We start from the raw sequence: 223,128 nt of genomic DNA on the forward strand, positions 1-223,128 counted from the left end.
GAGGTCAAGGGTGGTCAGAAGTCGATCACCGAACGCCGCATTTTCCCTGGTTATGTCCTGGTTGAAATGGACCTGACCGACGAAACGTGGCATTTGGTCAAGAATACGAACCGCGTCACCGGCTTTTTGGGTGGCTCGGGCAACCGTCCGACCCCGATTTCCGAAAAGGAAGTCGAGAAGATCCTCTCCCAGATGGAAGAGGGTGTCGAGAAACCCCGCCCCAAGATTCTGTTCGAAGTGGGCGAGATGGTTCGGGTCAAGGAAGGTCCGTTTGCAGACTTCAACGGCAATGTCGAAGAAGTCAATTACGAAAAGAGCAAGGTGCGCGTGTCGGTCACCATTTTTGGTCGTGCCACACCCGTCGAACTCGATTTCAGCCAGGTCGAAAAGACCTGATTTCAACCCCCCCGGGGAGCCCAGGCCAATAAGGCCCGGGCGATATAACCCGCAAGGAGCAAAGCATGGCGAAGAAGATCGTCGGCTTTATCAAGCTGCAAGTACCGGCTGGTAAGGCTAACCCCTCCCCCCCGATTGGCCCGGCACTGGGTCAACGCGGCCTGAACATCATGGAATTCTGCAAGGCGTTCAACGCCAAGACCCAAGGCATGGAGCCTGGTCTGCCGATTCCGGTGGTGATCACCGCTTTCGCGGACAAGAGCTTCACCTTCATCATGAAGACCCCGCCCGCGACGGTCCTCATCAAGAAGGCTGCTGGCGTGCAAAAGGGTTCGGCCAAGCCGCATACCGACAAGGTCGGCACGCTGACCCGCGCTCAAGCTGAAGAAATCGCCAAGGCCAAGGGCCCCGATCTGACCGCCGCTGATCTGGACGCCGCTGTGCGCACGATCGCTGGCAGCGCCCGCAGCATGGGCATCACGGTTGAGGGGATCTAATCATGGCAAAACTGTCCAAGCGCGCCGCCGCTATTGCACAAAAGATCGACCGTACCAAGCTGTACCCGGTCGCTGAAGCCCTGACGCTGGTCAAGGAAACCGCTGTCGCCAAGTTCAATGAATCCATTGACGTGGCTGTGCAGCTCGGCATCGACCCGAAGAAGTCGGACCAACTGGTTCGCGGCTCGGTCGTTCTGCCCGCCGGTACCGGCAAGTCGGTCCGCGTGGCCGTGTTCGCCCAAGGCGAAAAAGCTGAGGCCGCCAAGGCTGCCGGCGCCGACATCGTTGGCCTGGACGACCTGGCTGACCAGATCAAGGCCGGTCAAATGGACTTTGACGTGGTCATCGCTTCGCCCGACACGATGCGTGTCGTGGGTGCCCTGGGCCAGATCCTGGGTCCCCGTGGCCTGATGCCGAACCCGAAGGTCGGTACCGTGACGCCTGACGTCGCGACCGCTGTCAAGAACGCCAAGGCCGGTCAGGTTCAGTACCGCACCGACAAGGCTGGCATCATCCACGCAACGATCGGCCGCGCGTCGTTCGGCGTGGAACAGCTGCAAACCAACCTGGCCGCTCTGGTCGACGCCCTGCAAAAGGCTCGTCCCGCAGCTGCCAAGGGCATTTACCTGCGCAAGCTGGCCGTTTCGTCCACGATGGGCGGCGGTGCTCGCGTTGAAATTGCCTCGCTGTCGGCTTCCAACTAAGCCAACAGCAGTAAACGTACTTTGGGCTGCATCCGGATTCCTCCGGATGTTGCTGTCAAAGACCGCTGGAGCAGGGTAGTGGAAGGGTCCTCCCTTCTATTGAAAGCAGGTTCCCCGCTGCCCCGCTTAATCCCGAAGCTCACATAGTTCGGATCCAGCGTAGACGGCGTCCCCAGGAAGATTTCTTTACACGAAGAACTCGACCAGGCGCCGCATTCGGTTGACGCGCAAGGCTCAGGCCCCAGGCGTCTTTTGATGGAGTGTTCAAACCGTGAGTCTCAATCGTCAAGAGAAAGCGGTGGTAATCGAGGAAGTCTCGGCTGAAGTCGCCAAGGCACAATCGATTGTTATCGCTGAGTACCGTGGTCTGGACGTCGCCTCTGTCACCGTACTGCGCAAAACTGCGCGTGAATCGGGCGTGTATCTGCGTGTTCTGAAGAACTCGCTGGCCCGTCGTGCTGTTGCCGGCACGGCTTTCGAGCCGTTGGCTGAGCAACTGACCGGTCCGCTGATCTATGGTATCAGCACTGATCCGGTTTCGGCGGCCAAGGTCATCGCAGGTTTCGCGAAAAGCAACGATAAGCTGGTCATCAAGGCGGGCGCATTGCCCAACAACCTGCTGACCCAAGATGGTGTGAAGGCCTTGGCCACCATGCCGTCCCGCGAAGAGTTGCTGTCGAAACTGCTTGGCACCATGCAAGCCCCCATCGCGCAATTCGTGCGTACGCTCAACGAAGTTCCGACCAAGTTCGCTCGTGGCCTCGCGGCCGTGCGCGACCAAAAGGCAGCGGCCTAATCGCCCTGCTGTGCGGAATTCGCTGAACGACGAAGCGACACCCAAACCCTGGCATTACCAAAATATTTGGAGTTCTTAAAAATGGCACTTAACAAAGCTGAAATCCTTGACGCCATCGCTGGCATGACCGTGCTCGAGCTGTCCGAGCTGATCAAGGAAATGGAAGAGAAGTTCGGCGTGTCGGCTGCTGCCGCTGCTGTCGCTGTCGCTGCTCCCGCTGCTGGTGGCGCTGCCGCCGCTGCTGAAGAGCAAACCGAGTTCACCGTCGTCCTGCTGGAAGCCGGCGCGAACAAGGTTAGCGTCATCAAGGCCGTGCGCGAGCTGACCGGTCTGGGTCTGAAGGAAGCCAAGGACCTGGTTGACGGCGCTCCGAAGCCTGTCAAGGAAGCTGTGGCCAAGGCTGACGCCGAAGCCGCCAAGAAGAAGCTGGAAGAAGCTGGCGCCAAGGTCGAAGTCAAGTAAGACCTGCGTCAACTGCCCGGGGACAGCACAGTTTGCAGTCCCCGGGCTTTTGCGTTTCCAGGAAACCCCTACTGGGGTCATGCCTTTTCAGAGGGGTTTCCTGGAGTCGTATCACCTAGGGCCGTGGTTGACGGCCCATGCAACCTCGAGTCGGAGTGCTCATGCCTTACTCGTACACCGAAAAAAAGCGCATCCGCAAAAGCTTCGCCAAGCGTGAAGACGTTCAAAACGTTCCTTTCCTTTTGGCGACACAGCTTCAATCCTACCTAACTTTCCTGCAGGCGGATACCGCCCCGTCCGATCGCGTAGCCGACGGTTTGCAGGCGGCGTTCTCGTCGATTTTCCCGATCGTTAGTCACAACGGTATGGCGCGCTTGGAGTTCGTGAGCTACGTGCTCGGCGAACCGGTGTTCGATGTCAAGGAATGTCAGCAACGTGGTCTGACCTATGCCTCGCCCCTGCGAGCCAAGGTCCGCCTGGTGCTGCTTGACCGCGAAGTCAGCAAGCCGACCGTGAAAGAAGTGAAGGAACAGGAAGTCTACATGGGCGAAATTCCGCTCATGACGGGCACGGGTTCCTTTGTCATCAATGGCACCGAGCGTGTCATCGTGTCGCAGCTGCACCGTTCGCCTGGCGTGTTCTTCGAACACGACCGCGGCAAAACGCACAGCTCCGGCAAGCTCCTGTTCTCGGCCCGCGTGATTCCTTACCGCGGTTCGTGGCTGGACTTCGAATTCGACCCGAAGGACGTCCTGTTCTTCCGCGTCGACCGCCGTCGCAAGATGCCTGTCACGATCCTGTGCAAGGCCATCGGCATGACGCCGGAATCCATCCTGGCCAACTTCTTCGACTTCGATAACTTCGAATTGAAGAGCGAAGGCGCGATGATGGAATTCGTGCCCGAACGTTGGAAGGGCGAAATGGCCCGCTTCGACATTTCGGATCGCGATGGCAAGGTCATCGTCGAAAAAGACAAGCGCATCAATGCCAAGCATCTGCGCGATCTGGCTGCCGGCGGCATCCAGCGCATTTCCGTGCCGGAAGACTTCCTGTACGGCCGTGTGCTGGCCAAGAACATCGTCGATGAAGACACTGGCGAGGTCATCGCCAATGCCAACGACGAAATCACGGAAAGCGTGCTGAGCGCGCTGCGCGCCTCGAACGTCTACGATATCCAGGCGCTCTACACGAACGACCTGGACCGTGGTCCGTACATCTCGCAAACGCTGCGCACCGATGAAACCGCCGACCAGATGGCCGCGCGTGTTGCCATCTACCGCATGATGCGTCCTGGCGAACCGCCCACCGAAGAAGCGGTGGAAGCGCTGTTCCAGCGTCTGTTCTATAGCGAAGAGACGTACGACCTGTCGCGCGTCGGCCGCATGAAGGTCAACAGCCGTCTGGGCCGTGGTGAAGACATCACCGGCCCGATGACGCTGACCAACGAAGACATCCTTGAAACCATCAAGGTGCTGGTTGAGCTGCGTAACGGCCGTGGCCAGATCGATGACATCGATCACTTGGGTAACCGTCGCGTGCGTTGCGTGGGCGAACTGGCCGAAAACCAGTTCCGCGCAGGCCTCGTGCGTGTCGAGCGCGCCGTCAAGGAACGTCTGGGCCAGGCCGAGACGGAAAACCTGATGCCGCACGACCTGATCAACTCCAAGCCGATCTCGGCCGCCATCAAGGAGTTCTTCGGTTCGAGCCAGCTGTCGCAGTTCATGGACCAGACCAACCCGTTGTCGGAAATCACGCACAAGCGTCGCGTTTCCGCACTGGGCCCGGGCGGTCTGACCCGCGAGCGAGCCGGCTTTGAAGTCCGCGACGTGCACCCGACCCACTACGGCCGTGTCTGCCCGATCGAAACGCCGGAAGGCCCGAACATCGGTCTGATCAACTCCATGGCGCTGTACGCTCGCTTGAACGAGTACGGCTTCCTGGAAACGCCTTACCGCAAGATTATCGACGGCCGCGTCAGCGAGCAGATCGATTACCTGTCGGCCATCGAAGAAAGCCACTACGTCATTGCGCAGGCTAACGCCGCGCTGGACGAGGACGGCGCCTTCGTGGACGACCTGGTTGCTTGCCGTGAAGCGGGCGAAACGATGCTGACCTCGCCGGCCAACGTGCATTACATGGACGTTGCCCCGTCGCAGATCGTGTCGGTTGCTGCATCGCTGATTCCGTTCCTTGAGCACGACGACGCGAACCGCGCACTGATGGGCGCCAACATGCAACGTCAGGCCGTGCCTTGCCTGCGTCCGGAAAAGCCGGTCGTGGGCACGGGTATCGAACGTACCGTGGCCGTTGACTCGGGCACGACCGTGCAGGCACTGCGTGGCGGCCTGGTCGACCACGTTGACGCCGAGCGCGTCGTGATTCGCGTGAACGACGAAGAAAACGTCGCCGGCGAAGTCGGCGTCGATATCTACAACCTGATCAAGTACACGCGTTCCAACCAGAACACGAACATCAACCAGCGTCCTATCGTCAAGCGTGGCGACAAGGTCGCCAAGGGCGACGTGCTGGCTGACGGCGCATCGACCGACCTGGGCGAACTCGCCCTGGGTCAGAACATGCTGATCGCGTTCATGCCCTGGAACGGCTACAACTTCGAAGATTCGATCTTGATCTCCGAAAAGGTTGTTGCCGATGACCGCTACACCTCGGTGCACATCGAGGAACTGACGGTTGTCGCCCGCGACACGAAGCTCGGCCCGGAAGAAATCACGCGCGACATCAGCAACCTGGCTGAGACGCAACTGAACCGTCTGGACGATTCGGGCATCACGTACATCGGCGCCGAAGTCAGCGCCGACGACGTGCTGGTCGGCAAGGTCACGCCCAAGGGCGAAACCCAGCTGACGCCGGAAGAAAAGCTGCTGCGCGCCATCTTTGGTGAAAAGGCGTCCGACGTTAAGGACACCTCGCTGCGCGTGCCTTCGGGCATGACCGGCACCGTGATCGACGTGCAAGTGTTCACGCGTGAAGGCATCGTGCGCGACAAGCGCGCCCAGTCCATCATCGACGATGAACTGCGCCGCTATCGCCAAGACCTGAACGACCAGCTGCGCATCGTTGAAAACGACCAGTTCGACCGTATCGAAAAGATGCTGGTCAACAAGACCGTCAACGGCGGCCCGCGCAAGCTGGCCAAGGGCGCCACGATCACCAAGGCTTACCTGGCTGATCTGGACCGCTGGCAGTGGTTCGACATCCGTCTGGCCGATGAGCCGCACGCTGTCGTGCTGGAACAAGCCAAGGAATCGCTGGAGCAGAAGCGCCACCAGTTCGATCTGGCCTTCGAAGAGAAGCGCAAGAAGCTGACGCAAGGCGACGAGCTGCCCCCGGGCGTGCTGAAGATGATCAAGGTCTACCTGGCCGTGAAGCGTCGTCTGCAGCCTGGCGACAAGATGGCAGGCCGTCACGGCAACAAGGGCGTGGTCTCGCGTATCACCCCGGTGGAAGACATGCCGCACATGGCTGACGGCACGCCGGCCGACATCGTTCTGAACCCGCTGGGCGTGCCCTCGCGGATGAACGTCGGTCAGGTGCTGGAAGTGCACTTGGGCTGGGCTGCCAAGGGCGTGGGCCACCGCATTGCCGATCTGCTGCGCGACGAGCGCACTGCGCAGGTCAAGAACGTCCGTGCCTACCTGGACAAGGTCTACAACACGACCGGCTCCGGCGCCCGCATCGACGAGCTGACCGACGAAGAAGTCATGGAAATGGCCCAGAACCTCAAGAACGGCGTGCCGTTCGCGACGCCCGTCTTCGACGGCGCGACCGAAGAGGAAATCACCACGATGCTGGAACTGGCCTATCCGGATGACGTCGCCGAGCGCATGGCATTGACGCCTTCGCGTACGCAGGCATGGCTGTTCGACGGCCGCACGGGCGAGAAATTCGAGCGCCCCGTGACGGTTGGCTACATGCACTACCTGAAGCTGCACCACTTGGTCGACGACAAGATGCACGCGCGTTCGACGGGTCCGTACTCGCTGGTCACGCAGCAGCCGCTGGGTGGTAAGGCGCAGTTCGGTGGTCAGCGTTTCGGGGAAATGGAAGTGTGGGCGCTGGAAGCATACGGCGCCGCGTACACCCTGCAAGAAATGCTGACGGTGAAGTCGGACGACATCACCGGCCGTACCAAGGTATACGAAAACATCGTCAAGGGCGACCACGTCATCGACGCCGGCATGCCGGAATCGTTCAACGTGCTGGTGAAGGAAATCCGCTCGTTGGCCCTGGACATGGATTTGGAGCGTAACTAATGAAAGCGCTACTCGACCTATTTAAGCAAGTCTCGCAAGACGAGCAATTCGATGCCATCAAGATCGGCATCGCCTCGCCCGAGAAGATCCGTTCGTGGTCTTACGGCGAAGTTCGCAAGCCCGAGACCATCAACTACCGCACGTTCAAGCCTGAACGTGACGGTTTGTTCTGCTCCAAGATCTTTGGCCCGATCAAAGACTACGAGTGCTTGTGCGGCAAGTACAAGCGCCTGAAGCATCGTGGCGTGATCTGCGAAAAGTGCGGCGTTGAAGTTACCGTTGCCAAGGTTCGCCGTGAACGCATGGGCCACATCGAGCTGGCCAGCCCCGTCGCGCACATCTGGTTCCTGAAGAGCCTGCCGTCGCGTCTGGGCATGGTGCTCGACATGACCCTGCGCGACATCGAACGCGTTCTGTACTTCGAAGCCTGGTGCGTGATCGAACCTGGCATGACGCCGCTCAAGCGCGGCCAGATCATGTCGGATGACGATTTCCTCGCCAAGACCGAAGAGTACGGCGACGACTTCCGTGCCCTGATGGGCGCGGAAGCCGTGCGCGAACTGCTGCGCACCATCGACATCGACCGCGAAGTGGAAACGCTGCGCGGCGAGTTGAAGGCCACCAGCTCTGAAGCCAAGATCAAGAAGATTTCCAAGCGCCTGAAGGTGCTGGAAGGCTTCCAGAAGTCGGGCATCAAGGCCGAGTGGATGGTCATGGAAGTGCTGCCCGTGCTGCCGCCGGACCTGCGTCCGCTGGTGCCGCTGGACGGCGGCCGCTTCGCGACCTCCGACCTGAACGACCTGTACCGCCGCGTCATCAACCGCAACAACCGCTTGAAGCGCCTGCTGGAGCTCAAGGCGCCGGAAATCATCCTGCGCAACGAAAAGCGGATGCTGCAGGAAGCCGTTGACTCGCTGCTGGACAACGGTCGCCGTGGCAAGGCCATGACGGGCGCCAACAAGCGCCAGCTGAAGTCCCTGGCCGACATGATCAAGGGCAAGAGCGGCCGTTTCCGTCAGAACTTGCTGGGCAAGCGCGTCGACTACTCGGGCCGTTCGGTCATCGTGGTGGGCCCGCAGCTCAAGCTGCATCAGTGCGGTCTGCCCAAGCTGATGGCCCTGGAACTGTTCAAGCCGTTCATCTTCAATCGTCTGGAGATGATGGGCCTGGCCACGACCATCAAGGCTGCCAAGAAGCTGGTGGAAAGCCAGGAACCGGTGGTCTGGGACATCCTGGAAGAAGTCATCCGCGAACACCCGGTCATGCTGAACCGTGCGCCCACGCTGCACCGTTTGGGCATCCAGGCGTTCGAGCCGGTCCTGATCGAAGGCAAGGCCATCCAGCTGCACCCGCTGGTTTGCGCGGCGTTCAACGCCGACTTCGACGGTGACCAGATGGCTGTCCACGTGCCGCTGTCGCTGGAAGCCCAGCTGGAAGCGCGCACGCTGATGCTGGCGTCCAACAACGTCCTGTTCCCGGCCAACGGCGAACCGTCGATCGTGCCGTCCCAAGACATCGTGTTGGGTCTGTACTACACGACGCGTGAGCGCATCAACGGCCGCGGCGAAGGCATCTTCTTCACCGACGTCGCTGAAGTGCAACGCGCCTATGACAACGGCGAAGTCGAACTGCAATCCCGCGTGACCGTGCGTCTGAAAGAGCACGAGCGCGACGAGGCTGGCGAATGGCAACCGGTTATCCGCCGTCACGAGACGACGGTCGGCCGCGCGCTGCTGTCCGAAATCCTGCCGAAGGGTCTGCCCTTCACGGTCCTGAACAAGGCCCTGAAGAAGAAGGAAATTTCGCGCCTGATCAACCAGTCGTTCCGCCGTTGCGGCCTGCGCGACACGGTGATCTTCGCTGACAAGCTGATGCAGTCCGGCTTCAAGCTGGCCACGCGCGGCGGTATCTCGATCGCCATGGGCGACATGCTGATCCCGACCGCCAAGGAAGGCATCCTGGCCGAAGCCAGCCGCGAAGTGAAGGAAATCGACAAGCAGTACTCGTCGGGTCTGGTCACGTCCCAGGAACGCTACAACAACGTGGTGGACATCTGGGGCAAGGCTGGCGACAAGGTCGGCAAGGCGATGATGGAACAACTGGCCACCGAGCCGGTTGTGAACCGTCACGGCGAAGAAGTGCGACAGGAATCGTTCAACTCGATCTACATGATGGCTGACTCGGGCGCCCGCGGTTCGGCCGCCCAGATCCGCCAGCTGGCCGGTATGCGCGGCCTGATGGCCAAGCCGGACGGCTCGATTATCGAAACGCCCATTACCGCGAACTTCCGTGAAGGTCTGAACGTGCTTCAGTACTTCATCTCGACTCACGGCGCGCGTAAGGGTCTGGCCGATACGGCACTGAAGACCGCAAACTCGGGTTACCTGACTCGTCGTCTGGTCGACGTGACGCAAGACTTGGTGATCACCGAGGACGATTGCGGTACGTCGCTGGGCTACAACATGAAGGCCCTGGTGGAAGGTGGTGAAGTCATCGAACCGCTGCGCGACCGCATCCTGGGTCGTGTTGCCGCCGTGGACATCATCAACCCGGACACGCAGGAAACGGCCATCGTCGCCGGCACCCTGCTGGACGAAGACCTGGTCGACACCATCGACCGCATCGGCGTGGACGAAGTCAAGGTCCGCACCCCGCTGACGTGCGAAACGCGTCACGGTCTGTGCGCACACTGCTACGGCCGCGATCTGGGTCGCGGCTCACCGGTCAACCAGGGCGAAGCAGTTGGCGTTATCGCTGCCCAGTCCATCGGTGAACCGGGCACGCAGCTCACGATGCGTACGTTCCACATCGGTGGTGCGGCGTCGCGTTCGGCCCTGGCCAGCGCGGTGGAAACGAAGTCCAGCGGTCTGGTGGGCTTTGCCAGCACGATGCGCTATGTCACGAACGCCAAGGGCGAACGCGTTGCGATTTCGCGCTCGGGCGAACTGGCGATCTTCGACGACAACGGCCGCGAACGCGAACGCCACAAGATCCCGTACGGCGCGACCGTGCTGGTGGGCGATGGCGAAGCCGTGAAGGCTGGCGCACGTCTGGCGACGTGGGACCCGCTGACCCGTCCGATCGTGTCGGAATACGGTGGCGCCGTCCGCTTCGAGAACATCGAAGAAGGCGTGACCGTTGCCAAGCAGGTGGACGAAGTCACCGGCCTGTCGACGCTCGTCGTCATCACGCCGAAGACCCGTGGCGGCAAGATCGTCATGCGTCCGCAGATCAAGCTGGTGAACGAAGCTGGCGAAGACGTCAAGATCGCCGGCACCGATCACTCGGTGAACATCTCGTTCCCGGTGGGCGCGCTGATTACCGTGCGTGACGGGCAGCAGGTTGCCGTGGGTGAAGTTCTGGCGCGTATTCCGCAAGAATCGCAAAAGACCCGCGACATTACCGGCGGTCTGCCGCGTGTGGCCGAACTGTTCGAAGCCCGTTCGCCCAAGGACGCCGGCATGCTCGCCGACGTTACCGGTACGGTGTCGTTCGGTAAGGACACGAAGGGCAAGCAGCGTCTGGTCATCACCGACCTGGAAGGCGTGAGCCACGAGTTCCTGATTCCGAAGGAAAAGCAGGTTCTGGTGCACGACGGCCAAGTGGTGAACAAGGGCGAAATGATCGTGGACGGCCCGGCCGATCCCCACGACATCCTGCGCCTGCAAGGCATCGAGAAGCTGGCGACGTACATCGTCGACGAAGTGCAGGACGTTTACCGTCTGCAAGGCGTGAAGATCAACGACAAGCACATCGAAGTGATTGTTCGTCAGATGCTGCGTCGTGTGAACATCGTTGACGCTGGCGATACCGAGTTCATCCCGGGCGAGCAAGTCGAGCGCTCCGAACTGCTGAACGCCAACGATCGCATGGCTGCCGAAGACCGTATCCCGGCAACCTACGACAACGTGCTGTTGGGTATCACGAAGGCCTCGCTGTCGACCGACTCGTTCATTTCGGCTGCATCGTTCCAGGAAACCACGCGTGTCCTGACCGAAGCCGCCATCATGGGCAAGCGCGACGACCTGCGTGGCCTGAAGGAAAACGTTATCGTCGGCCGCCTCATCCCGGCGGGTACCGGCCTGGCTTACCACCACGCACGCCGCGACAAGGAAGAGCTGGAGGCAGCGGAACGCGAAGCCGCTCGCCAGCAGGCCAACCCGTTCGAAGACTCGCCGGTTACGGTGGGCGCGGACGACCAGGCCCCGGCCGCCGACGTCGGCACGGACGATTCCGCCGAATAAGCGGAATCCCGGTCAGCCCCCCGCGCGCCGTCCTGGCGCGGGGGCTGAAAACAAGAAGGCCGCTGATGCGAATCAGCGGCCTTTTTCTTTTTGCGCGGCTGGCTTGTCGTGCAAGCCGGCGTGCGCTGCGGCTACTTCCCGGCTTGCGTCCGCGCGCGTTGGAAGGCCGGTCCCCAGGACGGGTGTCCGGCTTCGTTCGGGGCTAGTTCAAAAGTAGGATCCAGCGCCAGGATGCGGGCGAAGCTGTCTTGGCACAACTGGGCGTAACGCGTGACGCAATAGCTGAATGCCTGCAACTTGTAGGCTTCGACGCGCATGGCGCGGGGTGAAGCGGCCAGGGCGTCCGAGGTGGCGACACCGCGGATGACTTCGCCGTAGCGGCCGGCGCCATAGGCGTCACGGATTTGTTGCAATTGCGTCAGCGCCTCGGGGGTAGCGGGGGCTTCGGGCTGGCCGGATGGGAGTCCGGCGCAGCCCGCCAACATCAAGGACGCGCCGAGCAGACTGCTCAGAAAGCGAATTTTCATGGCTTGAAAGGGAAGTAGGGATATTGGGCGGTACGCTATCGTGCCACAGCCTGATGCGCTCGGACATTTTCGGCAATGTCCTGGTGTTGCGGATTGGATAATATTCAGGCTAATCAACCTTTGCACATGACGCGCATGAGCGCAATTCCGATAATGCCTTCGTCCACCGGCCTCCTGACGCCGCGTGGCCCCTTTTCTGGCGCTGCGCCGCTTGCCCTGCGTCCCTTGAGTGCGATCGCCGCCAGCACGGCGGGGGGCGTGCCGGAAACACGCATCAAGCGGCTCCTGTCGGATCTGCTGCCGTCGCTGATTGCCTTGCACGCGCAGGGCGAAATCTGTGGCGATATCTCGCTGGAAACCGTGGGCATGGACGAGGGCGCGCGCGCGCATCTGCTGCCCGAACTCGTGGTGGCGCGCTCCCGTCGCGCAAGCCGAAGCCCGACTCCCGGTTTCGCGCCGTTCGAGCTCTATTCCGACTCCACCGAATGGCCGCGTGGCCCCTGGAGCGACGTCTACGCCTTGTGCGCGGTGATGCATGCCCTGGTGACCGGCCATCGCCCGACGCCCGCGCCGGAACGCCGCGCGATGGACACTTACGAGCCGTTGGCATCGCAAGGCCTTTCCAAGTACAGCCCCGATTTCCTGGCCGTCATCGATAGCGGGTTGGCCATGGCGCCTGCCGATCGGCCGCAGACCTTGGCCGAGCTAGCTGCCTTGCTGGGCGTGGCGGCATACATCGAACCGGCGCCGGTTGAAGCCGACGCCACGGCGGGGGCCGCCTATGTGCCGCCGCCCACGGCCCATGCGGCCAAGCCGGCCAGCCGCCGCCGTCCGCTGTTGGGGCTGCTGTCCGTCGTGGCGCTGATCGGCATCGGCATGTATGCGTGGGTCCATTGGGGCATGGGGACGCCACACTCTTTGATCACAAGCTCGGAACTGGTCCAGCCCAACCCGCCAGCGGTGCTCCCGGCCCCGCAAACGAACTTGCCGCCTGTCGCGTCGACGCCGCCGCTGCCCACCGCCCAATGGCAACCTTCCGCGCCGCCCGTGCCCCAGCCGGAACAGGCGCCCGCTACGAAGGAGCCAAGCGCGGCGGAGTCACCCGCTCCCGCCGCCCCGGCGGAAATGCCGGATCCCACCGCTCAAGCGCCGGCTGCCGCGGCCCCGTCTGCCAATGAGGCACCCAAGCCCAGGCCGTTGGCGGTGCCCGTGACGGTGCGCCTGGACATCCGTCCTTGGGGCGAGGTGTGGATCAACGGTATCGCGCGCGGGATCAGCCCGCCCGTCAAAGAGCTGCGCTTGATACCTGGGAAATACCAGGTGGTGCTGCGCAACGCGGACTTGCCGCCGTATCGGGGCACGCTGGAGATCAAGGCCGGCAAGCCCGGCGTGATCTCGCACACCTTTCAATAGGGGCTGCGCTACGGCGCGTCGGGCGCTGCGGGCAGGCGCAAGGTGAATACCGAGCCGACGCCCGGTTCGCTGCTGACTTCCACCGACCCGCCATGGCGTTCGGCCACCGTGCGCACGAACGCCAGGCCCAAACCCGCGCCGCCCACATCGCCGCGCGTTTCCACGCCTATCCGCGAGAACGGTTCGAACAGGCGGGCCAGATCCGCCTCGGCGATGCCTTGGCCCTGGTCGCGGACGTGCACGCGCCAGAAACCGGGCGTTTCGTCGATGCTGCATTCGATCCGTGTCTGGGCAGGGCTGTATTTGATGGCGTTGTCGATCAGATTGCACAGCGCGCGCATCAAGAGCGTCTGGTCGCCGCGCGTGTAGGCGGCGGGCAATGGTAGCCGCAGTTCCAGCGCGATGCCACGCTTGTGGGCAGACGCCCAGAATTCGTCGACGCCGTCCTGCAGCAGGCTGCCCAGGTCCAATTCCACGGCGCTGATCGTCATGGATTCGGCCCGCGTCAGATGCACGAAGTCGTCGACAAGATGCAGGGTGCGGTTGGCCAGTGTGGCGATGCGGGTCAGCGTATCGGCGTGGCCGTCTTGCGTACCGGCCTCCTGCTTCATCTCCACCAGCGCCAGGATGGAGCTTTGCGGGGCGCGCATGTCGTGCGAGATGAAGCGCAGGGTCTCTTCGCGCTGTCGCTCCGCCTGACGGATGCGCGAGATATCGGTCAGGGTGGCGACGGTGCCGGCGAAGTTGCCTTCGGCGGTATGGATGGGCGCGCATTTCAGGATCAGGTCGCGGCCGGCGTAATCGCGCACTTCCAGGTCCGCGCTCCAAGGCGATGTGGTATCAGCGGGGCGTTGTCCGCTTAGTGCCTCCGCCACGCGTTGCCGCGTGGCGTCGTCGGAAATCGTCTTCTCGAGCAGGTGCGTGGCGGGGTGGCCGACGCGCGGCGGGCGCATGCCCAGGCGCTGGAAATACATGACGGCCGCCTGGTTTCGGAACTGCATGCGGCCTTCCTGATCGAAGACCAGCGTGGCGTCGGGCATGCCGTCCAGCCCGTCGGCCAGGAAACGCCGCAAGTTCCGCACACGCGCCAGCGCGCGCCCCAATTCGCCCACCCGGCTTTCCAACGACGCGTTGGGGCCGGTGAGTTGGGCGCGGGCCTCGTTCAACACCGGCGGGTATTCTCGCTGCAGCCGGCGCAACTCGTTGTCCATGTAGCGCAGGGCGGCTTCCTGGCTGCGCCAACTCCAGAGCGGGTAGCACAGCGCCACGCCGATCAGCGCGGCGGTCGGCGCGAACCATAGGTTGGCGTGGGCCAGCAGCATCCACGAGGCCAGAAGAATGCCCGCGATCAACGCGACGCTGACCAGCAGCGCGCGCTTGGGCGACAGCCGCCACAACGCCAAGCATGCCAGCAGCACGGGCAGGGCGGAGAACACCGCATTCCAGGCGGCGGCCGGCCGCTGGTACGCAATGCCGTCGCGCGCCGCTTGCAGCAGATTGGCGATGATCTCCACGCCCGACATGCCGGCAAGGTCATGCGAGACCGGCGTGGGGTAGGCGTCGCCCAGCCCCGTGGCCCAGGCACCGACCAGCACATACTTGCCGCGGATTTCGTCGGGCGGCACATCGCCGCGCAGCAGCGACAGGTACGAGACGGTGCGCATGTGGGCTGTAGAGCCGGCGTAGGGGATCAGGATGCTGCCGTCGGGCCCTGCCTTTTGCAGCAGTTGTTGCGCTTTATCGGCCTGGCCGCCGACCTCGAGCATGGACAGGGCAAGATGGAGGCGGCGTTCGCCGGCGAACGTGGTCGCTGGCGTCGCTTCGCGCACGACACCGTCGGAATCGATGCGGGCGTTGATGAACCCGCTGGATGCGGCTGCTTGCGCCAAGGGCGGGATGGGGGCCGCCATGGACGAGGGATTGACCAGGCGGTCCAGCACGACCGGCAGGACGGTGCGGCCGTTGCGCCGGATGCTGTCAGCCAGAAGCCGGTCGTCGTTCGGGTTGACGGTGTCGCTTTCCGCGAAGATCAGATCCAGGCCGACGGCGCGGGCGCCTTGCAGGCGGTCCAGCAGCGCCGCATGGATCGCGCGTCGCCATGGCCAGCGTCCCAGCGTATCGATGCTGGCGTCGTCGATGGCGACGATCAGGATGTCGGGGTCCGCCGCGCGGCTGGTCAGCCCCGCGACACGATCGTAAATAATCTGGTCAACCCGGCCCAGACCATTGAGCGAGCCCAGCACGGCCGCCAGCACCGCCAGCGCTATCGTCAACCACAGTCCTGAGCGCGAGGTCCGGTCAACGGTGTCGACAGCGTCGGCCATGAAGCGCGACCTAGTATTCGGTCAATATGATGGGTTCGCCCGAACCGCTGCCGACGCCCAAACCATAGGGCGTCATCAGCTGGTTCGCGCCTTCGAATGTTGCGACCGCGTCCTGGCCGTTCAGGCCCAGATCATCGATGGCGCGCACCGATACGTAGTACGTGCCGGCGCCGGGGGCGGTGAAACGGATCGAGTTGGTCGGGAAGGCGACCGACGACACGGGCAGCGCACCGTCCGCATCGCGCGACACGCGCACCAAGTAGCCTTGCGCGCCGGCCACGGGGGGGAAGGTGCTGGTCCAGACGCCGCCCGATCGCTCGGGGGGAGACAGTTGCGGGGCGGCCAGCAATTCGCGCACGCCCGACACGCTGCCATCGTTGCGTACGGCGGCGCCATAGCCGCGCGCCACGGCAACGGGTTTGGCGGGTGAGGTCCCGGGGGCATGCGGTTGCAAGCGCACGCTGCCCTCCAGCACTTCGCTTTGCACGCCGCCGGGGCCGCTTTGCACGCGGAAACGCGTGCCGCGCACACCGGTGACGGCGACAGGCGTGCGGATTTCGAAGCGGCCTACGCCTTGGCCGGTGGGGGCGACGGTGGAATCAACGCTGCCGCGTTGCACATGGATGACGGAGTCGGTCAGCGCAGTGCCTTCGAATTGGCGCAAGCGCGCCAGCTCGACCGACCCGCCGGCGGGCAGGGTGAGCTTGGATCCGTCGGCCAATTCCAGCGTCACGAAACCATTGGGCGCCGTCACCACGGTGCTGCCTTCGGACAGGCTCTGGCCCTGCTGCAAAGGCTTGCCGTTCATGTTGGCCTGGCCACTGACGTGCAGCACGCGCGCCTCGGCGGCGCGTTCCGGAATCATCGCCAGCGGAATGCGCAACTCCAGTCCGATGGGCAGCATTTCCGGGGTGGTGACTTTGTTCAGTGTCTGCAGCGGCGCCCAGTTGGCCTGTTTGCGCGTGTATCGCGTGGCCAGATCGATCAGGGTGTCGCCCTGCCGGACGCGATAGATGAAGTCATCGCCCAGCGCCCCGGCGGGCTGGGCGTGGACAGGTAAAGTCAGCGCACAAGAAAGCAAGGCAAGCAAAGAAAGCGCGCGGCAGCGGCTCATAGCGATCAGTTCTCCAGGGGGAGCGCGCAAGGCGTCTACGACGCGCGCGCCGGGTTGTCTTCCGACGCGCCGATCAGTTCCAGCCGGTAGCCCAGGGCGTAGGAAGAGGTAAGGCGCACACCGTTCTCGGGGCGCAGCTGGAGTTTTTGCCGGATGTTGGACAAGTGCGTGTCCAGCGTGCGCGAGGTCGCGGGAATTTCCCGGTTCCAGACGCATTCCGCCAGGACGTCGCGCGACATGAGGCGGCCCTGATTGCGGAAGAACAGCAGCGCCAGATCGAATTCCTTCGGCGCCAGGCTCACCGCGGCGCCGTTCAGCGAGATGACGCGTGCCGCCGGCTCGACGCGGTAGTTGGCCACGTCGAACGAGTCGTTGGCGGGTTCGGCGATCTGGCTGCGGCGCAGCAAGGCGGCCACGCGGGCCAGCAATTCCAGCGGTCGCAAAGGCTTGACGATGTAGTCGTCGGCGCCGGCGCGCAGCCCTTCCACCAGGTCGTCTTCGCTGGACCGGTTGGTCAGGAAAATGACGGGCACGCGCGGGCCGATATTGGCGCGCAGCCAGCGCACCACATCGTCGCCGTCGATATCCGGTAGATGCCAGTCCAGCAGCACGAGGTCGAAGTTCTCGGTGCGCAATGCGGCCAGCAGGTCACGGCTTTGGTGATAGCTGGTGCAGGTATATCCCGCGGCGGTCAGCACTTGCTGGATTCGCCGGGCTTGATCAAGGTCGTCTTCCAGAGACGCGATTTTCATCAAACGTGTTCTCGCGAAGGTTTGCGACGCAAGCGCGCACTGAGGCGCCCTACTGCAGAGGGTGAGCGAATGTATGTAATGGAATGATAACTCGGGCAGAGGCTGGGCTGGCTACGTTGTGGAAAGAACTGTCAAACATTGCAAAGTTAACGAATCTTGACTGGAGTTGTTGCGTAACAAGACGCCACACTGTCTCAATTGCCCCACGCATCGCCGTCACATTTCAGCAATACGGAGCGATTTCGGGTTAGAGGTGGAAATTAGCTATGAATCAATTGCGCATACTTATGATGTCGCCGGACGAAGTGGCCCGTAACGCCGCCGTGTCCGCACTGCTGCAGGCCGGGATCTCGGCCCGCGGCTGCTCGACGTCTCTTGAACTGTTCGGATTGCTCAATAGCGGTGTCTACGATGCCGTCGTCCTGGATGTCGGGACGCTGGGCGAAATCGGCTACGCCCTGGTGGCGCGGCTGCATGGCTCGTCCTCCATGGGAATCGTGGTCTCCGGCCGCGGCATGTCCGTGGACACCCGCCTGCGCTGCCTGCAAAGCGGCGCCGACGCTTGTCTGACCGATCCCCAGGATCCGCGTGAACTTGCCTGCATCCTGCTGGCGTTGGCCCGCCGCCTGCCCGCCGCCCAGGAGAATCCCGTCTCGGACGACACGGTCAACGGACAATGGGAGTTGCGGGATCAGGGCTGGACGCTGGTCGCCCCGTCGGGCGCCGCCATTTCGCTGTCGGCCAACGAGCGCTTGATCGTGCGGTCGCTGCTGGAAGTGGCGGGCAGGGCGGTGGGCCGGTCCGAACTGGGCGACGAGCTCCGTGTGGAAGGGGGCGGGGTGCGTGCAAGCGGGTCGCGCAGCATCGATGTGATCGTCAGCCGGCTGCGCCGCAAGGCGGAATTGGCGGGCGTCATGCTTCCCATCCGTACCGTATACGGCAGCGGTTACCTGTTCGCCGACCAGTAGCTCGGTCGGGCAGGTAAACTGCTCGGCACGCGCTCGTGTTTACATAGGACTTACCCCGAGCCATCCCGCTGCTTCGGGGCAGGATCGGCGTCGTTCAAGCCTTCGGCCTATCCGTAATTGCCGGGTACGTGACCCCATTTTTCACGACTCGCGCCGCAATCGTTGCCTTTAGCCGCTATCTCGCCGCTATCTCGCGGGCGGCGTGCCGCACTGCGGCATTTACAAATTTCTTTGACAGTATCCCTTGATCTCAGTTATGCTAAAGGGCTTACTGCTTTATTTCGCGCGCAAAATCTGTACGCTAAAGGGTAAACAGTCCAGGGTCCGAAATCAAGGTGCGTCACGAGCCTTTTGTTTTGGGTCCATCGGTCCGACTGCCCCCGAGGCATCCAGTTTTGTGCGTTTGTCATAGTTTGTTGGCAAGCCCGCTCTTTTACGTATATGAACGTTTGAGGCGGTTTTGCGCGAACTGCCTTCTCCGAAAGACACTCTTCTGGAGACGAGTACGTAAGTACTTACCAGTGGTACGTAAAAGGGATTTCAAAGGTCATGCCTACCATTAGCCAACTCGTGCGCAAGCCGCGCGAAGTCAGCATCATCAAAAGCAAGAGCCCCGCGCTCGAAAACTGCCCGCAACGCCGCGGCGTGTGCACTCGCGTGTACACCACCACCCCCAAGAAGCCGAACTCCGCTCTGCGCAAGGTTGCCAAAGTGCGTCTGACCAACGGTTACGAAGTCATTTCGTACATCGGCGGTGAAGGCCACAACCTGCAAGAGCACTCGGTCGTTCTGGTGCGTGGCGGTCGTGTGAAGGACTTGCCCGGTGTGCGTTATCACATCGTGCGCGGTTCCCTCGACCTGCAAGGCGTCAAGGATCGTAAGCAAGCCCGCTCGAAGTACGGCGCCAAGCGCCCGAAGAAGGCTTAATAACGAGTCAGCAGTACCCCCGCGTGGCGGAAGTCCGTCACTAGGGAAGTGCGACCGCGCCCTCCGGTTTCTGGGATGGAGCGCGGCACGTAAGGGGTCGTCCCAATGGGCGGCCATGGCCGTGTAATGAAACACGGTTCAACTGAACAGACACAAGGAAGCAACAATGCCCCGTCGTCGCGAAGTACCCAAGCGCGAGATTCTGCCCGATCCCAAGTTCGGCAGCGTCGAACTCGCCAAGTTCATGAACGTCGTCATGCTGGACGGCAAGAAGGCCGTCGCCGAGCGCATCGTCTATGGCGCCCTCGAGCAAGTGCAAACCAAGACCGGCAAAGAGCCGATCGAAGTTTTCAGCCTGGCGATCAACAACATCAAGCCGATCGTCGAAGTGAAGAGCCGCCGCGTTGGCGGTGCCAACTACCAAGTGCCGGTTGAAGTGCGCCCCGTGCGCCGCCTGGCCCTGGCTATGCGTTGGCTCCGTGAAGCCGCTAAGAAGCGTGGCGAGAAATCGATGGATCTGCGTCTTGCTGGCGAACTGATCGACGCCTCCGAAGGTCGTGGCGCCGCGATGAAGAAGCGCGAAGACACGCACAAGATGGCAGAGGCCAACAAGGCCTTCAGCCATTTCCGCTGGTAATTTAAGGACTAATCCACCATGGCCCGCAAAACCCCGATCGAGCGCTATCGCAACATTGGTATCTCTGCGCACATCGATGCAGGGAAGACCACCACGACCGAACGTATCCTGTTCTATACCGGCGTCAATCACAAGATTGGCGAAGTGCATGATGGCGCAGCCACCATGGACTGGATGGAACAAGAGCAAGAGCGTGGCATCACCATTACGTCGGCAGCTACGACGGCGTTTTGGCGTGGCATGGCGAAGAACTATCCCGAACACCGCATCAACATCATCGACACCCCGGGGCACGTGGACTTCACCATCGAGGTGGAACGTTCCATGCGCGTCCTGGACGGTGCTTGCATGGTCTACTGCGCAGTGGGCGGCGTTCAGCCCCAGTCCGAAACCGTGTGGCGCCAAGCCAACAAGTACGGCGTGCCGCGTCTGGCCTTCGTCAACAAGATGGACCGCACCGGCGCAAACTTCTTCAAGGTCTATGACCAGCTGAAGAATCGCCTGCGCGCCAATCCCGTGCCGATCGTGATCCCGATCGGTGCCGAAGACACGTTCCAAGGCGTGGTCGACCTGGTCAAGATGAAGGCGATCATTTGGGACGAAGCCAGCCAAGGCATCAAGTTCGACTACCACGACATTCCGGCCGAGCTGGAAGGTCTGGCCAACGAATGGCGCGAAAAGCTGGTTGAAGCTGCCGCCGAATCGTCGGAAGAGCTGATGAACAAGTACCTGGAAACGGGTTCCTTGGACGAAGAAGAAATCAACCTGGCCATCCGCCAACGCACCATCGCTGGCGAAATCCAGCCGATGCTGTGCGGCACCGCCTTCAAGAACAAGGGCGTGCAGCGCATGCTGGATGCGGTCATCGACTACCTGCCTTCGCCCGTGGACATTCCCCCGGTCGACGGCATGGACGATGACGGCAATCCCGTCAAGCGCTCGGCTGACGACGGCGAGAAGTTCTCGGCGCTGGCATTCAAGCTGATGAGCGATCCGTTCGTGGGTCAATTGACCTTCGTGCGCGTTTACTCGGGCGTCCTGAAGTCGGGCGATACGGTCTACAACCCCATCAAGGGCAAGAAGGAACGTATCGGTCGCATTCTGCAGATGCACGCGAACAACCGCGAAGAAATCAAGGAAGTGTTGGCAGGCGACATCGCCGCCGTGGTGGGTCTGAAAGACGTGACCACCGGCGAAACGCTGTGCGACATCGACTCCCACATCTTGCTCGAACGCATGATTTTCCCCGAGCCCGTGATTTCGCAGGCCGTGGAACCGAAGTCGAAGGCTGACCAGGAAAAGATGGGTCTGGCGCTGTCGCGTCTGGCTCAGGAAGATCCGTCGTTCCGCGTGCGCAGCGACGAAGAATCCGGCCAAACCATCATTTCCGGCATGGGTGAGCTTCACCTGGAAATTCTGGTCGACCGCATGAAGCGTGAGTTCGGCGTTGAAGCCAACGTCGGCAAGCCGCAAGTGGCCTACCGTGAAACCATCCGCAAGACCTGCGACGAAGTTGAAGGCAAGTTCGTCAAGCAGTCGGGCGGCCGCGGCCAGTACGGCCACGTGGTGCTGAAGGTCGAGCCGTTGCCTCCTGGCGGTGGTTTCGAATTCGTGGACGCCATCAAGGGCGGTGTGGTTCCTCGCGAATACATCCCCGCGGTGGACAAGGGCATCCAGGAAACGCTGCCTTCGGGCGTGTTGGCTGGCTACCCGATCGTCGACGTCAAGGTCACGCTGTTCTTCGGTTCGTACCACGATGTGGACTCGAACGAAAACGCGTTCAAGATGGCCGGCTCCATGGCATTCAAGGAAGGTCTGCGCAAGGCCAGCCCCGTGCTGCTGGAACCGATGATGGCCGTTGAAGTCGAAACGCCGGAAGACTACGCTGGTACCGTGATGGGCGATCTGTCCTCGCGTCGCGGCATGGTCCAAGGCATGGACGACATGGTCGGTGGCGGCAAGACCATCAAGGCTGAAGTGCCCCTGGCCGAGATGTTCGGTTACGCCACGAACCTGCGTTCGCTGACGCAAGGTCGTGCCACGTACACGATGGAATTCAAGCATTACTCCGAGGCTCCCAAGAACGTCGCTGACGAAGTCATCGCCGCTCGGGCCAAGTAAATAACCCTAGCCAGGTCCGCTCATCCGGGCGGCCTGGCAGATTCAAGTTTCCTTGAAAGTTAAAGGATAGAGATCATGGCAAAAGGCAAGTTTGAACGTACCAAGCCGCACGTGAACGTGGGTACGATTGGTCACGTTGACCACGGCAAAACGACGTTGACGGCAGCTATCACGACCGTTCTGTCGAACAAGTTCGGTGGCGAAGCCAAGGGCTACGACCAGATCGATGCGACTCCTGAAGAAAAGGCTCGCGGCATCACGATCAACACCGCCCACGTCGAGTACGAAACGGAAGCGCGTCACTACGCGCACGTTGACTGCCCGGGCCACGCTGACTATGTGAAGAACATGATCACGGGCGCCGCTCAGATGGACGGCGCGATCCTGGTCGTGTCGGCCGCTGACGGCCCGATGCCGCAAACGCGTGAACACATCCTGCTGAGCCGCCAAGTTGGCGTGCCGTACATCATCGTCTTCCTGAACAAGGCTGACATGGTTGACGACGCCGAGCTGCTCGAGCTGGTGGAAATGGAAGTTCGCGAACTTCTGTCGAAGTACGACTTCCCGGGTGATGACACCCCGATCGTCAAGGGTTCTGCCAAGCTGGCGCTGGAAGGCGACAAGGGCGAACTGGGCGAACAGGCCATCATGAACCTGGCAGCTGCGCTGGATTCGTACATTCCGACGCCTGAGCGTGCTGTTGACGGCGCGTTCCTGATGCCGGTTGAAGACGTGTTCTCGATCTCGGGTCGTGGCACGGTGGTGACGGGTCGTATCGAACGCGGCATCGTCAAGGTCGGCGAAGAAATCGAAATCGTGGGCCTGGTGCCGACGGTCAAGACGACTTGCACGGGCGTTGAAATGTTCCGCAAGCTGCTCGACCAAGGTCAAGCTGGCGACAACGTGGGCATTCTGCTGCGCGGCACCAAGCGTGAAGACGTCCAGCGTGGCCAAGTTCTGGCCAAGCCGGGCTCGATCACCCCGCACACGGACTTCACGTCCGAGGTGTACATCCTGTCCAAGGAAGAAGGCGGCCGTCACACTCCGTTCTTCCAGGGCTATCGTCCCCAGTTCTACTTCCGCACGACGGACGTGACGGGCACGATCGAGCTGCCGGCCGACAAGGAAATGGTTCTGCCGGGCGACAACGTGGCCATGACGGTCAAGCTGTTGGCTCCGATCGCCATGGAAGAAGGCCTGCGTTTCGCCATCCGTGAAGGCGGTCGTACCGTCGGCGCCGGCGTCGTCGCCAAGATCCTGAAGTAATTCGGATCAAATAAGCAGCAAACAACCAGCGAGGGCGCTTCGTCGCCTTCGCCTCTCGTTCTTTAGGAAACGCCATGAAAAACCAAAAGATCCGTATCCGCTTGAAAGCTTTCGATTACAAGCTGATCGATCAATCGGCCGCTGAAATCGTCGACACCGCCAAGCGTACCGGCGCCGTTGTCCGCGGCCCGGTGCCGCTGCCGACGCGTATCCGTCGCTATGACGTCCTGCGTTCGCCGCACGTCAACAAGACGTCGCGCGACCAGTTCGAAATCCGTACCCATCAGCGCTTGATGGACATCGTTGATCCCACCGACAAGACCGTTGACGCGCTGATGCGTCTGGACCTGCCGGCCGGCGTCGACGTCGAAATCGCGCTGCAGTAAGGCGTATCGGGCCTGCTACCTTCGCCGGCAGGTTCGAAAAGAATGGCCGTATTCCCCCGGGAGTGCGGCCATTTTGTTTTTTGCGGCATATGGCGTTCATCCGCGCTACACGCGCCGCCCTGTCTGCGGGCAAGGCAGGTTAGCGGGCGCTTACTGTCCCGGCAGGGGCCGGTTTCAGACGTCGCCAAGAGCGCTTCATCGCAGTGTGGCAAAACGACCGCGCCACACACGCCCGAAGTGGCTAAGTGCTTGTGCCGACTGGAAAAATCATGCTAATATGCCAAGCTTGCCATTTTGTGGCAAGACTGACTATGGGAACGGGATGGCGGGATGGGCTAAAACCCAACTGATCCCCCCAAATTACTCCCCGACCCAGGTTGAACATAGTCGTAGGGCAAAGGCCGTTACCTTTTGCCCGATTAGCCCCGACCAATCGCAGTCGGGAATGGAGAAAACGATGTCGAATTCGACACCCACGCCCGCCGCTCACCGGCTGGGGCTGGTGGGTCGCAAGGTCGGCATGACCCGCATTTTTACCGAGGAAGGTGAATCCATCCCGGTGACCGTGCTGGACGTGTCGAACAACCGCGTGACCCAAGTTAAGTCGCAGGAAACCGACGGCTACGCCGCGATCCAAGTGACTTATGGCACTCGTCGTGCCTCGCGTGTGGTTCAGCCGCAAACGGGCCACTACGCCAAAGCCGGCGTTGAAGCCGGTAGCATCCTCAAAGAATTCCGCCTTGATCCCGCTCGCGCCGCTGAATTTGCGGCCGGTTCCGTGATCGCCGTGGAATCCGTGTTCGAAGCCGGCCAACAGGTCGACGTGACGGGCACGACCATTGGTAAAGGCTTCGCCGGTACCATCAAGCGTCACCACTTCGGTTCGCAACGCGCTTCGCACGGTAACTCCCGTTCGCACCGCGTTCCCGGCTCGATTGGTCAAGCACAAGATCCGGGCCGTATTTTCCCGGGTAAGCGCATGGCTGGTCACCTGGGTGATGTCACCCGCACCGTTCAAAACCTCGACGTCGTTCGCGTTGACGTTGAGCGCGGCCTGCTGCTGGTCAAGGGCGCTGTCCCCGGCCACGCTGGCGCCGACATCGTCGTGCGCCCGGCCATCAAGGCCCCGGCCAAGAAGGGAGCGTAAGTAAATGGATCTCAAGCTCCTGAACGACCAAGGTCAGGCCGCTGCTACGTTCAGCGCGCCCGATACGATCTTCGGCCGTGACTTCAACGAAGCGCTGATTCATCAGATCGTGGTGGCTTTCCAAGCCAATGCCCGTGCCGGCAACCGCGCTCAGAAGGATCGTGCCGAAGTTAAGCACTCGACCAAGAAGCCCTGGCGCCAGAAGGGTACCGGCCGCGCACGCGCTGGTATGACTTCGTCGCCGCTGTGGCGTGGCGGTGGTCGGATTTTCCCGAACTCGCCCGAAGAGAACTTCAGCCAGAAGGTCAACAAGAAGATGTACCGCGCCGGGATCCGTTCGATCTTGTCGCAACTGGCTCGTGAAGACCGTATCGCCGTTGTCGAATCGTTCGATCTGGAATCGCCCAAGACCAAGGACGCAGCCGCAAAGCTGAAGAGCCTGGGCCTGGACTCGGTCCTGATCATCACCGACAGCGTTGATGAGAATGTTTACCTCGCCACCCGCAACCTGCCGCACGTTGCTGTTGTCGAGCCCCGTTATGCCGATCCGTTGTCGCTGGTCCACTACAAGAAAGTGCTGATCACCAAGCCGGCCATCGCTCAACTCGAGGAGATGCTGGGATGAACGCTGAACGCTTGATGCAAGTCATTCTGGCTCCGATCGTGACCGAAAAGGCCACGTTCGTCGCTGAGAAGAATCAGCAAGTCGCTTTCCGTGTCGTGGCTGACGCTACCAAGCCGGAAATCAAGGCTGCCGTCGAACTGCTCTTCAAGGTGCAGGTCGAGTCCGTGCAGGTCCTCAACCGTAAGGGCAAAGTCAAGCGCTTTGGCCGATTCGTTGGCCGTCGCCGTAATGAGCGCAAGGCTTACGTGTCGCTCAAGGACGGCCAGGAAATCGACTTTGCGGAGGTGAAGTAAATGGCCCTCGTAAAAGTTAAGCCGACTTCGGCCGGCCGCCGTGGCATGGTGAAGGTTGTTAGTCCCAACCTGCACAAGGGTGAGCCCTACGCGCCGCTGCTGGAAAAGAAGACCCGTGGTTCTGGCCGTAACAACAACGGTCACATCACGATCCGCCATCGTGGCGGCGGTCACAAGCAACACTACCGCTTGGTCGACTTCCGTCGTGACAAGGACGGTATCCCGGCGAAGGTTGAGCGTCTGGAATATGACCCCAACCGTACGGCGCACATCGCTCTGCTGTGCTACGCCGACGGCGAACGTCGTTACATCATCGCTCCGCGTGGTCTGGAAGTGGGTGCCACTGTGCTGTCGGGCATCGAAGCCCCGATCCGCGCCGGCAACACCCTGCCGATCCGCAACATCCCGGTGGGTACGACGATTCACTGCGTCGAAATGCTGCCTGGCAAGGGTGCTCAGATGGTCCGCTCGGCTGGCGCTTCCGCCGTCCTGCTGGCTCGCGAAGGCATCTACGCTCAGGTTCGTCTGCGCTCGGGTGAAGTTCGCCGTGTGCACATCGAATGCCGCGCCACCATTGGTGAAGTCGGTAACGAAGAACACAGCCTGCGCCAAATCGGCAAGGCCGGTGCAATGCGTTGGCGTGGTATCCGCCCGACGGTCCGTGGCGTTGCCATGAACCCGGTGGATCACCCGCACGGTGGCGGTGAAGGCCGTACCGGTGAAGCACGCGAACCGGTCAGCCCGTGGGGCACTCCGGCGAAGGGTTTCAAGACCCGTCGCAACAAGCGGACGAACAATATGATCGTCCAACGGCGCAAGCGCAAGTAAGAGGCGAACACTATGTCACGTTCGATCAAGAAAGGCCCGTTTGTCGATGCTCACCTGATCAAAAAGGTGGACACGGCCGTCGCGGGCAAAGACAAGAAGCCGATCAAGACCTGGTCGCGTCGTTCCACGATCCTGCCCGAGTTCATCGGTCTGACGATCGCTGTGCACAACGGCAAGCAGCATGTCCCCGTGTACATCAACGAGAACATGGTCGGTCACAAGCTGGGCGAGTTCGCGCTGACCCGTACGTTCAAGGGTCACGCCGCGGACAAGAAGGCGAAGAGGTAAGCGATGGAAACTACTGCCATTATCCGTGGGGTGCACATCTCGGCACAGAAGACCCGTCTGGTTGCGGACTTGATCCGCGGTCAGAAGGTCGGCCGTGCGCTGGAGATCCTCACCTTCTCGCCGAAGAAGGCTGCCGTCATCCTGAAGAAGGCTGTCGAGTCCGCCATCGCCAACGCCGAGCACAACGACGGCGCAGATATCGACGAACTGAAAGTCACCACGATTTTTGTGGACAAGGCTCAGTCGATGAAGCGCTTCTCCGCTCGCGCCAAGGGCCGCGGCAACCGTATCGAGAAGCAGACCTGCCATATCACGGTCAAGGTCGGAGCTTAAGGAGTCACGATGGGTCAGAAAATTCACCCCACTGGGTTCCGTCTCGCGGTCACCCGTAATTGGTCCTCGCGTTGGTTCGCCGACGACAAGGCCTTTGGCACGATGCTTGCCGAAGACATTCGCGTTCGCGAGTACCTCAAGAAGAAGCTCAAGAGCGCCTCCGTTGGTCGCGTGATCATCGAGCGTCCGGCCAAGAATGCCCGCATCACCGTCTACTCGGCTCGTCCGGGCGTGGTGATCGGCAAGCGCGGCGAAGACATCGAAAGCCTGAAGGCTGATCTGCAGCGTCTGATGGGCGTGCCCGTGCACGTCAACATCGAAGAAATCCGCAAGCCGGAAACCGATGCTCAACTGATCGCCGACTCGATCTCGCAACAGCTCGAGAAGCGCATCATGTTCCGTCGCGCAATGAAGCGCGCGATGCAGAACGCAATGCGTCTGGGTGCCCAAGGCATCAAGATCATGAGCGCCGGCCGTCTGAACGGTATCGAAATTGCTCGCACCGAGTGGTATCGCGAAGGCCGTGTGCCGCTGCACACCCTCAAGGCCAACATCGACTACGGCACCTCCGAAGCCCACACCACGTATGGCGTGATTGGCATCAAGGTCTGGGTCTACAAGGGCGACATGCTGGCTAACGGCGAATTGCCGCCGGAAACCGCTGCCCCGCGCGAAGAAGAACGTCGTCCGCGCCGCGCTCCGCGTGGTGATCGTCCGGACGGTGCTCGCACCGGTCGTCCGGGTGGTCGTGGTCGTGGTGGTCCCCGCAAGGCGGACGCTGCTCCGGCGCCTGAAGGAGAATAACCATGCTGCAACCCTCTCGCAGAAAGTATCGCAAAGAGCAGAAGGGCCGCAACACCGGTCTGGCGACCCGTGGTACCCACGTGTCGTTCGGCGAATTCGGTCTGAAGGCCACCGGCCGTGGCCGTCTGACCGCTCGCCAGATCGAAGCTGCTCGTCGTGCTATCAATCGTCACATCAAGCGTGGCGGCCGTATCTGGATTCGCATTTTCCCGGATAAGCCCATCTCGCAAAAGCCCGCCGAAGTCCGTATGGGTAACGGTAAGGGCAATCCTGAGTACTGGGTCGCTGAAATTCAGCCCGGCAAAGTGCTCTACGAAATGGAAGGTGTGAGCGAAGAGATCGCGCGTGAAGCTTTCCGCCTGGCCGCTGCCAAGCTGCCGATTTCGACCACGTTCGTCGCGCGTCATATCGGTGCTTAAGGAGTACTAACATGAAAGCTAGCGAACTCCGTTCGAAAGACGCCGCCGAGCTCGGCAAAGAGCTCGAAAGCCTGCTGAAGGCACAATTCGGTCTGCGTATGCAGAAGGCCACGCAGCAACTGGCCAACACCAGCCAGCTGCGCAACGTGCGTCGCGACATTGCGCGCGTTCGTACCTTGCTGACCGAGAAGGCAGGGAAATAAACATGAGCGAAACTCAAAACACCCAAGTGGCCAAGCGCCAGCGTACGCTGGTTGGCAAGGTCGTCAGCAACAAGATGGACAAGACTGTCGTTGTGCTCGTTGAGCGCCGCGTCAAGCACCCCATCTTCGGCAAGATCATCGTGCGTTCCGCGAAGTACAAGGCACACGACGAATCGAACCAATTCAACGAAGGCGATACGGTTGAAATCGCTGAAGGCCGTCCCATCTCGCGCTCGAAGTCGTGGCGTGTGGTGCGTCTGGTTGAAGCCGCACGTATCATCTAAGTAGTCATCGGAACGGTTCGCCGTTCTGATATAAAACGGCAAGGGCTCATCCCCTTGCCGTTTTTTTTTGTTCCGGAGATTCAGGCCCATGCAGGTAACGGACATCATGCGCAACGCCGTCAAGGCCGGCATGCTTGGCGTCGCGCTAGGCGCGGCAGCCACCGCCAGCGCGCAACCTGGCGAGTCCGGCGCGGAGGTTACCGCGGCGTCACCCGTTGACGACGCGCGCGCGGGCAAGAACGTCCTGAATGCCGGGCCCGAGCCGCGCGTCAAGCTTCCCGCCGGATCGCGCGACCACGCGGCCATTTTTGGCACCGACGACGAGGGTGAGCAAGCCCTGGTGACGCAGGAACAGGCGTTGCAGGGGCAGCGCGATCAACTATTGCTGCTTGAGCGGTTGCTGAATCAGAAGCCCGTCGACGCCGCGACGGCGCCGCCGGCGATGATGCCGTTGAACTCGGGTTCCACGATGCGGCCTTTGGCGCCCACGCCGAGCGGATCGCAGCTTGACCGCGGCAAGATCGACGAAATGCAGCGTCGCATCGACAGCATGCGGCGCGAAGCCGACACGCTGCGCCAGAGCGGCAAATAGCGCCGTTTCTGCGCTGTTTCGCCGCGACCTGGACCGCTTGAGCAGCAAGGAGAAGTAAAGCGGTGGACGGCATGCGCGGCGTTGCCGCGCGTGCGGCCATCCCGAGCGGTCAGCGCCGCTGCGCCAGTTCCCGCAGCCGTCCCGCGATGCCGGTCGGAAAGTAGTAGACCGACACCACGAACAGGATCCCCAGCCACAGCAGCCAGCGGTCCGGTTCGAACAGCAGAGCCAGCGGTGTCACGCCCGACACGGCATCGTGGATCACGTGCAGGCCATCTTGCAGATAGCTTTGCGCGAACACGAACAGGCTGGCGCCGACCACCGCGCCATACATGGTTCCCATGCCGCCGATCACGAGCATCAGCAGGATGTTCAGCATGATCTCGAACGACAGCGACGTATCCGGACCGTTGTAGCGCAGCCAAAGCGCGTACATGGCGCCGGCCAGCGTGGCGAAGCCGGCGGCGAGCAGATTGGACAGGCTGCGGTACAGCACGGTGCGGTAGCCGATCGCCTCGGCGCGGAAAGGATTCTCGCGGATGGCTTGCAGTACGCGGCCGAACGGGGAATTCACGATGCGCAGCAGCATCAGGAACAACAAGACGCAGACCGCGGCGATCAGGTAATACGTGATGATGCGGCCGTCGACCGTGATGCCGAACAGGGGCTCCGACAGCGGGCGGAACGCGGGCCGCAACACCTGGGGGACTTTGAAGTTCAGGCCGTCTTCGCCACCGGTCAGGTCCGACAGCTGCGACACCAGCGTCTGGAAGGCCGCCGCGACGGCCAGCGTGATCATTGCGTAGAAGATGGCGCGCACGCGCAGGCTGGCCAGGCCGATCAGTAGGGCGAAAGCCAGCGACACCGCCAGCGCGCCGCCCACGCCCGCGAACACGGCGGCCCAGCCGGGTTCCATCCGGATGCTGGCGATCGCCACGCCATAGGCGCCGATGCCGAAGAACATGGTGTGCGCAAAGCTCACGATGCCTGTGTAGCCCAGCAGCAGATCGTAGCTGGCCACCAGGATCACGAACACCAGGATCTTGGCAGCCACCGCCAGCGATTTGGGGCCGGGAAAGAGGAAGGGTGCGGCGGCAAGCAAGGCGACGACCGTGATCAGCACCAGTGCCAGGACGGTGCTGCGTGGCGGGTCGCCGGAGAGCAGGCGAAAAGACATGTTGGCGATTCCTAGCGATTCGTGACCGGATACACGCCTTGCGGGCGCCATAACAGAATCGCGACCATCAGCGCGATATTCGAGAACAGAGCGGCCTTGGGCAGCAGGAAACCCGTGTAGTTGGCCATCAGGCCCACCAGCAGCGCGCCGATCAGACACCCCACGGTCGAGCCCAGGCCGCCGATCATGATCACGATGAAGATCAGCACGTTTACCTGCGCGCCCAATTGTGGCACGACCGACTGCTGGTACATGCCCCACAACACACCGCCCAACCCGGCAAGCATCGATCCGGCGACGAACACGCCTACGAACAGGTGCCGGATGCGGTAGCCCAGGCTTTCCACCATCTCGCGATCTTCCACGCCGGCTCGGATCAGCAGGCCAAGCTTGGTGCGGTTCAGCAGCCACAGCATGCCGCCCAGCACCAGCACGCCCACGGCAAGCGCCACGATCCGGAATTTTTCGATGGCCGCATCGCCCAGCAGGAATGCGCCCCGCAGGGCTTCGGGCAGCGGTAGCGACAGCGTCTGCGGACCCCAGATCATCTTGATGATCTCTTCACCGATGATCATGCCGCCCATCGTGATCAGGATCTGCTTGAGGTGCTGTCCATACACGGGCCGCACGATCACGCGTTCAAACGCGACGCCCACGGCGCCTGCCACCAGCATGCCCACGATCATGGCCGGCAACACCGCGGCCAAGTTCATCCACAGGCTGCCTGTCTGGGTCCAGTCGGCCATGCCGCCGAGTACCGTCGCCGCCATGTAGGCGCCAATAGCGATGAAGAGCCCGTGCCCGAAGTTCAGGACGTCCATCAGTCCGAACACCAGGGTCATGCCGGACGCCACGATGAAGATGATCATGCCCATTGCCAAGCCGGCCAGCGTCAGCGTGACCCAGGTTGAAAAAGAGCCGACCATCGGCAAGGCCAGGGCGGCCAGCGCCACGACCAGCAGGACAGGGCGCAAATCCGCGCGCGTGCGCGGCAGCGGGGCATCGATATCCAGGGTGCTCATTGGTGGCTTCCTAACGACAGGCCCAGCAGGCGTGTCTGTAGCGAGTCGTCTTCCGCAAGCTGGCGCATGCCGCCGGCGTGCACGACGCGGCCGTTGTCCATGACCGCGACGTGGTCGCCGACCCGTTGCGCGAAGTTGAAGTTCTGTTCGACCAGCAGGATGGTGGTGGACGCCTGCTTGAGCTCGATGAAGGCATCGATCATGTTCTGCACGATGGCAGGCGCCAGCCCTTTGCTGGGCTCGTCGATCAGCAGCAGCCGGCGGGGTTCGATGATGGCGCGGGCAACCGCCAGCATCTGCTTCTGGCCCCCGGACAGCTTGCCGGCGGGGTGCAGCCAGAACTTCTTCAGGGCCGGAAAGAAGCCGAAGATCCATTCCAGCCGCGCGGTATCAAGCTGCTCGGCGCTTCGGGCCTGGCGCGCCGCCAGCAGCATGTTCTCTTTGACCGACAGGTCGGCGAAGATGCCCATGTTCTCGGGCACGTAGGCCATGCCCATGCGCGCCATGTCAGGGGGCGACTTGCGTGTGTCGGGGCCGCCAATGGGCATGCCCTCGAATGTGATCCGGCCCTGCGAGGCGCGCCACAAACCCATGATCGTGCGCAGCGTCGTCGTCTTGCCGGCACCGTTGCGGCCCAGCAGCATGGTCACGGCCGCAGGCGGCACGGCCAGATCCACGCCGTGCAGGATGTGATACGCGCCGATATGCGTTTGCACGCCCTTGAGTTCCAGCAGCGGGGCGGTCATGCCTTGTGCTCCGTCGGGCTCATGCCCAGATAGGCTTGCTGCACGATGGGGGACGCGATGACGGAGGCGGGATCGCCGTCTGCCATCAGCTGGCCGTTGTGCAGCACGACGATCCGGTCGGCCAGTTCGCGCACCACATCCATCTTGTGTTCCACCAGCAGGATGGTCTTGGAGGGATCGTTCTTGATCTCGCGGATCAGCTCCAGCACCACGGGCACATCGTCCACGCTCATGCCGGCGGTGGGTTCGTCGAACATGAAGACTTGCGGTTCCAGCGCGATCAGCATCGCGATCTCGAGCTTGCGCTGATCGCCATGTGGCAGGTCGGCGGCCGGCTGGTCGCGCCTTGCGGACAGCCGCGTGCGTTCCAGCAGCGCGTCGGCGCGCGCCAATAGGGCGCGGTCGTCGTCCCAGGTGCGCCAGAAGCGGATCTGGCGCCAACTCATGCCTTGCTGACGCGATTGCAGCGCCAGCCGGACATTCTCGTGAACGGACAGTCGTGGGAACAATTGCGTCAGCTGGAACGCGCGGCCCAGGCCCGCGTGCATGCGTGCCGGCGCGGGCAGCGAGGTCAGATCGCGGCCGTTCAGCCGCACCGACCCCGCGCTTGCGCGCAGCTGGCCAGAGATCAAGTTGAAGTAAGTGGTCTTGCCCGCGCCGTTCGGGCCGACGATGGCGGTCAGCGTGCCAGGCGCATAACGGCAGCTGACATCATTGACGGCCACATGCCCGCCGAAGCGGATCGTGAGCGATTGGGTTTCCAACATCGCAGTGGCGCGTCTTCAGCGCTTGTTCTGGATCGGCACGGCCATCTGGTCAGGCGTGATTTCCTTGACCAGGTCCTGCACCGCCCATGGCACCGAAGGGTCGCTCTTGATCCGGAAGTGGTACATGGATTGCATGGCCTGGTGGTCTTCGGGCCGGAACGTCATCTTGCCCTTGGGCGTGTCGAAGCTCAGGCCTTCCATCGCCTTGATCAGCTTGTCCGTATCGGAATCACCCGCGGTCTTGTTCAACGCCGCCACGATGGCGATGCCGGACGACATGCCGCCCGCCGTGAAGAAGTCCGGCGGCTGGCCGTAGCGCTTCTGATGTTCCGCGACCAGCCAGTCGTTGATCGGATTCTTGGGGATGCCGTAGTAGTAATAGGTGGCGCCTTCCATGCCGGCCAGCGACTTCAGCGGGGTCATCGCGGCCAGCGTGTTGCCGCCCGTCGCGATCTCGATGCCGAATCGCTTGGGATCCAGGTCGGCGATCTTGAACGGATTGCCCGCGCCCGCCCACAGGATGAAGATGATCTTGCGGCCGGGCTTGTCCTTGAGCGCATCGAACAGGCGCTGCGCGCCCGCGGTGAAGTCGGTGGCGTTGGCGGGCAGGTATTCCTCGTGCACGATCTTGGCGTTCTTCAGCGCGCCCTTGAAGGCTTTCACGCCGTCGCGGCCAAAGGCATAGTCTTGCGCGAGCATGGCGATCGAGGTGCCCGCCTGGTCGAAGGCCACGGCGTTGGCGATCGCATCCTGCGACGAGTTGCGGCCCGTGCGGAAAATGTACTTATTCCACTTTTCGCCCGTGATCGAATCCGCCACGGCGGGCTCCACCAACAGGATCTTCTCGTACTCTTCGGCGATCGGCAGCATGGCCAGCGCGACGCCCGACGAAGTGGGGCCCACGGCGATATCGGCGTTGTCGTCGGCATACGCCGACGCCAGCTGCGCGCGGGCCACGTCGGGCTTGCCCTGGTTATCCTTTTCAATCACGCGGATCTTGCGGCCGGCAACGATCATGGTGCCCTGCGTGGCGTACTCCAGGCCCAGCATCAGCCCGTTCTGCGTCTGTTTGGCGTAGGCCTCCAGCGGGCCCGTCTTGTCGTAGACATGGGCGACGACAACGTCTTTTGCGGCGGCGGCCGAACTCATGCAAAGGGCTGCCAGCGCGGCAAGCAGAATGCGATTCATGGATGTCTCCTGTTATCGGCGGGCGAGCGCAGCCGCCGTGTGGTCATGCAGAGGGTCCGGCGTGGCCAGGAACCGGCGGATGGCGTCGATCTGCGCCGACACGTTCAGCGCGGGGGCGTGGCCGCAATCGGGAAAGTCGATGCGTTGGGCGCACGGTCCGCGTCGCGTCATCGCGTCGGCGACTTCGGGCAGCAGCAGATCGGAGTCGGCGCCGCGCAGCAGCAGCACCGGCATGCGCAGCGAGTCGTAGCCGTTCCAGCGGTCATAGTCGCCCGGGTGATGGCTGAACTGTCCGACGATGGCGGGGTCGTAATGCGCCGTGACGCGACCGTCGGGCAGGCGTCGCATCGAGGTTTCAGCCATCCGGCGCCATTGCTCGTCGCTTTGCCAGCCGTAGGGCCGGTAGGCGACGCGAAGCCAGGACTCCAGTTCGGTGACCGTGTCGAACGCGGGCGGATTGCCGGCATAAGCCAGGATGCGGTCGATGGCGGGCTGCGGCAGCTCGGGCCCGATGTCATTGACGACCAGGTGCGAGATCCGGCCGTGCAGCGTCGTGGCCGCGGCGTGCATGCCGGTGGCGCCGCCCATCGACGTGCCCACCCAGCGCAGCCGGCCAAGCGACAAGCCGTCGGCCAGCGCGCGGGCCAGGCGCGCGTAGAAGTCCAGTTGGTATTCGGCGACCGGATCGGGGCTCCATTGCGACAGGCCGCGCCCGATCGTGTCGGGGCAGATGATGCGGTAGTCGTCCGCCAGCGCCGTCGCCAGTTCGTCGAAGTCGCGCCCGGTGCGGGCCAGGCCGTGCCACATGATGACGGGGGGCGCGTCGGGCGCGCCCCATTCGGTCAGGTGCAGCTCGCGGCCTTCGCAGCGCAGATAGCGCGAAGCCGGCGTGTGGCGGGCGGCCGTTGCAGGCGCGTTTGCCATGAGTCTCCTCCCGGGTTGTCCAGGTTGTGTGCTTATCGGGCTGACTATAGACTTGCGCCAAACGCATCCACAATGCGCCGCGCACCCCAGAGCAGGGTGAGTCAAGAAGTTGTAGACGCAAGATCAAATTGCGCTTCCCGCCGCGTACAGGAGACCGCGCCATGTCCAACACGGAATTTGCCATCTCGGCCAGCGCTGGCGCTGACCGGCGCGAGCAATGGCGCGCGGCGCTGTCGGACGCTTTCGGCCCGTTCGAGGTACACGGCGGCATGCCTACCCATTTCGCGGGGCATGTGCGCTATGCGCGCCGCGCCAGTCTGCAGTTCAACGACCTGCACTATCAGGGACAGAAGCTGGAACGCACCGCGGGCAATGTGTCGCGGCTGGACCAGGAGTTCTACACCTTCGGCTTGCCATTGGCCGGTCCCCTGGCCGTGCGGCAGCAAGGCCGGGAATTCCAGGTCGAGCCCGGCTGCGTGTACCTGATGAACCAGAGCCTGCCCTATCAGGCGACGGCGCTGGGCGCGTCGGGCTATCGCAGCCTGAGCGTGTCCTTTCCGCGCAGCGCGCTGTCGCAACGGGATTCCCGCGTCGGCGCCTTCTACAAGCTGCGCATCGACGATGGTTCCCCGCGTGGCGCGATGCTGGCCAGTTACATGGAGCACTTGTTCAAGGGCATGGGCGGCTGGTCCGACACCGAGGTCACCGAACTTGGCGAACGCCTGATCGACCTGATCGTGCTGTTCCTGGTGCAATCGGGGCAAGGCCATGCGTCGGAGTCCGACAGCAGCGTGACGGTGGCGCATCGGCAGCGCGTGCTGGCCTACATCCGCCAGCATCTGGCCGACCCGGCGTTGTCGCCGCAGGCCGTGGCGCAAGGGTGCGGCGTGTCGGTCGCCTATCTGCACCGCATCCTTCGCGCCGGCGGCCTGTCGGCCGAGTCCTTCATCTTCGATCAGCGTCTGGACAAATGCCGCGAACTGCTGCTGAGTCCACAACACCGCCATCGCAGCATCGCCGAGCTGGCCTACCAGGTCGGGTTTTCGCACCCGTCGCATTTCAGCCGCCTGTTCAAGCGGCGCTTCGGCATGACGCCGCGGGACCTGCGGGCAAGTTCGTAGGGGGCGGTTGGCTTTTGTTTTGCCGCCACCCGGCGATAAAAAAAGCCCCACGGACCAAACCGTGGGGCTTTTCGATTCTGCAGGGGTGCGGTCAGATGTGCGTGATGAACTTCGTGACCAGGTAGCCGTCGAACGTTTCCAGGCCGCCTTCACTGCCGATGCCGCTGTCCTTGATGCCGCCGAACGGCGTCTCGGCCAGCGCGCTGCCGAAGTGGTTGATGTTGACCATGCCGGCCTCCAGGCCATTCGAGACCTTCGTGGCTGTCTTCAACGAGTTCGTGAACACGTACGACGACAGGCCGAAGGGCAGGCTGTTGGCGCGGCGCAGCACTTCATCGGTGTCCTTGAAGCGGACGACCGGCGCGACGGGGCCGAAGGGCTCTTCGGTCATCAGCATGGAGTCGTCGGGCAGGTCCGTCACGACCGTGGGGGCGAAGAAGAAGCCCTTGCGGTCCAGCGGGCCGCCGCCGACCACGACCTTGCCGCCGTGCTTCTTGGCGTCGTCGATGAAAGCGCTCATGGCGGGTACGCGGCGTTCGTGAGCCAGCGGGCCCATGTCCGTGCCGGCTTCCAGGCCGTCGCCGACCTTGATGTTCTTCAGCACGTCCGAGAAGCGGGCCAGGAATTGCTCGTAGGCGCCTTCCTGCACGTAGAAGCGGGTGGGCGACACGCAGACCTGGCCGGCGTTGCGGACCTTGAACTTGGCCAGCATCTCGGCGGCGCGCTCGACATCGGCGTCATCGAACACGAGCACGGGCGAATGGCCACCCAATTCCATCGTGACGCGCTTCATGTGCGCGCCGGCCAGGGCGGCCAGTTGCTTGCCCACCGGCACGGAACCGGTGAACGAGACCTTGCGCACGATCGGCGAGCGGATCAGGTAGTCGGAAATCTTTGCGGGCTCGCCCCAGACGATGTTCAGGCAGCCCTTGGGCAGGCCGGCGTCGTGGAACATGCGGGCAATGGCCATGACGGCGCTGGGCGAATCTTCCGGCCCTTTCAGCACCACCGTGCAACCGGCGCCGAGCGCCGCGGCGATCTTGCGGATGGCCTGGTTGTACGGGAAGTTCCAGGGCGTGAACGCGGCGCAGACGCCGATGGGTTCGCGCACGACGAACTGGCGCACGTCCGGGTTGCGGGGCGGCACGACGCGGCCGTAGATGCGTCGGCATTCCTCGGCGTGCCAATCGGCATGCTCGGCGCAGGATGTGACTTCGCCCACGGCCTCGGCCAGCGGCTTGCCCTGGTCCAGCGTCATGTTGCGGCCGATTTCCTTGGCGCGCTCGCGCGACAGCGTGGCGACCTTGCGCAGGATGGCGGAACGGTCCATGGGCGAGGACTTCTTCCAGGATTCGAACGCGCGCTGGGCGGCGGCCAGCGCACGGTCCAGATCCGCTTCGGTGGCGTGCGGCAACTGGCCAAGCACTTCCAGCGTGGCCGGGTTGATGACGTCCTGGGTGCGCCTACCCTCGCCGGAGATGAATTCGCCGTCGATATACAGCGCCAACTGTTCATACATGCCTGTCGTTCCTTGCGAAATAGGGATGGATTGCGACCGCTGTCGCCCGCGCCAGTCTAAACCAGCTTGTTCGCGTCAGGGAGGGCCACTCCCGTGCGCGAAGCTGGGGCCAATCAGAGGCGGTGGCGCCCCGTCTTGCAAGCCTCCGCGCGCATGGCCACAATGGGGGCTCTCTGGCCGACCATCACCGAATCCATCGTGCAATCCGTCGACGCGCGTCCCGCCGCCAAGCCCAGTCTCTACTCCCGCGTGTTGTTCCGCTTCATCGATTGGTTGCGTCATCGGATCGCCCGGGCGTCGCTGGTGGGCGACCGCCCCATCTTCCAGAACGGCCAGTTCCCCTGGATCGCGGCGCTCGAGGCGCAGACCCCCGCCATCCGCGCCGAACTCACCGCACTGCTGGCGCAGCGGCAGCAACTGCCCGCTTTCCACGAGATCTCGCCCGATGTGGGCATGATCACGTCTGACGATCAATGGAAGACCTTCCTGTTCATGGGCTATGGCCTGCGTTCCGAACGCAACCTGGCCAGCTGCCCGGCAACGGCCCGCGCGCTTGATGGGATCCCGGGCATCCGCAGCGCCTTCTTTTCCATCCTCGAGCCCGGCAAGCGGATCCCGCTGCACACTGGCCCGTACAACGGCGTCCTGCGTCTGCACCTGGGGCTGGTCGTGCCCGAGCCGGCCGACCGTTGCTGGATCGAGGTCGGGGGCGAACGCTATAGCTGGCGGGAAGGCCGCGCCGTGGTGTTCGACGACCTGTATCCTCATCAGGTGCACAACGACACGGACGGTTTGCGGGCCGTGTTGTTCGTGGACTTTGAACGGCCGTGCCGGGTTCCGGTAAAATGGCTGAATCGCCTGGTGCTCAGGGCGGCCCCGTTCACGGACGAAATCCGGCGCGGCAAGGCCAACCACGATGCCTGGGAGAAGAGCTTTTACCGCCACAAATAAGGGGCGGATAGCTCGCAACCCGCTTCCCTCATAGAGGGGCGTGGTGTTTTGTGCGTCATTCCAACAAAGTGCTTGCGCTCAAAATTTAACCACGCTAGAATGATCAGCTTTCCCAGATTGTCGATCCAGTTAACCGAAAGTTGTTTCGAAGACTAGTCGGCGTGTTGGGGGAATACCCGCAGGATTTCAACCCAGGGTCGTTGCGTTGCCAACCAGTTGTAGAGATAGGGCGAAAGCGCTAGCGCTACAACACATAAAGCAGGGCGGCAGACCTGACGGGACCAAAACTGGCAGGAATTGCAGTGTTCCCTTATTGGGAAAACCGTATTTCCAGTTAAGTTGGAACAGGAAAAATCATGATCCAAATGCAGACCACGCTGGACGTGGCCGATAACACTGGTGCGCGTCATGTCATGTGCATTAAGGTGCTCGGTGGCTCCAAGCGCCGTTATGCCGGTATCGGCGACATCATCAAGGTGAGCGTCAAAGATGCGGCTCCGCGCGGACGCGTCAAGAAAGGCGAAATTTACAATGCCGTGGTGGTTCGTACCGCCAAGGGCGTGCGCCGTAAAGACGGTTCGCTGATTAAGTTCGGTGGCAATGCCGCCGTATTGCTCAACGCCAAGCTGGAGCCCATCGGCACCCGCATCTTCGGACCCGTTACGCGTGAACTGCGTACCGAGAAGTTCATGAAGATCGTGTCGTTGGCCCCGGAAGTGCTGTAAGGAGCCCTACGATGAACAACATTCGTAAAGGCGACGAAGTCATCGTCCTGACCGGCCGCGACAAGAAGCGTCGCGGTACCGTGCTGGCTCGTGTTGATGCCGACCACGTTCTGGTCGAAGGCGTCAACATTGCCAAGAAGCACGTGAAAGCCAACCCGATGGCTAACAACCCGGGCGGGATTGTCGAAAAGACCATGCCGATCCACATCTCGAATGTGGCGCTCTTCAACCCCGCAACCGGTCGTGGCGACCGCGTGGGCGTTCAAGAAGTCGAAGGTCGCAAGGTCCGCGTGTTCCGTTCCAATGGTGCCGTTGTCGGCGCCAAGGCGTAAGGGGCGATAGACATGTCTCGTTTGCAAGATTTCTACAAGAGCAAGGTCGCTGGCGACCTGCAGGCCAAGTTTGGCTACAAGAGCGTCATGGAAGTGCCGCGCATCACCAAGATCACCCTGAACATGGGTGTCTCGGAAGCCGTGTCCGATAAGAAGGTTATCGAACACGCGGTGTCGGACCTGACCAAGATCGCTGGCCAAAAGCCTGTCGTGACGAAGACCAAGAAGGCTATCGCCGGTTTCAAGATCCGCGAAAACTACCCGATTGGTTGCATGGTCACGCTGCGTGGTCAACGCATGTATGAATTCCTGGATCGCCTCGTTGCGGTCGCGCTGCCTCGCGTGCGCGACTTCCGTGGTATCTCGGGTCGTGCATTTGACGGCCGTGGCAACTACAACATCGGGGTGAAAGAGCAAATCATTTTCCCCGAAATCGAGTACGACAAGATCGACGCGCTGCGTGGGCTGAACATCAGCATCACCACCTCCGCGAAGACCGACGAAGAAGCCAAGGCGCTGTTGACGGCCTTCAGCTTCCCGTTCCGTAACTAAGGGGCTGATGACGTGGCAAAACTTTCCCTCATCAATCGCGACATCAAGCGCGCCAAGCTGGCTGACAAGTTCGCTGGCAAACGTGCTGAGTTGAAGGCGATCATCGACGACCAGTCGAAGACCGACGAAGAACGTTACCAAGCTCGGCTCAAGCTGCAACAGCTGCCGCGCAATGCCAATCCGACGCGCCAACGTAACCGTTGCGTGGTCACCGGTCGTCCGCGCGGTGTGTTCCGCAAGTTCGGCCTGACGCGTCACAAACTGCGTGAAATGGCGATGAAGGGCGAAATCCCCGGCATCACCAAGGCCAGCTGGTAGGAGATACATTATGAGCATGAGCGATCCCATCGCCGATATGCTGACCCGCATTCGCAATGCGCAGCAAGTGGACAAAGTTACGGTGAGCATGCCCTCCTCGAAGCTGAAGGCGGCTATTGCCGCTGTGCTGAAAGACGAAGGCTACATCGACAGCTTTGAAATCAAGGGCACCCAGGCCAAGCCTGAGCTCGAGATCACCCTGAAGTACTACGCTGGCCGTCCGGTTATCGAGCGCATTGAACGCGTTTCGCGCCCCGGTCTGCGTATCTACAAGGGCCGTACCAGCATTCCTCAGGTCATGAACGGCCTGGGCGTGGCTATCGTTTCGACCTCGCGCGGCGTCATGACCGACCGTAAGGCTCGCGCCAACGGCGTCGGCGGCGAAGTGCTGTGCTACGTGGCCTAAGGAGAAATTCGAATGTCACGTATCGCTAAGTATCCGGTCGAACTGCCCAAGGGTGTCGAAGCTGACATCAAGCAGGATCAGATCATTGTCAAGGGCCCGCTGGGCACCCTGACTCAAGCCCTGACTGGCGACGTCACGGTTGCGATGGACGAAGGCAAGCTCACGTTTGCCGCCGCCAACGAAACTCGTCACGCCAATGCCATGTCGGGTACCGTGCGCGCTCTGGTGGCCAATATGGTTACCGGCGTGAGCAAGGGCTTCGAGCGCAAGCTGACCCTGGTTGGCGTGGGTTACCGCGCCTCGATCCAAGGCGATGCCGTTAAGCTGCAGCTCGGTTTCTCGCACGACGTTTTGCATCAGTTGCCGGCCGGTATCAAGGCCGAATGCCCCACCCAGACGGAAATCGTCATCAAGGGCGCCAACAAGCAAGTCGTCGGTCAGATGGCCGCTGAAATCCGCTCGTACCGCGAACCCGAACCCTACAAGGGCAAGGGTGTGCGTTACTCGGACGAACGCGTCGTCATCAAAGAAACCAAGAAGAAATAACGGCGCACGCAAGGACGAATCATGGACAAAAAAGTTTCCCGTTTGCGTCGTGCGGTTCCGACCCGCCGGAAGATCAACGAGTTGCGCGTTCACCGCCTCTCGGTCTTCCGCTCGAACCAGCACATCTACGCCAACATCATTTCGCCGGAAGGCGATCGCGTTCTGGTCAGCGCCTCGACGGTGGAAGCCGAAGTGCGTGCGCAACTGGCCGGCCAAACCGGCCAGGGCGGCAACACTGCCGCTGCTACGCTGGTCGGCAAGCGCGTGGCCGAAAAGGCCAAGGCTGCCGGTATTGAACTGGTCGCTTTCGATCGCTCGGGCTTTCGTTACCATGGCCGCGTGAAAGCGCTGGCCGATGCCGCGCGTGAAGCCGGCCTGAAGTTCTAAGCGAGGATCTGTCAAATGGCTAAAGTACAAGGCAAGAACGCCGCGGAAAAAGAGAACGATGACGGCCTCCGCGAAAAGATGATCGCGGTCAACCGCGTGAGCAAAGTGGTCAAGGGTGGTCGCACCATGAGCTTTGCCGCGCTGACCGTGGTTGGCGATGGCGATGGTCGCGTCGGCATGGGTAAGGGCAAGGCGCGTGAAGTGCCGGTGTCCGTTCAGAAGGCAATGGAACAGGCCCGCCGCGGCATGTTCAAGGTTGCTCTGAAGAACGGCACGCTGCACCACACCGTGGTTGGCAAGCATGGCGCCGCTACCGTGCTGATCTCGCCGGCTGCTGAAGGTACTGGCGTTATCGCCGGCGGCCCGATGCGCGCTATTTTTGAAGTGATGGGTGTGCGTAACGTGGTTGCCAAGAGCCTGGGCTCGAGCAACCCCTACAACATGGTTCGCGCCACGTTGAACGGTCTGCGCGCTTCCCTGACCCCGGCCGATGTTGCTGCCAAGCGCGGCAAGTCGGTCGAAGAAATCCTGGGGTAAATCATGGCTCAGAAGCAGATCAAAGTGACCCTCGTGCGCTCGGTGATCGGTACCAAGCAATCGCACCGTGATACGGTTCGCGGTTTGGGCTTGGGTCGCATCAACAGCAGCCGCGTGCTGGTCGATACGCCCGAGGTGCGTGGGATGATCCGTAAGGTGGATTATCTCGTTTCCGTCTCGGAAGCCTAAGGAATCACCATGTCGGATATGCAACTTAATTCGCTGAAGCCCGCTGAGGGCAGCAAGCACGCCAAGCGCCGCGTCGGCCGTGGCATCGGTTCGGGTCTGGGTAAAACCGCCGGCCGTGGTCACAAGGGCCAGAAGTCGCGCTCGGGCGGTTTCCATAAGGTTGGCTTCGAAGGCGGTCAAATGCCGCTGCAGCGTCGTCTGCCCAAGCGTGGTTTCACCCCGCTCGGTCAACACCTGTATGCCGAAGTTCGTCTGTCGGACCTGCAAGCCCTGCCCATCGACGAAGTCGACGTGCAAGTGCTGAAGGCGGCTGGCGTGATTGGCCAGGCGGTTCGTTACGCCAAGGTCATCAAGTCGGGTGAACTCTCGCGCAAGGTCGTGCTCAAGGGCATTACCGCGACGGCCGGTGCTCGCACCGCCATCGAAGCCGCGGGCGGCTCGCTTGCTTGATCACGAGGTGACGAGTGGCTAACGCGCAGGCATTGGGCAAAACCGGAGCACGGTACGGTGATTTGAAGCGCCGTCTTGTGTTCCTGGTGCTCGCCCTGGTGGTTTACCGTTTGGGTACACACATCCCCGTACCGGGTATTAATCCGGATGCGCTGGCGGACTTGTTCCGTCAGAACCAGGGCGGGATCCTGGGCCTGTTCAACATGTTCTCGGGTGGGGCGCTCTCGCGTTTCTCGATTTTTGCCCTGGGGATCATGCCGTACATTTCGGCATCCATCATCATGCAGTTGATGTCGGTGGTGGTGCCGTCGCTGGAAGCGCTCAAGAAAGAGGGCGAATCCGGTCGTCGGAAGATTACCCAGTACACCCGCTACGGCACTGTCGTGCTGGCGCTGGTGCAAGCAGTGGGCATTTCGGTAGCGTTGGAGTCCCAACAGGGACTGGTGATCGATCCGGGTATGCTGTTTCGCTTCACGACCGTTGTGACTCTGGTCACTGGCACCATGTTCGTCATGTGGCTGGGTGAGCAGATTACGGAACGCGGTCTGGGCAACGGGATTTCCATCCTGATCTTCGCAGGTATCGTTGCGGGTCTTCCCGCGGCGCTGGCTGCACTGTTGGACCTGGTACGCACCAACGCGATGTCCGTGCTTTCGGCACTGTTCATTGTGGCTTTGGTGGTGTTGGTTACCGCTTTTGTGGTGTTCGTGGAACGCGGACAGCGCAAGATCACGGTGAACTACGCCAAGCGTCAGGTCGGCAATAAGGTCTACGGTGGTCAAAGCTCGCATTTGCCGCTGAAGCTGAACATGGCAGGGGTGATTCCGCCGATCTTCGCGTCGTCGATCATTCTGTTCCCGGCCACGATCACGAGCTGGTTCTCCAGCAGTGAGAACATGCGCTGGCTTAGCGACCTGGCTGCGGCCCTGTCGCCTCGTCAACCGCTCTACATCACGCTGTACTCCGTCGCGATTATTTTCTTCTGCTTTTTCTACACGGCTCTGGTGTTCAACAGCCGCGAAACGGCGGACAACTTGAAGAAGAGTGGTGCGTTTGTTCCGGGCATCCGTCCGGGCGAACAAACAGCGCGCTACATCGACAAGATCCTGATGCGTCTGACGCTCGCAGGTGCCTTGTACATCACTTTGGTGTGCCTGTTGCCTGAATTCTTGGTGATGCGCTGGAACGTTCCTTTCTACTTCGGTGGTACGTCTCTGTTGATTATTGTGGTGGTGACGATGGATTTCATGGCACAGGTTCAAGCCTACATGATGTCGCACCAATACGACTCGTTGCTCAAGAAGGCCAACTTCAAGGGCGCGGGTTTGCCGATGCGGTAAGCAAAAGAATGTCCAAGGACGACGTCATTCAGATGCAAGGCGAGGTTCTTGAGAACCTCCCGAACGCGACATTTCGCGTCAAGCTCGAAAACGGCCACGTGGTGTTGGGCCATATTTCCGGCAAGATGCGTATGCATTACATCCGGATCCTGCCGGGTGACAAGGTCACAGTGGAGCTCACGCCCTATGATCTGACGCGAGCCAGGATAGTTTTCCGCTCCAAATGAGCGGAACCGGATTACGGAAAATTAGGAGTCAACCATGAAAGTAATGGCATCGGTTAAGCGGATCTGCCGCAACTGCAAAGTTATCAAACGTCACGGCGTGGTGCGTGTTATCTGCACCGACCCGCGTCACAAGCAGCGTCAAGGCTAACTCGGGTTAGCGACTACGCAACAGATTTATTCAAGGAATAGTCATGGCCCGTATTGCTGGCATTAACATCCCGCCGCAACAGCACGCCGAGATCGGACTGACCGCCATTTTTGGCATTGGTCGTACGCGCGCTCGCAAAATCTGCGAAGCGGCAAACGTACCCTTTGACAAAAAGGTCAAGGATCTGAACGACGCTGAATTGGAACGCGTCCGCGAACATGTTGGTTTGTTCACGGTTGAAGGCGACCTGCGTCGTGAAGTACAGCTCTCGATCAAGCGTTTGATCGACCTGGGAACCTACCGCGGTATGCGTCACAAGCGCGGTTTGCCCGTGCGCGGCCAGCGCACTCGCACCAACGCACGGACCCGCAAGGGCCCGCGTCGTGCAGCTGCGTCCCTGAAGAAATAATCGAGGAACTGGATTATGGCGAAAGCTTCCACCAGCGGCGCATCGCGCGTGCGCAAAAAGGTTAAGAAGAACGTCTCGGACGGCATCGCGCACGTTCACGCTTCGTTCAACAACACCATCATCACCATCACCGATCGTCAGGGCAACGCACTGTCGTGGGCCACGTCGGGCGGTGCTGGTTTCAAGGGTTCGCGTAAGTCGACCCCGTTCGCCGCGCAGGTCGCTGCTGAAACGGCTGGCCGCGTCGCGCTGGAGTACGGCATCAAGACTCTGGAAGTGCGTATCAAGGGCCCCGGCCCCGGTCGCGAATCGTCTGTCCGTGCGCTGAACGCGCTGGGCATCAAGATTTCGTCCATCGCCGACATCACGCCCGTTCCGCACAACGGCTGCCGTCCGCCGAAGCGTCGTCGTATCTAAAGGGAATCCACATGGCACGTTATATTGGACCCAAATGCAAACTCTCGCGTCGCGAGGGTACTGACCTGTTCCTGAAGAGCGCCCGTCGCTCGCTGGATTCCAAGTGCAAGCTGGATTCCAAGCCTGGCCAACACGGCCGCACTTCGGGTGCCCGCACTTCCGACTACGGCCTGCAGCTGCGCGAAAAGCAAAAGCTGAAGCGCATGTACGGCGTGCTGGAAAAGCAATTCCGCAAGTACTTCGCTGAAGCAGAGCGTCGCCGTGGCAACACGGGCGAAACCCTGATCCAGCTGCTGGAATCGCGCCTGGACAACGTCGTCTACCGCATGGGCTTCGGCTCGACGCGCGCCGAAGCTCGCCAGCTGGTGAGCCACCGCGCCATCGAACTGAACGGCCACACGGCTGACATCGCTTCGATGCTGGTCAAGGCTGGCGACGTCGTTTCGATCCGCGAAAAGGCCAAGACGCAAGGCCGTATCAAGGAATCGCTCGACCTGGCCACCAGCATCGGCATCCCCCAATGGGTGGAAGTCGATTCGACCAAGCTGACCGGTACGTTCAAGTCGGTCCCCGATCGCGCTGACGTCGCTCGCGACATCAACGAATCGATGGTCGTCGAACTGTACTCGCGTTAATCAGGTCTCTGCCGGCGCCTCCTTCGCAGGTGTGCCGGCACGAAGCTGGTCTCGCGACCCGTTTGCACGTCCCGCAGCAGCCCGCTTTCCGCCTTTTGGTGGGGCGGGCTTTGCGGTAAGTATCGGCCGGCGTTTCGGCGTCGTCCGAGTTTCATGTTTCACCCTGTCCATCAGCCTTATCGGTGTAACGAGCCGAGGGTATTGAAAAGGAACACAGTAAATGTCCACTCAAGGTTTCCTGAAGCCGCGCTCCATTGAAGTCGAACCGGTCGGCACGCACCATGCCAAGATCGTGATGGAGCCGTTCGAGCGTGGCTACGGTCACACGCTGGGCAACGCCCTGCGCCGCATCCTGCTGTCTTCGATGACCGGCTACGCGCCGACCGAAGTCCAGATGACGGGCGTGGTGCACGAATACTCGACCATCCCGGGCGTTCGCGAAGATGTCGTCGACATCCTGCTGAACCTGAAGGGCGTGGTCTTCAAGCTGCACAATCGCGACGAAGTGACGCTGGTTCTGCGCAAGTCCGGCGCGGGCACCGTGCTGGCCAGCGACATCGAGCTGCCGCATGACGTCGAGATCATCAACCCCGGCCATGCCATCTGCAACCTGACGGACGCAGGCAAGCTGGAAATGCAGATCAAGGTTGAGAAGGGCCGCGGCTACGTGCCGGGCAACGTGCGCGCGCTGTCGGAAGACCGCACCCACACCATCGGCCGCATCGTGCTGGACGCTTCGTTCAGCCCGGTCCGCCGCGTGAGCTACGCGGTTGAAAGCGCCCGCGTGGAACAGCGCACCGACCTGGACAAGCTGGTTCTGGACATCGAAACCAACGGCGTGATCTCCCCCGAGGAAGCGGTGCGCCAGTCGGCTCGCATCCTGATGGACCAGATCTCGGTCTTCGCCGCGCTGGAAGGCGCTGGCGATTCGTACGAAGCCCCGGTCCGCGGCACGCCGCAGATCGATCCGGTGCTGTTGCGCCCGGTCGACGACCTGGAACTGACCGTGCGTTCGGCCAACTGCCTGAAGGCCGAAAACATCTACTACATTGGCGACCTGATCCAGCGTACCGAAAACGAGCTGCTCAAGACCCCGAACCTGGGTCGCAAGTCGCTCAACGAAATCAAGGAAGTCCTGGCTGCACGTGGCTTGACCTTGGGCATGAAGCTCGAGAACTGGCCGCCCCTGGGCCTGGAGCGTCCCTAAGTTTTAACGGGTGGCACCCCGGCAACGGGGCGCCACCTGCAACGCCCGGCAACCCCGTCGGGCGGTTTGCGAAATCGTCGTAAAATGCACCGTTTTCTACCGGACCGCGGCCTGATTGCAGGTTGATAGAAGAGCCGGCAACCCGATGGCGAATGCCATCTTTAGATTCAAAGGAAACTTATCATGCGTCACGGTAATGGCTTGCGTAAGCTCAACCGCACCAGCAGTCACCGTCTTGCCATGTTCCGCAACATGGCCGTTTCGTTGATCACCCACGAAGCCATCAAGACCACGCTGCCGAAGGCGAAAGAATTGCGCCGCGTCATCGAACCCCTGATCACGCTGGGCAAAGAGCCCACGCTGGCGAACAAGCGTCTGGCATTTGCCCGTCTGCGCGATCGCGATGCGGTGGTGAAGCTGTTTGCCGAAATCGGCCCGCGCTACGCGGCCCGTAACGGCGGCTACACCCGCGTGCTGAAGATGGGCTTCCGTCAAGGCGACAACGCTCCCATGGCTTTCATGGAACTGGTTGACCGTCCGGAAGTTGATGAAGCCGCTGCGGACAGCGCCGAGTAATCCTCGGTAGCTCGATAAGCGACAAGGGCGGGTCTTCGGACCCGCCCTTGTTTTATTTGCGAGCCCGCCACGCGATTGGCGTCACGAGGCGTGCAATTCCCCCCGCAACTGCGCGGCGGTGGCCGCCAGCGCCTCCTGAGGCGCTTGGGGCGGCATCTTGAACGTAAGGTCTTGCTGCTCGATGTACTGCGTCGACGTCACGTCCTGCGTGTGATGCATCGGAATGACGTGGGCGTGGGTGTGCGCGACGTGGATGCCGGTAAAGGCGAAGGCCACGCGTTCGACCGCATACAGACGCTTCATGTGGCGTCCGAGCTTCTGCCCAAGGTTCAGGATATGGCCGGCGAGGTCGGCGGGCATGTCCTCGAAGTACGGATAGTGCTGCTTCGGGATGATGAGGACGTGGCCCGGACGCACCGGCTGGATGTCCAGGAAGGCCAGCAGGCGCTCATCTTCGTGGATGACGTGGGCGGGGATCTCGTGCCGGGCGATGCGGCAGAACAGGCAGTTGTCGGACATGCGGGCCTCGATGGAAACGGATGGCTTGGCGGCGAGGGCGGGCCTGCGGGGCCGGGCAGCTGCCGCAATACCGATAAAATACCCTGAGTTACATCCCACACGGGTATCCCAAGGAGGCTCCATGTTGCGCGATGACGACGTCGTGCTGGTCATCAGCAATGCGCCCGATCTGCTGCTTGCGAAGCGCATCGCCCACGTGCTGGTGGAAGACGGATTGGCGGCTTGCGTGAACCTTGGCGCGCCGGGCCTGTCCATCTACCTGTGGAACGGAGAAGTCGAAGGGGCGGAAGAAGTCCCCATCCACATCAAGACCACCTACGCGCGCCACCAGGCAGTGGTTCAGGCCCTGGCGCAAATGCATCCCTACGATGTGCCCGAGATCATCGTGCTGCCCGTCATTGGCGGCGCGGCGCCTTATCTGGATTGGGTGCGCGAACAGACGGCCGTTACGCAGAACAAGAGAGACTGATGTTGTCACTTGCCGGTATCGTCGGCGCGCCGCGGCGCCCGATTCACGCCACCCGCGCTACCCGCGCGGCCCATGCCCTGTTCAGGCAATGCCTGATGTTCCTGGCGATGGCGCTGTTGCTGATGGGGTGGCAGGCGGCGGCGCGTGCCGAAGCCGACTTCCTGGAACCCGAAAAGGCCTTTGTGTTCAGCGCGCAGATGACGGCGCCCGACACGCTGGAACTGCGCTACAAAGTCGCGCCCGGCTACTACATGTACCGCGAGCGCTTCGGCATCACGATCAGCCCCATCGGCGCGACGACGCTTGGCGAAGCGGTCTATCCCAAGGGCGAGGTCAAGTACGACCCCACCTTCGAGAAAGACATGGAGGTCTTTCACAAGGACGTCGTGATCCGCGTGCCGGTCGGCGCGGGCGGGCAGCCCTTTACGTTGACGTTGACCGGCCAGGGCTGCGCGGACGCCGGCCTGTGCTATCCGCCCATGGACAGCAGCGTGAAGTTGACGCCGGTGGCGGGCGGCTACGCACTGGCGGGCGGGGCCTTGGCGCAGCCGTCTTCGGGCACGGCTTCGGCGGCCTCGTCGGGCGGCTTGAGCGCGTTGTTCGACGCGGGCGACACCGGGCTGGCGGATGCGCTGGGTGGGCTGGGCTGGGCCAAAACCGCGGGCGTGTTCCTGGTGCTGGGCCTGTTGCTGGCGTTCACGCCTTGCGTCCTGCCGATGATTCCCATCTTGTCTTCGATCGTCCTGGGTGGCGCGGCGCAGTCGCGGCCGACGCGCGGCCGCGGCCTGGCGCTGGCGGCAACCTACGTGCTGGGCATGTCGGTGGTCTACACCGCGCTGGGCGTGGCCGCGGGCCTGAGCGGCGCGGGGCTGGCTGCCTGGCTGCAGACCCCCTGGATCCTGACCCTGTTCGCCATCCTGCTGGCCGTGCTGGCGCTGGCCATGTTCGACGCCTTCACCTTCCAGATGCCGTCGGGCATCCAGGCGAAACTGGCCGAGCGGTCGTCCCGTATTCCGGGTGGGCGCTACACGGGCGCGCTGGTGATGGGCGCGCTGTCCGCGCTGATCGTCGGGCCCTGCGTGGCCGCGCCGCTGGCGGGCGCACTGTTGTATATCTCGCAAACGGGCGATGTGGTCCTGGGCGGCTCGGCGCTGTTCGCCATGGCCTGGGGCATGGGCGTGCCGCTGCTGATCGTGGGCGCCTCGTCCGGCGCGCTGTTGCCCAAGGCGGGCCCCTGGATGGACGGCGTGAAGCGCCTGTTCGGCATGTTGTTGCTGGCCACCGCGTGGTGGATGCTGATTCCCGTGGTGCCCACCTGGGTGCAGATGACGGGCTGGGCCTTCCTCGCGGTGGTCTCCGCCGTGATGCTGCGGGCGTTCGACGCCCTGCCGGCGGGCGCGGGCGCGGCGCGCATGTTCGGCAAGGGCCTGGGCCTGTTGCTGGCGCTGGCCGCCGCCGCATGGCTGGTTGGCGCGGCCAGCGGCGGACGCGATGTACTGCAACCGCTGTCGCACCTGGCGTCGCGCGCCGGTGCGCCGGCGGGCACGGCGGCCACAAGCGGCGAAGTCCATTTCACCCGCGTGCGCAACAACGCCGAGCTGGACGCGCTGCTGGCGCAAAGCCGCCAGCCGGTCATGCTGGATTTCTACGCCGATTGGTGCGTGTCGTGCCGCGAAATGGAGCGCTTCACCTTCACGGATCCCGGCGTGGCGCAACGCATGTCGGGCATGTTGCTGGTGCAGGCCGACGTGACCGCGAACAATGCCGACGACCGCGCGCTGCTCAAGCGCTTCCGCTTGTTCGGCCCGCCGGGCATCATGTTCTTCGAGCCGGGCGGCAAGGAATTGCCGGACGCCCGCGTGGTGGGTTTCCAGGACGCCAAGCGCTTCACGGAATCGCTGGACAAGGTGCTGGTGCGCTGACGCCCGGGCGTATACCATGGCTGCTGCGCCGCGTGGGCGGCGCACTCCACTCCCTTCAGGCCGGCGCCCGTGACGTCCCCGACAGTTGATGCAAGCCAAGACCGGAACGGTCTTATCTATATTCAATTGATGTTCGTCATGGCCACATGGGGCCTGAACATCGTCTCCATCAAGTACCTGACGCAGCACATGGACATCCAGGCGCTGGCCGCCGTTCGGATCGTCGTCGCGTTCATCACCGTCACCCTCATCATCAAGGCTCGCCGCGGCCGCATCCCCAAGCTGGGCCGCGTGGAGCTGGGGTGGGCGGCGCTGGCGGGTTTCCTGGTGGTGTATGCGCACCAGATCGCGCTGGTGTCCGGGCTGCGATTTTCGTCGGCGGCCAACGGCACGCTGATCATGGCGACGAGCCCCTTGCTGTCGGCGCTGCTGGCGGCCATTTTCTACCGTGAAAAACTGACGTTGGTGCGCATCTCCGGCGCCATGCTGGGCTTGTTGGGCGTGGGCATGGTGGTTGCGGGCAGCGGCGCGCAATTCGGTCTGACGGGCTGGGGCGACGCCGTCGTTTTCGTGGCCGTGCTGGTGTTCGTGTTCGGCGGCCTGGTCATTCAGCGCATGTCGCGCACCATGGATCCGCTAGGCATGCTCTGGTACATGTACCTGGCGGGTGGAGTGATGCTGGTGGCGCATGCGGCGCTGACGCCCGCCTCGTATCAGGCCGACACGTGGCAGATGACGTGGTGGCCTTGGCTGGTTCTGATGTTCTCGGCGGTGATCGCCTCGGGCGTCAGCAACATCATCTGGAACGCCGGCATCGCGCGTCTGGGGATCAGCCGCGCGGCCCTGTTCGTCAACTGGCTGCCGATTTTCGGGCTGTTGTTCGCGTCCCTGTTCCTGGACGAGCACGTCACGCTGACGCATGTCGTGGGGCTGGCTTGCGTGCTTGGCGGAACCTGGCTGGGACTGCGCCGCGTGGCGCCAGCCGCACCGCGAAGCGGACGCGCGCGCTAAGCCGTCACAGGCTCGGCGCGCGGGCCGGAGACGCCCGGCCAGCAACGCGTGGTGCGATCAGCGCTGGGCTTTCAGCAGCTTGGCCGCCTCGATCGCGAAGTACGTCAGGATGCCGTCGGCGCCTGCGCGCTTGAACGCCAGCAGCGCTTCCATCATGACCTTGTCGTGGTCCAGCCAGCCATTGGCGGCGGCGGCCTTGATCATCGCGTATTCACCGCTGACCTGGTAGGCGAAGGTGGGCACGCGGAACGTATCCTTGACGCGGCGCAGCACGTCCAGATACGGCATGCCGGGCTTGACCATGACCATGTCGGCGCCTTCTTGCAGATCGGCCGCCACTTCGCGCAATGCTTCGTCCAGGTTGCCCGGGTCCATCTGGTAAGCCATTTTGTTGGACTTGCCCAGATTGGTGGCCGAGCCCACGGCGTCGCGGAACGGGCCGTAGAACGCGCTGGCGTACTTGGCGGAATACGCCATGATTTGTGTGTGGACGTGGCCGTTGGCTTCCAGCGCACGGCGCACGGCGCCGACGCGGCCGTCCATCATGTCGCTGGGCGCGACCATGTCGACGCCGGCGGTGGCTTGCGTCAGCGCCTGCTTGACCAGGATTTCGACCGTCGGCTCGTTGATCACGTAGCCGTTGTCGTCGATGACGCCGTCCTGGCCGTGGCTGGTGTAGGGATCCAGCGCCACGTCGCACAAGATGCCGAGTTCCGGAAAACGTTTTTTCAATTCAGCGACCACGCGCGGAATCAGGCCGCGCGGATTGGTCGCTTCGATGCCGTCGGGCGTCTTGAGCGACGCGTCGATGACGGGGAACAGCGCCAGCACCGGGATGCCCAGCTTCACGCATTCTTCGGCCACGGGCAGCAGGGTGTCCAGCGAATAGCGGACCACGCCGGGCAGCGACGCCACGGCTTGCTGCAAGCCGGTGCCTTCGGCGACGAAGACGGGGTAGATCAGGTCATTGACCGTCAGCGCGTTCTCGCGCACCAGGCGGCGGGTGAAGTCGTCGCGACGCAGGCGGCGGGGGCGGGAAACCGGAAATTCGGGGGTGATGATCTGCGGGTTCATGGTACGACCTTGGGAGAAATCCAATTTTCGATGTGGGCGCCGGCCTCTTCCAGACCGATGCGCTCGGGCGCCGAGAAAGGAATGGTGTGCAGGGCGCCGATGTCGGCCAGGTCTTTGCGGACCGAGAAGACGGTGCGCATGCGCTGGCCGTAAGGCAGCTTGTCCGCCTTCGTCAGCAGCGCCAGAACGGGGCGTCCGGTGGGGGCGATGAAGTTAGCCAGGCGGCGGTCGAGTTCGGTGACGCCGCGGCGGATGTCGATCAGCAGCACGATGCCGGCAAGCGACTCGCGGTCGCGCAGGTAGCCGCCCAGGATGTCGGCCCATTTTTCTTTTTCGTTGCGCGCAACCGAGGCGTAGCCGTAGCCGGGCAAGTCGACGAGAAAACCGATGTGGCCTTCCGGATCCAGCGGGTCGGGCAAGCCGAACATGTTGATCAAGCGCGTGCGGCCCGGCGTCTTGCTGGAAAACGCAAGACGGCGCTGGTTGCACAGCACGTTGATGGCCGTGGATTTGCCGGCGTTCGAGCGGCCGACAAAGCAGACCTCGGGAGCGCCGGCGGCCGGCAACTGGTCGAGGCGAGCTGCGGAGGTAAGGAAGGAGGCGCGATGTAGGAGGGACACGGATGGGCTTTGGATACGGTTGGTTTCGAGCCCTATTGTATAATCCGGCGTTTGCAACAGTGGTCCCCGTGCGCGGAGCCGTCTTTTTTGCTTACTCTTTGGGTTGCCGGTGGCTGCCTGGAAGGCAGAATGGGCAAACCAGGTTCGAGACGGTTCTCCAAGGTGTGCGGGGCAGGCGTGGGCGCCTTTTTGCGCCTTGATCGATGCGATCGTCGAGGTCTTCATGAAGCGTGTGCTGTCCCGGATGTTGGTTGCGAGCGGGCTGTTGCTCGGCGCCTCCGCCTTAACTTCACCCAGTTTCGCCGCTGACGGCGCTGCAGGCCCGGCCAAGCCAGATGCCGCCAAGGGCGGGCAGCTGTTTGACCAGGGCGATGCCTCAAGAGGCATTATCGCCTGTGCGTCCTGTCATGGCGCGGCGGGCAACAGCACCATCCCGGTGAACCCCAACCTGGCCGCGCAACCTCACGAATACCTGGCCAAGCAGTTGGCCGACTTCCAGGTCAAGCAGGGCGCCAAGCTGCCCGTGCGCAATGGCGCTGGCGGCAATCCGACCCCGATGACGGCCATGGCGCAGAATCTGACGCCGGCCGACATGCAGAACATTGCGCTGTATCTGGCGCAGCAGCCGCTGAAAGAGCCGGCCACGGCAGGCCAGGAAAAGCTGGTTGATCTGGGTCAAAAGATCTGGCGCGGCGGATTGCCCGAGCGCAATGTGCCCGCATGCGCGGCATGCCACTCTGCCAATGGCGCGGGCTTGCCCGGCCAATACCCCCGCTTGTCGGGGCAGTTCCCCATGTACATCGAAGAGCAGCTCAAGCTGTTCCGCAGCGGCGACCGCAAGAACGACATCATGTTCGCCATCGCGGACCGGATGTCGGACGCCGATATCAAGGCGGTGTCGGACTACGCGGCTGGCCTGCGGTAGGCGTAAGCCTGCAACGCGCGCGGCTGGTCCGCGTTCATGCAACTTGGGCATGACGGAACCTCTTTCCGCCATGCGCTGTCTATGAGGGGGGTAGCCGATTGCGCGGCCCCCCTTTTTTCATGAATTCAACACGAACCCATACTCGCCCCTCTTTGCGCAGCCTGCCCCGCGATTTCTTCGAACTGCTCGGTTCGATGCGTTTCGCCGTCAGCCTGCTGATGTTCATCTGCGTGGCGAGCCTGGTCGGGACCGTGTTGCAGCAGAACCGCTCGTCGAACAACTACATCGACCAATTCGGCCCGTTCTGGTTCGAAGTGTTCGACAAGTTCTCGATCTGGCATGTTTACAACAGCTGGTGGTTCCTGCTGATCATGGGCTTCCTGGTCGTGTCGACCTCGGTCTGCCTGATCCGCAACGCGCCCAAGATGCTGCGCGACGCGCGCTCGTTCCGCGAGCACGTGCGAGCCAGCAGCCTGCGTGGTTTTCCGCACCGCGTTGAAACCGAAGCCCCCACCGATGTGCCGCAGACGGCAGCCGGCTTGACGTCCATGCTGGAACGCATGGGCTACGCCGTGCGTCAACGGACGGACAACGACGGCGTGATGCTGGCGGCCAAGAAGGGCAGCGCCAATCGGCTGGGCTACGTGTTCGCGCACGCGGCGATGGTCATCATTTGCATTGGCGGCCTGCTGGACAGCGAGCTGCCTGTGCGTTTGCAGGTCATGCTGGGCGGCAAGAAGCCCATCGTCGAGAACATGCTGATCTCGGAAGTGCCGGAAAGCGGCCGTCTATCAGTGGACAACCCGAGCTTTCGCGCCAGCGTCCTGGTGCCCGAGGGGGGCCAGGCCAGCACCGCGGTCGTGATGGTGGGCGACGGCGCCCTGGTGCAGCCCATGCCTTTCACGCTGAAGCTCAAGAAGTTCATCGTCGACTACTACTCCACCGGCATGCCGAGCCGGTTCGTCAGCGAAGTTGAAGTGACCGACCCCGACACCGGCAAGACGTTCGATTCCACCATTGAAGTCAATGAACCCCTGCGCTTCAAGGGCATGACCGTCTATCAATCCAGTTTCGACGACGGCGGCAGCACGGTGGTGTTGAAAGGCTACCCGCTGGTAGGTTCCGACAGCAAGGCATTCGCCGTTGACGGCACGGTGGGCAAGACCGCCGAAGTAACCGCTCACACCGCGAACGGGCCGCGCAGCATGGGCGTCGAAATCACGGCCATGCGCCCGATCAATGTGGAAGACCTGACACGCGGCGATCCCAAGGGCGACAACCGGAGCTTCGCCGAGCATGTGGCGTCGGTGTCCGGCAGCGCGGCGGGCAAGAAGAACGAAAACCTGCGCAACGTGGGGCCCAGTGTCGAGTACAAGCTGATCGACGACGCAGGACAGGCGCACGAATTCCAGAACTACATGCTGCCCATGGAATTGGACGGCGCCAGCGTATTCCTGGCCGGTGTGCGCAACAATGCGTCCGAGCCATTCCGTTACCTGCGCATCCCCGCCGACGACGACAGTTCGATTGCAGAATTCATGCGCTTACGTGCAACGCTGGCCGACCCGGCGGCGCGCCAGGAGGCGGCCCGTCGCTTCGCCGAACGGAACAGCCCGTCGGGCGCGGATCGCCAGCCCTTGCAGACGGCCGCGGAACGCGCGCTGGAGACCTTTTCATCGGGCGGGCTGCAAGCCGTTGCCGCCTTCCTGCAGGCCAACACGCCCGCCGCCGACCTGGAGCGCGCCGCCGACGTGGTCATCCGCCTGATCGGCGCCAGCATGAACGAATTGCGCGCCATCGAACGGGAGCGCGCCGGCTTGCCCCCCGTGGCGTCCGAAGGCCCTGAAGGCGAGCGCGCGGCCGTGTGGTCGCGGCTGGCCGTGGCGGCGCTGTCAGACCTGACCGTGTATCCGGCGCCGGTCTTCCTGTCGCTGGCCGACTTCAACCACGTGCAGGCCAGCGTGTTCCAGGTCAGCCGCACGCCGGGTAAAAATACCGTCTATCTGGGCAGCCTGCTGCTGGTCCTGGGGGTGTTCTCGATGTTCTATATTCGGGATCGCCGCATCTGGATCTGGGTCAAGCCGAATGAAGGCGGAAGCAGCGTCATGGCGGCCATGACGTCCCAGAAGCGTACACTCGACTTCAATCAGGAGTTCGAACGCTTCAAGCAGGCGCTGCTGCGCCCGAAGAGGTCTTAAGGTTTATTTATGTCGACTACGACCACTACCCATCCCTCGTCGCCGGACACGCTCTGGCAAGACAGTCTGTCAGAGACCGGCGATCGTCGCGCCCGGCGCGGCAAGCCGGACTGGACCGACGTCGTCTTCTTTTTGTTGCTGTCGGTGGGCGCGGCTTTCGCGCTGACCCGCCACGGCAACGCGATGGACTATTACGAGAAGATCATCCTGTGCGGCACCGTGCCGGCGCTGACATGGTTGGGCTGGCTTTGGCGGCCGCTGCGCCACCTGATGATCGCCTGTGCCATCGCGGCCGGGCTGGCCCTGGTGCTTTATGGCAATGACCTGGCTCGCGCCGAACAGGTGTTTTTCCTGAAGTACCTGTTCTCGTCCCAGTCCGCCATTCTGTGGATGTGCGCGCTGTTCGCGTTGGCGATGGTTTGCTACTGGATCGGCGTGGTCAGTCCCACCGCCGCCTGGCTGGGCACGGCGCTGACCTGGGGCGCCGTCTTCGCCGGGGTCACGGGATTGCTGGTGCGCTGGCGCGAAGGCCATCTGATGGGGCCGGACCTGGGCCACATCCCGGTCAGCAACCTGTATGAAGTCTTCGTGCTGTTTTCGCTGATCACGGCGCTGTTCTACCTGTACTACGAACGCAAGTACGCGACCCGCGCGCTGGGCGGCTTCGTGCTGCTGGTGGTGACATCGGCCGTGGTCTTTTTGCTGTGGTATTCGTTCACGCGTGACGCGGGGCAGATCCAGCCGCTGGTGCCGGCTTTGAAGAGCTGGTGGATGAAGCTGCACGTGCCGGCCAACTTCATCGGCTACGGCACGTTCTCGCTGGCGGCGATGGTGGGCTTTGCCTATCTGATCAAGCAGCACGGGCAGACCACGTCGTGGGCCAAGCTGGCGCCGCTGTTCGTCCTGGGCGTGCTGCTGTGCGCCGAGCCGATGGTGTTCCGCACCGACGGCCTGTCGGCGACCTGGATGCTGTATTTCGGCATTGGCGCCGTGATCGTGGGGGCCATCCTGCTGGGCCGCCGCCGCATTGCCGCGGCGCTGCCGTCGCTGGAAGTGCTGGACGACATCATGTATCGCGCCATTGCGGTCGGGTTCGCTTTCTTCACGGTCGCGACCATCCTGGGCGCGCTGTGGGCGGCCGACGCCTGGGGCGCGTATTGGCAGTGGGACCCCAAGGAGACCTGGGCGCTTATCGTCTGGCTGAACTACGCGGCCTGGCTGCACATGCGCTTGATCAAGGGCCTGCGCGGCACCATGGCGGCCTACTGGGCGCTGATGGGTTTGCTGATCACGGGCTTTGCCTTCCTGGGCGTGAACATGTTCCTGTCCGGCCTGCATTCCTACGGCGAACTGTAGCCCGGCGCAGCAGGGTCACGCCGCCAGCGCGAACATCGATTTCTGCGGCGTGGCCACCTTGACGCCCGGCGTGTTGATGGTGTTCTGCACCGTCAGGCTGCTTACGCGGACGAGCGGGGCGGCACGCACCAGGACGGTGAACGCCCCGGTCATGTAACGCGCCTGGCCCATGAACGTCTGGGATATCACGCCGCCGCCCACGCCGGCGGTATCGCCCAAGGTGACGGGAATGGGCGTGACCATGTTGTGCATCGGCGCGCAGCTTAACCACACGTTCCAGACCACGGGGATACCCATGGACGATGTCGACACGTCGATATGGGGCACGGGCGGCACCGGGGTCTTGCAGACGTCGGGGAATCCAAGGCCGACACTGGGCAACTGGCAGAGTACTTGCATGTTTTCCACTCCTGGTGCGATGGCGGCGTAGCGGTGCCACGCCGGGGTCAAAGGGGTGCGCGTGCCGCCGACCACAGTTCGGCTTCCAGTAAGGGCGCATCGTTTTCGATAATGCCGTGGCGCTGCGTCCAACGCGCGCCGCGTGTCAGCGCGCGGTGCATGCGCGTGCGCAGGAAGGTGGCGTCGCGCAGGTCCGCCAGGCTCAGGTCCGCCAGAGAAAAATCAGCGTCGGCAAGATGGGCACCGCGAAAGTCGGTGCCGGCGCAACGCGCGCGCTGGAAGATGCACAGCGCCAGGCTGGCGCCCTGGAAGGTCGCGTCATCCAGGGTTGCCTCGGCCCAGATGGCGCCGTCGAAACGGCCGCCCTGCAAGTTGGCGCCGCATAGGTCGGCCAGCGGAAAAAGCGCCTGGGGGGCGCAAGCGCCGGCAAAGCGCGCACCGTGCAGCGACGATCCCTTGAATCCGGCCTGGCGCAGGTCGGCATTGCGGAAGTCCGCCGCGTCCAACTGGCAATCCGTGAAATGACACAACGGGTAGGCTCGTCCGGAAAAATCCTGTTCCGACAGGTCGCATTCGATGAACATCGTGCTGGCGGCGTTGACGCCCGCTAACGTGACGCGGCGCAGGTCCAACTGATGGAACAGGGTGTCGCTGAGTTGGGCGTGGGACAGGTCGGCGCCTGCCATGTCACCGCGCGAGAATACCGAACGCTGCACCTGGACGGACTGCAGCGAGGCGCTTGCAAGCGAGGTGGCGGTAAAGGTCGACTCATGGAAATCGGCGTGGTCGAGCCTGGCGCCGGCCAGGTCGCATTCTGTGAAGCTGGCGCCATGGAACCGGGCGCCGTCGAGCAGGGCGCCCGGCGCCTGGCAGTGGATCAGGCGCGCCATGTCCAGATTGGCGCCGCGGGCATCCCAGCCGGTCATGACGCAGTGGATGAACTGGCCGTCCTGTAATTGGCAGCCTTGCATCGTCGCGCCGCTGAAATCCACATGATCAAAAAAGCCGCCGGCCAGATCCAGGCCCGAGAGATCGGTGCCCGCCAGCTTCAGGTGCTGGATCGGTTCGCCATGGTGCACGCGGTCCATCAAGGCGTCGCGGTTCATGCGGGGTGCTCCGGCTGTCGGGCGGGCCAGCGCTTCGCGCCTTGCGTATAGGCATGGTCCAGCCCGGTGCTGTCGTCCATCAGCGTCTGCGCGACATCGGCGCGGAAGAAATTCGCGCCGCCGAGGTCGGCGCCCAGAAAGACGGCCTTGCCCAGCAGGCTGTTGATCAGGTTGGCGTTGCGCAGCCGGGCGCCGGTGAAATCCGCGCGCACGAAGTACGTGTCGGGGGCGATCAGGCCGCTGAGGTCGGCGTCTTGCAGGCGGCATTCCGAGAAATCGCAGGCGCTCAGCCTGGCGCCGCGCAGGTCGGCGCCGGTCAGCGTTGCGCCGCGCGCGCTGCCATGCTTGAACTGGATGCCGCGCAGGCAGGCGCCCGCCAGCTCGACGCGGCCTGCGAAGGCGCAGCCGTCCAGCGTGGCGTTTTCCATGTTGAAGCCGCCGGAGAAGGCGACATCCATGAAGCTCACGCGCACCAGTGCCGCGCCCGAGAAATCGGTATTCGCCAGGGCGCCTAGCATGAACACGCATTGATCCAGCCGCGCATCGCGAAAGCGGCAGGCTTCGAGCGTGGCGCTCATGGCCGCCCATTGGTCGAACCGCGCCCGGCCGAGGTCGCAACGCAGCAGCCGCGCCTGGTGCAGACGCCCCTGGCGCCATGCGCTATCGACAAAGCAGCAGTCTTCGCAGTGCGCATGGTCCCAGGTGGTGTCGACGATCTGGCTCTCGGTGAAGTCGGTCTGCCGGCAGTGCGTGCGGCCCAGGTTGGCGCGTGTCAGGTTCACGCGGCGCATGCCGGCCCGGGTCAGGTCGGCGCCCGTCAGCACGGCATCGGTGAGGTCACTGCCGTCCAGCCGCGCGTCGACGAGCGTCGCGCCTGCCAGGATCGCGCGTTGAAAGTTGACGCCCGAAAGATCCATGCCCGACAGGTCCGCGCCGGTGAGGTTCATGTCGCGGCAGTCGCGGTTGTCTTTCAGGCGCGCGTCCAGTTTGCGGCGGGTGCGCTGCGCACGTAGCGGCGGCATCGGCGGGGGCGGGGCGAAATGGTGCGCGGATTGCTGATAGGCCTGATGAACCTGCGGACCGAGCGTTTCGGCAAGCGGCGGTGTTCCGTCGTCTTCGGCCGTTGCGCGCCGGGCCTGTGCATGCGGGCTGGCGTCGAATTCGGCCAGATGCCGCTTGATCTTGCGGGGATCGAAACCGGCGGGCAGCTTGCCGTCGTCTTCCTGTCGGCGCAGCGCGTCCATGTCCACGCCGGCCACTTCGGCCATGACGGGCAGGTTGGGGTCGGCCAGCGCGCGTGCCGCGGTTCCGCTGGACAGGCGCTTGGCCTCTTCCAGCTCTTGCTGCATGCGCAGAATCGTCTGCGGCAGGTCGGCAAGGTTGGGCGCGGTGGGGGGCGGCTCAAGCGGCACCATGTAGCGGTCCGGATCCAGGCCCTGCGCCAGCAGCGACTCGCGTTCGCGCGCGTGGCGCCGCGCGGCGCCGGCATGCAGATTCCGGTGGGAGGGACGCGTGGCCGACGCCTGCGCATCGTGTTCCAGGGTTCCGCCACAGAGGTCCTCCGGCACGAGTTGCGAATCCAGCAGGGCGTAAACGGCGCCCAGCTCGGGGTCCAGGCGTTGCCGCACCACGCTTTGGTAATAGGCCGCCTCTTTCGGCTGCCCGGCGTGTTCCAGCGCGGGCATGATGTGGCGAATGTCGGCCGCGTCATCTTCGCGCACGGGCAGGACGCCGTGCCAGATCAGCACCACTTTCGTATGGTCGGGAAAAAACCAGGCGGTGGACAGGCGCAGGTCGACGTCTTCGAGCGCGCTGCCGTCGGCCTGGCGGCTGACGAAGCAGCGCGCGCGCCAATCGGGCAGCCGTCCGCGCAGCACCGGTTGTTCAGGATGCATGTTCCACAGCTCGTAGTCCGTGCCGCCGGCAAGCGCCGTGTTCGCAGGCCCCCATTGATCGGGCTGGGCCGCGTTGAAGAAGCGCCAGTCCATGTCGGGCGCGAACCCGGGGAAGTCATGCTCCAGCCATTCCTGGCCGTACTCACGGCCCATGTGCGCCGCCCGTTGCGGCCACTCCAGGGGCAGCGCGGTAAAGCCCGCGGGGGCTACCCGTTGCCCGGGGGCGCTGATCCGCTGTAGCGGGTGCTCGACGTTCGGCAGACGCCGCACGCGCGCACCGTTGATCTCTTCGTCTTGCGCACCGATGCCCAACGGGTTTTCGGCGACGTCAGGCCCGCCATAGGCGCGGCTCCAGTCCAGCCGCATGCGCTCGAATGGCTGCGGCGCGGTGGCCTTGCCATCGACCCAGTAGCGGTCGCCGAAGACCAGCAGCGACTTGTCTATCGCACCGACTTTCAGGCGCACGCCACAGGCGCCCGAGTGCTTGGAATCATGCGGATAGGCGTGGCCCGACACCAGCACCTCCGGATACTGTTTCGGCGTGGCCAGGTCCAGCGCGCCGATGCCCTCGGCGGTCGTCAGCTTCCAGAGGTCCTGGTCGGTCAGCAAGGTAGCCGGCGCTTGCGCGATGTCGACCAGCGCGAACACCGACACGCCCAGCAGATCGCGGCGCTGCCAGCGGTAGGGCCGGGTGAGTATGCCCAGGCGGAAAGGCTTGATGGTCTTCATGGATTATCCGGTGGGCTGATCCAGGGCGATTTCGTGCGTGATGGCGTCCACGCGCACCCGCACGGTCTTGCCCACGCCGAAGTCGGCCAGATGCAATGGCGACAACGGTACGGCGAGCGTGCGGGTCAGCGCCGGGGTGGCGGCGGTGGCGGCCACGTCGAGGTCCAGCTCGATGACGAAATACAGGGTGTCGCCGATGCGGCTGCGCGTGTCGCGCGCGGCGGTGACGCGGGCCGTGCTGGCCACGCCGCCGATGCGCACGGCTTGCAGCCGTTGCGTATCCTTGCGTGCGGCCACGCGGCGCCTGTGGCCGCGCCACAGCATGACGCCCGCCTGCACGGCGGACAGGAGCAAGCCCAGCCCTACCCACTTCGCCCAATCCGGCCAGGCAGTCATGAACTCCGACATGGCGGCTTCAGATGATGGTCCAGAGGCCGACCATCGACGCGCCAAGCCCGATTTTCTTTGCCTCCACGGCATCGAAGGAATAGCCGGCACCCGTGGTGCGGTAAGAGAGCATTTGCCCGATGTTGCTGATCATGGCGTAGTTGGTGAATGAGGTGTTCAGCATGACCGTCGTGCGGAACAACGCCACGCGGTGCAGGCCGAACTCCGCCTTGGCCACCGCCAGGCCGATGGAAAATGGGGTGGCCTGCAGCCAGCTCTCTTTGGATAGATCCTTGACGTTGGCCGCGTCCATCACGACGTCCGCCGGCGTCTTCAGCGTGATGTTGCCGTCGGCCTTGATCATCACCGTGGCGCCTTCCGATTCCATGTGCATCTTGCCCTTGGACTTGAGGTCCATCGTGGCGGTTTCCGATTGCACGAGCATCGCGGTCTTGGCCTTCACGTCCATATTGGCATCGGTGGATAGCACTTCGACCTTGCCCTTGGCCTTTTCGGTCAGCGTGCCCGTTTTGACGTGATGCAGCGAATCGCCTTCATCGACATACACCTGCTGGCCGGTCTTCAGCGTTTCCTTGAACAGCCCCGTGACTTCACGTTCCTCGCCTTTCGCGGCAACGGTCGTCTTCAAGCCGTTGTCGAACTTCTCTTCCATCAGGCCGTCCTTGACGTTGACGGTGCGCGAAGCCTTGACGGTGTATTCCTCGTGCCCTTTGACGAAAACATCGCGGCGCTTGCCGACTTCAAGGTTGTCGGTGCCGGTGATCTTGATGTCGCGAAAACCGCCGATCTTGGTGGTGTCGTTCTCGCCGATGGTGGTGCTGCGGTTCAGGTCCGTCGAGTGGATCTCGTTGGCCTCGACCTCGGTGCAGAGTTCACGCTCGGCGTGCAGCCAGATGCGTTCGCTGCCGCTCTTGTCGTCGAACATCAGCGCGTTCGCGGTGGCGGGCGTGCCGCTCTTGGAGCGGCTGAGAAAGCCGCTTTGCGTCGCGTTGTCGGGCAGGTCCCAGGGCGGCAGGTTGTTGGCATTGAAGACGCGACCGATCACGATGGGACGGTCGGGCTGGCCGCCGATGAAGTCCACGATCACTTCGTCGCGCACGCGTGGCAGCTGGATGCCGCCGAAGCCGCCGCCCGCCCAGGGACTGGATACGCGGACCCAGCACGAGCTGTTTTCGTCCTTCTTGCCGTAGCGGTCCCAGTGGAACTGCACTTTGACGCGGCCCATCTTGTCCGTCCAGATTTCTTCGCCTTGCTTGCCGACGACTGTCGCGGTCTGAGGGCCGTGCGTGCGCGGGATCGGCGTGATGCGTGGCGCGCGGAACTGCGTGCTGGAGGGCACCACGACGAACTCCAGGTCGAAGTCGCCAGGGTCGATCTGGCCGCTGGCGTAGCCCGATTCACGGATCCGGTAGTAAGTGCTGACGACGAGATACTCGCGGTTTTCGGCTTGCCGCGGATGGTTGCGTAGCGTGAACAGATGGCCGGGAGAAAGCCCGCGAGCGTTCGAGGCGCCCGCGCTTTGCTCCTGCCTGCATTGCAGGTCTTGCAAGCGGACGCGTGTGTAGTGTTCCGCGTCGTCGGGGTTGGTGTAGCCGCCCTGCCATTCGTACATTTCCAGGTCGCCGTGGTCGTAGGCGCCGGGATTGTTGCGCCGCGCCTCCAGGCTGGCGGCGGGCGTCAGGGGGTGATAGTCGGTAGTGGCGAACGCGCCGGGCGTGATCTGTTCAGCGACTTCCCACTTGTGGATGTAGTCTTCGCGCGGGACGGTGACGCGGTCCGGCCCGTAATAGGGGATCTGCTCGTAGTCTGGAACGGGCTCGTGCTGCGTGATGTCGTCCGTAAGGACCAGCGTGTGTTTGCCGTTGTCGTGCTTGAACCAGAAATAGATGCCTTCGTGCTCCATCAACCGGCAGATGAAGGCGTAGTCGGTCTCTTGGTATTGCACGCAGTATTCCCAGCTGCGGTAGCTTTCCGTCAGCTTGAACTCCACCGGATAGGAGTAGTCCTTGAGGACTTCGCGGATGACGTCGGGAACGCTCTTGTTCTGGAAGATCTTGTTGTCCGAGGTCTGCGTCAGGTACCAGAGCCACGGGCGCACCGTGGCGCGGTAAATGGTGTAGCGCGACGTATTGTTTTCCCGGCCGATCAGCATGCAGCGTGTGATGTGTCCGCTGAGATAGCGTGGCGTGGACGAGGCGGTTTCGATTTCAAGCGTCAGCGGCTTGCCCAGCAGCGACTTCATGTCCAGCGAATAGGATTCCGAGACCAGCTCGACCTCCAGTTCGAATAGCTGCGAAAGGCTCTCGGCGCCATGCACGCTACGGAATTTCAGCTGCTCCGGCGGCAAGGGCGTATGCGCCTTGACGACACGTTCGCTTGGCACGTTGCGGTCCATCTCATCGTCTCCTTATGAGAATTCACCTGATGCTGCGCTTGCTGTTCTGGATGCTTGCGGAGGCGCAAAGCGCGCGCGCCGCTATGACTGCAACGGGATGGCCGGCCCGGCAATGGGGCCGCTCGCAAAGGGCTGGCGTGGCCGTGAGGGCCGCGCCGGAGCCGGGGGACGTCTGTCTCTGATTCTGCCTGCGCGCCGGTCTGCCGCCAGCGTGAGCGCCGATTGTAGGCACCGCCTGAAGCGGCCGAGAAGCGCTATCACATGCTTTTGTGTTTTTTACGGTTCGGTAACAACGCTTGCGTCTGCGCCCCGTCCGCGTAAGGAGTATGTCAAAACATCAGCGTAGCTGGGTCACAAGTGTTCAATTGTTTAGGGGGTTGTTAGCTGCTTGTAAGAAAAATCTGAAGTTGTTAGTTGTTCGTTGCATGCCGAAAGACGTGCCTAGAATTCACCCTTCCGTGAAGCAGCGCGGAGCGTAGTGGTTGTATCCAGGCAGCATCCCCAGGCATTTAAGCAATGACTATGGACTTCGCCGATATCCTCAATACACTCGATTCACGTCTGCCCTGCGGGGACGACCTCGAATACGACGCTGACTTCCTGCAGCTGCAGCAAGCCGCGGCCGGCCGGGACGAACAACAGTTCGGCTCGACCATCATCGCTGCGCAGCCGCCCGACTGGCGCGAGGTCGAGCGCCTGGCCCGCGCGCTGCTTGAACGCACGCGGGACCTTCGCGTGATCGGCCTGCTGACCTGCGCCTGGACCGAGATACGTGGCCTGCCGGGCTACGCGGATGGGTTGGCGTTGGCCGTCGACACGCTGGAACGCTATTGGGAGCCCGTGCACCCGCGGCTGGACAGCGTGGGCGAAGACGATCCGATGCCGCGCATGAACGCCTTGGCGGCGTTCGGCGACATGCTGGGTTGCGCGCGCAGCGTGCGATCGGCGAGCTTGGTCAATGGCGTGCACGGCCAACTATCTTTGCGCGATACCGAGGCGCTGCTTGATGGCAGCCGCCAGGATGCCGACTGCTATCCCGGCGGGCGTCCCCGGGTGGTCGCGCGCCTGCGCGAAGCATGGACGCAACGCGAGGCCGATGTGCTGGCGCTGGCGTCCGCCGCGGACGCGCTGCGCCGCGTGCAGAAACTGGTGACCGACAAGCTCGGTGTCGCCTGGACCCCCGACTACACCGCCATCCTGCGCACCTTGGACGTCGTGCTGGATGCCGCGCGCGACACACCGAATGCGGCACCCGAAACGTCTGACGCCCCGCCCGAAAATGCCGCGGCACCCGCAGCGGAGACGCCGGCCAGCCAGGCCGCGCCGGCCGCTGGCATGCGCTGGCAGGATGCCCGGATCCAGTCGCGCGACGAGGCCATGGCCATGCTGGGCAAGGTCTGCGCGTACTTCGAGGCCAACGAGCCCGGGCACCCGGCGCCGTATCTCATCCGCCGCGCGCAGCAGCTCATCCCCTTGAGCTTTCACGACATCATCAGGAACCTGGCTCCCCAAGGACTCGAGCAATTCGAGGCATGGCTGCCGCGGGACGCGGGGAGCCGGCCGGAATCGTAGGCGGGCCAGCCCCGGACACCAACAAGAGGAGACAACACCATGGCGACCAGCCTGAAAGGAAGCGGTCAGAAGTTCATAGCCAGAAACCGCGCGCCGCGCGTGCAGATCGAGTACGACGTGGAGATCTACGGCGCGGAGCGCAAGATCCAGCTGCCGTTCGTGATGGGCGTGCTGGCGGATCTGGCCGGCAAGTCCGAAACGCCGCAGCCGGACGTGGGCGAACGCAAGTTCATGGACATCGATATCGACAATTTCGATGAACGCATGCGTTCGATTCAGCCCCGCGCGGCGTTTCAGGTGGCCAACACGCTGACGGGTGAAGGCAATCTGAATGTGGACATCACGTTCGAGAGCATCGACGACTTCTCGCCAGCCACGGTCGCCAAAAAGGTCGGCGCATTGAATGAACTGCTGACCGCGCGGACCCAGCTGGCCAATCTGCTGACCTACATGGACGGCAAGACGGGCGCCGAGGAATTGATTGGCAACGTGCTGAAGAACCCGGCGTTGATGAATGCGCTGGCGGCCGCGCCGAAGCCCGACGCCGCGCCCGCGTCCGATCCCGCCAGCGCGGACCCGGCCGCGTAGTTTCCGTTCGAACCGCTTTTCGGAGAATGCCATGACCGCAGTGGCCAAACGCGCGGACGCGCGTGCTGTCGAGACCCTGGAGGCGGACGACCTGTCCGCGCTTCTGAAGAAAGAGTTCAAGCCCAAGACCGAGCAGGCACGGGAGGCGGTGGAGCACGCCGTGCGCACGTTGGCCCATCAGGCGCTGGAAAATAGCGGGGTAGGCCTGTCGTCGGACGCCTATCGCACCATCCAGGCGATCATCGCCGAGATTGACCGCAAGCTGTCCGAACAGATCAACGGCGTGATGCATCATCCCGACTTCCAGCAGCTGGAAGGCGCTTGGCGCGGCTTGCATTACCTCGTCACCAATACCGAAACGGACGAGCTGTTGAAGATCCGCGTGATGAGCCTGTCGAAATCGGAACTGGGGCGCACCCTTAAGCGCCACAAGGGCGTGGGCTGGGACCAGAGCCCCATCTTCAAGCGCGTGTACGAGGAAGAGTATGGCCAGTTCGGCGGCGAGCCGATCGGCTGCCTGGTGGGCGACTATCACTTCGATCACAGTCCGCCGGACGTGGAGCTGCTGGGCGAAATCGCCAAGATCTCGTCCGCCGCGCATTGCCCGTTTATCGCGGGCGCGTCGCCCAATGTGATGCAGATGGATTCTTGGCAGGAGCTGGCCAATCCGCGCGACCTGACCAAGATCTTCACCAACACCGAGTATGCCGCGTGGCGCAGTCTGCGCGAGTCCGAGGATTCGCGCTACATCGGGTTGGCGATGCCGCGTTTCCTGGCCCGCCTGCCCTACGGCGCGCGCACCAACCCGGTCGACGAGTTCGACTTTGAGGAAGATACCGACGGCGCGAACCACGACCGCTACACCTGGGCGAATTCCGCCTATGCAATGGCCGCCAACGTTAACCGTTCGTTCAAGCTGTACGGATGGTGCACGTCCATCCGCGGCGTGGAATCGGGCGGCGCGGTGGAGAACCTGCCGTGCCACAGCTTTCCCAGCGATGACGGCGGCGTCGACATGAAGTGCCCGACCGAGATCGCCATCAGCGATCGGCGCGAAGCCGAACTGGCCAAGAATGGTTTCATGCCCCTGGTGCACCGCAAGAACTCCGACTTCGCGGCCTTCATCGGCGCGCAGTCCCTGCAGAAGCCGCATGAATACTACGAGGCCGATGCGTCCGCCAATGCCAAGCTGGCCGCGCGCCTGCCGTACCTGTTCGCATGCTGCCGTTTCGCGCATTACCTGAAGTGCATCGTGCGCGACAAGATCGGCTCGTTCCGTGAACGTGACGACATGGAGCGGTGGCTGAACGACTGGATCATGAATTACGTGGACGGCGACCCGGTGAACTCGTCCCAGGAAACCAAGGCGCGCAAGCCGTTGGCGGCGGCCGAGGTACAGGTGCAGGAGATCGAAGACAACCCGGGCTATTACTCCGCCAAGTTTTTCCTGCGGCCGCACTATCAGCTTGAGGGGCTGACGGTGTCGCTGCGGTTGGTGTCCAAGCTGCCTTCGCTTAAGCAGAACGAAGGCTGAGTGTCAGACAAGACGGGCGCAGCCGCGCTCGATAACTCCAGGAGACAGATGTGGCTGTGGATATGTTCATGAAAATCGATGGGGCCAACGGCGAATCCAAAGACGCCAACCATAAGGACTGGACCGACATCGTGTCCTTCTCGTGGGGCGCGACGCAGCCAGGCAATCTGGCCAGCGGCGGCGGCCTGGGCGCGGGCAAAGCCAGCTTCAATGACCTGCACGTGGTGGCGCGTATCGACAAGGCGGCGCCTGCGGTGATGAAGCATTGCGCCAGCGGCAAGCACCTGAGCAAGATCGAGTTGTCCATGTGCAAGGCGGGTGGAGAGCAGGTCGAATATTCGAAGATCACGCTGGAAGACGTGCTGGTGTCGTCGGTGCAGATATCGGGTGATCGCAGCGCCGAAGGCGTGGTGGTGAACTTCGCGTTCCAGGCGGCCAAGGTCAAGCAGCAATACTGGGAACAGACCGAAAAGGGCGGCAAGGGCGCCGAAAGCCTGGTGGCCTGGGATATCAAGCAGAACAAGGAAGTCGGCTAGGGCGGACCCTCCATGTCTATAGCTGCCGTTCCTTTCGGCGCGATCAGCCTGTCTGGCCAGTTGGACGATGTGCAGGCGCAAATCCGCCGCCGGCCGGCCGACGCGGATCTGCGCGCGCAACTGTTCCAATTGCTGGCGGTGCAGGGCGATTGGGCGCGCGCCGCTGAACAACTGGGCCTATGTGGCGAGTTAAGCGCGCAGGCGCGCCCCACGGTGGCGCTGTACGCCAGCGCCATCGCGGCCGAACGCGAGCGTGAAGCCGTGCTTGCCGGCGAGGGCGAGCCCGTCTTGTTGAGCGACTCCGGCGACTGGATGCAGGCGCTGGTGTCGGCGCTGCGCCTGGACGGCCGGGGAGCCGCCGACGAGGCTGCGGCGCTGCGCGGCCAGGCCTTGAAGGATGCCGCGGCGGGTGCGGGGACCGTGCAAGGCGTCATGCACGATGCGCCGCTGCCGTTTCAGTGGATCTGCGACGGCGACAGCCGCCTGGGGCCGGTCTTCGAGTTCCTGGGAGGGGGGCGGTACGCCTGGCTGCCCTTCACGGCGCTTAGGCGCGTACGCCTGCTGGCGCCGGAAGGCGTGTGCGACATGGTGTGGGCCCGCGCCGAGATCGAGCTGGCGGACGGCCAGGTGCTGCAGGGGCTGGTGCCGGCGCGCTACCCGCCCGTGCCGGGCGCGCGCATGGTCGACCTGCCCGACACGGTCAAGCTTGCGCGGGTGACCGAGTGGCGTGGGCTGCGCGGCGATACCTATGCCGGCGTGGGCCAGAAAATGTGGATGACGGACGCGGGTGAATTTGCGCTGCTAGACATTCGCAGCCTGGAGCTTGCCTGATGGGCCACGCGGATGACGCCGCCGGATGGGCGCCGCTGCCGCGCAGTCAGCGCGCGGCGCGGGACCGCCTGCAGCCGTCGCTGCTGGATCGTTTGATGGACAACGATCCGGCCCGCCGCACGGAGCCGCGCGACAACGCCATGCTGACGCATGAGCAGCTGCGCGCGGCCGTGCTGCGGGACCTGCGTTGGTTGCTCAATACGGTGAACCTGCAGACGTCCCAGGACTTGTCGGCGCATCGTCCCGTTGCGGCATCGACGGTGAATTTCGGCGTGCGCGCCATGGCGGGAAAGCGCATGTCGGAGATCGACTGGATCGACGTGGAAGAGTCGATCCGCAATGCGATTTCGGCGTTTGAGCCGCGCATTCTGGCGGCCTCAGTCGAGGTCCGCTGCGTGACCGACACCGGCACGCTTGAGCACCACAACGTGTTGAGCCTTGAGATACGAGGCATGTTGTGGTGCGTGCCGCATCCCCTTGAGTTCTTGTTCCGCACGGACATCGACCTGGAAAGCGGGCATATGGATCTGCGCGACTTGGGTGGTGTCTGATGGACGCCCGACTGCTGGACTACTACAACCGCGAGCTGGTGTACCTGCGGGAGCTGGGCGCGGAATTCGCGCAGGCCTATCCCAAGGTGGCCGGGCGGCTGGGCATGAACGCGACAGAGGTCGCGGACCCGTATGTCGAGCGCCTGCTCGAAGGCTTCAGTTTCTTGACCGCGCGTATCCAGATGAAGATGGACGCGGAGTTTCCGCGTTTCTCGCAACGTTTGCTGGAGGTGGTGTATCCCAACTACCTGGCGCCCACGCCGTCGATGGCGATCGTGCAGTTTTCCCCAAGCATGAACGAGGGCACGCTGGCGGGCGGCTTCGAATTGCCGCGTGGCACGTTATTGCGCGGACGCGTGCCGCGTGGCGAACAGACGCCCTGCGAGTTCACGACCGGGCATGCCGTGCGCCTGTGGCCCTTGCAGGTGATTCAGGCTGAATTTACGGCTGCGCCGCAGGATCTGCCGCTGGCGCGGCTGGGCCTGGCGGGCCGGGCCGGGCGCGTGTTGAGCGCCCTGCGCATCCGGATCGAGGTCGGAGGCGGGCAACGCCTGGAAGATCTGGACCTTGATCAACTGGTGTTTCATCTGAACGGGCAGGACCTGCAGATGCAACGCTTGCTGGAAGTGCTGATGGGGCACACGGTGGCGGTGCTGGGCCATGACACGTCGCGGCCGGTGGCGTGGGTCAACAAGCTGCCGGCCAGCGCGGTGCGCCACGAAGGTTTTGCCGATGACCAGGCCCTGTTGCCCGGGGATGCGCGTGTGTTCCAGGGCTATCGCTTGCTGCAGGAGTATTTTGCTTTCGCGCAGCGTTACCTGTTCTTCAGCGTGAATGGCTTGAAAGCGGGCTTGCGCAGTGCGGCACAACTCCAGGGCGCGCCGCGCGAGACGCGCGCCTTCGACCTGACTTTTTTGTTCTCCATCGCCGCGCCGGAACTGGAGGGGGCGATTTCGGCCGCCAATCTGGCGCTGCATTGCGTGCCGGTGATCAACCTGTTTCCCAAACGCGCGGACCGCGTGGCGGTGACGCCGCGCACGTCGGAATATCACGTGGTGGTTGATCGCAGCCGTCCGCTGGACTACGAGGTCTTCGGCGTGACGCGCGTTACGGGCCATGCGTCGGCGCAGCAACAGGAACAGGAGTTCCGGCCGTTCTATGGATCGCTAGGCAGCGATCCCGACGATTATGGCGCGTACTTTTCCGTGCGCCGCGAGCCCCGGCTGATCTCCGACACGGCGCAACGCAATGGCACTCGCACCGGCTACACGGGCAGCGAAGTGTTCCTGTCGCTGGTGGATCGGCAGGAAGCGCCATTCTCCGGTCAATTGCGCCACCTGTCGCTTGAGACGCTGTGCACCAACCGGGACATGCCGATGCTGTTGCCCTTGGGTACCGACACCGACATGACGCTGCGGGTATCGGCGCCGGTGCGCGCGGTGAAGGTACTGCATGGGCCGACACGCCCTTGCGCGGCATTGGCCGAGAATGCCGCTACCTGGCATCTGATCAGCCACCTGGGCCTGAATTATCTGAGCCTGACGGATCTGGATACGGAGCAGGGCGCCCAGACGCTGCGCGAGATGCTGCACGTTTACGGCAACCTGGCCGACCCCGCCGTGCGCAAGCACATTTCCGGGTTGCGGCATGTGAGCGCCAAGCCTGTCTATCACCGGCTGCCGGTGCCGGGTCCCATCGTGCATGGACGCGGCGTGCGTATTTCGCTGCAAGTCGACGAGGGGGCCTTTTCCGGCATCAGCCCGTATTTGTTCGGCGCCGTGCTTGAGCAGTTTTTCGCGCGCCATGTCTCGATCAACATGATGTCGGAGCTGGTCCTGTCGACCCTGCAGCGCGGCGAAGTCGCCCGCTTCAAGCCCCGCATGGGTCGCCGGCCCGCGGTCTAGGCCCGCCGATCCGCCACGAACAGGAGCGCAAGATGAAATCCGCCGCAAGCTTGAACCGCATCGCCTATGACCCCGTCCATCTGCTGGGCGAGGTGTTGCGCTGCGAACCCGATGGCAGCTACGTCGTCGCGTGTGACGGCCGCGCGTGGAACACGCAGCGCGCCGCCAGTTGCCTGCTGGCGCCGCAACCGGGCGACGAAGTGCTGATCAGCGGCCCGGACCCGTCGCGGGTGTACCTCATTGCGGTCACCGTGCAGGCGGCGCCGGCGCACACCACGCTTGAGGCGCCGGGCGATCTGGTGCTGCGGTCGAACGGCGGAAACGTGCGCGTGGAAAGCGCGGGCGACGTGACGTTGCAAGGCCAGGGCGCGGTGCGTATCCGCACGCCCGAATACGCGGTCGAGGCCGACGAAGCACGCCATGCGTGCAAGCGCGTGCGCCTGGTGGCCGAACAGTTGCACGCCACCGTGGGCGAGACCCGGCTCGTCGGCCGGAACTACGAAGCGGTGCTGGACCGCATGACGCTCATGGCGCGCTTGTCGATGCGCAGCGTGAGCGAGGTGGAGCAGGTGCGCGCGGGCTCGATCGATTACCAGGCCGAGCAGAGCGCGCGGCTGCATGCGTCGTACACGTTGGTGACGGGTTCCGACCTGGTCAAGGTGGACGCCAAGCAGATCCACATGGGGTGACGCGGTGGACGTCGCGCAACCCGTCGCCGATCCGATTCCCCCAGGCGCCACCGACGTGAACGAGGTGGTGGCACAGTGGTGGCGCGCCGTGGAGCGCGAGCCCTACGCGCACGATCTCTTTCACGCCCTGCGCTGGATCGACGCGCATGCTGGCGCGCGCAAGCCGCTGGGACGCGAGACCGTGGCGCGCTACGAGCCTGTGCGCATGCGGCAGGAACCGTCGATGGCCTTCGCGCCGTCCACCGTGGCGTACGCCCAGGCCGGCCGCAACGGCCGGCCGGCGGAGATGGCCATATACGGGTTCGGGTTGTTCGGGCCCAACGGCCCCTTGCCCTTGCACCTGACCGAGCACGCGCATGAACGCATGGCGCACTACGGGGATCGCACCCTGTCCGCGTTCGCCGACGTGTTCCATCACCGGCTCATCTTGCTGTTCTACCGGGCCTGGGCGGATGCGCAAAGCACCGTCAGCCTGGACCGCAAGGAAGAGCGCTTCACGCGGTACGTGGCCAGCCTGCTGCATCTGGGCGAGCCATCAATGCGGCGGCGCGATGCCGTGCTGGACCATGCCAAGTACTTCATGGCGGGGCATCTGGTGCGCCAGACGCGCAACCCCGAAGGCCTTAAGCACATCCTGCAGTGGTTTTTCGGGCTGCCCGTGCGCATTTGCGAATTCGTCCCGCAGTGGATCCGCCTGGAGCCCGAGCAGCGGCTGGGCCTGGGCGGCATGGCGGGGCTGGGGCGCGACACGGTGCTGGGCGTCGCCGTGCGCGACGCGCAGCACAAGTTCCGGATCGAACTCGGGCCGCTGTCGCTGGAGGACTACACGAGCTTCCTGCCGGGCGGTCTGCGCGCCCGGCAATTGACGCATTGGGTCAGGCACTACGTTGGCGTGGAGCTGGCCTGGGACGTGCGGCCCGTGCTGCGCGCCGAAGATGCGAGGGGCCTGGCCCTGGGCGCCGCGCAGCCGCTGGGGCTGTCTGCGTGGCTGGGCAAGCGACGGCCGGCGCAGGGGGACGCGGGCGATCTGTTGCTGGACTATGAACGCCGGGGGCAAACGCCGGCACGTGGCCGCTCGCCGGCTCAACCTTCCAGGAATGCGCGCGCTTGAACGCGCCATGACGCTATGTCGGATATCGGCCGCATCGAACTCTTCGGAAAGCTCAATCCCGCGCTCTACCAGGCGCTGGAAGGCGCCACGGCGTTCTGCAAGCTGCGAGGCAATCCTTATGTGGAGCTGGTGCACTGGATGCATCAGATCCTGCAGTGCCAGGACAGCGATCTGCATCGCATCGCGCGCGGGTTCGACCTGGACCTGGCGCAATTGCAAGCCGATCTGACGGCCGAGCTGGACCGGCTGCCCGCCGGCGCGGGATCGGTATCCGACCTGTCCGAGCACATCGACCACGCGGTTGAACGGGCGTGGGTGCTGGGATCCTTGCGCTATGGCGCGGCCCGCATCCGTAGCGGCCATCTGCTGGCCGGGCTGGTCACCACCTATGCGCTGCGCCACGTGCTGCTGGGCATGTCGCCGCAGTTCTCGCGCATCGAGGCCGACAAGCTGCTGGCGCAGATGGGCGAGATGACGCAGGGTTCGCCGGAGTCGGCCACCGATGCGGCGGTTGGCGATGCGCAAGCCGCGGCGGCGCAGGGGGGAAATCTTGCGGCGCTGGAACGGTTTGCGGTGGACCTGACCGCCAAGGCACGCGCTGGCGCGATCGACCCCGTGTCCGGACGCGACGAAGAGATTCGCCAGATCGTCGATGTGCTGATGCGGCGCCGGCAAAACAATCCGCTGCTGGCCGGAGAGGCCGGCGTGGGCAAGACCGCCGTGGTGGAAGGGCTGGCCTTGCGCTTGGCGGCGGGCGATGTGCCGCCGCCCTTGCGCGACGTGTCGCTGTATCTGCTGGACATCGGCCTGCTTCAAGCCGGCGCCGGCGTGAAGGGCGAGTTCGAACAGCGGTTGCGTGGCGTGATCGATGAGGTCCAGGCCAGCGAACGGCCCATCGTGCTGTTCATCGACGAGATTCATACGCTGGTGGGCGCGGGCGGCGCGGCGGGCACCGGCGACGCCGCCAACCTGCTTAAACCGGCGCTGGCGCGCGGCCAGTTGCGCACGATCGGCGCGACCACCTGGTCGGAATACAAAAAGCACATCGAGAAAGACCCGGCGCTAAGCCGCCGCTTTCAGGTCGTGCAGGTGCACGAGCCGGACGAAGCGCGCGCATTCGGCATGCTGCGCGGGCTGGCCGAGACCTTGCAGACGCATCATGGCGTGCTGTTGCTGGACGAGGCAATCACGGCCGCGGTGAGCCTGTCGCACCGCTATATTCCCGCCAGGCAGCTGCCCGACAAGGCGGTCGCGTTGCTGGATACGGCTTGCGCCCGGGTGGCCATCAGCCAGCACGCCGTGCCGCCGGCGCTGGAGGATGCGCGGCGGCGCATCCAGGCGCTGGAAACTGCGCAGCGCATCGCCCGGCGCGAGCTTCATCTTGGCGCCGGCGACGCCCAGCGGCTTGAACGCCTGGTGGCGGAATACGCGGACGCGACGCAAGCGGAACAGGCGTTGGCGGCACGCTGGGAGACCGAGCGCGCATTGGCGGCGAAGGTGTTTGCATTGCGCCAGGCGCTGGACCAGGCGCCGGCGGCCGAACAGGCGGCCGCGCGGCAGGCGCTGGCGCGGGAAACGTTGGCGCTGAGCCAGCGCGAGGCGCCGATGATCCACGTCTCGGTCGATGCGGCGGCGGTGGCCGCCGTGGTGGCCGACTGGACCGGCATCCCCGTGGGCCGCATGGTGCGCGACGAGGCGCAAGCCGTGCTTGCGCTGGCGGATACGCTGGAGAAGCGCGTGATCGGTCAGCGGGACGGACTTGAGGCGGTGGCGCGCCGCATCCAGACATCGCGGGCGCGGCTGACCGACCCGGATAAGCCGGTGGGCGTGTTCCTTCTGTGCGGCCCCAGCGGCGTCGGCAAGACCGAGACCGCGCTGGCCTTGGCTGAAGCCTTGTACGGCGGCGAGCAGAACCTGATCACCATCAACATGAGCGAGTTCCAGGAGCCGCACACGGTTTCGACATTAAAGGGCGCGCCGCCCGGCTACGTGGGTTATGGCGAAGGCGGCGTGCTGACCGAGGCCGTGCGCAGGCGGCCCTATAGCGTGGTGCTGCTGGACGAAGTGGAGAAGGCGCACGCCGACGTGCACGAGATTTTCTTCCAGGTGTTCGACAAGGGCTGGATGGAGGACGGCGAAGGGCGTTACATCGATTTCCGCCATGCCGTGATCATCCTGACCTCGAATGTCGGCATGGACCGCATCGCCGCCCTCTGCCGCGACCCCGCGCTGATGCCTGACGCCGAAGGGCTGGCGGCCGCGTTGCGTGAACCGTTGCTGCAAGCCTTCCCGGCGGCGCTGCTGGGTCGGCTGGTCGCGGTGCCTTACCTGCCACTGTCGGACGCCATGCTGGCGCGCATCGTCGAGTTGCAATTCGAGCGGGTGCGCCGACGGCTGCAGGCGCATCACGGCGTCGAGTTGGACGTGGCGGCCGATGCGACGGCGTTGGTGGTGGCGCGTTGCACCGAAGTCGAGTCGGGGGCGCGCATGGTGGACGCCATTCTTACCAATACGGTGTTGCCGCAGATCAGCCGCGAATTGCTGGGCGCGTCGATGCAGGACCGCAGGCTGCGCCGGGTGCGCTTGTCGGCGGACGCCGGGGAGTTCCGTTATGACTACGCGTGAACCGCTAGCCGTCCTTGCCGTCGGTCGTCTTCTTCACCGGCGCGGGGCGCATGTAGCTGCCGACTTCGCGCAGGTGGTCGGACGCGCTGTGGGGGGCCGTGCTTTCGCGTGGCGGGCTCAGGGCATCATCGACGGCGTGGGTGCGATGTTCGGCCAGCGGATCGTGGCCCGGCAGCGTGGACGGCGTGCTGTCGGCGAAAACGCTGGGCGGGCCTTCGCCGGGGGTGTCGAACAGCGCCAGCGGATCGGTGACGGGGCGCGACACCGCGGCATCGCCGTGTGGCAGATGCCGCAAGGGGTCGGCGGGGTTGCGCGCTTGCGCGGACTCCAGGTCGAAGGGATGGGTGGATACGTCCGGCGCGCTGCCGACCGGCAAGGTGCCAGGCCCGATCAGGTCGCTGAAGATGTCGTCGTCGACTACCGCGGCGGGCAACGCCGCATCCATGGCGGGCGTGGGGGCCTCGGCCCGCAGCCGGTAGGCGCCGATCTGGACTTCGTCGCCCGGATTCAGCGGCACCTCTTGATCCTGCGCCACGGGACGGCCGTTGACGCTGACCGCGCTCATGCTGCTGAGGTTCACGAGGAAACCGGCGGCATCGGCGCTGCCAAGGCGGATGGCCGCCTGCACGCGGCAGATCTCGCGTGCCGGGTCGGGCAGGGCAAGGTGGTTGTCGATGCTACGTCCCACCGTACCGCCGGGCGCCGTGAAGTCGGCATGGAAGGGTTCGAAGGCCGGATCGCCGGCATGTTGGAACGCGGTGAGCTTCATGCCTGTCTCCTTGGCGCCAGCGGCGCGTCAGTGGACCTGGGCGGCCTTGGCCGACCGGAAGGCGGGCCCCCACTGGGGATGCCCGGTTTCATTGGGCGCAAGTTCGAACGAGGGTTGCAATTGCAGGATACGGGCGAAGCTGTCTTCGCACAGCTGCCGATAGCCGATGACGCAGTAGCTGAAGGCTTGAAGCTTCAGTGCTTCTACGCGCATGGGCGTGGGCGCGGTAGCCAAGGCATCGGACGTGGCGACGGTGCGCGCCACGGCGCCGAACTGGCTGGCGGCGTATTCGTCGCGGACTTGCTGCAAGGCGTCCGCGGCTTGCGGCGACGGGGCCGACGTACAGGCCGCGAGAGCCGCGAAGAGGAACACAAAGCTGATACGGACGGGCTGTTTCATGGCGCGGGCGTGTCGGTCGAAAAGAGGAAGACAGGACTATTCCGCCGATGATAGCGGCCCCGCGCGGCAGGGTTGCGTCGCGGCGTAACAGACGTGTGTGTTTTTATTTCCGAGGTCTTATGAATGCTCTCCTTCACCGAAGGGCCTTCGCGGCGTATCGCGTCCGCAGGCCATTGCGCCGTGCCGCGCTGATCGCCGCAGGCCTGGCGGCCGGTGCGTTGATCACGGGGTGTTCGTCGACGGCCAAGCGTGTGCCGGCGCCTTACGCCATTGAATTGCGGGCGGACCCGAAAGTGAACGTGAACGCCAGCGGCAGGCCCTCGCCGGTGCAAGTGACCATCTATGAATTGAAGTCGGCCAGCACGTTCGAATCGCGCGATTTCTTCACCTTGCAGGCCGATGCGCATGCGGCGCTGGGCGCCGAGCTGCTTAATACCGAACAGGTGATTCTGCGGCCGGGCGAGACCAAGGTGCTGCATTACCCCGGCAACCCGGAGGCGCGCGTGGTGGGCGTGGTGGCGGCCTATCGGGAGCTTGAGCAAAGCAAATGGCGCCTGCTGGTGTCGCTACCCGAACCCCAGGACACCAATATCTACAAGGTCTGGCAGTTTTCGCCGAACGAGGAGACGGTGAAGGTCGCGGTCAAGCGCGCCGGGCTGGAGGAAGTGGACCGCGATCGTTCGTGGTGGCCCTTTTAGAAACACAATAAGAGAACCGGACCATGGTGAGCAAAGACAAAGTGATCTGGTCGGAGGGAATGTTCCTGCGGCCCCAGCATTTCCAGCAGCTTGAACGCCATCTGTTGCATGTGGCGCAGCAGCGCGCGGCCGCGGCGCAAGGATTCTTCTGGGGCTTCAGCCATCTATCGCTGGACCGCGACGCGCTGGCGATCGGCAAGCTGGTGCTGACGCAAGCGCAGGGCGTCATGCCCGACGGTACGCCCTTCGACTTCTCGGAACCGGATGCCGCGCCCGCCGCGCTTGAGGTGCCGCCACAGACACGCGGCACGCGAGTGCTGTTGGCGATGCCGCGTGCGCGGCCGGGCGCCACCGACGTGATCTACGAAGGCGAAGAGGACACCTTGGCGCGTTATCTGGTGCACGAGGCCGATGTGGAAGACACCGGCTCGATGGGGCTGGAGCCGGCCTTGCTGCAGCTGGGCCGCCTGCGGCTGCGCCTGATGCTGGAAAGCGAATTGACCGACGACTGGCTGGGTCTGGGCGTGGCGCGCGTGATGGAACGCCGCCAGGACAACCGCGTGGTGCTGGACGACGAGTACGTGGCGCCCTGGCTGGCGGCGGGTGAACATCCCGTGCTGCGCGGGCTGGTGAACGAGCTGTACGGCCTGCTGGGGGCCCGCAGCGAGGCGTTGGCCGAGCGCCTGTCGCAACCCGGCCGGGGAGGCGTCTCCGAAGTCTCTGACTTCATGCTCCTGGAAACCGTCAACCGCTACATCGGCGCGCTCTGGCATGCGCGGCAAAGCGCCGCGCTGCACCCGGAGCGGTTGTTTCACGACTGGCTGATGCTGGCCTGCGACCTGGCCACCTTCACGTCCGCGACACGCCGTCCCGAGGTGCTGCCCGAGTATTCCCACGACGACCTGCAGGGCAGCTTCGCGCCCTTGATGATCGAGCTGCGCCGTTCGCTGTCGGCCGTGCTGGAACAGCGTGCCTTGCAGATTCCGCTGCAGGACAGGGGCCAGGGTGTGCGGGTGGCGCAGATCACGGACGCCGAGCTGCTGCGGACCGCCGGCTTCGTGTTGGCGGTGCATGCGGACCTGGGCACGGACACCGTGCGCGCGCGCTTTCCCGCGCAGGTCAAGATCGGCCCCGTCGAGCGCATTCGCGACCTGGTGCATTTGCAGCTGCCGGGCGTGACGGTGCGTGCGCTGCCGGTGGCGCCACGGCAGATTCCCTACAGCGCCGGGCACGTGTATTTCGAATTGGATAAAAGCGGCGAATTCTGGAAACAGCTGGAACGCACCGGCGCGCTTGCGCTGCATCTGGCCGGTGACTTTCCCGGGCTGACGATGGAGTTCTGGGCATTGCGCGATTGAGCGCGGAGAGAGCTATGCACGCATCGGACCACACGATGTCCGCACCGCCGGGCGGGCTGGGCGATAGCGCCGCCCAAGGCACCGGCCGGTTGCGGCCCCATGACTATGTCATCAGCGGGACCAACCCGCTGGTGGCGGCAGCCAACCCGCTGCTGGACCTGATCCCGCAGATCCGCGCCACCGCGGCGCATCCGTCGGCGGCGATGCTGCGCGAGCACTTGCTGGACGAGATCCGCCAGTTCGAGTTGCGCGCGCAGCAGGCGGGTATTTCGAATGAGACGATTCTTGGCGCGCGCTACTGCCTGTGCACCGCGCTGGATGAGGCCGCGGCGCTGACGCCTTGGGGCGGAGGCGGCGTGTGGTCGGCGCACAGCCTGCTGGTCACCTTCCATAACGAGACTTGGGGCGGCGAGAAGTTCTTCCAGCTGTTGGCCAAGCTGTCGCAGAATCCCGCGCAGCATCTGGACTTGCTGGAGCTGCTGTACTACTGCCTGCTGCTGGGATTTGAAGGCCGCTACCGCGTGATGGACAATGGCCGTTCGCAGCTGGAAACGCTGCGTCAGCGACTGTTGCGCATCCTTCGCGGCGCGCGCGGCGAATACGCGCTGGCCTTGTCTCCGCACTGGCGCGACGCGCCGGCGCAGACGCCCTTGCGCCGCCTGCCGGTACCTTTGTGGGTGTTTGGCGCGCTGGCCGCCGTGCTTGCGTTGGCCCTGTACTGGGGGCTGGGTTGGCGGCTGGGCAGCGAGTCCGATAGCGTATTCGCGTCGATCAGCCAGCTCAAACCTCCCGCCGTGCAGATCGCGCCGGCGGTCGCCAAGCGGCCCGCCCCGGCGCCTCGGCTGGCGGTGTTCCTGGCGCCCGAGATCCGCGACCAACTGGTGAGCGTGCGCGACGAAGTCGACCGCAGCGTGGTGGTGCTGCGCGGCGACGGCGTGTTCGAGTCCGGCGCCAGTTCCGTGCGCGACCCCTATCTGCCGGTGCTGTCGCGCGTGGCGGATGCGCTGCGCCAGACGCAGGGCGCCATCCTGGTGCGCGGCTATTCCGACAATACGCCGATGCGCAGCGCGCGCTTTCCATCCAACTGGCATCTTTCGCAGGCGCGCGCCGACGCCGTCAAAGACATGTTGGAGCAACGCCTGGGGCAACCGGGGCGGGTGCGAGCGGAAGGCCGCGGAGACGCCGATCCGGTGGCGCCCAACGATACGGCCGCAGGCCGCGCGCTGAACCGGCGGGTGGAAATCACCGTACTGGTGCCGCCCGTGCCGCACGAGAATGACGGACAGGGGGGGCAACAATGATCTACAGGCTGTTCGGATGGTTCTTCAGCCGGCGCGTGTGGAACTTCCTGGGGCTTGTGGCCCTGGCGCTGCTGATCTGGATCGCGGGGCCGCTTATCGCGGTGGGCACCGTGCGCCCGCTGGAAAGCGAGGCGGTGCGCATTATCGTGATCGTGGCGATATTCGCGATATGGCTGCTGCGCCTCTTGTGGCGCAAGTGGCGGGAAGGGCGCTTGAATGCGCAGTTGCTGGGTCAGCTGCGGCCGCGGCCACGCGCCGAGAAGGCCGTGGAAGAGACAGCGGAGAACGATGAGATACGCCAGTTGGAGGCGCGATTCGACGAGGCGGTCGAGTTGCTGCGCAAGACGCGCTTCGAGAGCCGCGGCAAGCGCCGCCCGCTGGACCGCTTCTCCAAGCAATACCTGTATCAGCTGCCCTGGTACGTAATCATCGGCGCGCCGGGGTCGGGCAAGACCACGGCGTTGGTGAACTCGGGCCTGAATTTCCCGTTGGCCGAGCGCTATGGAAAGGTGGCGTTGCGTGGCGTGGGTGGCACCCGCAATTGCGACTGGTGGTTCACCGACGATGCGGTGCTGCTGGATACGGCGGGGCGCTACACCACCCACGAAAGCGACCCGACGGGCGACGAGCAGGAATGGCGCGGCTTTCTGGGCTTGCTGACCAAGTACCGTGGGCGGCAGCCGATCAACGGCGCAATGCTGACGGTCAGCGTCGAAGACCTGCTGTCGGCGTCCGATGCGGAACGGGCGCAGCATGCTGCGGTGCTGCGGCGGCGCCTGCAGGAACTGCGCGAACAGTTGGGCATTGCGTTTCCCGTCTATGTGCTGGTGACCAAGACCGACCTGCTGTCCGGCTTTGAAGAGTATTTTGCTTCCTTCAGCCGTGACGAGCTGGCGCAGGTTTGGGGCTTTACGTTGCCCTACGCGCGTGCGCAGGAGCCCGGCTTTGATCTGTACGAGGCCTTTCACGAAGAGTACGCGCTGCTGCAACGGCGCCTGGATGACGCGCTGCCGGAAGTGGTGGCCGCCGAGGAAGACCCGTCGCGCCGCGCGCTTGCCTACATGCTGCCGCAGCAATTCGCCGGGCTTCAAGCCATCTTGGGCCATTTCCTGAGCGACGTGTTCGCCACGTCGAAGTTCGAGGCACGGGTGATTCCGCGTGGCGTGTATTTCACCAGCGGCACCCAGGGCGGTGAAACGTTCGACCAGGTAACGGGCCACCTCAAGCGCTATCTGCGTATCGAAGGGGCGGCTGCGCCAGCGTCTGGCGTGCCGGGCGAGGCCGAGGGCCGCAGCTACTTCCTGAAGAACCTGCTGCGGGACGTCATCTTCCGCGAAGCGGGGCTGGCGGGACGCAACCTTCGTTGGGAACGCCGCTACCGGCAATTGCATTGGGCGGGCTACGGTCTGGTCACCGCGATGTTCGTCGCGCTGATCGCAGGTTGGGCGCTGAGCTACCGCAACAACTCGGCCTATGTGGAGGAAGTGGCGCGGCGCATTCCCGCCGTGGAGAAATTGACGCGCGACATCAAGATCACGCGCACGGGCGATTTGCTGGGCCTGATGCCTTTCCTGGACAGCCTGTGGTACTTGCCGCGGCATGAAGATTTCGACATCGACCAACCGCCGCTTGGCTACCGCTTCGGCCTGTATCAGGGCCAGAAGCTACAGGCGGCCGCGCAAGGCGTCTACGACAACACGCTGGATCAGGTGCTGTTGCCGCAAGTGGCGCGGCGTGTCGAGGCGGCGTTGCGGGACGCGTCGGCCAGCGATCTTGAATATTCGTACGAAGCGCTGCGCGCCTATCTGATGCTGTACGAGGCCGACCGCTACGACCCGGAATTCATGCATGCGTGGCTGTTGTCCGACATGCAGGCTACCTTGCCGGACGGCTATACGCGCCGTCAGTACGAACAGCTGTCGCTGCACCTGCGCAACCTGACGCAGGGCCGCGTGCTGGCGTCGCCGTTCCCGAAGGACGATGCGCTGGTGGCGCAAGCACGCGAGAAGCTGGCGCGCTACACGCTGGCGCAAAGGGCCTACAGCAGACTGCGCCGCACGTTGGCCAATACCCATGGTGCGCCCGAGAACACGGTGGTGACGTTGGGCGGCGCGCAGGCCAGCGCCGTGTTCGTGCGCAAGAGCGGCAAGCCGCTCAGCCAGGGCATTCCCTCGCTGTACAGCTATCGGGGTTATTGGGAGGTGTTCAACAAGCGGGTCGCAAGCGTGGCGGAGGTGCTGCGGTCGGACGATGCCTGGATCCTGAATATTCCTGCGCCCGGGCCGCTGGATCAGGCGGCGCAGCGCCAGCTGGTGGCCGGTATCAAGCGCCTTTACATGAACGACTACGTGGCGCAGTGGGACGGCTATCTGAATGACCTGCAACTGGCACCCAGCAAGTCCTTGCTGCAGAACATCCAGATGGCGCGAACCTTGTCGGCGCCGGAATCGCCGCTGGTGCAACTGGTGCGCGGCGTCGCGCGCGAGACCGCGTTGCTGCGCGAATCGGGCAAGGACGATCGATCGCTGGTGGACCAGGCGCGCGACCGCGTGAGCAGCACGCGCGAAGCCCTGGAGCAGATGTTCGGCCCGACCGGGCCGGACGCGGCCACGCGATCCGACGCGTCGGATGAAAAACTGGAACGCATCGTGGACCAGTACTTCGAGCCGTGGCGCCGCCTGGCGCAAGCCGAAGGCGGCGCCACGGGGGCCGCGCCGCCCATCGCCGCGACCACGGGCCTGATCAACGAGCTCTACACGTATCTGACGGCGGCGGATGCGGCGCTGCGCAGCGGCAGTCCGGCGCCCAGTTCGGACTCGGTGACGAAGCTGCGCGCCGAAGCCGGGCGGCTGCCCGGACCCTTGCGCGACGTGCTCAATTCGCTGTCGGTGAACGCATCGGGAGAAGTGTCCGATGTGGCAAGGGCGCGCATGGGTGAAACCGTGTCCGCCACCATCGGCGTGTTCTGCGGCCAGTCGGTGGCGGGGCGCTATCCGTTTTCCAGCCGGTCCACGCGGGACGTGGCGCCCAACGACATGGCGCGCCTGTTCGCGCCCAACGGCATGATGGATGACTTCTTCCAGAAGAATCTTGCGACCCAGATCGACGTCTCGGGACCGCGGTGGCGCTTCAAGCCCGGCGTCGATGGGCGGTCGGGCGGCAACTCCGCCACGTTGGACGCGTTCCAGCGCGCGGGCGTCATCCGGGATGTCTATTTCATGGCCGGCAACCCCATGCCGTCCTATCGCGTCGCCATCCGGCCTGTCGAGATGGATGCCGGCATCACGCAGTTCGTGATGGATGTGGATGGCCAGTCGGTGCGCTACGCGCACGGGCCGCAGGTGGCCACCACGGTGCAATGGCCGGGGCCACGAGGAAGCAATCAGGTGCGCATTGAATTGACGCCGCAAGTGGGCGCGGCAGGCATGACGACGTCGGGCCCGTGGGCGCTGAACCGCATGCTGGACCGCGCGCAGCTGCAACGCGGCCCTTCGCCGGAGATCACCTTGGCCACCTTCGATCTGGGCGGCCGCAAGGTGGTGCTGGAGATCACCGCCAGCAGCGTTAAAAGCCCCTTTCATCTAGCCGAGATGCAGGGCTTTGCCTGCCCCGGCGCGTCGTGACCAGGACAGGACATGGAGCCAGGCTTGGAGTTCGGGCAGGTAGGCTGGTACGGCAAGATCCCGGCCGCAGGCGATTTCGTGCATCGGCGCTTGCCGCGTGAATTGATCGCGTGGTGGGACCGCTGGCTGCAATTCGGGCTGGTCGCGCTCAAGCAGGCGCCTGACGCCGCGGCAGCGCGCAGTTTCGCCTCCGCGCCGATCTGGAATTTCGCTATTCCGGCCGGGCCCGGGGCGGGCGTGGCGCAATTGGGCTGCATTACGCCCAGCCGCGACAGGGTGGGGCGTGGCTATCCCCTCTGCGTGGTCGTGGCATTGCCGCCCGCGCAGTATCACAGCAGCATCCTGGACGGCGCCAGCGACTATTACCGCCAGGTGGGCGCCAGCATGCTGGCCGCGGTACGCCATGGTTGCGCGCCCGAACAGTTCGACCGCAGCCTGCAGCAGGTGCGCATGCCTTCCCCCGCGCCACGCCAGGCCGCCGCGCCAGCGGGCAACGACATCATGGACATCCTGCGTGCCGGGCGCGAGCCGGATTCCGCGCCCGTGGCGCGCCGTGCCTTGGGCGCGTGGCCCGACCTGCCGTTTTGCTTCAATCCCAGTTCGCACACCAGCTATTGGTGGACCAATCAGGCGGACGGCGCGGCGCTGCAGACCTACGTCCATGGCGGCGCATTGAATGCCACCTTGTTCGCCCGATTGTTCTCGTCGCTGCCCACGTGGCGGCCCTGACTCCTTTCGACCCCGGAGGACCGCACATGTCCAGACCTTCCGCAGTGCCGCCGGACACGGAGATGGCCGACATCCTTGCCGCCCGGGGCGAACCGGGTCTGGACGCGCTGATCCGCATGCCGCCCGGCCCGGCACGACAAGCCGCGATCACACGGATCGTTGCCAGCCTGGCCGTGTCGCTGGCGGCCTTGCACGAGGCCGGTCAGGTGCACGGCGGCATTTGTCCGGCGGCCGTCGTCCATGGCCCCTCGGGAGAGCTCCTTCTGGCGACGCCGCCGGTGGCTCCGACGTCCGACGCGGAAGACGCGCCCCGGCAAGCCGGCTATGCGGCGTTCGAGCAATACACGGATGACCCGGCCTATCCCTGCGGCCCCTGGACCGACGTGCACGGACTGGCGGCGCTGGCCTATTTCCTGGCGACCGGCAGCGCGCCGCCCAGCGCGCTGGCACGTCGTGTGCGCGACGACTACGTACCGCTGGGCGATTGGGGCGGGGACGTCTACGGCAAGGCATTCTGCGACGCGGTCGACAGCGGCCTGGCCATGCCCATGCATGCGCGGCCCGCGACCGTGACGTCGTTTGCCGCGGCGATGGGGGCATTGCCGCCGACGCAGAGCGCGGCCACGCTCATGCCCACGCCTGAGCCTGAGTTTGAGCCCACGCCCACGCCCATGGACGAACCCGCCTTCATCCCCCCCGCGGGGTCGCCGACGGACGGGCGTCCTGCCGATGACGACGCACTGGCGCGTTCAACGGCTGGTGTGTCGACACAGGCGCCGCCGGAAACCCCGGTCCGTCGTCGGCGCATGTTGCCGTTGATGCTGGTGGTGCTTGCGCTGCTGCTGGCCGGTGGAGGTTATGCCTGGGTCCGCATGACGACGCCTCCCCTGCAATTGGCCGGTACGCCGCAGACATCGTCCCCGGCTCCCGCACGGGCGCCGGAGGGGCCTCCCAGCGCGCCTCCTGCCGGACCCGAAGCGTCGCCGCAGGCCTTGCCTCAGGCTGCGCCTCAGACAGCGCCTCAAACGACGCCTCAAACGACGCCTCCTGCCGCTGCGGCGCCTGCGCCGGCGACCGTCCCACCCGTCGCCGAGCCGATCGCTGAAGCCAGTTCCAGTCCTGAACCCGCTCCCGAACCCCCCTCCGAAGCCAGTCCGCCGGGCGCTGGGCCGGCCGCCGTAGCCGGCACCTCCGATATGCCCCCGCCACCCGTTGCGGAGCCGCCGGCGCCGCCCAAAGCTGCGCCCGTGGTGGTCCGCGTGGCGGTGCGTCCGTGGGGCGAGGTGCTGATCAATGGCCGGTCACGCGGGGTAAGCCCGCCGCTGCGGGAGATTTCCCTGGCGCCGGGCCGTTACCAGGTGACGGTGCGCAACGCGTCGGCGGGAGACCACAGCATGACGCTGACCGTCGCGCCGAACCGGCCCGCCATCATTACGCACGAGTTCAAGTGATCGATTGGAAAGCCTCGCATGGCCCGCCGGATCAAGCCCCGTCCGGCGGGGACCGACGCCCGCTCAAGGCAGCGTGGACTCGCCCTTGAGCAGGTCGTCCAGGGTTTCCCGCTGGCGCACCACGTAGTACTTGTCGCCATCGACCATGACTTCGGCCGGGCGGACGCGCGCGTTGTAGTTGCTGGCCATGGCCATGGCATAGGCGCCGGCCGATTCCACCGCCAGCACGTCGCCCTGCTGGATCGCCAGGGGGCGTTGCCGGGCCAGCCAGTCGGCGCTTTCGCATACCGGACCGACGATGTCGTAGACGGTAGGTTCGTCCGCGCGTGGCCGCAGGGCCCGCACGCCGTGGAACGCGTTGTACAGCGCCGGGCGCAGCAGGTCGTTCATCGCCGCATCGACGATGGCGAAATTGCGCGCGTCGGCATGTTTCAGGTACTGGACCGTGGTCAGCAGCACGCCAGCGTTACCGACCAGCGAGCGGCCCGGTTCAAGCACCAGGTGCAGATGCCCCTGGCCGCGCGCGTTCAGCCGTTCGAAGACGCGGTCAAGCAGGGCCCTGGGAGACGGCGGAGTTTCGTCCGCGTAGCGGATGCCCAGGCCGCCGCCCAGGTCCAGGTGCGCGATCCGGATGCCTTCCCGGCCAAGCGTGTCGATCAGGTCCAGCAGCTTTTCCAGCGCATCGAAATAGGGGCTGATGTCGGTCAACTGCGAGCCGATATGGCAATCGACGCCGACGATGTCCAAGCCCGGCAGGGATTGCGCCGTGCGGTAGGCGTCCAGCGCCGCATCGATGGCGATGCCGAACTTGTTTTCTTTCAGGCCGGTGGAGATATAGGGGTGGGTCTGCGCGTCGACATCGGGGTTGACCCGTAGCGACACCGGCGCCCGCAGGCCCATGTCTTCGGCCACTTCCGACAGCCGATGCAATTCCGCCACGGATTCGACATTGAAACACTTTACTTGGGCGACGAGCGCGTCGCGCATCTCCCAGGCCTGCTTCCCCACGCCCGAAAACACGATCTTGGACGGGTCGGCGCCCGCAGCCAACGCGCGCTTGAGTTCGCCGCCAGACACGATGTCGAAGCCGGCGCCCAGCCGCGCGAATTCCTTCAGCACCGCCAGGTTGGAATTGGCCTTCATGCCGTAGCAGACCAGCACCGGGCGCTGCCCGACCGCGCTGCGGTAGGTTTCCCAGGCCGCTTTCAGCGCGGCGCGCGAATAAACGTACAGCGGTGTGCCTAGCCCATGCGCCAGATGGTCCAGCGGCACGTCCTCGGCGTACAGTACGTTATTGCGGTACTGGAAGTAGGGATGGCCGGCCAGGTCTGGCTGCGCGGGATAGGCGGGCGTCATGGGATCGTCGGCGCCGGTGGAATGTGCTGGGTGGGCTGCGTCGGCGTGCGCGATGGCGGCTTGCCATCAGGCGTCGGCATATACAAAGGCCCCTTGTATCCGCAGGCCGCAACCATGCCGGAGGCCAAGAGCGTGGCTACAATGCGAAGAGCCATGCGGCTGAATGCCAATTGGAACACTGGGAACTCCGTAATTCTTGCAGGCTCGATTATGACCGAAACCGAATTTCTTGCGTTGATCGACCAGGTGCTGGACAGCATCGAAAGCCAGGCCGATGACTGGGCGGCTTCGCTCGACGTTGACGTCGAAGCCAGCCGCAGCGGTAATGTGCTGACGATGGTGTTCGAGGACAATACCCACGTCGTGGTGAACAGCCAGGCCGCCATGCAGGAGCTATGGGTGGCCGCACGCAGCGGCGGCTTCCACTACCGCTACGACGGCCAGCATTGGAACGATACCCGAGGCGGCCCGCAATTGCCTGACGCCTTGTCCCAAATCTGCTCCGCCGCGGCGGGCGTCCCCGTGACGCTGAAACTGTAAACCCGAACGCCCCGATAAAAAAAGGCCGGCCTATCAAGGCCGGCCATTTTTCTTAGAACGGGATCTTCTGCGACCAGGGCGCGGTGTTTTGCGTTCCGACGCCTGGTGCAACCTTGATCTTCGTGTCTTCGTTGCTGCTGCCCAGGCCGTGCAGGAACTCACCCAGCGTGTCGGCTTCCGCCAGCCCCAGGCGGGCCACGGCTTGCCCGGGCGGGAATTCCGAGAAGTAGAACTCGCCGTTCTCGACGATGATGCCGTCGGGCCGGGCGCGCGGCTTTTCTTCCGGCACGCCCTTCAGCACGTCCTGCATGTAGTCGACCCAGATCGGCATGGCGACGCCGCCGCCGGTCTCGCGTGAACCCAGCGACTTGGGCTGGTCGAAGCCCAGCCACGAGGTCGCCACCAGGTTCGGCGTGTAGCCCGAGAACCAGGCGTCCACGGATTCGTTGGTGGTGCCCGTCTTGCCGGCGATGTCGTTGCGCTTGAGCAGGGCCCGGGCGCGTGCCGCGGTGCCGTAGGTGGCCACGCCACGCAGGATGTCGTCCATGATCCAGGCGGTGCGCGGATCGATGGCGCGAGCGGCCGCGTCGCCAGCCACGACCGGCTTGGATTGCATGATGACCTTGCCGTTGCTGTCGGTGACGCGGTCGATCAGGTAGGGCGTGACGCGGTAACCGCCGTTGGCGAACACCGAGAACGCGCCGGCCAGTTGCAGGGGCGTGACCGACCCCGCGCCCAGCGCCAGCGGCAGCACGGCCGGCTGACGGGCCTTGTCGAACCCGAAGCGGGTCAGGTAGTCCTGCGCGTACTGCGGGCCGATGGCTTGCAGGATGCGGATTGACACCATGTTCTTGGACTTGTACAGGCCCTGGCGCAGGGTCAGCATGGGCTCGTACTGGTTACCGTAGTTCTTGGGGTTCCAGGCCTTGGACCCGGTCTGCGCGGCGGTCAGTTCGAACGGCTGGTCGGAAATCTGCGTGGCCGGCGTCAGCCCGCGTTCCAGCGAGGCCGCGTAGATGAAGGGCTTGATGTTCGAACCCGGCTGGCGCCACGCCTGCGTCACGCGGTTGAAGTTGCCGCGGTAGAAGTCGAAGCCGCCCACCATGGCGCGGATGGCGCCGTCCTGCGGGGCCAGCGCCACGAAGGCCGCCTGCACCGAGGGAAGGTTGATGATTTCCCAGTTGTCGCCGAACTTGCGGATGTAGACGACGGAACCGCGCTTGATGCGCTGTTCGGGCTTGGCCTTGTCGTTCAGCGCGCGGGCCACCACGCCCAGCACCTTCTTGTCGGTGACGGTGATGATTTCGCGCGAGCTGCGCGCCAGCTTCACCTCGGTCGGGCTGGCCGACAGCACCAGCGCGGTCAGCAGGTCGCCGCTGTCGCTGAACTTGTCGAACACGCCGTCCAGGAATTCGTCCAGCGCGGCCGGATTGTTCTCGGTGCCCGGGGGCAGGTCCAGTTGCTCTTCGGGGCCGGGGTAGGGCGCGCGGCGCGTGTATTCCAGCACGCCTTCGCGCACGGCGCGGTAGGCCGCTTCCTGGTCTTTGGACTGCACGGTGGTGTAGATGTTGATACCGCGCGAATAGACGTTGTCCTGGTACACGTTGTACAGCAGCTGGCGGGCCAGTTCGGCCACGTACTCGCCGTGGATGGAATAGCCGCCGGCCGGCGTGCCTTCCGCCGATTTCATGACGATCGGCTGCGCCATCGCCTGCTTGTATTCGGGCTCGGTCAGGTAGCCCAGCGATTGCATGCGGCCCAGCACGTAGCGCTGGCGCAATTCGGCGCGGGGGCGGTTCGAAATCGGGTTGAAGCGCGACGGGGCCTTCGGGATGCCGGCCAGCATGGCGGCTTCGGCCGGGGTCACTTCCGACAACGGCTTGCCGAAGTAGGCGCGCGACGCGGCGGCGAAACCGTAGGCGCGGTGACCCAGGTAGATCTGGTTCATGTAGAGCTCGAGGATCTGGTCCTTGGTGAGCTCGGATTCGATCTTGAACGTCAGCAGCAGCTCGTAGAACTTGCGCGAATAGGTCTTTTCCGACGACAGGTAGAAGTTGCGCGCAACCTGCATCGTGATCGTGCTGGCGCCCTGCGTCTTCGACATGTTGATCAGGTTGGTCAGGCCGGCACGCGCCACGCCCATCCAGTCGATCCCGCCGTGCTGGTAGAAGCGGTCGTCTTCGGCCGCCAGCACCGCGGACTTCATGACGTCCGGGATTTCATTGAAACGCAGCACGTTGCGGCGTTCTTCGCCGAATTCGCCGATCAGGACGCGGTCCGCCGTGTAGACGCGCAGCGGCACCCGTGGGCGATAGTCCGTCATGGCGTTCAGGTCCGGCAGGTTTGGCCAGGCCAGCGCCAACGCCATCCCGGCCAGCAGTACGCCGCACAGGAACAGGCCGGCACAGAAGATGCCGGCCTTCACGAAGAATCGCAGTATCGGGGAGCCGCTCTTGGCGGGCTTGTCTTTCTTGGAGGAATTCTGGGGCTTGCTCATCGCGGCGATTTTACGGGACTCTCCGGGCCCGGCTTAGCGCGGGGGATCGGTTTCTGTAACAAGATAGTTCAATGTGGTGCGCGGGCAACTGGCGGCAGATGTGATAATGCCGTCATGAACTTTTCCGCCAACTCATGTCCGGAGGCTGATCCGGACCCAGCGCCCTCCGACGAGGGGCTTGAAAATCTGCCTTGCGCCGTCGAGTGCACAGGCAAGACCGTGTCGTTGCCGCACGACCTGCCCGTCTTCCTGGTCGGGATGATGGGAGCGGGCAAAACGACCATCGGCCGGAGCCTGGCGCGTGCGTTGGGACGCGAGTTTATGGATCTGGATCATGAGCTCGAGGCGCGTTGCGGCGTGCGGGTGCCGGTAATCTTTGAAATCGAGGGCGAAACCGGTTTTCGTCGCCGTGAATCCGCCGCCTTGGAAGAGTGTACCCAACGGCGCAACATTATTCTTGCCACCGGCGGCGGCGCGATCCTGGCGCCGGAAAACCGCCAGCGCCTGCACGAACGCGGAATCGTCGTCTACCTGCGGGCCAGCGTGGACGAATTGTTCCGCAGGACCTGCCGCGACCGCAACCGCCCCTTGCTGGCCACCGCCGATCCTCGCGGCACCCTGCGGGACCTCATGACCCTGCGGGAGCCCCTCTACAAGGAAGTCGCCGATCTGGTGGTGGAAACCGGCTCGACGCCCATCCACACCTTGGTCAAGGCGCTGCTGCCGCAACTACAAGCCTTTGAGAAGCGTATATGAACGTTGTTGACGTCGACACCCCGGGCGGAAGCTATCCGATCCATATCGGCCCCGGCCGCATCGATGCCCTGGACCAATGCATTCCCGCCGACGCCACCGCGATCGCGGTCGTCACCAACCCCACCGTGGCGGCGCTGTACGGCGAACGCGCCGAGGCGGCGCTTGCCCGCACCGGCAAGCGGGTGCTGCGCATCGAACTGCCCGACGGCGAGGTCTACAAGGACTGGCAATCGCTGAACCTGATATTCGACGCCCTGCTGACCCATCGCCTGGACCGCCGCTGCGTGCTGGTGGCGCTGGGTGGCGGCGTGATCGGCGACATGACGGGCTTCGCTGCCGCCGTGTACATGCGCGGCGTGCGCTTCCTGCAAGTGCCCACGACCCTGCTGGCCCAGGTGGATTCGTCGGTGGGCGGCAAGACCGCCGTCAACCATCCGCTGGGCAAGAACATGATCGGCGCGTTCTACCAGCCGGTGGCGGTGGAAATCGACACGGATGTGCTGAACACGCTGCCGGCGCGGGAAGTGTCGGCCGGCCTGGCTGAAGTGATCAAGTACGGCCTGATCCTCGACCCGGCCTTCTGGACCTGGTGCGAAGACAACGTGCAGCAGCTGCGCGCCCTGGACCCGCAGGCCATCGCCTACGCCATCCGCCGTTCCTGTGAACTGAAGGCGCAGGTGGTGGGCAAGGACGAACGCGAATCCGGCCTGCGCGCCATCCTGAACCTGGGCCATACCTTTGGCCATGCGATCGAATCCGGCCTTGGGTATGGCGCCTGGCTGCATGGCGAAGCCGTGGGCTGCGGCATGGTGCAGGCGGCGGAATTGTCGGCGGACGTGGCCGGCTTCGACCGCGCCGACGTCGGCCGCGTGCGCGCGCTAGTGGCGGCCATCGGTTGCCCGGTGGTGGCCCCCGACCTGGGCGCCGACCGCTGGCTGGACCTGATGCAGGTGGACAAGAAGACCGAGGGCGGTTCGATCCGCTACGTGCTCATGCCGCGCATCGGCGAAGCCTTCATGCAGGCTGCCCCGGACGACGCGGTGCGCGCCGTCCTGGCCCGCACCACCCAATAACGGCGACCGGAGACGGTGTTGCAGATGAAAGAACTGGCTTCCTACGCATCCGACCCGTCTCAATCGCGCGGCCGGACCTATGCCGAGCCGCCGCCCGAGAATCGGACGGAGTTTCAGCGCGATCGCGACCGCATCGTGCATTCGGGTGCTTTCCGGCGCCTGGAATACAAGACGCAGGTCTTCGTGAACCACGAAGGCGACCTGTTCCGGACCCGCCTGACCCACAGCCTGGAAGTGGCGCAGATTGCCCGCACGCTGGCGCGCAGCCTGGGGCTGTCCGAAGACCTGACCGAGGCCATCTCGCTGGCGCACGACCTTGGCCACACCCCGTTCGGCCACGCCGGCCAGGACGAGCTGAACGCGTGCATGCGAGAACTGGCGCCCGAGGCCGGCGGCTTCGAGCACAATCTGCAAAGCCTGCGCGTGGTCGACGAGCTTGAAGAACGCTATGCGGACTTCAATGGGTTGAACCTCTGCTTTGAAACCCGGGAAGGCATCCTGAAGCACTGCTCGGCCGCGCATGCGCGCCAGCTGGGCGACGTGGGCGAACGCTTCCTGAACCGCACGCAGCCTTCGCTGGAAGCGCAACTGGCCAACCTGGCGGACGAGGTGGCCTACAACAACCACGACATCGACGACGGCCTGCGTTCCGGGCTGATCACGTTGGAACAGCTGCAAGAAGTTTCGATCTTCGAACGCCACCACGCCTACGTGCTGGACCGCTATCCGGGCCTGGCCTCGCGCCGCGCGGTGGCCGAGACCATCCGCCGAATGATCAATACGCTGATCGTGGACCTGACGCAGACGTCGCTGGCGCGCATCCGCGACGCCGCGCCGGCCAGCGTCGACGATGTGCGCCACGCACCGCCGCTAGCGGGTTTTTCCGACGACATCCGCCGCGAGGCCGATGCGCTGAAGAAGTTCCTGTTCGAAAACCTGTACCGGCACTATCGGGTGCTGCGCATGACCACCAAGGCGCGCCGCATCGTGCGCGAACTGTTCGCGGCCTTTCTGGAAGACCCGCGCCTGCTGCCGCCGGATTACCGCCGCCCGGCCTTCAATGACCAGGCCCGTGCCATCTCCGATTACATCGCCGGCATGACCGACCGCTACGCCATCCGCGAACACAAGCGCTTGTTCCAGATGGCGTAGGCCGGGCAGGGCGCGCGTCAGGGCGCCAGATAGCGCTGGGTCAGCAAGACCCAGTACGCCGCGCCCACGGGCAGGCTGTGATCGTTGAAATCGTAGCCCGGGTTGTGGACCATGCAGGCGCCATGCCCGCTGTTGAAGCCGTCCGCCGAGCCGTCGCCGTTGCCAACCAGCAGGTAAGAACCGGGCACGTCTTCCAGCATGAAGGCGAAGTCTTCGCTGCCCGTCAGCGGCCGCGTCTGCGGATCCACGTTGTCGGCGCCGACAAGCTCTACCGCCACCCGCCGCGCGAAATCGGTTTCCGCCTGGGTGTTCACCAGCACCGGATAGCCGCGGCCGTAGTCGATCGTTGCCTGCACCTGGTAGCTGGCAGCCTGGTTGTGGACCAGCTCGGTGATGCGCGCCTGCAGCGTATCGCGCACGTCGCGGTCCAGCGCGCGCACGCTGAGCTTCAGCGTGGCGGTCTGCGGGATGACATTGTTGGCGCGGCCGGCGTTGAATGCGCCGACGGTGATCACCGCCATGTGCAGCGGATCGATATTGCGGGCGACGATGCTCTGCAACCCCATCACGATCGCCGCGCCGGCGACGACGGGATCGGCGGCGCGATGCGGTACCGCGCCGTGGCCGCCCACGCCTTCCAGCACGATGGTGACGTTGTCGGACGAGGCCATGGTGGGGCCGTCGCGCAGCAGCAGGCGGCCTTGCGGGTGGCCGGGCATGTTGTGCATGGCGAAGATGGCGTCGCAGGGATACTTCGCGAACAGCCCGTCTTCCATCATGCGCTTGGCGCCGCCCAGGCCCTCTTCCGCAGGCTGGAAGATCAGGTTCAGCGTGCCGTCGAAATCGCCGTGCCGAGCCAGGTGGTGGGCCGCCGCCAGCAGCATCGCCGTGTGGCCGTCGTGGCCGCACGCATGCATGACGCCGTCGTTGCCGCTGGCATGCGGCAGGCCGGTGGCCTCCTGGATGGGCAACGCGTCCATATCGGCGCGCAGCCCCAGGCGTTTGCCGCCGTTGCCGCGGCGTAATTGCCCCACGACACCCGTGCCGCCCAAGCCGCGTTCCACGTCATAGCCCCATTGCGTCAGGCATTGCGCCACCAGATCGCTGGTGCGAAATTCCTGGAAGCCAAGCTCGGGATGGCGATGGATGTCCCGCCGGATCGCGATGAACTCTTCGGCCTGGGCGGTGAGGGTCTGCAGGATCGGATGCATGGCGGGTCGTTCCTTGTTGTTAAGTGCCGCGGTCATGGTTTATCGGTCAGTTCCACGCGGCGCGAGATCTCGCGAAAGCGGCTGGTTTCGGCGCGGTACATCGCTTCCGCGGCGTCCGCGCTCATCGGTTCCGACACCGTGATGTTCTGGAATTCCAGCCCGCGTTTCACGGCGGGGTCCTGCATGGCGTTGTTAAGCGCCGCGTGCAGGCGCAGGACGACGTCTTCGGGGGTATCGCGCTTTACGAAATAGCCGGTCCACGTAGTGAAGTTAAAGCCCTTTAACTGTTCGCCTTCATTGACCGACGGCACTGCGGTCAGGGAGGGAAGCGGGCTGCGCTGCGGGTCCAGCGTGGCCAGCAGCTTGACGCGGCCCTGTTCGGCCAAGGCCATCTGCTGCTGCGACAGCGGCAGGATGGCCAGATCGACCTGGCCGCCGCCGATGTCCTGCATCAGCGGCGCGCCGCCTTTGTAGGGCACGTGGACCATGGTGACGCCGAGGGTGCGGGCCAGGTGTTCGCCCAGCACGTGGTAAAGGGAGCCGACGCCCACGCTGCCGAAAGTCAGGGGCTGCGACGCCGAGCGCAAGCGCGCCAACGCGGCCAGTTCGTCGGCGCTGTTGGCCGGCAGGTCGCTGCGCGCCACGATCACCAGCGGCGCCAGGCCGATCATCTGCACCAGCCGGAAGTCTTCGCTCTTGAGTTTGACCGCAGGGTTGGCCAGGGGCGACAGGATCAGTTCATTGGGCGAGCCCTGGAACAGGTAGTAGCCGTCGGACTTGGCCGCCAGGACCTTCTGCGCACCCAGCGCGCCGCTCACGCCGCCCAGATTCTCGACCAGCACGGGCTGGCCCAGTGTCTTCGATACCGGGGGCGCCACCAGGCGGGCAATGGCATCGGACGTGCCGCCAGCCGGGTAGGGCACCATCATCATGACGGGCCGGCTGGGATAGTCCGCCGCCTGGGCCCCCTGGGCCAGCAGCGCCGCGCCCAACGCCAAGGCACGCGCCGCCGGGCGCAGGTAATCGGAAAGCATGCTCACGAGTTTCCCCTTGTGATGTGATTGTGATCCGCATGCTAGGGACAGGCCTCGCTAGTTGTCTAACGAATTGTTATTCTGGAAGCTAGAAAAAAAACTCATACCAAGGCATGAATCTCAAGCAGCTCGAACACTTGTTGGCCGTGGCCGAAGCGGGCTCATTCAGCCGCGCGGCCGATCGCCTACATCTGACGCAATCGGCGCTGAGCCGCAGCGTGCGCCTGCTGGAGGAAGACCTGGGCGGCTTGCTGCTGGACCGCATGGGAAAGCGCACCGAGTTGACCCCGTTGGGCCTGACCGTGGCCGGCCGGGCGCGGCGTATCCTGTTCGAATCCGCTGAACTGCGCCGCAGTGCCGAGCTTCTGACTCACGGGGACCAGGGGACGATCAGCATCGGCCTGGGCTCGGGGCCCGGCGCGATGCTGATGACGCCGCTGCTGACGCATGTCGCGCAGCGCCATCCCCAATTGCACCTGGAGCTTATGCGCGGGCCGCTAGAGGCGCATCTGGCGCTGCTGCGCGAGCGACGCCTGGATGCGCTGGTGGTTGACACCCGGGGCATCGCACCCGCGGCGGATCTGCGTATCGAACCCGTCTCGCAGATGCGCGCCGGCTTCATCTGCCGTCGTGGGCATCCCTTGGCCCGCCAGGCGCGGCCGCCCCGTTTCGCCGAGATCGCGGCCTATCCGCTGGCATCCACTTTTCTTGCCGCCGACACCGAGCGGATCCTGATCGAGCATTTCGGCATCGAACCGGATCCGCGTGTGTCGGTGCGCCTGCGTTGCGACGAGATCGGCAGCCTGCTTGAGGCGGTGCGTGTCTCCGACGCGGTATTTTTGGGGATCGTGGGCGCTGCCCGCGTCGGTATCGCGGCCGGCGAGCTGATGGAACTACCCAGCGATCCGCCACTGCGCAGCCACGCGCTGTTCGCGCTGGTGACCTTGACTGGTCGGACCGAAGCGCCCGCGATGGCGCTGCTGCGCGCGTTCATGGCGCAGCGGCTGCACGATTGATGGCGTGAAATACCGCGTTAGCGATGCTTGCGGTAGGGCTCGTCTTCGGGAACGAACGTGGCTTCCGCGCGCGCGTCGCGCATCCATTCCTGCATGGCCGGCAGCGCCAGCACCGCGTCCATGTAGTCGCGCACGGGGCCGGCGGCCGCGATGCCGTAAGTGGTGAAGCGCGACACGACCGGCGCGAAGAAGGCATCCGCAATGGAGAAGGCGCCGAACAGGAACGGGCCGCCCTGGCCGAACTCGGCCCGCGTATCGTGCCAGATGGCCTGCAGCCGAGAGATGTCCTGCTTGGCCCCTTCGGGCAGGTCGATGCCGGGCAGATGCGCTTCGATGTTCATCGGCATGGCCTGTCGCATCGTGGAAAAACCGCTGTGCATCTGCGCCGCCAGCGAACGGGCGCGGGCACGCGCCTTCGCGTCTTCAGGCCATAGCCGCGCTTCGGGGCGCTGTTCGGCCACGTATTCGCAGATGGCCAGCGAATCCCAGACGGCGAAATCTCCGTCCAGCAGCACCGGCACCAGGCCGGCGGGCGATACCGCGCCCACCTGGCGCGTGAACGCTTCGGTGAAGAATCCCAGCTTTTGCTCAGTGAAGGCAACCCCCGTGGCGCGCAGCGCGATCCACGGACGCAAGGACCACGACGAGTAGTTCTTGTTGGCGATGATCAAGGTGTACATGCCGTATTTCTTCCTTACGCAGGGGTGTTGCGGGTGTTGGATTCAACGGGCGGGTCATCTTCCTGCGTTGCGGCGCAGCAGCTTGCCCAGGTACTGACCGGTGTGGCTGGCTTCTGCCGCCGCGACGTCTTCTGGGGTGCCTTGCGCCACCACGTAGCCGCCGCCGTCGCCGCCTTCCGGACCCATGTCGATCAACCAGTCGGCCGTCTTGATGACGTCCAGGTTGTGTTCGATGATGAGCACGGTGTTGCCGCTGTCGACCAGTTGGTTCAGCACTTGCAACAGTAGCTCGATATCGCGGAAATGCAAGCCGGTGGTGGGCTCGTCCAGGATGTACAGCGTGCGTCCGGTGCTGCGCCGCGACAGCTCCAGCGACAGCTTCACGCGCTGCGCTTCGCCACCCGACAGCGTGGTCGCGCTTTGACCCAGACGAATATAAGACAGACCGACGTCGATCAACGTGTGCAGCTTGCGGGAAATCGCCGGCACGGAGTCGAAATACTCCAGCGCCTGCTCGACCGTCAGGTCCAGCACTTCGCTGATGTTGCGGCCGCGGTACCGGATCTCGAGCGTTTCGCGGTTGTAGCGCTTGCCGTGGCAGACGTCGCAAGGCACGTACATGTCAGGCAGAAAGTGCATTTCGACCTTGACCACGCCGTCGCCCTGGCAGGCTTCGCAGCGCCCGCCCTTGACGTTGAAGCTGAATCGGCCGGGGTCGTAGCCGCGCGTGCGCGCTTCCGGTACGCCGGCGAACAGTTCGCGGATGGGCGTGAACAGGCCCGTGTACGTGGCAGGATTGCTGCGCGGCGTGCGGCCGATGGGGCTTTGGTCCACGCTGATGATCTTGTCGAAGTTCTCCAGCCCCTGCATGGACACGTAGGGGGCGGGCTCGCTTTGCGCATGGTGCAGCTGGCGCGATACCGCGACCGCCAGCGTATCGTTGACGAGCGTGGACTTGCCGGATCCCGACACGCCCGTCACGCAGACCAGCCGTCCGGCCGGAATGCGCAGTTCCACGTCTTTCAGGTTGTTGCCGCTGGCGCCGGTCAGGGTCAGCCAGGGCAGTTCATCGTTGACGGGGCGGCGCGGCGGAATCGCGATCTCGCGCGCGCCGCTCAGGTACTGGCCCGTCAGCGAATTCGGGTCGCGCTGCACGGTGTCGGGATCGCCTTGCGACACGACTTCGCCGCCGTGTTCGCCCGCGCCGGGCCCCATGTCCACGACCCAGTCCGCCATACGGATCATGTCTTCGTCATGCTCGACGACGATGACGCTGTTGCCCAGGTCGCGCAAGTGCTGCAGGGTGCCGATCAGGCGGTCGTTGTCGCGCTGGTGCAGGCCGATGGAGGGCTCGTCCAGCACGTACATCACGCCGGTCAGCCCCGAGCCGATCTGGCTGGCCAGCCGGATGCGCTGCGCTTCGCCGCCCGAGATCGTGTCGGCGCTACGGTCCAGCGACAGGTAGTTCAGGCCGACGTTGTTCAGGAAACTGAGCCGCGCTTCGATTTCACGGACGATGCGCTGCGCGATCTCTTGCTTGGCGCCGGTCAGGTTCAGGTCGCGGAACCAGGCCAGGCAGGCGGACAGCGGCATGGCTTCGACTTCATAGATGGCCTGGCCATGGCGTTCGCCGCCGCGCGGATCGTGGCCGATCAGCACATTGCGCGCTTCGGGGCGCAGGCGCGAGCCGGCGCAGTCCGGGCAGGTCTTGATATTGCGGTACTTGCCCAGTTCTTCGCGCACCGTGGCCGAATCCGTTTCGCGCCAGCGGCGCTCCAGGTTCGGGATGACGCCTTCGAACGTGTGCCGCTTGACCGTGCTGCGCCCCTTCTCGTTCAAGTACAGGAACGAGATTTCTTCTTCGCCGGAGCCGTACAGCACCTTGTCGCGAAGCGCTTCGGGCAGCTCTTCGAAAGGGGCCTCGATGTCGAATCCGTAGTGCGCCGCCAGGCTTGTCAGCAGCGAATGCGTGAACGCATTGCGGCGGTCCCAGCCGCGGATCGCGCCTGCGGCCAGGCTGAGTTCCGGGAAGGCGACGACGCGCTTGGGGTCGAAGAAGCCCACTTGGCCGATGCCGTCGCAACTGGGGCAGGCGCCCATCGGGTTGTTGAAGCTGAACAGCCGCGGCTCCAGTTCCGGCAAGCTGTGGCTGCACACCGGGCAGGCGTAGCGGCTGGAGAAGACCTGTTCGCGTTCGCTGTCCATGTCCAGCGCCAGCGCGCGGCCGTCGGCCAGCTGCAGGGCGGTTTCAAAGCTCTCCGCCAGGCGCTGCTTGCTTTCGGGCTTGATGCGCAGCCGGTCGATGACGACGTCGATATCGTGCTTCTCGGTTTTCTTCAACGGCGTCATGCCGTCGATCTCTACCAGTTGCCCGTCGATGCGCAGCCGCACGTAGCCTTGCGCTTGCAGGCTGGCGCATTCGTCCTCGAAGCTGCCTTTCTTGCCGCGCGCGATGGGCGCCAGCACGGCCAGGCGCGTCTCGGGCGTCCAGCCCAGCACGGCGTCGACCATCTGGCTGACGCTTTGCGCTTGCAGCGGCAGGCCATGGTCCGGGCAGTAGGGCGTGCCCACGCGTGCGTACAGCAGGCGCAGGTAGTCGTGAATCTCGGTGATGGTGCCGACCGTGGAGCGCGGATTATGCCCCGCAGCCTTCTGCTCGATCGAGATGGCCGGCGACAGGCCTTCGATCAGGTCCACGTCCGGCTTGTCCATCAGCTGGAGAAATTGGCGGGCATACGCGGACAGGCTTTCCACGTAACGTCGCTGGCCCTCCGCATACAGCGTATCGAACGCCAGCGACGACTTGCCCGAACCGGACAGGCCGGTCACGACCACCAGTTTGTGGCGAGGCAGGTCCAGCGAGACGTTCTTAAGATTGTGGGTGCGTGCACCCCGGATGCGTATTGTCACGTCGGTCGGGCGTCCATAGGCTCTTTTAAGCGGTTTCAAAGGCCAACTTGGTACTATAGCGCGCCGAATCCCCCCGTGTTCAGGGTAGTCCGTCAAGTTGCACTGAACCGGGTCCGGCGCGGCACCGCTAGATCAGACCGTGAGCGTGTGACATTCACGCGCGCCCGCCCTTGTCATTGTTGAAATTTCCGCATGCCGGCAGATACCAGACTGAAATTGACCCCTTCCGAGCGCCGCGCCAGCATCGCGCTGGCCGGCCTGTTCGCCGCGCGGATGCTGGGGCTGTTCCTGCTGCTGCCGGTGTTTGCCGTGGCGGCCGCCGGGTTGCCGGGCGGCAACGACCCCGCCCGGGTGGGCCTGGCGCTGGGCATGTACGGGCTGACCCAGGCGTTCATGCAGATCCCATTCGGGCTGGCTTCCGACCGCTGGGGCCGGCGCCCGGTCGTGCTTTTCGGCCTGTTGCTGTTCGTGGCGGGCAGTATCGTGTGCGCCCAGGCGACGGACGTCTACTGGATCACCATCGGTCGCGCCATCCAGGGGGCGGGCGCCATTTCCGCCGCCGTTACCGCCTGGCTGGCCGACGCCACCCGCGACGAGGTGCGCACGCGCGCGATGGCCATGGTGGGCGGGTCGATCGGCCTGTCGTTTGCCGTGTCGCTCGTCCTGTCTCCCGTGCTGGTGGGCTGGTGGGGCCTGTCGGGCCTGTTCTGGACCATCGCCTGTCTGGGCGTCGTCTGCCTGGCCGTCGCGCGCTTTGTCGTGCCGGTGGTGCCGCGCACGCAGGCGCGCACCATGCAGGGGGCCAATGCGCGTGAAGTCCTGACCCACCGCGATCTGCTGCGCCTGAATTTCGGTGTGTTCGTCCTGCATTTGATCCAGGTGTCGCTGTTCGTCGTGGTGCCGGCCCTGCTGGCCAAAGTTGGCGGCCTGGACGCGCGCGAACTCTGGAAGGTCTATCTGCCCGTCATCCTGGTGTCGTTCGTGCTGATGGTGCCCGTGGTTTTCGTCGCCGAAAAGCGCCGCGCCCACCGGGGCGCCTTGCGCGCGGCCGTGGCGGGCCTGGTGGCGGTGTGCGCCTTGTTGCCGGCGGCCAGTCACGGTTTCTACACGCTGGCCATCGCGCTGACGGGATTCTTCGTGGCCTTCAACGTACTGGAAGCGCTGCAACCTTCGCTGGTGTCGCGCGTGGCCCCGCAGGCCTACAAGGGCCTGGCGCTTGGTTTCTACAACACCGCCCAGGCGGCTGGCCTGTTCGCAGGTGGCGCGCTGGGGGGATGGCTGGCGTCGCACTCGGGCGCAAGCGCCGTCTTCATCGGCGCGGCCGTGCTGTCCGCGCTCTGGCTGGCCGTGACGTGGGCACTTCGGCCCCTGGCCTGAGTCTTCGCGGGCGATGCGTCCCCGACTGCCCGGAACCGTCGCTGATTGTGCCGTCTTCGCCTGCCAACGGCCCCGAATTCGTTTTCCAGGCCGGGCGGATTTGTCACCAATGGCGTTTGGCGCGGCGGGCGCTTTTCGTCGATAATACGTACCAAATTAGGGCTTCACCCGGCGTCGCCGGTCATCATTGCGATGACCGGCGTGTTTCATGAAGCCGGTCTTCAACATCGCTTTTTATGTTGTTGCCGGCGCGCTTGCGGCAACGCACAGGCGCAGGCTGTCAACAACAGAGGGACAACGGCATGGCATCGGTTAACAAAGTCATTCTCGTGGGCAATCTGGGGCGCGACCCGGAAGTCCGCTACAGCCCCGACGGGGCGGCAATCTGCAACATGTCGATTGCCACCACTTCGTCCTGGAAGGACAAGGCCAGCGGCGAAAAGCGCGAAGAAACCGAATGGCACCGCGTCGTCATGTACAACCGCCTGGCTGAAATCGCCGGCGAGTATCTGAAGAAGGGCCGCTCGGTCTACATCGAGGGCCGCCTGAAGACGCGCAAGTGGCAAGACAAGGACACCGGCGCTGACCGCTACAGCACCGAAGTGGTGGCTGACCAGATGCAAATGCTGGGCGGCCGCGAAGACGGCGGCGGCGGTGGCGCAAGCTTCGGCGGTGGCGGCGGCTACGACGACGCACCGTCGCGTCCGCAGCAGCAACGCGCTCCGGCGCAACGCCCGGCGCCCCAACAGCGCCCGGCTCCCGCAGCGGCTCCGGCCAACAGCGGCGCCAACCTGGCAGATATGGACGACGATATTCCGTTCTAAGCGGCTAGCGTTTTTACGGGAAAAGCCTGCCTTCATCGAAGGCGGGCTTTTTTTTGACTGCCGCCTGGCGGACCGTCGTTCAGGCCGCCGCCCGAAGCCCCCCGGACAATGTCCGCACTTCGTCCAGCGCCGCTTCGATCCCGCCCGTTGCCAACACGTCCACCAGCCGCGTGCCGACGGCGACCAGGTTGGCATGGCGGCTGACGGCGCGCGCCTGCTCGGCGGACCGCACGCCGAACCCGGCGGCGATCGGTAATTGCGTCCTGGCTCTTACCCGCTGCAGGGACTCGGCGATCACGTCGTCGGACGGCAACGCGCTGCCCGTGGTCCCCGCCAGCATGACGTGGTAGACGAAACCGCTTGCCCCGTGCAACACGGCGTCCAGTCTGGCGGCGGGCGTCGTCGGGGCCGTCATCCGGATGACGTCGATGCCGTGGGCTTGCGCCAGTCCGCCGATTTCGGCGCCATGGTCCGGCGACAAGTCCACGATGATCAGCCCATCGACGCCGGCCTGGCCCGCTTCGGCCATGAAGCTTGCAACGCCGAACCGCAGCAGCGGATTCAGGTACCCCATGAGCACGACCGGGGTTTGCTGGTCCTGCTGCCGGAATGCGCGAACCAGATCGAAAGTCCGCCGCATCGTGTGGCCGGCGCGAATCGCGCGGTCATTGGCCAATTGCAGGACGGGGCCGTCCGCCACCGGATCGCTGAATGGCATGCCGAGTTCAATCACGTCGGCGCCGGCTGCCGGCAGGCGATTCAAGAGGCGCAGGCATTCCTCATAGGAGGGGTCGCCCGCCGTGAAGTAGGCGGCCAGCCCCGCTCTGCCGGCGGCTCGCAGCGCGGCGAGCTTCTGTTCAAGACGGCTCATATCGATGCTCCAGCAAATTGCAGGACGGTGTTCAGGTCCTTGTCTCCGCGGCCGCTCAGGCACACCACGAGGGTCTTGTCCGCGTCCAGGCTCGGGGCAAGCTTTCGGGCATAAGCCAAGGCATGCGCGCTCTCCAATGCAGGGATGATTCCTTGCTTTTGTGTCAGCCACCGATAGGCGTCGACCGCTTCGTCATCGGTGACCGAGACATAGTTCACCCGGCCGGTGTCATGCAGCAGGGCATGTTCCGGCCCGACACCCGGATAGTCCAGGCCGGCCGAAATCGAATGTGCGTTGGTGATCTGGCCGTCTTGATCCTGCAGGAAGTAGCTGCAACAGCCGTGCAGCACGCCCATTCGGCCAGCGCTGATGCTGGCTGCGTGATGCGCGGTGGCGACGCCGTGTCCGGCGGCCTCGACGCCGTGCAATTGGACCTGTGCGTCATTCAGAAACGGATAGAACAGGCCGATCGCGTTCGAGCCGCCGCCCACGCAGGCGATCATCGCATCCGGTAAGCGACCGGTTTTTTCCAGGATCTGCGCGCGGGTTTCTTCGCCGATGACCTTCTGGAATTCTCGAACGATCCAGGGGTACGGATGCGGTCCGGCGCCGGTTCCCAGCAGGTAGTAAGTGTCGTCCGGATGGGCGATCCAATCGCGGATAGCGGCGTTCATCGCGTCCTTCAGTGTCGCGCCGCCGTCCGGCACGGCCCGCACTTCCGCGCCCAGCATCTTCATGCGGGCGACGTTGCTGGCTTGGCGCTCGACGTCGACGGCGCCCATGAAGATCACGCATGTGAGGCCGTACAACGCGCAGACCGTGGCCGTTGCCACCCCGTGTTGGCCGGCGCCGGTTTCCGCGATGATCCGCGTCTTTCCCATTCGCCTGGCCAGCAAGATCTGGCCCAGGCAGTTGTTGATCTTGTGAGCGCCGGTGTGGTTCAGGTCCTCCCGTTTCAGGAAGATGCGGGCGCCGCCAAGCGATTCGGTGATCGCGCGCGCATAGAGAAGGGGGCTGGGACGGCCGACGTAGTCGGCCAGCATCGACCGGTATTCCGTCCAGAACGCGTCGTCGTTCCGAATGTCGCGATAGGTTTGCTCCAGCTCATCAAGCGCGGGGATCAGGGTCTCGGGCATGTACCGGCCACCGTACTGGCCAAATTGCCCCAGGGTGTCGGGAGAAGCGGGGTGAGAAGCAAGAGACATAGCTGTACTCCGTTGAACACGTTACAGCTATGGTATCGACGGAATTTCTTCCAATAAATCATAGATTTCTTGCCTGCAGTTATTAGATTTTCTAATATTGTTCCCATGCGTACACTTCCCTCCATGAATGCGCTGCGTGTCTTTGACAGCGCCGCCCGGCACCTGAATCTGTCGTTAGCCGCTGAGGAGCTACGCGTGTCGCACAGCGCGGTCAGCCAGCAGATACGGCAACTGGAAACCTGGTTGGGCGGCAAGCTGTTTGAACGGCATTCGGGGGGCGTGCGGCTGACCGCCGCGGGCCACGATCTGCTGCGGGCGTCCCTGCCGGCTTTCGACATGCTGGAACAACGATGCGTCGCGCTGCGCGCCCGGACTGCGTCGGCCGACATCGTCGTCGGCGCACCCGCCAGTTTGTTGTCCAACTGGATCATTCCGCGGCTGGAGCATTTCGAACGCGCACATCCGCAGATTCAGGTCAGGCTGCAAACGGCAACCGACATCGCATTGTTGGAGCGTCGCGTCGTTGACGTATTGATCGTCGCCCAGGACCATGCCTTGGCAGGAATCGACGCCATGCGGATGTTCCCCGAGGCGATAGGGCCCGTTTGCATGCCCGACGTCGCCCAACGGGTCGCCACGCCGGCCGACGTGCTGGGCCTGCCGCTGCTGCAGACCTCTTCCCGGCCCGAGGCCTGGGAACAGTGGGCCCGGTCCTGCGGATTGGCGCCCGCCCAGGTTCGGCCGAAACGCCAGTTCGATCAACTGAGTCACATGCTCGACGCAGCGGCGGTGGGCCTGGGCGTGGCGATCGCGCCGGAAATGCTGGTGCAGGGCGATCTGCGAGCAGGAAGGCTGGTCGCGCCGCTGGGGTTCAAGGAAACGGGAGGCTGGTTCAGCCTGTATTTCCGCGCGGACGCCGGCGCGGCGGTAGGCGACTTGAGCCAGTGGCTGAAAACCGCAGCGGGGTCGGCCGCGATCTAGCCGCTCGACTTCTGGAACCGTTCGGCCAGGAAGTCGATGAACGCGCGAGCCCTTGCCGTCTGGTGCCGACGCTGGGGGTAATACACGAAGAGATCCGCCGAAGGCAGCAGGAAATCAGGCAGCACCACCTGCAGCCGGCCGCTTTCCAGGTACTTCGCCAAGTCCCATTCCGAACGAATCAGGATCCCGTGGCCGTCCAGCGCCCAGCCCAGCACGATGTCGCCGTCATTGCTGGATAGCGCGCCTTGCACCTTCACGACCTCTGTCTGCCTGGCGCGGGTGAAGCGCCAGGCGCCGTGGGCCTCGTCATTCTGCGTATGAAGAATGCAGCGGTGCCGCGCCAGATCCGCCAGCGTAGCGGGCGTGCCGAAGCGCTCAAGGTAGCGGGGCGATGCGCACAGGAAGCGGCGGTTGGTCATGATGCGCCGCGCGCTTAGGCGTTTATCGGGTAATTCGCCAAAGCGGATGGCCAGGTCGAAACCGCTTTCGACCAGGTCGACGGGCCGGTCGGTGACTTCCAGCAGGACTTCGACGTCGGGGTATCGCTTGGCGAAGCTGGACACGAGCGGCGCGATGGTGGTCCGGCCGAAGCCCAACGTGGCGTTCACACGCAGCAGGCCGCGTGGCGTGGCTCCGCTGCTGGAGACCGCATCTTCCATGTCGCGCAAATCCGCCAGGATCTTCACGGCGTGGGACAGATAGGTCTCGCCTTCGCTGGTCAGGCTGATGCTGCGTGTCGTGCGGTTGACCAGCCGGACGCCCAAGCGACGTTCCATCAGCGCCAACCGCTTGGTGGCGGCCGGCGGCGTCAGGTCCAGCTCGCGGGCGGCGGCCGACAGGCTGCCCAGCCGAGCAACCCGCACAAAGAATTCCAGTTCGGAGGCGATGTCGCTTTTCACTCAAAGTGAATAATCAAATGAATAGAGGTGAATCTTAGTGCCGGCCGGCACGACTACGCTAGCGGTTCCCCTGTCAAAGCGCCGCTGTCGCACCCCGGAGACACATCATGAGAATCGTCGAGATCCGCGAGCAGACCCTGCCCATCAGTTCGCCCATCCGTAACGCCTATATCGACTTCAGCAAGATGACGCTGAGCCTGGTCGCCGTGATCACGGACGTGATCCGGGACGGCAAGCCGGTTGTCGGCTACGGCTTCAACTCGAATGGCCGCTACGGCCAGGGCAAGCTGATGCGGGAACGCTTCATTCCCCGCATCATGGAAGCGGCGGCGGAGTCGCTGCTGGACGCCACGGGCAATAACCTGGACCCCCACAAGATCTGGGACGCCATGTTCACGAACGAGAAGCCGGGCGGTCATGGCGAACGGTCCGTCGCAATCGGCACGATCGATATGGCGGTATGGGACGCCGTAGCCAAGATCGAGGGCAAGCCTTTGTTCCAGCTGCTGGCGGAGCGTTACGGCAATGGCAGCGCCGATCGCCGCGTGTTCGTCTACGCCGCGGGCGGCTACTACTACCCCGGCCAGGACCACGGCAAGTTGAAAGACGAAATGCGCAGCTATATCGATCGTGGCTATACGGTCGTGAAGAAGAAGATCGGGGGCGCGTCGCTGGACGAGGACCTGCGCCGCATCGATTCGATCCTGAGCGTGCTGCAAGACGGCCAGAAGCTGGCGGTGGACGCGAACGGACGCTTCGGCCTGGACACCGCCATCGCGTATTCCAAGGCCTTGTCGCAGTACGACCTGTTCTGGTTCGAAGAAGCGGGCGATCCGCTGGACTTCGAACTGCAGGCCACGCTGCGCAACTACTACGACAAGCCGATGGCGACTGGCGAAAACCTGTTTTCGATGCAGGATGCCCGCAACTTGATCCGCTACGGCGGCATGCGCCCGGACCGCGATTGGCTGCAATTCGATTGCGCGCTGAGCTACGGGCTGGTGGAGTATCTGCGCACGCTGGACATGCTGAAGCAGCATGGCTGGTCGGCCAGCCGCTGCATCCCGCATGGCGGGCACCAGATGTCGCTGAACATCGCGGCGGGGCTGGGCCTGGGGGGCAACGAGAGTTATCCGGACCTGTTCCAGCCCTTTGGCGGATTTCCGGACGGCGTGAACGTCGACAATGGTTATCTGACCATGCCCGACCTGCCCGGCATTGGCTTCGAAGGCAAGGCGGACCTGTACGCAGTCATGCAGACGCTATCCGCCTGAACGGGCGGTAAGGGACAATGGCTCCAGAAAGGAGCCGTCCATGACCCAGAACATCTACGACACCCCTGAATTTTTCGACCGCTACAGCCAGATGGCGCGTTCGGTGCACGGCCTGGACGGCGCGCCCGAATGGCCAGCGCTGCGCGCGTTGATGCCGGACCTGCGTGGCCGCCGGATCCTGGACCTGGGTTGCGGCTTCGGCTGGTTCTGCCGGTGGGCCGAGCAGCAAGGGGCGGCCGAGGTGCTGGGGCTGGATGTCTCCCAAAACATGCTGGCGCGAGCGCGGGCGACCACGCAGTCCGACCGGATTCGCTATCAGCGCGCCGATCTTGAAATGCTGCAATTAGCGCCGGGTGGCTACGATCTGGCCTATAGCTCGCTAACACTGCACTACATCGAGCATCTGGCCGACTTGTTCGCGACGGTGTACGGTGCGCTGTCCCCGGGGGGACGTTTCGTGTTTTCGGCGGAGCATCCGATCTATACCGCTCCGGCAAGGCCCGGCTTCGTGCGGGATGCTGCGGGACACCGGATCTGGCCGTTGAATCAGTATGCGCAGCAAGGGCCGCGCACCACGGATTGGCTGGCGAAGGGCGTGATCAAGCAGCATCGGACCTTGGGCGCTTATCTGAATCTGTTGATCCAGACGGGGTTCACGATCACACATGTTGAGGAATGGGCGCCATCGGCCGAGCAACTCGCGGCGCAGCCAGCGCTGGCCGAAGAGCAGGACCGGCCGATGATGGTGCTGGTGTCCGCCGGGCGCTAGAGACCTGGCGGAACGGCATCAAGAAATATATTGTTTCACAATACCCGCTTGCGCTATCTATCTAGTAGTAGGTAAGATTCATCCATCGACACAGCAAACCAACCCCCGCTGTGATCGGAACCAGAAATACAGTAGCACCGCTTTTTTATTTCCCTAGTTATCTACCTATAAGTAGATAGTTTAAATCGAAACCGCATCGAACCCGTTATCTGGAGATCAACCATGAAGACCCTCGTATCCGCCCTGATCCTGTCCGCTTCCTTCATCGGCGCCGCGCAAGCCGGCGAGCTGGACTATCCGCCCGCCTTGAACACCGAAAGCACGGTGACCCGCGCCCAAGTGCAGCAAGAGTTGGCCGCCGCCCGCGCCAATGGCGAATTGGTGTCCGGTGAAGAAGGCTACGCCGCGACCACATTCGTCGCCGTCGGCAACGACAAGACCCGTGCCCAAGTGAAGCAGGAACTGGCCGCTGCCCGCGCCCAAGGCCTGACCGAAAGCGGCGAACTGGACTACCCGCCCGTTCAAGGCTGAGTGTTTGAAGTCTTATTTTTGAAGCCGTATCTATCTAGTCATAGATAGCTTTAGTGCCCAAACCCCTGATGCAGCATTGATCCTTACTGGAGATAAACCATGAAGACCCTCGTATCCGCCCTGATTCTGTCCGCTTCCTTCATTGGCGCCGCGCAAGCTGGCGAACTGGACTATCCGCCCGCCCTGAACACCGAAAGCACGGTGACCCGCGCCCAAGTGCAGCAAGAACTCGCCGCCGCTCGCGCCAACGGTGAACTGGTGTCCGGCGAAGAAGGCTACGCCGCTACTGCGTTTGCCGCCGTCGGCAACGACAAGACCCGTGCGCAAGTGAAGCAGGAACTGGCCGCTGCCCGCGCCCAGGGCCTGACCGAAAGCGGTGAACTGGACTACCCGCCCGTGCAAGGCTAAGCAGGATGTCGGCACATGCGGACCCCGGGGGGCGGGATGTTTCCCGGCCGGGGTCCGCACGGGCGTTTTGGACCGCGCTTAGGGCGGCCCCCGATGACGAACCGACCTATTAGTAGGTAATATTCAGCTATGGACACTCCGACCCCCAACACCACCCGAGACCTGCTGCTGGCGCACGCCGAGAAGCTGATCCGCACGCGCGGATGCAATGGTTTCAGCTACCGCGACCTGGCGGAGCATGTGGGCGTGAAGACGTCCAGCATCCACTATTACTTTCCAGGCAAGGACGACTTGCTCTACGAAGCGGTCGAGGCCTACAGCACTCGCGCGCTGGGCGCCGTGCGCGCCATCGATACCACGCAGCCCGCACAAGCGCAGCTGGAACAATATCTTTCCATGATGGAATCGCGCGCCTGCGGCGCCGGTGAACTTTGCCTGGGCGGCATGCTGGCCGCCGACGTCATGAGTTTGTCCGAACGCGTGCGCGGCGCATTGCAGGGGTTCTTCCGTGCGCATGAGGCATGGCTGGCCCGGGTGCTGGCCGAAGGCGCGGCGCAGGGCACATTGAAATTTTCGGGCACCGCCGACGCGGCCGGCCGGGCGGTGTTCGCCACGGTGCAGGGCTGCCTGCTGGTGGCGCGCCTGTTTCAGCAGCCGCCCGCTTTGTGCGAGGCCATCAGCGCGTTGTACGTGGAATGCGACAAGACCGGAAAGGCCGCATCGGCCACATAGCAAAAGCGATTCCGCGCCGCTCAATACACGGCCGCCATGCGTAAGCAGGCGGCCGTTGTCGCGTTTGGCGTCCGCGCCGTGCGGACTCAGGCTTGCAAGGCGCGCGCCATGTCCACGCTGGTGCGTTCCTGCACGCCCAGGTCGCGCATGCGCTGCAGAAAGACGGATTGCGCATCGGCGAATCCGGCGACGGGGCTCATGCAGTCGGTCAACAGCACCACGCGCGACAGGTTGCCGCCGGGCAGGTGTTCGGCCAAGTGCTCCGTCGTGGCTTTCACGCAATGGCTGCCCGCTTCGCCGGCGATCAGGATGAGTTCGGCGCGATCCAGCGAGTCGACCAGGCTGCGGTTGAGCTGGCTACGCGGGTCGTCGGGATCCGGCACTTCGGCCATCAGTGCGCTGTAGTGCTCGGTCCAGGGGTTGGCGCCCTTGGGCACTTTGCGCACGATGAACTGGCCGGCGTCTTCCCACCGGCTGTAGGCCGCGCGCACGTCGGCGTGCACGTTGTGGCCCCAGGTGCCGATTTCGCAATGCACGGGCCACACCATCAGGGTGTAGCGGCCGCGCGCTTCCAGTTCTTCCAGATACAAGCGGGTGCGCGGCAGGTCGTCGGCATGCCGGGGCTGGAAATCGCCTGCGTGCAATTGCGCGGCGGTAATCGGCGTGAAAGGCGCGACAGGCTCGCCGTCGCCGGTGCGCCAGAACGTGGGGTGGGCGATGTCCAGCCGATGGTGCGAGTCCAGCGTCACGGTGATGGACGTCAGCGCGGGCGCGGTGGCATCGATGAAACGCGCCAGCCGTTGCATGTCGGCGTGTGCGCCGGCCACCGGCAATGCGGGTCGCATGGTGTCCCCGGTCAGTGGATCCGTGGGCAGGTAGGCCTCGGGCAAATCGCAGAAATCATTCTGCGGATCAATGATCAAGAGATGGATTGAACGCGGCATGACGGGATTCGGTAGGGATATCCCGGAATATAGACCGGGATGCGCGGTATCCACTAGAACAGCACCAGATGTTCGGCGCAGTCGGGCAATTGCCGAAGCAACGCGCGCCATTGTCGCCATAGCTGCGCCACCAGGCCGGCGGCGATGACTGCGATCAGAATCCACATGGTGGGCTCCTTGCCAAGATATTCGCACGTCCGTGCGAAAATGGTGAAAAGAAACGCCGGCACGAGCCGGCGCGGAAAGGGGGTTATTCCAGGTAAGTGAAACTGCGGTAGGTTGAAATCAGCCGGTCATAGGCGGCGCGCACGCGGGTGGGCGCTTTCGGATCGCGCAGGAAACGCGCGTCGTGCATCAGGCCGATCATCAAACTGTAGATTTCAAAGACCAGTTGTTCCGGGTCGGTGTCCGGCCGCAAATGGCCCGCGTCCAACGCCTGCGTCACCGTGCGCACCATGGCCGCGCGCCAGCGCCGCAAATTGCTTTCCAGCACCGTGCGCAGTGGCGACTCCACGTCGTCGTATTCGAAGGCCCCGGCCACGTAGATGCAGCCGGTCAGCATTTCGACATTGCTGGCGCGTTCCACCCACAGCGAGACCAGCGCGTTCATGCGGGGCAGGCCCCGGGGATAGGCCATGGCAGGTGTGAAGACGGCGGCTACGAAGCGGCGGTCGTATTCGTCCAGTACCGCCTGCTGCAGGGCCTCCAGCGACCCCACGCGCGAGAACACCCCGCTTTTGCTGATGCCCAGATGCCGGGCGACCTGGCCAAGCGACAGGCTTTCGATGCCTTGGGCGGCGGCCATGTCCACGGCTGCGTCCACAATGGCCGCGAAGGTCAGCTCGCTTTTTTCGGTTTTGGCAGTCATGCGGGCAAATTTAGCACGACTGTGCGAAAAATTCGGTTTTATTTGTTGAGGGCCGGCCGGTATGAGGGCAGAAGGTGACGGCCAAGTCGCCGGTGTCCAATAAAAAGGACCGCCACAGGGCGGTCCGGTTGGATCACGCAGCGGGCAGTGTGATCAGGCGGCGTTCTTGAATTGCAGGCGGTACTTGTGCAGTAGCGGCTCGGTGTAGCCGTTGGGCTGCGCCAGCCCTTCGAACACCAGCGCGCACGCCGCCTGGAACGCCAGCGACGTCTCGAAGTGGCCGGCCATGGGCTGATAAGCCGCATCGCCGGCATTCTGGCCATCAACCACCTTCGCCATGCGCTTGAACGTCTCCATGACCTGGTCCTGGTTGGTCACGCCGTGACGCAGCCAATTGGCGATGTGCTGGCTGGAAATGCGCAGCGTGGCGCGGTCTTCCATCAGGCCCACGTTGTGGATGTCCGGCACCTTCGAGCAGCCCACGCCCTGGTCGACCCAGCGCACCACATAGCCCAGGATGCCCTGGACGTTGTTCTCCAGTTCCTGTTGGATGTCGGCGGCGGACCACTTGGAGGGGTCGCCGACCGGCACGGTCAGCAGCCCGCCCAGCAGATCGTCGCGCACGTCGTCCAGCTTGGTGCGTTCAAGTTCTTTCTGGACGGCCTGCACGTCGATCTGGTGGTAGTGCAGCGCGTGCAGCGTGGCGGCGGTGGGCGACGGCACCCAGGCGGTGTTGGCGCCGGCCTTGGGGTGCGCGATTTTTTGTTCCAGCATGGCGGCCATCAGGTCGGGCATGGCCCACATGCCCTTGCCGATCTGGGCGCGGCCGCGCAGGCCCGTATCCAGGCCGACCAGCACGTTGTTGCGCTCGTAGGCGGTAATCCAGGCGGTGGACTTCATGTCGCCCTTGCGCAGCATCGGGCCGGCTTCCATGCTGGAGTGCATTTCGTCGCCGGTGCGGTCCAAGAAGCCCGTGTTGATGAAGGCCACGCGCGATGCGGCGGCGCCGATGCACGCCTTCAGGTTGATGCTGGTACGGCGTTCTTCGTCCATGATGCCCATCTTCAAGGTGTTGCGCGGCACCTTGATGAGGTCTTCGACGCGGTCGAAGAGTTCGCTGGCGAACGCGGCTTCAACGGGGCCGTGCATCTTGGGCTTCACGATGTAGACGGAGCCGGTACGCGAATTCAGCTTGGCGCTGCGGTCTTGCAGCGCGGCCAGGCTGGTGACCACGGCGTCCAGGATGCCTTCGGGGATTTCAAGGCCGTCGCGGTCCAGAATGGCCGGGTTGGTCATCAGATGGCCCACGTTGCGCACGAACATCAGCGAACGGCCCTGCAGGGTCAGCGACGACCCGTCGGGGCGCGTGTATTCGCGGTCGGCGTTGAGCTTGCGGGTGAACGTCTTGCCGCCTTTGGTGACGGCTTCGGTCAGGTCGCCCTTCATCAGTCCCAGCCAATTGCGGTAGATGTGGACTTTGTCGTCCGCATCGACGGCGGCGACCGAGTCTTCGCAGTCCATGATGGTGGTCAACGCCGCTTCGACCAGCACGTCCTTGACGCCAGCGGCGTCGGTGGCGCCGATGGCGTTGGCGCGATCGATCTGGATTTCGAAGTGCAACCCGTTGTTCTTCAGCAGGATGGCGACGGGGGCGGACGCGTCGCCCTGGTAGCCGGCGAACTGCGAGCCGAACTTCAGGCCGGTGGCGCCGTTGGCCAGCGCCACGCGCAACTGGCCGCCTTCGACCGTGTAGCCGCGGGCGTCGGCATGCGACCCCTGGGCCAACGGGGCGGCGGTGTCCAGGAAGGCGCGGGCACGCGCGATGACGGCGGCGCCGCGTTCGGGGTTGTAACCCTTGCCGGTATCGCCCGGCGTGGGCGGAATGGCGTCGGTGCCGTAGAGCGCGTCATACAGGCTGCCCCAACGCGCATTGGCGGCGTTCAGCGCATAGCGCGGATTCGACATCGGCACGACCAATTGCGGGCCGGCCTGTTGCGAGATCTCGGTGTCGACGTTGTCGGTCGTGGCTTGCACGCTGGCGGGCTGCGGCAGCAGATAGCCAATGCCTTCGAGGAACTTGCGGTAGGCGGCGGGGTCGGTGATGGGCCCGGGATTGGCGCGATGCCAGGCGTCGAGTTCGGCTTGCAGGCGGTCGCGTTCAGCCAGCAGCGCGCGGTTCTTGGGGGCCAGGTCGTGCACCAGGGCCGCAAAGCCCTGCCAGAAGCCGTCGGCATCCAGGCCGGTGCCGGGCAGGGCCTCCTGTTCGATGAACTGATTGAGATTGGCCGCCACTTGCAGGCCGTGATGCTGGATGCGTTGAGTCATGCGGATCTCTAGCGATAAGAAGGGCTGGCCGACGCGGGGCGCCGGGCGAATCTGTCCTGACATCATCGTTCGCACCTGCCGTAATGTCTATATCAAAACCAGCTGGTCATACCAGTTTATTTTTCCCTCTCCAGACAAACCTATTATTTTTATGGTTTTATATCAGCAACTTACAGTGATGCGATCGCGCGGCTCAAATCGTCAATAAGCCTTGGTCATACCACTGGTCCCGGAGATTGCATGTACGCGGAAATAGAAGAGAAACCCCGCCAGGTGGCGGACGAGGTGGCCGAACGGATCGAACGCCTGATCCTGGACGGCGTGCTCAAGGCGGGCCAGGCTTTGCCGTCCGAGCGGCGCTTGACGGAAAAGCTCGGCGTGTCGCGCACGGCGCTGCGCGAAGGGCTCAAACTGTTGCGGGCGCGGGAGATCATCCATACCGCGCAGGGCAAGGGGTCGTTCGTCGCGCAAATTTCGAAAGTGGATGCCGGGCCGCTGATGCACTTGTTCAACTCGCAGCCGCGCACGCTCTACGACCTGCTGGAAGTGCGTTCTTTGCTGGAGGCCGAATCGGCCCGGCTGGCGGCCATCCGCGGCACGGAGGCCGACTTCATCATGATCCGCCGCCGCTATGACGAGATGGTCGGCGCGCAAGGCACCGCCACCGATACCGCCACGCATGCCCATCTGGATCACGCGTTTCACCTGGCCATCTGCGAGGCCTCGCACAATCCCGTGCTGGTGCATACGCTGCAATCGCTGACCGACCTGCTGTTGGGGTCCGTATTCGCGTGCGTGAACAATCTTTACCACCGCGAACCCGAGAAGCGCCAGATTGACCGGCAGCACACCCGCTTGTTCAACGCCGTGACGGGCCGGCAACCCGAACTGGCGCGCAAGGCCGCCGCCGACCATGTGGACAGCGTGCGTCAAAGCCTGGCCGAGATCGAACAGGAAGAACAGCGCCTGGTTCGCGCGACGCTGCGTCTGGAAGGCTGGACGTAGCGTCGCGCGGCGGCGAATGCGCCGGCGCTTAGCGGTCGGCGGTGGCGCAGCCGGCCAATGCCAGCGGCTTGCCCGCGTAGATGCGGCCGAAGCGGTTGTTCAGCAGCGTGTCCAGGTCGATCGTCTCCTGGCCCACGAAGCCCTGCTGCGGCAGCGCCCCTTGCGCCACCAGATCCAGCGCGGCGCAGATGCCCGCCGCCGTGGACAGCTGGATGGCGCTCAGGCGGTGCCCGTCCACATCCGTGCCGAACACGCGGATCGGATACGACTCTTCTTCCAGGCGGCCATGGCGATAGCCGGATGCCGAGGCCTGGATCACGATCACGTCCTGTTCAGTGGTGGGAATCGCCGATTCGAAAATGTCTTTCAGCAGATCGCGGCGGTCGCGCAGGCGCAGATCATTGAGCAGCAGCTTCATGATGTTGCAGTGGCCGGGATAGCGCACCGACTTGTAGTCCACGTTGCGTGCGCGCCCCAGCAGCGTGGCGGGCAGGGTGCCCAGGCCGCCGGAGGTGTTGAAGGCTTCGTATTCCACGCCGTCCAGCGCGAACGTCTCATAGCCCTCCAGCGCGGGCACGCTGGTCATTTGCCCGTCCACGATGGCCTCGCACGGATTGCAGTATTCGTTGATCAGCCCTTCGGTGCTCCACGTGAGGTTGTAACGCAGGCTGTTGGAGGGATAGCGGGGCAGGGCGCCGACGCGCATGCGCAAATCCAGCAAGGTATCGAAGCGACGCGCCAGCGCGTTGCCGACGATGCCGATAAAGCCGGGAGCCAGGCCGCATTGCGGCATCAGCACGCTGCGTGCGTTTTCAGCCAGCGCCTGAATGGCGTGGGTGCTGGCGACGTCTTCAGTCAGGTCGAAGTAATGCACGCCTGCCCGCGCGCACAAACCGGCCACGGCGGTGGCACGATGGAACGGCAGCGCGTTGACGACCGCATAGGCGCCTTCGATGCAGCGCGCCACCGAGGCATCGTCGCTGATCTGGCGCGTCTCGCAACCCAGTTCGGCCAGCAGGGCCAGGCGGGCGGGATCCTGATCGGCAACCATTACGGAATAGTCGCCGCTGCGCTCGAGCATCAACGCGATGGCGAAACCGATTTTTCCGGCGCCCAGCAGAACGATGGGACGGTTGGGGGTGGACATGGTGCAACTCCTGCGTAGAGGGGGATGGGTTGGCCTCATCCTATGCGGGAGTGCTGTCGATTTGTAGATCCGAAAGTGTCGTAACGGCTTAATTTAACGTCGTTATGACTTAAAACTACGTCGAAATGGCAAAAACAAAGCCCCTCGGCTTGTGGCCGAAGGGCTTTCGATGTGCGATCACAGGGCCTTTTCAGGCCGGGCGATCAGCTGCCCATGGGCGGGTAGTCCATGTTGCCGAAGGTGACCAGGCCTTCTGCCTTGGCTTGGGCCAGTTGCGATTGCACTTGAGCGCGGGTCAGCGACGTGGCGGTTTCAGCGGCGGCGGTGGGCGGGTAGTCCAGATTGCCGAAGGTGACTTCGCCGGCGGTCTTGGCCTGGGCCAGTTCAGCTTGCACTTGTTGCGAGGTCAGGCTGGACGTCTGGGCGATGGCGGCGGGGTAGCCTTCTTCACCGAACGTGTATTGGCCCGAAACCTTGGCTTGTTGCAGTTCGGCTTGAACCTGGGCGCGCGTCGGGCCTTGGTCGGCTTCAGCGGCTTGAGCGCCGGCAGCCAGGACGGACATGGACAGCATCAATGCGGTAGCAAGGGTTTTCATAGCAGACCTCCGGTGTCTTGTGAGCTTGGGATCCGAACCTCTGGCCTCATTGCTGGGGGTTCGCTTGCTGTGTCCCGATGAGATGCATTCTGGGCTTAAACAACCCTGGGATAAACCCTTATTACCTGAAAACATCTTTCCAAAATCTGTACTAATCGATTTTGATTCTTCCAAATGACACCATAGGTGGCGATATTTCCATTTGATGACGCAATAGATGGTGGTCCGGAGGGCAGCCGGCAGGCATAAAAAACGCAGCCCCGGGGACGGGCCCGGGGCTGCGTTGGGGGGAATAGGGTTGCCGGTTCTGGCTTAGCGGTTCAATTCGACCAGGGCGGCGTTGTATTCGGACTGGGCTTCTTCCAGTTTGCGCTGGGCCTTGTCGATTTTGTCCTGCTTGCCCTTGGCGCGCGCTTCTTTCAGGTCCTGCTCGCGTTCGGACACCTTGGACTGCTTTTCGCGCACGTCGGCTTCGCGCTGCGATTGCAGGCGGCTGTCGGTGCAATGGGCTTTGGCTTCAGCCAGCGCCTTGCGCAGGCCGGCTTCGCGACGGGTGTTGTTCTGCGCCTGGGCGGCCGAGATGTCGTTTTCAATCTCGCAGAACTTGGCCGCGCAGCCGCGTTGCGCCGAGCAGTCGGTGGCCGCTTGCGCCGGCAATACACCGAACAGGGCGCATGCGGCGGCGGCGGCGGTCAGGGATTTGATCAAAGCAGACATGCGTTGTCTCCGTAAGCGTGGCGGGGACACCATGATCGCGCGATCGCGCGTCGTCGGCAATGCGCCGGGTCAATCGCTGCCGCCGCCGGTGTGCGCGGTCAGCGGATAAGCGTGCCGGCCAGCGCAGCGGCCACCAGCAGGGCGCCCAGCCACAAGTTGGCGCGGAACAGCATGAAATTGCGGTCAGGGCGCTGGATGTCGAATACCTTCAATTGCCACGCCAGATGCACCGCAACGGCGGCGATGCCGGCCTGATACGCCCACGACAGGCCCATGGCGTGTCCCCCCCAGGCCCACAGCACCACGGTGGCCGCGTAGAAGCCGCCGATCCACAGCTTGCCCTGGTCGCCAAAGCGCATGGCGGTGGAGTGCAGCCCCAGGCTGCGGTCATCGCGCACGTCGACATAGGCGTAGATGCTGTCGTAACCCACCTGCCAGAGCACCGCGCCCAGCCACATGGCGATGGCGGCCAGCGGCACGACGTTCTGCGTGTCGGACCAGGCCATCAGCATGCCCCAGTTGAAGCAGATGCCGAGCACCACTTGCGGCCAGTACGTGACGCGCTTGCACAGCGGGTAGATGAAGACGAAGGGCAGCACGGCCAAGGCCAGCCAGCGACTCATTTCGTTCAGGAAGAACAGCAGGGAGCCGCACACCAGCAACTGGCCAACCAAGAACCACACGGCGTTCTTCATCGACAACTGCCCACTGGTCAGCGGGCGGAAGCGCGTGCGTTCGACGTGCTTGTCGAAGTTGCGGTCGCACATGTCGTTGACGGTGCAGCCAATGCCGCGCATCAGCAGGGCGCCCAGCGAGAAGACGATCAGCCGTTGCAAGCCGGGAAGGCCGCCGGCGGATTGGACCAGCGCGGCGATGGCCGGCAGCAGGGTCAGCCAGGTGCCGATGGGCCGGTCCAGGCGGCACAGGCGGGCGTAGGGCCGCCACGATTTAGGCAGCCAGCGTTCGACCCAGTCGGTGAAGACGATGTCGCTGAGGTCGACGGGAGGTTGTTGCGGGGCGCTCACTGTCACGGTCGGAAAATGGTCGGGAAAGCCGACAGCATAAAACAACGGCCGGACATTCAGTCCGGCCGCCCGGATATTCCGTCGTGCCAGGCGCCCCTACGAGGCACCTCCCTCATAGGCCGCCATTGCAGCCCAAGCGGGGCCGCACGGATCCGGCTCTGCCGGTCCGTCGAGGCGCCCCCTGGGGGGAGGCGCCGCAGGCGCTTCGGGGGGGGCTTACTCCTCTTTTAGCAGTTTGCCCAGGATGGCGATGCCGGTGCGGATCTTGTCTTCCGGCACGGTGGCGAAGCTCAGGCGCAGCGTGTTCGGCTTGCCCGCGCCGCTGTAGAACGGCGCGCCGGGCACGAAGGCCACGTTTTGCGCGATAGCCTTTTCCAGCAGCTTGGTGCTGTCCATGTGTTCAGGCAACGTCAGCCAGATGAACATGCCGCCTTCCGGCTGGGTCCAGGTGACGGTGGACGGGAATTCGCGCTTGATGGCGTCCAGCATGCAGCTGCCCTGGGCGCGATAGATTTCGCGCACGTTGGGAAGGTGCTCGTCCAGGAAGCCATCCTTGACGATTTCATACACGGCCATCTGCGTCAGCGTGGGCGTGTGCAGGTCGGTGGCTTGCTTGGCCTGCACCAGCTTGTTGATCAGCGGACGGGCGCCGGCGATATAGCCCAGGCGCAGGCCTGGGGCCAGCACCTTCGAGAACGTGCCCAGGCGCACGACGTTGGCGCCGTATTCGGCGGCCAGTGCCACCAGGCCCGGCTGCGGCTCGCCAGCGTAGCGCAGTTCGCCGTAGGGGTCGTCTTCGATGATGGTCAGGTTCAGTTCGGCGGCGCGCTTGACCAGCGCGATGCGGCGTTCCAGGTTCAGCGTGCGGCCCGTGGGGTTCTGGAAGTTGGGCAGCGCGTACAGGAAGCGCGCGCCGTCGGCCAGTTCAGGGGTGATGGCTTCCGGGACCAGGCCGCCTTCGTCGGTGGGCACCGGCACGAACTTGGGCTGATACAGGCTGAACGATTGCAGCGCGCCCAGATAGCTGGGGTCTTCGACCAGGACCTTGCTGTCCTTGTCGATCAACACCTTGCCCAGCAGGTCCAGCGCTTGCTGCGAACCCGAGACGATCAGGATCTGGTCGGCGGCGACATTGGCGCCGGCGCGGTTCAGGTCGTCGGCAACCCATTGGCGCAGCGGCGCGTAGCCTTCGGTGGGGCCGTATTGCAGGGCCGCGCGGCCGTTGGTGGCCAGTACCTTGTCGAATGCAGCACGTACCACTTCTACCGGGAAGCCACCGGGCGCCGGCAGGCCGCCAGCGAACGAAATGACTTCGGGGCGCTCGGTGACCTTGAGGATTTCGCGGATGGCGGAGCTGGTAAGTTGCTGAGCGCGTTCCGAGAAGGAAAACGCAGGTTCGAAAGGCTTGTCCATGGATTGCTTCTTGAAGAAGAAGGGTAAAGGGAGAGGCTTGTGAAGGGGACTGCGACAAAAAACTATTGTCCCATACGGTAGCAGCCCGGCCCCTTTAACGCGCGGAACCCCTAAAATCACCTGCATCGATAACCGCCTGTACAGTTACATTTGACGCCATGTTCGAAGCCGCCCCGATCGTTGCCGACTCCAAATCCGCCCTGTACGCCGAATTGGCGGGCCAGGCCCGCGCCCTGCTGGAAGGCGAACCCGACCGCATCGCCAACGCCGCCAACCTGAGCGCGTTGGCCTACCAGGCCTTGCCCGACCTGAATTGGGCGGGCTTCTATTTCTTCGATGGCACCGAGCTTGTGCTGGGACCTTTCCAGGGCAAGCCGGCTTGCGTGCGGATTCCGCTGAACCGCGGCGTATGTGGCGCGGCGGCCAGCCAACGCCAGACGCAGCTGGTGCCGGATGTCCATGCGTTTCCCGGCCATATCGCCTGCGACGCCGCATCCCGCTCCGAGATCGTCGTGCCGCTGGTGCATCAGGGCACGCTGATCGGCGTGTGGGACGTGGATAGCCCCGTGCCGGACCGTTTCGACGAAGACGACCGCCAGGGCATGGAAGCGTTGTGCGCCGTGTTTCTGGCCAGTCTGGGCTGAACGGCGCGGCACGCATTCGAACGTTGCGTTTGCCGCCGTTGACACGCTGGCAGGCGCCCGGTAGATTTCTGCATCCGTCGCTTATCGCGCGTTCCAAATATTCATGATTCATCAGGCCTGCCAATCTGCTTCCTGTCTCCGCGCCCTGGGCGTGGTGCTGGCTGCCGTCGGCCTGAAATCCAAAAAACAGCCGCTCATCTGACCGGAGCATGCTGTTCCGTCAGATGGGCGACGGAACAGCGGCCTCCTGGCGGCGCTTTGGCGCCTCTGCGCACCCCCTGATATCCCGAGCACTTCTGTACGGCCAACCTCACGGTCTGCTTACATCGAAGGAGTGTTCTCATGCCATCTCAATCTTCTCTTTTCCAGGGCGTCTGGGTGCCGCTGGTGACGCCGTTTTCCGGGGGCGCCGTGGACGGGGGCGCCTTGCGCCGGCTGGTCCGCCATTACGCCGCGGCGGGCGTGGACGGGCTGGTCGTGTGCGGCAGCACCGGGGAAGCCGCGTCGCTGGACGACGCCGAGCAATTGGCCGTGCTGGACGCCGTGCTGACCGAGGCCGGCCGCCTGCCTGTCGTCATGGGCCTGGCCGGCAACCATCAGGGCCACGTGCTGCAGCGCCTGTCGGCGTTCGGCACCCGGCCGCTAGCGGGCATCCTGGCGCCCGCGCCGTATTACGTGCGGGCCGGGCAGGAAGGCGCCGCGGCGTACTTCCGTTGTCTGGCCGATGCGTCGCGCTTTCCCCTGGTGCTCTACGACATTCCCTACCGGACGGGCACGACGCTGGACACGGAGACCCTGCTGTCGTTGGCGGCGCACCCGAACATCGCCGCCATCAAGGACTGCGGCGGCTCGCTTGCGAAGACGCTGGCGCTGATCGCCGATGGCCAGATGAACGTGCTGGCGGGTGAAGACCTGCAATCGCTGTCGACCCTTTGCCTGGGTGGCACGGGCATGATCGCGGCGGCGGCGCATATCCGGCCTGATCTGTTCGTGGCCATGTACCAGGCCGTGCGCGCGCAACAGCTGGACCTGGCTCGCCGGCTGTTCCAGGCCCTTGTGCCCGTGATCCAGCTGGCGTTCGAGGAGCCCAACCCGGGGCCGTTGAAGGCGCAACTGGGGCGCCAGGGGCTGCTGAGCGAGGAATTGCGCCTGCCGATGCCGGCGGCGAGTGCGGCGCTGGCGGTGCGCATGGATGCGGCCGTTGCAGGCTTGAACCGCCAGTATCCCTGCCAGTAGCCGGAAGTTAGACCGTTCCCCACGCCCCGTCCGCCAGCTTTGTGGTGCCCGGATTCATTTTGTAATAAATGCCTTACCGGGAAGCTGACGGATTGCTTATGATGCGGCCATTCTCAGGGTGAAACCAAACGTTTATGGCCCAAGCTTTTGAAGCCTTGTCCGGCTGGCAGGTAATGCTGGCGGGGCTGCTGTTTTTCAGCGGCATCTATCTGGTCTTCGGCGCGGCGACCTGGCTGCTGACCCAGCACGTGTTGCCGGCGTTGGGCATGGGACGGGCGCTGGACCCGCGGCCGTTGGCGCCGGGCCAGCTGCGGCGCGAATTCGCCCAGTCGGGGCTGTCCATTCTGCTGTTCGGCACGGGCATGATCTTTCCGTGGGGGCTGTTGCAACTGGGCTGGGCGCATCTGGACCCGGACCCGAGCTGGCAGAAGGTCGTGGTCGAAGTCCTGGTGCTGGTGGCCTGGAACGACGTGCATTTCTGGGTCAACCATCGGCTGCTGCACACCAAGCCGCTGCGACGCTTCCATCTGCCGCACCACCGCTCGGTGGTGACGACGCCGTTCTCCACCTATAGTTTCCACCCCATCGAAGCCCTGATGCTGGGCAACGTGATCTTGCTGCCCATGCTGCTGCATGACTTCAGCTTCTGGGCGTTGGCGTCCGTGCCGCTGTTCAGCCTGTTCTTCAATTGCATCGGGCACGCCAATTACGACTTCTTCCCCAAGGTGTCCTACGCCCACTGGTTCGCCGCCAGCCGCCGGCATCACCTGCACCATGCCTGCTACAACGGTAATTACGGTTTCCAGTTCACGTTCATGGACCGCCTGTTCCGTACCCGGCTGAAGGCCGAGGCGGCCGCGGTTCAGCTTGATGCGTTCCAGCGTAGAGAATCACTTGGCGGACGGGCGTAGTCCAAGACGCCGGCTGCCGTCGCTGCGCAACTGGCGCGACTGGCAAAGCCTGGCCTATCTGGCCGCGCTGCCCGCGTTGGCCGCCTGGCAATGGGTGCATGGATTCTGGTGGCCGCTGTATGTGCTGATGCTGTTCCTGACGCTGGGCATCGGCGTCATCCACCACAACCACACGCATATCAGGATGTGGCGTGGGCGCTGGACCAACCGCGCCACCGATTTCTGGATCACGCTGCTGCAGGGGCATCCCACCTTCGTGTTCTACCCGGCGCATGTGGCCAACCACCATCGCTTCAAGCATGGCGCGCGCGATGTGGCGCGCACCTACCGGTTCGGCGGCGACACGAACCACCTGTGGGGATATCTGATTCACCCATTGCAGGCCGGCTGGGTGCTGTATCCGCTGTTCTTCGCGTGGCTGGCGCGCCTGCGCCGCCATTGGCCGGGCGCATGGCGCTACTGCATGGCGCAGTACGGGGTGTGGCTGGGTTTATGGGGCGGCCTGTTGGCCGTGAATCCGGTCAAGGCGCTGGTATTCGTGATCGTGCCGCAGCTGCATGGGCTGCACTGGCTTCTGGCCACGAACTATCTTCAGCACGCGCATGCCGACGGCGGGCCGCGCGTCGTCGCCGGGCTGAATTACGCGCGCAATTTCGAAGGGCTGGTCAACCCGCTGCTGTTCAATATCGGCCTGCATACCGCGCATCACGAGCATCCGCGCGCGCACTGGTCCGACCTGACCCAGCTGCATCGCGAGCACTATCGCCAGCACGTCGATCCGGCGCTGAACGAGGGGGGGCTTGCGCCCTACATGTTCCGCGTCTTCGTGCTGGGCACCTTCTTGCCGCGGTTTCGCAGCCGTTCCTGCATGGCGCCCGAGCACATCCGCTAACGCCGCATTCACATTCCCACTAGAGACCCGCCACATGCCTATCGCGTTCAATCGTGTCTACCTGGAGAGCGCCGGCTACTTCATGCCGGGCGAGCCCGTGTCCAACGACGCCATGGACGGCTACATCGCGCCGCTGAACCGGATGTCCAGCCGCATCAAGAGCCGCATCCTGGCCGAGAACGGCATCAAGCATCGCTACTACGCCATCGATCCCGAAGGCGCGACCGTGTTCACCAACGCGCAACTGGCCGCCAACGCCATCCGCGATTGCCTGCGGCGCAACGACAGCGACCTGTCCGCCGTGTCTCTCTTGACCAGCGGTTCGTCGGGCGGTGACGCGCTGATGCCGGGCTTTGCGAACATGATCCAGGGCGAACTGGCCGCGCAACCGATGGAGACGCTGTCGGTGCATGGCATTTGCGCCGCTGGCGTATCGGCGATCCAGGCGGCCGCGCAGGGCGTGGAGATGGGCGGGCACGCCAGCGCCCTGGCCGTGGCCAGCGAACTGCCGTCGCGGCTGTTCAAGCGTTCGCGCTTCGCGGCGCGCGGCTACGACGCCGACTTCGATGCGCACTTCCTGCGCTGGATGTTGTCGGACGGCGCGGGCGCGCTGCTGCTGGGCAATACCGGCCGCGCGCTGCCTGGCGCGTCCAGCGGCGTGCGGCTGAAGCTGAAGTGGGTGCACCAGCGTTCATTCTCGGGCGATTATCCGGTGTGCATGCAGCTGGGTCTGTCTGCCGACCGGCAAAAGGGCCACCTGGACTATCCCTCGTGGAACGAGGCCGAGGCCGATGGCGCGCTGTCGTTGCGCCAGGACATCCGCCTGCTGCCGCACCTGTTCGATATCGGCATCCACGAATACGCCAAGCTGGTGCGCGACGGTTGGCTGGACCCGGACCAGGTGGACCATTTCTTGTGCCACTACTCGTCCGAAAAATTCATTCCGGTGGTCGAAGACCTGATGGAGAAAGCGGGCCTGGTGATTCCGCGCGAACGCTGGTTCAGCAACCTGGCGTGGCGCGGCAACACCGGCGCGGCGTCCATCCTGATCATGCTGGCGGAATTCCTGGAGACGCGCGAGGTGAAGCCGGGCGAGCAGATCTTCTGCTACATCCCCGAATCGGGACGCTTCATGGCCGCGTACATGCTGCTGGAGGCCGAAGCCGTGCACGCGCCGCTGGCCGTGGCGGGCAAGCCGGCAGGCGCGGGGCCGGCGGCGGCGCGCGAAGACGCGCAAAGCGGGGATGCCGACGCGATCGCGCCGCCGCATGACCCCGACATGGCGCCGCAAGGGCTGGGCCAGTTGCTGACCGAGCTGGCGGCCATCTGGCACGACTACCGATCGCGCGTCTGGCGCACACCGGTCGTGCGGCGTTTGCGCAATCGCCAGTTCCAGACGGCCGACTACCTGAACTGGATGGAGAACTGGATCCCGCAGGTGCGCGAAGGCAGCAAGTGGATGCGCGAAGGCGCAGCGTCGCTGTCCGGGCAGTACGCGCCGCTGGCCGCGCTGATAGACATGCACGCGGGCGAAGAGCAGAACGACTTCCAGATACTCTTCCAGGACTACCGCAACGCGGGCGGCACGGTGGACAGCATCGACGCGCTGCGCCGCAACCCCGGTGGCGAGGCGCTGAACGCTTATCTGCACAGCCTGGCCGCCACGCGCGACCCTATCGGCCTGCTGGGCGCGATCTACATCATCGAGGGCACGGGCCAGCGCATCGTGCCCGCGCTGCTGCCGCTGCTGAAAGCCAGCCTGGCGCTACCGCCCGATGCCTTCCGTTTCCTGGAATACCACGGCCACAACGACGAGCACCATTTGGCGCGTTGGCTATCGGCCGTGGAGCTGGCGTTGGACTGCGACGAGGACGGCCGCGCCGAACAGCGCATCGTGGACACCGCGCGCCGCACGGCCGCGCTCTACCTGATGCAGTTCCATCATGTGATGGAGGGCGATACGGCATGAGCAAGGAACCCGAATTCCTGAGCAAAGCGCACGACCCGGCCGACCCCAGCCCCTGGCTGGCCTTGTACCTGGACCGCAGCACGCCCTTGCCCGACAAGGTGAAGAAAGCCTGGTTGACGGATTCCAGCTGCGCGTCCCGCCAGTATCTGCTGCCGTTCCTGCGGCCGCTGGCGCGTGCCTTCATCATCTTGATCCAGGTGATCAAGACGTTCCTGCCGCGCCGCTGGTCGCATTCCCGGCTGCTGCACCGCATCCTGGCGTGGGGGCTCAAGCGCTTCGTGTCGCCCGAGGCCAACTGGCTGATCCTGCGCCACTTCCACCTGGGCGCGCAGGCGCTTGCCTTCATCGCCGCGAACTCGCCGGTGCCGATCACGACCCACCCGCTTGAACCGCTTGAGATCGACGACTTGAAGGACGAGCTCTTCGTCAAGCACGACCTGAACCTGTTCAACTTCGTCATCCGGCTGAACCAGGCGCTGCGGGAGGCGGGTGTGGAAATGCATGCGCCCGAGACCGTCGATTTCTCGATGATCAAGGATCCGCCGCTGAAGCTGGAAGACATGCCGCAGGGCAAGCTGAACTTCCTGGACCTGCAAAGCGCCATCGAACTGTTCACGCCGCTTTACCAGCTGATGCTGACGGACAACGATTTCTGGCGGGCGGCCAATTCCCTGCAACTGGACGAGACCATCGGCATCTACGCGGCCAAGCTGCTGGGCGCGCCCCAGCACCTGATCCTGGTCAACAACAGCCATCCGCTGGTGCCCATGTCGACATTGCGCGCGGGCTACCGCCTGGTGCTGCATGGCCTGTCGACCGAGATGCTGCACAGCCTGCTGATGGAGATGAAGGCCGCGCAACAGGGGGCGGAACCGCCGGCGCCGATCGCGTAGGCGCGCGGCGCGGCGACGGGCCGCCTGCCCCGGCTTTTGCCGGGGCGACTTGGTGTAGACCCTGCGTTACACGGAAAAACGCCTGCGTTATATTGCGTCCCTTGTTCGGCGAGCCGCGCCGGACCGCGTTCGCATCGCGTGATTCTCCGTTGCGTGAGTCTCTATTCCGGAAGTCCCTCTTATGCCCCAGCCCATTGAAGTCATCGCCACCGTCTTGTTCGCCGTGGCGGTCCTTCATACCTTTTCGGTTCCCGTTTTCGCGCGGCTGGCGCATCGCGGCGGACCGCATGCGGGTTTCTGGCACCTGTTTTCGGAAGTCGAAGCCGTCTTCGGCGTATGGGCCTTCGCGCTGATCGTGGCGATGGCGGCGCTGTCCGGGCCGGCTTCCGCCATCAACTACATGGACACGCGCAATTTCACGGAGCCGCTGTTCGTCTTCGTGATCATGGTGGTGGCGGCCAGCCGGCCGATCCTGGAATTGGTGGGGCTGATGGTGCGCATCGTGGCACGCGTGTTGCCGCTGCCGCGCGAACTGGCCACGTTTTTCGTCGTGATGGCGCTGGTGCCGCTGGGCGGCTCGTTCATTACCGAGCCGGCCGCCATGACGCTGGCCGCCATCCTGCTGCGCGACGCCTACTTCCGCACGAGCGGGCGCGCCGGCTTCAAGTACATGACGCTGGGCGTGCTGTTCGTGAACGTGTCGATCGGCGGCGTGTTGACGTCGTACGCCGCGCCGCCGGTGCTGATGGTGGCGTCCACGTTCGGCTGGGATTCGACCTACATGGTGCAGCATTTCGGCTGGCGCGCCGCGGTGGCGGTCTGCATGAACGCCGGCCTCCTGACCTTCATCTGCCGCAAGGCGCTGATGGAGCGGTCGGTGGGCACGGGCGGCGGCGTGGATGCGCCGGAAGGGGCGGATTCGCGTCCCCCGGTGCCCGCCATCGTCATCCTGGTGCACCTGGCCTTTCTGGTGGCCGTGGTGCTGGCCGCGCACCATCCGGCGATCTTCATGGGCCTGCTGATGATGTTCATCGGCTTTTCCGAAGCCTACAAGCGCCACCAGAACCGCCTGCTGATCAAGGAAGGCCTGATGGTGGGCTTCTTCCTGGCCGGGCTGGTGGTGCTGGGCGGGCTGCAGAAATGGTGGCTGCAGGATCTGCTGGGCGGATTGCAGCCGTTCGTGCTGTTCTGGGGCGCCACCGCGCTGACCGCCATTACCGACAACGCCGCGCTGACCTACCTGGGGTCGCTGGTGGAGGGCACCAACGAAGCCTGGCGCTACATGCTGGTGGCTGGCGCCGTGACGGGGGGCGGGTTGACCGTGATCGCGAATGCGCCCAATCCGGCCGGTTTCGCCATCTTGAAAAACCACTTTCCCGACGGCAGCATTTCGTCCGGCCGGCTGTTCCTGTCGGCCCTGGGGCCGACCCTGGTGGCGGCCGTCATGTTCCTGCTGCCCGTCTAGGGAAGGGGGGCGCCGGTCCCGGGCCGGCCCCTCGGGAAGGCCGTTCCCGCCCGCCCGGCGGGCTGGACACCGACGGTTCATGAAAAACCGCTAAAATTCAAGACTTTCCCGTACTTTTTCCGGCCTTGCCCACCCGCCGCCCCAGATCCGTTCGTCCGGCGGCCGACGGCTTTTGATTTGCCGGGCCCGCGCCTGGGAGCCCTTGATGCCCATCTACGCTTATAAGTGCAGCGCCTGCGGCCATGCCAAAGACGTTCTGCAGAAGATCTCCGATGCGCCGCTTTCGGTTTGCCCCGAATGCGGCCAAAGCACGTTTTCCAAGCAGGTGACTGCGGCTGGATTCCAGCTCAAGGGCTCCGGCTGGTACGTCACCGATTTCCGTGGCAACGGTTCTGGCGGCAACGCGCCGGCGAGCACGCCCGCGTCGTCGGAAAGCGGCGCATCCGCTCCCGCGCCCGCTGCGTCTGCTGCCCCGGCGGCCGCTGCCGCGCCTGCCGCGCCGGCTAGCGGAACGCCCGCCGCCTAGCGCGCACGCCATGCGGATGCGCCTCATCAAAAAGTACTTCATCACCGGCCTGTTGATCTGGGTTCCCCTGGTCATCACGGTGTGGGTGCTGGGTTTGCTGGTCGCCACCCTGGAAGGGTTCGTGCCTGGCTTTCTGTCGTCCGAATCGCTGTTCGGCATCGATATCCCCGGCTTCCGCTTCGTCCTGGTCATCGTGGTGGTGTTGATGACGGGCGTGTTTGCGGCAAACCTGATCGGCCGTACCATGGTGGACCAGTGGGAGAACCTGCTGGGCCGCATTCCGCTGGTGCGCTCGATCTACAACTCGGTCAAGCAGGTCAGCGATACCGTGCTTGCCCCGAACGGCCAGGCGTTTCGCCGCGCGGTGCTGGTGCAGTATCCGCGGGCGGGCTCCTGGACGATTGCATTTGTCACCGGCACGCCCAGCGGTGAAGTCGCCAGCCTGTTGCCCGGCGATCACATCAGCGTGTATGTGCCGACGACGCCGAACCCCACGTCCGGCTTTTTCCTGATGGTGCCTCGCGCCGACGCGATTGACCTTCAGATGAGCGTGGACGCGGCATTGAAGTACATCGTTTCCATGGGCGTTGTCGCCCCGGCCCAGGCGTCCGCGCCCGGGGACCGGCCGGCCCCGCTCTCTCCGGCGCATGGCGTGCAAGACGCACCCCGCGCCGATTCGTAACCCTTACGCTCAAACTAAGCACACAACGGAGTCATCCCGCATGCGTACCTGCTACACCGGCCAGGTTTGCCGTGACCATCTCGGCCAGACCGTCACCCTGTACGGCTGGGTGAACCGCCGCCGCGACCACGGCGGGGTCATCTTCATCGACTTGCGCGACCGCGCGGGCCTGGCCCAGATCGTGTTCGATCCGGACAACGCCGCCTTCGCCACCGCCGAGCGCCTGCGCAATGAATTCTGCGTCCGCGTCACCGGCCTGGTGCGCGAGCGTCCGGCCGGCACCGCCAATAGCGAGCTGGCTTCGGGTGAAATCGAAGTGCTGTGCAAGGAAGTCGAAATCCTGAACGCGTCGGTCACCCCGCCGTTCCAGCTGGATGACGACAACCTGTCGGAAACGACTCGCCTGACGCACCGCGTGCTGGACCTGCGCCGTCCGCAGATGCAGCGCAACCTGATGCTGCGCTACCGCGTGTCGATCGAGACGCGCAAGTTCCTGGACCAGCTGGGCTTCATCGACATCGAAACCCCGATGCTGGCCAAGAGCACGCCGGAAGGCGCGCGTGACTACCTGGTGCCTTCGCGCGTGAACGCCGGCCACTTCTTCGCACTGCCGCAATCGCCGCAGCTGTTCAAGCAGATGCTGATGGTGTCGGGCTTTGACCGTTACTACCAGATCACCAAGTGCTTCCGCGACGAAGACCTGCGCGCTGACCGCCAGCCCGAATTCACCCAGATCGACTGCGAAACCTCGTTCCTGAACGAATTCGAAATCCGTGAAATCTTCGAAAACCTGATCCGCCACGTGTTCAAGGTGGTGCAGGGCGTTGACCTGGCCCAGCCGTTCCCGATCATGCCGTGGACGGAAGCGATGCGCCGCTACGGTTCGGACAAGCCGGACCTGCGCGTGAAGCTCGAATTCACCGACATCACCGACGTGATGCGCGATGTGGACTTCAAGGTATTTGCCGCCGCCGCCACGGCGCCCGGCAGCCGCGTGGTCGCCCTGCGCGTGCCGGGCGGTGCTGAAATGTCGCGTAGCGAAATCGACGGCTACACGCAGTTCGTCGGCATCTACGGCGCCAAGGGCCTGGCCTACATCAAGGTCAACGAAGTGGCCAAGGGCCGTGACGGCCTGCAGTCGCCCATCGTCAAGAACCTGCACGACGCCGCGCTGGCCGAACTGGTCAAGCGCACCGGCGCGCAAGATGGCGACATCATTTTCTTTGGCGCGGATCGCGAGAAGGTCGTCAACGACGCCATCGGCGCGCTGCGCGTGAAGATCGGCCACAGCGAATTCGGCAAGAAGACCGGCTTGTTCGAAGCCGGTTGGCAGCCGCTGTGGGTGGTTGACTTCCCGATGTTCGAATACGACGAGGAAGACGGCCGCTACACCGCCGCCCACCACCCGTTCACCAGCCCGAAGGACGGCCACGAAGACTTCCTGGAAACCGATCCCAGCAAGGCCTTCGCCAAGGCTTACGACATGGTGCTGAACGGCTGGGAAATCGGCGGCGGCTCGGTCCGTATCCATCGCGAAGAAGTGCAAAGCAAGGTGTTCCGCGCGCTGAAGATCGGTGCCGAGGAAGCTCGCGAAAAGTTCGGCTACCTGCTGGACGCGCTGCAGTACGGCGCGCCTCCGCATGGCGGCATCGCCTTCGGCCTGGACCGCATCGTCACGATGATGACCGGCGCCGAATCGATCCGCGACGTGATCGCCTTCCCGAAGACGCAACGCGCGCAGGATCTGCTGACGCAAGCGCCGTCCGAAGTCGACGAAAAGCAATTGCGCGAGCTGCACATCCGCTTGCGTAACGTCGAAAATAAGTAATCCCCCCCCGAGGCGCCGGGGGCGCCTCCCCCCCAGGGGGGCGCCTCGCGGGACCGGCGGAGCCGGATCCTCGGCGGCCCGGATTGTGCGGCGGTACTTGCTTGCGGTGTGTTGCGTTCGTTTGTGGCGTGATGCTTTCTTTTGCGGCGTGGCTGCTCGTTAGTGTTCTGTTGCGGCTGGGGGCTGCTGAATTGGAGTAATCTGGCAAACGCCGCTTTGTGGCGGTGCTGGCCGGGGCTGCTTTTGGGCTTGGCTAGGGGTTTCTCTGCTTTCAAAGGCGCCATCGCTTTTATGTCGCTCATCCGTGTCGTCAGCTACAACATTCACAAGGGCCGTTCGGCATTGGGCCGACTCGATTCCCTGAATGAACTTCGCCTGGGCCTGTATGGCCTGCGCCCGGACCTTGTCTTCCTGCAGGAAGTCCAAGGCCGCAACGAGCAGAAATCGCTGCTTGACGCTCAACACGAATCGCTAGCTGCCGCCCTGCGGCTGGATGTGGCCTATGGCCGCAACGCTATCCGCCATGCGACCGATCACGGCAACGCGCTGCTGTCGCGCTTTCCCATTCTTGACCACGAAAACCTGGATATCTCCGACCATCGGCTGGAGCAACGCGGCTTGCTGCATGCGCGGATCGAGCTTGATGGCCGCGCGGTGCATTGCTTCGTGGTGCATCTGGGCCTGTTCGCCGGTAGCCGCAGCCGCCAGATCCTGGCGCTGACCGAACGCATCCGGCACATGGTGCCGGACGGCGAGCCCATCCTGATCGCGGGTGATTTCAACGACTGGAATGACCGCCTGGCCCCGCTATTCGTGCAGCAGCTGGGGCTGTATGAAGTGTTTTCCCATGCGCCGCGCAGCCATGGCGGTGAATTGCCGCGCCTGCGTGACTCGGTCAAGCGCTTGAGCAATGCACTGCGGGGCTTGCCCAACAGCGGCCTGTCCGTCATGGAGCGCAACAACCAATTGGGCATGGAAGGCAGCTCGCGCCTCTTGCTGCCGCCGCCCCGAACGTTTCCTGCCGTCTTCCCGTGGTTCCGCCTGGATCGCATCTACCAGCGCGGCTTTGCCGTGCGCAGCGCGCGCGTGTTGCGCGGGCGCGAATGGGCGCGGATGTCCGATCACTCCCCTTTGCTGGCCGAGCTGGAACTCCCGTGAACGCCGAGCAGGTCAAGCTGGAATGGACCGACGGCAACGGCATCCGGCTGTTGCAGAACGGCACCGATTTCTTTCCCGCGCTGTGCGAGGCCATCGATGCCGCCCAGTTCAGCGTGCATCTTGAAACCTATATCTTCATGGTCGACCGCACTGGTTCACGGGTGCTGGAATGCCTGGCCGCGGCCGCGCGGCGCGGCGTGAAGGTACGCGTGGTGCTGGACGGCTTCGGTAGCGCTGAAAACGTGGTCGTGGTGCGCGAACGGCTGCTGGAAGCGGGCGCGCAATGCCGCATTTTCCGGCCGGAACCGCGCTGGTTTGCTCGCCTGATCCCGTCGCGCAGCCGTTTGCGGCGGCTGCACCGGAAGGTCACCGTCGTGGATGGGCGCGTGGCGTTCATCGGCGGCATCAATGTCATTGACGACTACGACGACCTGGACCCCACGGATGGCATTTCGGCGCCGCGCTTCGATTTTGCCGTGCAGGTGGAAGGCCCGGTGGTGACGGACGCGGCCTATGCCCAAGACCTGCTATGGGTGCGGCTGAACTGGGCGCGCCTGCGGCGCCATCCGCGCGACTGGAACCGCATGCGGCTGACCAAGCCGCGCCATGCGCCGGTAGCCCCTTGCGGCACGCAGCGCGCGGCGCTGGTGCTGCGCGACAACGTGCGTTACCGGCAGACGTTTGAACGCGCTTACCTTTACGGCATTACGCAGGCGCGCCGCGACATCCTTATCGCCAACGCCTACTTTTTCCCCGGCCGGCAGTTTCGCCGTGCCCTGGCCCGGGCCGCCGCGCGCGGCGTCCGAGTGCGGCTGCTGCTGCAAGGCAAGGTCGAATATCGCATGCAATACCATGCGACCCGGTCGCTGTACGACCAATTGCTGCGCGACGGCATCGAGATCTACGAATACATGCCCAGCTACCTGCATGCCAAGGTGGCGGTGATCGACAACGTGGCGACCGTGGGCTCCTCCAACCTGGACCCGTTCAGCCTGCTGCTGGCGCGCGAGGCCAACGTCGTCGTGGACGACCAACCGTTCGCATGGGATTTGCAGGAACGCCTGGAAACTGCCATCCGCGAGGGCGGCCGCTTCATCCGCCCATTGGACTACCAGCGCCGGGGATGGGTGCGGCGCTGGGTGGATGCGGTGTCCTACACGCTGCTGCGCATCGGCGTGGCGTTGACCGGCACGTCGGATAAATACTGAGCGCGGGGCTCAAGCGCGGCGCTTAGGCGCGGGGCTTAGACGCGACGCTTGATCAGGCCTAGCGCCAGGGCCGTGCCTATCAGGATGATGGCGGCGCCCACCGCGATGGACGGGGTGATGCGCTCATCCAGGAACCAGGCGCCCCACACCACGCCGAATATCGGCACCAGGAACGTCACGCTGACCGCCCCGGTGGGGCCGACGTTGGCGATCAGGCGGAAGAAGATGATGTAGGCCGCGCCGGTGCAAACGACGGCCAGCAGGATCGTCGAGATCCAGGCCGCCATCGACGCGGGTGCCTCGGGCCATGCGGAGATCGCCAGGGGCAGCAGCACCAGCGAGGCGGCGATCATGCTGCCGGTGGCGCTGGCCAGGGCGTCCACGCCGGTGAGGAAGCGCTTGGTCCAATTGGCGGCGATGCCGTAGAAGACAGGTGCCGACACGGCGGCCAGCACCGCCGGTCCTGTGCCGCCGGCCTGGAAATTCAGTTTGTCCCACACCAGCACGATGATGCCCAGGAACCCGATCATCAGGCCCAGCGAGCGCATCCAGGGCAGCCTGTCCTTCAGCCAAAGCCATCCCACCACCGCGCCCCACACGGGCGTCACCGCATTGGCCACCGACAGGAAGCCGGCGCCAAGTGACTGCGCCGCGTAGGCGTAGAGCAGGAAGGGCACGGCGGCGTTCAGGGTGCCGACCACCAGCAACGCCTTCCAGTGCCGGGCGATCACCGGCAGCTTGCCGCGCCACAGGGCGGCCGGCAGCAGGAAAAGCGCGGCCAGGCCCACGCGAAGCTCGATCAACGCGATCGGGCCGAAATCGCCGACCGCGACACGCATGAACAGGAAGGAGCCGCCCCAGACCGCTGCAAGCAGCAGCAGGTCCAGCAGATTGCGTTGGCGCATGATTTGTCTCGGGTTCGCCTCGGGGGCGTTCTTGGGTGATGCCTGGGGTAAAGCCGGGGTGGCCTACTTCCGGCCGGTGACCAGGTTTTTCATCTTGACCCGATACGCCAGCAGCGCACAGGCAAGCGACAGCACAATACACAGGACCAGGCCGGCCCGCACTCCGTTTAGTACCGTGCTGTGTGAAATGATGATGCCGACCACCGCCGTGCCCAAGGCGCTGCCGATGGCGCGCGTGGTCTGAACCAGCGCCGAGGCCACGCCCACGTCGCGGCGTTCGCTCAGCATCTGCATGAAGAGCGTCAGGTTGGGCAGCAGGAAGCCCAGCGCGCAGCCGTTGACGAAGAAGGCGGCCAGGATCCACCACGCCGAAGTGCCCGGGGAAATCAGCAGTACCATCAGCGTGCCGGCCGCCAGCAGCAGGGCGCCGAACACCATCAGGCGCTGCGGTTCGGTCTGCTTGGGGAACAGCCGGCCGTTGACGATGCTGCCCACCGAGATCGCGGCGACCAGCGGGGTCAGCAGCAGCCCGGCCTCGCTGGGCGTGTAGCCGAGCACCTGCTGCAGCAGCAGCGGGCTGTAGAAGATCAGCACGAACATCACCGCGCCGACCATCATGGCGGCCAGGTTCAGCAAACGGGAATCGAGGCCCGCCAGGACGCGTAGCGGAAAGATGGGCGATTTCACGCGGCGTTCGGTAGGAATCAGGATGGCGATGGCGGCCACGCCGACCAGCGCCAGCATGCCTCCCAGAAGCGGACGCGCGTGCTCGCCGCTGACAAAGGCCAGTTCCAGCGCCGCGAGCGGCGCGCCCACGGCCAGGACCAACAGGATGGCGCCCACCCAGTCGATCTTGCGGCTGCCGTCATGGATGGGGCGGATGCGCGGAAAATAGCGTGCAAGCAGGAAGAAGGCGCCGGCCGCCGCAATGGGCGAGATGAAGAACGCCGCGCGCCAGCCCAGCGCTTGCGTGGCCGCGCCGCCCAGAACCGGGCCGATGCCGCTGGCCATGGCGAAGGCGGCGGACACCAGCGCCATCCATCGCACGCGCTGCTTGGCGTCGGGGAACAGGTCGGCGGGCGCCGCGAAGGCGGTGGCGATCATCATGCCGCCGCCTACCCCCTGAAGGGTCCGGAACACGATCAACTGCGTCATGGATTGCGCCAGGCCACAGGCGATGGACCCCAGCGCAATGATCAGGACCGAAACCAGCATCAAGGGCTTGCGGCCGAACATGTCGCCCAGCCGGCCGAAAATCAGGATGGACGCCGCGGTGGCCAGCAGGTAGCCGGTGCCGACCCACGCATAGAGGGCCATGCCGTTTAGCGCTTCGGCCACGCGGGGTAGCGTGGTGCTGATAATGGTGGAATCCAGCGCCGCCAGCACCACCGTCGCCGACACGCCGGCCATCGCCATCAGGAGGTCCCTGCGGGAGCGGGCGGGGTCGGCGGCTGGCGGGGGCGGTGATGGCGGCGGAGTCATGCCGCTTAGGATATCACCGGCCCACTAGGGTTTTCACTTGTAGAACGAGTGGTAACCCCAGAACACCGCGACCACCAGCAGCACCAGCACCCACGACCAGCGGGAATTGGACAGGCCGCGGGGCTCGGGTTCCGGAGGCGGGGGCGGGGGGGCCAGGCGAGGCTGCACGGCCATGTGGTCGATAAAGGCGGCGAAGAACTTCTGGATGATCTTGTCGCCGGCTTTCAGCAGGAGGCCTTCCCCGCATTCGGCCAGTTTGCCGCCCGCCATGCCGGCCACGGTATAGGCCACGCGGGTGCCCTGGTCCTTGGTGCTGAGGTTGACCTGGGCGGTGCCGATGGCGAGACAGGCGGCCCGGCCCTTGCCTTCGAATACCAGGGTGCAGCTGTCTGGCGCATTGACATCGGAGAGCAGGATCTCGCCTTCGTAATCGGTGTCGATTCCGGCGATATTGGCCCGCAAGGTGACGGCGTACTCGGTGGGGCTGCGCATCGCGACTTCCACGCAGCCCGGTATGCATTTCTGCAACACTCTCGGGTCGGTCAACGCATCCCAGGTCTGGTGTTGCGTCGAAGGAATCCATTGGGCATCGGCAATGCGCATGGCAGTCTCCTTGGAAGAGTTATGAGCTCATTCTCGTCTTAATCAGCGGCTTTGGCTACCCGGGGCCGCCGGACCCCAGCCGTGCGACTTAGCGGCCCCCCGTCAATACCGAAATCCAGTGTTGTGTCGAGCGGTCGTGCGTCGTATTGCCAGCTTGCCCATGCAGCTCCTGCAGAATGCCGCTGGCCATCTTCTTGCCGGCTTCGACGCCCCACTGATCAAATGGGTTGATGCCCCAGATCAGCGCCTGGACGAAGATCTTGTGCTCGTAGAGCGCCAGCAGTGCGCCGAGCGCGTATGGGGTCAGGCGGGGCAGCACAATCAGCGTCGACGGTCGGCCACCCTGATGTTTGCGGTGACGGGACAACCATTCGGCCTTATCCGGAGCCACGCCAAGAGCGAGCATGCCGGCGCAGTCTGCATCGGCCGAGGTGCCCTGCAACAGCGTCTGGCGCTGCGCCAGGCAATTGGCCAACAGCATTGCATGCTCTTCCGTCCACTGGTGGTCGGCTTCGCGGCACATGATGAAGTCGACCGCCGCGCCGTCCGTTCCCTGATGCAGCCATTGGAAGAACGTGTGCTGACCATCGGTGCCGGGCATGCCCCAAACGGAGGGGCCGGTCGGCACGCCGACGGGATTGCCCGCCAGGTCGACGGACTTGCCTAGCGATTCCATGTCCAACTGTTGTAGGTAGGGCGCCAGAAATTGCAGCCGAGCATCATAGGCGGCGATGCTGAGCGAGCCATATCCCAGCACGCTGCGGTTGGCCACACCCGCCAGCGCAAGCTGGGCAGGAGCATTTTCGGCGACGGGCGCCTGGGCGAAATGCGCGTCCATCGCAGCCGCCCCCTCGCGGATGCCCTCGATGACGTTAATGCCGACTGCCATGGCGATTGGCAAGCCGACCGCCGACCACAATGAATAGCGGCCGCCCACCCAATCCCAGAATTCGAAGACCTGACGGTCGGGGATGCCCAGCGCGCGCGCCGCTTCTGGCCGGGCCGTAATAGCGACCACTTGCTCGTAGGGGCGCTCTATGCCGCCCTGCGTCAGCCATTCAACGGCGCGGCGCAGGTTGGCAAGGGTTTCCGTCGTCGTGAAGGACTTGGACGTCACCACGATCAGCGTGTCCTGGGTGTCCAGTCCAGAGATTGCGTCTTCCAGCGCATGCCCGTCGATATTGGCGACGAACTTCAACGTCCGACGTGCACCGCTGCCGCTGCACGCGTCAGTCGCCAGTCGAACACCCCAGTCGCTGCCGCCGATCCCGATATGGATGACCGCCTTCCACTTTCCTTGGGCGTCCGCTTGCTGCACGAATTCACGCACGCGTTCGTGCTGCCGTGCAACGGCGTCGATCGGTTCGGGGGCGCGCAGCATAGTGTGCCAGGCAGCACGGTCTTCAGTCTTGTTTACATGCTCGCCGGCCAGCAACGCTTTGCGCGCTTCGTCGAAATTGCGCGCAGAGAGGAGGCGGGCGGCGGCGTCGCGGGTAGCGGGCGAGGAGACGTGAGCGCTCAAGTCGATGGTCAGGCCAGCGGCTTCCACCAGACGGAGTTCGTCCGTACAGAAAGAAGCATTCTGGACTGCAAGCCGAAACGCCTGCCATTCCGGCAATTGGGACAGCGTCGCGTGGGTAGCGGAGTCTAAAGGCAGCATATTTTGCGAATACGTCTTAATACTGAAGAGAGAGTCCAGATGTGTCCCGGATCGGGTTGGCGATTTCACGCACCATCTGTTCTGTTAAGCCGCGAGTTTAGCTGGTCCCCCTGGGTTGACGGAGACCCTTTTTATTTCGCAAGCCGCGTTTCCATTCTCTTTCAAAACTGTCCATATTGTTTTCATGCGTTGTCCATGTCTGACGCTACAATCCCGCCAATTCACTCTCCGGCGCATGTTTTCCATGGTGTACGTTCTTGTAGCGTTTCTGGTTTCGCTGATCTCCACCTTGCTGATCGTTCGCTACCGTTCCTGGCATGATGGTCTTACGGCCGATCACGATTTGGATGGTGTGCAGAAGTACCATGCAGCTCCGGTTCCGCGCATCGGGGGGCTTTCCCTATTGATCGCCAGCGCGGTCACCTGCGCGCTCGTCGCGGTGCGCGAACCCGACGTCCTTCCGAATATGGTTTTGCTGTTGGCGGCGTCCATGCCGGCATTTCTTGGTGGCTTCGCCGAAGATCTGACCAAGCAGGTCCGGGTGCTGGCACGGCTGGGTTTGGCGATGTTGTCGGGAGCAATCGCGTATTATCTTCTTGGTGCGGAAGTGACGCGTGTCGACATTATCGGAATTGATTGGTTTCTCCAGTTCGGTATTATTTCGCTGGTTTTCACGTCCGTCGCAATCAGCGGCGCGGCAAATGCCATCAATATCATTGACGGATATAACGGCTTGGCCGCTGTCGTGTCCGCAATGATATTGGCCGGATTTGCGTACGTGTCGTTTTATCTCGGCGATCGGTTTCTATTAATTGTGGCCCTCAGTACTTTAGGCGGCGTTATCGGATTCCTGGTTTGGAATTACCCGCACGGGCACATATTCCTGGGCGATGGCGGCGCGTACTTCCTCGGTTTCATCATCGGCGAACTGTCGGTGCTGATGCTGGCGAGGCACCCGGAGGTGTCCGCCTGGTTTCCGCTGCTATTGTGCATTTACCCGGTATTCGAAACCCTTTTTTCGATTTATCGAAAAAAATGGCTGCGTGGCCGGTCCCCGGGTGCACCGGACGGGGTGCATCTGCACATGCTTATCTATAAGCGTTTGGTGCGCTGGGCAATCGGCTCGCGCGAGATGCGCCATCAGACACAGCGGAACTCCATGACGTCCCCGTATCTGTGGCTGCTTTCGTCGTTGGCGGTCATTCCCGCGGTGTTGTTTTGGCAGCAACCTTATTTGCTGATGTTCTTCACGGGTGTATTTTCGACCACCTATGTGGTGCTCTATCGGCGCTTGGTGCTGTTTCGGATGCCGAAATGGATGATCGTCAAAAAGAAGAAGCGCCAGTGAGCCGATCCGTTCGGCGGCTCCCCTGAAATTCGAGGGCATTGGCTGACCGTTCAGAGCATCGCGGTGACAGGCAATGTTGTTGTACAGTGCGGGCTGCGTTGAACGGCGCTTGCCACCATCGGGTGGAGGGCGGCGCCAAGCACGAATCCTTACTCATGCCCACACGAATTCTCATTGTTCGCACCTCCTCCTTGGGCGACCTCGTCCATATGCTGCCGGCAATCACGGATATTGCCCGGCATGTGCCTGACGCGCAGATCGATTGGGTCGTTGAGGAAGCGTTTGCCGAGATTCCCTCCTGGCATCCCGCCGTCAATGAAGTCATCAAAGTGGCGCATCGCCGCTGGCGCAAGTCCTGGTGGTCGTCCCAGGTGCGTGCCGAACGCAAAGCGTTGAAAGAGCGCCTTCGTTCCACCCAATACGACATCGTCCTGGACATGCAGGCCCTGCTGAAGTCCGCATGGCTGGTGCGCCAGGCGCGCGGCGTGCGCCACGGGCTGGACTGGCGTTCGGCGCGTGAGCCGTTGGCATCGCTGTTCTACAACGTGCGCCATCGCGTGGAATTCTGGCAGCCCGCCGTGATCCGCCAGCGCAAGCTGGCAGGGCTGACCTTCGGCTACCAGCATGCGGGCTTGCCGGATTTCGGCCTGCAATCGTTTGTACGCCAGGCGGGCCAGGCGGCCGCTTCCGTGCATGATGTGGGCAGCGACGGGCTGAATGCCGCCGAATTGCCACGCCTGCATCACCTGGATACCGATCGCGGCTACGCCGTGATCATGCCGTCGGCCAGCCGCGACGACAAATTGTGGCCCGAAGAAGACTGGCGCGCGGTGTTCCGCCGGTTGCGCGAGGCCGGGTGCACCCTGAAACTGCTGGCGGGCAATGACTCGGAAGCGCAGCGCGCCGGCCTGCTGGTGGCGGGCATGGACGGGGCCGAAGTGATGCCCCGCATGGACCTGAGCGCGGTCGCGCGCCTGCTGGCGGGCTCGCGGCTGATGGTCGGCCTGGACAGCGGGCTGACCCATTTGTCCGCCGCGCTGGGCCGCCCGACGATCGGCATCTACCGGGCTTCCACGCCGGTGCGCACGCCACTGGTGGGTTCGAACTACACCGCCAGCCTGGGCGACCGCGGCGCGTCGCCGTCGCGCGAGGCCGTGATGGCGGCGGTGGAGCAGGCATTGGCCGCCCAGTGATATGAACCGCGGCGTCTATTCTCTGGCGCTCAGGGCACTGTCACCGCTGGTCTGGCTGTGGATGGCCCACCGCGCCAGACGCGCGGGCGGCCAGTGGGAAATCTTCTCGCCGCAGCGGTTCGGTCATGCCGAGGCGCCGGCCCCTGCCCCTTCCCCGGCTTTTTCGTCCTGGACGCGGCCCGTCTGGGTGCATGCCGTCAGCCTGGGTGAAACGCGCGCCGCGCAACCGCTGCTGCAGGCGTTGCTGGACCGTGGCCTGCCCGTGCTGCTGACCCATATGACGGCGACCGGCCGCGCCGAGGGCCAGCGCCTGTTCCCGGAGGCCATTGGCCGCGGGCAATTACGCCAAGCCTGGCTGCCTTACGACTTTCCCGGCGCGACGCGCCGTTTCATGAATAGCCATCAGCCGCGCTGCGGCCTGCTGATCGAACGCGAGATCTGGCCCAACCTGCTGGCCGCGGCGCGGCGCGCGCGAGTGCCGATGGCGCTGGTCAGCGCCCGGTATTCGGCGTCGTCGCTACGTCAGGCGGGGCGGATGGGCAGCGTGATGCGTGAAGCGTTGGCCGGTCTGGACCGCGTGCTGGCGCAGACGTCCGAAGACGCGGCCCGGCTGGCGCAGGCGGGCGCGCCCCAGCCCATCGTGACCGGGAACCTGAAATTCGATCTGGTGCTGCCGGCGCCGCAGGTGCTGGCGGGCCGGGCGTGGCGGGCGCAACGGGCAAGGCCGGTGGTGGCCGTGGCCAGCACCCGTGAAGGTGAAGACAGCGGTTTCATCGCCGCCATCAAACGGCATGCCGCCGCAGCCCGGGGGCCTGATGCGCCGCTGTTTCTGCTGATTCCCCGGCATCCGCAGCGTTTTGACGAGGCGGCCCGCCAGTTGACGGAGGCCGGGCTGTCGTTCGTGCGGCGCGCCGATGGTGTCGAGCCGGGCCCGGATACGGTGGTGATGCTGGGCGATACGTTGGGCGAGATGGCGTTCTATTACGCCGCGTCGGACGTAGCCGTCGTGGCGGGCAGTTTTGCCCCGTTGGGCGGCCAGAATCTGATCGAGGCGTGCGCGGCCGGCGTGCCCGTCATCGTCGGGCCGCATACGTTCAACTTCAAGCAGGCGGCGGAAGACGCCATCGCCGCAGGCGCGGCGTGGCGCGTGGCGGATGCGGAGCAGGCGGTGGACCGTGCGATGGCGTTGGTGGCCGATGCGCCGCGCCGCGAAGCGGCCAGCCAGGCGGCCCGGGCATGGTTCGACACGCATGCAGGGGCCACGCGGCGCACGCTGGACGCATTGGCACCCTGGCTGGATTGAACGGCCCGCGCGTCCAGCACGCCGGCCGCAGGGCAAGCCGTTAAGGCGTTTTCCGCGGTACCAGCGTTACCGCGCCCGGGTTCAGCTCCTGGCTGAAACGGCGGGTGTCGCGGCCTTCGTCTTCGGGCCGCACGCCAATCCAGCCCTGGCCCAGCGCCAGTATCCACAGATTGGCCAGCAAGATCAGGATGAAGAGCACTCGCATGGCGGGCCTCGTTCAGGCGTGGGTGTCCAGGGTGGCGCGCGCCACTGCGGCCAAGCCGTCCAGGACGGGGTGATCCAGGTAGACCGGTACCGGCGCGACGCCGAACGCGCCGCCGGCATCCGCCAGCAACCGCTCGATCTCCTGGTGGACTTCGGGCCAGCCGCCGCCGGCCGCGTAGATTTGCGGGGTCTGGCCATAACGCTGGCGGCCGGCCAGCCATTGACGCACGACGGCGCCGGCCTGGGCTGCTGCGATGCCCGAGGCGATGGCTTCGTGGGTATCGACGGGGTAGGGCACGACCTGGCCATTGGCGATCGGCAAATTGGCGGTGCCGTGCGCCAGCGACGTACGCATCATGGCCGGACCGGGCAGGATCAGCCCGCCGGCGAAGACGTTGTCAGGGCCGACGGTATCGATGGTGGTGGCGGTGCCGAAGCTGGCCAGCACGAAAGGCGGGTGTGCGCCGGGCAGGCGCGACAGCACGCCCAGCAGCGAAGCCCAGCGGTCGGCGCCCAGTTGGGTCGGCACGCGATAGCTGTTGATAAGGCCCAGCGTGCTGGCTTGCGAGGGCGACCAACTGACCGCGCAACCGTGTTTTTGCAGGATGGCGGCGATGGCTGTGCCTCGGGCGTCGCCCGCCACGTTCACGCCCAAGGCGCGCAGCGGGCGGCGCGGCAGGGCAGCCAGCCAGCGATCCAGCGCATCCAGGTCCAGGCCGTCGAACGCGACGGCCGCCGGTTCGCGCGGCATGTCCGGGTTGCTGGCGTCCAGCCAACCCACTTTGAGACGGCTGTTGCCGGAGTCGATAAGAATGATCATGCTTGGCGCCGAATCGAAATTTCGCCGACCGAAATGGGTGTGGCGCCGTCGGGCGTGCCCACCAGCAGGCGGCCTTGCTCGTCCACGCCGCTGGCGGCGCCACTAAGCAGGATATCGCCTTTCTCGAGCACGTTGACCATGCGGCCGGCCAGCGCGTCCACTTGGTCGAAACGCTGCTGGAATGCCGCGAAGCCCTCGCGTTCCAGCGTCTGCACGGCTTCGTGCCAAGCGGTGGCGCTGGCGCAGACCAGATCGGCGGCGGTGGCCAGGCGGTGCGCCCGGGCCTGCACCTGCGTCCAGTCGGCGACCTCGCGGCCCAGTGCCTGGGACAGTTCCGCTGCGTCGATGAGGTTCACGCCCATGCCGATGACGACGGTGTAGCCGGCCTCGCGGCCGCCGGGGTTACGGGTGGTCTCCACCAGCACGCCCGCCAGCTTGGCGTCGTGCCATTGGACGTCGTTGGGCCATTTCATGCACAGGCCCCGAGCCTCGGGGCCGGCGACGGCGCGCAAGGCCTCGCATGCCGCCACGCCCGCTAATGGGGACAGTGCTGGCAGCTGCGCGGCCGGCAGATGGACGTCGAACGCACACGAGAACATCAGCGTGGAGCCCGACCGATTCTGCCAGGGGCGGCCCGCGCGGCCGCGGCCGGTTTCTTGCAAATGGGTGCCCAGCAGCCAGGGCTTGCCGGCGCCGGCGCCCGACCGGGCGCGGGCCAGCAGGTCGGCGTTGGTCGAGCCGGTGCTGCCTGTCCAGGCAATGTCTTGGAATACGGGCAGGCGCGAGCCTAGCTCTCGGGCCAGGGCTTCCGGCGCGGGCAGGTCGATAGGGCGGACGTGATCGGACATGGCGGCGATTGTAGGGCACGCGGCCGGCCGTCGCGGCCTTTCGGCCTTCAAGCGTTTATGATTGGCGATACATTTTTTGCATCTGTCCCCCTCCTACATGCCGCAAACCGCTTCGTCCGCGTCAACCGCCGCGCCGTTCCGCCAGGACGGGAACGCCTGCCATGTGGCGGGCGACTGGAGCGTCCTGGCGTTGGCGGAGGCGAGCGAAGTCGAACGCCGGCGGTCGGCCTTGGCCCGCGCGGTCCAGGACGGCGTGCGCTGGGACTTGCACGGCATCAGCCGGCTGGACACGATCGGCGCGTTGCTCATCTGGCAGGCCTGGGGCGAAAAGCTGCCCGAACGGGTGCGATGGTCGGCAGGCCAGCAAGACGTCTTCAATGCGCTGGCCATGAACAAGGGCGGCACCCGGGCGCCCGAGCCCAAGGCAGCGTCGTGGAGCTGGGTGCGCGCCCTGGGCGGCGCAATATTGCATGGCGCCGAAAACGGCAGGGCGCTATTGATTATGTTGGGCCAACTGATGCTGGACCTGGGTGGCATGCTGCGCCGCCCGTGGCTGGGCCCGTGGCGCGAGATTTCGGCGCAGGTGTATCGCACCGGCGCGCAGGCGCTGGGCATCACGGCGCTGGTCGGCTTCCTGATCGGGGTGGTGCTGTCGTACCTGTCGGCGCAGCAACTCCAGATGATCGGCGCCGACCGCTTCATCGTCCGGCTGCTGGGCGTGTCCATCGTGCGCGAACTCGGCCCTGTGCTGGCGGCCATCCTGGTGGCGGGCCGGTCCGGGTCGGCCATCACGGCGCAGATCGGCGTCATGCGCGTGACGCAGGAGCTGGACGCGATGCTGGTGATGGGCATTTCGCACGGGCAGCGGCTGATCCTGCCACGCGTGATCGCGCTGGCCGTGACGATGCCGCTGCTGGTGTTGTGGACGGATGCCATGGCGATTTTGGGCGGCATGCTGGCCGCGCAGATGCAGCTTGGCGTCTCGGCGCAGTGGTTCCTGACATCGCTGCCGGACGCCATCTCGCTGACCAATTACTGGATCGGCATCCTGAAGGGCGTGACCTTCGGCATCCTGATCGCCCTGATCGCCTGCCATTTCGGCCTGCGCATCCAGCCCAATACGGAAAGCCTGGGCCGCGGCACGACAACGTCGGTCGTGACGTCCATCACGGGCGTGATCCTGCTGGACGCGCTTTACGCCATCATCTTCAGCTCGGTGGGCATCTGATGAGCAGCGCCGCCCAGCATCGGTTGTTCACTGACGACAGCGTCACGGTCGAACCCGTCATCTCGGTGCGCGGGCTGCGCACCGCCTTTGGCGACCACGTGGTCCATGACAATCTGGACCTGACCGTCTTCCCGGGCGAAATCCTGGTGCTTGTGGGCGGCTCGGGCACGGGCAAGACGGTGCTGTTGCGCCAGATCATCGGCTTGGACCAGCCCGCCGCCGGCATCGTGAAAGTGCTGGGGCACTCGTTGTTCGACCTGTCGCCCGGTGAGCGCAGGCGCCTGTCTTACCGCTGGGGCATGCTGTTCCAGGCGGGGGCGCTGTTCTCGGCGCTGTCGGTGTTCGACAATGTGGCCTTGCCGCTGCGCGAGCTGCGCACGGTGCCGGAAGACCTGGTGCGCGACGTCGTCATGTGCCGGCTGGCGATGGTGGGCCTGTCGGCGCAGGACGCCGGCAAGCGGCCTTCGGACCTGTCCGGCGGCATGGTCAAGCGCGTGGCGCTGGCGCGTGCGCTGTCGCTTGACCCCGAACTGGTGTTCCTGGACGAGCCCACGGCCGGGCTGGATCCGTTGCGGTCGGACGAATTCGTGGACCTGGTGCGCAGTTTGCACCGGCAGTTGGGATTTACCGTCGTCATGGTGACGCACGATCTGGACACGCTGCTTGCGTTGGCCACGCGTGTCGCCGTGCTGGCGGACAAGCGGGTGATCGTGTGCGACACGGTGCCGGAAGTCCTGAAGGTCGATCACCCGTTCATTCACACATTCTTCCTGGGCGAACGCGGTTTGCGCGCGCTTGGGGACCTGGCGCCGAAGGGATTGCATCATGGAAAACCGTAGTCATGCGCTCATGGCCGGTATCTTTACGCTGGTCTTGCTGGCCGCCGCCGCGTTGGTGGCCGTCTGGATCGGCCGGGACCGGACCAAGCTGCAAACATACGAAATCGTGTCGGCCACGGCGGTCAGCGGGCTGAATCCGCAGTCGGCCGTCCGCTACCAGGGCGTGCCGGTCGGCAAAGTGCAGTCGCTGGCGCTGAATCCGAACAAGCCGGGCCAGGTGCGCATTCGCATCGGCGTGGCGCCGAACACGCCGATCACGGAGTCGACCTGGGCCGAACTGGGCGTGCAGGGCGTAACCGGCATGGCCAATGTGGAGCTGCGCGACGACGGTACATCGCTCAAGCGCCTGGCATCGTCGGCCGAGCATCCCGCCGCCATCCCGCTGCGCCCCGGCTTCCTCGACCGCATCGAACAGCGCGGCGGCAAGCTGATTTCGAACGTGGAAGAAGTCACCGAGCAGTTGCGCCGCGTGCTGAGCGAACAGAACGTGCAGGCGCTGACCGCCAGCCTGCAGAACGCGACCGACCTGACGCAATCGCTGAAGGAAGCCAGCCGTGGGCTGGCGCCCGCGATGGCCAAGCTGGGTCCGCTGATGGAGTCGCTGGGCAATACCTCGCGCCAGGCGGACCGCGCCGCGCGCGAGATCGCCGACCTGGCGCAGCAGTCGCGGCAGGCGCTGGCGCGGTTGAATGCGCCGGACGGACCCCTGTCGGTGGCCACGCGCAGCCTGAACGACATTGCCCTGGCTGCGGCGCGGCTGGACGGCGAGACCTTGCCCGCCGTCACCAACATGGCCGCCAACGTTAGCGCGGCAGCGCGCGGCGCGACCATCACCCTGCGCCGTGTGGACAGCACGCCGCAATCGTTCTTGTTCGGCCCGGCGCCCATCGCACCGGGACCCGGCGAAGCCGGATTCGCGGGCTTCGGGAGACAGCCAAAATGAAAATGCGTCGCACCGTTTTGATCTTCACATTAACCGTCGCCACAACGCTGGCAGGTTGCGGCATCGGGCGCGTGGGCGCGCCGCCTTCCGTGTTTGACCTGGGCCTGGACACCAAGCCCGTGCCGACGTTGCCCGCGCGCGCGCCGATCGCCCTCAGCTTGCAGGCCGTGCCGGTGTTGTCGGACACCAGCGTGATCTGGCGGGTGGGCGACAGCGCCGCGCCCAAGGCCTACGCGACATACCGCTGGGCCTCGGCGCCGTCGGAACTGGTGCGCCAGCGCATCACGGACCGCTTGTCTCGCCAGGGGGCGGTGCTGGCCGATCGGGTCAATCTGCAGATGCCGCAGCTGCAGCTGTCGCTGATGCAGTTCGAGCAGGTGTACGCCGAAGACGGCCAGTCTAGCGAGGGCCGTATCCTGTTGCAGGCCGTGCTGGTCAATGGCCGCGCGGTGATGGACCAGAAGCGCATCCAGGTGCGGGTGCCTGCGGCCACGCAGGATGCCGCGGGCGGTGTGGCGGCATTGCGGCAAGCCACCGACGAGGCCGCCGACCAGTTGGCGCAATGGCTGGCCAGCGCCGCATCCGCTCCTGCCGCCACGTCCCGGCCGGCCGGTTAACATCATTCTCTTTTTCGCCCGCTGAGTTTCGCCATGTCCGCACGTACTGATACCCACGCCTTCGCCGGGGCCGCCGGCCGCATCGACTGCGCCGTTGACTGGCCCGCCGGCACGCCGCGAGGCTGGGCGCTTGTCTTGCACCCGCACCCGCTGCAAGGCGGCGCGCGCGAGAACAAGGTCGTCACGACCCTGTCGCGCGCTTGCGTGCAGCATGGGTTGGTGGCGGTGCGCCCCAATTTCCGCGGCGTCGGCCTGTCGGAAGGCGCATTCGATAAATCGGTCGGCGAAACGCAGGACATGCTGGCCGTGGTGGCGCAGATGCGCGAGCTGCATCCGGAACTGGCCGAAGCGCCCTGGGTGTTGGCCGGATTTTCCTTTGGCACCGCGGTGGCCGCGCAGACCTACGCGGCGCTGGCCGAGGCGGGCGATACCGTGTTGCCGTCGGCGCTGATGCTGATGGGGCCAGCGGTGAACCGCTTCCAGTCACATGAAGTGCAGGTCCCCGACGATACGTTGATGGTGCACGGCGAAGAAGACGAAGTGGTGCCGCTGTCTGAAGCCATGGACTGGGCGCGGCCGCGCTCTATTCCCGTGGTGGTGGTGCCGGGCGCATCGCATTTCTTCCATGGCAAGCTTCTGGTGCTGCGCCAATTGGTACAGGCGCGCCTGAAAGTCGCGCTGGATTGACCGATCGTTGCGGCGGGGTTGCATCAGGTTGCATGATTTAAATGCGTGCGGAACCCTGTGCGGGGCGGACCGGTCCAACGGGCTGCCTATAATTGTCAGCCATTAGCCCCGCGCCGGCGGGCGTCTCTCCTGGACCCACGTTGCCGATGAAGAATTTGCCTTACTCCGCTCAATCCCCCGTTGTCTTGACCCGCCGCCTGCTTTCCGGCGCGGTGCTGTCGGCGATGCTCGCGGCCTCGATGCCGGTCTGGGCGCAACAGGCGCCTGCCGCCGCGCCCGCTGCCGCAGGCGCGACGGCGCCGGCCCCGACGGCATCCGGCGCGGTGCCGGTGGGTGACGTGTCGGCCGTGCCGGCGCCCACCATCGCGGCCAAGGCGTGGATTGTCATCGACGTGAACAGCGGCCAGACGCTGGCTGCCTCCAACCCCGATATGAAGGTCGAGCCGGCGTCGCTGACCAAGATCATGACGGCGTACGTCGTGTTCAACGCGCTGGACGAAAAGCGCCTGACGCTGGAGCAGACCGTTCCCGTGTCCGAGCACGCTTGGCGCACGGGCGGTTCGCGCATGTTCATTGAACCGCGCAAGCCCGTCACGGTCGACGAACTGAACCAGGGCATGATCGTGCAGTCGGGCAATGATGCTTCCGTGGCGCTGGCCGAAGCCGTGGGCGGCAGCGAAGCCGCCTTTGCGTCGCTGATGAACCAGGAAGCGGAACGCCTGGGCATGAAAAGCACGCACTTCATGAATGCAACCGGCTTGCCCGACCCGCAGCACATGACGTCCACACGCGACCTGGCCACCCTGTCGTCGCACCTGATCACCGATCACCCGGACTTCTTCCACTACTACAAGCAAAAGAGCTACACCTACAACAAGATCACGCAGCCCAACCGCAACCGCCTGCTGTGGGCGGATCCGTCGGTGGATGGCATGAAGACCGGCCACACCGATTCGGCCGGCTACTGCCTGGTCTCGACCGCGGTGCGCGGTGATCGGCGCATCCTGGTGGTCGTGGTGGGCACTGACAGCGAAGCTACGCGCGCCGAAGAAAGCCTGAAACTGCTGAACTGGAGCTTCCAGAACTTCGACACCGTGAAGCTGTTCGACAAGAGCCAGCCGGGCATCGATGCGCGCGTCTGGGAAGGCACGGCCGAAAACGTCAAGCTGGGTCCACCCAAGCCAGTGGCGATTGCGGTGCCCCGCGGCAAGGCCGGCGACCTGAAGCCGGTGGCGCAACGCACGGATCCGCTCATCGCCCCGTTGGCCAAGGGCCAGCAGGTCGGCACGCTGCAATTCACGCTGGACGGCAAGGTGCTGCGCACTGAACCGCTGGTGGTGCAGGACGCCGTCGAACGCGCCGGCTTCTTCGGCCGCATGGTCGACACCGTCAAGCGCTGGTTCCAGTAAACGGACAAGCGCGCGCCATGGGCGCGGCCACGGGTGTAAGCTAGCAATGGGCGTTTCGTGCGCGAAACGCCCATTTTCCATATTGGGACGGACCGGGCGGTTCGTCCCTTACTTTTGAACATTCAGGAGTGCCTCATGATTCCGGGCGTGCCGGGCGAAAGCCAGGTGTATCTCAATGGTGAGTTCCTGCGCGTGGACGAGGCCAAGGTCTCCGTTCTCGACCGCGGCTTTATTTTCGGCGACGGCATCTATGAAGTCGTCCCCGTGTACCGGGGCAAGGCGTTCCGCATGACGGAGCACCTGGATCGCCTGGATCGCAGCCTGGCCGCCTTGCGGATCGCGCAGCCGTTCGACCGCGAAGGCTGGGTCAATCTGGTCGAGCAGCTGCTGGCGCGCACGAACCTGGATACCTGCATCGTGTACCTGCAGGTGACGCGCGGCGTCGCCCGTCGCGACCACCAGTTTCCGGCCACGCCGGTCACGCCCACCGTGTTCGGCATGATTTCCGCGTGGGCGCCGCCGCCGGCCGCGCAACGCGCCCAGGGCCTGACGGCCATCAGCATTCCCGACGAACGCTGGCTGCATTGCGAGATCAAGTCCGTGTCCCTGTTGGGCAACGTGTTGGCCAAGCAGCAGGCCGTGGACGCCAATGCCGACGAGGTCGTGCAGTTCCGCGACGGTTACCTGACCGAGGGCTCATCCACCAACATCTGGGTGGTCTCGGGCGGCAAGTTGCTGGCGCCGCCAAAGAACAACCTGATCCTGGAAGGCATCCGCTATGGCCTGATGGGCGAACTGGCGGCCCAGGCGGGCGTCCGGTTCGAGGCACGCCGTATCACGCAGGAAGAAGTGGAATCCGCTGATGAATTGATGCTGTCGTCGGCCACGAAGGAAGTGCTGGCGATCGTTTCACTGGACGGGAAACCGGTCGGCTCCGGCAAGCCCGGCCCTGTTTTCCAGCAATTACGCGCGGGTTATGATGCCCGCATCGCCGCGCTGTAAACCGTTGTTCCGGGCGGCCCTCGGGCCGCCCAGCAGCCGGCGGGCACTTGCCAACGCCCCGTTTGCCCCCATATAAGAACATTCAGGGGCAACTACTACTCCAGGCAAATCATGCATATTCCGCCCGAAGACTCGCTTATCGAATACCCCAGTGACTTCCCCATCAAGGTCATGGGCAAGCACCACCCCGAATTCGCGCAGACGCTGACTGAAGTCGTATTGAAGTTCGACCCGGGCTTCGACGCCGCGACGGTCGAGATGCGTCCCAGCAAGGGCGGCAACTACATGGGCCTGACCTTCACCGTGCGCGCGACCTCGCGCGAACAGTTGGACAGCCTCTATCAGGCGCTGCACGGCCATCCGATGGTGTCCATCGTTCTGTAAGCAGGAATGCCGTGATCAAGTGGCTCGCGGGGCCGGCGGACTATCTGCCGGTCTGGCAGGATATGCAGGCGTACACCAACCAGCGCGGCGCCGATACGCCTGACGAAATCTGGTTGTGCGAGCACGCGCCGGTTTATACATTGGGGCAGGCCGGCCTGCCCCAGCATGTGCTGAACCCCGGCAATATCCCCATCGTCCATTGCGACCGCGGCGGCCAAGTGACCTATCACGGGCCTGGCCAGGTGATGGCGTACGCGTTGTTCGACCTGCGCCGCATGGACATGTACGTGAAGGAATACGTCAACTTGCTGGAAGGCGCGGTCATCGACACGCTGACCCAGCACGGCATCGACGGCGCTTGCCGCAAGCCCGGCGCGCCGGGCGTGTATGTGCCGGACCCCGACGGCGGCGAACTGGCCAAGATCGCCGCGCTGGGCATCAAGATCCGCAACGGGCGCGCCTATCACGGGGTTTCGCTGAACGTGGCGATGGATCTGGCGCCTTTCCTGGGCATCAATCCCTGTGGCTACGAAGGCCTGCGCACCGTCGATATGGCGGCCTGTGGCGTGCGGCGTGCGCCTGCTGGCGTGGGCGACGTGCTGGCGCAGAATCTGGCGGCCGCCTGGCGCCGCGCAAGGAATCCCGCATGAAGACCTACAGCGCCGCCGACGTTGCCGCGACATCCCCCGAACAACTGGCGCGCTTGCGTGAAGGGGCGGCTGAAGACTATGCCGCCTGGATCCGGGCGGCCGCCGAACTCGGGCTGGTCGAAGCGCAGACCATCTACGGGCAGATGCTGCTGGACGGCGTGGGCGTCGACAGCCAGCCTGAAGAGGGCTTGGCGTGGTTCAAGCGGGCCGCCAACGCCGACCACCCGATGGCCATCAATATGGTGGGCCGCTGCTACGAGAATGGCTGGGGCGTGCCGCGCGACGATACGGTGGCGGCCTACTGGTTCCGGCTGGCCGCCGACCGTGGCCTGGACTGGGGCATGTACAACTATGCCCACATGCTGCGCAGCGGCCGGGGCGGCGTCACGCAGAACAAGGCCGCGGCGCTGGCGCTGTATCAGCAGGCGGCGCAGACCGGCCACGTGAAATCGATCGGCGTGGTCGGCCGCTTCTACGAAGCGGGCGATGTCGTGGAGCAAGACATGGCGCGCGCATTCGACTGCTACCAACGCTGCGCGGAAGGCGGCGATTTCCGGGGTATGTTCCATCTGGGCCGCCTGCTGCTGTTACGTGGCCAGAAACAGGAAGCGGTGCAGTGGCTGGTCCGCGTGCCCGAGACGTCCACGCCGGCGTTCTTGAAGGAAGCCAACGTCATGCTTCAGGACTGCGGCTTCCCGGCGCTATACGAGGCCTGACGGCGCGCGCTATTGCCGCGGCAGGGACCGCACCGCCGCGAAGGCGGGAATGCGTCATGGCGGCGGCGGAAATGCCTTCCTACGTGCTCAGGCGGGTTTCGAAGACGGCTTCCAACGTGTCGCCTTGGCCGGTGCCCTGGACGCCAGCCAGTCTATCCAGCAGCAATTGAGCGGCTCGCCTGCCCAGATCGGCGGCGTCCACGCCTAGCGTGGTCAGCCCTTGCGCCCATTGGGCCGCGCTGCCGTCGTCCGTGAACCCCAGCACTGCCAGGTCTTGCGGCACGTGAAGGTCGCGGTTGTGCGCTTCGGATACTGCCGCGGCGGCCAGCAGGTCCGACGTGCAGAATACCGCGTCGAAGATCGTATTCGTGGCCAATAGCCGCAAGAAGGCCATGCGGCCATCATTCATCTGCTGCACCTCGGGCTGCACGATATCGGCGACCCGGTCCAGGCCCAGCGCGGCCGCCGCGCTGAGGAAGCCGTCGCGCCGCGCGCGTTCCCAGGGATTGTCCGCGCTGATGCAGGCCACCAGCGCATGGCGCTTTTCGGCCAGATGGCGGGCCGCCATGCGGCCGGCTTCTTCGTTGTCGATCACGACCGCGCTATCTAGCGGCCGGGTCGAGGCGCTCCAGGTTTCCACCACCGGTATTTCCAGCCCCGCCAGGCCGGCCCGTAGCGCAGGCTCGTCCAGGGGGCCGATGACCAGCGCCGCAGCCGGGCGCAGGACGGCCAACTGGGGCAGCATGGCGGCATCGTGCCAGGGGCCGGCGGCCAGGTAGTAGCCGGCGGGCGCCAGCCGTTCGGCGCAAGCCTGGATGGCGCGGCCGGCAGGCCCGGCATCCAGGCGGGGCGCGATGAGCGCGACGGGGCGCAGCATAGGCAGGGAAGACATGGGGAATTTCAGGGGATTCGTCAGGCGTGACGATAACCCAGTCGGACGGGAAAAGAGGGCGGCTTCCAAGGGCCGAAGGAAATTCTAGAGAGTATGAGAATCCCGGTGTTTATACACTCTTTACGCGATCCAGATGTCGTCCAATCCCGGGTATGGAGATGGGCAAAGTAAGACGTACGGGCGATTTGGGGCGTTAATCGTATGCGCTGTAGCCTAAAAATCTGGAAGGGGCAGTAAAAATTCACCAAGAGGGGGTAATATCGAAAACGACTATTTTAGATCGCTGTTCGACCAGGAATCGAAAAAATGGACCGTCGCCAAAAGATTGTGTCAGGGATCGACTTGCGAAATTCGGTTGGCATTGAGATAGGAGCGCTGGATAAGCCTATCGTGAGAAGAGCCGATGGGGAAATCATCTACGTGGATTTTTCGACAACAGAGGATCTTATAAAAAAGTACCACAGTGATCCTTCTGTAAATATAGAAAATATTGTCGACGTTAATGCGATCTGGGGAAAGAACACGCTGCTTCAGGCGATCGGCGGGAAAAAAGTTGACTACATTGTCGCTTCCCACGTCATCGAACATGTGCCTGACCTTATTACATGGCTCGCGGAATTGAGAGAGTCTTTGAATTCCAATGGGTCCATTCGCTTGGCCATCCCTGACCGACGGTTTACTTTTGACTACCTCCGTCACGAGACTCAACTGAAGGATGTCCTGGCCGCCTATGCGGTTAAGGCGCGAGTGCCGCAACCCCAACAGCTATTGGATCATCTGCTAGGCACGTCGGTCGTTGATATAGTTGCAGCATGGGAAGGGAAAATTGACCCGGCTTGCCTAAAAAAGCATGCCACGGTTCCGCAGGCGCTCAATACAACGCAAGACATGATTACCAACGGAACATATCACGATGTTCACTGTTGGATATTTACCCCACTGTCCTTTGCGCAACTCTTTTTAGAGCTGGCAGAAAATGGGCTGGTTAATTTGGCTTGTGATAATTTCACCGAAACACAAGAATATACATACGAATTTTTTGTGTCCCTGAAACCCTCTGACGACAAACAGTATATCGTTGAAAGCTGGGTCAGAATGATTGAAGCAGTCAACGACCATATTCCTGGTTCTTCGTCGCAGCAACTTGTCGTAGCTAACAAGCAGATTGAGACGCTGCGAGGGGAGCTTAAGGAAGAAATGAGGAAGAGATTGCTTTCGGAAGACATGACAAAGGAAGTTCGGTCCATGCTGCATCATGCTGAGAACCAAATACACGCACTGAAGGGTTCCACAAGCTGGAGAGTCACCTCTCCCCTCAGAGTGGTTGGAAATCTCATTCGAAGGCAGTGGCGCTAATCTGCCTGACTGGCTAGGTGTCTCTGGGATCGTTGTTGGGCGGCGTATTAGATGCGGGAGCTTTCAGACAGCCCGCCAAGGCGGTTCACGCACGCAGCAGGGCGGATACGTTGGACGCAGATTCGTCCGGTAAAGGGTAAAATGCCTTCTTTTGTCCCATACCCGGCCGTCCTGCGCGCCGGTCATGAAGGTGTCCCATGTCTACGCTCGCCGAGTCTCCTGTGCCCTCGAACGAATCCGCCGCCGCGCCCGCTGACGCGGCCTACGATCCGACTCAGAAGCAGAAATCCCAGGCCAAGACGGCGCGCATCCCGATCAAGATTGTTCCGGCCGAACGTCTCAAGAAGCCCGAGTGGATCCGCGTGAAGGCCGCCGCGCCCGGCTCGCGCTTCTACGACATTAAGCGCATCCTGCGGGAGCACAATCTGCACACGGTGTGCGAAGAAGCCTCGTGCCCGAACATCGGCGAGTGCTTCGGCAAGGGCACGGCCACGTTCATGATCATGGGCGACAAGTGCACGCGCCGCTGCCCGTTCTGTGACGTGGGCCACGGGCGCCCCGATCCGCTGGACACCAAGGAACCCGAGAACCTGGCGCGCACCATCGCCGCGTTGAAGCTGTCTTACGTCGTGATCACGTCCGTCGACCGCGACGATCTGCGCGACGGCGGCGCCGCCCATTTCGTGGATTGCATCACGCACATCCGCGAACTGTCGCCCACCACCCGTATCGAAGTGCTGGTGCCCGACTTCCGCGGCCGCCTGGACCGCGCGCTGGCCATCCTGAACGCCGGCCCTCCGGACGTCATGAACCACAACCTTGAAACCGTGCCGCGTCTGTACAAGCAGGCCCGTCCGGGTTCGGATTACATGCATTCGCTCAAGCTGCTGGCCGAGTTCAAGAAGTTGCACCCGGAAGTGCCCACGAAGTCAGGTCTGATGCTGGGTTTGGGCGAGACGGACGAAGAAATCCTGCAAGTGATGCGCGACATGCGCGAGCACAATGTGGATATGTTGACGATTGGCCAGTATCTGCAGCCGTCGGAGCACCATCTGCCGGTGCTGCGGTACGTGCACCCGGACACGTTTGCTATGTTCGAGCGTGAGGCTTATGCGATGGGATTCTCACATGCTGCTGTGGGCGCCATGGTTCGGTCTTCGTACCATGCGGATGAACAGGCGCATGCCGCCGGAGTTAATTGAGGGGCCTTCAAGCCTTCGGGCTTGCAGCGATGTCTGCAGAGTTTTCGTGTGGCAGGGGCTATGTCCGAACAACGACCTCAGCGATTGCCTCTGAAAACTGATCCCAGCCGTAGTTGCGTCGTGCTTCTTCAAATGCAGAAGTTGCCATGTTGGAATATTGGCCTGCAGCTAATAAATCAAGTGCTGCCTCGATCTTATCGCTCCATTCATGGGATTTGGCCAAATACCCAGTCTCGCCGTCTCTTATGGCTTTTGAATAGGTATAGGTAGGGGTGGCAATAGTCACCGTGCCGGCGATAGCCGCTTCAAAATACTTCAGCTCTGATTTGCAATTCGTGAATTCATTATCAAGCAAAGGAACGATATTGATTTCAACGCTACCGATCAGACGCTGAAGATTGACATAGTCCTGCATTGGAAAGTAGTCAATACGATCCCGGAATAATTCCAGATGCTCGCCAGGTTCGATATACCCGACGAGCAGTAAGCGTATGTTCTGATGGCGCTTCATAGCCATGGAGATGGCGGGTGCTGCCAGATTGAAGTCCCGCCGGTGGCTGGGTGAACCGCTGAAGTAGCCAATCGAGACAGCATTTACGGATGAGAACCCGGATAGCTGTTTGAGCCGATATATTTCCTCAGAATAATTCTGTTGAACGCGATTTAGAAAATTCGGAATAACGGCGGTAGGCTTGTCGGGAAAGTGTTCATTCAATTGAGCGGCCAAATAGGCATTCGTCAAAATTGCGCCGTCGCACAAGCGAAGCATTTCGGCCAGACGCGAGACATAGGCATACCAGTAGTTCAGTTGCTCGCCTTCCCGGTATTCACCGACGGTGTCGATGAGAAGGGGCAGCTTCTGCGTACTGAAAACTAGATCGTCAACGTCAAACAGCACGCGTACGCCATGCAAGTTGGCAAGCCGAACCAATTGCACGAGCTGTGGTGAATAGCGTGTACGGCAAATTACCAGCGTCGTGCAATCTGATATGACCTGCATCACCTGCTCGATTTCATCTTTATAAAACCAAGCCGCTGAAATACTCGAGGCGGGCGCGCTATTCAGGCTGTCGACCATGTTGAACACGCGGTAGCGAAAGGTGCTGTTGTCGCGACCCTCATACAGATAAACCACACGAACTTTCTTTCGATAGAGCAGACGAACGCGATCGGAGCAAGGGATATCCCAGGGATCGGAATAGTCGTACGGCTTTACTTGGAGAAGGCTAAACATGGAGGGCGCGAATTCGGTTGGAAAGAAAGTCGATGGAGCCGGCCAATGCAGTATTCCAGTCGGTCTGGATTGAGGCCGCTCTCATATTCTCGATCCTTGTCGACTCGCTGATACTTATCGCTTGCCGTATCCCCTCAACCAAAGCTTCCACTGTGGGTGGAACGCAGACGATATTCTTCGAATAGGAAGAAAGATCGGTCTTGATACCTGAAGAATTGGTAACTGCGACAGCGCCCGAGCACGCCAGATCTAGCGGCGGATAGCTTGGGTGCGGAGTATCCATCAACGTCAATCCCACATCGATGGTTCGAAGTAATTCGGAATAATCGCCCCATCCCATCTGCTGGTGGAAATAAATATCGGGATTGCCAGGGAGTGTGCCGTTGGGTAAGTCCTTCCCTGCAAAATGAAATTCCCACTCCTTTGGATCCAGAATCCCCTGCAACAATGATTGTGTGATGACCTCAAGCCCACGCAGGTAAAGATTGCGCAGATTATTAGGTCTGCCGTAAAAGAAAAAACGACGTTTTCCGGGCGGTCGTGGTCCATTGGTCGGACGCATGCTCGGGAAAGCAGGTTCAAAATATGTTGATCTGTCGGCTAAGCCGGCAATCGGATTGGGGCCCTGCGTCAGGTGACGCTGAAGCAATCGGGTATTGAGGGCGAACACGATTTTGTCGTCGCTCAATACCTCTTCACATCGAATGCGTTCATCCCCATAGCCATAGAACATGCGTTCGTCTTCTTGCAGCAGGTAAATCATCTGCTCCGATGCAATCGATTTTCGGACGCTCGCTGTAGTCCACCAAGATGTAGTGATGAAGACGTCATCTTCCCGACGTAGGGGCACGTAGTGTCCAGAAGTCGGTGCGGATTCCAGCATGGTCAATTCACCAGTGAATTGCACTTGGTTGAGCTCGAGTAGTCGACGAACGACGTCCGTGTCACCATCGCTAATGCGTGTGATGAGTCTAAGCTCGGCACCTTTCTTTTGGGCGATGCTTGCGGCAAGTACTAGTGCCGTCGCGACGCCGCCAAAGAGAGAGGCGGGGCCTATGCTGTCGGTGACTACATTGATACGCAGGCCGCGCGAAAAATCGTCCATAACGCGCATCGGCGCGAGGTGAGCCAAACGTGCTTGCAGGACGTCTTCGAATGAAATGGTCGGAAGAATCGGCCTCACCTCACCGAATTTTCGAATTTTCCTGCCTTCACGACGGCCTGCAATCTCAAAATGGACAAGAGGATTCAAATGAGCCGCAGCGACGTCAGGGTGATCCAACAAGTATTGCTTCGAATCAAAATCATCACCAGGCTGTGTGCACTCTTGCCAATGGACGGCGTAATGTTCGGCGGCTTTACGACGAGTGGAGCCCGGTAGATACGCTCTCGAATAGGCCTGATGATCGAATAGCGGGGAACTTTCGATGAGCTTGGTGTCGCGACGAAGTAGTGACTTGGCACGGTGTCGATGCACTATGCGCCGAAGTGCCTTCATCAGGAGGGTGGAAAAGTTCGGGTTTGCCGCTCCAACTACGTGAACCGGCTGTGTCCTCTTCGCGGCATCTAACTGCTTCTGGAGGTCTGCACAGCGTTGATACGCAGCTTCAAGCTCACGTCGGTGCCATGCCTGTTGGTCTTCGGAACGCAGGCGTGAAGGTTCGGCTTTCGTCATGGATATCCCGTCAGTGGCCTCGGAGCCTGCCATGCCAAACGACGGAACTGATTGCGAAATAGTAGAATTATTAGGCATTATGTCTGCACGAATGGCGTGGATATACGAATTTGAATGACGCTGGCAAACAGGCTCGTACGGCTAACAACGAACTAAAGTGTAGATTACTTGAATATTCGCCGACAAAGTGCAGCAATCTGGCGTAGAGGCGTTGTCAATCGCCAACTTTTCGATCGGAGTAACGCTGCATTTACCTCTTCCGCCGCATCCGCCCTTCCTTGCTGCATGCGAAGTGCGTCTTGAAGATCCTGCGCCAACTTGCTCATGCGCCCGATTTCCTTGGTGTTTTCCCGTATTTTTTTGTCCCGGTCCAACAGCGCTACTTCTGCAGCATGTAGCGATTGCTCCGTTCGTAATACGGACTCGGCGGGTGGCGCCGAGCGTGTGGACCAGGGGTTGTTCGCCTGCGGTGGAACATCTTGGCGGCTGTATCGAGTTTGGTGCAGGGAGCCGTGTCCTTGAATGACCAATTCTTCATCGCCTGCAACGATTCGTTGGCCGAGCGCGTTGCTGGCTTCGGGTTGTTTGCGAATGACACATATCGAGTTTATGAACTCAATGGACCGTATTTCGGACAATGATCCAGGCTGAATCGTACAGCCATGGTGAGAAAGTATGCCATTCAACAGGCCAAGGCGATCCGGCGTGTCTACGCCCCAGTGCTCGAAATTCAGGATATCGATCAACAGCTTAAAAAAGGATATCGAAGAGTAGGGATCGAACAGACCACCTTCAAAATCTTTCCAATAGCTGCAGTGGAGGTCCTCGGCGATAAATGTGCCGCCTTGCGCTAATACGGGAAAGTACAGGCAGAACGACTTGATAATGTCCCCGGAACTATGGGAGCCGTCATCGATAATGATGTCGAACGTCGCGGATTCATTAATAATCGTGGCGTATGTTTCGATTGCATTTGCATCTCCTACGATTACCCGCGTATTCGGGTCAACGTAGCGGAGAGCCGCACAATCGGGATTTATATCGCAGCCGACGAGCTTGCTGGCATTAGGAAAGTACTTGGGCCAGATTTCCAGTGAGCCGCCATTCTGGATGCCGATTTCGAGAAGTCGGACGGACTTTTCACGGTACGGGTCTAGTATCCTCCCGTATTCTTCCAGATAAATCTCCCACTTATCCGAAACCTTGCCGGTATGGACGTCATACAAATGCCGCAGCGAGTCTGTAGTCATTATTCCCTTCGGCGTGCGTGGATACTGGTTCCGCTGCGAATGTCTGCGCACGATTCGCCGCTGACTGTTCACTCGAAAAAAACCTGGACTATATTGATAAAACGCTATGCGAACTCGATCGTGCTGGCTTAGTGGCCAAAATATGCTTGAGTGACTTCGTCTGGTGTGCCATCCATCTTGATCTTGCCATGCTCCAGCCAGATGGCTCGATTGCATGTCTCTTTGACCAGCTCCCGCGAGTGGCTGGCAATCACCAGGATATGGGTGGATTCGACCAGTTCGTTCATCCGCGCCTCTGCGCGCACTCGAAATCCTTCGTCGCCAACGGAAAGCCATTCATCCATCAGCAATATTTCCGGCCGGATGATGGTTGATACCGAAAAAGCCAAGCGCAGATGCATGCCGGAAGAGTATGTCCGCACCGGCATATCGATGAAATCACCCAACTCCGAGAAGTCTATGATTTCCTCGAGTTTCGCGTTTATGTTCGCCCGTGTCAGGCCGAGCAGGGCGCCTCGAAGGTAAATGTTCTCACGCCCGGTGGCTTCAGGGTCAATGCCGAAACTCACATCGATGAGAGAGCCTATTTCGCCCTTGATCGCGGCGCGGCCACTTGACGGTTCATATACGCCGCTCAACAACCGCAGCAGCGTGCTCTTACCGGCGCCGTTATGCCCCAGCAAGCCGACGCGGTCGCCGTCCTTGATGGTCAAAGTCAGGTCTTCTAGCGCGCGGATAATGACCCGGCCGCTCGCATTGGCGCTAATCTGGCCGCCAGTGGCTACCTGAAAGAGCCTTTTTTTCAGCGAACGTGCGCTCGCGTTGTAGATCGGAAAGTCGACACAAACCTGGTCGAATACGATGGAAGCCATAATCTGTTTGTCTTGGATGAACGGTATGTCTTATAGCCAGTAAGCAATGCGACGGCGATAGCGCCCGAAGAGCATGAGGGTAACTATCCAGCCAACAACGGCGATGGCAATCGACACTAACCAATTGGTGAGGGAGGGCTCCTTGCCCAACAGGGGAGCACGTACGATCTCAATGAAATGGTAGAAGGGGTTCAAATCCAACATGTATGCGCCCGCGCGGGACGGCAGCAAGCTCGGCAACCACATGATCGGGGTGAGATAGAACACCACCTGAAGAAAACTGGAAATAATCTGGGGAATATCGCGGTAACGGGTGCAGATAACGCCTAGGAAGATGGCGATCCAGCTCAGGTTCATCATTAGCAGGAACAATCCCGGTATCGCTACCACCGCATCCCAAGTTGGCGCTTTTTGCACAGCAATGAGCACCAGCGGAAAGATGACAACATTGTGCGCGAGAATGATGAGATTCCGCCAGATAACGCGGAATATGTGCACGCTCAGGGGGATGGGCAACTGTTTGATCACGGCTTCGCCCGCGATGAAGCCACTGCATCCCTCCGTGATGACCGTAGAGATAAAGCCCCATAGAATCAAGCCGATCGATAGGAACGGGAGGAATTCGTCCATGGGCGATTTGAAGATCTGCCCGAACACGATACCAATCGTGGCTATCATGACGCCCATGCTGATGGTGAGCCAGAAGGCACCGATCGAGGAGCGGCGATAGCGCTGGCGCACATCCTGCCAGCCTAGGGTACCGATCAGGGAAAAACGTTTTAGCGCTGACGTGATGTCTTGCACGGCGCCCGCGGCGGATTGGTTCGACATAAACAGAAGGGTCTATCTATAAGTAGTCAATCGATGAGATGCTGGCGCTGCGAATCGCAGGGGTTCGGAAGGGCCGGCATCGGAGCTAATTAGCCTGATGGACCAGTTCTGAAGGTTTCTTCAGTACTGGAACGGTATGGTCATGGGTCGCTATTTCATTGAGGTCCCGTCCTGCCAGAGTCAGGCTGGTGACGTTATATCCGCTAAGTTGCGGCAATATTCCAAAGAGGCGTTCCAATGCGTGAGCCAAGGTGCCGTCCTGCTTCCCGTTCTCGGGTTCAAAGTTCAATAGGTTTTCTGGTATATCGTGCAGGGCGGCGAGGGCTTTCGGGGCAAACCAGAACATTGTGCCGGCGAAGAAACGGAGAGGTACGTCTTCTTCCTGCACGGGCGTTTCGATCAAGCTTTGGAGCAACTTGTGCACCGTGGGCCTATTTGCACCCCAGTAATGAGGATGCGTCAGATAGTAGTCATGGGGTCCGACCATGCCCGTCTTACCGTCTCGCAACAGTGCGACGCTGCGCCGGACGGTCTGAGAGTTGCCACAAAGCTGGCGGAAGAGGCTTTGCTGCCATTGCTGCCCGCTATCGCTATAGGTGCTCTTCTTGGAATGCAGCTTGAGCACGGCATCATACCGCTCCAGCATCCCGCTGCGGTGAACGGCCAGGAACGGACCGACATCCCGGCCGCGGTTCTCCGACAGGGCGACCGCTACGCTGCTTGCCAGAGGAGCGAAGATGTCAATCAGCTCGGAAACTGCACCTTCGTGTGGCGTGGTAATGATCAGGTCGAAAGGTTCAACGATGTTCTTGATGAAACTGTAAATCTCGTCGGCCAGCTCTGGGTAAAAGATATGTACAACCACCGCCACTCGGACGCCGGGTCTACCGAGCGGCGAGGAATGGATGATGCGTTGCCATGGCAATGGGCTGGCCACGGTCGCCAGGGCTGTCAAAGAACCGGGTTTGGATTGGTAATGCGCCTGCGAGCGCGCGATAAAACGATTGATGGCCTCATATTCGGCGGCAGGGCACAGTTTCTGTAGCCATCCCAAGCTCAGATTGTGAGGATTGTTCCGGACGAGTTCCGTCTTGACGAGCCCCGTTTCCCTTGCAAGGGCATGCGCTTGAAAATGTGTGGGGTTGAACTGCTTTAGCGAGCGCCAGAATATGGGGCGGAGTAAATTGGGTAAGTTCTTGATCGTAAGGCTTTTGTATCCCCACACCGCCATGGCGCGCCATCTGTCCCAGCTGCTGGGCTGATAGATCACATCGACGGTCGCATCGTTGGCGACGATGGCTGTCGATAGTCCGAGTTCGCCGGAAAGGATGGTTTCTATCTTGGTATTGCGGGGGGAGATGGTCGAGAGCCATGACTGGAACCAGTCGCTCGCCACGGTCTCGCCACGCAGCGCGATCAAATAGGATTGCAAATGCCACTGCCATTGGAGTGACTGCGTGACGCCTACGATTGCGACTTCGTCCAGGCGTTCCAGCATAGTCGCCATCGTGGTGAGATAACGGCGATTGTTCGTCACCAAGTAGCTCGAATTGAGCAGCAGCATGCGATCGCAGCCGCCCTGTGCCTGCATGGCGGCAATGCCTACGCGGTAGCTATAGAAATCGTAGCCTATGTTGGGTCGGCAAATCGTCTGGATCTTCTTGCTGGTGGGCGCGTGGATCGGGGCGAGTTGACTGGTGGTGACCAAAATGACGGCATCGCACAGCGTTTCCAGGTCTTCAAGAATGGCGTGAAACGTCGAGTCCAGTACATTATCTGGATCAAAATGGGCGACAACGGCAACTGTCTTTGGCATATCAATGCAAAAGTGCGTGGGCGGCGCGATACAACTTACGTGTGATTTTGTGTATTAACGGATATTTTTGCAGTGCGTGGGCGAGTCGTTGAACGCGTGGCTGCATGGGCACGTGCTTGCTAAGATTCGCCTTGATCTGCACGCTGTCGCGCGAGGCAATTTGCTCGATTCGCCGGAACGCGGCGTCGCGGGCTTTTTCCACGGGAATCATATCTTCCGAAGAAATATACGAAGTGCGGGCGACTTCGTCCAAATAGCCAAGACCCCATTGAACGTCTGGCTCCAGGTGGCAGCCTTCGCCCCACTCGTTCCAGGCATTCACGAAGATGAAAGGATCCGAGGCACCGGAGCGCGTTTCTCGGGTATAGGCCCGCAGGAATTTCAGCCACGAACCAAAAAATGCCGGCGTGGCATTAACGATGATCGTGCCAGTGTCCTGGCGCCGTGCCGTGTTGTCCCAACTGGGAATGATGCCTCGATAAAGCGTGAACGGTGGCTGCGGGCGCAGCATGCTTTGTGCAATGACGCGTGAATAGTCGATCAAGCCGCCACGAAAGTTCGGATTGGTCAGCTCTGGCAAAGGATCGGGGCAGTTCTGCGGGCCATTGAACTTATGGGGGGGAAACTCGACCATAGCGTCGGCGCCAACTTCGCGCGGATCGCTGATGTCGTAGAAGTCGACCACGGAGATATGCAGGCCGGGTAGGCCAAGGCGTTCAGCTTCCTTGCGCCATTTTTGAATCGAACCAGCCGGGTCAGGCAGTTCCTTGATGCGGTAGACAACCAGCAGCGGCTTGTCATCCACGCGGATATAACGGGGGTCAGACAGGAAAGGATGAATATCCCGAATGAAGCGCTCTTCATCTCCCTCGGCGTACTTTTGTTCAAGCAGTACGCTTTTAGTGTCGCCATCCCAGGTCCTGGTCCAGTTCTCATTCGCCCAGCACAGGCAGAACGGCATATCGATGTCAGACGCCAGGAAGTTGTCTAGAGGACGTTCCAGGATGCGTCGACCGCTGAACCAGTAGTAGTAGAAGCAGAACGCGTACACACCATATTCACGGGCCAATGCGGCCTGCTCGCGCATGGTTTCTACGCGATCCAGGTCATAGAAGCCCAGCTCTCGCGGAATATGCGGTTGATGATGTCCGTCGAAATTCGGCCGTGCTCGGGCGACATTAGTCCACTCCGTGAAACCGGGCCCCCACCATTCCGAGTTCTCCGCCACGCGATGGTACTGGGGCAAGTAGAACGCGATGAGTTTCGAGGTGTCCCGCGTATAGCCGGCGTCATCGGCCGCCGCGTCACCACGGTGACCGGAAAGGGCCTTAAACGCGGGGGCATCGGTCATATCAGTAGTGTTTTTCATGTCAAACATTAGAAAACTGCATTGGCGCGGCAGGTGCACAACAGTGGTGCCTGCAAACTGCCAACTTCAGTCAGGCTTCACGCAAAGTAATCCGCCTGCAGGAACGGCTTGCCCGACGCATCCTTGGCAGAGACGACAGGTTCGACGCTCGTTCGCCAATCGATGGCGAGTGTGGGATCGTTCCAGGCGATGCTGCGTTCGTGCGCCGGCGCGTAGTAGTCGGTTGTCTTGTACAGAAATTCCGCAGAGTCCGACAGGACTACGAATCCGTGGCCGAAGCCTTCGGGCACCCACAGTTGGTGCTTGTTGTCTGCGCTGAGCACGGCGCCGACCCATTTGCCGAAAGTTGGCGAGGACTTGCGTAAGTCGACAGCGACGTCGAAAACTTCGCCTTGCACGACCCGTACAAGCTTGCCTTGCGGTTGCTGGATCTGATAGTGCAAGCCGCGCAGAACGCCTTTCGCCGAACGGGAATGGTTGTCCTGGACGAATTGCGCCTTGCGGCCGATCGCCTCTTCGAAAATGCGATGGTTGAAGCTCTCGAAGAAAAAGCCGCGGTCATCGCCAAATACCTTGGGTTCAAACAGGATGACTTCCGGAATCGCGAGGGGAGTGGCTTTCATCAATACACCTTTTCGACGAGCAGGCGTTGCAGATACTTGCCGTAGCCATTCTTGGAAAGAGGCACGGCCAGCTTTTCCAATTGCTCAGGGGTAATCCATTTATTGCGGAACGCTATTTCTTCAGGGCACGAAACCTTCAAGCCTTGGCGGTTTTCCAGGGTGGAAATGAACTGACTCGCCTCAAGCAGCGACTCATGTGTGCCGGTATCCAGCCAAGCATAGCCACGGCCCATGATCTCCACGTTCAGCTTGCTGCGCTCTAGATAGACACGATTCAGATCGGTAATCTCAAGCTCTCCGCGCGGCGACGGCTTGATCTGCTTGGCAATCTCGACCACGTCTTTGTCGTAGAAGTACAAGCCCGTCACGGCATAATTGGACTTCGGCTTGGCGGGTTTTTCCTCCAGCGACAGAACCTTGCCCGCGTCGTCGAATTCCGCCACGCCATAGCGTTCGGGGTCATGCACGTGATAGGCAAACACGCTGGCACCTTCGGCGCGTGCATCGGCGTTGGCCAGAAGATGATGGAAGTCGTGGCCGTAGAAAATGTTATCGCCGAGCACGAGCGCCGACAGATCGTTGCCAAGAAAGGACTCACCGATCAGGAATGCCTGCGCCAGGCCGTCGGGCGAGGGCTGAATTGCATACTGGAGGTTCAGTCCCCACTGTGAGCCGTCGCCCAGCAATTGCTGGAACCGCGGCGTGTCCTGCGGAGTGGAGATGATCAGGATGTCCTGGATGCCGGAGAGCATCAGGGTGCTCAGCGGGTAGTAGATCATCGGTTTGTCGAAGACCGGCAGCAACTGCTTGCTGATCGCGAGCGTGGCGGGATGTAATCGGGTGCCGGAGCCGCCGGCCAGAATAATGCCTTTGCGTTTCATGCGGAAAATTCCAATGACGTAAGTTGATCTACCGTGCGGTCGACGTGGACTGTCCAGTCCGGCATCTGCAGTTTTAGCGGGGAAACCAGTGCGATAGTATTCAGCCGGGAATTCCTGGGCCTGGCTGCGGGTACCGGGTACTGCTCGGTCGTAATGGGTTTGATATTGGCCGTCTCGGCCTTCAAAATCACGCCGTTATTACGGGCCCGTTCGACGACATGCGTGGCCAGCCCATGCCAAGTCGTATGGCCTGATGCGGTCAGGTGATAGACGCCCGTGGCAAGTTTGCCTTGCTGATAGCCGGCAATGGCCAAGGCGGTGACGTCTGCAATCAGTTCGGCCGATGTCGGAGCGCCGTGCTGGTCAGCCACAATATTCAAAGCATCACGCTCTTTGGCCAAGCGCAGAATCGTCTTGATGAAATTGCCGCCGTGGGCCGAGAAAACCCAGCTCGTGCGCAGAACGAGGGCTTTGCAGCCGCTGTCGGCGATGGCGGTTTCGCCCGCCAGTTTGGTCGTGCCGTATACGCTCTGCGGATTGGTTTGGTCGTTGATGTCGTAGGGCGCATCCTTGCGGCCATCAAACACGTAGTCGGTGGAATAGTGCACCAACAGTGCGTTCTTTTCCTTCGCGTACCGGGCCAGCACGGCCACTGCATCCGCATTTATGAGTTGGGCGGTGTCCTGATTGGTTTCTGCCTTATCCACCGCGGTGTAGGCAGCGGCATTAACGACGATGTCGGGCGCCTGATCATGCAGCAGTTGCTGCAACCCTTCCAGGTCTTCCAGGTTCGCTCCTTGGCGGCCGTATGCCTGCACGTCCCCCAACGGCAACAGGGTGCGTTGTAATTCGTGGCCGACTTGACCATCTTTGCCGAGCAGCAGGATTTTCATATCAGTGGTTATATTCGGTTAGATATTGCGGCGACTAATAATCCGAGGTTGCCCACGGTGGTCTGGCGGTAGACGCCGGACCGTTTAATACCGACGATTCGCGGGATCAAACTCCGTTGGCGTGCGGATACCAGGCAATCGAAAATACGGCGATTTGCGGGTGTCAGTTTTGGCAGCAATGGCGCAAGTGCTCGGATATGCTGGTTTGTCCATGCTTTGAGATGGCCTTGGAAGAGCATACGGATCCGAACCAATCTGGCACCGATCCCGGCATTTGCGCCGATGAGATTGCCGCCATGCTGGCGATATCTCAGGGACGGCCGGCTGTCATAGTGTACGCGGCCTCCACAGGCGGTGACCACGATGTAGATCCACCAATCGTGGGCTACTACGTCGATGTCGCTGCCGGCCGCGATGAGCAGACGCCGGGCCGCATTGTTGAATACCATGGTGTTGCCGCCGGCCACGTTCTGCACCAGCGCATTGGCGAATGCGGGAGGGCGGCTAAAAAGCGGCGAACAGCCCAGCGTTGCCCCCTGTTCGTCGATCAATTCGGTGCGCGAACAGTACAGGGCGGGGATCTCTTCGGGGACCGTCGCCAGCCACTCTACTGCGCGCTGCAGTTTTTCCGGATGCCAGATGTCGTCCTGGTCCGACATGGAGTAGTAGTCCGCCTGGACTTCGGGCCGGCAGATCAGGGACATGAAATTAGCAACGAAGCCCCTGCGAGGGCCGTCGCACACGGTCAACCGGCCTGGCGCCCAACGCGATTGATAGTCGGTAAGCGCCCGTCGGGTGGCGTCGTCGGGGCTGTCGTCCGACGCCCAGACCTTCCAATGCGGGTAGGTTTGAGCGTCAAACGAGTCCAACTGCTCCGGCACATACTTTTCACCTTGGTACGTGCAAAGAAGAATGGCGACTTGCTGGCTCAAGGGCCTACCCATATAAAGGGATGACTGTATGGCAAAGCGGGAAAAAGGCGCGTATGCGCCTTTAACGCTGCCCGAATAATCAAGCGGAGTATTGGGTATCAACCCAGTCGCGATACGCGCCGCTGGTGATATTGGCGACCCAGTCCTGGTTGGCCAGATACCACTGCACCGTCTTGCGGATACCGGATTCGAAGGTCTCGGCAGGCTTCCACCCCAGCTCGCGCTCCAGGCGCGAGGCGTCGATGGCGTAGCGCTGGTCGTGGCCGGGCCGGTCCTTGACGAAGACTATCTGGCTTTTATAGGGCTGACCATCGGCCCGAGGGCTGAGTTCGTCCAGCAGGGCGCAAAGCGTGTGGACGACGTCGAGGTTGGCTTTTTCGTTCCAGCCTCCCACGTTGTAGGTCTCACCCAATTGGCCGTCGGCCAGCACGCGGCGGATCGCCGTACAGTGATCCTTCACGTACAGCCAGTCGCGGATCTGCTGGCCGTTGCCGTAGATCGGCAGCGGTTTGCCGGCCAGCGCGTTGTGGATTACCAGCGGGATCAGCTTTTCCGGGAAGTGATAGGGACCGTAATTGTTCGAGCAATTGGTCGTAAGTACCGGCAGGCCATAGGTATGGTGATATGCGCGGACCAGATGGTCGCTGGCGGCCTTGCTGGCCGAATACGGGCTGTTGGGCTCGTAGCGGTTGTTCTCGCTGAAAGCGGGATCATCCTTTTCCAGTGAGCCGTAGACTTCGTCGGTCGAGACGTGCAGGAAACGGAATGTGGTGCGTTCCTGTTCGGGCAGCGCGCTCCAATACGCCCGCACGGCTTCCAGTAGGTGGAAGGTGCCGACGATATTGGTCTGGATAAACTCGCCTGGCCCGTGGATCGAGCGATCCACATGCGATTCAGCGGCGAAATTCAGGACCGCGCGGGGCTTATGCTCAGCCAGCAGGCGGCTGACGAGCTCGAAGTCTCCGATATCGCCCTGCACCAGCTTGTGTGCGGGATTGTCTTTCAGAGAGGCGAGGTTGTCCGGGTTGCCCGCGTAGGTGAGCTTGTCCAAGGTCACCACGGGCTCATTGGATTCCAGGAACCAGTCGAGTACGAAGTTAGAGCCTATAAAACCTGCTCCGCCGGTAACAATAATACTCATTCTTATTAGTCCTTGAGCGATGAGCGCGGCGCGCAAACCCGCTCGTGAGCCCATAATTATGCCGTAACTGTCCAGCGGCCTACAAATAAATGAAACGAACGGTTGCCTGAAATATCGGTGTTACAAGGAATCGTTCCACGGCTCGGGATTTTCGACCTTGCAATTCTTCGCATGAGTTACGTGGCCTTACGCGCATTTGGACTGGCCCAAAAGCTATCCGTGTTGCCCAGTGATTTATTGATGTACCGTGCCAGCACAAACATCAGGTCAGACAGCCGGTTCAGGTACTGCCTGACCGGCGCATTAACGTTGTCCACCCGCGCCAGCGCCACCACCGTCCGCTCCGCGCGCCGGCACACCGTGCGCGCCACATGCGCCTGCGAGGCAGCCCGTGAGCCCCCGGGCAGAATGAATTCCCGCAATGGCGGCAGCGAGTTGTTGTAATGCGCCAACCGGGCATCCAGGTGGGCGATTTGCTCATCTTTCAGGGCGACGTGGCCCGGGATGCAGAGTTCCGCGCCCATGTCGAACAGGTCATGCTGGATGGTCTGCAGGTCGGCCGATACGTCGGCTGGCAGGGATTCGGTCAGTAGGAGGCCGATGACGCTGTTCAACTCGTCGACGTCGCCCAGGGCAGCGATGCGAGGTGCGTCCTTGGGCGAACGGGATCCATCTCCAAGGCCGGTGGTGCCGTCGTCCCCGGTGCGGGTGGCAATGACGGATAAACGGTTGGCCATGGGAGATCCTGATCAGTGAGTAGACGTTGGGGGTTTGCTTCCGGCGGTAAGCGCTCCTGCGGGGAGGGCGGGTCGACTGCAATCAACCGTCAGGATTGTTGCGTGCTCGCAGGGGAACTGTTGCATTCGCGCAGTATCCTAGCATTGTAGGAAGCGGGGCCAGAAGTCCGGGCCCGGCTTCCGCCGCAAATGGAGGTTACCCGCATGGCTTTTGACCGCAAATACGCAATGCCCATGGCCATCGCCACCGCGATGGCAGTCGTTACCCTGGCTACGCCGTTGGCGTTCGCGCAAACGGCCGATGCCAGCGGTGAAGTTCGCCGGGTGGACCCGGCCGCGGGCAAAGTCACGATCAAGCACGACGAGATCAAGGCCCTGGACCTGCCGGCCATGACGCTAGTCTACGAGGCGGACCCGCCGACCCTGCTGGCCAAGATCAAGGCGGGCGACAAAGTCCGCTTCACGGCCACCCGCAAGGATGGCAAGTATGTCGTGACGGCGATCGCGAACTAACTCCCTTCATTTTCTTTTATCCTGCGCCCGCTTGCCGCGGCCCCCTGGGCCTGCCGGCAAGCGGGCGCTTGCGCATTTTATAGGCGTATCTACAATGCGTTATCTTTTAACGCATTTATATACGTTTCGATATGCGCACTGACTTCATTCAGGGATGGTGGGTTGCGGTTGCGGCGCTGCTATTGGTAGGGATCGGCGGATGCGCAGCAAGCGTAAAGCAGGCCGCCGTCGCCGTGCCAGTCCAGACCAGCGGTGCGCAAAGCAAGCCAAACCAAGCCGTGCAGGAGACCGTCGTCGTGAAGTTGCCGACCGGATATCAGCGCGAAATTCGCAAGGGATCTCTCTGGCGTTCCGCCGGCAGTATTCCGCAAGGCGAGGTCCTACGCCCCGTCGGGACCGTCTTCACGATCGAGGGCCGGCAGGTGCATGAAGCTTGGCTGGTCCTTTCCGATCAAAAGCTTGTTGGTTTTTACCTACCCGGAGACCAGGCCTATTCCGCGCTGAAGTCTCCTCTACCCATGATTGTCGGAGACGTGCAGTGAAGCGTGCATTGAAGATTTCAGCGGCGGTATTGGCATCGGTCGTGATGGCAGGCTGCGCCTCGGGCGTAAAGCACTCGCAGATGGCATCCTCCATCCCGGTCGTACAGCAGGGCGAAGGGCGCATTTACTTCCTGCGTTCGGCGTCGATGTTCGGCGCGGCGGTGCAGTCCGACATCCGCCTCAATGGCGAAGTGGTCGGCCGTTCGCAGCCGGGCGGGTTCTTCTATGTGGATCGTCCCCAGGGCGCCTACAAGGCGTCCACGTCGACCGAGACCGAGAAGACCCTGAGTTTCGTGCTGGACGCGGGCGAAACGAAGTACGTGCGCAGTTCTCCGTCAGTCGGCCTGCTGGTGGGCCGTATCGTGCTGGAACTGGAGACGCCGGAAAAGGCGGAAAAGGAACTAGGCGGCCTGAGCTATACCGGCAAGCCCGTCGCGCCCGTCGCGCAGAAGTAATACCGCATCGGGCGGCAACGAGGCAACATGCCCCGTTGCCGTACCGACTGCACCTTACAGCACGTAGCGCGCCAGGTCCTGGCTGCTGGCGGCTTCCGCTAATTGCGAGTTGACGTAGGCGGCGTCGATTTTCACGTGCTTGTCCTGGCTGGACGTGGCGTCGAACGACAGTTCGTCCAACAGCTTTTCCATCACCGTGTACAGGCGGCGCGCCCCGATGTTCTCGGTGGTTTCGTTTACGTCGTAGGCCAGTTCGGCCAGGCGGCGCACGCCCTCATCCGTGAATTCCAGTTGCACGTCTTCGGTGGCCATCAGCGCGGTGTACTGCTTGGTCAGCGAGGCGTCCGTGTCGGACAGGATGCGCACAAAGTCCTCGGCGGTCAGCGATTCCAGTTCCACGCGGATCGGGAAACGGCCTTGCAGCTCGGGGATCAGGTCCGACGGGCGAGCCAGGTGGAACGCGCCCGACGCGATGAACAGGATGTGATCGGTGCGGACCATGCCGTAGCGCGTGTTGACGGTGGTGCCTTCAACCAGCGGCAGCAGGTCGCGCTGCACGCCCTGGCGCGACACGTCGGCGCCACCGGATTCCTGGCGGGCGGCGATCTTGTCGATTTCGTCCAGGAAGACGATGCCGTTCTGCTCGACATTGTTGATGGCCGCGGTGCGCAGGTCTTCTTCATTGACCCGCTTGGCGGCTTCCTCGTCGACAATCAGCTTGAAGGCTTCACGCACCTTCATCTTCTTGGGCTTTTTCTTGTCGCGGGCCATGCCGGCGAACATGCCGCGCAGCTGCTCGGCCATTTCTTCCATGCCGGGGGGCGTCATGACGTCCATCTGCGGCGCGGCCTGGGCGACTTCGATCTCGATCTCAAGATCGTCGATCTTGCCTTCGCGCAGGCGCTTCCTGAAGGTCTGGCGGGCGCTGTTGTCTTCGCCGCGGTCAGGTTCGCCGGATGCGCCGCGGGCCGGCGGCACCAGGGCGTCCAGGATGCGGTCTTCGGCGGCGTCTTCGGCCTGGGTGCGCACGCGGCGCATTTCCAGTTCACGCGTCTGCTTGATCGAGTATTCGGTCAGGTCGCGGATGATGGTGTCGACGTCGCGGCCTACGTAGCCCACTTCCGTGAACTTGGTGGCTTCGATCTTGATGAAGGGCGCGTTGGCCAGCTTGGCCAGGCGGCGGGCGATCTCGGTCTTGCCCACGCCGGTGGGGCCGATCATCAGGATGTTCTTGGGGTGGATTTCGTGGCGCAGGGGTTCAGCGACCTGTTGGCGGCGCCAGCGGTTGCGCAGGGCGACCGCCACCGCGCGCTTGGCGCGATTCTGGCCGACGATGTATTTGTCGAGTTCGGAGACGATCTCTCCGGGCGTCATGTTGGATGCGGACATGAGGGCGAATCCTTGGAGCTTGAGGCGGGCTGGGGAAGCGGCCACGGCGCGGGGATCACCCCATGCGCCGCGTGGCGGGCGTCAGTCGCCCAGCGTTTCGATGACGTGGTTCTGGTTGGTGTAGATGCAGAGGTCGCCGGCGATTTCCAGCGATTGCTTGACGACGGCCTCGGGTGACAACTCAGTGTTGCGCAGCAGGGCAAGCGCTGCCGATTGCGCATAGGCGCCGCCGGAGCCGATGGCCGCCAGGCCATGTTCGGGTTCAAGCACGTCGCCGTTGCCGGTCAGCACCAGCGTGTGCTCGGAGTCGGCCACGATAAGCATGGCTTCCAGCCGGCGCAGGACGCGGTCGGTGCGCCAGTCGCGAGTCAGTTCGACCGCGGCGCGCATCAGATTGCCCTGGTGTTTTTCCAGCTTGGCTTCGAAGCGTTCCTGCAACGTGAACGCGTCGGCGGTGGCGCCGGCGAAACCGGCCAGGATCTTGTCGTGGTACAGGCGGCGGATCTTGCGGGCCGTGCCCTTGACGACGATGTTGCCCAGGGTGACCTGGCCATCGCCGCCGAGCGCGACGCGGTTACCGCGGCGCACACACACGATGGTGGTGGCGTGAAATTGTTCCATGCGTTCCTTCCTTTGAAAGGACTAGCTGGGGGCGGTTCCAAGGAAATCAAGCGCGGCGCAGAGCGGCCAATAAAAAAGGCCATGCTGGTAACCAGCATGGCCTTTCAGGGCATGGCATGAAAACGTGACGGATCAGTCGCCGTACAGCTTTTGGCGCATTTCACGGCGTTCCTGGGCTTCCAGCGACAGGGTGGCCGTGGGGCGGGCCAACAGGCGGGGTACGCCGATCGGTTCGCCGGTTTCTTCACACCAGCCGTATTCGCCGCTGTCGATGCGGGCGATGGACTGTTGCACCTTCTTCAGCAGCTTGCGCTCGCGGTCACGGGTGCGCAGCTCCAGGGCGTGTTCTTCCTCGATGGTGGCGCGGTCGGCGGGATCGGGCACGAACTGCGTTTCGCGCAGGTGCTCGGTGGTCTCGCCGGCGTTGGCCAGGATGTCCTGTTCGAGTTGTTTGAGTCGTTCCTTGAAGAAAGCCAGTTGGCGTTCGTTCATATAGTCGGACTCGGGCATGGCCAGCAATTCCTTCTCGCTGGGCAGATCAATCGCCGTATCGCTCGTCGACTTACTTGATTTTTTGGTTGCTGCCTTGGTAGCCATGAAAACACTCCACTATGAATCGATCCTGGCGCGGGCGTCCTTTCCCGGTTGGTGCTGCTTGCTGACTACGTTACTCGTACCTCACAGTACTGCCTTCGTCGCATCGCGTCACGTCGGGAAGGGGGATTACCCCGCCAGGCACTGCTCCAAGCCCCGGGTGAAAATCTCCTGGGGCAGCTTACGTCCGATGAACACCATCTTGGTGGACGGTTTTTCGGCCGCGGTCCACGGCTTGCCGGGTTCGGCGCCCATCATCATGTGCACACCCTGGAACAACATGCGGCGGTTGATGCCCTTCATGTACAGGATGCCCTTGTAACGCATCAGGTCGGGACCATAGACCTGCACCACGCCGCCCAGGAATTCCTCAAGGCGCGCGGGATCGAACGGCTTGTTGGAACGGAACACGAACGCGCCGATTTCGTCGTCGTGCTGGTGGTGGTGATGATGGTGGGCATGATCGCAATGCGCCCCGCAATCGCCTTCGTGGTCATGATCGTGGTCATGGCCGTGATCGTGCCCGTGGTCATGCCCATGATCGTGGGCGTGGCTGTGGGCGGCGTCGGGGTGTTCATCGGCCAGGAATTCCGGGTCGATGTCCAGAATGGAATTCAGGTTGAAGCCGCTGATGTCGATGATGGACTTCAGGTCGACTTCGCCGAAGTTGACCGGCGTGATCGGCGCGCGCGGGTTCATGTGAACCAGGCGGTGGCGCAGCGCTTCGTAGTCGGCTTCGTTGACCAGGTCCCGCTTCGAAATCAGGATGCGGTCGGCGAAACCGACCTGCTTCTGGGCTTCGGGTTGCGCGTCCAGCGTGGCCATGCCGTGCTTGGCGTCGACCACGGTCACCACCGCGTCCAGGCGGTAGTATTCGGCGATGTCGTCATCCATGAAGAACGTCTGGCAGACGGGGCCGGGGTTGGCCATGCCGGTGGTTTCAAGGATGACGCGTTCGAAAGTCAGTTCGCCGGCTTCGCGCTTGGCGCGCAGTTCGGACAGCGTGCGCATCAGGTCGCCACGGACCGTGCAGCAGACGCAGCCGTTGGACAGTTCGATGATCTCTTCATCGCTGTCTTGCACGAGCAGGTCGTTGTCGATGCTTTCCGGCCCGAATTCGTTTTCGATGACGGCAACGCGGCGGCCGTGGAATTCGGTCAGGATGCGTTTGAGCAGGGTGGTCTTGCCCGCACCGAGAAAGCCGGTGAGGATGGTGACGGGAACCATTTTGTCCAAACTGCGCGGGGTGTTCATGGCGAAGCTGCTAGCGTGAGGTCAAGGCTGAAGTCTAGGCATTCAACACACGGCCTGGCAGGGAATTTTCCCGTGCAGGATGAGGTTTGCCACAGGCTGCGAAGGCCGCCAATAGCGGCCGGACGCAGGATTACAGCACAGTCGGGGGCAGGGGGCAAACCCCGGGTCAACCCAGGGGCTGAAGCCGTCCGGATCGCGGCTGTACGCCGTGAAGTATCTGGCGATACCACTATTTTGGGGCGATTTTCCGAATTTCAAGGGCGGTTGCGCCCTGGCGCGGCAGGGGCGGCGAGCCCGCTACGTCATGCCGGGCAGGGCTGCGGGCGGGCGGCGTCGGCCGCCTTCGCCAATGCCCGGCCGTAACGCCTAGTGGTGATGGTGGTGATGGCCAGCCTCGGCGGGCTGCTTCTGCTGGCATTGGGGACACAACGCCCGGATTTCGGTCTCGTGGGTGGCCAGCGCATAGCCCGTTTGGGCGACGCGTTCGGCCAGCTGGCGGCTCATCGCCGGGTCGGACACTTCGGCCACCGCGCCGCAACCGGTGCAGACCACCAGCAGGTCGTGGGGCGCGCCGCCCGCGTCATGACAGGCGCTCCAGGCGTTGACGGCGTCCAGCCGGTGGATCAGGCCTTCGTCCATCAGGAAGTCCAGCGCGCGGTACACGGTGGGAGGCGCGGCGCCAGGATGCACTTCGCGCATGGCGTCCAGCAGTTCGTAGGCCTTCAAGCTGCGGCCGTGACGCAGCAACAGTTCCAGCACTTTGCGACGGATGGGCGTGAGGCGGCGTCCGCGCTGCTCGCACAGCGTTTCGGCGACGCTGAGCTGGGCGCCGACGGTGTCGCTGCGGGGGGATCGGGGCGGAGCGGGCATGGCGGGCTTTACCTGAATGGGAAACGCGCGCGACGCGCGCGAGATGCCTGGAAGGTAGCAGAAAACATCAATATGCGGGCGGCCAGGGCAGATTCAAGCCTGATTGGTTATGATATAACATAATGAAACCTCGCTTCGCCGCCTTTCCGTCGTCTTTGACCGTCTGCTTTCCCATGTCTCATTTCTCGCTTCTGCCTCCGCGGCCCGGCGCCGCTGGCCGGCAAGGCCCCATCCCTCGTTCCGCGTTCCTGGTTTCCGCCTGGCGCCGCATGGCGGTGGCGTTGGCCGCCGCCGCGGCGCTTTGGGCGTTGACCGGTTGGGCATTGGACTGGTGGCCGCGATGAGCATCGCACCCGTAACGATCAATCTGGACGACGCGTCGTTCGGCTGGCATGGCCATCCCGCGCTGAAATCGGTGTCGGGCCGGTTCGCGCCCGGTGGCATGACGGCCGTGGTGGGACCCAACGGGGCGGGAAAGTCGACGCTGATCAAGGGGATCATGGGCGTGTTGCGCCCGATGACCGGCAGGGTGCGCATCGGCGGCGCGGGACGGTCCGAGCTGGCCTGGCTGCCGCAGGCGGCCGAATTGGACCGGTCGTTTCCCGTGACGGTGCTGGATCTGGTGGCGATGGGGGCGTGGCGCCGCGTTGGCGGCTGGCGCAGATATCGCAGCGAAGAGCTTGACCGCTGCATGGACGCGCTGGAAATGGTGGGCCTGGCTGACGCCGCCGGGCGCGGGATGGATACGCTTTCGGGCGGCCAGATGCAGCGCACGCTGTTTGCGCGGATGCTGGTCCAGGACTCGCCCGTGTTGCTGCTGGATGAACCGTTCGCGGCGGTGGACAGCCACACGACCGACGATTTGATGGCCTTGCTGTGCGGGCTGCACGGGCAGGGACGGACGATCATCGCGGTGCTGCACGACCTGGACCTGGTGCGCGACCACTTCCCCGATTGCCTGCTGCTGTGCGGGTCGGTCGTGGCATGGGGCGCCACCGAAGATGCCCTGAATGACACGCATCTGAAGCGGGCGCGGCAATGGCACGCGGAGGCCTACCTATGAGCCTGGCGCAATGGGTGGTGTCGCCATTTCTGGATTACGGATTCATGCGGCGCGCGCTGGCGGGCGCCAGCGCGTTGTCGCTGGGCGCCGCGCCGTTGGGCGTGTTCCTGGTGCTGCGGCGCATGAGCCTGATGGGCGACGCCATGTCGCATGCCATCCTGCCCGGGGTGGCGGCGGGCTTCCTGCTGTCCGGCCTGTCGCTGGGCGCGATGATGCTGGGCGGCATCGCCACCGGTCTGGCCGTGGCCTTGCTGGCGGGACTGGTCGCGCGGTTGACGCCGCTGCGCGAGGACGCCAGTTTCGCGGCCTTCTATTTGATATCGCTGGGGTTGGGCGTGCTGCTGGTGTCGTTGCGCGGCTCCAATATGGATCTGTTGCATGTGTTGTTCGGCACGGTGTTGGGTCTGGACGACGCGGCCCTGTTGCTGGTGACCATCACGGCCAGCGTGACGCTGCTGGTGCTGGCCGCGATCTACCGCCTGCTGGTGGCCGAATGCCTGGACCCGGGCTTTCTGCGCGCAAGCGGCGGCGCAGGCGGTTGGGTTCACATGGCTTTCCTGGTGCTGGTGGTTGTGAATCTGGTGGCGGGCTTCCAGGTGCTGGGCACCCTGATGGTGGTCGGGATCATGATGCTGCCCGCCGCCGCCGCCCGCTTCTGGGTGCGTTCCGCGGCGCGGCAGATCCCGCTGGCCGCGGCGTTCGGCGTGCTGGCCTCCGTCAGCGGCCTGCTCGTGTCCTATCACTATGACGTGCCCGCCTCGCCTTCGATCATCCTGGCTGCTGGCGCCTGTTACCTGTTTTCCATCGTCGGCGGCCCGCATGGCGGACTGCTACGGGCGCCGCGCCGGATGCGTCGGGCCTGAATTCACTAGGAGATTCGCTATGCGTTCCATTCTGCCGCCGCGCCGCCGCGTCTTGTTGGCCGCGGCCGGGTTGTGCCTGTCGGCCGCTTTCGGCGCGGCGCATGCCGCCGAGCCGTTGAAGGCGGTGGCCAGCTTTTCCATCCTGGGCGATATCGTGCGCGAAGTCGGTGGCAACGACATCAGTCTGACGACGCTGGTGGGCCCCGACGGTGACGCGCATGAATACGAACCGACCCCGGGCGACGCGAAGAAACTGTCCGCCGCGCGGGTGCTATTCGTGAACGGCCTGGATTTCGAGACCTGGCTGCCCAAGCTGACAAAGGCCGCGGGCTTCGCCGGCCAGACCGTGGTGGCCTCGCAGGGCGTCACGCCGCGCAAGTTCGCGGAACAAGGCGACGCCGGCAAGCAAGAGGATCATGGCGATGATCACGACCATGACCATGACCATGACCATGACCATGACCATGATCAGGACGGCCACCATCACCACGGCGACGCCGACCCGCATGCCTGGCAGGATCTGGCCAATGGCGTGATCTACGCGCGCAACGTGGCCGAAGGTCTGGCCGCCGCCGATCCCGCTCATGCCGCCAACTACCGCCAGCGCGCCACCGCGTACATCGCCAAGCTGCAAGCGCTGGATGCCCATGCGAAGAAGACGTTCGCGGCCATTCCCGCCGAGCGCCGTAAAGTCGTGACCTCGCATGACGCCTTTGGCTATTTCGGCGCCGCCTACGGCGTGGTGTTCGTTTCCGCCATGGGCGTGTCGACCGATGCCGAGCCGTCGGCCGGCGAAGTCGCCGCCATCATCGAACAGGTCAGGCGCGAGCGCGTGCCGGCCGTCTTCGTCGAGAACATCACCAGCCCCAGGCTGGTGCAGCAAATAGCGCGCGAGACCGGCGCCAAGGTGGGTGGTACGCTTTATTCCGACGCGTTGTCCAAGCCTGGACAACCGGGCGCCACTTATCTGGAAATGTTTGAATGGAACGTACGTCAGCTTGCCGCGGCCTTGCAACCCTGAGCGCCACGGCGGCCCTGCTGGCGGCGGGCGCCGCCAGCGCGCACCCGCACATGTGGATCGACGCGCGCGCGGCCATCGATATCGACGCGCAGCATCGCATCACGGCGGTGCGCCAGGTGTGGCGGTTCGACGAGATGTTCGGCGCCTATGCCACGCAGGGCTTGAAGACGGGCAAGGACGGCGCGTTGCCCCCGGCCACCCTGAAAGGCATGGCCGACGATTGGATGAAGGCGCTGGGCGAACCGATTTCGCATTACTTCACCCGAGTCACGGTGGACGGCAAGACGGTGGCGTTTGCCGCCCCGCGCGATGCGCGCGTCGACTGGAATGCGAAGACCAAGCGATTGACGCTGTCCTTCACGTTGCCGCTGGCCGCGCCGGCGGCAATGGGGGCGGACGGCGCACAAGTAGACATCTACGACCCGACGTATTTCGTCGCCTACGCCTTCGACGAGAAGGGCGCGGTTGCGCTGGGCGGCCCAGACGCCGCGGCGTGCTCGTCTCACTACCGCAAGCCCAAGGAACTGGATTGGAAGACCATGCAGCAACTGGCCGCGATCCCGGCCGACCCGGACGCGTTGCCCGACGAACTCTTCGCCATCACCAAGGGGTTGACGCACCGTATCGAGGTGCGGTGCCCGTAGCCCACGCCCGGCGTGGCGTGGCGGCGGCCGCGTGGCTGATCGCGGCGGCGCTGCTGGCGGGCGGCATGGGTGTGGCGGCCGCTCAGGGCGCGCACCCCTTTGGCGTGCCGGAGAGTGGCACGGGCATGGGCGGGCCGGGATGGCTGGCCAGCTTCTTCGGCCAGGTCTCGGTCTGGCAGAGTCATTTCTACCGCCAGCTCACGGGGGCGGTGCGCGCCTGGCAGGCGGAAGGCGGCGCGGCCTGGGCCTTGATCGGCCTGTCTTTCGCCTATGGCGTGTTCCACGCGTTGGGCCCCGGGCATGGCAAGGCAGTGATTTCGTCCTATGTGCTGGCCAATCGGCAAACCGCGCGCAATGGCGCGTTGCTGGCGCTGGCGTCGGCGTTGATCCAGGCGCTGGTGGCGATTGCGATGGTGACGGTGCTGGCGGTTGTGTTCAACGCCACTGCGGCGACGATGAACCAGGCGACGCGCTGGCTGGAATTGGCATCCTATGCCCTGGTGACGCTGCTGGGCGCCTGGCTGGTATGGGTGAAGGCGATCCGTCCGTTGTGGCGGCGGCGTGCGGGCCCTGCGGATGTGCCGGCGCCCGCTCTGACGGGCGCGGCCGCGCTGCGGGCGATCTCGGTGCATGCGGCCGCCGCGCCGGCGCATGGCCATCACCATCATCATGATGACGACTGCGGTTGCGGCCATGCGCATGTGCCGCCGCCTGAACAGGTGGCGGGCCAGATGAACTGGCGCCGCGCCGGATCGGCCATTCTGGCGGTTGGGCTACGGCCATGCAGCGGCGCGCTCATCGTGCTGGTGTTCGCCCTGTCGCAAGGTTTCTTCCTGGCCGGCGTGGCGTCTGCCCTGGCGATGGGCCTGGGCACGGGCTTGACGGTGGCCGCGCTGGCTTGCCTGGCGGTCGCGGCCGGCGGCGCGGCGACGCGTCTTGGGCAGCGCCTGTCCGGCACAGGCGCTGCACGTTTGCGCTATGGCGTGGAAGCGCTGGCGGCCTTGGCGGTGCTGTTGCTGGGGATCATGCTGCTGGGCGGGATGGTGGCGGGAGGCGGCTAGCCGTTCAGGATTTGCGGCCGGCGCGCGGGTGCGCCTGGTCGTAAGCCTTGGCCAGATGTTGGAAGTCCAGCCGCGTGTAGACCTGGGTGGTGGAGATATTGGCGTGGCCCAGCATTTCTTGCACGGCGCGCAGGTCTTGGGCCGACTGCAGCACATGGCTGGCGAAACTGTGGCGCAGCACGTGCGGATGCACATGCGTGGGCAGGCCGGCTTGTTGCGCAATCTGCGCCAACTGCAGTTGCACCACGCGCGGAGAAATACGCTTGCCGCGCGCGCCCAGGAACAGGGCCGCGGCATCTTCCGGCGCGGCGTTGGGCGGCGCCAGGCGCGGCCGCGCGGCAATCCATTTCTGCAGGGCTTCGACGGCGGCCTGGCCAACCGGCACCGAGCGGCGCTTGCCGCCTTTGCCCAGCACTTCCACTTCGGCTTCGTCCAGCTTCAGCCAGCCACGGGATTCGTAGCCGGCCGACCGCGTGTAGCGCAGATCCAGGCCCACCAGTTCGGATAGTCGCAGGCCGCTGGAATACAGCAGTTCAAGCATGGCCTGGTCGCGCAGCGCGGCGGGCTCGTTCGCGACCTTGGCCGGCGGGCGGTCCAGCAGCGCCTGAGTCTGTTCCACGGATAGGGCTTTGGGCAGGCCGCGCGGGGCTTTGGGCGCACGCACGCCGGCCACCGGATTGCCGGCCAGTTCCATTGACGGCGCCCACCATTGGTAGAAACCGCGCCAGGCGGCCAGCGTGCGGGCCAGGCTGCGCGGGCCGCGACCCTGGGCATGCAGGCGCGCGACGAACTGGCGGATGTGGCCGTTCGCGATCTTGTCCAGCGGTAGTTGGGCGCGATCGGCCAGTTCTTGCAGGAAGTGCAGTTCGCGCCGGTAGCCGGCCAACGTATGAGGCGAATAGCGGCGGTTGGTTTCAAGATGGCGCAGCCAGGCGCGCATCGGGTCGGGCAGGGCTGCCGCGCCCGCAGCGGCGGGCGGGGAGTCGAGGGGGGGCGCGTCGCGCGTGGTGTGGCTCATGTCCGCCCGCCCTGGCGTTGTCCTACGCCTTCGGCGACGCCGGATTCAGGCGATGCAGCGCCGCCGAAGCCAGTTGGCCGATGGATTCCAGGAACGCCGTGCCCATTTCCGGGATGAAGCGCTCGGGGTCGTCGGAGCCCAGCACCAACAGGCCGACCGCGGGGCCGTCGGCTTCCAGCCGCAACGGCACGAGCGCCAGCGACTTCGGCGTGCCATCCAGCCAGCTGGCGGCTTCGAACGCGGTGTCGGTGCCGCAATACGGCGTCTTCAGGCTGTCGGTGAACGTGCGCACGTCTTGCGAGACGGGTTCGCCGTATCCGGTGGGCGGCAGTTCGGACAAGTCCCACAGGCGCAGCGCCACGTGGTTGAGTTCGAACTGTTCCGCCAGCCCCAGGGCGATTTCGCCCGGCACGCGCTGCGCGTCGTTTTCGGACAGCAGGCGGCTGCACCACTTGGCCACATGCGTGCCGATGCTTTCGTTGGCGGTGGCGTTGCGCACCAGTTCGTTCAGGCGCCATTCCAGTTCGCGGTTGCGTTCGCGCAGCGTGAGGATCTGGCGTTCGCCCAGCGAAATCGCGCGCGAACCATGCGGGTGCGGGACCTGCATGGTGGCGAAGACGTCAGCGTGTTCGTCGAAGAAGCCGGGGTGCTCTTGCAGGAAGGCGGCGATGTCCTGGGCGGTGAATGCGGTATCAGTCATAGGGTCAGCGGTTCAGCGCCGTGGAGAAGACGAGCTTGTCGATGTCGACTTGCCCCGTGAATACGTATTCGGCGGGGCCGGTCATGCGGAGCTGCTCGCCGTCCCAGGCGACGGTAAGCACGCCGCCGCGCGTCTGCACGCGCACGGGCGATTGCAGCAGGCCGCGGCGGATGCCGGCCGCGACGGCGGCGCAGGCGCCCGTGCCGCAGGCCAGGGTCTCGCCCGCGCCGCGTTCAAACACGCGCAGGCGAATGTTGTGGGGGTCGACCACTTGCATGAAGCCCGCATTGACCCGACGCGCGAAGCGCGGATGGGTTTCGATCAGCGGGCCCTGCACGCCGACGGGGGCGGTGTCGACGTTATCGACGACCTGCACGGCGTGGGGGTTGGAGATGGCCACGGCTGACAGCAGTACCTTGGCCGGCACGCCGGCGGGCGCGTCGAGTTCCAGTTCCCAAAGGGTATCTTCGCCCTGACGTTGCGACGCCAGGCCGCCGGTGTCGAAGGGAAGGGCGGAGGGATCGAAGCGGGTGCTGCCCATTTCGACCGTGACCTGTTCGTCGTCGCCTTCGTCCAGGACGAGGATGCCCGTGGCGATTTCGGCGCGCAGCGGATTGCGGTCGGACAAGCCCTGTTCGTGCACGAAACGCACGAAGCAGCGGGCGCCGTTGCCGCAGTGTTCGACTTCGCTGCCGTCGGAATTGAAAATGCGATAGCGGAAATCGGCGTCCGGCCGGGTGGCGCGTTCGACCAGCAGGATCTGGTCGGCGCCGATGCCGAAGTGCCGGTCGCCCAAGGCGCGCGCCCGCTCGGGCGTCATTTCGATGGTCTGGCGGACCCCGTCGAGCACGACGAAGTCGTTGCCCGCGCCATGCATTTTGGTGAAGTTCCAGTTCATCCCGGGATTATCGCCCATTATTAGGGCGCGGACAGCCCGGGCCGGACGTTCAATAGACTTTGGGTTCGCCCGGGGGGCGAGTCTTGAAGCGGCGGTGCACCCAGTAGTACTGGCTGGGGCAGCGGCGCACCCAGGATTCCAGCTCGCGGTTCAGGCGGGCGGTGGCGGCTTCCAGTGAGTCCTCGCCCGGGAAATCGGCAAGCGCGGGCAACACGTCCACGTGGTAGCGGCCCGTATCCGGATTCCAGAAGCCCACGACCGGCAGCACGGCGGCGTTCCATTTTTGTGCCAGTTGGGCGGTGGCCACGAGGGTGGCGGCCTGCACGCCGAAGAACGGCACGAACACCGAACCCTGGCGGCCAAAGTCCATATCGGGCAGGTAATAGACCGGGCGGGGCGCGCGCAGGTGGCGGATCAGGTCGCGCACGCCATCCTTGCGGCTGACCAGGAAGACCTCGTTGAAGCGGGCGCGGCCCGCCGCGACGACGGCATCGATGTGCGGGTCGCTCTGCGGGGTGTACATGGTGGCCGCGCTGGGGATCTCCAGGGTCAGCCGGGTGGCCGTCGCGTCCAGCGCAATGAAGTGCGGCGCCAGCAGGATCACGGGGCGGCCCTGGACGATCAGTTCGTTGATGTGCTCGATGCCGGTTTGCGTAACCATCTCCTTGACGGCCTCGGCCGTGCCGTACCAGAGCACGCCGCGGTCGACGATGGATTGCGCCAGCGCCCGGAAGTGATCGGCAAGCCATTGCTCGCGCACGGACTCGGGCTGGTCGGGGAAGCACAGCGCAAGGTTGCGGCGCACGATGTGCGCGCGTGATCTTGCCAGTCGGGGGGCCAGCCAGCCTAGCACCGCGCCGATGCGCTGGCGCGTCGACGGCTTGATGCGGCTGAACCATTTCAACAGGGAGACGAGCGTGCGCGTTTTCGGATCATTCATGGCGGTAGGGGTAAGACCGGGCTACTCGGAACGGGCGGCCGCTTTCACGAAGCGGCAGGGGGCGCCGTGCCGGCGTCGGGCGCGGGTGGGGCGCCGCGCGGGGTCTTGTAGCGGTTGTAGCTCCAGAGGTATTGCTGGGGGCAGCGGCGGATCAGCGTTTCCATCGAGGCGTTGATCAGGGCGGCTTGTGATTCGGGGTCGGCGGGCAGGGGTTCAGGCACTCGCACATAGTGGATGCGCCAGCCGCGGCCCTTGGGCAGCCGTTCGCCGGCGGTCAGGATGATGGGCACCCCGGTTTGCGAGGCCAGCTTGCTGGGCAGGGTCATGGTGTAGGCCAGACGCCCGAAGAACGGCACCCACACGCCGTCGCCCACGCTGGGCGCCTGGTCGGGCAACATGCCGACGGATTCGCCGCGGCGCAGCGCGCGCACGAACTCGCGCACGCCTTGCATGGTGGCGGGCACGGCGTTGACGGCGGAACTGTTGCGCGCCGTTTCCAGCAGCGGGGCCAGGATGTCTTTGCGCGGAGGACGGAACATCACCGTCATCGGCATCTGGCGGGCCAGGTAGCGCGCGGTGATCTCGAAGCAGCCCAGGTGGGGCGTCAGGAACAGGATGCCGCGGTTTTCGGCGCGGGCGGCGGTGACGATGTCGTTGTCGTCCGACACGACCTGCGCCAGGCTTTGTTCATTCCTGAACCAGACGCGTGGATTTTCCAGGATCATGGCGCCGGTTTCGGCCGCGGCCTGGCGGGCAAATGCGGCACCCGGGTAGCCGGCCTGGGCGGCGTTGGCCTGCAGGCGGCGACGGTATTTGCCTGGCCATGCGTAGACGGCAAGCCCGGCCAGGCGCCCGATGGCGTGCGCGACGGGTAGCGGCAGGGCGGCGAAGAGTCTGAACAGGGCAAGCAGCATTCGGCGGATGGGTCAGGGCGGGCACGGTCGTGCCGGGGGAATGCCGGCTTCCGGGAATATGCTTACATCCCGGGCTTGAGCATAAGTACGGCATTTTCGCTTAAAATGCGTTCAGTCGCCGAGTTAACCGACAACTTGCGGAGCGACGGCAGGGGTGCGGCGCCATGCGCGGCTCTTGCTGAATCCGCTAAAGCGTCGCGCCCAGATAGCGTATGCCATGCATTCCGGGGTGCAACGCGCCTCGTGAACCTATGCGCCGGCAAAGCCGGACCTTAAGGACGCATCTGTGGCCAATAACGATTTCCTCTTTACTTCCGAATCCGTCTCCGAAGGGCATCCCGACAAGGTTGCCGACCAGATTTCAGACTCGATTCTGGACGCCATCTTCACGCAGGATCCCAACGCGCGTGTCGCGGCCGAAACGCTGTGCAACACGGGCCTGGTCGTCCTGGCTGGCGAGATCACCACCACCGCCAACGTCGACTACATCCAGGTCGCGCGGGACACCATCCGCCGCATCGGGTACGACAACACCGAATACGGCATCGACTACAAGGGTTGCGCCGTGCTGGTTGCTTACGACAAGCAATCGCCCGACATCGCCCAAGGCGTGGACCGCAGTTCGGAAGACTATCTGAACCAGGGCGCGGGCGACCAAGGCCTGATGTTCGGTTACGCGTGCGATGAAACGCCCGACCTGATGCCCGCCCCGATCTGGTACGCGCACCGCCTGGTGCAGCGCCAGAGCGAACTGCGCAAGGACGGCCGCCTGCCGTGGCTGCGCCCGGATGCCAAGTCGCAAGTGACGTTCCGCTACGTCGATGGCCGCCCGGCGGAAGTCGATACGGTGGTGCTGTCGACGCAGCACGCGCCGGAAGTCACGCAAGAGACCATCCGCGAAGCCGTCATCGAAGACATCATCAAGCCGAGCTTCCCTGAAGGCCTGATCACGCCGGAAACGAAGTTCCTGGTCAACCCGACCGGCCGCTTCGTCATCGGCGGTCCGCAAGGCGATTGCGGTCTGACCGGCCGCAAGATCATCGTCGACACCTACGGCGGCGCATGCCCGCACGGCGGCGGCGCGTTTTCGGGCAAGGATCCTTCCAAGGTCGACCGTTCGGCCGCCTACGCCGCGCGCTACGTGGCCAAGAACATCGTGGCCGCCGGTCTGGCGCGCCAGTGCCAGGTGCAGGTCAGCTACGCCATCGGCGTCGCCGAACCGATCAACATCACCGTCTACACCGAAGGCACCGGCGTCATCCCCGACCACGAGATCGCCAAGCTGGTGCGCGAGCACTTCGACCTGCGTCCGAAGGGCATCGTGAACATGCTGGACCTGTTGCGTCCCATCTACGCGAAGACCGCCGCCTATGGCCACTTCGGCCGTTCCGAGCCGGAGTTCTCGTGGGAAGCCACGGACAAGGTCCAGGACCTGAAGAAAGCGCTGTAAAGCGGCGTGTCGACAAAGCCCCTGCAACGAGAGATGCAGGGGCTTTTTTCATGGGCCCGTCGCGCCAGGCGTTTGTTCGAACGCGAATCGTGCCTACAGCCCCCAGGCCGACAAGTCCGGCAGGCGTGGCGCGGGCGATAGCACGGGTTCCAGTGCGGCCGCGCAATCCAGCATGGCGGCGTCGCCGCCGGCGGGGGCCAGCAATTGGACGGCGAGGGGCATGCCGTCGTCGTCGAAACCCGCCGGCAAAGAGATCGCAGCTGCGCCCAGGAAGTTCGCGGGACGCAGCAGTTTGCCCAGACCGGCGTGGCGGACGTCTTCGGCGTCCAGCGCTTGCGCGGCCTGGTCGCAGGCAGGCATCAGCAAGGCGTCGATGCCCTGCATGGCGCTGGCGAACGCTGCCATGTCGGCCTGGCGCCGCAGCAGGGCGGCTTCATAGTCCGCTTGCGAAATCCGGCCGCCCGCGGCGATGCGCGCGCGCACGATTTCCCACAGGGGCGCCGCGGGGTTCTCGGCCAGCGCGCCGTAGTAGCGATAGGCCTCGTAGGCCAGCACCACCGAGTTGTCGTCCGCCATGCGCGCGAACGACAGCGCGGCGGGCGGGTGCCAGGCGGTGGGGGCAAGGCCCGCTTGCGTCAGGCGTTCTTGCGCGTGATGCCAGATGCGCAGGCCGGCATCGGTCAGCGGCGCGGGCCAGGCCTGGGGGGCCAGCACGGCTACCGCGGCGGACCGGCGCGGGGCGGGATGCCGCAGCGCGGTGAAGCAGGCGGTGGGCAAGGCCAAGGTGGCGGCATCGTCGACGTCCGGGCGGGCCAGCAGCTGCGTCAGCAAGCGGGCGTCCGCCACGTTGCGGGCCAGGGGACCCAGCACGTCCAGCGTGTCGGACAGCGGCAGGCAGCCGGCGCGGCTGATCATGCCGGAGGACGGTTTGTAGCCCACCACGCCGTTCAGCGCAGCCGGGGCGCGCACCGAGCCGCCCGTATCGCCGCCCAGCGCGATCGGCGCCAGCCCGGCCGCCACCGCCACGCCCGAACCGCTGGAGGATCCGCCCGGCGCGCGCGCGACGTGGGCGTCCCAGGGATTGCGCGCCGTGCCTTGGGTCGGGTTCTGGCCCGACAGCCCGAACGCGTATTCGGTCATGCGGGTCTTGCCCAGAATCACCATGCCTTGCGCGGCCAGCGCATGTACCACCGCCGAGGTCTCGCCGCTGATGACGCCTTGCCGGGTCTGCGACCCGCCGGTGGCGGACGTGCCCTGCCATTGGATGCTGTCTTTCACCGCCACCGGCACGCCATGCAGCGGGCCCATCAGAATGCCGGCGTCTTGCAGGCGGTCGGCGGCATCGGCCTGCGCCAGCGCGCGTTCGGCGGTGACTTCGCTGTAGGCGCCAAGCGCCGGGGCGCGGTGGATGCGGTCCAGGAAGTGCGTGGTGACCTCGCGGGAGCTCAGTTCGCGTTGGCGGATGGCGCGGGCGAGTTCGCGGGCGTCGCGGAAATGCAGGTCGATGTGGGCGTGTTCGGGCATGGTGCTCATGGAGAAAGAAAAAGCTCTCCGGCCCTTTGCGGGGCCGGAAAGCGTTTGCACGGGGCGCCTGGAGCGCTACTTCAGCGTCTGGCCCTTGGTCTCGGGCATGCGGATGAAAGTGATCAGCGTGATCACGGCGCCCGCCAGCACGTAATAGAAGAACCAGCGTTCCATCCCCTTGCTTTGCAGCCAGGTCAGCAGGTAGGGCGTGGTGCCGCCCAGCAGCGCGACGACCAGGTTGTATGGCGTGCCGATACCGACGGCGCGCACGCTGGTGGGGAACTGTTCCGACATGATGGCCGGCGCGATCGCCGTGTACATGGCATACAGCACCAGGCCGAACAGCTCCACCGCCAGGATCGAACCGAACGAGGGCCCAAGCGTCGTCATCAGGGGGTAGAAGAACACCAGGTAGCCGGTGGCGAAAAAGATCAGCTGCGGCTTGCGGCCGATGCGGTCCGAGAGGATGCCGAACAGCGGCTGCACCAGCATGAAGACGACCAGCGCGACGGTGTTGGCGGCGAACGCGGTCTTGGGGTCGGCGCCTACCTGGCGGATGGCGTAGGTGGGGACGTAGGCCACGAAGATGTAGAACGCGAACGTGGTCAGGACGGAGAAGCCCACGATGCGCAGCACTTCGCGCGGGTGATCGCGCAGCAGGGTGCGCAGCGGCTGCTTTTCGACGCCGGCTTTCTTGGCGTGCGAGAAGGCTTCGGTTTCCGGGATGGCACGGCGGATCCACATGCCGGCCAGGCCGCCCAGGGCGCCCAGCAAGAAGGGAATGCGCCAGCCCCACGACGCCATGTCGGCCTTGGTCAGCGTCGACGTCAGGATCCAGCCCACGGCGGAGGCGGCCAAAATGCCGACAGCGGCGCTGAAGAAGACGAAGCTGGAGTAGAAACCGCGTTTTTCGGGCGGCGCCATTTCAGCCAGGAAGGTCGTGGCCGAGGCATACTCTCCGCCCAGCGACAGGCCTTGCAAGAGGCGTGCGCCGGTCAGCAGCAGGGGGGCCGCAATGCCGATCGTGGCGTAGGTGGGGGTGATGGCGATGATGAGCGAGCCGCCCGCCATCATCAGGATCGTCAGGCCCAGCGCGGCTTTGCGGCCGTAGCGGTCGGAGAAGATGCCCAGCACCCAGCCGCCCACCGGGCGCATGAAGAAGCCCACGGCAAAGATGCCGAAGGTGGCCAGCAACGCCGTGGTCTCGTTGCCCGGCGGGAAGAACTGACTGGAGAAGAAAATGGCGAAAGAGGCATAGATGGTCCAATCGAACCATTCGACCGCATTGCCTACACTACCGGCCAGGATGGTGCGGGCGCGGGATACCGGCGCGGCGCTGGCCGATGCGGCGCTTGCTCCTTGCTTGCTGCGCAAGGTCGCGGAAGGGGTGCTCATGACGTCCTCAAAATAAGAATTTATTTTTGGTCAAAAAGACAATTTAATTTTATGTTTTTATCAATGCGCGAACGTTAGATTAATGAATATGGTCACGTCAAGTAAGGGTAAGCCCCTAATGCCAGCGCTGGATGACACCGATCTGGCCTGTCTGATTGCCTTGCAGTCGGACCCGCGCGCGTCCTGGCGCGAACTGGGCACGGCCACCGGCATCGCCGAGCGGACGGTGGCGCGCCGGCTTCGCCGCCTGATGGATGCGGACGCGCTGCGGGTCATCGCCGAGCCCGATCCGTTGGCCATGGGCCAGGGCGTGGTGTTGCATGCCTGGGTGCGCTGTCGTTCGGGCCGGGTGCCGGACGTGGCCGATCAGCTGGCGCGGCTGGACATCAGCCAACTGGTCGTCACCCTGGCCGGCACCGCCGACCTGATGGCCGAGCTGACCCTGGCGGACGCAGCCGACATGCCGGACGTGGTGACGCGCGTGTTGCCGTCGATTGACGGCGTGGAGCATGTGGAGGCGCGGCTGGTGTTGCGCCCCTTTCGCCGCGCGGGGCAATGGCGTATCCAGGCGCAGCCGGATGCCGCCGCCGAAACGCCGCCCGCGCAGCCCGCGGCGGCGTTGACCGAGCCGGAACAACGCATGGTCGCCCATCTGATGCGCGACGGGCGGGCCAGCCTGGCCGAGCTGGCTGAACAGGCCGGCGTCAGCGAACCCACGGCGCAGCGTCTGCTTCAGCATCTGGTCGAGCGGCGCGCGCTGAGTTTCCGCGTGGAGGTGGAACCGGCGCTGGTCGGCTTTCCGGTAGAGGCCGTGATCTCGGTGCAGGTGCGGCCGCAAGCGGTGGACGCGCTGGCCGCGCATCTGGCGCTGGACCCCAACACGCGATGCCTGTTCGGCACCAGCGGCGCGTCGCAGTTGTTCTGGCACGTGCTGTGCCGCGATAGCCTGCATCTGTGGGACGTGGTGACGCGCCGGCTGGGTGAACTGGATGGCGTGCTGAACAGCGAAGTTGGGGTGGTGATGCGCGCGCACAAGCGCTGCGGCATCGTGCGCGCCGGTGCGCGGCTGGGGGCGGACGCCCCGTAGTGGCTACCCCTCGCGGTGCGCGCGTGCGCGCGCCGCGAGGCCGCATCGGGCGCCCTACGCGCCCAGATAAGCGCGGGCCAGCGCGCCGTCCTGCGCGATTTCCGCCGCCGTGCCTTGCGCCGCGACGCGGCCGGACTCCAGCACATAGGCGCGGTCGGCCAGCGATAGCGCCAGCGCGGCCATCTGGTCCACCAGCAGAATCGTCATGGACTCCGCGCGCAGCCGGTCCAGCGCGTCGAACAACTCGTCGATGATCTTGGGCGCCAGGCCCAACGACGGTTCGTCCAGCAGCAGGATCACGGGCTTGGACATAAGGCCGCGTGCAATCGCCAGCATCTGCTGTTCGCCGCCGGACAAGAGGCCGGCGCGCTGGTGCAAGCGTTCACGCAGGCGCGGGAACCGCGTCAGCATCTCTTCCACGCGCGCTTCCCGGTCCTGGGGATGCAGGAAGGCACCCAGCCGGATGTTGTCCAGCACGCTCAGGCCAGGGAAGACTTGACGGCCTTCGGGCACCAGCACCAGGCCGCGCGCCACGATGCGGTCGGCGGCCAGGCCATTCAGTTCCTGCCCTTGCAGATGCATGCCGCCCTGCGCGGGCCGATGCAGGCCGGCCAGCGTGCGCATCAAGGTGGATTTACCCGCGCCGTTGGCGCCCAGCAGGGCCACCATTTCGCCCTGCCGTACTTGCAGGTCGATGCCGTGCAGCACGGGGTTGGCGCCATAACCCGTCACCAGATTGCCCACGCCCAGTACTTCGGGCGCGATGGGGGCGCCGGCTGGCCGCTGCCGGGATGCGGGGGCGCGCCCAGCGGCGTCATCGCCCAGGTAGGCCTGGCGCACGGCGGGCGATTGCTGGATGTCGGCGGGGCTGCCTTGCGCCAGCTCGCGGCCGGCGTCGATGGCAACGATATGGTCCGACACCCCCATCACCAGCGCCATGTCGTGTTCGACCAGCAACACGCCCGCGCCGGCCTCGGCGATGCGCCGCAGCAGCCCGGCCAGCCGCGTCTTGTCTTCGCGGGACAAGCCCGCCGCCGGTTCGTCCATCAGCAGGATGTCGGCATCGGTGGCCAGCGCGCGGGCAATCTCCACCAGGCGCCGATCCACGTGGGGCAGGTCGGCGGCGGGTACGTCCAGCGCGCCCTCGTAGCCGCAGAACGCCAACAGCGCGCGCGCCCGTTCGCGCACGTCCGGGGTTCGGAAGCGGCGCGACGCCAGCAGCCCGCCCAGCCGGCCGCGCACCATGCCCAGCGCCACGTTGTCTTCCACGCTAAGCGTGTCGAACAGCTGCGAGGTCTGGTAGGTGCGGCCGATGCCGCTGCGCGCCACCCGATAGGCCGGCAGGGCGGCCAGCGGCGTGTCGCCCAGCGTTACCGCGCCGGCGGTGGGCTGGTAGTAGCCGCTGAGCATGTTGATGACGGTCGACTTGCCTGCGCCGTTGGGTCCGATCAGCGCCGTCACGGCCGCCGGCGGCACGGCGAACGACACCGATTGCACGGCGCGCACGCCGCCGAAAGTCATGGTCAGCGCGTCGGCGCGCAAGATGCGCCGGGGGCGGCCGCCGGCTGGCATTGCGCTGCCCTGGCGCGGCGTCAGCGCATGGCTCGCCGCATTGCGGCGCCAGCGCGACAGCAGCCCGGCCACGCCGTCCGGCGCGGCCCACAGCACCACCAGCAGGAAGGCACCGAAGAACAGCAGGCGGTATTCCTCCAGGCTGGATAGCAGCTCTGGCAGCAGTCCGACGACGACCGCGCCCAGCAACGGTCCGGCCAGCGACCCCGCGCCGCCCAGCGTCACCGCCAGCACGAACAGGATGGACTGCATGAAGTTGAAGTTGTGCGGCGTGATCATGCCGGCCTGCGGCGCGTAGAGGCCGCCCGCCAGGCCCACCACCGCCGCCGACACCATGAACGCCACGGCCTTGACCGCCAGCGGATTGATGCCGATGGACTCGCTGGCCGTTTCGCTGTCTTTGACGGCGCGCATCGCCGCGCCCCACGTGCCGCGTGACAGCAGCGCGTAGGCCGCCAGCGCCGCGAACGCCGCCACGATGGCCAGCATGGCCACGCCGCGGTCCCCGCCGATGCCGGCCAGCGACGGTTGCACGATTCCCATCAGGCCGTTCTGGCCGCCGGTGAGGTCGCCGCCTTCGATCAGCGCGTGCTCGACGATGAAGCCGAAGGCGATGGTGATCATCGCCAGGTAAGGGCCTTTCACGCGCAGCGCGGGCAGGGCCAACAGCAGGCCGAAGGCGCCGGCGATAAGCGCCGCTGCCGGCCAGGCCAGCCAGAAGCTCCAGCCGGCCTGGCCGGTCAGGATCGCCACGGTGTACGCGCCGATGGCGTAGAAACCGGCGTGGCCGAACGACATCTGTCCGGTCAGCCCCAGCAGTACGTTCAGCCCGATGCCGGCCAGCGCCAACAGCGCCACATTGCCCAGCACGAACACGTAGTAGCCGTTGACGGTGGCCGCCAGGGCCAGGCCGGCCGCCGCCAGCAGGGCGTAGAGCGCCAGCGGCAGCCAGCGCGATGCAAGTCGCTTATTCATCAGACCTTCCTGACATCGGCGCGGCCGAAGAGTCCGTTGGGACGCACGGCCAGCATGACGATCACCAGCGTGAAGCTGATGATCTGGGTATATCCGGAGCCCAGCGCCACCGTGATCAGCGCTTCGACCACGCCGAACAGCAGGCCGGCGATCATCACGCCCCACGCGCTGGTAATGCCGCCCAGGATCGCGACGACAAAGGCCTTCAGGCCGAACAGCGTGCCCATGTCGGCCTGCACGTTGAACAGCGGCGCGACCAGCGCGCCCGCCACGCCGGCGAACAGCGTGGATACGGCAAATGCCGCCATGATGGCGCGGCGCACGGGAATGCCCATCAGCCGTGCCGCGCTGGGGTTCTGCACGACGGCCAGCAGCGCCACGCCCCAGCGCGTGCGGCGCGACAGCGTGTGCAGCGCTGCCGCCAGCACCAGCCCGACCAGCGGAATCAGCAGTTGCAACGGGTAGACGCCCAGGCCCAGCCCGCCGATTTCCAGCGGCGCCTGCGCCAGTGGCGACGGCAGGCTGCGCGGCTCTTTGCCGAACGTGAACATCACCACGTTATCCAGCACGATGCCGAGCGCCACCGTGGACATCAGCCAGGCGTTGGAGCCCCGGCTGGCGAACGGCCGCACGGCCAGCCGTTCGACCACCAGGCCGTACAGCGCGCACAGCGCCAGCGCCGCCAGCAAGGCGGGCGCCAGCGGCCAGCCCAGCGTCTGCGCGAACGTAAAGGTCAGCACGGCGCCCAGCATCATGGAACTGCCCTGGGCGAAGTTCACCGTGCCGGACACGGCGTAGGTCAGGTAAAAGCCCAGGGCCATCAGCCCGTACATGCTTCCCAGACCCAGGCCGCTGACGATGGCGGACATCAACAACATGCGCGTCTCCCGCGTGGACCAGCTGTTTACTGCGCGCCTTTGACGGGCAGGATGCGGTTGTCGATGAACTGCGTCCACACGTAATCGTCTTCGCGCAACGCATCGTGCGAAGTGGGCGTGAAGGGCTGTTCATAGGTTTTGATCAGGCCGTCGTACTTGCCGATCTTGTAGAAGCCCTGGCGCACCGCGTCGCCATCGGTCGAGCCGGCCTGCGCGATGGCCAGCGCGGCCAGCTGCATGCCGTCGTAGGCATTGGCCACGCCCACGGCAGGCGTGATGTCCTGCGGGCCCTTGATGTCGGAATACTTGGCCTTCAGCGCCTGCATCACCTTGTCGCCCACCGGGCCCTGCTTGCCGAAGAAGCTGTAGGTCTGCACGAAATGCACGTTCTTGGCGTTCGGGCCGGCCAGCTCGGTGAAGCGGCCACCCGCGGGGCCCCAGTGCGACACGATCGGCACCTTCCAGCCCATGCGGTCCAGCGACTTCACGACCTGCGCCGACGGGCCGACGTTGCCGACCAGGAACAGCGTGTCGGCGCCCTCGGCCTTCAGGCGGCTCAGTTGGGGCACCACGTCCAGGTCGTTGGGTTGGAATTTCTCGACGCCGGCGGGCGTGACCTTGGCCGCGGCCAGCGCGGCGTTCAGGCCTTTCTCGTTGGATTCACCCCAGGGGTTGTTCACGAGGATCATGCCCGGCTTGGCGCTCTGGAACGTCTTTTGCGCGTACTGGACCATCGCGCTGTCCACGATCTCGTCCATGGCCGACACGCGAAACACGAAGTTCGGGTTGCCCTTGTTTTGCGTGATGGCGGTGCCCGCCGCCCACGGCCCCATGAACGGCACCTTTTCCTGGTTCACGATGGGCACGATGGCCATCGAGACCGGCGTGTCCAGGCCGCCAAACAGCACGGCGACCTTTTCCTTGAAGATCAATTCACGCGCGGCGGCCATGCCCTTGGCGGGATTGCCTTCGTCGTCGCGCCGCACCAGCACGATCTGGCGGCCGCCCAACAGGCCGCCTTTCGCGTTGATCTCGTCGATGGCGATCGTCATGCCGCGCGTCAGCGCTTCGCCCGCTCGTGCCGACTCGCCGGACAGCGCCGTGATCAGGCCGATCTTGATGGGGTCGGCGGCAAGCGCCGGTTGCAGGGTCAAGCCGGCGGTGAAGAGGGCGGCGGCGGTGGCGCGAAGCAAAAAGGAACGGCGGGTCGGGACCATTGGGCACTCCTGGAAAAGTGGAACGGATCTTGCATGGGGTTAAGGGCTGCCTGGTTTCCCCATGCAAGATCCATGCCATCTGGTTCCAACCGGACGCCATGGGCAGTGATCGCTCTGCCACGAGGGGGAATGTGGCGTCTTCAGGCGTGGTTTGTCCGCGTCAGTTTCCAGTTTTGTCTACAAAGATCCCAAGATTTTGTTAACAATCATGCATCAGGATTTGCACCAAAATGAATCCAACCTCGCTTTCAAGCACTAATCCGGGGCGCGGCGACGCGTCCGCATGGACGCCCGCGCCGCTGGCCTGCCACGGCCGCTTCGCCTATCAGCCGATCACCGGCCGGGGGGATTACGCCTGGCCGAACGGCGCGCGCCTGGCCGTGTACCTGGGCTTCAACATCGAGCACTTCGCCTTTGGCGAGGGGTTGGGGGCTGAACTGGGACCGGCCTCGCCCCATCCCGACGTGCTGAACTACGCATGGCGCGAGTACGGCAACCGGGTGGGCGCGTGGCGCTGCCTGGAACTGTTCGACGAACTGCGCCTGCCCGCGGGCGTATTGCTCAACACCGCGCTGTACGAGCATTGCCCGGAATTGGTCGACGCCTTTCTGGCGCGCGGCGATGAACTGATCGGGCATGGCTACAGCAACGCGCATCGCCAGGGCGGCCTGCCCGAAGCGGAAGAAAGCGCGCTGCTGGCGCATTGCCGCGACCGCATCCGGCAGCACGCCGGCCAAGCGCCGGCGGGCTGGCTGTCGCCATGGATTTCGGAAAGCCGCGCCACGCCGGACCTGCTGGCCGAGGCGGGCTACCGCTACACGCTGAACTGGTGCCACGATGACCAGCCCATGCGGATGCGCACCCGCGCGGGCGATCTCTGGGCCATTCCGTATCCGCAGGAACTCAACGACATCCCGATGATCATGGGCCGCAAGATGGACGCCCGCGACTTTGCCGATATGATTCTTGATCAGTTCGAGGAAATGCGCGCGCAAGCCGTTCGCCAGCCCCTGGTGATGGGCATTGCGCTGCATCCCTATATCGTTGGGCAGCCGTACCGGTTGAGGCACCTGCGCCGGGCGCTGGCGCCGCTGGCGGCGGCGCGCGACCGGGGCGAGATCTGGTTCACCACGCCGGGCGAGATCTGCCGCCATGTGGATAGCCTGCCGTCCGGCGCGGTGGCCGCGCGCTGAGCCACCGGTTGTCCGATACCTTTTCTCCGTCCGCCCACCCGAGTCCCGCATGCCTACCCGTAGCCCAGCCCAACCCCGCGCCAAGCCCGCCGCTCGCAGCAAGCCGGCTGCCCCGCCCGTCGCCGCCCCGGACACCGCCGGCCACGGTGACGCGGCGCCGGACAGCGACATGGAGCGCCGCATCTGCGAAGCCGTGTACGAAAGCGTGATGAGCCAGCGGCTGACGCCTGGCACGAAGTTGCCCGAGGCCGCGATCTGCGAGTTGTTCGGCGTATCGCGGTCCGTGGCGCGCAAAGCCCTGCAGCGGCTGGCGCACGAGCACGTCGTGGATTTGCACCACAACCGCGGCGCGGTGGTGGCCGAGCCCACGCCCGAAGACACGCGGCAGATTTTCCAGGCGCGCCGCGCGCTGGAAGCGGCCTTGCTGCCCCTGGCCGTGGCCCGGGCCACCAAGGCCGACTACGCGTCGCTGCGCAAGCAATTGCGCGACGAACACGCCTTGCTGCACCGCGCCGGGCAGCCCGCGTGGGCCCGTCAGGCCAGTGCCTTTCACGTGCGTCTGGGCGAACTGTCCGGCAACGCGATCCTGCACGGCTATCTGGCCGAGCTGGTGTCGCGGTGCTCGCTGATCGTGGCGCTGTACGAGCCGCCCGGCAACGCCGCCTGCGAACATGGCGAGCACGTGCTGATCGTCGACCTGATGGAACGCGGTGACGTGGCGGAAGCCGTGAAGATCAATGACAACCACCTTGCGGACCTGGAGCGGCGTATCAGCCTTGAACGCCCGCAACCCGCGCAAACTCTTGCCCAGATGCTGGGACTGGCCTGACATGGAAATCGATTTCGACGCAATCACCGAATACCAGCGCTACAAGTTGATGGCCAGCCTGATCGTGCCCCGGCCGATCGCGCTGATCACCACCTTGTCCGAAACCGGCGTGGTCAACGCCGCGCCGTTCAGCATGTTCAACATGCTGGGCGAAGACCCGCCGATTGTCATGGTCAGCATCAACCGGCTGGAAGACGGCGGCTTGAAGGACACGGCGCGCAACATTGCCCGCGATAAGGAATTCGTGGTGCACCTGACCGACGAAGCGATGGCGGAAAAAATGCACCGCTGCGGCGACCGTCTGCCGGCGGACGTCAGTGAACTGGCCCACGCCGGGCTGGACGCCGCGCCCAGCCACCACGTCAAGCCGCCCCGCATCGTGCAGGCGCCGGTTGCCTTCGAATGCACGCTGTATGAAACGATGGAAACCGCCAGCCGGCAGATCTTCATTGGCCAGGTGCGCTGGCTGCATGCGCGCGATGGCCTGATCGACACGGAAACCTGGCGCGTGCGCCTGCAGGACTATTTTCCGGTGGGGCGTTTCGGCGCAAGCTTCTACGTCACGACGCGCGACCGCTACGCGATCGGCGCGGGGGACGCGCCGGCGGGAACGGCGGCCAGCACCGCGATCGACGAAATCTAAGGCGGCGCCTTCACCACACCGCGCCGTGGCCGCCCGGCGGGCGCAGGTGCCGGGCGAAGCGCTGCGTCAGGAACTCCACGAACGCGACTGTCTTGGCTGGCAGGTTCAAGCGTTCGGGATACAGCGCGTGAATGTCGGCGGACGGCGTGCGCCAATCCGCCAACACTTCGCGTAGCCGGCCCGCGCGCAGGTAGGCCGCGGTTTCCCATTCGGACCGCATGACGATGCCGTGGCCGTCCAGCGCCCATTCCAACGCGCTTTGGCCGTCATTCGAACTGACCGGGCCGCGCACTTTGACGGTTTCGGCGCGTTGGCCGGATTCCAAGCGCCAGGTGCCGTAGGCCACGTCGTTCTCGCGCACCACGATGCAGCGGTGGCGCTGCAGGTCGCCCGGCGCGCGGGGTTCGCCGTAAGTGTCGAGGTAGCGGGGCGACGCGCAGAGCAGCCGCCGGTTGGATGCGATCTTGCGTGCGGTCAGTCGGGCGTCGGGCAGGTCGCCGAAACGCACGGCCACGTCGAAGCCTTCCTCGATCAGGTTCAGCGGCCGGTCCGTCAGCCGCATCAAGACTTCGACGTCCGGGAATTGGCGCGCGAAGTCCGACACGGCCGGCACGATGTGGGCGCGCCCGAAACCGAACGTGGCGTTCAGCCGCAGCAGGCCCTGCGGCTGGGCGCGGGCACTTGAGACCGACCGTTCCAGGGCTTCCAGGTCAGCCAGGATGCGGGTGCCTTCCGCCAGATACAGCTCGCCCTCTTGCGTGACGCTGACCCGCCGCGTAGTGCGGTTCAGCAGCCTGACGCCCAGGCGCTGCTCCAGCCGGGCCAATCGCGTGCTGATGGCGGGCGGCGTCAGGCCCAGTTCGCGCGCGGTGGCGGACAGGTTGCCGTGCTTGACCACCAGCGAGAAGAAGGCAAGGTCGGAAAGGGCGTCCATAGGCGGGCCTGGTAATCGCTATTTATAAATTGAATTTAATAAAGATTTAGTCTTGGTCGCAATTATAAGAATTAAACCGGCTTATACACTGGCCCTACCGATATAGAGCCGCACCCACGCGGCCAACCGAGGAGACCAGGAATGAAATTCAAACCCGTGGCCGGCGCGGTCTGCGCCGCCCTTGCCGTTGCATCCTGTTGGAGCTTTCCCGCCGTGGCCGCCGACGCGTTCCCCGAGCGCGCCGTGACGCTTGTCGTGCCGTTCGCGCCTGGCGGCAGCGTGGACATCGCCGCGCGGCTGATTTCAGACGCGTGGGGCCGAGCCCTCGGCCAGAGCGTGATCGTGGAGAACCGGGCCGGCGCTTCCGGCAACATCGGCATGGCCGCCGTGGCGCGCGCCCAACCCAACGGCTATACGCTGGCGATCAACACGATGTCGCTGGCCATCAACCCCGCGTTGTTCAAAGAGATGCCGTTCGACACCAGAAAGGATCTGCGGTCGGTGGGCACGGTAGGCACGTCGCAGCACGTGCTGACGGTGACGAACGCGTTGCCGGTCGCCAGCGTGAGCGAGCTGCTGGCCTATGTCCGCGCGCGGCCCGCCAATGACCTGAGCTTCGGTTCCGCGGGCACGGGAAGCACCTTCCACATGGCCGCCGAACTGTTCAAGTCCGTGTCCAAGACGCAGATCTTGCATGTGCCGTACAAGGGCGGCGGCCCGGCCATGGTGGACACCATCAGCGGCCAGGTGCAGATGAGCTTCCCCGTGCTGTCCGCGGCCAAGCCGCAAGTCGACGGCAAGAAGCTCCGCGCGCTGGGCGTGACGGGCACCACGCGCTCGCCGCTGCTGCCCGACGTGCCCACCATCGCGGAATCCGGCCTGCCCGGCTACGCGTTCAACACCTGGTTCGTGGTCAGCGCGCCGGCCGGCACGCCGCAAGCGGTGATCGATACGCTGAACGCCAAGCTGGCCGAAGCGCTGCAGTCGCAGGCACTGAAAGACCGCATGCAGAAGGAAGGGTTCGATCCCCTGATTTCCACGCCGGCCAAGACGGACGACATGGTGGCCGCCGAGATGACGCGCTGGGCGGGCATCGTGAAGGACGCCGGTATCCAGGCCAACTAGCGGTAATGCGAGGCGCCTGTCAGGTTGACAGGCCCTTGCCGCAAGATGCGCCCGCGGTCGGTCGCGGGCACTGCAATCAAGGACGACAAGACATGCCCGGCATGACGCTATACGACAAACTGGTGGCCAGCCATGAAGTGGCCCGCATCGACGACGAGCACATCCTGCTTTATGTCGATCTGCACATCATGAACGAATACACCAGCCCGCAAGCCTTCAGCGGCCTGGCCGCGCGCGGCAGGGCCGTGTTGCGGCCGGGCCAGCAGATGGCGGTGGTGGACCACATCATTCCCACGCACCCGGTGCCGTCGGCGCTGCGCGTCATCGCCGACGATGCCTCGTCGCGCCAGGCCCTGAACCTGAAGCACAATTGCGACGCCCAGCGCATCGCGCTGTTCGACACCACCGACCCGCTGCAAGGCATCGAACACGTGATCGCGCCCGAACACGGCATGATCCTGCCCGGCATGGTGGTGTTGTGCGGCGACAGCCACACCACCACCTATGGCGCGTTGGGCGCGTTGGGCTTCGGCATCGGCACGTCGGAAGTCGAACACATCCTGGCCACGCAGACGCTCGTCTACCGCGTTGCGCGCAACATGCGCGTCCGGGTCGACGGCGTGCTGGGCGCTGGCGTGTCCGCCAAGGACCTGGTCATTTATCTGGTGCATCGCATCGGCGCTCAAGGCGCGCGGGGGCACGCCGTGGAGTTCTGCGGCGCGGCGATCGACGCGTTGTCGGCCGAAGCCCGCATGACCCTGTGCAACATGACCGTGGAGGCCGGTGCGCGCGCCGCGCTGATCGCGCCGGATGCGACCACCGACGCGTATGTCACCGCGCATGCGCCCCACTTGCGCGGCGAGGCGTTGCGCGCGGCGCGCGGCTATTGGGCCACGCTGCGCACCGACGACGGTGCGGCGTTCGATGTCGAACACGTGTTCAACGCGGCCGACATTGCGCCCTTTGTCACGTGGGGCACCAGCCCCGATCAGGCCATGCCGATCACCGGACGGGTGCCGGATCCGCAGGCGGAGCCCGACACGCTGGCCCGGCTGGCGTTGGAAAAGGCCATGGACTACATCGGCCTGGCGCCCGGTATGCCGATCGCCGGCGTGCCGATCGACCGGGTGTTCATCGGTTCTTGCACCAACGGCCGCATTGAAGACCTGCGCGTGGTCGCGGCGATGGTGCGCGGCCGCAAGGTTGCCGCCGGCGTGCGGGCGATGGTCGTGCCGGGGTCGGGCGCGGTGCGCGCGCAGGCCGAAGCCGAGGGGCTGGCCGCGCAACTGATCGACGCCGGCTTCGAATGGCGCCAGCCGGGCTGTTCGATGTGCCTGGCCATGAACGACGACGTGCTGCGGCCCGGCGAGCGCTGCGCCTCCACCACCAACCGCAATTTCGAAGGACGCCAGGGGCGGGCAGGGCGCACGCACCTGATGAGCCCCGCCATGGCGGCGGCGGCCGCGCTGGCCGGCCGCATCGTTGACGCCCGCGACTGGGAGCAAGCCAAATGAACCCGCTGATCGAAGGCATCGCCGCGCCGCTGCCGTTTTCCAATCTGGACACCGACCAGATCATGCCCAAGCAGTTCCTGCGCATCATCGACAAGGCCGGGCTGGATCGTGGCCTGCTGTATGACCTGCGCTTTGACGAAGATGGCGCGCCACGCCCCGGCTTCGTCCTGAACCAGGACGCCTACGCGGGCACGTCGCTGCTGGTGGCCGGCCCCAACTTCGGCTGCGGCTCCAGCCGGGAACATGCGGTGTGGGGCTTGCAGCAGTTCGGCATCCGCGCGGTGATCGCGCCGAGCTTTGGCGAGATCTTCTACTTCAACGCGCTGAACAACGGCCTGCTGCTGGTCAGCCTGCCGCCGGCCGAGGTCGACGCGCTGCTCGCGCGGGTGTCCAATACGGGCGTGGCGGGCGGCAACCGCATGGCCGTCGACGTGATGGCGGGCCAGGTCCGTGCCGCGGACGGCTGGACGGCGGGCTTCACGTTGCCGGAACGGCATCGCCGCATGTTCGCGCAAGGGCAGGACATGGTGGGCGCGTCGCTGGCCCAACTGCCCGAGGTGGAACGTTTCGAAGCGGCCCACTGGGCGCGCCACCCCTGGATGAAGGACGTGGCGCGCACGGTGCGCGACCGTCTGGACGCCGGGCGACAGTAACAACAGGAGGCAGTACCCATGACCGCATTCTTCGACCTGCCCGTGCGCCGCATCCCGGCCGACGGCATAGACATTGCCGCGCGCATCGACGGGTCAGGGCCGCCGCTGCTGTTGCTGCATGGCCATCCGCAAACGCATGCCATCTGGCACCGCGTGTGGCCCGAGCTGACGCGGCATCGCACCTGCGTGGCGGCCGACCTGCGCGGTTACGGGGACAGCGACAAGCCCGCGGCCACGGCGGATCATTCCGCCCATTCCAAGCGTCAGATGGCGGCCGACATGATCGCGGTGATGCGCGCGCTGGGCCATGAGCGCTTCGAGGTGCTGGCGCACGACCGCGGCGCCCGGGTGGCGCATCGGCTGGGGCTGGATCATGCCGGCGCCGTGTCCCGCATGATGTTGCTGGACATCGCGCCCACGCTGGACATGTACGAGGGCACGACGCGGGCGTTTGCGCAGGCCTACTTCCACTGGTTCTGGCTGATCCAGCCGGCACCGGGGCCGGAAACCATGATCGGGCACGACCCCGTGTTCTACCTGCGCTCGGTGATGGGCGGCCGGCCCGGCGGCCTGGCGCATTTTTCCGCGCAGGCCATGGCGGAATATGAGCGCGCGGCCCGGCAGCCCGGCTGGGCCACGGGCTTGTGCGAGGACTACCGCGCGTCGGCCACGCTGGACCTGGACCATGACAGCGCCAGCCGCGCCGCCGGCGAGCGCTTGCGGATGCCGGTGCGGGCGCTATGGGGCGAGCGTGGCGCCGTCGGCAAGAATTTCGACGTGCTGGGGCTGTGGCGCGCGGTCGCCGACGAGGTCTCGGGGGGATCGCTGCCCGGGGCGCACTATCTGGCCGAAGAAACCCCCGACGCGCTGCTGGAAGAGGCGGGTGCGTTCTTTGGATGGCGGTAGCCCAGGCTGTCAATCAAGCCAGGGCGGGCGATAGGGCTATCCAATAAGGGACACACCCCTGGTGTTAACCTTCGCCCCATGAATCGTTACTTCGCCGATCTTTCCGAATTGCCCGAGCCAGAAGACGCGCAACGCGTCTTCAAGGCGACTGACTCGCCCTGCGTGGCCGTGTGTTCGACCCTGTTCGACGATATCTGCCGCGGCTGCGGCCGCACCGCCATGGAAGTTGCCAACTGGGTCTTCATGACGGAAGAGGAAAAGCGCGAAGTCTGGATCCGCATCAAGGCGCAAGGGTATCCCCGGCGCAACAATTAAGCGCGGACGGCGGCCCGCAACGTCCGGCCGTCTTGGGCATGTCATATCGCGCGGGCTAAATCGCGTTATCGCCCACTTCCGGCCCTATCATGCGCATCGTTCTGGTTACGGATGCCTGGCATCCGCAAGTCAACGGCGTCGTCCGCACCTGGACGACCATGCAGCAGATCCTGAGTGAATGGGGCCACGAGCTGATCGTGGTGAACCCGCAGGGCAGCCGGACGATTCCGGCCCCGTCCGAACCGGACCTGCGGCTATGCCTGCAGCCGGGGCGTCAATTGCGGCGCATCCTGGGCGACACCATTCCCGACGCGCTGCACATCGCCACCGAAGGGCCGCTGGGCCTGGCCGCACGCCGCATGGCGCTGGCGCGCGGCTGGCAGTTCACGACCTCGTTCCACACGATGTTTCCCGACTATCTGCAGGCGCGCATGGGCATCCCGGCGGCCTTGCCGTGGCGCTATCTGCGCTGGTTTCACCGCCCCTCGCAATGCGTGCTGGTGCCGACCCCCACGGTGCGCGACGTTCTGGTGCAGCGCGGCCTGACGAACCTGCGGGTCTGGTCGCGCGGGGTCGATCCACGCAAATTCCAGCCGACGGAAAGCTCGGCCTTCGCGCATCTGCCGCGGCCGGTCTACTTGAGCGTGGGCCGCGTGGCGCGCGAAAAGAACCTGGACGCCTTCCTGTCGCTTCCGCTTGCCGGCAGCAAGGTCGTGGTGGGCGCCGGCCCCGACGAGGCGCGGTTGAAGAAGGCATTTCCCGACGCGGTCTTTCTGGGCATGCAGAAGGACGATGCGCTGCCCGGCTTCTACGCGGCGGCCGACGTCTTTGTGTTCCCCAGCCTGACCGACACGTTCGGCCTGGTGATGTTGGAGGCGATGGCCTGCGGCACGCCGGTGGCGGCCTTTCGCAGCGAGGCGCCGCTTGCCGTGGTGACCCAGGGCGTCACCGGCTGCCTGGACGACGATCTGGCCCACGCCTGCCACGCCGCGCTGCCGCTGGACCGCCACGCGGTGCGGGCGCACGCGCTGACCCGCAGCTGGGACTCGGTGGCATCGGATCTGCTGGATTCACTGGTGCCGCTGGTAGCGGACGCGTCGTCGCGGCCCTCGCTGGCCCGCGCCGGGTGAACGCCGGCGGATACCGGGTAAATTTTTGGGGACGGGTTTCCGGACGGCACGCCAAACCGGTACAATCCTTCGCAATCCTGAGGAGCGTTGCGACGACCCTGTGGTTCCCTTCATGCTGTGATCCCACACCGCCATGCCAAGTGGAACCCGGCTCGCCAGGCTCAGGAATCCTTGTTCAAGCGCCGCGCCCTGCGCGTCGCTACAGCAACGGCGCTCACCTTTGTCGCATATGGCGGGAAAGGCGAGCACTCGACTGTCGTGGTGTATTCGCGTTGACCGGCCATATCGTGCGCCGTTCGAAATTCACGTGGAGCCTACACACACCATGAACGCTGTGACTGATAAATCCTTCTCCGATTACCTGGTTGCCGACCTGTCGCTGGCAGGCTGGGGCCGCCGCGAGCTGGCCATCGCCGAAACCGAAATGCCCGGCCTGATGGCCATCCGCGAAGAATTCGCCGCCGCGCAGCCGTTGAAGGGCGCGCGCATCGCGGGCAGCCTGCACATGACCATCCAGACCGGCGTGCTGATCGAAACGCTGGTGGCCCTGGGCGCCGAAGTGCGCTGGGCCTCGTGCAACATCTTCTCCACGCAAGACCACGCCGCCGCCGCGATCGCCGCGTCGGGCACGCCCGTCTTCGCCGTCAAGGGCGAAACGCTGGAAGAGTACTGGCAGTACACCCACAAGATCTTCGAATGGCCCAACGGCCAGCACGCCAACATGATCCTCGACGACGGCGGCGACGCCACGTTGATGCTGCACCTGGGCACCAAGGCCGAAAAGGATATTTCGGTGCTGGCCAACCCGGGCAGCGACGAAGAGCGCATCCTGTTCGCCGCCATCAAGGAAACCCTCAAGCGCGATCCGAAGTGGTATTCCACCCGCCTGGCGCAAATCAAGGGCGTGACGGAAGAAACCACGACCGGCGTGCATCGCCTGTACCAGATGTCGCAAAAGGGCGAGCTGGCCTTTGCCGCCATCAACGTCAATGACTCGGTCACCAAGTCCAAGTTCGACAACCTGTACGGCTGCCGTGAATCGCTGGTGGACGGCATCAAGCGCGCCACCGACGTGATGGTCGCCGGCAAGATCGCCGTCGTGGCCGGCTATGGCGACGTGGGCAAGGGCTGCGCCCAGGCGCTGGTCGCGCTGCGCGCGCAAGTCTGGGTCACCGAAGTCGACCCGATCTGCGCGCTGCAAGCCGCGATGGAAGGCTTCAAGGTCGTGACCATGGAAGAAGCCGCCGCCCACGGCGACATCTTCGTCACTGCCACCGGCAACTACCACGTCATCACGCGCGAACACATGAACGTGATGAAAGACCAGGCCATCGTCTGCAACATTGGCCACTTCGACAACGAAATCGACGTTGCCGGCCTGGCGGATTGCCAGTGGGAAGAGATCAAGCCGCAAGTCGATCACGTGATCTTCCCGGACGGCAAGCGCATCATCCTGCTGGCCCAGGGCCGCCTGGTGAACCTGGGTTGCGCCACGGGTCACCCGTCGTTCGTGATGTCGTCCTCGTTCGCCAACCAGACCATCGCCCAGATCGAACTGTTCACGCGCAACGACGCCTACAAGTCCGGCGAAGTCTACGTGTTGCCCAAGCACCTGGACGAAAAGGTTGCCCGTCTGCACCTGAAGAAACTGGGTGTGAAGCTGACGACCCTGCGTCAGGATCAGGCCGACTACATCAACGTGCCGGTGGAAGGTCCCTTCAAGCCGAACCACTACCGCTATTGATGCATGTAGCAAAATAGGGAAGTGCCGCGCCATGTTGGCGCGGGCTTTCCGAACCGCGGGGCTCCCCGGCATCGCCTGGCGATCAAGGGGCCGCGGAGCGCTTACAGGAGAACGAACATGGTGACATTGATACTCGTCTGGATCTTGAACGCAGTGGCCCTGCTGGCCGTTGCCTACTTGTTGCCCGGCATCACCGTGGCCAGTTTCGGATCGGCGCTGATCGCCGCGCTGGTGCTGGGCTTGGTGAACATGCTGGTCAAGCCGGTGCTGGTGCTGCTGACGCTTCCCATCACGGTCGTCACCCTCGGGCTCTTCCTCATCGTCATCAACGCCTTGTTGTTCTGGTTCGTCGGCTCCGTGCTGAAGGGCTTCCAGGTCAACGGCTTCTGGTGGGCCGTGGGCGGTGCCATTCTGTACAGCATCATCTCTGGTCTGCTTACCAAACTGATCCCCTAATGCCTGATTCGATGTCTCCCGCTTTCAGTCTGGAATTCTTCCCCCCGCGCGATCTGGCCGGCCAGGAACGGCTGGTCCGCGCGGCCAAGCAGATGCTGGCCATCCAGCCCAAGTACGTCAGCGTGACCTTCGGCGCGGGCGGTTCCACGCGCGCCGGCACGGCGGATGCCGTGCGCACGCTGCGCAACCTGGGTTGTGATGCGGCGCCCCACTTGTCGTGCGTGGGCGCCACTCGCCAAGACTTGCGGGACATCCTCCAGGCGTACAAGAACGATGGCGTGCGGCGCGTGGTCGCCCTGCGCGGCGACCTGCCTTCGGGCATGGGCGGCGATGCGGGCGAATTGCGCTACGCCAACGAACTGGTGTCGTTCATCCGCGAGGAAACCGGCGACTGGTTCCACATCGAAGTGGCGGCCTATCCCGAAATGCACCCGCAAGCGGCCAATCCGTCCGCGGACCTGGACCATTTCGTGACCAAGGTGAATGCCGGCGCCGATGCGGCCATCACGCAGTATTTTTTCAACGCCGACGCCTATTTCGACTTCGTCGACCGGGCCCAGGCCAAGGGCGTTCGCGTGCCGATCGTGCCGGGCATCATGCCCATCACGAACCACACGCAGCTGCTGCGCTTTTCGGAAATGTGCGGGGCGGAAGTGCCGCGCTGGATCCGGCTGCGCCTGGCGGAGTTTGGCGATGACAAGGCCTCCATCCGCGCCTTCGGCGTGGACGTGGTCACCGAGCTGTGCCAAACCTTGCTGGACAACGGCGCGCCGGGCCTGCACTTCTACACCTTGAACCACGCGGAAGCGCCGCTGGCGGTGTGGAAGGAACTGGCGCTGTAAGCGTCGCGCCCCGTGCGCAATGCGAAAGGCCGGCGTATCCGCCGGCCTTTTTTTTCGCTATTGAATCGTAGGATGGGCGGTGCGCGGTATTCCTCGCACGGCGCCGCCATCAATCGGCGTACACGCCCACCTTGCGGATAATGCCCCCCCACTTGTCGACTTCGGCTTGCAGCCAGGTCTGCAGGCCTTCGGGCGTCTGTTTGGATTCGGGCACGATCTCGGCGCCCAGCTCGGCCATTTTCTGCGTGAAGGCCGGATCCTTCAGCGCCGTGCGCAGCGCCGCATTGAACTTCGCGATCGCCTCGGGCGGCGTGCCCTTCGGCGCATAGACGCCATGCCACACCTTCACTTCAAAGCCCTTCAAACCGCCTTCCTGCAGGGTCGGCGCGTCGGGCAGGGCCTTGATGCGGTCCAGCGTCGTGACGCCGTACAGCTTCACCCGTTGTGCCTTGATCTGCGGGATGGTCTGCGTGGTCTGGTCGCACAGCACATCGACCTGGCCGCCCAACAGCGCGGTCATCGCAGGCGCCGTGCCGGCATAGGGCACGGTCGTGAACTGCACGCCCAGCGACTCTTGCAGCAGCATGCCGCACAGTTGCGACACCGCGCCCAATCCCGCGTTGGCCAGGTTGACCTTGTTGCCGTTCTCTTTCGCGTACTTGATGAAGCCCGCCATGCCATCGGCCGGCAGGTCCTTGCGGCCCAGCAGCGTCATCGGCACATCCGCCACCTGGCCGACGTAGGCGAAGTCCGTCAGCGGATTGAACGACAGCTTGCGGTATAGCGCCGGTGCGGTGGCCATGCCGTTGTGGTGGATCAGGAAGGTGTACCCGTCCGGCGCCGCGCGCGCCACATGCTGGGATGCCAGCGTGCCACCCGCGCCCGTGCGGTTTTCGATGATGATGCTCTGGCCCAGCGTCTTGGCCATGGAGGCCCCCAGGCTGCGCGCCACCACGTCCGTGGGGCCGCCCGCCGCGAACGGCACGACGAGCGAAATGGGATGGTTCGGATATGCGCCTTGCGCGCTGGCGGAACCCCAGGCAAAGCAGGACAGGGCCAGCAGGGGCCAGGCGGCACGCGTCGCCGCGCGCGTGAAAATGGGGGGCATGTCTCGCTCCTTGTGGTTGTCTCGAGCCCACGAACGCAGCGCGGGCCGGCACCAGTGTCGCGTGCCAGGCCAAGGATGAGAATTTGCCGTTTCACAAGCCGGGCTTCGGCTGCGGGAAAGGCGGGTTTACGCGGTACTGGGTGGGATACGGTGGATAGGCGGGGATATCCCTCCTATCCAGCCTGCTGCATGGCAGTGCCGCGGCCTTCACGCGGTCATGAAAATAGCGGTGAAATATCTCCCAGTCTGCATATTGGTGGGATGCCACTTGATATGTGCAAAGCCGGCCGATCAAGCCGCATATCCAGTCGGCGCATTGCAGCGTCTGGAACAGGTAGCTCTCGCCCTGGAGCGGGGGTTCGACCAATGTTCTGCAACGATCGGGTTCAGCGGCGAACATTGCGAGTGTGCAAGCTTCCACGTTCATTTCGCGCCAGACGCTGCCAGCTTGCTGTTCATCAAGCAACAGCATGAAGGTCGCTTGTCGCGCCGCGCAAAATCGGTCTGCCTGATGCACCAATTGCAGCAAATGATGCTTGAAGATCTTTGCCGATGGGGCGGTCGCTGCGCCGACCGCCTTGTGCTCGCCGCCATAGATCACATGTCCGCCGAGTTGCTTCAGGTGATTGAGCAGTCTTCCCGTCGCTGTCCTTAGCTCTCGGTACTTCTCCACGTTCTTGACGGTGTAGAGTTGCGCTCCTTTCTTTTCCCATCGGTATGCAGGTTCGTCCTGCTGTTCGAGCTCGAACTTCAAAAGGCGACACTTCAGCTTGTAGAAGTAGATGGCAAAGTCGCGTACCGCCGCGATGGGCAGGACGAGCCCGCCAAAACCAAAAACCGGGCTGGTTTTGTGTTTTTCGTGATCACGGGAAATGAAGGGGCCGATATGCCCGAATTCGTCCAGATACACGACGTAATGCATGACGAAGTCCTCTGCGCAGCATGCCGACGCATGCGATGAGAGGCAGTGTAGGTCGCGGGAACACGCCGTTTTCGTTGCCACGCGCGGAAATGTCACTCTTTGCTGGGACCTGGGCGCGATCTCTGGTGCAGAGACACGAAAGCCCGCAGCAATTGCTTGCGCGGGCCTCGGAAGGTGGGCACATGACTCGCATATGCGTTGAGCAGACTTTAGGTGAATACGGGACGTCAGCGCAAGTAGAGAGGGCGCGGAATAGCCGTCGCTTCTGCTGAAATCGCCGTTATCAGACTGAATCCCGGGCCTGTGATCGTCAATGATCCACCTTCAGTCGGGGCAATCCTGCCTTAACTCGCCTGGTCCTTGCCCGGGTCTTCCGCCAGCACCTGCGGCGTGGGGTAGCTGGGCTGCGGCGCGTTCGCGGGTTCAAGCCGCAGCGGCTGATGGACGCGGCTGGGCGGCACCAGTGAGCCGGGGTCGTCCGGATTGGTCCACAGCGGGTCCGGGATCTCGGCGAAAACCTGGCGCAGGCGTTCGCCCCAGGTGCTGCGGATCATGCGGAAGTACTGGTTGTGTTCGTCGATGCTGGCGAAGTGCGTGACGCGCAGCGCGTTCGTGTCGTAGACCAGCAGGTCCAGCGGCAGGCCGACGGAAATGTTCGAGCGCAGCGTGGAGTCCATCGAGATCAGCGCGCACTTGGCGGCCTCGTCCAGCGAAGTGTCGGGGCGCAGTACGCGGTCCAGGATGGGCTTGCCGTATTTGGCTTCGCCGATCTGGAAGTACGGGCACTCCTGGCCGGCCTCGATGAAGTTGCCCGCGGAATAGATCTGGAACAGCCGGCAGCGCTCCGCGCCAATCTGTCCCCCGAAAATGATGCTGACATTGAAGTCCACGCCCTGCTCGTGCAGGGCGGGCGCTTCGCGCTGATAGACTTCGCGCACCGCCGCGCCGACGCAGCGGGTGGCCTCGAACAGGTCGGCCGCGTTCCAGATGGTGTCGCCGCCTTCGTCGTGTTGCCGAGTCAGGGCATGCAGCACGGCCTGGCTGACCGCCAGGTTGCCGGAGGTCATCAGGACCATGACGCGCTCGCCCGGGCGCTCGAAGACGGTCATTTTGCGGAAGACGCTGATCTGGTCCACGCCGGCATTGGTGCGGGAGTCGGACAGGAAAACCAAGCCGGCGTCGAGGCGGGCTGCTACGCAATAGGTCATGATCGGAAATTTGGAAAAACCACGCCGCATTGTATTGCGGCGCGGCTCCGGGGGTTACTGCTGCCCGGAAGTCTGGACCTGCACGCTGATCTCCATGGATTCCTCGCCGCCGCCGCTGCGCACGCCGCGAATCGGTGACGCCGAATCGTAGTCGCGCGCCACGGCCAGGCGGCAGTGGCTGTCCGAGGCGAACTGGCGGTTGGTGATGTCGACGCTGGTCCAGCCGATGTCGGCCAGCCACACATCGGCCCAGGCATGGCTGGCCGAGTGTTCCGACGTTGTATACACGTAGCCGCTGACGTAGCGCGCGGGCACGCCCAGGCCGCGCACGCAGGCCAAGAACAGGTGGGCATGGTCCTGGCACACGCCGTGCCCCATGGCCAGCACCTGATTGGCTGCCGTGGTGACGTCGGTGGTGCCGGGTTCATAGGCCACCCGGTCGCTGATGGCGTTGGCCAGCGCCAGGATGTCGTCCGGCGTGCCAAGACCGTTGGGCAAGACTTCGCGCACGAAGGCCATGATCGTGTCGTCGGCCTGCGTCAGCGGCGTCTGAACGCAATAGGCGTGCACGGGCAGGCGGCTGTCTTCGCCGCCCAGCACGCCGCGTACCAGCGGCGCCACCTGCACCTGCCCCACCACGCGCAGTTCGATGTCGGTATGGGCGTGGTTCAGGGTCAGCGTGTGGGTAATGTTGCCGTAGGCGTCCACCTGCTTTTCCAGTGCGCCGGGCGCTTCGATGTGCCAGCGCAGCACGCGCTGGTGCTCGTCGTCGCGGGGCGTCAGGCGCAGGGTCTGGATACTGTAGGTGACCGGTGCGGTGTATCGGTAGTGCGTGACGTGGGTGATGAACTGTTTCATGGCTGTCTCCGAGTTATGCCGACAGCGGGACCAGGAAATCCTGGCTGATCCGGTTGCCCAGGTCGTTGATGCGGTCCAGGAAGTGGTCCAGGTACTGGTGCAGCCCGCTATCCAGGATGTCTTCGACGCGGCCGTACTGCAGCTCGGCGCACAGCATGCCGGCGCGGCGTTCGGTTTCGGTCGAGCGCTGGTTGGAGACGCGCGCCAGATCGTCGGCCACCGCCCGCATCGACGCCAGCAGCGAGCGCGGCATGTCGCCGTGCAGGATCAGCAGTTCGGCGACGCGGTCGGGCGTGATCACGTCGCGGTACACCTTTCGATAAATCTCCAGCCCGGACACCGAACTCAGCAGTGCGGACCATCGGTAGAACTCGCTTTGCAGCGCGGCGGTGCCGGTGGGCTCGGTGCGAATTTCCTGGGCCCCATTTTGCGATCCGTTCTGGAACGCGCCCTGCGCGCCGTTGCCGCCCCGTTCGTGGAACTTCACGTCCAGCATCCGTGCGGTGTTGTCGGCCCGTTCCAGATGCATGCCGATGCGCAGGAAGTACAGCGCTTCGTCCTCCAGCATGGTGCCGATGGTGACGCCGCGCGCCAGGTGCGAGCGGAACTTCACCCATTCGAAGAACTCGCCCGGATTCCGTTCCAGCAGGCCGGTGTGCAAGTGCTTCAGCAGTTCAAGCCAGGTGGTGTTGTAGGTTTCCCAGACTTCGGTCGTCAGGCTGCCGCGCACCGCGCGCGCGTTTTCACGGGCGGCCCGCATGCACGAATAGATGGACGACGGGTTTTCGGGGTCGCGCACCATGTACTGCAACACGTCATGGGGCGAGATGGCGGTGTACTTGCTCTGGTACAGACCCTGCAGCTCGGAAATGCGCAGGACGCCCAGCCACGAGCCCTCGCGCGTCTGCGGGTCTTGCGGCAGCAGCGACATCTGCAGGTTCACGTCCAGCATGCGGGCGGTGTTCTCGGCGCGCTCGATATAGCGGCACATCCAGAACAGGTTGTCGGCGGTTCGGCTCAACATGGTCAGTCCTCCAGAACCCAGGTGTCTTTGGTGCCGCCGCCCTGGCTGCTGTTGACGACCAGCGAGCCTTCGGTCAACGCCACGCGGCACAGGCCGCCGGGGACGGTGCGGATGTCCTTGCCGCACAGCACGTAGGGGCGCAGGTCGACATGCCGCGGCGCCACGCCCGATTCCACATAGGTGGGGATGGTGGACAGCGCCAGCGTCGGTTGTGCGATGTAGTTGGCGGGGTTGGCGCGCACGCGGTCCTTGAACGCGTCGATTTCGGCGCGGGTGGACGATGGGCCCACCAGCATGCCGTAGCCGCCTGCGCCGTGCACCTCCTTCACCACCAGGTCGTGCATGTTCGCCAGCACATGGGACAGCTCGTCCGGCCGGCCGCAACGCCAGGTGGGAACGTTCGACAGAATGGGCTCTTCGCTGAGATAGAACCGGATCATGTCCGGCACGTACAGATACGTGGACTTGTCGTCGGCAATGCCGGTGCCGATGGCGTTGGCGAGCGTGACGCGGCCGGCGCGGTACACCGAGAGCAGGCCGGGCACGCCCAGCGCCGAATCGGCGCGGAACGACAAGGGGTCCAGGAAGTCGTCGTCCAGCCGGCGGTAGATCACGTCTACCTTGCGCGGGCCCTGCGTGGTGCGCATGTAGACGGTGTTCTGTTCCACGAACAGGTCCTGGCCTTCCACCAGTTCCACCCCCATCTGCTGGGCCAGGAACGCGTGTTCGAAGTAGGCCGAGTTATACATGCCGGGCGTCAGCACCACCACGGTGGGGTCGTCGCCGCCATGCGGCGCGACTTCTCGCAGGTTGTCCAGCAGCAGGTCGGGATAGTGCGCCACCGGCTCGACCTTGATGCGGCTGAATGCGTCCGGCATCAGCCGCATCGACATCTTGCGGTTCTCAAGCATGTAGGACACGCCGGAGGGCACGCGCAGGTTGTCTTCCAGCACGTAGAACTCGCCCGCACCCGCGCGCACGATGTCCACGCCGGCGATGTGGCAGTAGATGTCTTCCGCCACATCCACGTCCTGCATTTCAGGGCGGTACTGGGCATTCAGAAACACCTGTTCGGCCGGCACGATGCCGGCGCGCACGATGTCGTGGCCATGGTAGATGTCGTGGATGAACATGTTCAGCGCGCGCACGCGCTGCTTCAGGCCGGCCTCCAGGTGGCGCCATTCGTCGGCGGGGATGATCCGGGGGATCAGGTCGAACGGGATCAGGCGTTCGGTGCCGGCGGCGTCGCCGGCAACCGAAAAGGTGATGCCGACGCGGCGGAAACTCAGGTCTGCCTCGAGCCGTCGCACGGCCATGGCTTCGGCCGATTGCTCTTGGTGCCAGCGCTCGAAGGCCTGGTATTGGGAGCGTATGCCGCCGGCGCTGTCGCGCATTTCGTCAAAAGCGGCTGGACGGGATGATCTGTCCTTCATGGCTCCTCCGATGCTGGGTGCTACGGCCTGCCGGCAGGCGGCAGCCTCGCACACGGTCATTACCCGGCCGATGCGTGGCCGGTCTAAATGAATAAGCAACCCCCGTGCCAGCTTTTCGGGCAAGCGGCCGCCTTGGGCACAATATCCTCCCAAGGGCGCCGAAACACCATCCCCCGTCGCGGGTAAGGTGCCCGCGGCGCGGCATGCACCGCATTGGTGCGCGCTGCCGGGCCGCTCTGGTGCGTCAGTTCATCCGGTACGTGTGCAGCGTCGTGCCGCTGGCGCCGCCTTGTTCCAGCGGCGCATGCGGCACCCAGCCGTCCTGCGTCAGCACGGCATCCAGCGGAAAGTCGTGCGCGGCGGGGGCGTAGTCGGCGTCCAGTTCGCCGCAGCTCCAGGCGATGCCGATCGTGATGAACGGATGGCCGCGTTGGCGCAGCGCCGCCAAGGTGCGGTCGTAGTAGCCGCCGCCATAACCCAGGCGATCGCCCTGTTCCGTGTAACCGAGCGTCGGCACCAGGACGACGTCGGGCAGCACCTCGGCGCCCGCCACCGGTTCCTGGATGCCGTAGGGGCCGGCGCGCAGCTCAGCGTCGGGTGTCCAGGGCAGGAAGGCAAGGGGGGCGTTGCGCTCGCGCACCACCGGCAGCGCCACGGCGACCCCGTTTTCCACCCATTGCGACAGCAGCGGGCGCAGGTCGGGTTCGTCGGCCATGGGCCAGAATGCGGCCACGGTGGCGGGGGCCGGACGGCCGGCGCGGGCCGCTTCGTCGCGCGCCACGTTCAGCCACGTGAACAGGCGCGCGCGCATCAGCAGACCACCCCGGCTGCGCTGGTCTTCGGGCATTTCGGCACGCAGTTTCCGCAATCGCGTGCGGTGCTGGACTGCGGTATCCTCTGGAGTATTTTGCGTAGTCATGCAGTGGCTGTGATGGGGGTGGACAATGAAGGCGAACATGCTGGAATCGGGCATGCGGAAATCGGGCACGCGGACATCTGGCACACGCGTAGTCGGCATGCCGGCGTGCAGAGCCGGTGTATGACGGCAAATGAGGGACACGGCATGACACAGATTCTGCAAGCCCGACGGTATCAGAAAACTGGCGGGAAATCCCCGCGCGGCGCCGTCGCGCCGGACCCCCGTTCCGGCCTGCGCCACTGGCTGCCGCTGCTGGCCTTGTTCACCGCCGCTTGTGCCCCGGTCGATGCGCAGCAGCGCAGCGCCTCCGTCAATCCGCAGCCGCAACCCGCCGTCCAGGCGGCCCAACCGGTCATCTCGGTGCCGCCCGCCGTGCTGGCCGGCCTGCCGCCCACCGCCGACACGCCAGCCTTGGCCGCCGTAGTGGCCGCGCGTGAAGCCATGAACCGCAAGCAGTGGTCCGTGCTGGGCATGCTGGTACCCCAGGCCAAGTCCGACCCGCTGGGCATGTACCCGGAGTATTGGCTGCTGCGCTATCAACTCTGGACCCCGCCCGCCGGTGGCCGCCCCACGGCCGATCTGCAACGCTTCATCAGCAGCAACAGCGACGCCTATCTGGCCGATCGCCTGCGTGGCGACTGGCTGCTGGCCGCGGCCCGCAGCGGCGACTTCGAAACCGTGCGCAAACTGGCGCCCGTGAAGAACAGCAACGCCCAGATCGAATGCGCCATCCTGGACGCCAAGCACATGACCGGCCAGCGCGCCACGGCGGCGCAGGCCACGGCGGTGTTCGCGCCGGGCAGCGCCTGTTGGGCGCTGTACGACCAGCTGGTGGCCGACGGCATCCTTGGCTGGGAACAACTCGAGCCGCAACTGCGCGACGCCATCGAAGCCGACAAGACGACGGATGCGCGCAAGCTCGTCCAATACATGTTCGAGCCGCGCGACCTGAAAACCTACGACGTCCTGATGAAGGACCCGATGAAGTGGCTGACCCGGCAAGACCGCATGCCGGTGGGCCGCAACGAGAAAGAGCTTGTGACCATCGCGTTGGCTCGCCTGGCGCGTTCGGACGTCAGCGTGGCCGATTCCTATCTGCGCCGCGAATGGGCCAAGTCCATGTCCAAGCCAAACCTGGCCTGGGTGCGGGGCCAGTACGCGTTGATGGCGGCCTTGAAGCTGGATAGCCGCGCCGACGACTGGTATCACGAAGCCGGCCACATCCGCATGACGGAATACAACGCCGGCTGGAAGGTGCGCGCGGCGCTGCGCCAAGCGAAGATCGACTGGAAGTGGGTGATCGAATCCATCGACGATATGCCTGCTTCGCAGCGCAACGACCCGTCATGGGTGTACTGGAAAGCGCGCGGCCTGGCCGCAACCGGCCGCAAGGAGCAGGCCAACGCCCTGTACGCCAGCATCGCCGACCGCTTCGATTTCTACGGCCAGTTGTCCGCCGAGGAACTGGGCCGCCGCATCGACGTGCCGCCGCGCCCCGCGCCCGTCAGCGACCGCGAAATCGCCGAGGCCCGCGCCAATCCCGGCCTGCAACGAGCCGTGCAACTGTTCCGCCTGGGCTGGCGTGGCGAAGCCGTGCCCGAATGGAACTTCACGTTGCGCGGCATGACCGACCGCCAACTGATCGCCGCCGCCGAACTGGCGCGCGCCGAGAACATCTACGACCGCGTGGTCAACACGTCGGACCGCACGGAAAAGGAATTCGATTTCAGCCAGCGCTTCATCGCGCCGTTCGAAGGCCGCGTCACCGCCAAGGCCAACGCCATCGCGCTGGACCCGGCCTGGGTCTATGGCCTGATCCGCCAGGAATCGCGCTTCATCATGGACGCGCGTTCGCACGTGGGCGCCTCCGGCCTGATGCAACTGATGCCGGCCACCGCCAAATGGGTCGCCGGCAAGATCGGCATGACCGATTTCACGCCGTCCAGCGTGAACGACTTCGACACCAACACCGTGCTGGGCACCAACTACCTGAACATGGTGCTGCGCGACCTGAACGGGTCTCAGATGCTGGCCAGCGCGGGCTACAACGCCGGACCGCGGCGGCCGCACAACTGGCGTTCGACGTTCACGCATCCCGTCGAAGGCGCCATCTTTGCCGAGACCATTCCCTTCAATGAAACGCGCACCTACGTGAAGAACGTGATGTCCAACGCGGTTTATTACGCGGCGATGTTCAGCGGTCAGTCGCAGTCCCTGAAGGAACGTCTGGGCAGCATCGTGCCGCTGGGCGCCGAGAACACATCGATTCCATGACGCAAGACCCGGCCACCGACGGCTTGCAGGCCTATATCGTGGGCGGGGCGGTGCGCGACGCGCTGCTTGGCCTGCCGCCGGGCGACCACGACTGGGTCGTGGTCGGCGCCACGCCGGAAGACATGGTGCGCCGTGGTTTCATCCCGGTCGGCGGCGATTTTCCGGTGTTCCTGCATCCGCGCACCAAAGAGGAATACGCGCTGGCGCGCACCGAGCGCAAGTCCGGGCGCGGCTACAAGGGGTTTACGTTCTACACCGGCGCCGACGTGACGCTGGAAGAAGACCTGCGCCGCCGAGACCTCACCGTCAACGCGATCGCCCAGACCCGGGACGGCCAACGCGTCGATCCCCTGGGCGGCGAGGCCGACGTGCGGGCGCGCGTGTTCCGCCATGTGGGCGAGGCATTCCAGGAAGACCCGGTGCGCATCTTGCGGCTGGGCCGGTTCGCGGCGCGTTTCGATGATTTCACCGTGGCACCCGAAACGCTGGCGCTGTGCCGCCGCATGGTCGAGGCCGGCGAGGCCGACGCGCTGGTGGCCGAACGGGTCTGGAAGGAACTGTCGCGCGGTCTGATGGCGAAGAAACCGTCGCGAATGCTGGGCGTGCTGCAAGATTCCGGTGCGTTGGCCCGCGTGATGCCCGAACTGCAAGGGGTGGACGTCGTTGGCGCCGACGTGGACCGCGCCGCGGCCCTGCCGTTGTCGCTGGCGGGGCGCTACGCCTTGCTGTGCCGGCTGACGCCCGACCGCGACGCGCTGGGCCGACGCATGCGCGTGCCCACCGAATGCAATGACTACGCGCGCTTGCTGCCCGACGTGCTGGCGGGTCTGGATGCGGCCGAAACGGGCGGCCCGGACGCACAGCTGGCGCTGATGGAACGTGCGGACGCGCTGCGAAAGCCCGAGCGGTTTTTCGACCTGTTGAAAACGGCTTCGGTGTTGCAGCCGGTGGACATGGCGGCGTGGCGGGCGCGGGCGGATGCCGTGCGCGGCGTGGATGCCGGTGCCATCGCCCGGGCCTGCGCGGGCGATCCCGCCCGCATCAAGGACAGCGTGCGTCAGGCACGGCTGGACCAGCTTCGGGCAGGCTGAAACCGCCCGCCCGGCGGCGCGAATCCGCGGTTACAGCTTGCCCAAACGGTCGCCGCGCGAGAACCCCGTCAGGGGCGCCGTCATGCCGCGGCCGACGGCCAGCACCTTGAAGAGTTCGCCCATTTCGGCTTCCGACAACAGTTTCTGCACGGGCGCCACGGCCTGCGCGTACTGCTGGGCGTCCGACGGATCCAGTTGCGCCAGCAGGTCCATCAGCCCGGCGTTCATCAGGAAGCGGGCCTGCGACGTATAGCCCAGCACCTGCAGTCCGTGTTCCAGCGCCGCATCGGCCATGGCGGTGAAATCCACATGCGCGGTGATGTCCTGCAAGCCCGGGGCGGCGAAGGGGTCGCCGTGCGCGTGGTGCCGCAAGTGGCACATGAGCGTGCCGCCCGCGCGCTGCGGATGGTAGTACTCGCTGCGCGGAAAACCGTAATCCACCAGCAGCGCCGCGCCGCGTTCCAGCCAACCGCCCATGGCGGCGATCCAGGCCTCGCCTTGCAGATTGATTTCCGACACGTAGGCGGGCAGCGCCGGCATGCGCGCGGCAACGGCTGAAGCCAGCGCGGGCGAGGCGGGCCGGTCGGCCCAGACGAAGCCGCCGTCCGCATCCAGCGCCACGCCGCGTTCCTGCACGGCGCCCGCCGCATCCCACGAGAACAGCGATACGGGCATGGCGTCCAGCACCTCGTTGGCCAGCACGCAGCCGGCGAACGCATGGGGCAGCGCGTCCAGCCATTGCACGCGGTCGCCGAAGGGCGCCAACCGTGCCGCCTGGCGGGCGCGCAGGTCGGCGGACACTTCCAAAATCAGGTATCGCGTCTGGGGCAGGCCCAGCGCGTCAAGTTCGCGCAGCACGCCTTCGGCCAGCGCGCCCGTGCCTGCGCCAAATTCCAGCACGTCCTGCGTCTGTGTCTGGGCCAGCACCTGCGCCACCTGGCGGGCGATCGTGCGGGCGAACAACGGCGTCAATTGCGGCGCGGTGACGAAGTCGCCGGCGGGCGCCTTGGTGTCGTCCTCGCCATCGGCCAGCTTGACGTTGCCGGCAGCGTAATAGCCCAAGCCCGGCGCATACAGGGCCTCTGCCATCCAGTGGTCGAACGGCAGCCAGCCGCCGTTGGCCGCGATGGCGGCGCGCAGGTGCGCGGCGGTGGCGTCGCGGTGTTCCCGGGCGGGGGCGGACAGCGGGGGAAGATTGGCGGGGGCGGGGCGTTGCATGGTCGAAGAAGGCGTGGTCATAGCCGCATTTTCCCAAAAAAAGAACGGTCATGCTGCGCGCATTTGCCACCCTGAAAACACAAACCCCGCGACGGGCGCGGGGTTTGTTTGGGGGTCAAGCGGGCGAATTAGCCGCGGCGGTCAGCCGGCTTGGCAAAGCGCTTGGCGGGGCCGCCGGGGCGCTTGTCGAACGAGGGCTTGGCGCCACGGAAACCGCCTTCAGGACGATCACCGCCGCGGAAGCCGCCTTCACGCTGCGGACGGTCGCCGAAGCTGGGGCGATCACCGAAGCTCGGACGGGCGTCACGGGGAGCGCGCTCGCTGAACGGACGGGCGTCGCGCTGGGGGCGGTCGCCAAAGCTGGGACGATCGCCGCCGAAGCTGGGACGCGCATCGCGGTCGCCGCCACGGAAGCCGCCTTCACGCGGGGGACGGTCGCCGAAGGGACGATTGCCCTGGTAGCCGCCTTCGCGCTGGGGACGATCACCGAAGCTGGGGCGGTCGCTGAACGAACGTGCCGGGCGGTCGCCGAAAGGACGATTGCCTTGGTAGCCGCCTTCGCGCGGTGCGCCGTCGCGGTTGCCCTGGTAACCACCTTCACGCGGCTTGAACTCGCCACGCGGGGCGCCGTCACGAGGGGCGAACGAACGACCTTCACGCGGTGCGCCGTCACGGTTGCCTTGGTAGCCGCCGCCTTCATGGCGCGAACCACCGAAACCACCAGGACGCTTGCCGAACGGCTTGCCGCCGCGCGGGGCGCCGCTGCCACCTGCGGACGGACGCGGCGTGCGCTTCGGTTCCAGGCCGGCGATCACTTCAGGCGTGATCGATTGGCCGATGTAGTGCTCGATACGGCGGACCTTGTGGCGCTCGGAGTGCGTTGCCAGCGTGAACGCCAGACCGCTGCGGCCGGCACGGCCGGTACGGCCGATACGGTGCACGTAGTCTTCGGCTTGCATCGGCAGGTCGAAGTTGACGGCGTGGCTGATGCCTTGCACGTCGATGCCGCGGGCGGCCACGTCGGTGGCAACCAGGATGCGCAGCTGGCCGCGTTGCAGTTGCGACAGCGTACGGGTACGTTGGCGCTGGTTCATGTCGCCGTGCAGGGCAGCGGCGGCAAAACCTTGGTCGGCCAGGCGGTCGGCCAGGTCATCGGCGCCGCGCTTGGTCGACGTGAAGACAATGGCTTGGTCCAGCTTGGCATCGCGCAACACGTGATCCAGCAGCTGCATCTTGTGGCTGGCATCGTCCGCGTACAGCAGGCTTTGCGTGATGTTGGTGTGCTTTTCCTTGGCGCCGGCCAATTCGATGCGTTGCGGGTCGCGCATCATTTTCGCAGCCAGCTTGGCGATCGTGCCGTCCAGCGTGGCCGAGAACAGCAGCGTCTGGCGGTCTTCCGGCAGGCGGCTGATGATGGTTTCGATATCCTCGATGAAGCCCATGTCCAGCATGCGGTCGGCTTCGTCCAGCACCAGCGTGTGTACGGTGTTCAGCTTGACGCGG

At 64.2% G+C, this 223,128-nt stretch carries 217 protein-coding genes and 1 riboswitch (2 of these 218 cut by a window edge); of the genes, 132 read left to right on the forward strand and 85 right to left on the reverse strand.

Annotated features, from left to right (window positions below):
- The 7 genes from nusG to rpoC all read left to right on the forward strand — a co-directional run.
- A protein-coding gene (gene nusG, locus CQ050_RS04750) for a transcription termination/antitermination protein NusG (protein WP_105555685.1) crosses the window boundary here: on the forward strand, positions 1–396 show its 3' portion. 138 nt of this gene lie to the left of the window's left edge; the window shows 396 of its 534 coding nt (coding positions 139–534); its start codon lies beyond the left edge, outside the window; it ends in the stop codon at positions 394–396.
- A 65-nt stretch (positions 397–461) separates the two neighbouring features.
- Positions 462–893 carry a 50S ribosomal protein L11 gene (rplK, locus tag CQ050_RS04755; RefSeq protein ID WP_006227005.1) on the forward strand — a complete coding sequence of 144 codons (432 nt, stop codon included), beginning with the start codon at positions 462–464 and terminating at the stop codon, positions 891–893.
- A 2-nt stretch (positions 894–895) separates the two neighbouring features.
- Positions 896–1,597: a 50S ribosomal protein L1 gene (gene rplA / locus CQ050_RS04760; protein WP_006216574.1), complete on the forward strand. Its 702-nt coding sequence runs from the start codon at positions 896–898 to the stop codon at positions 1,595–1,597.
- 271 nt (positions 1,598–1,868) lie between these two features.
- Entirely contained in the window at positions 1,869–2,393 is a 525-nt protein-coding gene (gene rplJ / locus CQ050_RS04765; protein WP_105555686.1) for a 50S ribosomal protein L10, read from the forward strand.
- An 81-nt stretch (positions 2,394–2,474) separates the two neighbouring features.
- Positions 2,475–2,855 (forward strand): 50S ribosomal protein L7/L12, encoded by a 381-nt coding sequence (gene rplL, locus CQ050_RS04770; RefSeq protein WP_006227008.1) that lies wholly within the window; start codon positions 2,475–2,477, stop codon positions 2,853–2,855.
- Between the two features lie 161 nt (positions 2,856–3,016).
- Positions 3,017–7,129, forward strand: coding sequence for a DNA-directed RNA polymerase subunit beta (gene rpoB, locus CQ050_RS04775; RefSeq protein WP_105555687.1), 4,113 nt, complete (start codon positions 3,017–3,019; stop codon positions 7,127–7,129).
- Positions 7,129–11,373 (forward strand): DNA-directed RNA polymerase subunit beta', encoded by a 4,245-nt coding sequence (gene rpoC / locus CQ050_RS04780; protein ID WP_105555688.1) that lies wholly within the window; start codon positions 7,129–7,131, stop codon positions 11,371–11,373. Before rpoB ends, rpoC begins: the two co-directional genes overlap by 1 nt.
- A 131-nt stretch (positions 11,374–11,504) precedes the next feature.
- On the opposite strand, the gene CQ050_RS04785 is transcribed toward rpoC, so the two are convergent.
- Positions 11,505–11,900: a TssQ family T6SS-associated lipoprotein gene (locus CQ050_RS04785; protein ID WP_105555689.1), complete on the reverse strand. Its 396-nt coding sequence runs from the start codon at positions 11,898–11,900 to the stop codon at positions 11,505–11,507.
- Positions 11,901–12,053: 153 nt separating this feature from the next.
- Here CQ050_RS04785 and CQ050_RS04790 point away from each other — a divergent pair, with 153 nt between their 5' ends.
- Entirely contained in the window at positions 12,054–13,313 is a 1,260-nt protein-coding gene (locus tag CQ050_RS04790; protein WP_105555690.1) for a serine/threonine protein kinase, read from the forward strand.
- A gap of 8 nt (positions 13,314–13,321) precedes the next feature.
- Here the strand turns inward: CQ050_RS04790 and CQ050_RS04795 are convergent, their stop codons facing one another.
- From CQ050_RS04795 to CQ050_RS04805, 3 genes are read right to left on the reverse strand one after another with little or no spacing between them, the layout of a single operon-like run.
- Positions 13,322–15,637: a CHASE2 domain-containing protein gene (locus CQ050_RS04795; RefSeq protein ID WP_105555691.1), complete on the reverse strand. Its 2,316-nt coding sequence runs from the start codon at positions 15,635–15,637 to the stop codon at positions 13,322–13,324.
- 10 nt (positions 15,638–15,647) lie between these two features.
- Entirely contained in the window at positions 15,648–16,751 is a 1,104-nt protein-coding gene (locus tag CQ050_RS04800) for a FecR domain-containing protein (RefSeq protein WP_105555692.1), read from the reverse strand.
- A gap of 35 nt (positions 16,752–16,786) precedes the next feature.
- Complete coding sequence (locus CQ050_RS04805; RefSeq protein ID WP_105555693.1) at positions 16,787–17,503, reverse strand: response regulator transcription factor; 717 nt, start codon at positions 17,501–17,503, stop codon at positions 16,787–16,789.
- A 266-nt stretch (positions 17,504–17,769) separates the two neighbouring features.
- On the opposite strand from CQ050_RS04805, the gene CQ050_RS04810 reads away from it, so the two are divergent.
- The 17 genes from CQ050_RS04810 (at position 17,770) to CQ050_RS04890 (ending at position 29,624) form a co-directional block, all read left to right on the forward strand.
- Entirely contained in the window at positions 17,770–18,471 is a 702-nt protein-coding gene (locus tag CQ050_RS04810; protein ID WP_105555694.1) for a response regulator transcription factor, read from the forward strand.
- A 549-nt stretch (positions 18,472–19,020) separates the two neighbouring features.
- On the forward strand, positions 19,021–19,398 hold the full coding sequence (gene rpsL / locus CQ050_RS04815; RefSeq protein WP_005017264.1) for a 30S ribosomal protein S12: 378 nt from the start codon (positions 19,021–19,023) through the stop codon (positions 19,396–19,398).
- Between the two features lie 166 nt (positions 19,399–19,564).
- Entirely contained in the window at positions 19,565–20,035 is a 471-nt protein-coding gene (gene rpsG, locus CQ050_RS04820) for a 30S ribosomal protein S7 (RefSeq protein ID WP_006216561.1), read from the forward strand.
- 18 nt (positions 20,036–20,053) lie between these two features.
- Complete coding sequence (gene fusA, locus CQ050_RS04825; protein ID WP_105555695.1) at positions 20,054–22,156, forward strand: elongation factor G; 2,103 nt, start codon at positions 20,054–20,056, stop codon at positions 22,154–22,156.
- A 75-nt stretch (positions 22,157–22,231) separates the two neighbouring features.
- Positions 22,232–23,422, forward strand: a complete 1,191-nt coding sequence (gene tuf, locus CQ050_RS04830; protein WP_057285896.1) for an elongation factor Tu — start codon at positions 22,232–22,234, stop codon at positions 23,420–23,422.
- 74 nt (positions 23,423–23,496) lie between these two features.
- On the forward strand, positions 23,497–23,808 hold the full coding sequence (rpsJ, locus tag CQ050_RS04835) for a 30S ribosomal protein S10 (RefSeq protein WP_003806903.1): 312 nt from the start codon (positions 23,497–23,499) through the stop codon (positions 23,806–23,808).
- Between the two features lie 457 nt (positions 23,809–24,265).
- Entirely contained in the window at positions 24,266–24,955 is a 690-nt protein-coding gene (gene rplC / locus CQ050_RS04840) for a 50S ribosomal protein L3 (RefSeq protein WP_169270130.1), read from the forward strand.
- 4 nt (positions 24,956–24,959) lie between these two features.
- Positions 24,960–25,580, forward strand: a complete 621-nt coding sequence (rplD, locus tag CQ050_RS04845; RefSeq protein ID WP_105555697.1) for a 50S ribosomal protein L4 — start codon at positions 24,960–24,962, stop codon at positions 25,578–25,580.
- The gene (gene rplW / locus CQ050_RS04850) at positions 25,577–25,873 is read left to right on the forward strand and encodes a 50S ribosomal protein L23 (RefSeq protein ID WP_006216557.1); all 297 of its coding nucleotides are present in this window, start codon (positions 25,577–25,579) and stop codon (positions 25,871–25,873) included. Before rplD ends, rplW begins: the two co-directional genes overlap by 4 nt.
- A complete protein-coding gene (rplB, locus tag CQ050_RS04855; protein ID WP_006227020.1) occupies positions 25,874–26,701 on the forward strand; it encodes a 50S ribosomal protein L2 in 828 nt (275 codons plus the stop codon).
- 12 nt (positions 26,702–26,713) lie between these two features.
- On the forward strand, positions 26,714–26,989 hold the full coding sequence (gene rpsS / locus CQ050_RS04860; RefSeq protein ID WP_006216555.1) for a 30S ribosomal protein S19: 276 nt from the start codon (positions 26,714–26,716) through the stop codon (positions 26,987–26,989).
- A gap of 3 nt (positions 26,990–26,992) precedes the next feature.
- Positions 26,993–27,322: a 50S ribosomal protein L22 gene (gene rplV / locus CQ050_RS04865; protein ID WP_006227021.1), complete on the forward strand. Its 330-nt coding sequence runs from the start codon at positions 26,993–26,995 to the stop codon at positions 27,320–27,322.
- Positions 27,323–27,331: 9 nt separating this feature from the next.
- Positions 27,332–28,126: a 30S ribosomal protein S3 gene (rpsC, locus tag CQ050_RS04870; RefSeq protein WP_006227022.1), complete on the forward strand. Its 795-nt coding sequence runs from the start codon at positions 27,332–27,334 to the stop codon at positions 28,124–28,126.
- Between the two features lie 2 nt (positions 28,127–28,128).
- A complete protein-coding gene (gene rplP, locus CQ050_RS04875; RefSeq protein ID WP_006216552.1) occupies positions 28,129–28,545 on the forward strand; it encodes a 50S ribosomal protein L16 in 417 nt (138 codons plus the stop codon).
- A gap of 11 nt (positions 28,546–28,556) precedes the next feature.
- Complete coding sequence (gene rpmC, locus CQ050_RS04880; protein ID WP_003806912.1) at positions 28,557–28,748, forward strand: 50S ribosomal protein L29; 192 nt, start codon at positions 28,557–28,559, stop codon at positions 28,746–28,748.
- 2 nt (positions 28,749–28,750) lie between these two features.
- Positions 28,751–29,032 carry a 30S ribosomal protein S17 gene (gene rpsQ / locus CQ050_RS04885; RefSeq protein ID WP_006227023.1) on the forward strand — a complete coding sequence of 94 codons (282 nt, stop codon included), beginning with the start codon at positions 28,751–28,753 and terminating at the stop codon, positions 29,030–29,032.
- Between the two features lie 88 nt (positions 29,033–29,120).
- Positions 29,121–29,624, forward strand: coding sequence for a hypothetical protein (locus CQ050_RS04890; protein ID WP_105555698.1), 504 nt, complete (start codon positions 29,121–29,123; stop codon positions 29,622–29,624).
- Between the two features lie 109 nt (positions 29,625–29,733).
- Here CQ050_RS04890 and CQ050_RS04895 read toward each other — a convergent pair whose 3' ends face one another.
- Genes CQ050_RS04895 through CQ050_RS04920 form a run of 6 tightly spaced genes read right to left on the reverse strand, consistent with a single transcriptional unit; the run spans position 29,734 to position 35,448 of the window.
- Positions 29,734–30,801, reverse strand: a complete 1,068-nt coding sequence (locus tag CQ050_RS04895; RefSeq protein WP_105555699.1) for a branched-chain amino acid ABC transporter permease — start codon at positions 30,799–30,801, stop codon at positions 29,734–29,736.
- 11 nt (positions 30,802–30,812) lie between these two features.
- Positions 30,813–31,823, reverse strand: a complete 1,011-nt coding sequence (locus CQ050_RS04900; protein WP_105555700.1) for a branched-chain amino acid ABC transporter permease — start codon at positions 31,821–31,823, stop codon at positions 30,813–30,815.
- Positions 31,820–32,569: an ABC transporter ATP-binding protein gene (locus CQ050_RS04905; protein WP_105555701.1), complete on the reverse strand. Its 750-nt coding sequence runs from the start codon at positions 32,567–32,569 to the stop codon at positions 31,820–31,822. Before CQ050_RS04905 ends, CQ050_RS04900 begins: the two co-directional genes overlap by 4 nt.
- Positions 32,566–33,336: an ABC transporter ATP-binding protein gene (locus CQ050_RS04910; RefSeq protein WP_105555702.1), complete on the reverse strand. Its 771-nt coding sequence runs from the start codon at positions 33,334–33,336 to the stop codon at positions 32,566–32,568. The genes CQ050_RS04905 and CQ050_RS04910 overlap by 4 nt, the downstream gene beginning before the upstream one ends.
- Before the next feature lie 15 nt (positions 33,337–33,351).
- Complete coding sequence (locus tag CQ050_RS04915; protein ID WP_105555703.1) at positions 33,352–34,524, reverse strand: substrate-binding domain-containing protein; 1,173 nt, start codon at positions 34,522–34,524, stop codon at positions 33,352–33,354.
- Between the two features lie 12 nt (positions 34,525–34,536).
- The gene (locus CQ050_RS04920) at positions 34,537–35,448 is read right to left on the reverse strand and encodes an alpha/beta fold hydrolase (RefSeq protein ID WP_105555704.1); all 912 of its coding nucleotides are present in this window, start codon (positions 35,446–35,448) and stop codon (positions 34,537–34,539) included.
- Between the two features lie 161 nt (positions 35,449–35,609).
- Between CQ050_RS04920 and CQ050_RS04925 the strand changes: the two genes are divergently transcribed.
- Positions 35,610–36,569, forward strand: a complete 960-nt coding sequence (locus CQ050_RS04925; RefSeq protein WP_105555705.1) for a helix-turn-helix domain-containing protein — start codon at positions 35,610–35,612, stop codon at positions 36,567–36,569.
- A gap of 91 nt (positions 36,570–36,660) precedes the next feature.
- Here the strand turns inward: CQ050_RS04925 and CQ050_RS04930 are convergent, their stop codons facing one another.
- Entirely contained in the window at positions 36,661–38,088 is a 1,428-nt protein-coding gene (locus CQ050_RS04930; RefSeq protein WP_006227034.1) for an NAD-dependent succinate-semialdehyde dehydrogenase, read from the reverse strand.
- 153 nt (positions 38,089–38,241) lie between these two features.
- On the opposite strand from CQ050_RS04930, the gene CQ050_RS04935 reads away from it, so the two are divergent.
- From CQ050_RS04935 to rplQ, 19 genes are all read left to right on the forward strand, one after another.
- Positions 38,242–39,039 (forward strand): aspartyl/asparaginyl beta-hydroxylase domain-containing protein, encoded by a 798-nt coding sequence (locus tag CQ050_RS04935; protein ID WP_369868257.1) that lies wholly within the window; start codon positions 38,242–38,244, stop codon positions 39,037–39,039.
- Positions 39,040–39,395: 356 nt separating this feature from the next.
- On the forward strand, positions 39,396–39,764 hold the full coding sequence (rplN, locus tag CQ050_RS04940) for a 50S ribosomal protein L14 (protein ID WP_046807446.1): 369 nt from the start codon (positions 39,396–39,398) through the stop codon (positions 39,762–39,764).
- 11 nt (positions 39,765–39,775) lie between these two features.
- The gene (rplX, locus tag CQ050_RS04945) at positions 39,776–40,096 is read left to right on the forward strand and encodes a 50S ribosomal protein L24 (protein ID WP_105555706.1); all 321 of its coding nucleotides are present in this window, start codon (positions 39,776–39,778) and stop codon (positions 40,094–40,096) included.
- Positions 40,097–40,108: 12 nt separating this feature from the next.
- A complete protein-coding gene (gene rplE / locus CQ050_RS04950; RefSeq protein ID WP_006216529.1) occupies positions 40,109–40,648 on the forward strand; it encodes a 50S ribosomal protein L5 in 540 nt (179 codons plus the stop codon).
- A 12-nt stretch (positions 40,649–40,660) separates the two neighbouring features.
- Positions 40,661–40,966, forward strand: coding sequence for a 30S ribosomal protein S14 (gene rpsN, locus CQ050_RS04955; protein ID WP_105555707.1), 306 nt, complete (start codon positions 40,661–40,663; stop codon positions 40,964–40,966).
- Positions 40,967–40,976: 10 nt separating this feature from the next.
- Positions 40,977–41,372, forward strand: coding sequence for a 30S ribosomal protein S8 (gene rpsH, locus CQ050_RS04960; protein WP_006216525.1), 396 nt, complete (start codon positions 40,977–40,979; stop codon positions 41,370–41,372).
- 12 nt (positions 41,373–41,384) lie between these two features.
- On the forward strand, positions 41,385–41,918 hold the full coding sequence (gene rplF / locus CQ050_RS04965; RefSeq protein WP_105555708.1) for a 50S ribosomal protein L6: 534 nt from the start codon (positions 41,385–41,387) through the stop codon (positions 41,916–41,918).
- Between the two features lie 21 nt (positions 41,919–41,939).
- Positions 41,940–42,305, forward strand: a complete 366-nt coding sequence (gene rplR, locus CQ050_RS04970; RefSeq protein WP_006227039.1) for a 50S ribosomal protein L18 — start codon at positions 41,940–41,942, stop codon at positions 42,303–42,305.
- Positions 42,306–42,320: 15 nt separating this feature from the next.
- Positions 42,321–42,842 (forward strand): 30S ribosomal protein S5, encoded by a 522-nt coding sequence (gene rpsE, locus CQ050_RS04975; protein ID WP_006216521.1) that lies wholly within the window; start codon positions 42,321–42,323, stop codon positions 42,840–42,842.
- 3 nt (positions 42,843–42,845) lie between these two features.
- Positions 42,846–43,031 (forward strand): 50S ribosomal protein L30, encoded by a 186-nt coding sequence (gene rpmD / locus CQ050_RS04980; RefSeq protein ID WP_006216520.1) that lies wholly within the window; start codon positions 42,846–42,848, stop codon positions 43,029–43,031.
- Positions 43,032–43,040: 9 nt separating this feature from the next.
- The gene (gene rplO, locus CQ050_RS04985) at positions 43,041–43,481 is read left to right on the forward strand and encodes a 50S ribosomal protein L15 (RefSeq protein WP_105555709.1); all 441 of its coding nucleotides are present in this window, start codon (positions 43,041–43,043) and stop codon (positions 43,479–43,481) included.
- Positions 43,482–43,495: 14 nt separating this feature from the next.
- On the forward strand, positions 43,496–44,821 hold the full coding sequence (secY, locus tag CQ050_RS04990) for a preprotein translocase subunit SecY (protein ID WP_105555710.1): 1,326 nt from the start codon (positions 43,496–43,498) through the stop codon (positions 44,819–44,821).
- Positions 44,822–44,829: 8 nt separating this feature from the next.
- Positions 44,830–45,048: a translation initiation factor IF-1 gene (gene infA / locus CQ050_RS04995; protein WP_003806927.1), complete on the forward strand. Its 219-nt coding sequence runs from the start codon at positions 44,830–44,832 to the stop codon at positions 45,046–45,048.
- Between the two features lie 34 nt (positions 45,049–45,082).
- On the forward strand, positions 45,083–45,196 hold the full coding sequence (gene rpmJ, locus CQ050_RS05000; protein WP_003806928.1) for a 50S ribosomal protein L36: 114 nt from the start codon (positions 45,083–45,085) through the stop codon (positions 45,194–45,196).
- Positions 45,197–45,239: 43 nt separating this feature from the next.
- Positions 45,240–45,605, forward strand: a complete 366-nt coding sequence (gene rpsM / locus CQ050_RS05005) for a 30S ribosomal protein S13 (protein WP_006216517.1) — start codon at positions 45,240–45,242, stop codon at positions 45,603–45,605.
- A 15-nt stretch (positions 45,606–45,620) separates the two neighbouring features.
- Entirely contained in the window at positions 45,621–46,022 is a 402-nt protein-coding gene (gene rpsK, locus CQ050_RS05010) for a 30S ribosomal protein S11 (RefSeq protein ID WP_006216516.1), read from the forward strand.
- 11 nt (positions 46,023–46,033) lie between these two features.
- Entirely contained in the window at positions 46,034–46,657 is a 624-nt protein-coding gene (gene rpsD, locus CQ050_RS05015) for a 30S ribosomal protein S4 (protein ID WP_105555711.1), read from the forward strand.
- 220 nt (positions 46,658–46,877) lie between these two features.
- Complete coding sequence (gene rpoA, locus CQ050_RS05020; protein WP_105555712.1) at positions 46,878–47,864, forward strand: DNA-directed RNA polymerase subunit alpha; 987 nt, start codon at positions 46,878–46,880, stop codon at positions 47,862–47,864.
- Positions 47,865–48,047: 183 nt separating this feature from the next.
- Positions 48,048–48,440 carry a 50S ribosomal protein L17 gene (gene rplQ, locus CQ050_RS05025; RefSeq protein WP_006216513.1) on the forward strand — a complete coding sequence of 131 codons (393 nt, stop codon included), beginning with the start codon at positions 48,048–48,050 and terminating at the stop codon, positions 48,438–48,440.
- 81 nt (positions 48,441–48,521) lie between these two features.
- Here the strand turns inward: rplQ and CQ050_RS05030 are convergent, their stop codons facing one another.
- The gene (locus tag CQ050_RS05030) at positions 48,522–48,959 is read right to left on the reverse strand and encodes an HIT family protein (RefSeq protein ID WP_105555713.1); all 438 of its coding nucleotides are present in this window, start codon (positions 48,957–48,959) and stop codon (positions 48,522–48,524) included.
- A gap of 121 nt (positions 48,960–49,080) precedes the next feature.
- On the opposite strand from CQ050_RS05030, the gene cutA reads away from it, so the two are divergent.
- The 3 genes from cutA to CQ050_RS05045 all read left to right on the forward strand — a co-directional run bounded on the left by cutA (position 49,081) and on the right by CQ050_RS05045 (position 52,361).
- Positions 49,081–49,428: a divalent-cation tolerance protein CutA gene (gene cutA, locus CQ050_RS05035; RefSeq protein WP_105555714.1), complete on the forward strand. Its 348-nt coding sequence runs from the start codon at positions 49,081–49,083 to the stop codon at positions 49,426–49,428.
- Positions 49,428–51,350: a protein-disulfide reductase DsbD gene (gene dsbD, locus CQ050_RS05040; RefSeq protein ID WP_105555715.1), complete on the forward strand. Its 1,923-nt coding sequence runs from the start codon at positions 49,428–49,430 to the stop codon at positions 51,348–51,350. The genes cutA and dsbD overlap by 1 nt, the downstream gene beginning before the upstream one ends.
- Before the next feature lie 129 nt (positions 51,351–51,479).
- Positions 51,480–52,361, forward strand: coding sequence for a DMT family transporter (locus tag CQ050_RS05045; RefSeq protein WP_105555716.1), 882 nt, complete (start codon positions 51,480–51,482; stop codon positions 52,359–52,361).
- Between the two features lie 57 nt (positions 52,362–52,418).
- Here CQ050_RS05045 and hemB read toward each other — a convergent pair whose 3' ends face one another.
- Positions 52,419–53,435: a porphobilinogen synthase gene (gene hemB / locus CQ050_RS05050; protein WP_105555717.1), complete on the reverse strand. Its 1,017-nt coding sequence runs from the start codon at positions 53,433–53,435 to the stop codon at positions 52,419–52,421.
- On the reverse strand, positions 53,432–54,055 hold the full coding sequence (gene yihA / locus CQ050_RS05055) for a ribosome biogenesis GTP-binding protein YihA/YsxC (RefSeq protein WP_006227427.1): 624 nt from the start codon (positions 54,053–54,055) through the stop codon (positions 53,432–53,434). Before yihA ends, hemB begins: the two co-directional genes overlap by 4 nt.
- 223 nt (positions 54,056–54,278) lie before the next feature.
- On the opposite strand from yihA, the gene CQ050_RS05060 reads away from it, so the two are divergent.
- The 3 genes from CQ050_RS05060 (at position 54,279) to ccsB (ending at position 58,534) form a co-directional block, all read left to right on the forward strand.
- On the forward strand, positions 54,279–54,980 hold the full coding sequence (locus CQ050_RS05060; protein ID WP_105555968.1) for a c-type cytochrome: 702 nt from the start codon (positions 54,279–54,281) through the stop codon (positions 54,978–54,980).
- A gap of 119 nt (positions 54,981–55,099) precedes the next feature.
- Entirely contained in the window at positions 55,100–57,178 is a 2,079-nt protein-coding gene (locus CQ050_RS05065; protein WP_199196732.1) for a cytochrome c biogenesis protein ResB, read from the forward strand.
- Positions 57,179–57,187: 9 nt separating this feature from the next.
- Positions 57,188–58,534, forward strand: a complete 1,347-nt coding sequence (gene ccsB / locus CQ050_RS05070) for a c-type cytochrome biogenesis protein CcsB (protein WP_105555718.1) — start codon at positions 57,188–57,190, stop codon at positions 58,532–58,534.
- 15 nt (positions 58,535–58,549) lie between these two features.
- Here the strand turns inward: ccsB and CQ050_RS05075 are convergent, their stop codons facing one another.
- The 5 genes from CQ050_RS05075 to CQ050_RS05095 are packed head-to-tail and all read right to left on the reverse strand — an operon-like array spanning position 58,550 to position 65,466.
- Positions 58,550–58,933 carry a DUF4150 domain-containing protein gene (locus tag CQ050_RS05075; protein ID WP_105555970.1) on the reverse strand — a complete coding sequence of 128 codons (384 nt, stop codon included), beginning with the start codon at positions 58,931–58,933 and terminating at the stop codon, positions 58,550–58,552.
- A 47-nt stretch (positions 58,934–58,980) separates the two neighbouring features.
- Positions 58,981–60,039, reverse strand: coding sequence for a pentapeptide repeat-containing protein (locus CQ050_RS05080; protein WP_105555719.1), 1,059 nt, complete (start codon positions 60,037–60,039; stop codon positions 58,981–58,983).
- A complete protein-coding gene (locus tag CQ050_RS05085; protein ID WP_105555720.1) occupies positions 60,036–62,663 on the reverse strand; it encodes a DUF2169 domain-containing protein in 2,628 nt (875 codons plus the stop codon). The genes CQ050_RS05080 and CQ050_RS05085 overlap by 4 nt, the downstream gene beginning before the upstream one ends.
- Positions 62,664–62,666: 3 nt before the next feature.
- Complete coding sequence (locus CQ050_RS05090) at positions 62,667–63,059, reverse strand: hypothetical protein (protein WP_233213792.1); 393 nt, start codon at positions 63,057–63,059, stop codon at positions 62,667–62,669.
- Between the two features lie 19 nt (positions 63,060–63,078).
- Positions 63,079–65,466, reverse strand: a complete 2,388-nt coding sequence (locus CQ050_RS05095; protein ID WP_105555722.1) for a type VI secretion system Vgr family protein — start codon at positions 65,464–65,466, stop codon at positions 63,079–63,081.
- Positions 65,467–65,988: 522 nt separating this feature from the next.
- Between CQ050_RS05095 and tssA the strand changes: the two genes are divergently transcribed.
- The 10 genes from tssA (at position 65,989) to tssH (ending at position 77,407) form a co-directional block, all read left to right on the forward strand.
- Positions 65,989–67,038: a type VI secretion system protein TssA gene (gene tssA, locus CQ050_RS05100; RefSeq protein WP_105555723.1), complete on the forward strand. Its 1,050-nt coding sequence runs from the start codon at positions 65,989–65,991 to the stop codon at positions 67,036–67,038.
- Between the two features lie 39 nt (positions 67,039–67,077).
- Complete coding sequence (gene tssB, locus CQ050_RS05105; protein ID WP_105555724.1) at positions 67,078–67,626, forward strand: type VI secretion system contractile sheath small subunit; 549 nt, start codon at positions 67,078–67,080, stop codon at positions 67,624–67,626.
- 31 nt (positions 67,627–67,657) lie between these two features.
- Entirely contained in the window at positions 67,658–69,160 is a 1,503-nt protein-coding gene (tssC, locus tag CQ050_RS05110; RefSeq protein ID WP_105555725.1) for a type VI secretion system contractile sheath large subunit, read from the forward strand.
- Between the two features lie 68 nt (positions 69,161–69,228).
- Positions 69,229–69,696 (forward strand): type VI secretion system tube protein Hcp, encoded by a 468-nt coding sequence (locus tag CQ050_RS05115; protein WP_105555971.1) that lies wholly within the window; start codon positions 69,229–69,231, stop codon positions 69,694–69,696.
- Between the two features lie 12 nt (positions 69,697–69,708).
- Positions 69,709–70,527, forward strand: coding sequence for a type VI secretion system accessory protein TagJ (locus CQ050_RS05120; protein WP_105555726.1), 819 nt, complete (start codon positions 69,709–69,711; stop codon positions 70,525–70,527).
- Entirely contained in the window at positions 70,527–71,078 is a 552-nt protein-coding gene (gene tssE / locus CQ050_RS05125) for a type VI secretion system baseplate subunit TssE (RefSeq protein WP_105555727.1), read from the forward strand. The genes CQ050_RS05120 and tssE overlap by 1 nt, the downstream gene beginning before the upstream one ends.
- Complete coding sequence (tssF, locus tag CQ050_RS05130) at positions 71,078–72,982, forward strand: type VI secretion system baseplate subunit TssF (RefSeq protein ID WP_105555728.1); 1,905 nt, start codon at positions 71,078–71,080, stop codon at positions 72,980–72,982. Before tssE ends, tssF begins: the two co-directional genes overlap by 1 nt.
- A gap of 32 nt (positions 72,983–73,014) precedes the next feature.
- A complete protein-coding gene (locus CQ050_RS05135; protein ID WP_105555729.1) occupies positions 73,015–73,671 on the forward strand; it encodes a DUF3540 domain-containing protein in 657 nt (218 codons plus the stop codon).
- Between the two features lie 4 nt (positions 73,672–73,675).
- Positions 73,676–74,782 (forward strand): type VI secretion system baseplate subunit TssG, encoded by a 1,107-nt coding sequence (gene tssG, locus CQ050_RS05140; protein WP_105555730.1) that lies wholly within the window; start codon positions 73,676–73,678, stop codon positions 74,780–74,782.
- Positions 74,783–74,797: 15 nt separating this feature from the next.
- Positions 74,798–77,407: a type VI secretion system ATPase TssH gene (tssH, locus tag CQ050_RS05145; protein ID WP_105555731.1), complete on the forward strand. Its 2,610-nt coding sequence runs from the start codon at positions 74,798–74,800 to the stop codon at positions 77,405–77,407.
- A gap of 4 nt (positions 77,408–77,411) precedes the next feature.
- Here tssH and CQ050_RS05150 read toward each other — a convergent pair whose 3' ends face one another.
- On the reverse strand, positions 77,412–78,176 hold the full coding sequence (locus CQ050_RS05150; protein WP_105555732.1) for an FHA domain-containing protein: 765 nt from the start codon (positions 78,174–78,176) through the stop codon (positions 77,412–77,414).
- Between the two features lie 27 nt (positions 78,177–78,203).
- Positions 78,204–78,575 carry a TssQ family T6SS-associated lipoprotein gene (locus CQ050_RS05155; protein WP_105555733.1) on the reverse strand — a complete coding sequence of 124 codons (372 nt, stop codon included), beginning with the start codon at positions 78,573–78,575 and terminating at the stop codon, positions 78,204–78,206.
- Positions 78,576–78,694: 119 nt separating this feature from the next.
- Here CQ050_RS05155 and tssJ point away from each other — a divergent pair, with 119 nt between their 5' ends.
- Genes tssJ through CQ050_RS05185 form a run of 6 tightly spaced genes read left to right on the forward strand, consistent with a single transcriptional unit; the run spans position 78,695 to position 87,735 of the window.
- Positions 78,695–79,273: a type VI secretion system lipoprotein TssJ gene (gene tssJ, locus CQ050_RS05160; RefSeq protein ID WP_105555734.1), complete on the forward strand. Its 579-nt coding sequence runs from the start codon at positions 78,695–78,697 to the stop codon at positions 79,271–79,273.
- A 23-nt stretch (positions 79,274–79,296) separates the two neighbouring features.
- Complete coding sequence (tssK, locus tag CQ050_RS05165) at positions 79,297–80,631, forward strand: type VI secretion system baseplate subunit TssK (protein WP_105555735.1); 1,335 nt, start codon at positions 79,297–79,299, stop codon at positions 80,629–80,631.
- A gap of 14 nt (positions 80,632–80,645) precedes the next feature.
- Positions 80,646–81,932, forward strand: coding sequence for a DotU family type VI secretion system protein (locus CQ050_RS05170; protein WP_105555736.1), 1,287 nt, complete (start codon positions 80,646–80,648; stop codon positions 81,930–81,932).
- Positions 81,929–85,555 carry a type VI secretion system membrane subunit TssM gene (tssM, locus tag CQ050_RS05175; protein WP_105555737.1) on the forward strand — a complete coding sequence of 1,209 codons (3,627 nt, stop codon included), beginning with the start codon at positions 81,929–81,931 and terminating at the stop codon, positions 85,553–85,555. The genes CQ050_RS05170 and tssM overlap by 4 nt, the downstream gene beginning before the upstream one ends.
- A gap of 12 nt (positions 85,556–85,567) precedes the next feature.
- Entirely contained in the window at positions 85,568–86,284 is a 717-nt protein-coding gene (gene tagF / locus CQ050_RS05180) for a type VI secretion system-associated protein TagF (RefSeq protein WP_105555738.1), read from the forward strand.
- Positions 86,285–86,310: 26 nt separating this feature from the next.
- On the forward strand, positions 86,311–87,735 hold the full coding sequence (locus tag CQ050_RS05185) for a hypothetical protein (RefSeq protein ID WP_146121002.1): 1,425 nt from the start codon (positions 86,311–86,313) through the stop codon (positions 87,733–87,735).
- Positions 87,736–87,798: 63 nt separating this feature from the next.
- Here CQ050_RS05185 and lysA read toward each other — a convergent pair whose 3' ends face one another.
- Positions 87,799–89,091: a diaminopimelate decarboxylase gene (gene lysA / locus CQ050_RS05190; protein WP_105555740.1), complete on the reverse strand. Its 1,293-nt coding sequence runs from the start codon at positions 89,089–89,091 to the stop codon at positions 87,799–87,801.
- Positions 89,088–89,351, reverse strand: coding sequence for a lipoprotein (locus CQ050_RS31290; RefSeq protein WP_369868251.1), 264 nt, complete (start codon positions 89,349–89,351; stop codon positions 89,088–89,090). The genes lysA and CQ050_RS31290 overlap by 4 nt, the downstream gene beginning before the upstream one ends.
- Between CQ050_RS31290 and cyaY the strand changes: the two genes are divergently transcribed.
- Positions 89,302–89,631 carry an iron donor protein CyaY gene (cyaY, locus tag CQ050_RS05200; protein ID WP_105555742.1) on the forward strand — a complete coding sequence of 110 codons (330 nt, stop codon included), beginning with the start codon at positions 89,302–89,304 and terminating at the stop codon, positions 89,629–89,631. The genes CQ050_RS31290 and cyaY overlap by 50 nt on opposite strands.
- 52 nt (positions 89,632–89,683) lie before the next feature.
- On the opposite strand, the gene CQ050_RS05205 is transcribed toward cyaY, so the two are convergent.
- Complete coding sequence (locus CQ050_RS05205; protein WP_105555743.1) at positions 89,684–92,128, reverse strand: penicillin-binding protein 1A; 2,445 nt, start codon at positions 92,126–92,128, stop codon at positions 89,684–89,686.
- Between the two features lie 114 nt (positions 92,129–92,242).
- On the opposite strand from CQ050_RS05205, the gene CQ050_RS05210 reads away from it, so the two are divergent.
- From CQ050_RS05210 to CQ050_RS05220, 3 genes are read left to right on the forward strand one after another with little or no spacing between them, the layout of a single operon-like run.
- On the forward strand, positions 92,243–92,884 hold the full coding sequence (locus CQ050_RS05210; protein WP_105555744.1) for a shikimate kinase: 642 nt from the start codon (positions 92,243–92,245) through the stop codon (positions 92,882–92,884).
- Positions 92,881–93,957 (forward strand): 3-dehydroquinate synthase, encoded by a 1,077-nt coding sequence (aroB, locus tag CQ050_RS05215; RefSeq protein WP_105555745.1) that lies wholly within the window; start codon positions 92,881–92,883, stop codon positions 93,955–93,957. The genes CQ050_RS05210 and aroB overlap by 4 nt, the downstream gene beginning before the upstream one ends.
- A gap of 24 nt (positions 93,958–93,981) precedes the next feature.
- Complete coding sequence (locus tag CQ050_RS05220) at positions 93,982–95,109, forward strand: deoxyguanosinetriphosphate triphosphohydrolase (RefSeq protein WP_105555972.1); 1,128 nt, start codon at positions 93,982–93,984, stop codon at positions 95,107–95,109.
- 17 nt (positions 95,110–95,126) lie between these two features.
- On the opposite strand, the gene CQ050_RS05225 is transcribed toward CQ050_RS05220, so the two are convergent.
- The gene (locus tag CQ050_RS05225; RefSeq protein ID WP_105555973.1) at positions 95,127–96,320 is read right to left on the reverse strand and encodes a M20 aminoacylase family protein; all 1,194 of its coding nucleotides are present in this window, start codon (positions 96,318–96,320) and stop codon (positions 95,127–95,129) included.
- 32 nt (positions 96,321–96,352) lie between these two features.
- A complete protein-coding gene (locus CQ050_RS05230; RefSeq protein WP_105555746.1) occupies positions 96,353–97,354 on the reverse strand; it encodes a tripartite tricarboxylate transporter substrate binding protein in 1,002 nt (333 codons plus the stop codon).
- Between the two features lie 113 nt (positions 97,355–97,467).
- Between CQ050_RS05230 and CQ050_RS05235 the strand changes: the two genes are divergently transcribed.
- Positions 97,468–98,370, forward strand: a complete 903-nt coding sequence (locus CQ050_RS05235; RefSeq protein WP_105555747.1) for a LysR family transcriptional regulator — start codon at positions 97,468–97,470, stop codon at positions 98,368–98,370.
- A 17-nt stretch (positions 98,371–98,387) separates the two neighbouring features.
- Here the strand turns inward: CQ050_RS05235 and CQ050_RS05240 are convergent, their stop codons facing one another.
- Positions 98,388–99,050: a glutathione S-transferase family protein gene (locus CQ050_RS05240; protein WP_105555748.1), complete on the reverse strand. Its 663-nt coding sequence runs from the start codon at positions 99,048–99,050 to the stop codon at positions 98,388–98,390.
- A 54-nt stretch (positions 99,051–99,104) separates the two neighbouring features.
- Positions 99,105–101,960: an excinuclease ABC subunit UvrA gene (gene uvrA / locus CQ050_RS05245; protein WP_105555749.1), complete on the reverse strand. Its 2,856-nt coding sequence runs from the start codon at positions 101,958–101,960 to the stop codon at positions 99,105–99,107.
- Positions 101,961–102,152: 192 nt separating this feature from the next.
- Here uvrA and CQ050_RS05250 point away from each other — a divergent pair, with 192 nt between their 5' ends.
- Both CQ050_RS05250 and ssb read left to right on the forward strand, forming a co-directional pair.
- A complete protein-coding gene (locus CQ050_RS05250; protein ID WP_105555750.1) occupies positions 102,153–103,337 on the forward strand; it encodes an MFS transporter in 1,185 nt (394 codons plus the stop codon).
- A 302-nt stretch (positions 103,338–103,639) separates the two neighbouring features.
- Entirely contained in the window at positions 103,640–104,161 is a 522-nt protein-coding gene (gene ssb, locus CQ050_RS05255) for a single-stranded DNA-binding protein (protein WP_105555751.1), read from the forward strand.
- A 79-nt stretch (positions 104,162–104,240) separates the two neighbouring features.
- Here ssb and trpA read toward each other — a convergent pair whose 3' ends face one another.
- A complete protein-coding gene (trpA, locus tag CQ050_RS05260; RefSeq protein WP_105555752.1) occupies positions 104,241–105,032 on the reverse strand; it encodes a tryptophan synthase subunit alpha in 792 nt (263 codons plus the stop codon).
- Positions 105,029–106,237 carry a tryptophan synthase subunit beta gene (trpB, locus tag CQ050_RS05265; protein ID WP_105555753.1) on the reverse strand — a complete coding sequence of 403 codons (1,209 nt, stop codon included), beginning with the start codon at positions 106,235–106,237 and terminating at the stop codon, positions 105,029–105,031. The genes trpA and trpB overlap by 4 nt, the downstream gene beginning before the upstream one ends.
- Positions 106,238–106,342: 105 nt before the next feature.
- Between trpB and CQ050_RS05270 the strand changes: the two genes are divergently transcribed.
- A complete protein-coding gene (locus CQ050_RS05270) occupies positions 106,343–107,218 on the forward strand; it encodes a LysR substrate-binding domain-containing protein (RefSeq protein ID WP_233213794.1) in 876 nt (291 codons plus the stop codon).
- Here CQ050_RS05270 and CQ050_RS05275 read toward each other — a convergent pair.
- Entirely contained in the window at positions 107,215–108,117 is a 903-nt protein-coding gene (locus tag CQ050_RS05275) for a LysR family transcriptional regulator (protein WP_105555755.1), read from the reverse strand. The two genes, CQ050_RS05270 and CQ050_RS05275, sit on opposite strands and share 4 nt — an antisense overlap.
- 107 nt (positions 108,118–108,224) lie before the next feature.
- On the opposite strand from CQ050_RS05275, the gene CQ050_RS05280 reads away from it, so the two are divergent.
- The 5 genes from CQ050_RS05280 (at position 108,225) to CQ050_RS05300 (ending at position 111,831) form a co-directional block, all read left to right on the forward strand.
- Entirely contained in the window at positions 108,225–109,391 is a 1,167-nt protein-coding gene (locus tag CQ050_RS05280) for a mandelate racemase/muconate lactonizing enzyme family protein (protein ID WP_105555756.1), read from the forward strand.
- A 40-nt stretch (positions 109,392–109,431) separates the two neighbouring features.
- Positions 109,432–110,160 carry a bifunctional 2-polyprenyl-6-hydroxyphenol methylase/3-demethylubiquinol 3-O-methyltransferase UbiG gene (locus CQ050_RS05285; protein ID WP_105555757.1) on the forward strand — a complete coding sequence of 243 codons (729 nt, stop codon included), beginning with the start codon at positions 109,432–109,434 and terminating at the stop codon, positions 110,158–110,160.
- 222 nt (positions 110,161–110,382) lie between these two features.
- Positions 110,383–110,691 (forward strand): DUF4148 domain-containing protein, encoded by a 309-nt coding sequence (locus tag CQ050_RS05290; RefSeq protein ID WP_105555758.1) that lies wholly within the window; start codon positions 110,383–110,385, stop codon positions 110,689–110,691.
- Between the two features lie 99 nt (positions 110,692–110,790).
- The gene (locus tag CQ050_RS05295; protein WP_105555759.1) at positions 110,791–111,099 is read left to right on the forward strand and encodes a DUF4148 domain-containing protein; all 309 of its coding nucleotides are present in this window, start codon (positions 110,791–110,793) and stop codon (positions 111,097–111,099) included.
- 129 nt (positions 111,100–111,228) lie between these two features.
- Entirely contained in the window at positions 111,229–111,831 is a 603-nt protein-coding gene (locus tag CQ050_RS05300) for a TetR/AcrR family transcriptional regulator (protein ID WP_105555760.1), read from the forward strand.
- 86 nt (positions 111,832–111,917) lie between these two features.
- On the opposite strand, the gene CQ050_RS05305 is transcribed toward CQ050_RS05300, so the two are convergent.
- The 3 genes from CQ050_RS05305 to CQ050_RS05315 form a co-directional block, all read right to left on the reverse strand.
- Positions 111,918–112,775 (reverse strand): cysteine hydrolase, encoded by an 858-nt coding sequence (locus CQ050_RS05305; protein WP_105555761.1) that lies wholly within the window; start codon positions 112,773–112,775, stop codon positions 111,918–111,920.
- 250 nt (positions 112,776–113,025) lie between these two features.
- Entirely contained in the window at positions 113,026–113,643 is a 618-nt protein-coding gene (locus tag CQ050_RS05310) for a TetR/AcrR family transcriptional regulator (protein ID WP_105555762.1), read from the reverse strand.
- Between the two features lie 153 nt (positions 113,644–113,796).
- Positions 113,797–115,968 carry a malate synthase G gene (locus CQ050_RS05315; RefSeq protein ID WP_105555763.1) on the reverse strand — a complete coding sequence of 724 codons (2,172 nt, stop codon included), beginning with the start codon at positions 115,966–115,968 and terminating at the stop codon, positions 113,797–113,799.
- Between the two features lie 240 nt (positions 115,969–116,208).
- Here CQ050_RS05315 and glcC point away from each other — a divergent pair, with 240 nt between their 5' ends.
- Complete coding sequence (gene glcC / locus CQ050_RS05320; RefSeq protein ID WP_105555764.1) at positions 116,209–116,973, forward strand: transcriptional regulator GlcC; 765 nt, start codon at positions 116,209–116,211, stop codon at positions 116,971–116,973.
- Between the two features lie 28 nt (positions 116,974–117,001).
- Here the strand turns inward: glcC and CQ050_RS05325 are convergent, their stop codons facing one another.
- The 5 genes from CQ050_RS05325 to CQ050_RS05345 all read right to left on the reverse strand — a co-directional run bounded on the left by CQ050_RS05325 (position 117,002) and on the right by CQ050_RS05345 (position 121,871).
- The gene (locus CQ050_RS05325) at positions 117,002–118,120 is read right to left on the reverse strand and encodes a saccharopine dehydrogenase family protein (RefSeq protein WP_105555765.1); all 1,119 of its coding nucleotides are present in this window, start codon (positions 118,118–118,120) and stop codon (positions 117,002–117,004) included.
- A 203-nt stretch (positions 118,121–118,323) separates the two neighbouring features.
- Positions 118,324–118,716 carry a DUF4148 domain-containing protein gene (locus CQ050_RS05330; RefSeq protein ID WP_105555766.1) on the reverse strand — a complete coding sequence of 131 codons (393 nt, stop codon included), beginning with the start codon at positions 118,714–118,716 and terminating at the stop codon, positions 118,324–118,326.
- Positions 118,717–119,028: 312 nt separating this feature from the next.
- A complete protein-coding gene (locus tag CQ050_RS05335) occupies positions 119,029–119,433 on the reverse strand; it encodes a DUF1090 domain-containing protein (RefSeq protein ID WP_105555767.1) in 405 nt (134 codons plus the stop codon).
- A 98-nt stretch (positions 119,434–119,531) separates the two neighbouring features.
- Complete coding sequence (ubiA, locus tag CQ050_RS05340) at positions 119,532–120,458, reverse strand: 4-hydroxybenzoate octaprenyltransferase (RefSeq protein ID WP_105555974.1); 927 nt, start codon at positions 120,456–120,458, stop codon at positions 119,532–119,534.
- Positions 120,459–120,674: 216 nt separating this feature from the next.
- Positions 120,675–121,871 (reverse strand): PLP-dependent aminotransferase family protein, encoded by a 1,197-nt coding sequence (locus tag CQ050_RS05345; RefSeq protein ID WP_105555768.1) that lies wholly within the window; start codon positions 121,869–121,871, stop codon positions 120,675–120,677.
- 158 nt (positions 121,872–122,029) lie between these two features.
- Here CQ050_RS05345 and CQ050_RS05350 point away from each other — a divergent pair, with 158 nt between their 5' ends.
- The 12 genes from CQ050_RS05350 to clsB all read left to right on the forward strand — a co-directional run bounded on the left by CQ050_RS05350 (position 122,030) and on the right by clsB (position 135,283).
- The gene (locus CQ050_RS05350; RefSeq protein ID WP_105555769.1) at positions 122,030–122,515 is read left to right on the forward strand and encodes a GAF domain-containing protein; all 486 of its coding nucleotides are present in this window, start codon (positions 122,030–122,032) and stop codon (positions 122,513–122,515) included.
- Positions 122,516–122,857: 342 nt separating this feature from the next.
- Positions 122,858–123,751, forward strand: a complete 894-nt coding sequence (gene dapA / locus CQ050_RS05355; protein WP_105555770.1) for a 4-hydroxy-tetrahydrodipicolinate synthase — start codon at positions 122,858–122,860, stop codon at positions 123,749–123,751.
- Positions 123,752–123,885: 134 nt separating this feature from the next.
- Complete coding sequence (locus tag CQ050_RS05360; protein ID WP_105555771.1) at positions 123,886–124,662, forward strand: sterol desaturase family protein; 777 nt, start codon at positions 123,886–123,888, stop codon at positions 124,660–124,662.
- Positions 124,622–125,554 carry a fatty acid desaturase gene (locus CQ050_RS05365; protein WP_233213795.1) on the forward strand — a complete coding sequence of 311 codons (933 nt, stop codon included), beginning with the start codon at positions 124,622–124,624 and terminating at the stop codon, positions 125,552–125,554. Before CQ050_RS05360 ends, CQ050_RS05365 begins: the two co-directional genes overlap by 41 nt.
- Positions 125,555–125,588: 34 nt before the next feature.
- Positions 125,589–127,523 (forward strand): StlD/DarB family beta-ketosynthase, encoded by a 1,935-nt coding sequence (locus CQ050_RS05370; protein WP_105555773.1) that lies wholly within the window; start codon positions 125,589–125,591, stop codon positions 127,521–127,523.
- On the forward strand, positions 127,520–128,416 hold the full coding sequence (locus CQ050_RS05375) for a hypothetical protein (protein ID WP_105555774.1): 897 nt from the start codon (positions 127,520–127,522) through the stop codon (positions 128,414–128,416). Before CQ050_RS05370 ends, CQ050_RS05375 begins: the two co-directional genes overlap by 4 nt.
- A gap of 181 nt (positions 128,417–128,597) precedes the next feature.
- Complete coding sequence (locus CQ050_RS05380) at positions 128,598–129,881, forward strand: putative Na+/H+ antiporter (protein WP_105555775.1); 1,284 nt, start codon at positions 128,598–128,600, stop codon at positions 129,879–129,881.
- Between the two features lie 205 nt (positions 129,882–130,086).
- Complete coding sequence (locus CQ050_RS05385; RefSeq protein ID WP_105555776.1) at positions 130,087–130,407, forward strand: FmdB family zinc ribbon protein; 321 nt, start codon at positions 130,087–130,089, stop codon at positions 130,405–130,407.
- Between the two features lie 16 nt (positions 130,408–130,423).
- On the forward strand, positions 130,424–131,089 hold the full coding sequence (locus CQ050_RS05390; RefSeq protein ID WP_369868252.1) for a DUF502 domain-containing protein: 666 nt from the start codon (positions 130,424–130,426) through the stop codon (positions 131,087–131,089).
- A gap of 40 nt (positions 131,090–131,129) precedes the next feature.
- Positions 131,130–132,917, forward strand: coding sequence for an aspartate--tRNA ligase (aspS, locus tag CQ050_RS05395; protein WP_105555778.1), 1,788 nt, complete (start codon positions 131,130–131,132; stop codon positions 132,915–132,917).
- Positions 132,918–133,208: 291 nt separating this feature from the next.
- A complete protein-coding gene (locus tag CQ050_RS05400) occupies positions 133,209–134,075 on the forward strand; it encodes an endonuclease/exonuclease/phosphatase family protein (protein ID WP_105555779.1) in 867 nt (288 codons plus the stop codon).
- A complete protein-coding gene (gene clsB, locus CQ050_RS05405) occupies positions 134,072–135,283 on the forward strand; it encodes a cardiolipin synthase ClsB (protein ID WP_105555780.1) in 1,212 nt (403 codons plus the stop codon). The genes CQ050_RS05400 and clsB overlap by 4 nt, the downstream gene beginning before the upstream one ends.
- A gap of 35 nt (positions 135,284–135,318) precedes the next feature.
- On the opposite strand, the gene CQ050_RS05410 is transcribed toward clsB, so the two are convergent.
- From CQ050_RS05410 to pgi, 4 genes are all read right to left on the reverse strand, one after another.
- Positions 135,319–136,188 (reverse strand): DMT family transporter, encoded by an 870-nt coding sequence (locus CQ050_RS05410; protein WP_105555781.1) that lies wholly within the window; start codon positions 136,186–136,188, stop codon positions 135,319–135,321.
- A 63-nt stretch (positions 136,189–136,251) separates the two neighbouring features.
- Positions 136,252–137,604 (reverse strand): MFS transporter, encoded by a 1,353-nt coding sequence (locus tag CQ050_RS05415; protein ID WP_199196734.1) that lies wholly within the window; start codon positions 137,602–137,604, stop codon positions 136,252–136,254.
- 99 nt (positions 137,605–137,703) lie between these two features.
- Complete coding sequence (locus CQ050_RS05420) at positions 137,704–138,273, reverse strand: carbon monoxide dehydrogenase subunit G (protein WP_105555783.1); 570 nt, start codon at positions 138,271–138,273, stop codon at positions 137,704–137,706.
- Between the two features lie 88 nt (positions 138,274–138,361).
- Positions 138,362–139,933 carry a glucose-6-phosphate isomerase gene (gene pgi / locus CQ050_RS05425; RefSeq protein ID WP_105555784.1) on the reverse strand — a complete coding sequence of 524 codons (1,572 nt, stop codon included), beginning with the start codon at positions 139,931–139,933 and terminating at the stop codon, positions 138,362–138,364.
- 244 nt (positions 139,934–140,177) lie between these two features.
- On the opposite strand from pgi, the gene CQ050_RS05430 reads away from it, so the two are divergent.
- The 3 genes from CQ050_RS05430 to CQ050_RS05440 all read left to right on the forward strand — a co-directional run bounded on the left by CQ050_RS05430 (position 140,178) and on the right by CQ050_RS05440 (position 143,777).
- Complete coding sequence (locus CQ050_RS05430; protein ID WP_105555975.1) at positions 140,178–141,281, forward strand: glycosyltransferase; 1,104 nt, start codon at positions 140,178–140,180, stop codon at positions 141,279–141,281.
- A 155-nt stretch (positions 141,282–141,436) separates the two neighbouring features.
- Positions 141,437–142,474 (forward strand): lipopolysaccharide heptosyltransferase I, encoded by a 1,038-nt coding sequence (waaC, locus tag CQ050_RS05435; RefSeq protein WP_105555785.1) that lies wholly within the window; start codon positions 141,437–141,439, stop codon positions 142,472–142,474.
- A gap of 1 nt (position 142,475) precedes the next feature.
- Positions 142,476–143,777, forward strand: a complete 1,302-nt coding sequence (locus CQ050_RS05440; protein ID WP_105555786.1) for a 3-deoxy-D-manno-octulosonic acid transferase — start codon at positions 142,476–142,478, stop codon at positions 143,775–143,777.
- 40 nt (positions 143,778–143,817) lie between these two features.
- Here CQ050_RS05440 and CQ050_RS30925 read toward each other — a convergent pair whose 3' ends face one another.
- Genes CQ050_RS30925 through CQ050_RS05450 form a run of 3 tightly spaced genes read right to left on the reverse strand, consistent with a single transcriptional unit; the run spans position 143,818 to position 145,649 of the window.
- The gene (locus CQ050_RS30925) at positions 143,818–143,982 is read right to left on the reverse strand and encodes a hypothetical protein (protein WP_169273418.1); all 165 of its coding nucleotides are present in this window, start codon (positions 143,980–143,982) and stop codon (positions 143,818–143,820) included.
- A 12-nt stretch (positions 143,983–143,994) separates the two neighbouring features.
- On the reverse strand, positions 143,995–144,801 hold the full coding sequence (locus CQ050_RS05445) for a type III pantothenate kinase (protein ID WP_105555787.1): 807 nt from the start codon (positions 144,799–144,801) through the stop codon (positions 143,995–143,997).
- Complete coding sequence (locus CQ050_RS05450; RefSeq protein ID WP_105555788.1) at positions 144,798–145,649, reverse strand: biotin--[acetyl-CoA-carboxylase] ligase; 852 nt, start codon at positions 145,647–145,649, stop codon at positions 144,798–144,800. Before CQ050_RS05450 ends, CQ050_RS05445 begins: the two co-directional genes overlap by 4 nt.
- A 97-nt stretch (positions 145,650–145,746) precedes the next feature.
- Here CQ050_RS05450 and CQ050_RS05455 point away from each other — a divergent pair, with 97 nt between their 5' ends.
- From CQ050_RS05455 to CQ050_RS05500, 10 genes are all read left to right on the forward strand, one after another.
- Complete coding sequence (locus CQ050_RS05455) at positions 145,747–146,877, forward strand: ABC transporter permease (protein ID WP_105555789.1); 1,131 nt, start codon at positions 145,747–145,749, stop codon at positions 146,875–146,877.
- Positions 146,877–147,716 carry an ABC transporter ATP-binding protein gene (locus tag CQ050_RS05460; protein ID WP_105555790.1) on the forward strand — a complete coding sequence of 280 codons (840 nt, stop codon included), beginning with the start codon at positions 146,877–146,879 and terminating at the stop codon, positions 147,714–147,716. The genes CQ050_RS05455 and CQ050_RS05460 overlap by 1 nt, the downstream gene beginning before the upstream one ends.
- The gene (locus CQ050_RS05465) at positions 147,703–148,659 is read left to right on the forward strand and encodes an MlaD family protein (protein ID WP_199196735.1); all 957 of its coding nucleotides are present in this window, start codon (positions 147,703–147,705) and stop codon (positions 148,657–148,659) included. The genes CQ050_RS05460 and CQ050_RS05465 overlap by 14 nt, the downstream gene beginning before the upstream one ends.
- Positions 148,656–149,276 (forward strand): ABC-type transport auxiliary lipoprotein family protein, encoded by a 621-nt coding sequence (locus CQ050_RS05470; RefSeq protein ID WP_105555792.1) that lies wholly within the window; start codon positions 148,656–148,658, stop codon positions 149,274–149,276. The genes CQ050_RS05465 and CQ050_RS05470 overlap by 4 nt, the downstream gene beginning before the upstream one ends.
- A 33-nt stretch (positions 149,277–149,309) precedes the next feature.
- The gene (locus CQ050_RS05475; RefSeq protein WP_105555793.1) at positions 149,310–149,963 is read left to right on the forward strand and encodes an alpha/beta hydrolase; all 654 of its coding nucleotides are present in this window, start codon (positions 149,310–149,312) and stop codon (positions 149,961–149,963) included.
- Between the two features lie 146 nt (positions 149,964–150,109).
- The gene (locus tag CQ050_RS05480) at positions 150,110–151,372 is read left to right on the forward strand and encodes a D-alanyl-D-alanine carboxypeptidase family protein (protein WP_105555794.1); all 1,263 of its coding nucleotides are present in this window, start codon (positions 150,110–150,112) and stop codon (positions 151,370–151,372) included.
- Positions 151,373–151,507: 135 nt separating this feature from the next.
- On the forward strand, positions 151,508–152,374 hold the full coding sequence (locus CQ050_RS05485; protein WP_105555795.1) for a D-amino acid aminotransferase: 867 nt from the start codon (positions 151,508–151,510) through the stop codon (positions 152,372–152,374).
- A gap of 111 nt (positions 152,375–152,485) precedes the next feature.
- On the forward strand, positions 152,486–152,758 hold the full coding sequence (locus CQ050_RS05490; RefSeq protein ID WP_105555796.1) for a YbeD family protein: 273 nt from the start codon (positions 152,486–152,488) through the stop codon (positions 152,756–152,758).
- A gap of 11 nt (positions 152,759–152,769) precedes the next feature.
- Positions 152,770–153,408: a lipoyl(octanoyl) transferase LipB gene (gene lipB / locus CQ050_RS05495; RefSeq protein ID WP_105555797.1), complete on the forward strand. Its 639-nt coding sequence runs from the start codon at positions 152,770–152,772 to the stop codon at positions 153,406–153,408.
- Positions 153,405–154,124: a tetratricopeptide repeat protein gene (locus CQ050_RS05500; protein WP_105555798.1), complete on the forward strand. Its 720-nt coding sequence runs from the start codon at positions 153,405–153,407 to the stop codon at positions 154,122–154,124. Before lipB ends, CQ050_RS05500 begins: the two co-directional genes overlap by 4 nt.
- A gap of 79 nt (positions 154,125–154,203) precedes the next feature.
- Here CQ050_RS05500 and CQ050_RS05505 read toward each other — a convergent pair whose 3' ends face one another.
- The gene (locus CQ050_RS05505) at positions 154,204–155,016 is read right to left on the reverse strand and encodes a substrate-binding domain-containing protein (RefSeq protein WP_105555799.1); all 813 of its coding nucleotides are present in this window, start codon (positions 155,014–155,016) and stop codon (positions 154,204–154,206) included.
- Positions 155,017–155,322: 306 nt separating this feature from the next.
- Here CQ050_RS05505 and CQ050_RS05510 point away from each other — a divergent pair, with 306 nt between their 5' ends.
- A complete protein-coding gene (locus CQ050_RS05510; protein WP_105555800.1) occupies positions 155,323–156,372 on the forward strand; it encodes a methyltransferase domain-containing protein in 1,050 nt (349 codons plus the stop codon).
- A gap of 197 nt (positions 156,373–156,569) precedes the next feature.
- Positions 156,570–157,574, forward strand: a complete 1,005-nt coding sequence (gene lipA, locus CQ050_RS05515; RefSeq protein WP_105555801.1) for a lipoyl synthase — start codon at positions 156,570–156,572, stop codon at positions 157,572–157,574.
- Positions 157,575–157,632: 58 nt separating this feature from the next.
- Here lipA and CQ050_RS05520 read toward each other — a convergent pair whose 3' ends face one another.
- From CQ050_RS05520 to CQ050_RS05575, 13 genes are all read right to left on the reverse strand, one after another.
- Positions 157,633–158,808, reverse strand: a complete 1,176-nt coding sequence (locus CQ050_RS05520) for a glycosyltransferase (protein ID WP_105555802.1) — start codon at positions 158,806–158,808, stop codon at positions 157,633–157,635.
- Entirely contained in the window at positions 158,801–160,483 is a 1,683-nt protein-coding gene (locus CQ050_RS30655) for a hypothetical protein (RefSeq protein WP_146121003.1), read from the reverse strand. Before CQ050_RS30655 ends, CQ050_RS05520 begins: the two co-directional genes overlap by 8 nt.
- A 164-nt stretch (positions 160,484–160,647) precedes the next feature.
- Positions 160,648–161,733 carry a class I SAM-dependent methyltransferase gene (locus tag CQ050_RS05525; protein ID WP_158266035.1) on the reverse strand — a complete coding sequence of 362 codons (1,086 nt, stop codon included), beginning with the start codon at positions 161,731–161,733 and terminating at the stop codon, positions 160,648–160,650.
- 128 nt (positions 161,734–161,861) lie between these two features.
- A complete protein-coding gene (locus CQ050_RS05530; protein WP_105555804.1) occupies positions 161,862–162,605 on the reverse strand; it encodes an ABC transporter ATP-binding protein in 744 nt (247 codons plus the stop codon).
- Positions 162,606–162,635: 30 nt separating this feature from the next.
- Positions 162,636–163,436 (reverse strand): ABC transporter permease, encoded by an 801-nt coding sequence (locus tag CQ050_RS05535; protein ID WP_105555805.1) that lies wholly within the window; start codon positions 163,434–163,436, stop codon positions 162,636–162,638.
- Positions 163,437–163,521: 85 nt separating this feature from the next.
- Entirely contained in the window at positions 163,522–165,252 is a 1,731-nt protein-coding gene (locus CQ050_RS05540; RefSeq protein ID WP_105555806.1) for a rhamnan synthesis F family protein, read from the reverse strand.
- Between the two features lies 1 nt (position 165,253).
- Positions 165,254–166,630, reverse strand: coding sequence for a glycoside hydrolase family 99-like domain-containing protein (locus CQ050_RS05545; RefSeq protein ID WP_199196736.1), 1,377 nt, complete (start codon positions 166,628–166,630; stop codon positions 165,254–165,256).
- Positions 166,631–166,698: 68 nt separating this feature from the next.
- Positions 166,699–167,244, reverse strand: a complete 546-nt coding sequence (gene rfbC, locus CQ050_RS05550; protein WP_105555808.1) for a dTDP-4-dehydrorhamnose 3,5-epimerase — start codon at positions 167,242–167,244, stop codon at positions 166,699–166,701.
- Positions 167,244–168,125, reverse strand: coding sequence for a glucose-1-phosphate thymidylyltransferase RfbA (rfbA, locus tag CQ050_RS05555; RefSeq protein WP_105555809.1), 882 nt, complete (start codon positions 168,123–168,125; stop codon positions 167,244–167,246). The genes rfbC and rfbA overlap by 1 nt, the downstream gene beginning before the upstream one ends.
- The gene (gene rfbD, locus CQ050_RS05560; RefSeq protein WP_105555810.1) at positions 168,122–169,018 is read right to left on the reverse strand and encodes a dTDP-4-dehydrorhamnose reductase; all 897 of its coding nucleotides are present in this window, start codon (positions 169,016–169,018) and stop codon (positions 168,122–168,124) included. Before rfbD ends, rfbA begins: the two co-directional genes overlap by 4 nt.
- An 8-nt stretch (positions 169,019–169,026) precedes the next feature.
- On the reverse strand, positions 169,027–169,950 hold the full coding sequence (locus CQ050_RS05565; protein WP_233213796.1) for a glycosyltransferase family 2 protein: 924 nt from the start codon (positions 169,948–169,950) through the stop codon (positions 169,027–169,029).
- A 79-nt stretch (positions 169,951–170,029) separates the two neighbouring features.
- Positions 170,030–171,091 carry a dTDP-glucose 4,6-dehydratase gene (gene rfbB, locus CQ050_RS05570; RefSeq protein WP_105555812.1) on the reverse strand — a complete coding sequence of 354 codons (1,062 nt, stop codon included), beginning with the start codon at positions 171,089–171,091 and terminating at the stop codon, positions 170,030–170,032.
- Between the two features lie 176 nt (positions 171,092–171,267).
- The gene (locus CQ050_RS05575; RefSeq protein ID WP_105555813.1) at positions 171,268–171,828 is read right to left on the reverse strand and encodes a cob(I)yrinic acid a,c-diamide adenosyltransferase; all 561 of its coding nucleotides are present in this window, start codon (positions 171,826–171,828) and stop codon (positions 171,268–171,270) included.
- 204 nt (positions 171,829–172,032) lie between these two features.
- On the opposite strand from CQ050_RS05575, the gene CQ050_RS05580 reads away from it, so the two are divergent.
- The 3 genes from CQ050_RS05580 (at position 172,033) to CQ050_RS05590 (ending at position 173,338) form a co-directional block, all read left to right on the forward strand.
- Entirely contained in the window at positions 172,033–172,341 is a 309-nt protein-coding gene (locus CQ050_RS05580) for a copper-binding protein (protein WP_105555814.1), read from the forward strand.
- Between the two features lie 131 nt (positions 172,342–172,472).
- Positions 172,473–172,883, forward strand: coding sequence for a hypothetical protein (locus CQ050_RS05585; protein WP_105555815.1), 411 nt, complete (start codon positions 172,473–172,475; stop codon positions 172,881–172,883).
- 44 nt (positions 172,884–172,927) lie between these two features.
- Positions 172,928–173,338, forward strand: coding sequence for a DUF2846 domain-containing protein (locus CQ050_RS05590; protein ID WP_105555976.1), 411 nt, complete (start codon positions 172,928–172,930; stop codon positions 173,336–173,338).
- 54 nt (positions 173,339–173,392) lie between these two features.
- On the opposite strand, the gene hslU is transcribed toward CQ050_RS05590, so the two are convergent.
- The 5 genes from hslU to CQ050_RS05615 form a co-directional block, all read right to left on the reverse strand.
- Complete coding sequence (gene hslU / locus CQ050_RS05595) at positions 173,393–174,727, reverse strand: ATP-dependent protease ATPase subunit HslU (RefSeq protein WP_105555816.1); 1,335 nt, start codon at positions 174,725–174,727, stop codon at positions 173,393–173,395.
- 81 nt (positions 174,728–174,808) lie between these two features.
- Positions 174,809–175,348 carry an ATP-dependent protease subunit HslV gene (hslV, locus tag CQ050_RS05600; RefSeq protein ID WP_105555817.1) on the reverse strand — a complete coding sequence of 180 codons (540 nt, stop codon included), beginning with the start codon at positions 175,346–175,348 and terminating at the stop codon, positions 174,809–174,811.
- Between the two features lie 132 nt (positions 175,349–175,480).
- Entirely contained in the window at positions 175,481–175,945 is a 465-nt protein-coding gene (gene dksA / locus CQ050_RS05605; protein WP_006216410.1) for an RNA polymerase-binding protein DksA, read from the reverse strand.
- Positions 175,946–176,071: 126 nt separating this feature from the next.
- The gene (locus tag CQ050_RS05610; RefSeq protein ID WP_105555818.1) at positions 176,072–177,196 is read right to left on the reverse strand and encodes a GTP-binding protein; all 1,125 of its coding nucleotides are present in this window, start codon (positions 177,194–177,196) and stop codon (positions 176,072–176,074) included.
- A gap of 366 nt (positions 177,197–177,562) precedes the next feature.
- The gene (locus CQ050_RS05615) at positions 177,563–178,066 is read right to left on the reverse strand and encodes a Fur family transcriptional regulator (protein ID WP_105555819.1); all 504 of its coding nucleotides are present in this window, start codon (positions 178,064–178,066) and stop codon (positions 177,563–177,565) included.
- A gap of 340 nt (positions 178,067–178,406) precedes the next feature.
- On the opposite strand from CQ050_RS05615, the gene CQ050_RS05625 reads away from it, so the two are divergent.
- From CQ050_RS05625 to CQ050_RS05645, 5 genes are all read left to right on the forward strand, one after another.
- Positions 178,407–179,129 (forward strand): metal ABC transporter ATP-binding protein, encoded by a 723-nt coding sequence (locus CQ050_RS05625; RefSeq protein WP_105555821.1) that lies wholly within the window; start codon positions 178,407–178,409, stop codon positions 179,127–179,129.
- Positions 179,126–179,992, forward strand: a complete 867-nt coding sequence (locus tag CQ050_RS05630; RefSeq protein WP_105555822.1) for a metal ABC transporter permease — start codon at positions 179,126–179,128, stop codon at positions 179,990–179,992. Before CQ050_RS05625 ends, CQ050_RS05630 begins: the two co-directional genes overlap by 4 nt.
- Positions 179,993–180,011: 19 nt before the next feature.
- Entirely contained in the window at positions 180,012–181,013 is a 1,002-nt protein-coding gene (locus CQ050_RS05635) for a metal ABC transporter substrate-binding protein (protein ID WP_105555823.1), read from the forward strand.
- A complete protein-coding gene (locus CQ050_RS05640; RefSeq protein ID WP_105555824.1) occupies positions 180,974–181,657 on the forward strand; it encodes a DUF1007 family protein in 684 nt (227 codons plus the stop codon). Before CQ050_RS05635 ends, CQ050_RS05640 begins: the two co-directional genes overlap by 40 nt.
- 65 nt (positions 181,658–181,722) lie before the next feature.
- Entirely contained in the window at positions 181,723–182,718 is a 996-nt protein-coding gene (locus CQ050_RS05645) for a nickel/cobalt transporter (protein WP_105555977.1), read from the forward strand.
- Between the two features lie 4 nt (positions 182,719–182,722).
- Here the strand turns inward: CQ050_RS05645 and xerC are convergent, their stop codons facing one another.
- The 5 genes from xerC to CQ050_RS05670 are packed head-to-tail and all read right to left on the reverse strand — an operon-like array spanning position 182,723 to position 187,188.
- Positions 182,723–183,736, reverse strand: coding sequence for a tyrosine recombinase XerC (xerC, locus tag CQ050_RS05650; protein WP_105555825.1), 1,014 nt, complete (start codon positions 183,734–183,736; stop codon positions 182,723–182,725).
- A 22-nt stretch (positions 183,737–183,758) separates the two neighbouring features.
- Positions 183,759–184,436, reverse strand: a complete 678-nt coding sequence (locus tag CQ050_RS05655) for a DUF484 family protein (protein WP_105555826.1) — start codon at positions 184,434–184,436, stop codon at positions 183,759–183,761.
- Between the two features lie 4 nt (positions 184,437–184,440).
- Entirely contained in the window at positions 184,441–185,352 is a 912-nt protein-coding gene (dapF, locus tag CQ050_RS05660; RefSeq protein WP_105555827.1) for a diaminopimelate epimerase, read from the reverse strand.
- Positions 185,353–185,383: 31 nt separating this feature from the next.
- Entirely contained in the window at positions 185,384–186,274 is an 891-nt protein-coding gene (locus tag CQ050_RS05665) for a lysophospholipid acyltransferase family protein (RefSeq protein ID WP_105555828.1), read from the reverse strand.
- A 44-nt stretch (positions 186,275–186,318) separates the two neighbouring features.
- Positions 186,319–187,188: a lysophospholipid acyltransferase family protein gene (locus CQ050_RS05670; protein WP_105555829.1), complete on the reverse strand. Its 870-nt coding sequence runs from the start codon at positions 187,186–187,188 to the stop codon at positions 186,319–186,321.
- A 286-nt stretch (positions 187,189–187,474) separates the two neighbouring features.
- Between CQ050_RS05670 and metK the strand changes: the two genes are divergently transcribed.
- A complete protein-coding gene (metK, locus tag CQ050_RS05675; RefSeq protein ID WP_105555830.1) occupies positions 187,475–188,638 on the forward strand; it encodes a methionine adenosyltransferase in 1,164 nt (387 codons plus the stop codon).
- A 93-nt stretch (positions 188,639–188,731) separates the two neighbouring features.
- On the opposite strand, the gene CQ050_RS05680 is transcribed toward metK, so the two are convergent.
- Positions 188,732–190,162: an amidase gene (locus CQ050_RS05680; protein ID WP_105555978.1), complete on the reverse strand. Its 1,431-nt coding sequence runs from the start codon at positions 190,160–190,162 to the stop codon at positions 188,732–188,734.
- A 75-nt stretch (positions 190,163–190,237) separates the two neighbouring features.
- Complete coding sequence (locus tag CQ050_RS05685) at positions 190,238–191,557, reverse strand: MFS transporter (protein ID WP_105555831.1); 1,320 nt, start codon at positions 191,555–191,557, stop codon at positions 190,238–190,240.
- Positions 191,558–191,639: 82 nt separating this feature from the next.
- Here CQ050_RS05685 and CQ050_RS05690 point away from each other — a divergent pair, with 82 nt between their 5' ends.
- Positions 191,640–192,644, forward strand: a complete 1,005-nt coding sequence (locus CQ050_RS05690) for an Lrp/AsnC family transcriptional regulator (RefSeq protein ID WP_105555832.1) — start codon at positions 191,640–191,642, stop codon at positions 192,642–192,644.
- Positions 192,645–192,698: 54 nt separating this feature from the next.
- Here CQ050_RS05690 and CQ050_RS05695 read toward each other — a convergent pair whose 3' ends face one another.
- Genes CQ050_RS05695 through CQ050_RS05705 form a run of 3 tightly spaced genes read right to left on the reverse strand, consistent with a single transcriptional unit; the run spans position 192,699 to position 197,286 of the window.
- Positions 192,699–195,191, reverse strand: coding sequence for a branched-chain amino acid ABC transporter ATP-binding protein/permease (locus CQ050_RS05695; RefSeq protein WP_105555833.1), 2,493 nt, complete (start codon positions 195,189–195,191; stop codon positions 192,699–192,701).
- The gene (locus CQ050_RS05700) at positions 195,191–196,069 is read right to left on the reverse strand and encodes a branched-chain amino acid ABC transporter permease (RefSeq protein WP_105555834.1); all 879 of its coding nucleotides are present in this window, start codon (positions 196,067–196,069) and stop codon (positions 195,191–195,193) included. The genes CQ050_RS05695 and CQ050_RS05700 overlap by 1 nt, the downstream gene beginning before the upstream one ends.
- A gap of 26 nt (positions 196,070–196,095) precedes the next feature.
- The gene (locus CQ050_RS05705) at positions 196,096–197,286 is read right to left on the reverse strand and encodes an ABC transporter substrate-binding protein (RefSeq protein WP_105555835.1); all 1,191 of its coding nucleotides are present in this window, start codon (positions 197,284–197,286) and stop codon (positions 196,096–196,098) included.
- 230 nt (positions 197,287–197,516) lie between these two features.
- On the opposite strand from CQ050_RS05705, the gene CQ050_RS05710 reads away from it, so the two are divergent.
- Genes CQ050_RS05710 through CQ050_RS05720 form a run of 3 tightly spaced genes read left to right on the forward strand, consistent with a single transcriptional unit; the run spans position 197,517 to position 199,951 of the window.
- Positions 197,517–198,479: a polysaccharide deacetylase family protein gene (locus CQ050_RS05710; RefSeq protein WP_199196737.1), complete on the forward strand. Its 963-nt coding sequence runs from the start codon at positions 197,517–197,519 to the stop codon at positions 198,477–198,479.
- A 49-nt stretch (positions 198,480–198,528) separates the two neighbouring features.
- On the forward strand, positions 198,529–199,308 hold the full coding sequence (locus CQ050_RS05715; protein WP_105555836.1) for a GntR family transcriptional regulator: 780 nt from the start codon (positions 198,529–198,531) through the stop codon (positions 199,306–199,308).
- A gap of 1 nt (position 199,309) precedes the next feature.
- Positions 199,310–199,951 (forward strand): flavin reductase family protein, encoded by a 642-nt coding sequence (locus CQ050_RS05720; RefSeq protein ID WP_050446162.1) that lies wholly within the window; start codon positions 199,310–199,312, stop codon positions 199,949–199,951.
- 10 nt (positions 199,952–199,961) lie between these two features.
- Here the strand turns inward: CQ050_RS05720 and CQ050_RS05725 are convergent, their stop codons facing one another.
- Complete coding sequence (locus CQ050_RS05725) at positions 199,962–200,885, reverse strand: LysR family transcriptional regulator (RefSeq protein ID WP_105555837.1); 924 nt, start codon at positions 200,883–200,885, stop codon at positions 199,962–199,964.
- Positions 200,886–201,026: 141 nt separating this feature from the next.
- Between CQ050_RS05725 and CQ050_RS05730 the strand changes: the two genes are divergently transcribed.
- The 9 genes from CQ050_RS05730 (at position 201,027) to metF (ending at position 209,570) form a co-directional block, all read left to right on the forward strand.
- Complete coding sequence (locus CQ050_RS05730) at positions 201,027–202,010, forward strand: tripartite tricarboxylate transporter substrate binding protein (protein WP_105555838.1); 984 nt, start codon at positions 201,027–201,029, stop codon at positions 202,008–202,010.
- A 92-nt stretch (positions 202,011–202,102) separates the two neighbouring features.
- Complete coding sequence (gene leuC / locus CQ050_RS05735) at positions 202,103–203,524, forward strand: 3-isopropylmalate dehydratase large subunit (RefSeq protein WP_105555839.1); 1,422 nt, start codon at positions 202,103–202,105, stop codon at positions 203,522–203,524.
- A complete protein-coding gene (gene leuD, locus CQ050_RS05740; RefSeq protein WP_105555840.1) occupies positions 203,521–204,177 on the forward strand; it encodes a 3-isopropylmalate dehydratase small subunit in 657 nt (218 codons plus the stop codon). Before leuC ends, leuD begins: the two co-directional genes overlap by 4 nt.
- Before the next feature lie 18 nt (positions 204,178–204,195).
- Positions 204,196–205,083: an alpha/beta fold hydrolase gene (locus tag CQ050_RS05745; RefSeq protein ID WP_105555841.1), complete on the forward strand. Its 888-nt coding sequence runs from the start codon at positions 204,196–204,198 to the stop codon at positions 205,081–205,083.
- A gap of 78 nt (positions 205,084–205,161) precedes the next feature.
- Entirely contained in the window at positions 205,162–205,398 is a 237-nt protein-coding gene (locus CQ050_RS05750) for a DUF1289 domain-containing protein (RefSeq protein ID WP_006224807.1), read from the forward strand.
- 89 nt (positions 205,399–205,487) lie between these two features.
- Positions 205,488–206,528, forward strand: a complete 1,041-nt coding sequence (locus tag CQ050_RS05755) for a glycosyltransferase family 1 protein (protein ID WP_105555842.1) — start codon at positions 205,488–205,490, stop codon at positions 206,526–206,528.
- Between the two features lie 73 nt (positions 206,529–206,601).
- Positions 206,602–206,751: riboswitch (S-adenosyl-L-homocysteine riboswitch) on the forward strand.
- Between the two features lie 102 nt (positions 206,752–206,853).
- Positions 206,854–208,272: an adenosylhomocysteinase gene (ahcY, locus tag CQ050_RS05760; protein ID WP_105555843.1), complete on the forward strand. Its 1,419-nt coding sequence runs from the start codon at positions 206,854–206,856 to the stop codon at positions 208,270–208,272.
- A gap of 120 nt (positions 208,273–208,392) precedes the next feature.
- Complete coding sequence (locus CQ050_RS05765; protein ID WP_105555980.1) at positions 208,393–208,728, forward strand: phage holin family protein; 336 nt, start codon at positions 208,393–208,395, stop codon at positions 208,726–208,728.
- Complete coding sequence (metF, locus tag CQ050_RS05770) at positions 208,728–209,570, forward strand: methylenetetrahydrofolate reductase [NAD(P)H] (protein ID WP_105555844.1); 843 nt, start codon at positions 208,728–208,730, stop codon at positions 209,568–209,570. Before CQ050_RS05765 ends, metF begins: the two co-directional genes overlap by 1 nt.
- Positions 209,571–209,679: 109 nt before the next feature.
- Here the strand turns inward: metF and CQ050_RS05775 are convergent, their stop codons facing one another.
- The 7 genes from CQ050_RS05775 to CQ050_RS05805 all read right to left on the reverse strand — a co-directional run bounded on the left by CQ050_RS05775 (position 209,680) and on the right by CQ050_RS05805 (position 217,042).
- Positions 209,680–210,678: a tripartite tricarboxylate transporter substrate-binding protein gene (locus CQ050_RS05775; RefSeq protein ID WP_105555845.1), complete on the reverse strand. Its 999-nt coding sequence runs from the start codon at positions 210,676–210,678 to the stop codon at positions 209,680–209,682.
- A 91-nt stretch (positions 210,679–210,769) separates the two neighbouring features.
- Positions 210,770–211,600 carry a DUF3800 domain-containing protein gene (locus tag CQ050_RS05780; protein ID WP_105555846.1) on the reverse strand — a complete coding sequence of 277 codons (831 nt, stop codon included), beginning with the start codon at positions 211,598–211,600 and terminating at the stop codon, positions 210,770–210,772.
- A 344-nt stretch (positions 211,601–211,944) separates the two neighbouring features.
- A complete protein-coding gene (locus tag CQ050_RS05785) occupies positions 211,945–212,808 on the reverse strand; it encodes a proteasome-type protease (protein ID WP_105555981.1) in 864 nt (287 codons plus the stop codon).
- Between the two features lie 54 nt (positions 212,809–212,862).
- Entirely contained in the window at positions 212,863–213,666 is an 804-nt protein-coding gene (locus tag CQ050_RS05790) for a transglutaminase family protein (RefSeq protein ID WP_105555847.1), read from the reverse strand.
- A 13-nt stretch (positions 213,667–213,679) separates the two neighbouring features.
- Positions 213,680–214,690, reverse strand: coding sequence for an alpha-E domain-containing protein (locus CQ050_RS05795; protein ID WP_105555848.1), 1,011 nt, complete (start codon positions 214,688–214,690; stop codon positions 213,680–213,682).
- Between the two features lie 2 nt (positions 214,691–214,692).
- Positions 214,693–216,123 carry a circularly permuted type 2 ATP-grasp protein gene (locus tag CQ050_RS05800; protein ID WP_105555849.1) on the reverse strand — a complete coding sequence of 477 codons (1,431 nt, stop codon included), beginning with the start codon at positions 216,121–216,123 and terminating at the stop codon, positions 214,693–214,695.
- 244 nt (positions 216,124–216,367) lie between these two features.
- Complete coding sequence (locus CQ050_RS05805) at positions 216,368–217,042, reverse strand: 5-formyltetrahydrofolate cyclo-ligase (RefSeq protein WP_105555982.1); 675 nt, start codon at positions 217,040–217,042, stop codon at positions 216,368–216,370.
- 144 nt (positions 217,043–217,186) lie between these two features.
- Between CQ050_RS05805 and CQ050_RS05810 the strand changes: the two genes are divergently transcribed.
- Together CQ050_RS05810 and CQ050_RS05815 are read left to right on the forward strand one after the other, a co-directional pair.
- The gene (locus tag CQ050_RS05810) at positions 217,187–219,316 is read left to right on the forward strand and encodes a lytic transglycosylase domain-containing protein (RefSeq protein WP_105555850.1); all 2,130 of its coding nucleotides are present in this window, start codon (positions 217,187–217,189) and stop codon (positions 219,314–219,316) included.
- Entirely contained in the window at positions 219,313–220,407 is a 1,095-nt protein-coding gene (locus CQ050_RS05815; RefSeq protein WP_105555851.1) for a CCA tRNA nucleotidyltransferase, read from the forward strand. The genes CQ050_RS05810 and CQ050_RS05815 overlap by 4 nt, the downstream gene beginning before the upstream one ends.
- 30 nt (positions 220,408–220,437) lie before the next feature.
- On the opposite strand, the gene CQ050_RS05820 is transcribed toward CQ050_RS05815, so the two are convergent.
- Together CQ050_RS05820 and CQ050_RS05825 are read right to left on the reverse strand one after the other, a co-directional pair.
- Positions 220,438–221,646, reverse strand: a complete 1,209-nt coding sequence (locus CQ050_RS05820; RefSeq protein WP_369868253.1) for a class I SAM-dependent methyltransferase — start codon at positions 221,644–221,646, stop codon at positions 220,438–220,440.
- 107 nt (positions 221,647–221,753) lie between these two features.
- On the reverse strand, positions 221,754–223,128 hold the 3' portion of the coding sequence (locus CQ050_RS05825; RefSeq protein ID WP_105555852.1) for a DEAD/DEAH box helicase. The gene runs 425 nt beyond the window's last position; only the last 1,375 of its 1,800 coding nucleotides appear in the window; the start codon falls outside the window, past its right edge; the stop codon is at positions 221,754–221,756.

The organism is Achromobacter sp. MYb9 (assembly GCF_002975275.1).
Lineage (GTDB): Bacteria > Pseudomonadota > Gammaproteobacteria > Burkholderiales > Burkholderiaceae_B > Achromobacter.

What these genes read in the sequence shown, in the direction of transcription:
- CQ050_RS05240 (WP_105555748.1), bottom strand. Translation starts at nt 99,050, where the DNA reads ATGTACACCTTGATCATCGCCAACAAGAACTACTCGTCGTGGTCCTTG.
- CQ050_RS05485 (WP_105555795.1), top strand. Translation starts at nt 151,508, where the DNA reads ATGATTCCGGGCGTGCCGGGCGAAAGCCAGGTGTATCTCAATGGTGAG.
- rpsD (WP_105555711.1), top strand. Translation starts at nt 46,034, where the DNA reads ATGGCACGTTATATTGGACCCAAATGCAAACTCTCGCGTCGCGAGGGT.
- CQ050_RS31290 (WP_369868251.1), bottom strand. Translation starts at nt 89,351, where the DNA reads ATGCTGTCCAGCACCTGGTCGATCAACGCAAGAAATTCGGTTTCGGTC.
- leuD (WP_105555840.1), top strand. Translation starts at nt 203,521, where the DNA reads ATGAACCCGCTGATCGAAGGCATCGCCGCGCCGCTGCCGTTTTCCAAT.
- CQ050_RS05375 (WP_105555774.1), top strand. Translation starts at nt 127,520, where the DNA reads ATGAGCAAGGAACCCGAATTCCTGAGCAAAGCGCACGACCCGGCCGAC.
- CQ050_RS05505 (WP_105555799.1), bottom strand. Translation starts at nt 155,016, where the DNA reads ATGTCTTCCCTGCCTATGCTGCGCCCCGTCGCGCTCATCGCGCCCCGC.
- CQ050_RS05155 (WP_105555733.1), bottom strand. Translation starts at nt 78,575, where the DNA reads ATGAAACAGCCCGTCCGTATCAGCTTTGTGTTCCTCTTCGCGGCTCTC.
- rpoC (WP_105555688.1), top strand. Translation starts at nt 7,129, where the DNA reads ATGAAAGCGCTACTCGACCTATTTAAGCAAGTCTCGCAAGACGAGCAA.
- rpsJ (WP_003806903.1), top strand. Translation starts at nt 23,497, where the DNA reads ATGAAAAACCAAAAGATCCGTATCCGCTTGAAAGCTTTCGATTACAAG.
- dapA (WP_105555770.1), top strand. Translation starts at nt 122,858, where the DNA reads ATGCCATCTCAATCTTCTCTTTTCCAGGGCGTCTGGGTGCCGCTGGTG.
- CQ050_RS04790 (WP_105555690.1), top strand. Translation starts at nt 12,054, where the DNA reads ATGCCTTCGTCCACCGGCCTCCTGACGCCGCGTGGCCCCTTTTCTGGC.
- CQ050_RS05750 (WP_006224807.1), top strand. Translation starts at nt 205,162, where the DNA reads ATGAATCGTTACTTCGCCGATCTTTCCGAATTGCCCGAGCCAGAAGAC.
- CQ050_RS04935 (WP_369868257.1), top strand. Translation starts at nt 38,242, where the DNA reads ATGGCCACAATGGGGGCTCTCTGGCCGACCATCACCGAATCCATCGTG.
- CQ050_RS05270 (WP_233213794.1), top strand. Translation starts at nt 106,343, where the DNA reads ATGCGTACACTTCCCTCCATGAATGCGCTGCGTGTCTTTGACAGCGCC.
- dsbD (WP_105555715.1), top strand. Translation starts at nt 49,428, where the DNA reads ATGTTGTCACTTGCCGGTATCGTCGGCGCGCCGCGGCGCCCGATTCAC.
- ccsB (WP_105555718.1), top strand. Translation starts at nt 57,188, where the DNA reads ATGTCGACTACGACCACTACCCATCCCTCGTCGCCGGACACGCTCTGG.
- CQ050_RS30655 (WP_146121003.1), bottom strand. Translation starts at nt 160,483, where the DNA reads ATGACGAAAGCCGAACCTTCACGCCTGCGTTCCGAAGACCAACAGGCA.
- CQ050_RS05635 (WP_105555823.1), top strand. Translation starts at nt 180,012, where the DNA reads ATGCGTTCCATTCTGCCGCCGCGCCGCCGCGTCTTGTTGGCCGCGGCC.
- rfbD (WP_105555810.1), bottom strand. Translation starts at nt 169,018, where the DNA reads ATGAAAATCCTGCTGCTCGGCAAAGATGGTCAAGTCGGCCACGAATTA.
- tssC (WP_105555725.1), top strand. Translation starts at nt 67,658, where the DNA reads ATGACCGCAGTGGCCAAACGCGCGGACGCGCGTGCTGTCGAGACCCTG.
- metF (WP_105555844.1), top strand. Translation starts at nt 208,728, where the DNA reads ATGCCTGATTCGATGTCTCCCGCTTTCAGTCTGGAATTCTTCCCCCCG.
- CQ050_RS05575 (WP_105555813.1), bottom strand. Translation starts at nt 171,828, where the DNA reads ATGGCCAACCGTTTATCCGTCATTGCCACCCGCACCGGGGACGACGGC.
- rfbA (WP_105555809.1), bottom strand. Translation starts at nt 168,125, where the DNA reads ATGAAACGCAAAGGCATTATTCTGGCCGGCGGCTCCGGCACCCGATTA.
- tssH (WP_105555731.1), top strand. Translation starts at nt 74,798, where the DNA reads ATGTCGGATATCGGCCGCATCGAACTCTTCGGAAAGCTCAATCCCGCG.
- CQ050_RS04805 (WP_105555693.1), bottom strand. Translation starts at nt 17,503, where the DNA reads ATGAAAATCGCGTCTCTGGAAGACGACCTTGATCAAGCCCGGCGAATC.
- CQ050_RS05250 (WP_105555750.1), top strand. Translation starts at nt 102,153, where the DNA reads ATGCCGGCAGATACCAGACTGAAATTGACCCCTTCCGAGCGCCGCGCC.
- CQ050_RS05720 (WP_050446162.1), top strand. Translation starts at nt 199,310, where the DNA reads ATGGAAATCGATTTCGACGCAATCACCGAATACCAGCGCTACAAGTTG.
- rplN (WP_046807446.1), top strand. Translation starts at nt 39,396, where the DNA reads ATGATCCAAATGCAGACCACGCTGGACGTGGCCGATAACACTGGTGCG.
- CQ050_RS05440 (WP_105555786.1), top strand. Translation starts at nt 142,476, where the DNA reads ATGAACCGCGGCGTCTATTCTCTGGCGCTCAGGGCACTGTCACCGCTG.
- ssb (WP_105555751.1), top strand. Translation starts at nt 103,640, where the DNA reads ATGGCATCGGTTAACAAAGTCATTCTCGTGGGCAATCTGGGGCGCGAC.
- CQ050_RS05785 (WP_105555981.1), bottom strand. Translation starts at nt 212,808, where the DNA reads ATGACCTATTGCGTAGCAGCCCGCCTCGACGCCGGCTTGGTTTTCCTG.
- CQ050_RS05470 (WP_105555792.1), top strand. Translation starts at nt 148,656, where the DNA reads ATGAAAATGCGTCGCACCGTTTTGATCTTCACATTAACCGTCGCCACA.
- CQ050_RS05235 (WP_105555747.1), top strand. Translation starts at nt 97,468, where the DNA reads ATGAATCTCAAGCAGCTCGAACACTTGTTGGCCGTGGCCGAAGCGGGC.
- CQ050_RS05525 (WP_158266035.1), bottom strand. Translation starts at nt 161,733, where the DNA reads ATGACTACAGACTCGCTGCGGCATTTGTATGACGTCCATACCGGCAAG.
- CQ050_RS04810 (WP_105555694.1), top strand. Translation starts at nt 17,770, where the DNA reads ATGAATCAATTGCGCATACTTATGATGTCGCCGGACGAAGTGGCCCGT.
- CQ050_RS05680 (WP_105555978.1), bottom strand. Translation starts at nt 190,162, where the DNA reads ATGCCCGAACACGCCCACATCGACCTGCATTTCCGCGACGCCCGCGAA.
- rpmD (WP_006216520.1), top strand. Translation starts at nt 42,846, where the DNA reads ATGGCTCAGAAGCAGATCAAAGTGACCCTCGTGCGCTCGGTGATCGGT.
- CQ050_RS05490 (WP_105555796.1), top strand. Translation starts at nt 152,486, where the DNA reads ATGCATATTCCGCCCGAAGACTCGCTTATCGAATACCCCAGTGACTTC.
- CQ050_RS05790 (WP_105555847.1), bottom strand. Translation starts at nt 213,666, where the DNA reads ATGAAACAGTTCATCACCCACGTCACGCACTACCGATACACCGCACCG.
- CQ050_RS05815 (WP_105555851.1), top strand. Translation starts at nt 219,313, where the DNA reads ATGACGCAAGACCCGGCCACCGACGGCTTGCAGGCCTATATCGTGGGC.
- cyaY (WP_105555742.1), top strand. Translation starts at nt 89,302, where the DNA reads ATGACCGAAACCGAATTTCTTGCGTTGATCGACCAGGTGCTGGACAGC.
- CQ050_RS05225 (WP_105555973.1), bottom strand. Translation starts at nt 96,320, where the DNA reads ATGCATCCGATCCTGCAGACCCTCACCGCCCAGGCCGAAGAGTTCATC.
- CQ050_RS05325 (WP_105555765.1), bottom strand. Translation starts at nt 118,120, where the DNA reads ATGTCCACCCCCAACCGTCCCATCGTTCTGCTGGGCGCCGGAAAAATC.
- rplF (WP_105555708.1), top strand. Translation starts at nt 41,385, where the DNA reads ATGTCACGTATCGCTAAGTATCCGGTCGAACTGCCCAAGGGTGTCGAA.
- rplB (WP_006227020.1), top strand. Translation starts at nt 25,874, where the DNA reads ATGGCCCTCGTAAAAGTTAAGCCGACTTCGGCCGGCCGCCGTGGCATG.
- rplO (WP_105555709.1), top strand. Translation starts at nt 43,041, where the DNA reads ATGTCGGATATGCAACTTAATTCGCTGAAGCCCGCTGAGGGCAGCAAG.
- CQ050_RS05705 (WP_105555835.1), bottom strand. Translation starts at nt 197,286, where the DNA reads ATGGTCCCGACCCGCCGTTCCTTTTTGCTTCGCGCCACCGCCGCCGCC.
- CQ050_RS04915 (WP_105555703.1), bottom strand. Translation starts at nt 34,524, where the DNA reads ATGAATCGCATTCTGCTTGCCGCGCTGGCAGCCCTTTGCATGAGTTCG.
- CQ050_RS05645 (WP_105555977.1), top strand. Translation starts at nt 181,723, where the DNA reads ATGGGTGTGGCGGCCGCTCAGGGCGCGCACCCCTTTGGCGTGCCGGAG.
- rpsG (WP_006216561.1), top strand. Translation starts at nt 19,565, where the DNA reads ATGCCCCGTCGTCGCGAAGTACCCAAGCGCGAGATTCTGCCCGATCCC.
- CQ050_RS05080 (WP_105555719.1), bottom strand. Translation starts at nt 60,039, where the DNA reads ATGAACCGCGACGCCTTGATGGACCGCGTGCACCATGGCGAACCGATC.
- tssB (WP_105555724.1), top strand. Translation starts at nt 67,078, where the DNA reads ATGGCGACCAGCCTGAAAGGAAGCGGTCAGAAGTTCATAGCCAGAAAC.
- CQ050_RS05625 (WP_105555821.1), top strand. Translation starts at nt 178,407, where the DNA reads ATGAGCATCGCACCCGTAACGATCAATCTGGACGACGCGTCGTTCGGC.
- CQ050_RS05335 (WP_105555767.1), bottom strand. Translation starts at nt 119,433, where the DNA reads ATGTCTGCTTTGATCAAATCCCTGACCGCCGCCGCCGCCGCATGCGCC.
- pgi (WP_105555784.1), bottom strand. Translation starts at nt 139,933, where the DNA reads ATGCTGCCTTTAGACTCCGCTACCCACGCGACGCTGTCCCAATTGCCG.
- tagF (WP_105555738.1), top strand. Translation starts at nt 85,568, where the DNA reads ATGGAGCCAGGCTTGGAGTTCGGGCAGGTAGGCTGGTACGGCAAGATC.
- rpmC (WP_003806912.1), top strand. Translation starts at nt 28,557, where the DNA reads ATGAAAGCTAGCGAACTCCGTTCGAAAGACGCCGCCGAGCTCGGCAAA.
- CQ050_RS05095 (WP_105555722.1), bottom strand. Translation starts at nt 65,466, where the DNA reads ATGGACCGCAACGTGCCAAGCGAACGTGTCGTCAAGGCGCATACGCCC.
- rpsM (WP_006216517.1), top strand. Translation starts at nt 45,240, where the DNA reads ATGGCCCGTATTGCTGGCATTAACATCCCGCCGCAACAGCACGCCGAG.
- CQ050_RS04900 (WP_105555700.1), bottom strand. Translation starts at nt 31,823, where the DNA reads ATGAGCACCCTGGATATCGATGCCCCGCTGCCGCGCACGCGCGCGGAT.
- rpsE (WP_006216521.1), top strand. Translation starts at nt 42,321, where the DNA reads ATGGCTAAAGTACAAGGCAAGAACGCCGCGGAAAAAGAGAACGATGAC.
- rplQ (WP_006216513.1), top strand. Translation starts at nt 48,048, where the DNA reads ATGCGTCACGGTAATGGCTTGCGTAAGCTCAACCGCACCAGCAGTCAC.
- rplC (WP_169270130.1), top strand. Translation starts at nt 24,266, where the DNA reads ATGTCGAATTCGACACCCACGCCCGCCGCTCACCGGCTGGGGCTGGTG.
- CQ050_RS05295 (WP_105555759.1), top strand. Translation starts at nt 110,791, where the DNA reads ATGAAGACCCTCGTATCCGCCCTGATTCTGTCCGCTTCCTTCATTGGC.
- CQ050_RS05430 (WP_105555975.1), top strand. Translation starts at nt 140,178, where the DNA reads ATGGTGTACGTTCTTGTAGCGTTTCTGGTTTCGCTGATCTCCACCTTG.
- CQ050_RS05290 (WP_105555758.1), top strand. Translation starts at nt 110,383, where the DNA reads ATGAAGACCCTCGTATCCGCCCTGATCCTGTCCGCTTCCTTCATCGGC.
- CQ050_RS05520 (WP_105555802.1), bottom strand. Translation starts at nt 158,808, where the DNA reads ATGTTTAGCCTTCTCCAAGTAAAGCCGTACGACTATTCCGATCCCTGG.
- CQ050_RS05500 (WP_105555798.1), top strand. Translation starts at nt 153,405, where the DNA reads ATGAAGACCTACAGCGCCGCCGACGTTGCCGCGACATCCCCCGAACAA.
- CQ050_RS05450 (WP_105555788.1), bottom strand. Translation starts at nt 145,649, where the DNA reads ATGTCCGATCACGTCCGCCCTATCGACCTGCCCGCGCCGGAAGCCCTG.
- CQ050_RS05775 (WP_105555845.1), bottom strand. Translation starts at nt 210,678, where the DNA reads ATGCCCCCCATTTTCACGCGCGCGGCGACGCGTGCCGCCTGGCCCCTG.
- CQ050_RS04895 (WP_105555699.1), bottom strand. Translation starts at nt 30,801, where the DNA reads ATGTCTTTTCGCCTGCTCTCCGGCGACCCGCCACGCAGCACCGTCCTG.
- rpsK (WP_006216516.1), top strand. Translation starts at nt 45,621, where the DNA reads ATGGCGAAAGCTTCCACCAGCGGCGCATCGCGCGTGCGCAAAAAGGTT.
- rplE (WP_006216529.1), top strand. Translation starts at nt 40,109, where the DNA reads ATGTCTCGTTTGCAAGATTTCTACAAGAGCAAGGTCGCTGGCGACCTG.
- rpsL (WP_005017264.1), top strand. Translation starts at nt 19,021, where the DNA reads ATGCCTACCATTAGCCAACTCGTGCGCAAGCCGCGCGAAGTCAGCATC.
- rfbC (WP_105555808.1), bottom strand. Translation starts at nt 167,244, where the DNA reads ATGAAAGCCACTCCCCTCGCGATTCCGGAAGTCATCCTGTTTGAACCC.
- dksA (WP_006216410.1), bottom strand. Translation starts at nt 175,945, where the DNA reads ATGGCTACCAAGGCAGCAACCAAAAAATCAAGTAAGTCGACGAGCGAT.
- CQ050_RS05535 (WP_105555805.1), bottom strand. Translation starts at nt 163,436, where the DNA reads ATGTCGAACCAATCCGCCGCGGGCGCCGTGCAAGACATCACGTCAGCG.
- tuf (WP_057285896.1), top strand. Translation starts at nt 22,232, where the DNA reads ATGGCAAAAGGCAAGTTTGAACGTACCAAGCCGCACGTGAACGTGGGT.
- CQ050_RS05170 (WP_105555736.1), top strand. Translation starts at nt 80,646, where the DNA reads ATGCACGCATCGGACCACACGATGTCCGCACCGCCGGGCGGGCTGGGC.
- CQ050_RS05800 (WP_105555849.1), bottom strand. Translation starts at nt 216,123, where the DNA reads ATGAAGGACAGATCATCCCGTCCAGCCGCTTTTGACGAAATGCGCGAC.
- CQ050_RS05755 (WP_105555842.1), top strand. Translation starts at nt 205,488, where the DNA reads ATGCGCATCGTTCTGGTTACGGATGCCTGGCATCCGCAAGTCAACGGC.
- CQ050_RS05695 (WP_105555833.1), bottom strand. Translation starts at nt 195,191, where the DNA reads ATGAATAAGCGACTTGCATCGCGCTGGCTGCCGCTGGCGCTCTACGCC.
- CQ050_RS05115 (WP_105555971.1), top strand. Translation starts at nt 69,229, where the DNA reads ATGAAAATCGATGGGGCCAACGGCGAATCCAAAGACGCCAACCATAAG.
- CQ050_RS05360 (WP_105555771.1), top strand. Translation starts at nt 123,886, where the DNA reads ATGGCCCAAGCTTTTGAAGCCTTGTCCGGCTGGCAGGTAATGCTGGCG.
- CQ050_RS05230 (WP_105555746.1), bottom strand. Translation starts at nt 97,354, where the DNA reads ATGCTTTCCGATTACCTGCGCCCGGCGGCGCGTGCCTTGGCGTTGGGC.
- tssA (WP_105555723.1), top strand. Translation starts at nt 65,989, where the DNA reads ATGGACTTCGCCGATATCCTCAATACACTCGATTCACGTCTGCCCTGC.
- CQ050_RS05350 (WP_105555769.1), top strand. Translation starts at nt 122,030, where the DNA reads ATGTTCGAAGCCGCCCCGATCGTTGCCGACTCCAAATCCGCCCTGTAC.
- hslV (WP_105555817.1), bottom strand. Translation starts at nt 175,348, where the DNA reads ATGGAACAATTTCACGCCACCACCATCGTGTGTGTGCGCCGCGGTAAC.
- CQ050_RS04890 (WP_105555698.1), top strand. Translation starts at nt 29,121, where the DNA reads ATGCAGGTAACGGACATCATGCGCAACGCCGTCAAGGCCGGCATGCTT.
- CQ050_RS04925 (WP_105555705.1), top strand. Translation starts at nt 35,610, where the DNA reads ATGTCCAACACGGAATTTGCCATCTCGGCCAGCGCTGGCGCTGACCGG.
- tssJ (WP_105555734.1), top strand. Translation starts at nt 78,695, where the DNA reads ATGAATGCTCTCCTTCACCGAAGGGCCTTCGCGGCGTATCGCGTCCGC.
- tssE (WP_105555727.1), top strand. Translation starts at nt 70,527, where the DNA reads ATGGGCCACGCGGATGACGCCGCCGGATGGGCGCCGCTGCCGCGCAGT.
- CQ050_RS05580 (WP_105555814.1), top strand. Translation starts at nt 172,033, where the DNA reads ATGGCTTTTGACCGCAAATACGCAATGCCCATGGCCATCGCCACCGCG.
- CQ050_RS05615 (WP_105555819.1), bottom strand. Translation starts at nt 178,066, where the DNA reads ATGCCCGCTCCGCCCCGATCCCCCCGCAGCGACACCGTCGGCGCCCAG.
- CQ050_RS05030 (WP_105555713.1), bottom strand. Translation starts at nt 48,959, where the DNA reads ATGTCCGACAACTGCCTGTTCTGCCGCATCGCCCGGCACGAGATCCCC.
- CQ050_RS05465 (WP_199196735.1), top strand. Translation starts at nt 147,703, where the DNA reads ATGGAAAACCGTAGTCATGCGCTCATGGCCGGTATCTTTACGCTGGTC.
- hemB (WP_105555717.1), bottom strand. Translation starts at nt 53,435, where the DNA reads ATGAACCCGCAGATCATCACCCCCGAATTTCCGGTTTCCCGCCCCCGC.
- rpsC (WP_006227022.1), top strand. Translation starts at nt 27,332, where the DNA reads ATGGGTCAGAAAATTCACCCCACTGGGTTCCGTCTCGCGGTCACCCGT.
- CQ050_RS05475 (WP_105555793.1), top strand. Translation starts at nt 149,310, where the DNA reads ATGTCCGCACGTACTGATACCCACGCCTTCGCCGGGGCCGCCGGCCGC.
- CQ050_RS05670 (WP_105555829.1), bottom strand. Translation starts at nt 187,188, where the DNA reads ATGCTGCTTGCCCTGTTCAGACTCTTCGCCGCCCTGCCGCTACCCGTC.
- CQ050_RS04930 (WP_006227034.1), bottom strand. Translation starts at nt 38,088, where the DNA reads ATGTATGAACAGTTGGCGCTGTATATCGACGGCGAATTCATCTCCGGC.
- CQ050_RS05410 (WP_105555781.1), bottom strand. Translation starts at nt 136,188, where the DNA reads ATGCGCCAACGCAATCTGCTGGACCTGCTGCTGCTTGCAGCGGTCTGG.
- CQ050_RS05480 (WP_105555794.1), top strand. Translation starts at nt 150,110, where the DNA reads ATGAAGAATTTGCCTTACTCCGCTCAATCCCCCGTTGTCTTGACCCGC.
- CQ050_RS30925 (WP_169273418.1), bottom strand. Translation starts at nt 143,982, where the DNA reads ATGCGAGTGCTCTTCATCCTGATCTTGCTGGCCAATCTGTGGATACTG.
- rplD (WP_105555697.1), top strand. Translation starts at nt 24,960, where the DNA reads ATGGATCTCAAGCTCCTGAACGACCAAGGTCAGGCCGCTGCTACGTTC.
- CQ050_RS05455 (WP_105555789.1), top strand. Translation starts at nt 145,747, where the DNA reads ATGCCGCAAACCGCTTCGTCCGCGTCAACCGCCGCGCCGTTCCGCCAG.
- CQ050_RS05370 (WP_105555773.1), top strand. Translation starts at nt 125,589, where the DNA reads ATGCCTATCGCGTTCAATCGTGTCTACCTGGAGAGCGCCGGCTACTTC.
- CQ050_RS05690 (WP_105555832.1), top strand. Translation starts at nt 191,640, where the DNA reads ATGAATATGGTCACGTCAAGTAAGGGTAAGCCCCTAATGCCAGCGCTG.
- CQ050_RS05795 (WP_105555848.1), bottom strand. Translation starts at nt 214,690, where the DNA reads ATGTTGAGCCGAACCGCCGACAACCTGTTCTGGATGTGCCGCTATATC.
- CQ050_RS05710 (WP_199196737.1), top strand. Translation starts at nt 197,517, where the DNA reads ATGAATCCAACCTCGCTTTCAAGCACTAATCCGGGGCGCGGCGACGCG.
- CQ050_RS05285 (WP_105555757.1), top strand. Translation starts at nt 109,432, where the DNA reads ATGACCCAGAACATCTACGACACCCCTGAATTTTTCGACCGCTACAGC.
- CQ050_RS05820 (WP_369868253.1), bottom strand. Translation starts at nt 221,646, where the DNA reads ATGACCACGCCTTCTTCGACCATGCAACGCCCCGCCCCCGCCAATCTT.
- CQ050_RS05420 (WP_105555783.1), bottom strand. Translation starts at nt 138,273, where the DNA reads ATGCGCATTGCCGATGCCCAATGGATTCCTTCGACGCAACACCAGACC.
- CQ050_RS05205 (WP_105555743.1), bottom strand. Translation starts at nt 92,128, where the DNA reads ATGAGCAAGCCCCAGAATTCCTCCAAGAAAGACAAGCCCGCCAAGAGC.
- CQ050_RS04910 (WP_105555702.1), bottom strand. Translation starts at nt 33,336, where the DNA reads ATGTTGGAAACCCAATCGCTCACGATCCGCTTCGGCGGGCATGTGGCC.
- CQ050_RS05210 (WP_105555744.1), top strand. Translation starts at nt 92,243, where the DNA reads ATGAACTTTTCCGCCAACTCATGTCCGGAGGCTGATCCGGACCCAGCG.
- CQ050_RS05805 (WP_105555982.1), bottom strand. Translation starts at nt 217,042, where the DNA reads ATGACTACGCAAAATACTCCAGAGGATACCGCAGTCCAGCACCGCACG.
- rplA (WP_006216574.1), top strand. Translation starts at nt 896, where the DNA reads ATGGCAAAACTGTCCAAGCGCGCCGCCGCTATTGCACAAAAGATCGAC.
- CQ050_RS05220 (WP_105555972.1), top strand. Translation starts at nt 93,982, where the DNA reads ATGAAAGAACTGGCTTCCTACGCATCCGACCCGTCTCAATCGCGCGGC.
- rplL (WP_006227008.1), top strand. Translation starts at nt 2,475, where the DNA reads ATGGCACTTAACAAAGCTGAAATCCTTGACGCCATCGCTGGCATGACC.
- CQ050_RS05745 (WP_105555841.1), top strand. Translation starts at nt 204,196, where the DNA reads ATGACCGCATTCTTCGACCTGCCCGTGCGCCGCATCCCGGCCGACGGC.
- CQ050_RS05280 (WP_105555756.1), top strand. Translation starts at nt 108,225, where the DNA reads ATGAGAATCGTCGAGATCCGCGAGCAGACCCTGCCCATCAGTTCGCCC.
- aspS (WP_105555778.1), top strand. Translation starts at nt 131,130, where the DNA reads ATGCGTACCTGCTACACCGGCCAGGTTTGCCGTGACCATCTCGGCCAG.
- CQ050_RS05640 (WP_105555824.1), top strand. Translation starts at nt 180,974, where the DNA reads ATGGAACGTACGTCAGCTTGCCGCGGCCTTGCAACCCTGAGCGCCACG.
- CQ050_RS05120 (WP_105555726.1), top strand. Translation starts at nt 69,709, where the DNA reads ATGTCTATAGCTGCCGTTCCTTTCGGCGCGATCAGCCTGTCTGGCCAG.
- CQ050_RS05300 (WP_105555760.1), top strand. Translation starts at nt 111,229, where the DNA reads ATGGACACTCCGACCCCCAACACCACCCGAGACCTGCTGCTGGCGCAC.
- CQ050_RS05075 (WP_105555970.1), bottom strand. Translation starts at nt 58,933, where the DNA reads ATGCAAGTACTCTGCCAGTTGCCCAGTGTCGGCCTTGGATTCCCCGAC.
- CQ050_RS05610 (WP_105555818.1), bottom strand. Translation starts at nt 177,196, where the DNA reads ATGAACACCCCGCGCAGTTTGGACAAAATGGTTCCCGTCACCATCCTC.
- rfbB (WP_105555812.1), bottom strand. Translation starts at nt 171,091, where the DNA reads ATGAGTATTATTGTTACCGGCGGAGCAGGTTTTATAGGCTCTAACTTC.
- CQ050_RS05310 (WP_105555762.1), bottom strand. Translation starts at nt 113,643, where the DNA reads ATGACTGCCAAAACCGAAAAAAGCGAGCTGACCTTCGCGGCCATTGTG.
- rpoA (WP_105555712.1), top strand. Translation starts at nt 46,878, where the DNA reads ATGTCCACTCAAGGTTTCCTGAAGCCGCGCTCCATTGAAGTCGAACCG.
- CQ050_RS05665 (WP_105555828.1), bottom strand. Translation starts at nt 186,274, where the DNA reads ATGAATGATCCGAAAACGCGCACGCTCGTCTCCCTGTTGAAATGGTTC.
- CQ050_RS05810 (WP_105555850.1), top strand. Translation starts at nt 217,187, where the DNA reads ATGACACAGATTCTGCAAGCCCGACGGTATCAGAAAACTGGCGGGAAA.
- CQ050_RS05150 (WP_105555732.1), bottom strand. Translation starts at nt 78,176, where the DNA reads ATGAAGCTCACCGCGTTCCAACATGCCGGCGATCCGGCCTTCGAACCC.
- hslU (WP_105555816.1), bottom strand. Translation starts at nt 174,727, where the DNA reads ATGTCCGCATCCAACATGACGCCCGGAGAGATCGTCTCCGAACTCGAC.
- rplW (WP_006216557.1), top strand. Translation starts at nt 25,577, where the DNA reads ATGAACGCTGAACGCTTGATGCAAGTCATTCTGGCTCCGATCGTGACC.
- CQ050_RS05445 (WP_105555787.1), bottom strand. Translation starts at nt 144,801, where the DNA reads ATGATCATTCTTATCGACTCCGGCAACAGCCGTCTCAAAGTGGGTTGG.
- rpsH (WP_006216525.1), top strand. Translation starts at nt 40,977, where the DNA reads ATGAGCATGAGCGATCCCATCGCCGATATGCTGACCCGCATTCGCAAT.
- CQ050_RS05415 (WP_199196734.1), bottom strand. Translation starts at nt 137,604, where the DNA reads ATGGCGATGGCCGGCGTGTCGGCGACGGTGGTGCTGGCGGCGCTGGAT.
- CQ050_RS05585 (WP_105555815.1), top strand. Translation starts at nt 172,473, where the DNA reads ATGCGCACTGACTTCATTCAGGGATGGTGGGTTGCGGTTGCGGCGCTG.
- CQ050_RS05185 (WP_146121002.1), top strand. Translation starts at nt 86,311, where the DNA reads ATGTCCAGACCTTCCGCAGTGCCGCCGGACACGGAGATGGCCGACATC.
- rpmJ (WP_003806928.1), top strand. Translation starts at nt 45,083, where the DNA reads ATGAAAGTAATGGCATCGGTTAAGCGGATCTGCCGCAACTGCAAAGTT.
- rplV (WP_006227021.1), top strand. Translation starts at nt 26,993, where the DNA reads ATGGAAACTACTGCCATTATCCGTGGGGTGCACATCTCGGCACAGAAG.
- glcC (WP_105555764.1), top strand. Translation starts at nt 116,209, where the DNA reads ATGTACGCGGAAATAGAAGAGAAACCCCGCCAGGTGGCGGACGAGGTG.
- waaC (WP_105555785.1), top strand. Translation starts at nt 141,437, where the DNA reads ATGCCCACACGAATTCTCATTGTTCGCACCTCCTCCTTGGGCGACCTC.
- lysA (WP_105555740.1), bottom strand. Translation starts at nt 89,091, where the DNA reads ATGACGCCCGCCTATCCCGCGCAGCCAGACCTGGCCGGCCATCCCTAC.
- aroB (WP_105555745.1), top strand. Translation starts at nt 92,881, where the DNA reads ATGAACGTTGTTGACGTCGACACCCCGGGCGGAAGCTATCCGATCCAT.
- CQ050_RS05540 (WP_105555806.1), bottom strand. Translation starts at nt 165,252, where the DNA reads ATGCCAAAGACAGTTGCCGTTGTCGCCCATTTTGATCCAGATAATGTA.
- rpoB (WP_105555687.1), top strand. Translation starts at nt 3,017, where the DNA reads ATGCCTTACTCGTACACCGAAAAAAAGCGCATCCGCAAAAGCTTCGCC.
- tssK (WP_105555735.1), top strand. Translation starts at nt 79,297, where the DNA reads ATGGTGAGCAAAGACAAAGTGATCTGGTCGGAGGGAATGTTCCTGCGG.
- CQ050_RS05510 (WP_105555800.1), top strand. Translation starts at nt 155,323, where the DNA reads ATGGACCGTCGCCAAAAGATTGTGTCAGGGATCGACTTGCGAAATTCG.
- CQ050_RS05345 (WP_105555768.1), bottom strand. Translation starts at nt 121,871, where the DNA reads ATGGACAAGCCTTTCGAACCTGCGTTTTCCTTCTCGGAACGCGCTCAG.
- CQ050_RS05725 (WP_105555837.1), bottom strand. Translation starts at nt 200,885, where the DNA reads ATGGACGCCCTTTCCGACCTTGCCTTCTTCTCGCTGGTGGTCAAGCAC.
- fusA (WP_105555695.1), top strand. Translation starts at nt 20,054, where the DNA reads ATGGCCCGCAAAACCCCGATCGAGCGCTATCGCAACATTGGTATCTCT.
- CQ050_RS05315 (WP_105555763.1), bottom strand. Translation starts at nt 115,968, where the DNA reads ATGACTCAACGCATCCAGCATCACGGCCTGCAAGTGGCGGCCAATCTC.
- xerC (WP_105555825.1), bottom strand. Translation starts at nt 183,736, where the DNA reads ATGAGCCACACCACGCGCGACGCGCCCCCCCTCGACTCCCCGCCCGCC.
- CQ050_RS05365 (WP_233213795.1), top strand. Translation starts at nt 124,622, where the DNA reads ATGCGTTCCAGCGTAGAGAATCACTTGGCGGACGGGCGTAGTCCAAGA.
- CQ050_RS05305 (WP_105555761.1), bottom strand. Translation starts at nt 112,775, where the DNA reads ATGCCGCGTTCAATCCATCTCTTGATCATTGATCCGCAGAATGATTTC.
- rplP (WP_006216552.1), top strand. Translation starts at nt 28,129, where the DNA reads ATGCTGCAACCCTCTCGCAGAAAGTATCGCAAAGAGCAGAAGGGCCGC.
- rplR (WP_006227039.1), top strand. Translation starts at nt 41,940, where the DNA reads ATGGACAAAAAAGTTTCCCGTTTGCGTCGTGCGGTTCCGACCCGCCGG.
- CQ050_RS04785 (WP_105555689.1), bottom strand. Translation starts at nt 11,900, where the DNA reads ATGAAAATTCGCTTTCTGAGCAGTCTGCTCGGCGCGTCCTTGATGTTG.
- CQ050_RS05060 (WP_105555968.1), top strand. Translation starts at nt 54,279, where the DNA reads ATGAAGCGTGTGCTGTCCCGGATGTTGGTTGCGAGCGGGCTGTTGCTC.
- rplK (WP_006227005.1), top strand. Translation starts at nt 462, where the DNA reads ATGGCGAAGAAGATCGTCGGCTTTATCAAGCTGCAAGTACCGGCTGGT.
- CQ050_RS05685 (WP_105555831.1), bottom strand. Translation starts at nt 191,557, where the DNA reads ATGAGCACCCCTTCCGCGACCTTGCGCAGCAAGCAAGGAGCAAGCGCC.
- CQ050_RS04795 (WP_105555691.1), bottom strand. Translation starts at nt 15,637, where the DNA reads ATGGCCGACGCTGTCGACACCGTTGACCGGACCTCGCGCTCAGGACTG.
- infA (WP_003806927.1), top strand. Translation starts at nt 44,830, where the DNA reads ATGTCCAAGGACGACGTCATTCAGATGCAAGGCGAGGTTCTTGAGAAC.
- CQ050_RS05065 (WP_199196732.1), top strand. Translation starts at nt 55,100, where the DNA reads ATGAATTCAACACGAACCCATACTCGCCCCTCTTTGCGCAGCCTGCCC.
- CQ050_RS05590 (WP_105555976.1), top strand. Translation starts at nt 172,928, where the DNA reads ATGGCAGGCTGCGCCTCGGGCGTAAAGCACTCGCAGATGGCATCCTCC.
- leuC (WP_105555839.1), top strand. Translation starts at nt 202,103, where the DNA reads ATGCCCGGCATGACGCTATACGACAAACTGGTGGCCAGCCATGAAGTG.
- rpsQ (WP_006227023.1), top strand. Translation starts at nt 28,751, where the DNA reads ATGAGCGAAACTCAAAACACCCAAGTGGCCAAGCGCCAGCGTACGCTG.
- CQ050_RS05400 (WP_105555779.1), top strand. Translation starts at nt 133,209, where the DNA reads ATGTCGCTCATCCGTGTCGTCAGCTACAACATTCACAAGGGCCGTTCG.
- CQ050_RS05380 (WP_105555775.1), top strand. Translation starts at nt 128,598, where the DNA reads ATGCCCCAGCCCATTGAAGTCATCGCCACCGTCTTGTTCGCCGTGGCG.
- CQ050_RS05330 (WP_105555766.1), bottom strand. Translation starts at nt 118,716, where the DNA reads ATGAAAACCCTTGCTACCGCATTGATGCTGTCCATGTCCGTCCTGGCT.
- CQ050_RS05545 (WP_199196736.1), bottom strand. Translation starts at nt 166,630, where the DNA reads ATGTTTGACATGAAAAACACTACTGATATGACCGATGCCCCCGCGTTT.
- CQ050_RS05385 (WP_105555776.1), top strand. Translation starts at nt 130,087, where the DNA reads ATGCCCATCTACGCTTATAAGTGCAGCGCCTGCGGCCATGCCAAAGAC.
- rpsS (WP_006216555.1), top strand. Translation starts at nt 26,714, where the DNA reads ATGTCACGTTCGATCAAGAAAGGCCCGTTTGTCGATGCTCACCTGATC.
- CQ050_RS05700 (WP_105555834.1), bottom strand. Translation starts at nt 196,069, where the DNA reads ATGTTGTTGATGTCCGCCATCGTCAGCGGCCTGGGTCTGGGAAGCATG.
- trpB (WP_105555753.1), bottom strand. Translation starts at nt 106,237, where the DNA reads ATGTCTCTTGCTTCTCACCCCGCTTCTCCCGACACCCTGGGGCAATTT.
- CQ050_RS05460 (WP_105555790.1), top strand. Translation starts at nt 146,877, where the DNA reads ATGAGCAGCGCCGCCCAGCATCGGTTGTTCACTGACGACAGCGTCACG.
- rplX (WP_105555706.1), top strand. Translation starts at nt 39,776, where the DNA reads ATGAACAACATTCGTAAAGGCGACGAAGTCATCGTCCTGACCGGCCGC.
- CQ050_RS05085 (WP_105555720.1), bottom strand. Translation starts at nt 62,663, where the DNA reads ATGAAGACCATCAAGCCTTTCCGCCTGGGCATACTCACCCGGCCCTAC.
- CQ050_RS05390 (WP_369868252.1), top strand. Translation starts at nt 130,424, where the DNA reads ATGCGCCTCATCAAAAAGTACTTCATCACCGGCCTGTTGATCTGGGTT.
- CQ050_RS05715 (WP_105555836.1), top strand. Translation starts at nt 198,529, where the DNA reads ATGCCTACCCGTAGCCCAGCCCAACCCCGCGCCAAGCCCGCCGCTCGC.
- lipA (WP_105555801.1), top strand. Translation starts at nt 156,570, where the DNA reads ATGTCTACGCTCGCCGAGTCTCCTGTGCCCTCGAACGAATCCGCCGCC.
- CQ050_RS04800 (WP_105555692.1), bottom strand. Translation starts at nt 16,751, where the DNA reads ATGAGCCGCTGCCGCGCGCTTTCTTTGCTTGCCTTGCTTTCTTGTGCG.
- trpA (WP_105555752.1), bottom strand. Translation starts at nt 105,032, where the DNA reads ATGAGCCGTCTTGAACAGAAGCTCGCCGCGCTGCGAGCCGCCGGCAGA.
- CQ050_RS05045 (WP_105555716.1), top strand. Translation starts at nt 51,480, where the DNA reads ATGTTCGTCATGGCCACATGGGGCCTGAACATCGTCTCCATCAAGTAC.
- cutA (WP_105555714.1), top strand. Translation starts at nt 49,081, where the DNA reads ATGTTGCGCGATGACGACGTCGTGCTGGTCATCAGCAATGCGCCCGAT.
- tssM (WP_105555737.1), top strand. Translation starts at nt 81,929, where the DNA reads ATGATCTACAGGCTGTTCGGATGGTTCTTCAGCCGGCGCGTGTGGAAC.
- ahcY (WP_105555843.1), top strand. Translation starts at nt 206,854, where the DNA reads ATGAACGCTGTGACTGATAAATCCTTCTCCGATTACCTGGTTGCCGAC.
- CQ050_RS05135 (WP_105555729.1), top strand. Translation starts at nt 73,015, where the DNA reads ATGAAATCCGCCGCAAGCTTGAACCGCATCGCCTATGACCCCGTCCAT.
- CQ050_RS05630 (WP_105555822.1), top strand. Translation starts at nt 179,126, where the DNA reads ATGAGCCTGGCGCAATGGGTGGTGTCGCCATTTCTGGATTACGGATTC.
- CQ050_RS05655 (WP_105555826.1), bottom strand. Translation starts at nt 184,436, where the DNA reads ATGACTGATACCGCATTCACCGCCCAGGACATCGCCGCCTTCCTGCAA.
- CQ050_RS05090 (WP_233213792.1), bottom strand. Translation starts at nt 63,059, where the DNA reads ATGACTGCCTGGCCGGATTGGGCGAAGTGGGTAGGGCTGGGCTTGCTC.
- CQ050_RS05530 (WP_105555804.1), bottom strand. Translation starts at nt 162,605, where the DNA reads ATGGCTTCCATCGTATTCGACCAGGTTTGTGTCGACTTTCCGATCTAC.
- dapF (WP_105555827.1), bottom strand. Translation starts at nt 185,352, where the DNA reads ATGGGCGATAATCCCGGGATGAACTGGAACTTCACCAAAATGCATGGC.
- CQ050_RS05730 (WP_105555838.1), top strand. Translation starts at nt 201,027, where the DNA reads ATGAAATTCAAACCCGTGGCCGGCGCGGTCTGCGCCGCCCTTGCCGTT.
- tssF (WP_105555728.1), top strand. Translation starts at nt 71,078, where the DNA reads ATGGACGCCCGACTGCTGGACTACTACAACCGCGAGCTGGTGTACCTG.
- CQ050_RS04920 (WP_105555704.1), bottom strand. Translation starts at nt 35,448, where the DNA reads ATGGCAAACGCGCCTGCAACGGCCGCCCGCCACACGCCGGCTTCGCGC.
- CQ050_RS04905 (WP_105555701.1), bottom strand. Translation starts at nt 32,569, where the DNA reads ATGACCGCCCCGCTGCTGGAACTCAAGGGCGTGCAAACGCATATCGGC.
- CQ050_RS05780 (WP_105555846.1), bottom strand. Translation starts at nt 211,600, where the DNA reads ATGCATTACGTCGTGTATCTGGACGAATTCGGGCATATCGGCCCCTTC.